Below are 230,686 nucleotides of genomic sequence, written 5' to 3'. Positions count from 1 at the left end.
AGCAAGTGCGCCACCTCCGGCATTTTTTGCAAGCGCTAATGTCCTAGTAGATGGTGCGTAGTGAGCCTGTACACCCTTTTGTCCGCCACTACCAAACGCGAGATTCAAAGTACCTCTCAGACCAATAGCGAAGGGAGGAAGAGAGAGTATTTGGGCCAGATCAGCCAATGAGTCATAGATTAAATTGGCACTTAGGTGTTGTTCTTCTTTGGTAACCCAATTCCCTAAAGTAATAGTTTTAAAACCAAATGTTGTTTTTAATTCGTCAAAACAAACTTGGTCGCCAAACCGATAATCAGGTCCAGTGCGCTTATAATGCCTGTGTAATCTAGTGCTCTTCATTGAGGTATCGTTGTTTAACGTCTGCGGGCATAAACTTTGTCTGCTCATGTATCATACCTGTGAGCAAGTCATGCAGCGGTTTCACGTTTAATGATTCGTAACAGGATAGGAAATGTGCGCACGCTTCTAGGGTTGATAAACTGTAAGATTGTTCGGCTTTTCTAATCGAATACTTATTCTCTGGTAACTGTGAAAACGAGACTTTTTGAAGATCATTTAACCAAGGGTTTAGCATGGCAATTTTATTTACTTTTTTCCAAGTGCCGTCCAATACGAAAAGTGCGTCTATCGGGTTTACATTTTTATCAATATTTTCGATCGGAATTGCATTTTCGCCAGGGAATAGCAATGCACAATGACTTGAAGACGCAATTTTTTGTGGGGTTAAAAAATCAGACGGGTGCTCACCTTCGTATGCTTGTATGTTATCTAATTGAAGGTTTAATAGCCTAACTGTATTTTTTGCTACAGATACTTCACTTGGGTGCTGCAATACAATAAGCGTCGTTTTATTGTTAATCACAGGACTTACATAGTGACAAACACATGTTTTAATCGAAAAATGGCAAATATTGCAGGTACTTCTTTTCATATAGGCTTGGAACAGGTTACATTGAGATATATCTTAACATAATTTATAGTTGCCTTTGCTCTTGTTGATACTCTTAGCTAGCATATAGTTATAAGTAGGTATACAGGCAATAGACAATAAAGGACTTTTATGGATACTAAAATTGATGAAACTTGCTTGGAAAACATGCAGTCACTGCTTGGTGAGCAATTTAATGATACGTTAGAGTTTTGTCTAAGCGAATTTGATCGTCTGGCAAACGAAGTTAAGGCCACGATTGATGATGATTTAGAGGCTGCAACAAGAAATGCGCATAGCCTTAAATCAAATGCGGCACAGTTTGGCGCAATGAGTTTAGCTGATGTTGCTAGGACCATTGAAATGTCATTAGTCGAGAACAATGTAGAGCATGCTAAAACGCAGGTAAGTGTTCTATGTTCGGAGGTAGATGCTTCTAAAGCACTATTACAGAGGTGGTTGACGTCCAGTGTAAAATGAGGCGTTCAGCTTATTAAGAACTCAACTGAAGCAATCATAAATAGACTTATTGGCTGTAAAAACAATTCTGTTAAATAATCCCGCAATTGACTCTTTCAAAACCCCTCATTCATCGTTATGCTAAGTTTGGATTGAGGGGGATATTCATGAATAAAATAAATAAAAGCAATAAATTAAATGGGGTGTGTTACGACATTCGTGGACCAGTTTTGTCACAAGCGCAAAAAATGGAAGACGAGGGTGTAAAGGTATTAAAGCTTAATATTGGTAATCCTGCGGCTTTTGGTTTTGATATGCCTGAAGATATGCATAGGGATATCATCAGAAATTTGCGAGACGGGCAGGGTTATTGTGACTCAAAAGGCTTGTACTCTGCACGGGTCGCAGTCTATCAATACTATCAGCAGAAAAATTTTCCTAATATTAGTGTCGATAACATCTTTATTGGTAACGGAGTGAGTGAGCTGATCCAAATGGTAACGCAAGCGTTATTGAATGACGGCGATGAGGTATTGATCCCAGCTCCTGACTATCCGCTTTGGACGGCATCTGTAAAATTAGCTGGTGGTGCGCCTGTGCACTATATGTGTGATGAATGCGCAGATTGGTTCCCTGATATTGCTGATATCAAAGATAAAATTACTAGCAAGACTAAAGCACTAGTGTTAATTAATCCGAATAACCCAACGGGTGCTGTGTATGGTAAGGCGCTATTAGAAGAGCTTATAGAGATCGCAAGAGAGCATAAGTTACTTATTTTAAGTGACGAAATTTATGAAAAAGTCTTGTTCGACGATACGGAGCACTTTTCGATAGGTTCGTTATGTGATGACTTACCTGTGATCACGTTTAATGGGCTGGCTAAAACTTATCGAGCTGCAGGCCTTCGAATGGGTTGGATGGTAGCAAGTGGTAAAATTTCTGTTATGCGTGACTTACTTGAAGGCTTAAACATGCTTGCTTCTATGCGTTTATGTGCCAATGTACCAGCACAATTTGCGATACAGCAAGCGCTAGGCGGAGTACAATCGATTGATGATTTACTACTGCCGGGAGGTCGATTGTATGAGCAGCGAAATATTGCATGGCAAGGTCTTAATGATATTCAAGGAATATCTTGTGTGAAGCCCAAAGGTGCTTTATACGCATTTGCGAAAGTCGATACAAAACATTTTAATGTTAAGAATGATGAGTTAATGGTACTTGACCTACTAAGAGAAGAAAAAATATTACTTGTTCATGGCCGAGCTTTTAATTGGCCTTCCCCTGATCACTTTAGGCTAGTCTTCTTGCCTCATAAAGATGAACTCGAACCTGCATTGCAGTCTATGCAGCGTTTTTTTGATCACTATAGGCAATAGGATTTGGACTGAAGGGCATTTAGCCCTTTGCGATATTGGTAATAAACTGAGAATATAATTTTGGTAGATTTGCTAATATCGCTTCTTTTCCCAAAACATCTCGCTCAGTGATCACTTGCTCGATCGTGTTTAGTGATACATGTTTCTCTAATATATGTGCGGTCTCCAGATGGCTGATATGCCAAGGCTCAGCAGCAACTCCGCCTCTGTATGTATCGTACGGCTTAAAAAATCCGAATAGTGGCATTGATGCATCAAGCCAGCATGAAAATTCATCAAATGGGCCACCTGATTGATACTCCCAAGGTTCAAGCTGTAAAGACTCTCCAGAACCTAGACAGTTACTGGCGTATACATCCAGATCACTGCCAAAATGATGCCGGCTTGTTCCTGGCAGAGCTGAAAACAGCATTATCGCCTCGACAATTTTTTCGTCACTCAGAGAAGTAATATCAACAGGTGAGTTATTTTTATCCAGAATAGGGCGTTTGCCACTAAATTTAGCATTCCAAATTATGGCTTGACGCTGGAAATCTCTATGTGCTGATGCAATTGAAAATGCAAATCCAGCTGCTTTGGCTGCTTTATTAAGGGCATCTAAGTCCTTGATTACCTCTTTGTGGACAAATTTATCTTGATACTCAACTAAATGAGATAAGTCTAATCCAAGTGCTTGAAGCGCAACGTTATTCATTACGCTTTTACCAAGAGCTTTTCAAGAATAGATTCGTAGATGAGCGCTAAATCGTCTAGAGATTTGGCACAAACTTGTTCGTCTACTTGGTGGATTGTCTTATTCACAGGGCCAAGTTCAATGACTTTGCAACCTGTTTGTGCGATAAATCGACCGTCAGATGTACCGCCTGTTGTTTCAGGGTTTGCTTCTATACCGGTGACTTCTTTGATAGCGTCTAACGTAACGTTGAGTAGCTCACCAGGCTCGGTCAAAAAGGGTAAGCCATTTACTGTCCAGCTAAGTTCATAATCTAGATCGTGCGCTTTTAATATCGAATTTACGCCATCTTGTAGCTGCTCTACAGTGGATTCTGTACTGAATCTGAAGTTGAACTGCACATCAACAGTACCAGGGATGACATTGCCAGCCCCTGTACCACCGTTAATATTTGAAATTTGAAAACTGGTAGCAGGGAAAAACGCGTTGCCCGTATCCCATTCTTTATTGCTCAGCTCAGTAAGTGCTGGTGCGACATCATGAATTGGGTTTTTAGCAAGGTGGGGATAAGCGACATGGCCTTGAATGCCTTTCACGGTTAAATAGCCAGTTAAGGAACCTCTGCGACCATTTTTGACTACATCGCCTAATGTTTCTCTAGATGAAGGCTCACCTACAAGGCACATATCTATTTTTTCATTACGCGCTTCAAGTAAATCGACGACCTTGGTGGTCCCATTTATAAATGGCCCTTCTTCGTCTGATGTGATTAAAAAGCTGATCGAGCCTTGATGGTTCGGATGCTTGGAAACAAATCGCTCGGTCGCAACAACCATAGCGGCGAGCGACCCCTTCATGTCAGCTGCACCTCTGCCATGTAAAATGCCGTCTTCAACCAACCCAGCAAATGGAGGATGACGCCAGTCTTTTTCGTCGCCAATTGGTACGACATCCGTATGTCCAGCAAAGCAAAAATGGGGGCTCTGGCTGCCTTTTCTCGCCCATGTATTTAGAGTATCAGTGAAAAATAGCTCTTCAATTTTAAACCCTAGCTTTTCAAGACGGCTGTTCATTAAGTTTTGGCATCCGGCATCTTCAGGTGTGACTGATTGACGTTGGATCAGTGCTGAGGCAAGTTCAAGAACTTCGCTAAGTTGGCTTTGGCTCATTTAAAAATCTCTTGATATTGGGCTGCTTTGAAGCCAATGTGTAGCTCAGTGTCAACTTGTAAAATAGGACGCTTGATCATCGCAGGTGCGTCGAGCATGTATTGCTTTGCAGATGCTTCATCCAACGTTTGCTTTTGCTCGTCGCTAAGGGCTCTGTAAGTAGTACCACGTTTATTTAATACTGTTTCCCATCCAAGCTTTGCGACAAAGCTGTCTAGCAGTGCAGGTGTTAAACCGTCTTTTCGGTAATCATGAAAAGCAAACTCGATATTTTGCTCTTGAAGGAACTTTTTTGCTTTTTTAATTGTGTCACAATTAGGAATACCGTATAAAACTATGCTCATAATTTACTAGCTCTTGATAATGTTATTAGCGGATCTTTGCCCGCGTTGACTTGATTTAGCGGATAATAACACGGGCCTAATTTATCTGCATTGAGAATTATGAGAGTGCCAGTAATAGGCAAATCTTGTGGAATATCAAAGTAGCAGAGAATATCGCCAGTGATGATGTGTTTTTGCCCAACAGAGTGTTTAATGAGGTTTTCCATTTTCCGGTATTCATTAGGAATACTGAGGTGAAGTAGTAAATGCAATCCAGACTCTGCACGGATCACAAATTCACATCCTTGTTGACCAACCTTTATTATTTTGCCATTGCAGGGTGACATCATCAGTGCTTGGTTCATTTTTACACAAACGCCGCTTCCAATCATGCCAGTTGAAAACAATGATAAAGGATGGTTCGTCAATGGAAAAACTTTTCCAGTAAACGGGCTGGCAATATGTAACAGGGGATTGGCAATTTGCGTTATTGGTGCGTAATTAATGGGTTTAGAAAATATCATTAAACAAAAAGGTAACCGTCTTTTCTGAGTGCTTGAATTGCATTATTAAGCTGCTGTTCTTTAACTAGAATATAATCTGTGTCGTATGTTGAAATGGAAAATATAGACACATTTGCACCAGCAAGAACTCCAGATATGTTAGACATGATCCCGGTTAATGAGAAACCCAAAGGACCGATAATTTCAATAGCTCTCCAGTAAGGCTCTGCGGCGAAGCTATCTACTTTGATGTCTGAAGGGCAAACGATTGATAATTCTTCAGTTGTTTTAGCAATAAAAAAGATATTAGATTTGAGCACATTACTAGGAATGCTCTCATCACTATCTAGGCTATGAATCGTAAAGTCTTGTTGTAGTATTTGTAGCGTTTGTTTTGACATACTTGCGCTCTAACTGCATCGACTCTTTCATATTATAGGCAAGCAAAAGGAAAAGAAACCTTTTTATTTAGGGAGTAGAGATTGCCTACTCCCTTGATAGCGTTAAGAAAGGCTATTTATGTGCGTTGAGCCGCTTGGATAGCCGTCAATGCAATCGTATAAACGATATCATCAACCAGTGCACCGCGACTTAAGTCATTTACAGGCTTTCTCATCCCTTGAAGCATAGGGCCAATACTAATGAGCTCCGCGCTTCGCTGTACTGCTTTGTATGTTGTATTACCCGTGTTTAGATCAGGAAATACAAATACAGTTGCTTTACCTGCTACTTTACTATTTGGCGCCTTTTTACGCGCGACGTTTTCCATAATCGCTGCGTCATATTGTAATGGGCCATCAATATCTAAATCTGGGCGTTTTTGCTGTGCTAACTCCGTTGCTTCTCTTACTTTATCAACATCGGCTCCTTGGCCCGAAGTCCCTGTACTGTAGCTAATCATCGCAACTTTTGGTTCGATACCAAATGCAGCTGCTGAATCAGCAGATTGAATAGCGATATCAGCCAATTGCTCAGCAGTAGGATCTGGGTTAATTGCACAGTCGCCATAAACGAGTACTTGATCCGGTAACAACATGAAAAACACAGAACTGACCAAAGAAGAGTCTGGTGCAGTTTTGATCAACTGAAGAGGTGGACGAATGGTATTTGCAGTTGTATTGACTGCACCAGATACAAGCCCATCTACTTCATTCTCAGCTAACATCATGGTACCAAGTACGACGTTGTCTTGCAGTTGTTCAGCAGCGACGACTTCAGTTAGCCCTTTGTTCTTACGCAGTTCAACCATAGGTGAAATATACTTATCAACCGCTTGGCTTGGGTCAACAATGGTGATGTTTTCGTTTAACACTACACCTCGTTGCGCTGCAATACGTTGGATCTCTTCATTATCACCAAGTAAGACCGTTTTCGCGATGCCTCGCTCACCACAAATTGCTGCCGCTTTGATTGTGCGTGGTTCATTGCCCTCTGGTAATACAATGGTTTTGTTTGCTCTACGTGCTTGATCCGTCAGCATGAATCTAAATGCCGGTGGCGAGAGCTTTCTGGTGCGAGCAACACCTTGAGATAAACTATCTAGCCAATCTGGGTCGATATGATCAGCGTTGTGTTGCTTCACCTTATCAATGCGTTGTTCATCGTCCGCAGGTACTTCCATATTGAAGTTATGCAGTAATAACGATGTTCTCCATGTATCTGCTTCGGTTGCAAGGATTGGCAAGCCGGTATTCATTGCTTGCTCGCACAGTTCCATGATTCTCGGCTCAGGCTTGAAGCCACCAGTCAGTAGAATTGCCCCCAATTTAGTACCATTCATCGCAGATAAGCATGCGGCAACCAAAATATCTGAACGGTCACCAGGAGTCACCAGAAGAGCACCAGGTGTAAAGTGGTTTAGTATGTTGGACACTGTACGAGCACAAAATGTAACGCGGCGAAGACGTCTGTGAGCCATATCACCTTCATTAATGACTTCGGCTTGTAGATATTCACTTAGATCTCTAACTCGTGGTGCAACAAGATCGAAATCCCAAGGGATAGCGCCAAGCAACATAAACGGATGTTTGCGGAAGATTGGCAATGAAGCCAAACGGTTCATCTCGTTTTCAAGTTGTTCTGGTTCATGTTGGTCAACCAAATCAGCGCGAGCACGTCCATCTTCATCTAGCGGCGCGTTCACCTTATTGAAAATACAACCTAATACTCTTGCATGGTCTATCCCACCATAGTTGCCTGAGGCGATCTCTAAACGGTCTTCAAGTTGGTCGTTGGTGTCGTTGCCTGGTGTTAAGACAAACACGATATCTGCGCCTAATGTTTGGGCTATTTCTCGGTTTACACGACCAGCGTAGGGTTGCTTACGTGTTGGCACCATACCTTCAATGATGGCGACTTCATCATCTTGTACGCTGCTTTCAAAGCGCTCAACGATTTCCTCTAGCAAATCGTCGCCTTTACCATCACCAATCATTTGCTCTGCATAATGCAGTTCAAAAGGTGTAGGGGGCTCAATTGATGAACCTTGCTTGATGATTAAAGTCGACTTTTCTGGACCGACATCAGCATTTCGAGGCTGAGCAATCGGTTTGAAAAAGTTAACTTTCACTGCTTTTTGCTCTAAAGCTCGTACTAAACCGACAGAAACAGATGTTAAACCAACCCCAGTTGAGATTGGAATAAGCATGATCCTACGACCCATAATTATTGCTCCCCAGCAAGTGTTGCCGCATCTTGTGCAATAACAAGCTCTTCATTAGTTGGTATAACCATAGCGATAGGCTTAGACGAGCCTTCCGTGATTACGCCTTCGCTGCCAAATCGTGCTGCTAAGTTTCGCTCATTGTTTAAGTTGAAGCCTAGGAAGCTTAACTGGTTGACAACACTTGCGCGGATCACATCAGAGTTTTCACCGATACCACCAGTAAATACTAAGGCATCAATCCCACCAAGCGGTACAGCAAAACTTGCAATTTGCTTTGCAAGTCGGAAGCAGAATATGTCTAAAGCTAGTTTTGCTTTTTCATGACCTTGAGAAGCACTTTCTTCGATTGTGCGGCAGTCGTTTGACAGCTCACTAATGCCAAGTAAACCACTTTCTTTATTCAATAAAGTGTCGATCTGTGCTGCAGAATAACCAAGCTGGTTAACTAGGTAGGCAAATAAGCCTGGATCAATATCACCGCTTCGTGTGCCCATTACAAGGCCCTCTAAAGGTGTTAAGCCCATGCTGGTATCTACTGATTTGCCATCTTTAACGGCACAAACAGAGCATCCGTTACCAAGGTGCGCAGTAACAATTTTAGAAGATTGCTCACCCAAGCCTAATTGTTCGATGGCTTGTGCCGATACGTAGTAATGACTGGTTCCGTGGAAACCATAGCGTCTAATACTGTGTTTTTCGTACAACTCATATGGCAATGCATATAAAAATGCGGTTGCATCCATTGTTTGATGGAAAGCAGTGTCAAAAACAGCAATTTGAGGGAGTGTTGAAAACGCTTCCGTAGCGGCTTCAATACCCAGTAAGTTAGCTGGGTTGTGCAAAGGTGCAAGTGTTGCTGTTTGCTTGATTGCTTCAAGCACTGTGTCGTCTATAAGTGCTGATTTGGTGAAATGTTCACCACCATGCACAACGCGGTGTCCAACAGCAACAAGCTGTTGATCGAGCTTTAACGACTTTACCAGTTCAACCAGTTTGTTTATGGCGACTTCGTGGGCATCGCCATTTGACAGAGAAATAATGTGCTTTTGGCCATTAACTTTATATTTGATTTGAGGTGATTCTTCACCTAAGCGTTCCGCTAACCCGGATAAATGCTCTTTTGCAGAGCTCGAGTCTATGATTGCAAATTTGAGGCTAGAGCTGCCACAATTGAGGACCAAAACATGCGACGATGACATAATGACTTTCCGTTTTGACAATAAGAGTAGTTGCGTATTAAGCTAAATGATGACGTTCATTCAGCATTACACTTAATACTAAGGTATAATTGACATGAATGACCGTAATTTTACCTTATTTTTTTGAGAAAAGTTAGCACCTAGGAGTTATGATGCAGAAAAGTCTTATTTCACAAGTGCAACTGGGCCGACAATATGCCAAAGAGTGGCCAATGCGTAAGGAACTCGCGCCTTTATTTCCCGAGTTTAGAGTGATTAGGGCTACGGATCTGGCTTTACAGACGATGCCAATTTTAGCGATGTTTACTGTTTTTTTTCAAACAAGCTTGCTTGGGATGGAATATTTACCTCAATCAATAGCGATTGCATTGTTTTTTCTAACGCTGCCAGTACAAGGGTTGCTATGGTTAGGAAAGCGATGTGAGACGTCATTAACCCCTGCCTTGAACTCTTGGTATCGAGATCTATATCAAAAAATGGTTGCCAATGGTTATCAAGGGGACATTTGTACTCGAAAGCCAACTTATCGTGAGCTGGCCAAATTGCTTAGTGATATGTTTGACAAGATGGATAAAGCTTTCACTAAAGAAAACCTTTAAAAGCTGCGTGTTGGGAAGTCAATTAGGCCCACTATTTATGATAATGGGCCAATTTATATTGAAGTTCAGACTTTTTGATACTGTGTGACCAAAAATGAAAATGTAATATCATGAACGTCTTTGCGAGAGAGCTCTTCGTAGTGAGAAGCTTTAAATTTCCATGCAAAAGGCGTCATTTGAATTAAGTGTTCAACAATATCAGTCGCGACTGCCTGATTATCTTCAACCAATGTTTGTTCAATCACTTCAAAGCCTTGTGGACAATCCGGGGCTTCATGTAAGTGCACGTTATCATAAATTTTTTGTTTTAGTTCAAACAAATGCTTGGGGCCAGGTCCAACAACGATGAGTGTACCATCGTCTTGCAACAAACGAGCAGATTCTTGTGCAAATACTGGTGCGAAGATACTTAATACCACATTTGCTTGTTTGTCCTTAAATGGTGCGTCTTTACTTGAAGCGACGCTAAAGTGTGGTTTCTCATAACGTTTTGCTGCATATTTTACAGCAGGTTTACTGATATCTAATCCATACACTTGGGTCGAATCTGGCATTTGAGCCGCGATTGCGTGAGTGTAGAAACCTTCTCCACAACCAAGGTCTATCACGACATTAGGAGCTTTATTTGTGATAAGCGCTGCAAGAGATTGCTGTAAAAAGTGGTAGTGACTTGTAGCAAAAAATGCACGTCTGGCCTGAACCATATCGAGGTTATCGCCTGGTTGCTTAGAGCGTTTAAACTGTACAGGCAATAAATTGATATAGCCTTCTTTTGCAAAGTCGAATTGATGACGGTTGATGCAGCCCAGTGTATTGTTTGTCTGTGTTAATGCCTCTGAGCAAATAGGGCAGCGGTAATCTATTGTCATCTATCTAAATATTCCTGGTCATAAAAAGTCCTAACCCAATTAGGACGATAAGTGATCATTAATGTGATGGCCATGCCATTTAACATGGCTTCAGGGAACCACATGATCACTGAGTAAAACATATAGTTGTATTGCAGCGTTTGCCAGTCGTATAGGCCTAGGGTCCAATAGTAAACGCTGGTAATTAGTATTTTACAGGCAGCAACAACGCCTGCGCAAATAAATGCGCATACAAAAATATATATAAAAAAATGTTTTGGTAGGTATTGGTAGCAAATAACAAAAAGACCATAACTGATGTAGACAGGAATAATCCCTGTTAATAACCAAAACGAGAAAAAATCAACGGGTGTTTTGGCAAAGGCGAAGTGGAGTAAGGAAGCCAATAGTGTGCTGATTAAAGATAGTCGCCAGCCAAGCACCAAAGTAACTGTTGTTATGGCCAATATATGAATATCCAAATAGGGTAGGATCCCCGCTTGTATTTTCCATAAAATAGCCATAACAAGCGCACAACATAATACACCTGTTTGTCTTTGCGGTGTTTTGAGTAGTGTTAATAGTTGTGTTTTATCAAAACTAACTACAAATGCGAACAAAGAAAACAGTATAGTTGCCATAAAATGTTACCTGTCATTATTAGGGCAAACTATCTCTGTGCTTAAATATCGAAAGTAGCCCAAATCGGCGCGTGATCTGAAGGCTTTTCAATACCTCTAAGCTCATAATCAATATCACTTTCTGTACAGGTTGCCATTAAGCTCTCTGTTGCAAGCACTACATCAATTCGCAGCCCTCTATTATCGTTAAAGCCTTTAGAGCGATAATCAAACCATGAGTATTTCTCTTGAGCATCAGGTGTCAGCTCTCTAAAGGTGTCTTTTAATCCCCAATCCATCAGTGTTTTTAGCCACTCACGCTCTTCTGGCTGGAATGAGCATTTACCGGTTTTTAGCCAGCGTTTCATATTTGGTTCGCCAATACCGATATCACTGTCTGTAGGTGAGATATTAATATCGCCCATAACGACAAGATTAGCCTCTGGAGATTCATTGTTATTGAGGTGAGTCATTAAATCTTTATAAAATTGACGTTTATATGGGAATTTAGTCTCATGACTGATGTTATCGCCTTGTGGAAAATAGCCGTTCATAATAGTGACTTCTTTCCCATTCTCGCTTTCGAAAACACCCGTGATCATACGTTTCTGCGCTTCTTCAGTATCTGTCGCAAAACCCTTCAGAATAGATTTTGCTGGTTTCTTTGAAAGTAAAGCAACGCCATAGTGGGCTTTTTGGCCATGAAAATAAACGTTGTAACCCATGGCTTCTACATCGTCGATAGGGAATGCTTCATCATGGACTTTTATTTCTTGAAGTCCAATTACATCTGGCTGATGTTTGTCGATAACTGCTTGGAGTTGGTGAAGTCTTGCTCTAAGACCATTGATATTGAAAGAGATAATTTTCATATTTGAGAATCATTTTTAAATAAAAAAGAGTTTAACACTTTTGCCGGTAAGATAGTTGAAAAGTTTACAGATCCTCATGTCTTGTTTGTTAATTTTTTAGATCGGTTTGCATAGTTAAAGCGATGTGATTATGAATATGTTAATTGATCATTAAATGTTCAAAAAAGTTTGTTTTTATCATTTACAGCGTAATTTTTGGTTATATAATGCGCAGCAATTCGTTCATCCGAGGTAAATTATGTTTAAATCTTTCACTGTTGCTGCACTTATTACTCTTACATCTACGACTGCTTTTGCAACTCAAGCTCAAAGCTTTAAAGCGAATAATGCATCTGCAATCTCAAAAGTATGTGAGGTTGCTGCAAATCAAGGCTTGAGAGCTGCACGCAAAGAAGGTGCTCAGCAAGGCGTATTTATCTCGCGATTTTCAGAAACAGTAAAATGCAATGGTGAAGATATTCGCACATTCGCAAAAACGCAAAGTGATGTTCAAGTTGTTAATCAAACTAGTAAGGCTAAGCTAGTTGCTAAAAATACGTCAGTTGCAACTGAGCTTTGCATGAAGGCTGCGAAAGAAGGTTTGGATAGTCTTAAAACCTATCGCGGTCAAGCGAGAAGCTTGAAATGTAATAACTTACCTGTTAAGCAGTTTGTTCAGCAAATTCATAGAGCTGCATTGTAAACTATATACAATTAATTTTTCTATTAAGCCTGACACAATGTGTTGGGCTTTTTTATTTCTGTTATTTTACCTTTCATAATTTAAATCATTTCTTTTTTATTTTCCTTCGATAACACCTGTAAGTTATACCCGCTCAATTGTGTTTTTATTGTTTTTTCTATGTGTTATAAAGGTTAATTATATGTTTTATTTAATAACACTACGGAGAAGAAAAAATGAAAAAGGGGATTACGCTAATTGCATCTGCAGTAAGTATTGCGTTACTAGGAGGGGCAAGTCCAAGTTTCGCGAATGAAAATGAAGTAGAGCGTATTGAAGTAACAGGATCGCATATAAAGCGTTCAGATCTCGAAGGGCCATCGCCAATTCAAACAATCTCAGCAGGGGATTTAGCTGCGACTGGTTCAACCGACCTCATCGGTGCTTTACAAAAACTACCCGTTGCTGGTGCTGGTACGTTCAGTACACAAGGTAACTCAAGTGATGATACAGCTAACGGCGGCTCAAGCGTTGCGTTAAGAGGTTTAGGGGCTTCATCAACACTGGTATTGATTAATGGTCGCCGTGTTGCTGTTAGTCCATTTGCTAAAGACATTGAAACATCTTTTGTTGATTTAAATACAATTCCAGTGTCATCGGTAAAAAGAATCGATGTTTTAAAAGATGGTGCGTCAGCAACATATGGTTCTGATGCCGTTGCCGGCGTAATTAACATTGTATTACGTGATGACATTGATGGCTTTGAAGTGGCTGGTAAGATTTCTGACACAGCTGATGGTGGTGCAGAAGAAGAAAACTTTACACTATTGTGGGGTAGCTCAACAGACAAAGGGCATCATAACTTCTCACTAGATTACTTCAAACGCGGTGATGTGTTTTATGCTGATAGAGATTATGCGTCTACGGCAGATCAAAGATTCAGAGGGGGTAATAACGCTCTGAGTTCATCGGGTATTCCAGGCAGTATTGAAGTTGTTAGGGACAGAGTAACTGACGCTCAATGGGAAGGGCTAGATGTTGCACGTGTTGAAGATGACGGCACTATTGTGAGAAAAACTCTGTATGCTGACGTGTTTGGAAATGACAAGTGCCCAGAGGACTTGATTATCGGTGATATTTGTCGTTACGACTATGCGCCACATATGACGTTAATCCCATCTACTGAGCGTATTAGTTTCAATTATAATGGTGTACAAGAGATAACGGACGGTATTGAAGGTTTCGCTGAGTTCTCTGCACAGCATACATCTACGTTCATACAAGGTGCAGCGAGTCCCAGCTTTACAGAATTATTCATGGATGGTGACAACCCGAATCATCCACTTGCGGACCAACCCGATCACTTTCTTCATGGTGTAAATATCTCAATGCGACGACGTACGGTTGATATTGGCAACCGTAAAAAAGACGTAGACTCAGAATATTATCGTGCTGTAATGGGGATGCGTGGCGAGTTTAAAGAGTGGGATTGGGAATTTGCATATTCTTCAATTCGTTCGAGTGCGGTTGAAAAAGGCTTTGATGGTTTCCCCAATAAGTTAAGAGCACAAGCCGCTATTGATAGTGGCGAATGGAACCCGTTTGAACCAAGCCAGAACTCACAAGCTGCATTAGATAAAATCGAAACAACAACGACACGTTATGGTGCGTCAACGATGCAATCTTTTGATGCAACGATTTCAGGAGAGCTATTTGAATTTGGTGACGGTTATGTTGCCGCTGCGTTTGGTTTAGAACATCGCTATGAAAAAATTGAAGATAATCCCGACAGCCAATATTTAAACGGTGAAATATTTGGTACTGAAGCGACACAAGCAAATGGTGACAGAGACAATACTGCGATATTCGCAGAATTTAATGTGCCAGCGACTGAAAACTTAGAATTACAATTAGCCTTAAGACACGAGGATTACAGTGACTTTGGTAACACGACAGATCCAAAAGTGGCATTTCGTTGGACTCCACTTGAAGAGGTTGTGGTACGTGGTTCATGGGGGACAGCGTTTAGAGCGCCTTCGTTGGTACAGTTACATCTGGGTAAAACAGAAGAGTCTCCAAGTGTTATAGACCGAGACCGCTGTAAAATTACCAAAGATCCATTAGATTGCGAACCTTTTGAATATACTGCCGATGTTGCGGGTAATAAAGCCTTACAGCCTGAAGAGTCAACAAACTATAATTTAGGTGTGATTTGGCAGGCATCTGATGAATTTAGTATCGGCCTAGACTACTGGAACTATGATCAAGATAACCTGATTAAAAAAATTGGTGCTCAAGACATTGTAGATTGCTGTGGCGACGACCCAAGTCTAGTTATTAGAGATCCAAGTACAGGAGGCACTCCTGGTCGTATTCGTCGTATTAAAGATACATTCGTCAATATTGGTGGCAGAAAAACAGATGGTATCGATATTGATTTAGAGTACAGGTTACCAACTCAAGATATGGGTGAGTTTAAGTTTGGTTATAACGTTACTTATGTAATGAGTTATGATGAAGAGCTGATCCAAAACGATGCGAATGGCAATCCGATTACGGTTATAGAAGACGAAAATGGAGAGTACCAGCACCCAGATATGCGTTGGAATGCGCGAGTAGATTGGGCATTAGATGACTGGGTAGCTAATTTTAGTGTGAATTATATTGATTCATATAATGATTTAGCTGATAGCGATGGCAATAAATTTAAAATAGATTCTTGGACAACTATAGACACAAGTGTCACATATATTGGCTATGACCAACTAACCTTGACAGTGGGTGCATCCAACTTGACTAATGAAGAAGCACCATTTGCACCGTCTGAAACAATGGGTGTAGATAACAAAACACATAGTATTCTTGGTAGACAGGCTTATCTTAAGTTTGCTTATAAGTTTTAAAGACTTATTTTTTTAAAAACCATGCCCAACGGTAAATTGTTGGGCTTTTTTTTCTTTGAATAGTTTCTCATCACTTCTACCCTATATCCTATTACCTACGAGATATTCGCAATGTGCTCTGTTAAATTTATTATTACTGGTACTGTACAAGGTGTTGGGTTTAGGTATCACACCAAAATAACAGCTCAAGCTTTAGGCTTGGCTGGATTTGCTAAAAATTTACCAGATAGAAGTGTTGAAGTTATTGTGACAGGAAAGCCTGAAAAAATAGCCGAGTTAGAATGTTGGCTACAAAAAGGTCCAGCTATGGCGAAAGTAAGCTCTGTTACTCGAGAAAAAGTAGATTATTTAGTGGGCGATGACTTCGAAATTTATTAAAAAGTACACTTTTTCTAAAATATAATTTTGCGGTTAATTTGTAAATTTAAGTGTACAGTTGTTGGGGTTGGCCAAAATGCAGTCTATTAATGAATAAAAAAAGAGGCTAATTAGCCTCTTTTTTCAAATAAAGCGAGTGATTAACGCTCACCTTGGTCTTTGTAATCGCGTGCTGTATAGCCAGTATATAGCTGACGAGGGCGACCGATCTTATGACCTGCTTGAGAAAGCATTTCGTTCCAGTGTGAAATCCAGCCTACTGTACGAGACATAGCAAAGATCACTGTGAACATGCTTGTTGGAATACCAATAGCTTTAAGGATGATACCTGAGTAGAAGTCTACGTTAGGGTAAAGCTTTTTCTCGATAAAGTATGGGTCTTCAAGCGCGATTTGCTCAAGTTTCATTGCAACATCAAGTAATGGATCTTGAATGTTTAACTCTTTTAGAACTTCATGACATGTTTGACGCATTACTGTAGCGCGCGGGTCGAAGTTCTTGTAAACACGGTGACCGAAGCCCATAAGACGGAATGGGTCGTTCTTGTCTTTTGCTTTTGCTACGTATTCATCAATACGGTCAACTGAACCGATTTCTTCAAGCATAGTCAAGCAAGCTTCGTTTGCACCACCGTGCGCAGGACCCCATAGTGACGCGATACCCGCAGCGATACAAGCATAAGGGTTTGCACCTGAAGAACCCGCTAAACGTACTGTAGACGTTGACGCATTTTGCTCGTGGTCAGCGTGAAGCATGAAAATACGGTCCATCGCTTTTGCAAGAACCGGGCTTACTTTGTATTCTTCAGCTGGAACAGAGAACATCATGTGAAGGAAGTTTTCTGCGTAGCTCAAGTCGTTACGTGGGTATACGAAAGGTTGACCAACGTTATACTTGTATGCCATCGCTGCAATAGTTGGTAGCTTAGCTACTAGTTTAGTTGCACAACGCATACGTTGTTCTGAGTCTGAAATATCTAAATCATCGTGGTAGAAAGATGATAGTGCGCCTACTACACCACAAAGCATAGCCATTGGGTGTGAGTCAACACGGAAACCTTGGAAGAAAGCCGCAATTTTCTCGTGCATCATAGTGTTACGAGTGATCTCGTCAGAGAAAGTTGCTAACTGATCAGCATTTGGTAGCTCACCATTTAATAGTAAGTAGCATAGCTCAATGTAGTTTGACTGCTCTGCAAGCTGTTCAATCGGGTAGCCGCGGTGAAGAAGTACACCTTTTGCACCATCAATGTAAGTAATAGATGATTCACAAGAGCCAGTCGACATGAAACCTGGGTCATATGTGAAGAAGCCGTGAGCACCTAAAGTACGAACGTCGATAACGTCTTGGCCTGCTGTGCCAGAGTGAATCGGTAGTTCGATTGGATCGTGCCCATCGATATGGACTGTGGCTTTCTTATCTGCCATCTATCTTATCTCCTATGGAATAACAACATTCTGATTGTTATGTTGTGATACTAATGTTAAGCAAATTCAGATCATTGTAACTTATAAATGGGGTGAAAAGTCAATTTTTCTAAGAATTATGCAAAAATGTATAATAAGTATTCTGGTCAGATTAAATATTATACCATTGGCTAATTCGCAAGCGTACGAAACTAAACAAGAATTGTAAAAACACGCACAGCCTTATATACTGTCAACGGTTTTATACCGTGTCGTCTGTGGGTAAACCTATTTTTACATCGAAGTTTTACAGGCAAGTGATCTTTTAAGTGTTTAAACAGGTTTATCTAGAGTGTGCCATTTGTGCATGTCGTGCAAGTGGGTTGATAAAAACAAGTAGATGAAGCTCTTATCGAGCAAAGATGGGCAAGTAACTGTGAAAAAGCAAAGACCTGTAAATCTAGATCTTACGACTATATCTATGCCAGCAACGGCAAAGGCGTCGATCTTACATCGTGTCACTGGTGTCGCGTTGTTCTTCGCGCTGACATTTGTCATTTGGGCGTGGTCTGAATCTCTCTCTTCTCCTGAAGGATTTGAATTTGTTAAAGAGCTTATGACTGGCTTTGTAGCAAAATTCATTGCGTGGGGCACCTTGGCTGTATTGTCTTACCATATCATTGGCGGCATCCGTCACATGATTCAAGACATGGGCCACTGGGAAGAGTTAGAGTCGGGCAATGCAAGTGCTAAAATTGCAATCGCCATTTGGGTAATCGTTGCGATTCTTGGTGGAGTGTGGATATGGTCTTAAATCAAGCAACTCTGAAACGTGATGGTGTACAAGATTATGTATCACTTCGCGCAACAGCATTAATTATTGCAGCTTACGCTGTATTTATCGTGGGCTACTTAGCGTTAACTCCTGAATTAACGTATGAAGCATGGTCTGGGTTATTTGATAACTTAGCAATGAAAGCTGCAACTATTATTACACTTGTTTGTATAATGGTTCATACTCGTATTGGCCTTTGGCAAGTTCTTACTGACTACGTCAAGTGTTCAACAATGCGTTCAGTTTTAGGCTTTGTATTAAATCTAATGGCACTTGCGTATGTTGCTGTTGGTTTGTTTGTTCTGTGGGGTGTTTAAGTGAAATATAATGTCCGTGAATTTGATGCTGTAGTTGTCGGAGCCGGCGGTGCGGGTATGCGTGCTGCACTTGCTATTTCTGAGTCAGGCAAGACATGTGCTCTTATCTCTAAAGTATTCCCAACTCGTTCTCACACAGTATCTGCGCAAGGTGGTATTACGGTAGCACTTGGCAACTCTCATGAAGATAACTGGGAATGGCACATGTACGATACCGTTAAAGGTTCTGATTATATCGGTGACCAAGACGCTATCGAATATATGACTAAAACGGGTCCAGAAGCGATCACTGAACTAGAAAACATGGGTCTACCATTTTCTCGTTTCGAAAATGGCCGTGTTTATCAGCGTCCTTTTGGTGGTCAGTCTAAGCACTTTGGTGGTGAGCAGGCTGCGCGTACGGCAGCAGCTGCAGACCGTACTGGTCACGCACTTCTTCATTGTCTATACCAACAAAACGTTAAAAACAAAACAAACGTTTTCTCTGAGTGGTATGCGCTTGACTTAGTTAAAAATGATAAAGGCGACGTGGTTGGTGTTACTGCAATTGAAATTGAGACTGGTGAAGTTGTTTACTTTAAGTCTAAAGCGGTAGTACTTGCAACTGGTGGTGCAGGTCGTATCTATGCATCAACAACGAATGCACACATCAATACTGGTGATGGTGTTGGTATGGCAGTACGCGCTGGCATTGGTATGCAAGACATGGAGATGTGGCAGTTCCACCCGACAGGTATCGCAGGTGCTGGTACACTAGTAACTGAAGGTTGTCGTGGTGAAGGTGGTTATCTTCTTAATAAAGACGGCGAACGTTTCATGGAACGTTATGCGCCTAACGCGAAAGACCTTGCAGGTCGTGACGTTGTTGCGCGTGCAATGATGACAGAGATCCGTGAAGGCCGTGGTTGTGAAGGTCCTTGGGGTATTCACATTAAGCTGAAACTTGACCACTTAGGTGAAGAAATGCTTAACCTCCGTCTACCAGGTGTTTGTGATTTATCTAAAACATTTGCTCACGTTGACCCTGCTGAAGAGCCAATTCCAGTAATTCCTACATGTCACTACATGATGGGTGGTGTGCCTACAAACGTTAACGGTCAAGTACTAGACGTAGATAGTAATGGTAACGAACGTATCGTTGAAGGTCTATTCGCTGTAGGTGAGATTGCATGTGTATCTGTACACGGTGCAAACCGTCTAGGCGGAAACTCATTACTAGACTTAGTTGTATTCGGTCGTGCGGCTGGTAACTTCCTAGGCTCTTACCTTAAAGACTTTGAGTCAACTGGCGAAGCGTCTAAAGACGATGTTGATGCAGCATTTGCTCGTTACAATCGTTGGGAAACGTCTGAAGTTGGCAAGGGTGAAGATCCGGTTCAAATCAAGAAAGACCTACAAGAGTGTATGCAGCTTAACTTCTCGGTATTCCGTGAAGGTGATGCAATGGCTGATGGCCTTAAGCAGCTTAAAGAAATTCGTGAGCGTCTTCAGTATGCGCGTCTTGATGACAAGTCAACTGAATTCAACACGCAACGTATTGAGTGTCTTGAACTAGATAACTTGATGGAAACAGCATACTCAACAGCAGTTGCTGCTAACTTCCGTACGGAAAGCCGTGGTGCGCACTCAAGATTTGACTTCCCTGAGCGTGATGATGAGAACTGGTTATGCCACTCAATGTATCACCCTCAAAGTGAGTCAATGACAAAGCGTGATGTTAACTTTGCGCCGACAACGCGTGAAGCATTCCCACCAAAAGCTCGTACGTACTAGGAGTTAGACGATGGCAACAGCAACTTTAGAATTATCTGTTTATCGTTACAACCCAGATGTTGATACTGCACCTCGTATGCAGGAATACAAACTTGAGGTTGAAGAAGGTCGTGACATGATGGTGCTTGATGCACTACTTATGTTGAAAGAGCAGGACTCGACACTTTCTTTCCGTCGTTCATGTCGTGAAGGTGTTTGTGGTTCTGATGGTCTAAACATGAATGGTAAAAATGGCCTTGCATGTATTACTCCATTGTCTGCTCTACAAAAGAATGGCAAAGGTAAAATTATCGTGCGTCCACTTCCTGGCTTGCCAGTGATTCGTGACTTGGTAATTGACATGAGTCAGTTCTACACTCAATACGAGAAAGTAAAACCTTACTTGATCAATGATAAGCCAACTGGCGGTGAAGAGCGTCTTCAATCTGTTGAAGATCGTGAAAAGCTAGATGGTCTTTACGAGTGTATTTTATGTGCATGTTGTTCAACTTCATGTCCATCATTCTGGTGGAACCCAGATAAATTTATCGGTCCTGCTGGTCTTCTTCATGCGTATCGTTTCTTGGCTGATAGCCGAGATACAGCAACTGAAGAGCGTTTAGCTGGACTTGATGACGCGTTCAGCGTATTCCGTTGTCACAGTATCATGAACTGTGTTAGCGTTTGTCCAAAAGGTTTGAATCCAACCAAAGCGATTGGACATATTAAATCTATGCTATTAAACCGTTCGGTTTAAAGCATATTATTATCTTAAGATGGCATGCTGAGCATGCCATCTTGTTTTCGTTTAAGTTTAAGTTTCTGCGCTAGAGAAAAGGGCTAATAAATGCACGAAGGTGTGATGAAAGCATGGCTGGAATCTTCTCACTTATACGGCGGCAACGTTGCATATGTAGAAGATCTATATGAGGCGTATCTTGACGATGCGGCTTCAGTGCCAGAAGAATGGCGAGAAGTGTTTGATCAACTGCCTAAAGTAGAAGGTGTTGATGTTGATATTAAACATTCCGATGTAAGAACACAATTTGCTGAGCTTGCTAAGAACAAACACAGAGAAGTAGTAGTTTCTGCAGAAGGTGCGGCAGATGCAAAACAAGTGCGTGTGTTGCAGCTTATTAATGCATTTAGATTTAGGGGCCACCAAAATGCCAATTTAGACCCGTTGGGTTTATGGCAACGTGACCGAGTTCGAGAACTCGAGTTGGCTTACCACGATTTAGATGATGTGGATCACGATAAAGAATTCAACGTTGGCTCTTTCGCCTGTGGCAAAGAGACAATGAAATTAAAAGACTTGTACGCTGCGTTAAAGTCTACCTACTGTGGTTCAGTTGGTGCAGAGTACATGCACATCACATCAACCGAAGAAAAGCGCTGGTTACAACAACGCTTAGAAGCCGGTTTCTCCAAGCCTCAATTTAGCAAAGAAAACAAACTACGTTTATTGCAAGGCTTAATCGCTGCAGATGGTCTTGAAAAATACCTTGGTGCTAAGTTCCCTGGTGCAAAACGTTTCTCTCTAGAAGGTGGCGATGCACTTGTACCAATGCTTAAAGAGCTGGTACACAGAGCTGGTGAAAGTGGCCAAGAAGAAGTTGTTATCGGTATGGCTCACCGTGGTCGTCTTAACGTATTAGTTAACGTCCTTGGTAAGAACCCTCAAGAATTATTCGATGAATTCGCTGGTAAATATGGCGAGTCTGCAGGTTCTGGTGATGTTAAGTATCACATGGGTTTCTCTTCTGATTTCGCGACGCAGGGCGGTGATGTTCACATGGCATTGGCGTTTAACCCGTCTCACTTAGAAATCGTTAACCCAGTGGTTATGGGCTCAGTAAGGGCTCGTCTTGACCGTTTAGATTGCGCAAGTGGCTCTAAAGCACTACCAATCACTATCCATGGTGACTCGGCAATTGCAGGCCAAGGTGTTGTACAAGAGACATTTAACTTATCAAAGACACGTGCATACGGTGTTGGCGGTACTGTTCGTATCGTTGTAAACAACCAAGTTGGTTTCACCACATCTAAACCAGAAGATACGCGTTCTACAGAATACTGTACTGATATCGCTAAGATGGTTCAGGCACCAATCTTCCACGTTAATTCTGACGATCCGGAAGCGGTAGCATTTGTAACGCAGGTTGCACTTGATTTCCGTAACAAGTTTAAGCGTGATGTTGTTATTGATTTAGTGTGTTACCGTCGCCACGGTCACAACGAAGCTGATGAGCCAAATGCAACTCAGCCTCTAATGTATCAAAAGATCAAAAAGCATCCAGTACCGCGTCAGCTATACTCTGACAAGCTTGTGGCTGAAGGTGTATTGTCAGCACAAGAAGCAAAACAGCTTGCTGATGACTACCGAAATGGCTTAGACAACGGTGTATGTGTTGTTTCTGAAATTCAGCCAGAAACGAAGCATTCATCTGAGTGGTCTAAGTATGTTGGTCATGACTGGGATACACCTTACGAGACAGAAGTTTCTGTTGAGAAGCTTAAAGAGCTTGGCGAAAAGGTTGCTAGTTACCCAGAAGATCACAAAGCACAGTCTCGTGTTAAGAAAATATACGACGACCGTAAAGCAATGGCAAAAGGTGACAAGCCGCTCGATTGGGGTATGGCTGAGACACTTGCATATGCGACTATGGTTGACCAAGGCACTGACATTCGTTTAACTGGTCAGGACTCTGGCCGTGGTACTTTCTTCCACCGCCACGCTGTTGTTCATAACCAAAACGATGCGTCTACTTATTTACCATTGCAAAACATCAGCCCAGAGCAGGGTACTTTTGAGGTTTATGACTCAGTACTTTCTGAAGAAGCTGTTTTAGCATTTGAATACGGTTACGCGACTGCTGAGCCTACTTCACTGGTTCTTTGGGAAGCACAGTTTGGTGACTTCGCGAATGGTGCACAGGTTGTATTTGACCAATTCTTAAGTTCGGGTGAGCAAAAGTGGGGCCGTTTGTGTGGCTTGACTCTATTGCTTCCGCACGGTTACGAGGGTCAAGGTCCAGAGCACAGTTCTGCACGTATGGAGCGTTACCTTCAGCTTTGTGCTGACCACAACATGCAAGTTTGTGTACCAACTACACCAGCGCAAGTTTATGCAATGTTACGTCGTCAATCAGTGCGTCCTTTACGTCGTCCATTGATTGTAATGACACCAAAATCATTGCTTCGTCATCCATTAGCAGTTTCTAGCCTTGAAGAACTATCTGATGGTGTTTTCCATAATATGATCGATGAAATCGATGAGATTAAGCCGGAAAACGTAGAGCGCGTTGTATTCTGTAGTGGTAAGGTTTACTACGAACTACTTCAAGAGCGTCGTAAGCTTGAACTAAACAATGTTGCTATTGTACGTGTTGAACAGTTATATCCATTCCCTCACAAAGAGATGGATGAGATCATGGCTCGTTATCAGCATGTAAAAGATTTCGTATGGTGTCAGGAAGAGCCACAGAACCAAGGTGCTTGGTACTGTTCTCAACACCATTTCTGGGAAGCAATCCCTGCAGGTGCAAACCTAACATATGCTGGCCGTAAGGCATCAGCTGCACCGGCATGTGGATATATGTCTACCCACACTAAAGAACAAAACGCGTTGATTGCTGACGCATTAACAATTAAAAAATAAGGAATAAGAGATGACAACCGAAATTAAGGTGCCTGTTCTTCCTGAGTCAGTTGCAGACGCGACCGTTGCGACATGGCATGTAAACGTTGGTGATACGGTAAGCCGTGACCAAAACCTAGTTGACATCGAAACGGATAAAGTCGTTTTAGAAGTTGTAGCACCTGAAGATGGTGTAATTGTTGCTATTTCTGAAGAAGAAGGCGCGACAGTATTAGGTGAGCAAGTTATTGCACAAATCGGTGCTGCAGGTGCGGCACCAGCTCAATCAAATGAACAACCAGCAGCGCCAGCGGCAGCGGCGCCAGCAGCAGAAGGTAAAGAAGTGGACATTAAAGTACCAGTACTTCCAGAATCAGTAGCAGACGCTACAATCGCAACTTGGCACGTTCAACCAGGTGAGGCTGTAAGCCGTGACCAAAACCTAGTTGACATCGAAACAGATAAAGTTGTTTTAGAAGTTGTTGCACCTGAAGACGGTGTAATGGGTGAGCACTTGCACGCAGAAGGCGATACAGTACTTGGCGAGCAGGTTATTGGTAAGCTTTCTGCAGGTGGTGCACCAGCTGCTGCAGCGCCAGCACAAGCAGATGCTGCATCTTCTGATGAAAACGCTGATGTGCTTACGCCTTCAGTTCGTCGTTTAATTGCAGAAAAAGGCCTAGATGCTTCACAGATCAAAGGTTCTGGTAAAGGCGGTCGCATCACAAAAGAAGATGTTGACGCATTCTTGAAAGCACCTGCGGCTAAGCCAGCTGCAGCACCGGCAAAAGCGGCAGCAGCTGCACCAGCAGCACCAGTAGGTGACCGTACTCAGAAGCGTGTTCCAATGACACGTCTTCGTAAAACAATTGCTAACCGTCTTCTTGAAGCTAAGAATTCAACGGCAATGTTAACTACATTCAACGAAGTAAACATGAAGCCAATCATGGACCTTCGTAAGCAGTACAAAGATGTATTTGAAGAGCGTCACGGTATTCGTCTAGGTTTCATGTCTTTCTACGTGAAAGCGGTAACAGAAGCGCTTAAGCGTTTCCCTGAAGTAAATGCATCAATCGACGGTGATGACATCGTTTATCACAACTACTTCGATATCAGCATCGCTGTTTCTACACCTCGTGGTCTAGTAACACCAGTACTTCGTGACTGTGACAAGCTATCTGTTGCTGAAATTGAAAAAGGTATCCGTGAGCTAGCGCTTAAAGGTCGTGATGGTAAACTAACAGTTGACGATATGACTGGTGGTAACTTCACAATCACAAACGGTGGTGTATTCGGTTCACTACTTTCTACGCCTATCATCAACCTACCTCAGTCTTCAATTCTTGGTATGCACAAAATCCAAGAACGTCCAATGGCTGTAAACGGCAAGGTAGAAATTCTACCTATGATGTACCTAGCGCTTTCTTATGACCACCGTCAAATTGATGGTAAAGAGTCTGTTGGTTTCCTAGTAACAATCAAAGAATTACTAGAAGATCCAACACGTCTACTACTAGACGTTTAAGCAAAAGATTAAATCTTAAGCTGTATGTGTGCAATTAAGCGACATACAGCTTTTTTTTTGCGCCTTTGGTCTAACTGGGGTTTTATTAAAACGCCGTGGGATCTATACTATGTGCGCAATTTGGGATAGCTGATTATTTGCATAAATATTCAGCATTTTTAGTATAAAAAATTGGATAAAGCATCATGAATTTGCATGAGTATCAGGCAAAACAACTTTTTGCCGAATATGGTTTACCTGTGTCTGAGGGTTACGCTTGTGACACTCCTCAGGAAGCAGTTGAAGCTGCTGGTAAAATTGGTGGCGACAAGTGGGTCGTTAAATGTCAAGTACACGCGGGTGGCCGTGGTAAAGCTGGCGGTGTTAAGCTAGCTGATAGCAAAGACGAGATCCGCGCATTTGCTGAAAACTGGTTAGGTAAAAACCTAGTAACTTACCAGACTGACGAAAAAGGTCAGCCTGTTGCTAAGATCCTAGTTGAAAGCTGCACTGATATTGCAAATGAGCTATACCTTGGTGCTGTTGTTGACCGTGCTTCACGTAAAATCGTGTTCATGGCTTCAACTGAAGGTGGTGTTGAAATTGAGCAAGTTGCTGAAGAAACTCCAGAACTAATTCACAAAGCTGAAATCGATCCACTAGTAGGCCCTCAGGCATACCAAGGTCGTGAGCTAGGCTTCAAGCTTGGTCTTAACCCAGCACAGATCAAACAGTTCACTAAGATCTTCCTAGGTCTTGCGAACATGTTCATCGATCACGATTTCGCACTTCTAGAGATCAACCCTCTGGTAATCACTGACGAAAACAACCTACATTGCCTAGACGGCAAGATTGGTGTTGATGGCAACGCGCTATTCCGTCAGCCTAAGATCCGTGAATTCCACGATCCTTCACAAGAAGATGCGCGTGAAGCTCACGCTGCAAGCTTCGAGTTAAACTACGTTGCTCTAGACGGTAACGTTGGTTGTATGGTTAACGGTGCAGGCCTAGCGATGGGTACAATGGACATCGTAAACCTACACGGCGGTAAGCCAGCTAACTTCCTAGACGTTGGTGGCGGCGCGACTAAAGAGCGTGTATCTGAAGCATTCAAGATCATCCTTTCAGATGACAACGTGAAAGCAGTACTAGTTAACATCTTCGGTGGTATCGTTCGTTGTGACATGATCGCTGAAGGTATCATTGGTGCAGTTAAAGAAGTTGGTGTAAGCGTACCTGTAGTCGTACGTCTTGAAGGTACTAACGCTGAAGCTGGCCGTGAAGTACTAGCTAACTCTGGTCTTGACATCATCGCTGCTGAATCACTAACTGATGCTGCAGAGAAAGTAGTTGCTGCTGCGGAGGGCAAATAATGTCTGTACTAATTAATAAAGATACTAAAGTAATCTGTCAGGGTTTCACTGGTGGTCAGGGTACTTTCCACTCAGAGCAAGCTATCCAGTACGGTACGCAAATGGTTGGTGGTGTTTCACCTGGTAAAGGTGGTCAAACTCACCTTGGTCTTCCAGTATTCAACACTGTACGTGAAGCTGTAGAAGCAACTGGCGCAACTGCGACAGTAATCTACGTACCAGCTGCATTCTGTAAAGACGCTATCTTAGAAGCTATCGACGGTGGCATCGAGCTAATCGTTTGTATCACTGAAGGCATCCCTACACTAGATATGGTTGATGTTAAAGTGAAGCTAGAAGAAACTGGCGTTCGTATGATCGGTCCTAACTGTCCAGGTGTTATCACTCCGGGTGAGTGTAAGATTGGTATCATGCCTGGTCACATCCACTTACCTGGTAAAGTAGGTATCGTATCTCGTTCAGGTACTCTAACTTACGAAGCAGTTAAGCAAACTACTGACGCTGGCTTCGGTCAATCAACTTGTGTTGGTATCGGTGGTGACCCAATCCCAGGTACTAACTTCATCGACGTACTAGAAATGTTCCAGAACGATCCTAAGACAGAAGCAATCGTAATGATTGGTGAGATCGGTGGTACAGCAGAAGAAGAAGCTGCAGAGTACATCAAACACAACGTGACTAAGCCAGTTGTTTCTTACATCGCTGGTGTTACTGCTCCTCCGGGCAAGCGTATGGGTCACGCTGGTGCAATCATCTCTGGCGGTAAAGGTACTGCTGATGAGAAGTTCGCAGCTCTAGAAGAAGCAGGCGTTAAGACTGTTCGCTCTCTAGCTGAGATCGGTTCTGCACTTAAAGAAAAAGCTGGCTGGTAATCACTTACCATTTAGCTAAGAAAAGGCTCCTTCGGGAGCCTTTTTTATTTTTAGTGACGCGTTGCCAGTGATGTTGCTTTCAAACTTATTTTGACGAGTATAATCTAATCATACTTAATTTTATCTAATCATGACTATCCTTTATCTTGGTCTGTCCTAACATAAACTGGGTAATTTAATCATCTTACCCAAAGAGATAAATTTAAGTTGATTACTTTTCTGAATTCATAATGTTCAGAGCTATGATGTCAGTAGATATCCTTGAACATGCTGTGAAGTTTGACGTTGGCAATAAATTCAGAGAAACACATCATAGTGCCAGTTTGCAGTGGTGTTTTAATGGATCCTGTACAGACATAAAGGTATCTCAGTAAAAAGGTTTTTCATATAGGAGGTTATAAGCATGTTGTAGCAATGCTATCGGAAGAATATATTTCAGCCCTTATTATTAGTTTTTCTTTTAAAATAACGCCTTATTTACCCTTTCGTTATCACTGTAATCAATTGCGCTTGATGTGTTACCTAAATAACTGATATAAATAACTTTTAGACATAAAAAATAGGTAATGCTATGTCCAAAAAGGACTTTGTAGGTCATTTATTAACAGAGTGTGATGTCATGATCCGATATGCATCTGGCGAAGGAAAGACTGTGCCTAGTCATATCCCCAATACTATTTATCAGTTGCAAAATAGGCATGAAATTGACGATATTGATGGGTTTGATTTACTGTTAGAACATGAAGTAACGGCGTTAACTCAGTGCCATAAAGAGCTTTCTATACTTGTGTACCCAGCCAAGCCACTGACTTTGGCTATTATGGACAAAGAGTCCACTTCTGTCAGCTGGTTGAGATTTCTTGGACCTGTTAAACTTGTCCGCCATATGTCCTTGTTAGCCCTTTTCTTCTTAATCTCAATAATCACATTGTCAATCTCACCGGAAGTGAACCAGAAAACTATTAATGAAGGATTGTTCAATTCAGAGGGAAGGGTTCTATTACTCAACCAATTATTTTTACTTTGTTGTGCGGGCCTAGGCGCAACATTTGCGTGCTTACATAAATCACGTAATTTTATTCGATTGTGTAATTATGACCCTAAATTTGACTCTACTTACTGGTCAATGGTTATTATGGGGTTTATGGCCGGTTTGATGATTGCAGAGTTGATCCCTACACAAGATATAACCCAAAACGCTACTTCATCTATTGGCGATTTCCATAAACCTTTGGCTGCACTACTAGGAGGCTTTTCTGCTGATGTCATTTATGGTGTTTTAAGCAGGTTAGTTGAAGTGGTTAATCAGTTAATGGGCAGTACTGATCAAAAGACTAAGGACAAGGCCAAAATAGCACTTACTAGGGCTGACTTAGCTGAGCAATTACAATTACAAAACAAAGATTTTAAAGACTCTATTTTACAAAGTCAGAAATTAAACCAACAGCTTCTCGGTGCACTTTCTGAAGAATTTAAGTCTCCGGTATTTAACAAAACTAAATTTGAAGCTTCTTCACAAGACATAATACGCTCTTCAGCTGGGCAATCAGAGTCTAATATCAACAAGGTATCACAAGATAAAACTCAGCCTGCTTTGTCTGAGTAATGTTTGAGTAAACATCATAAAACGCCTGTAATTTATTGTATATTTCGTAATAAAGGATTACATTTATAGCGTGATAACTTTTACGGGCAGCCTATTTGCAAATCATATTCTTGATAGTAGTAACTTTGTTTTACTCATTGTCTGCATCAGCATTTTCTAAGAAACAGTTACTGGAGTTCGAAGCATCGGTCGTTTCTTCTCCTTCTCATTTATTACAAATGGAAATGCCTCCTTCTGGCGTTGATGAGCTTTTATGGCTTACGCTTAAAGCTCGTTCTGCATTTTTTAGAGGGGATATCGACACAGCGGCTGCACTGTTCAATTTGGGAAAGCCAGCGGCACAATCCTCACCTTTAAAGCTTACTTCCGGTTATTGGTTTTTGTATAGAGCTTTTTTTTCTGTAGAGCAAGGTGATTTGGATAAAGCAAAGCAATACATAAAGCAAGCTAGTCTCTGTTTTACACAGAATAAAGAAAGTGACTTTTTGATACGTACATATGCGATGGAGGCGATTATCTCCGTGTGGCGAGAAGAGTATAGTATGGCGTTAAAGCGCCTTCAGACAGCGCAAGGGCTTATGTCACAGTCTAATCTGCTACTGGATGATGTCACTCAATTATTGGTTTACGATGCCCTAACTGCTTATTACTCTACGTTAAAGTTCTATGTTAAAGCACTCGGATATGCACATCAGGCACAAGAGCTCGCACAACGACAAAATAATGTATTGGATGGCTTACCTGTAAAATACAATTTGTGCTTGACTTTATTACGCGCACAGCTTCTTGAAAAAGCACAAGCTTGTTATCAAAAAATGCTTGAGGCCGCTCAAACGCATGATTTACCCAGATATGAATTTTGGGCCTTATCAGGAATTGGTAAAATTGCATTATCAGAAAAAACGTTTGAGGTTGCTATTGAGTATTTAAAATCAGCTCAATATACACAAAAGAGTGCCATTATTAATCCTGCGCATATTATTGTGTTACATAATAATCTAGCATATGCCTATGCTCAGACGAAGGTGTTTGATAAAGCATTAGAACAAATTGATTTCTCAAAACAAGTCTTGAGTACATATCATAGCCCATTAAACAATAGGTATATGAGACAAACACTTAAAATCGAAGCAGACGTGCATCAAGCAAAGCATGACTATCCTCAGACAATATCAACACTACGTACCTATATTCGTTTACTTGAGGACACCGAGATAAAGGCGCAAAATAAGCTTCAAAAAGATAATCAAAGTTTAATGATATTAGAGCCTAATGGTAAAGAAATAACTCGTCAAGGTGACATTCAAAGCCGTTCTGCTCAGGAAGGTGCGATACTAAAAAAGGCATATACTTTAATTGCCTTTTTAATTGTTTGCTTGGTTGGTCTGACCATTCATCATAGACAATCAAAAAGTAGATTGACTCAAGCTTTGAATTATAAAGATCTTACTACTGGTTTATATAATAGAAGGTACTTTATAGAGAAATTTGATGAAATTACAAGTAGTCACCTAGATTATGCGATGGCTCTAATTGAAATAAATTTTGATTTGAGCGACCGATATAGTAATGACAGTTTTGAAGAAAATAGCTTGAAGTTCACTGCTAATCAGCTATTACAACAATTTCGAGATGACGGAGATTTAGTGTGTAGGGTGAGCGAAAGTGAGTTTGTAATTTTGTGTTTAGGTATGAAAAAGCCCGTTTTACAAAAGCGATTATCGACGCTTCAAAATGTATTTAAAGCACAAAGCAGTGCAATGCCTTTGATTGTTTCTGGTGCACTAATATGCTCAGATGAAGGTGAATTTGGAAACATATTTGCCGAGTTAGAAAGCCGCTTAAGTCACGTTAAGCGGACTGCGAAAGGTCAGGTGGTTTCCTTTTAACCACCTGCTTTTGGACGCCTTACTTAATAGCTGTAACTTATATGCTGGAAGAATCGCATGGTTATATCTTGTTTTTCTGGGTTTATGGGAAGCTGGGTTATAAATCTTCTCACCATGGTCTCAACATTGTTCATGAATTTCCCATACCCCGCATCTTTGTTATCACTGTCGTTAGCAACAATAACAAAATGCATTACATCACATAGATACCCTCCGTCCCAAACAGTGTGGGTTTGGCCATCAACAAGCGATGTGTCAAAACTTAACTTTTGTAACTCTCGGTTGTGCGCTGACTTATCAATTTGACTATTTCTGACAATAGGCAATCTACCGTCTGCTACAAATCCGACATGCGTGAGCTGAAGCTGATTACAGGTGGTTAGTAATTTATCTTCAATATGTCTGTAGAAATTCGCATAGTCGTCGGGCCTGAGCATATGTTGATATTCGGTCTTAATAGCCCTAGTTATCGGAACAGAGAAAGTGACATAGGTTATTTCACTATGTGCCTCTGGTAATGAGCAGTTTCTAGCTTGATAGCGAGGATATAAACTCCTCAGTTTATATCCATATGTTTCTCTGTGGCCTTTAATTTTTGAGAAAATATCATATGTGAGATGTTGATGATCTCTTACTTTTATCCTCATATTTTCTTCTTCATACTGAGATTGAAGCGCATCTAAAGCGCGTTTTACCTTACTATGAAAAGACGCTGCATTTGCTCTTAGCTCATCACCAGTGGCTAAAAATAAGAAGCGGATCTTTCTGGCTTTATGACCTTCATCACTATAAACCTTGTGTGCTTCGTGATATTTCGGGTTGTAAAAAAACAGGATTTGTTTGTCTGTTTGTAAACTGTATGCTTCTTCGTGATATCTCACAACAGGCAGTTTGTCGTTAACAATAAGCTGTACGTTGTATAATTCATATTCATCACATAATGCAAATAGCTTTCTCGAGAGGCGTTGATATGCACTTTCTACATCATCAAATCGTTCATAGAAAGAATTCTCTGGTTTAAACTCAGCCAAGATATAGTGGTTGTTGCGAGCATTGGTTGGAATATAGACACGATGTAAATTCAATGAAGCCATTTTTAATCCTTAACGATACACCTGATTTTTAGCTCATATTATTGAATTTAAATGACGATTTTATTGCGCTGGAACAAAAGTTGTCACATTAGTTGACTTTAAACGACTGCTCAACAATTCATTCATTTACTTATTTATATCACTATCTAGGATAAGTTATTAGACATGTAAATAATTCTCGTTTAAAGTTTTCTGGATGATTAATGGGAACTGTAAAATGAAACTAATGCCTTTGAGTGATCGGTCACTCAACTTTTTAGCCTTAGGTGAAGCAAATAATAAGAACGCAAACTCATGCGACTTACTCATTTTGGATGGTCAATACGATATGAATGTATTGGCAAGTAGTGTGGATGAAATTGCACGTACTCATCCAGTTTTGCAAAGTCGCATTGTCAGAAAAGGGCTCAGGTACTATTGGCAATATGAGGCGTCACTTTACCCTTCAAAATTATTTTTAGATTGGAGTGAGTGTTACAGTGATGTTGATCAATGGCATAAGGCATTAAGGCAGTATGCTATTGATAACCCAATCGATCCTTTTGTCGGTTCTCCATTGCAATTTGTTTATGTTCGGTATAACCACCTAAGTGCAATTTTATTTCTTTCTTCCCACGCAGCGTCAGATGCTCGCAGTGGGTATATCTTGTTTGAACAGTTACACTCGATTTTGACTAAGCAAGCTATCCCCAATGTTGATAATAGCTTTTGTGAGGATCACTTAGTTTTTGATAGAGTTAAATTGAAAGCTTTGTTAAAAGCGGGTAGGGGCTTAGCAGTTGAGATGTTCAAGCCTAGAGTTAAACTGCCCATTACAGATACGCATAATTGGTCTGTAGATTACTGTGATTTCGGGCTTAAGGCTACAAAGTCATTAACCAAATGGGCTAAACATCATCAAGTGTCAGTTAACGTTGCACTTAACTATGTACTTAATAAAGCATTAAACAAGGGTGCGAAGTACACTATCATTGAGACTATTTCAATTAGAGGGATAGCGAAGCAAGATCTTGCGTCTGCTTATAACAATTTAATTATGCCATTCGGTTCAGAAGTCGGAGGCGATAGCTGTTGGGTTAAGGCGTACCAAGCGCGTTTACAGAATTTGAAACTTGAGGGGTATAAGGTGCACCAAGCAGAGCAGCGCATACAATCTTGCTCAATAAATTTGATGCCAAAATTTGCACTGGGATCACTGGTAAAGTGTTACAAATATATGTTTCTAAGAGGAAATGTAATCTTATCTAATTTAGGAAGATTAGAATTTGATTTAAGTTATATTGGCGAGCATAAAATTGTAGATATTTATAACTTTAGCGTACCTTTGCCACCTGCGGGTTTAGCATTGGTTGTTAGTACTTATAAAGAAAGACTGCGAATTTCCTTTGCACATAGAAGTGAAAATATAGAGCCGATAATAAAGGCAATTAAACATGAGCTAAGAGTTCTCAATGAATAGATGTAAATAGCATTATGCATACCTTCCTATTCATAGGGAGGTATAATGTATAGCAATTGAAGCTATTTTCTCCTTTTACACCTATCTGACTTAATCGTTCTATGTAAATCAAATCTTAGACTAAAAATGTGCTTTGACTCTAAACGCAAACAATTTATGCTAAGCAAAACTAACTTATACATTAATTAAACAATGGTTTATATATTGTATTAATTTTGTTTTCACATAAATGTTAAGCAGGCGTCTTTCCTCCGATATAAATTTTTTTATTGGAGAAATGATGTTACATACAGGGGAGTTAGTTGCAGTAAAGCAAAAGCAACTAAAAGGACATAGTGAGTTTTGGACAATCTGGCTTGAAAACAAAGAAAGATTATTAAGCTGTTGCCACAGGTGGTTAAGAAACGACAGTGATAAAGTTGAAGATGTACTTGCACAGACTTGTGAAAAGGCATTTCGAGCATACAATCAATCAAATTATAAGATAGAAAATGAATTTGCTTGGTTGTGTCGTATAGCCCACAATCTATGTATGGATGAACATCGTGCTAGAGCGAAACACCAAGACATAGTAAATCATGTATCTGAGTTACCTGATCATTTCTTTTTTGCAGATAATCAATCTACCTCTCTAGAAAGCGAACACTGGAATACCAGTTTATATACGAAATTAGTAAATGAAATTTCAGTACTTCCCAAAGACTTACGTTTAGTTATGCAATATAAATTCCTCTACGAGATGGAGTATCCTGAAATTGCAAGTAGGCTGCAATTATCATTAGAGAATGTAAGAAAACGGGTACAGTTAGCAAGGAGGCAACTCACAAATTTAAAAGAAGAATATAAAAGTTATTGTTAGTATTAACTATGCTCAGAGCATTGCATGATTATATTTTTGATAAATTTATGAGAGTAATTATATAAATAAATTAATTCACATATATTTATTTTAAACGTTTATACCCTGAAAGGTTTTAAATATCAGCCCAACCTTAAAAGTGGTCTCATAATTTGAGGCCACTTTTTTTATCGATTCTATAAACTTTAATTTTCACAAATCATCTCCTGTAGCGTCAGAACGGTATTAAAACAGTATTAAGCATATTAAACCTGCTTACTACTTAAAATTTTAAATAAGCCTCTGAAAAGCTTGCTCCATTATGTGGGCGATGTGGCGGAGCGTATCTAGGATTTAAGATGGCGACAATAAGAAATTGGTACGTTGTTTACACTAAGCCAAATACCGAAAAGAAGTTTGCAGAACAAGTATCGAATATTAACTCTGGATGTGATGTTTTTTTACCGTTGAAAGAGGAGAGAAAGCAATGGAGTGATCGTGTAAAAACAATAAGTACACCTTTGTTTAAATCATATGTTTTCGTTTACCTTGATGACTTCGAATATCACCATATAAAACGTTTAAAAGGATTTGTTGATTTTATTAAGTTTAACGGTAAGGCTAGCGTTATAAGTCGAGGTGAAATTACCAAAATCAAAGCCGCTTTATCTTCTGGATTTCAATGCGAGCCTGCACCCAAAAAATTTGCTGTCGGCATTCAAGTCGAAATTAAGGTCGGCGCATTAAAAGGTTACCGAGGTAGCTTAATGGAGCGCACGAATGACAGTGTTTTTGTAATTGAAATCGCCGGTTTAGATCAAAGCCTTTTGTTATCTGTGCCAGCAGATTTATTAGAAGTTGTAGAGTCCTGATGATGATACAGCACAACTTCAGTAACCCATTACGTATACTCATGAAAATAATAGCACCAAAGGCAGAGAGTAAGTTATTTTCAGTCAGTTCCTTAGCCTTTTTATTAATTGATTATGTATTGATCTTTGGTCGGGTCGGTATGAGTGTTGGTATTACAGTGATGCTATTCACACTAAAAGTATAGGGGCTAGAAACATGTTAGAACCTAATCAAACTGAGTCCCTGCAATTGGCACTGGAAAAGCAACTTGCTCGTTGTTTTTTTCAAGTCGGAGCTGCACTGTCACAAAATAAAGAAAATATACAATGTTTAATGTCCAATCTTGATGAGGCGTTAGAACAATTGATTTGTGCGCCTCAATTTAAATATATCTCAGATGTGTTTGGTCTTCAAAAATATGAAATTAGGCTGATTGCGCTCGTGTACATCCAAGAGCTTGAGCCTGATATTGTGACTCCATTTATTGGATTGAGTTGGTACGAAAATGGGCCAACACTCAGTCTTGATAAGCTACTATATTTATGTCAACAGGGAAGTAAAAGGGCATTGCTATCTAAGGGCAGCCTTCGTATGAAGCTATTCGAATGGCGACTATTAAAGCATTGCCCTACGCAATCACTCACTAAATGTGTTGCTTTACACACAGGCCTTTTACATTTCTTATTTACAGGTTGTTTGACCCTGCCAGAAGATCACCCCGTAGTATTAAATAGTTCAGTATCAAAGGATGCTGTTTTTAAATCTTGTATGGATGTGGTGGGTGTTGATTTATATGGCAAGCAGTTTTTTTTGATTGAGACTCGGAATAAGGAGATTGCGTGCTGGTATACACAACAGCTTGCCGTTCAGGAAGGTGCGATGTTTGGTCGTTTTCATGATAAGCGACTGCAGGAAATGGATTACGCTGCGCTTGTTTGTTCATTAGTCGATGTGATCCTAAGCGCTGCAGGGAAGCACATATTATTGTTTGCTTCTGATTTAAATTGTGTTTCGCCTTTAGTCTTCGAAAGCTTGAATCAGCTAGATCTTGATGCGGCAAAGATATCATTTTTTACCCCTTTAGTGGGTCAGCAAACAGAACCACAATCGTTTTGTCAGCGGATTAGTTTTAATAAGCCTTCAGCCACATCCCTTGTAGATACATGGCAGATGCTATCGCCAGAGCCAAATAAAGTACGAGCGACCTCTATTGCCGCACGTTACCCTGTATCGGTAAATCGCATGTCAGTATTAGCAAGTATTGCCAAACAAAATATGCAAAGTGACACCGACTTTTGGGACATACTTCAATCATTGTGCTTACGTGAACTAAATAATGGTCCTGAAGAGTTGGCAAAGTTAGCAGAGCCCCGATTTAAAATCTCGGATATGGTTTTGTCGCCTCAGGTTTCGTTACAGCTCAGTGAGTTGATTGGTCGCATAGATAAAAAAACAGACTTGCAAGCGCAGTTATCTCGTTTTATGCCAGGCTGTAAAGCACTGTTTTGGGGTAAGCCGGGAGCAGGTAAATCAATGGCTGCAGAAGCCATTGCTGGAGAACTTCAACTGCCATTGTATGTTGTGAATTTAGCTAATATCGCGAGTAAATGGATAGGCGAGACAGAAAAGCACCTTGAAAAGCTATTTGATCAGGCACAAGAGCACAATGCTGTGCTGATGTTTGATGAAGCTGATGCAGTATTTGCGAAAAGGAGCGCTGTCGAGTCAAGTCAGGACAAAAATGCAAACACAGGCGTAAGCTACCTGTTACAAAAAATAGAGCACTATAGTGGATTGTTGCTGCTAAGTACCAACCTTAAATCCAATCTAGATGATGCATTTTTACGAAGGTTTCACTATGTGATCGAGTTTACATTACCGTCGCCCACACATAGAGAGCAGCTATGGCGTAACGCTCTGTCAAAATGTGCCAATAAAGAATTATCGAACTTGATAACAAGTTTGGCACAGCGGTTTGAATTAAGTGCTGCACAAATTTTCAACATTACGGAGTCAGCGTTATTACAACGTTTGATGATAGAGCATAGAGATATAGATCCTGAGTCGCTCGCAAATGCTCTTAAAAGAGAGCTTTCAAAACAACACGAAGGATTTATGGCACAGCATGAAATAAAGGCCTGGTTGCAAGGAAATTAATATGGATCCAAACATTATTTATAACACTCAACAAGCGTTAAAAACATTTCTCACAGAGCGGATTCTGTCGATGAGTAATGGGACTGGTGCAGAACTTGATAGTGACATTGCGCTTAGTTTTGTCGCGCCAGATAAAAGCTTTTATGACAAACATGTTAGTGATGAGCCAACAGTTAACTGTTATCTGATAGGGGTCGCTGAAGATATTACACGCCGACAGAGTGAGCCTCCAAGGAGTTACTTGAATGTCTCCCAGACCCATCGTATTCATCATAAGGAACCAAGGTTTGTTTCGTTGACTTATATGCTGACTGTATGGAGTAAGGCAGAAGCAGGCAGTGCAGAGCTTGAACATATGGTACTGAGCTATTTGTTATGTGGACTAGGTGCGTATGACTTTTTACCTGAAGATATTTTAGCAAAGTATGGGGTAGAGGATAAGCCTTATGGGATCCGAACACAGTTGTTTGGCAATGAGCACAGTGAAAAAGTCAGTGGTCATGTTTGGCAAGCATTGGGCTCAACACCTAAACCTACTTTGTTACTTTCTTTGTCAGTGCCAGTGCCTGTATTTACACCAGATGTATTGCCTGTTATCCAAGAAATTGAAACTAACATGGACAATAAATCAGCTTAGAAGCATTTTTTACTCTTCTCAATTTCGCTTGCTGCATCAACTCTCCCCTGGTGTAGCAAGATTTCTCAATTTAAGACTAATCACCAAAGGTTAACTATGAAACATTCAGAATTGAATACTGAACTGCGCGGATATTTTGAAAATGGCGATATACCAACTCAAATCGAATTTCGCAAACTGATCGATGCGGCCACGGATAATTCAACTACATTCAGCTTATTGGCACACCTGTTTGGTGTCACTGTTGACTGTGCAATAAGTGAGCCTGATCTCGATTTACAATCAGACTTAACATCAGAATTAGCAAAGTATTCGCTGGTTCCTGGTGAGCAAGTAATTTTACATGCGCAGTTAGATATTACAGAAAACGGTGTATACATCTTTGACCTAGAGACCGTTGAAGGAGAAACAATCTCTAAGCTGACCAAGCAAGCGGTTAATGAGTTTGAAGGTATGTTAATTAAAGCGAATCGTTCGCTAGACGATAGTGCAAGCTATTATCACTATGTCATTCAAAATGACACTGACCAAAATCTAGATTGGCATAAAGTTGAAAATTTTGATGTGCCTGAGTATTACTCTGAACACATTCAAAATGCTCGCTTTCCTGCAGAAATTGATTTAACTCAGCAAGATAGTATTGAAAATAGCAAATTGACAGCCAGTTATTTAGTGGGTAATGGCTCCTCAATTACAGACTTAAATAATGCTAACTTGCCTGCTCAAATAGATCTCACGCAAATAGATAATAACTCAAGTCTAAAAGCTAAAGAGGTTATTGGAGATGGCCAGCAATTAACAGGTTTAGATGCTGATCAGCTGCAATTTGGTCAAGTACCGCCACAACGCATTGATTTTGCACAGATGGGTGATATCGAGTCAGGTAGCAGCGTAAAAGTCCTTAACGCAGATCATGGGTATTGGCTTAATCAAAAAATTGAGTCTTTAGGTATCTATACTTTAATACAAGACTTTATCACTTGTGCTGAAGTAAACACGCATATCGATACAAGTTCACCATTGCTGATGCTCGATGGTGTGTCATTGCAAGCGGGCGATCTTGTGTTGTTAACAGCCCAGCTAGAGCCAAGTGAAAATCGCATATGGCAAATTCAACCAGATAAAACATTGGCTTTACCATCGCCAGAGATTGAGTTAAGCACTGGTGTCGCGATAAAGGTCAACGCAGGCAACTTGCACCAACACAAAGTATTTGTATTAGCTTCCCAGTTTGAAAATTTACAGGGGAATGTTGAAAATTATTGGCTGGCTTCATCTCAAGTAACATTGGCGGGTGCTGGCATTAAGGTCATAAACAATCAACACTCTGTAGATGTTGCGACCCCTGCGGATATTGAGGCGGGTGTGACAGACAAATTACTAGATGCTGCTCAATTTAAAGCACAGCAATCTTCTGGCTCAGATGCTTTAAAAGCGGATTACAATGCTAAAATTACCGTCCAAAAAGAACGCATTGACAGTATTTTGGAAGCAAGTGATGCAGACGCAGACTCATTTAAAGAGATTGTTGATTTGATCAATTCAGTAGACACTGAATCGGATCAGGCTTTTGCAAGCTATGTACTGAGTAACGATGAGCGAAGTACTCAAATAGAAGCAGATTTGACCAATGAGTCAAGCACAAGGGCTCAGCAAGTAGCGTCACTTCAATCAGCCTTGCAACAAGAGGTGTCTGATCGTACAACTGATTCCTCATTAAGGTATACCAAGACAGAGGCCGATCAACGTTTTCTAAAAGCCATCAACACCCAGCTCGTCGGCACAGTGGATATTACGCAGGCTAATTTTAACGGCAATATGACTGTATCAGGTGCAATCACAGCAACGGGCGATGTGACAGCTTTTTCTGATGCACGATTAAAGTCAAATATCAAACCGATCACAGAGGCGTTAGCGGCCGTGACCAAGTTAGAAGGGGTCACATTTGAGCGTGCGGATGCTCAGAATGGTAGACGATATACGGGATTGATAGCACAAAACGTAGAACAAGTTTGCCCTGAAGCTGTATACGATCAAGATGAATATAAGTCAGTTGCCTATGGCAATTTAGTCGGCTTATTGGTTGAAAGTATGAAAGAGCTTAATAACAAGGTAATTAGTTTAGAAAATCAAGTTGCCAAACTTGAGTCTGAGTAAGGGGAGTGAAGGCGCATGACTTTACAAACAAATGGTCCCATATCACTCAAAAATATTGGCGATGAATATCGCGACTCACAGCCCCATGAGTTAGGCTACTTCAGCGAACATGTCGACAAAGTACCAGGAGACACACTGGCAATCAGCGAGTTTTACGGCAAATCAGCTCAAACGATACGCCTAGTCGATAAAACCTTTCAGGTTTACACGCAGCGCACAGCAATTATCCCAATAGCCAACGTTCTCGAAGGTAGCTTCGATGAATATAGCAATGGACAAGACCCTATAAGATTGATTGCGGTACAAAACCCTCAGTTTGGTACTGTGCTTATTGACGGAGCTAATATTGAGTTCACCTCAAATAGTGGTATTGGTAGTGCGGCCCGTTTTGACTTTATTGTTGAAAACAGTATTGGGGTCCGTAAAACACATTTTGTCACCATGTCAGTTGTGGCGGTACCACCAATAGTATGTAATCCAGATACTTTGAGCCTACAACAAGGTGAATCTGTATTCATCAGCAAGCAGCAATTGATAGCCAATGATGAAGATGGTTCGGGCACTGGCCTATCCTTAATAGGTGTCTCTAATGCACAAGGCGGTACTGTATCACTTAGTGGTGACACTATTACTTTTCTCTCTACAGGATTGGCAGAACAACCTGCGCAGTTTAACTATCGTGTCAGAAATGGTCATGGTGTTGAGCAAACTGGTACGGTCTATATTAACATTACACCTTTACCTGAGCTTGAGTCTTACATTTACCGCACCCAGCAGCAAACAGATGATGCAAGGCAAAGTTATAGTCCGCCGACGATGCAGGATATTTTCAATAATTGGGCAAGATTTAACGGTAATGAGTATTTTTTAAACAAGCAAGATGCTGAAACTCGCAACAGCGCCAATGCAAAAGCTTGGTTCTATCGAGCCTCTACAGATAGTGTTGTTATGCCGCTCAATGTTTCCCCTTCAAATGGGTTTGTATCCTCGGAGAAAGTCGATAACTACACCTTAGAGGCGACGTTGAGTTCAGACAATGGTGACAATGATACGATCGGAGTCGTTGCAGCTTTTGTCAGGGAAGGGAACATAAACTATGTACTCACAATAGTGCTTAATACTGGTGGCACAGCGCCTGCCTCAACAGGGTGTGGTGTGTATTTTGGCTATGCTGGTGTGGGTTCTGGCTCTGATAAATTGCTAGGGCAATATAACATTGGAACAGGAGGCGGTTGGAACAATAAGCGTGTACGGGTCAAGGTTCAGCGCCAAGATGATATTTTTAAATTTTACGTGACGCCTTGGAACCAAACAGGCAACTTCCAATCGGCCAGTGAAATTATTGTTGATTTGAATAACGACACAGATTTACACCGTTTCAAAGGCAAGCAATCCTATGGCTACATTACTTACTCTCAGCCAAATTCAACCTACTTGGATACCGACTTACGTGGTGGACTAGACGTATCGAAGATTTACGATGCGCAAAATAATTTTGTTTGGGAATACGTGAGTGGAAGCTGGCAGAAAGTATCGGGCAGCATTCAAAGTCACCTAGGGTATATCAGAAAGGTTTTCAATCCACAAAGCCAAGAGCGATTTTTAATTTCTCAATCAACTATCAGTTACTTGGGTAATTTGGTTGAAAATAGTGCGTGGGATAGCACCAAGTTATTGAATGAAAGCCAAAATATTCTAGCCGACCAAGCTTTATCACAAAATGGTGCGCCAACTGGCAGGCGGATGTTGGCATTGTATACCAAAGGCAAAGAAGAGAAAAATTACCTCACAGGTAAACCGGCAGTGTTTTCTACGTCATCTCATATTCATCACAACAGCAATCCTGGGTTTAATAATTTATCGAGTAAAAATTGGTTCGCTGATAATGAAATAGATTTAGCAATTACCAATTTTGTTGGCGGAACCGTGGTATTTGAGGGCGGGGCTGTTGGCCGGATCACCAGTATTGGTAATGACAACGGGACGAGTGCCTTTGTACATTATCAAGTCACCACTTATCGATTGTTTGAGCTGATCCCCGAAGTGTCATCCCAGCACCTTTAAACATTTTGTGCAGCGCTATGTATATTCCCACCATGACATTTGCTGCTTGATATACGACTCCAATTCTACAACCTGTAGCGTATCACCCTGAAAGCTACATTTATCAAGGAGGCCATATGGCTTTAAAAACTCTCTCTGGCATTCTCGCAGCGATTGATGCTGAACAAATCGCAGTGAATATGACGGCAACTAAATCACTTTATCGTTATACAGGTATAATTGACCGAGTTCACAAAGTTAAAAAAGATACCAATGTAAACCTACCTACGGCAAATACAGATGATTTTCTTACCAATACATTAGCGCTCGCTGATGGTGAAAAAATTCTCCTAACCAAGCAGTCTACACCCTCTCAGAATGGGGTTTATCAAAGAATTGCCGATACGCTCAATAAAATCAATTACCCAAATGTTGAATTGGGTAATTTAGTAGAGTTGTTAGGTACGCCACCTACATCTTCTACCGTTTTTTATAAACTGACGGACGGCGATCAGTGGAGTGAAGTCGCACTAAGCGATGGTGCTGTGTCAGTCGCAGTTTAACCTCAACGGCCAAGTTTAAATACTTGGCCTTTTATTTAAAATCAAGGGTTCAATGTGAGGTACGCGCATGGCTTTTAAGTATTTAAATGTCAACACTTTACTCAATAAAATAGATAAACATCAACAATATATTGAGCGTTATATCGGCTTCATTGGTACCGTAGACAGCGTATTTGAAGAGCCTATTTTGCTGTCGCAGCCAATGCCCCCAAGTTATTGGCAATCACTGATATTGCTGACGGGTCAAAAGCTGCAAATTGAAAATGGCTTGTATCAAATCAGCTCAGAGGGGCTTTGGTCTCGGCTGCCAACAGAGCTTGAACTTGGCAATATTGTTGCCTTGAAGGAGACGTATGATGGAACCAGCCAATATTATAAGTTAACTGAGCAAAGCCCAGAAAAACAGATTTGGCAGCCGTTCAACATAGACAGTGCTGAAGTAATCAATATGTCATCACAGTAATCGCGCGACGGAAATTACAATGGAAAGCTCACTAAGAAAAACCCTTAAATCCTTTTTTAGGCGTGGCGCAAAGCCGACAGAGTCTCAGTTTGCTAAATGGTTGGACGCCTGCTTGCTGCAAAATGAGGATGGGATCAAAAAGAGTGAGAGTGGTGTAGAGTTTAGCAATGATGTGATCATCAAAGGTGACCTCAAACTAGACGGTACATTTTGGCTGTCAGCAGACACACCAAAAGCGAATTTATTAGATGCGGAACCAACCAGTAATTCAGTCCCTGTTGGTGCAATTTTTTTATGGTTTGGTCAGCAACTTCCAAAAGACTACGAATTATGTGATGGAAAGCTTGGTCGACCCTTATTGTCTCCCCCAGATAAACACGTCAAATACATTATAAAACAAATCAAAAATGACAATGGTTAAGGAAGGAAATTTATGTCAGATCATGGTATTGAGTCTTCGCGACAGCCTGTATTTGAGCAATTAGAATATGCCAACTTGAGATCAGCACCACAATCATGCCAAATTGAAAAAAACAAAAAGTATGGTGAATTTTGCAGGGCCTTTGATGCAGATATATGGCCAACGTCTTTATCTGAACAATTTGTCGATGAGTGGCATAACCAAGCTTGGTTAAACGTTTATCTAGAATCAATTTTAGCCTGGTTACATGACTTACAAGATAATGAGTTATTAGATACTTCAAAGCCTCTTTATTTACTGCAAATAGGGGCTTGCGGCTACAAGTTTGGCTTGTCTCTACTACATAAACTACAGCAGGGATGCGCTGAGCAAGGTCTACAACACATACATTTATGCCTCTTACTACATACTCAAAGTAAGCAAGAGCAAACACTTTTGAGTCAACATCCTGATTTTAAGCTTTTCAAAGCACAAAGTCGCGCAGTGATTGTGGACTGGGGGATCACCTCAACCATTTCGCCATTGCCTAAGCAAGCTATTTGTGGGACTCGTGTCGATTTTGTAAGCAACCCTGCTATTTTGATAGCTAATGGTGTGTTATCTCAACTCGCACAATCGCTTTACCATGTTCACTATCACGAGGTTTACAGAGCAGACGTAGCTCGTGTATATGAAAGCGAGGTAAATCTAGATACCAGAATGAGTGAGGCGGGTACTTGTGTAGAATTACCATTTTTACAGCAAATGAAGAGCAAAGACACAAGTGAAGGTACTCAAGATAACGAGCGTGTAGAGATTGCTTACCAATGGAGTAAGGTGAGTTTAGAAGACGAAAGTCGATATTATGGTTCGCAATTATCTAAACGCATAAAGCAATTACTAGATTATCAAAGCTCAAAGGGGGGCAGTAAAGTGATTGCGGTGCCCATACAGGCCGCGCGAGTGATTAATGCCATTGAGCTTTCGTTCAAAAAAGGAATACTGGCATTGATGAGCGATCACACGAGCGCTCAAGAGGAAATAAAATTATCAAACAGTATTCATTTGTTGGGTATGGCTTTACCCATTGATTTTACGAGTGTAAATCAATTGCTGTGTGAAGACTTAAGTATGCTAAAAGCTAGGTTATCCAACGATAAAGCTGAGTGTGTGATGGTTTTGTCTGAAAAAGACTCCAGTCAGTTTAACTATACAAGGCATGCTTTTGATACCAGCTGTGCAAATGAGCAACCAAAGGCAAGAGCGCAAATACTACAAAGCTTAGAAAGTGCAACGGCCGCACTGACAGATGCTCAAATTCGTGCTTTTATCGTGCAAACGGATCACGATGTAAAAGTACTTAAGTTATTTCTACCTCGCCTTCGTAAGGAAGGAGTGCCTCTTGAGTATCGATTAGCTTGGTGTCAACTTCTCTCCGAGATATGGGATAACTACATTGCTAATCTTGAAAATGAGTCTTTTGCCTTTGAACTTGGCATGCTTGCTGCCGAAATTAGCCATTGGCATTTAGCGAAAATCTGTATGTTAACGTGTATCGAAGTTGATGGTCCCAGCGCTATGTTGTTACAAAACTTGGCGCTGGCAGCATGGATGACAGGAGAACTTGAAATTGCGGAGAAAAGTATTGATTTAGCAATAGAGTTCTTTAGTCCAAACAAGCAAGTAATGCACCTTAAAGCACAGCTCTTACAATATCAACAACGCTGTAAAGCATTGAGCTGGTACGACTATGATGTTGATAACACGTATGATGCCCACAGCACACTTAAACTTCTTCCGCTAGGAGAGCATCAACTCGGTGAGTTTTATATTCAGTATCATCGTAACGACATTGCTGAGCGATTACGGGGTATCAAGATAGATAGTTTTGATAGATTGAGACAAGTTTGGCCAGAGTGGCGGAAGCAGGGAGACAAGGATCAAAAAGCTTATTTTGCATTGGTACATGCTGAGTTTGGCTTAGTTGGAGGGGTAATTTTCGAATTTGAAGATAACAAAACTAAGTCAGATAAAGAAACAGGAGAGGAGACTAAACGGCATATTTACTTATCTTTTTGGATCGGTAGTGATTATCAAAATAGAGGTTTTGGTTTGCAAGCTGTCGACATGGCAATATTGCATTTAGAAGCTCTAGCCAAAAAATTTAAAATTGGCAGTATTAAAACGTCAGCTTGGTCACACAACATCCCTTCTAGAAAAGTTTTAAAAAAATCTGGCTTTGCTGAAAGTAGAAATACAAAAGGAAAGGGTATTGAAAAGGAGATATTTTTTTATCGAAAAATTGGTTAATAGTTTACCCCCCCCTGAATGAAAATTAAATTATTATAATAAAAAACTCGTTTAACTCTTTATTAATCTTTTGTTTTTTAAAGGTGTTAAATCTACGATTTTCTGGTTGGTATAACATTATTTTTAAATTCAAATTATTTTATATTTAAGTTGGCGTTACGGTTTTTAGCGTCTGGGCTGGTGGTTTTAAGATATTAACAGATATTGGTTGTGATAAATAAATTAAAATTATGCCTTTGCATTTACGTGAAGGTCTTGTGTAAAAGTTAATGAGAGGGTGTGTAAAATGCAAACTTTAAAAGAAAGAGATATAGTATCTGGCTATAAAGATGGCCCCATCACAACGGCTGAAAGCGTCGATTTAGTTGAGAAAAATTTACCCAGCCCATCTGGCCATGCCATCTTTGTGAAGGTTAAGTTGATAGAGGAAGAAAAAGAAACAACCGATGTTGAGTTACAAGGTAATGAGTTAGAAAAAATCTATGAATCATATCCAGCTACCGAAGGTACATCTGAACTTGCAGATGGCGCTTTAGAGTTTTTCCCTGAAAAAAATGACCACTTAAAATCACAAGTAAAAACTCAAAATTACTATACATATAACAGGTTTGATCAGGAAAGTAAGTACAATGCATACGGGTTCGGATATGGTCGTGGGGATGATCAGGAAGGCTCTGATTTGAAATGGACCGAGTCTCTGCGTTGGACACATAAATATGACTTTTCCGGTATTGGTCATACATCCTTAGTCGATAGTAATGAAACAGACGGAGATGCGACAGCACAAGTCGTGTTTGCAGGCCAGCTAGAGTGGGACAATAGTAAGCTCAGTAGTTGGGATAATCGTTCAGGTCACTATCGTGCAAGTGATGCTGATAACGCGAAGGCGGGTTTTCCACTAGGAATATATAAAAGCTATATAGGCGCTGTCTATGAAGGTAACTCTAAGGATATTCGGGATGCCTTGCTTTATACATTAAGAGGTCACTACAAGAATACGGTAAGAACTGTAGGAGAAGTCATTAAACTAACAGAAAAGTTGAGTGATCAAAGTCCGTTTTATGAATGGGAGTTTGCAGGAGCAAAGGAGTTAAGGGATGTGCCTGACGAACTACCAATCGCACAAGATACGCTGCATGAAAATGACTTTTGGACGTATCTAGATGATACACAGGTCTCATCGGAGGAGAGTATTGAAAAACCTGCAGAGCTGACCGCGGCGCAGATCTCTTTTGCCCAGCACCAAATAAAGTTGATTAATGACAAGATAAAAGCTGTGGTAGCGAATTATGCCACAGTTGATTTATAAATATTTATTAGTTTAGCTTTAGTCATTAAATAAGGTTTTATTTTCTACTTATTTATAGATTATTTATTTTATTACTCTTATTTAAATTTTGTAGTCGATATTTTAAGTTTCCTTACTATAAGTGAGCTATATAGTAAGGACCAAAGATTTTAAATATTATTTCAGAGATAATATTAAGCTTCACGAGAATAGCTCCTTAGGCAAGCAAATAGCTAATAAGTTTTTAGCTTAAGTGCAAACCAATATACTTCGTTTAAAATGTTACTGCAAAGCGTTAGCACCCCCCTTGATACTTTGCATATCTACTTCATACATGTACCGCTGTCTCTAGCAAACTCTGCTATTAAGTTTCTATTATTTATACAAGCAACAATAGGAAATTATTGAAATGCAACAACAAGAACAGGAGCATGCTCCTTCCTTCCAAAATTACCCTACGCGAACAGCTTTATCAGTGAGTAATGCATTGCAGTCTGATTCTGTAAGTGTTGATCTATTGTCATCAGGCGTTGACGTTGCAAAACGGTATGCCTCGCAAGTGGTCTGGGATCACTTTAATGGTGACGCTACAGCCAAGCTGATTATCTCGAGTGTATTTAATTATGCGGTAACCTCATTAAAGTCTTTGAACCCGTGGGTAACTGCCATTGCACAAGCGCTATTATTATTGGCAAAAGTCCCACCAGGCGTGGTCTCTGCGGTTTTGTGGGCGGTCGGTAAAATTTGGCTTTGGGCAGCAAATAAGTTTTACAACGGCGGTTGGATAGCTGCGGCTTGGGGAGATATTGATGAATCATATATTTATCAATGGTTAAAAAAAGGCAGTGATGCCCATGGAGCACTGCGGGCACTAGTAGAAAATTTACAAGATTGGGTTAAGTATATTCAGGATAAACTGAATAGCCGGGTTGCACGTTTGATAGGTGTTTCTGACTCTAGCAATGAAGAAGAGCAAAGTAATCAACAACAGGCTCAGCAAAGTGCGCAAGACTCATCACCCAATCTAGTAGATAACAAATTTATCTCATTAGGAATTAACCAACCAGAACTAATGGACTGGGAAGATGGTGCAAGCAAACCCAAAAGGGCGGGCCTGCATGGGACTGGTGTTGCCAAAGTAAACCTACTAGGCCAGCAATTTGGTGGCGATATTGATATTAAACTGCCTTTTGGTAGCGGCTGGGAAGTGGCGGTATCGCCGGTTTTTGCAAGTCAGCAAGGTATTGGTTTTAGTGGTTATATTGAAGCTCACCAAGTTTTAGGTGACGAGCTGGTCATAAATGAGGAGGGCCTTGCTCGGTTTAAAGCCAGTATTGTCGGTTTAAATATTGCCAACAAACGCGTTTATTCGGACTTGATGTCACTGGATTACAATAAACAGCAAAAAGAAGTTCATTTTGCTGGTGATGCCCATGTGCCTCTTTGGAATAAAAAGAAGCTCGATGGTGAGTTTGACCTTAAAATGGATACTGCTGGTAAGTTTAAGTCTGGCAGAACAAAAGTTTCCTCAAAAGACACTTTTGAAGTGATCCCCAAGTTCTTATCAATCAGTAACCCAAGTGGTGAAGTGGAAGTAAAAGAAGATGCATCACCTGAGTTTGAAGTAGGGACAGATGTGTCGCTTTATGGTTTACCAGGTGGCGTGAAAGCATCCGTAACACAAGCCAAAGTTATGTACCACGATGAGCAGCTCGGGGGCGAAATAGAGCAAGCGGATGTCGAGATCCCCATCAGTAAACACACTACAATGACTCTTGCAATGACTAAAGCCAAGTTCACAAAAGATGCCATTGAAGCTGAAAACGCTTTTATGGACCTAGAGCATGATAATTCAAAGGTGCTTAATGAGTCTGCCATTGTCGAATCTGACTTTTTCTCAGGTAACTTTGATTTTAGTAAAGTGTTTGAACTTAAACAGTTAAAAGTTCATCAAGGTCTAAACTCGCTCAAGTTTGCAGGGGGTAAATTTACCTATGAAAAAGATGAAAATAATGGCTTACAGCTACTTAGAGCACGCATTTTGGGGCTTGAGGCCTATTATGATAGAGAAAAACGAGAAGGGGGTATTTCAGGTGAGTGGCATAAAGGCATTAGTTTCCCTGCATTCTCTTTAGACTTTCCTGTGGGCGCAGGGGTTGCAGGCGTCGGTGTTGATATTACCGGTGGCTTCGACTTTGGTGCAGGTATTGGCGCAACACTTAAAAATGATGAGAAGGATAATACTGATACACAGATGTTATTTTCGGTGTCAGGTGAAGCCTCTGCCAGTGCAAAAGCCAAAGCAAGAATTGAGGCTGGGGCTTTTGTGGGAGTGCCATATCTTGCCAAAGTACAAGCAGGCGTATTTGGTGAAATTCGAGGTGGTGTCGCCGGTAAGGTCAATACCACTGGCCGCTTAAAATATACGCGAGGCAAAGGCGGCGACAGCTTTGGTAAATTTGCTATTGACAGTGATATGCCAATGAAGGGAGACTTTAGCCTCAAAGGTTCGTTAGAAGCGGAAGTTGGCGCGTCGATAAAAGCCAAAGTTTTGACTTTTGAGAAAGAAATCGCATCAGTATCTATTGGTGACTGGACACTCGGTGAATACACTTTAAACGGTACAATTAAAAAAGATCCAAACGGCAAGGGCTATATTGTTGAGCGTTCTAAAGGTGAATTTACCAAGGGTAAGCCAGAACCAGCGCAAGTGACAAAAGAGACCTTAACCGTTGATAAATGGGTAGATCAGCTGGAAAAAGACCACACTCACATTGAATACACTGAGGATGAAGCGAAAAGAAAATTGCCAGAGGTGGCACGTAAAACGGTATATAGTCATTTGAGTCCGGTACAAAAAGATGATGTGAGTGATCGTTATAAAAATCTACTTAAGCAAATTTCGCAGCAAAATAAGTTCGTTAAAATCTATCGAGAAACCAAAGCTGGGCGAGATAAGTTGCCAACTAGTGGTACTTATATTTGGACCTCTAAAGTTTGGAGTGAAGCGGTACAGCGCAAGAGCTTCTGGATATTTGAAATGAGTAAGAGTAAAGCCAAAGTGGCGGATAAGCTGGATAAGTATCACAAAACCAATTCTATTTTGGATCGTAGGCTGATACTGGCGGAGCTTGAAGAAATTGCATCAGACTATCGTCAAAACCGTTCAAAGAATGAGGATAACAAAGAGGCTGCAAAAGAGTTTTTAGACAGTATTGATAAAGAAAGACTGATTTTGATGTGATGATCAGGTTGAGCTGTCATCTTTAAACATCTTGATGATTGTTAAGTTTTTAACAACGCATGTAATAAAGCGTAATAGATATTAGCAAGTGAGTTCATTATGTTGCTAGGTAGATTTGAGTAGATGCAGCGCCGATTTACTCGTATCGATACAACATGCAAAAGGAACATTTATTCATGCCAAAACTTAATTGGCGACACACACACTCGGTCAGAGATGGCCCTGATCTAAGTCTGTAAGCAAGCGAACGTTTATACGTGTGTTTATAGATCTTTCATACAATAAAAAGCAGCCCAGTGGCTGCTTTTTTTGTTTTTATATTTATGTGCGATTTTAAAAACGCGTGTTACCCGTATTTTATAAAGAACTATCTGTCCAATTTTATATGCAATTTTACCATCCACTTTAAATTTGTGTTTTTCCAAGTGAGTCTGTTGAATTTCAGAGAAAAAATATTCCAGTTTTAAAAACTGTAAATGGTTATAGCTCATTAATGGATTGTTCTTTTTTAGCCGCACGCTGTGTGATTTTAAAAAATTAGTGTTGATGATGTTTCTAAAGTGAATACAATTGGTTTTTTAGTTAAAACTAAGGAAGGATATGAAAGGAAAATATTCTCAATTCATTCAGGCTGCTTTTTTCTTTATGCTTTGTTCCATTCTAAGCATAAAGGTAAATGCCATTGAACAAATTGCTGGCTATAAATATGAACTATCAGAGGCATTTTCTGTGCATCATAACGATGCAGCTTCGGCAGATATACTAGTCGTAAATAGCAACGCACAAATTACTACATTAAACTTTGACCAATTTGGCGTATTCAATAAACCAATGCTTATTAATATATCTCATGACAGTAATATTGATACCTTAGTTATTAATGCAAACGGCATACATATCAAAAATACAGTATCTGTAATTGGAAAGCCAGTCGATTTAGTTTTTTTGTCACAAGATAATTTAATTGCATGTGAGCAGTGTGCTTTTGATAATGTAGGAAGGGTGACATTTGTTAATGGTACGTTTGTAAACGGTGTAATAAATACCAAAAATGACGGAAAGGTATTAATTACTAACTTAAACGCATCTGGTTTACAGTCTTTAGAAATCATGGCTGACAATATTATCACAACGGGTGTTATTGATTTGAACTTACGAGCAGAGCGCCATCCAAATAAAGGCTTTATTCAATCAGACAATGGCTCATATGTGATAGGTGCTGGTGGCATTAACCTTTACTCAGGTCGCTTTTCTATTCGTTATAGTAACTTAGACATGATCTCATCAACGAATTCAAATGCCACATATGTACCCCGTGGCACATTTAAGGCTGCAAGTATTGGTATTGTTTCATCAAAGTCTGTGAGTATTCATTCAAGCACCGAATTTAATACCATGTCAGATGCATTATCGACTAGTACGCGACAGGGAGAGTTTTACGCCCCTACAGAAGGCATATTTATTCAGATTGCAGAAGATGAAGACGCAACATTAGATGTTTACGGCAAGCTATATAGTGACCGTATAATCACGACAAAAACCATAGGACCTGCGACTTTTCATGCAGGGTCAAGGTTGATAGGACAAACTGTTAAGAGTTTCTCAGGTAAGGAGGTATTAAATCAAGGGTATGTAGACGCTGATAGCATTGAAGTTGCCGCAAATCGGTTTATTAACACAGGTACTTTAAATGGTTCTAAGATTAATATTGAAACGCAAGGTGATGTATATAATACGTTTGGAGGAGTAATAAAGGCTGGCACTCTGAACGTTGATTTAGCCAATGGTATCTTTATTAATGGCTCGAGAAACAATAAATTAAATTGGCCTAGTAGTAAGCAACTTATAGCTCCATCAGTGAATATAAATGACCTTAATCATGGTCCATATTCAGGTTATAGTACTTCTGGTACAACTCAAAGCCGCCTTAGCGCTAAAATTCACGCCAATACTATAAAAATTGTAGCTAAAGCCATAGAAAACATTAATCCCTATCACATAGATAAACCAAGTGGCGTTGATTGGAGTGATGGTATTCGTATTAACACCGTACAGGCGGAGCAAGTTTCACTTGCCGCTGAGTCTAAAATAGAGCTCAAAGCTAGTGAATATATTCGTAATACTTCCGCTATATTGCGTCTCAATCAACAAGGTTTGTTTCATATTGATACACCACTTTTGTTTAACGAGCGTTATCGATTAGAAACGACGGCATATTTGATATCGCGGTATGTGTTTACCTCTGGACAAGAAGGAAGCCGCGATACCGTTGAGCAAGGGGTAGGAACAAGTGTTAGTGCTTATTCTCCACCAGGGAGAATTGTCAGCTTTGGTGATCTACAAATTGGGAGCAAGTCTGAACCGGCCAATAGACGCCGTTTTGTTAACGCATTTTCATATGTCGAGTTATTCAGGAATGCGCGATTCCAAAAATTGGATTTGGAATCTATAGGTATTATTTTGAGTGAAGAAACAAATACACAAAGTATAGAGTCCTTTAAATACTGTACTGCGCATCAAGGCTGTGGGACTCAATTTATGGACACGTCTGTGGAAGGTGAAACCTTGCTCTCAATTCACGGTAATGTTTACGGTATTAATCCTTCAATTGCAAGCCAGAGTGATCTAATACAGGATAATTCAGATTCGCTAGAACAACAAATTAGAACTGCTGCTGAAGAGCACTTTAGCCAGTATGTATTTTATACCGATGAGTACAATTATGGAGGCTATCACTCACTGGAGTTAATAAACGAAACCACTGTACAAGCGATGATTTATGAATGTAATGGAATTCGGTATGAGGATCATGGTTTAGTACCAACGGCAGATTGCACTTATTCACAACAAACCGTGCCTTTGAGTCAAATAATAGAGGACCCAGATTTTTCTAATACCGGCTTCACATCCACAGAGATCCGCGATGCTGCAATTGCATACGCCCGAGCAAGACAATATGTAACAACGAGTGAAGATAGCCGCTGTGATCCGAGTGCGTTAGTCACGCAATATGATTGTACAGCACAAAATTTTGAATTTATAGACTTGGTTATAGATGAACAAACTCAAGAAATAACAATTTCATACAAGTATGAAATATTAATAGAGAAATCATGTGATCAATGCAGTGATAAATTATTTACTCGTTATTACACTAAATCGCTAACAATTAGTGTTACGACACTAATGGCGAATTAGACAAGGGAATGTAATGAAGAACAATAAAATTACAGAAGAAAAAGTACCATTTTACAAAAAAGCCATTGCTTATTTAAATATTTTTATGTTGCTTGGTCAGCTATGTTTACCAACATTTGCCCAAGCGTATAACGCTTTTGACAAAATAGACGCAGGGTATGCGTTGTCAAGCTCACCAGAGTTCAACAAAGTAAGTGGCAACAAACAAGCACTGTATGTTAAATCTGAACATATCGTAGAGCAGACGCGCGCCCGTGCAGCTCAGACTATTTCCGGCTTTCATCAGGTCTTGCTGGATAATAGAAAGTATGCTTTGCCATCGCCTCAGTATATTCCAATTATCAACGGTGCGATTACCAGCATTATACCGCACTATCCAGTAGCTAAGCAGATTGGTGATAGATTTGTTCAGTCACGCCTGATCCGTTCGCAAATTTATGCTGAGTTAAATCGGAATTTGATCTCATCTGCTTATGCTGATGAAACAGCGCAAATAGTCCAGCTTTACCAAAATGCCTATGAGCTCGCAGGGAGAAGCAATGTCACGTTTGGCGAGAAGATCTCTAAATCAATATACGAAGACTTTAACAAGGATTTTATTTGGCCAGAGCTCAGAGAAGTGAATGGTGAGCAAGTACTTTCTCCTGTTGTGCATTTGAGTGCAGAGACCATAGAAACACGGACTGTAAACGGCCATATTGTCGAATTCACCGGTACAGATGTGCATTTTAGAGACATTACGGTCAACAGTGGTACTTTGCTAACGGGCCGAGATACATATTTACGAACAGCCAGAGACTTAACCGTAAACCCAGGGGCTACAGTTGCTTCGAATGGAGACCTTAATTTATTTGTTGGTGGCACTTTAAGAAATCTGTCAGGTACGCTGTCAGCAAAAGACAATGTCGATATTGTTGCAGGCCAGTATGAACAGAAAACCCTAGTACACCGCTTTTCTTCTCGCTATGAGCGGGGCTCTCGTTTTGGTCAGATTGCGTCAGTAAGTGGCGAGAATATTCGAATCTATAGTATGGGCGACATTGTCGTAGAGGGTGGCACGATAACAGGCAACACCATTGGACTTCGGGCCGATGGCAATATTCGACTACTCTCACAGCAAACCAGTTATGTTAATAATGAGCCTGTTGGCGAATACTCTCAATCTACTTCAGAAATTAAACACCTGACCACAAAGCTGTCAGCGAAAGACAGCATCTTCCTGATGGCATCTGGTGCCATTGAGCTCAACGCTGTTGAGCTATATGCCGATCAGGGAGTCATAGATATATTAGCAGGCCAAGGTGTATATATTCTTAACGAGTTTAATGAAAGCCAAAGCCAAAAGTCAGGGCAGTGGGGCAAGACGACTGAACAAGAGCAAGAGTTTCAAACTGTTGCTATCCGCTCAGCATTAGAGGCGGGTAAAGGGGTTCGTATCGCTTCTCAATTTGGTGACGTTACCTTGCAAGCGGCGCAAATTACCTCCGGAGATGGCACAGCCATCGAAGCGCGAAATGGTAAAGTGAAGTTTTTACTGGCCAAAGAGCAAGACCATTACTTTTACAATAAGGTCACTAAAGGCACATGGAAAATTAAGACCGAAACCACGCAAGATACGGTCGATACAGCGGTTTACAACGAGATCATTGGTGGGGTTAAGGTACACGCGACCCATGGGATCACGCTGGAATTGGGGCAGTATGAAGGGGAAACCTTACAAGACACGCTAGATTCATTTAGCGGCAATGACAGTTTAAGCTGGATGTCAGAACTGCATAATGATCCAGAGTTTGCGGGCAATATCGAGCTTGTTTATCAAAAACTAGAGGCAATCCACACACACGAAACAACAAGTTCGTTGAGTCCTGCCGCCATGGCAATAGTTGCTATTGCAGTGTCAGTTGCGATGGGACCTGCTGGAACTGGTTGGATCGGAACTGGTGCTAATGCTATAGGGCCTGCTTTAAATGGCATGATTTCAGGCGCAGCGATGCAAGCTGGAGCGGTAACTTTAGCGACCCAAGCTGCAACCAGCATTGCTAATGGAGAAGGCCTTGATGGCGCAATTAAAAAGATTACATCAAGTGAGAGCTTACGTTCATTAGCTGTGTCAATGGCGACAGCGGGCGTATTAAATAGTGAAGCGTTTAAAAGCTCATCTTTTTTCGCTAATGCAGATATTGGGTCAAGCTTTTTCACCAGTGAGTTGGCAATTGATATTACCAATCAAGCAACTCAGGCATTAGTGACCTCTACGGTTAAAGCTGGCATTTCTACAGTTTTCAATGGCGGAGACCTAGCAAGCTTTAAAGATCAATTTGTTTACTCATTAGGCACATTTGCAGTTAATGAGCTAAGCGAAACCATGGCTGAGCAAATCAAGGCCGCTAATTTTGACACCGCAGTGAAATATGTGGCTCATGCAGCGGCAGGCTGTGTAATTGGGCTTGCAACCGCTGAAGTTCAGAATCAATCGGGTTCATCGCAGTCATGTGGCTCGGGTGCAGTTGGCGGCGTAGTCGGTGAATATGTGGGCGAGCTGACTCGTGAAAAGATTGATGCACGTATTGAAAAAGTGCATGAAACTCTCAGTACCTCCCTTAATTATGCCAATGACCCTGATTTAACAGAGGAAGATATTCTTAGTTATTGGAAGACGCAAGAAGCAGAGATATTGCAATTGCGAGAAGCTGGTATTGATATTGCGAAGCTTATGGGCGGTTTATCTGCGCTCATGTTGAACGTCGACGTAAATATTGCAGCCCACACAGCTGAAAATTCTGCAGAAAATAACGCACTAGGTGTAGTGGGTAAAGTACTCGGCAAAGTAGGTGCAGGTATCCTCATCGGGATGCGAATTGTCGATACTGTTGATACCGGCAAAGCGTTATACAAATTTGGTAAAGCGCTTAAAAGTGGCGATAAAGCCGGTGCTGCTGACATGCTCGCAGAGCTGGCAACTGATGGGCTGATTGACCTGACGTTAGATAAGCTAGTTCCGGGTAATAAGTATTTTGAAAAAGCAATTCAGAACCTCAGAGAAAAAGGTAAGCACCTTTGGGCTGATGATCTAGAGCATTATGCTAAGCATGCGCCCGGCGGAGAGCTGAAAAGTACGTTAGAACCCGGTAAATACTCCATGCCAAACTCGGATGTTCCAATTGATCCTTGGTTGCAAGGGGTGGATCTGAGTAAGGCGTTTAGTGGTGATATCGGTGCACGCAATGATCTCAAAAAGCATTTTCCTGACAAAAAGTCGGATGAGGATATACATCATGTTATTCCTTGGACTGCAGGAAAACAACATCAACTTATTATAGACTTAGGCTTCAACTTAAGTGACCCAATTAATGGTAAAATTATAAAAGCAAGTCGAGCCAATAAAAGCGATCTCAAACCAAACAATCAATTACATGCTAACCATCCTAACTATGACAAAGCTATGAAAGAAATATTAAACAGGATTCATAATTCGAACAAAAATATAGAAGTAAAAAAGGAGATGCTTATAGAGGTAATTGAACGTGCTAAGATTCATCTTGAGATGAATGAACCGCCGCTAATGAATAGACATGGCAGCACAGTCGAGAAATGGATAGAGGTTCTGTCACCAGCAATTGATAGGAGAAAAGGCTAATGTTACTTGATTATCAAAGCATTGATTCAGAAATTATAATAAGTGATCTGAAGAAGATTTATAATGTTTATACACAAGAGCAGTTTATGTCAGGACTTTTCTTAGGCTCAACTTTACCAGATAATTTAGAAGGGTTCAGGTTATATAAAGACCCGATCAATCTGGATTTTCGTATTCAGACGCCTGATTATTGCGATGATGAGCCGGAAAAGTGGAATTTTAAGAATCTTCCACATATTTTGGAAGATGAGGGAGGAAGAGTTGAAACTGAAGGAGTATATTCAGACTTTAATTATAGATTAGCTGTACAGGAAAAATATAAAAAAATACTTTGGGGTTTTACTGATGATTTCGGCGCTTTTCCCCATGACAGAATGTCTGTTCTTCGAACTAAAGAGCACGACATAGCAATGCAGAAAGCTTTTTCGTTAACCAGTACTAATGTCGAATATATATTTTACCACTTAATTCCTGACGTTATTCATGCCCACTTTGTAATGATTATGGATGCTGCTATTTTTGGAGGCTTAGATAACTCACCCATTTTCAGTAGGTTACTCGATTGCTACCGGTTGGGGGGTATGCCGGGTGGTTGGGTAGGCCCTTTACCTGAAGATGGTGGGACGCCAGAGCAGTGCATGGAGCTTTATCACTTAGGTTCGTAGCAAACTTATGGGACAGACAAAACAACTCATGGGACAGACACAAATCTTTTGCTTAATTCGAGTTATTTGACTACTGTTTAAATATCCAGGTTTAAGTTGAGTTGAATGGGAATGACAAGAGCAAGGAAAGCACTGATAGATTTGTCGTCGACGTCTTATTATCACTTAATAGCACGGTGTGTACGCCGTGCTTTTTTGTGCGGAGAGGATAAGTACACAGGTAAAAACTTTGACCATAGACGAACATGGTTAGTGGAGAGAGTAAAGCTGCTAAGCAGTGTATTTGCCATTGAAATAGCGGCGTATGCCATTATGAGTAATCACTATCATTTGGTGGTTAAAGTGAATAGACAGCAAGCACTTAGTTGGTCAGATAATGAAGTAATATCTAGATGGTATAAGTTGTACAAGGGGAGCCCTATCATAGATAAGCAGCGAAACGGTGGCACTCTTAGTGACGCAGAGCAACTGCTTGTATTGGAACTGATTGAAAAGTGGCGAGCCAGACTGTATGACATTAGCTGGTTCATGAAAAACCTTAATGAGTTCATTGCAAAAGAAGCAAACAAGGAAGATAACTGCACGGGTAAATACTGGGAAGGGCGATATAAATCACAAGCTTTGTTAGATGAAACAGCATTGCTTAGCTGCATGGCCTATGTAGATTTAAACCCGATTCGAGCCGACATGGCAAATAATATAGAGGATAGTGACTTCACATCGATACAAGAGCGTATAAAGCATCTCCAAAAGATTAAAGAAAAAGCAAAAAATACCAATCAAGATAATGACGCTGCATACCAAATAAAACAACCCAAATCATTAAAACGGTTTGGTAAAAGAGAGCATGAAAACACAATACCTTTCTCTTTGATTGATTATCTTGAACTAGTTGATTGGACGGGTCGCCATGTTCACCCTAAAAAGAAAGGGTTCATACCGAAGAATGTGCCAGATATACTTATATCACTGAAAATTGAAGAAGCAACTTGGCTGGATAGAGTACAAAATTACGGTACTCACTATGGCAACTTTGCAGGCTCGAAAACGGTATTAAGATCGCATGCTGCTAAAAATGATGTAAGTTGGTATAAGGGGGTTGGGTAGTAAAGCTTATTTAAACAAACATATGGGACAGACACAAATCTTTTGCTTAATTCGAGTTACTTGACTACTGTTTAAATATCCAGTTTTAAGTTGAGTTCAGTAGGAATGACAAGAGCAAGGAAAGCCCTGATAGATTTGTCGTCGACGTCTTATTACCACTTAATAGCACGGTGTGTACGCCGTGCTTTTTTGTGCGGAGAGGATAAGTATACAGGTAAAAACTTTGACCATAGACGAATATGGTTAGTCGAGAGAGTAAAACTGCTAAGCAGTGTATTTGCCATTGAAATAGCGGCTTATGCCATTATGAGTAATCACTATCATTTGATTGTTAAAGTGAATAGACAGCAAGCACTTAATTGGTCAGATAATGAAGTGATATCAAGATGGTATAGGTTATACAAGGGTAGCCCAATCATTGATAGATACCTTCACGGTGATATGCTCAGTGAGGCAGAGCAGCTACTTGTATCTGAGTTAGTTGAAAAATGGCGAGTTCGGTTGTACGACATCAGCTGGTTTATGAAAAACCTTAATGAATACATTGCAAAAGAAGCAAATAAAGAAGATGGTTGCACGGGTAAATACTGGGAAGGACGATACAAATCACAAGCTTTGTTAGATGAAACCGCATTGCTCAGCTGCATGGCCTATGTAGATTTAAACCCGATTCGAGCCAACATGGCAAATAATCTAGAGGATAGTGATTTTACCTCAATTCAAGAGCGCATAAAACACTTTCAAAAGGTCAAAGAAAACGCACAAAAATCTAATCAAAATAATGAAGCTGCATACCAAATAAAACAGCCCAAACCATTAAAATGGTTTGGTAAAAGAGAACATGAAAACACAATACCTTTCTCATTAATTGATTATCTTGAACTAGTTGATTGGACGGGTCGCCATGTTCACCCTAAAAAGAAAGGGTTCATACCGAAGAATGTGCCAGATATACTTGTATCACTAAGAATTGAAGAAGCAACTTGGCTGGATAGAGTACAAAATTACGGTACTCACTATGGTAATTTTGCAGGCTCGAAAACGGTATTAAGAGCACAGGCCGCTAAAAATGATGTAAGTTGGTATAAGGGGGTTGGGTAGTAAAGCTTATTTAAATCGCCTCTTTAAACTATTTACCTCTCATCCAGTGAAATTAAATTATGCATAATTGAGTTGTTTTTGCTGTGTTCTCAATTTAAGCCATCTTTACCTTCCCTATTTATTACTTTTTAAATATCAGGTTTATTTATTTTTAAAGGGTTCTATTGTGATATTATTCGATATTAAAAATGTGCCTGTCCCTTTGTTTGTTAAGGAGTTTTCGGGAAAATGAGTTTAGAACTCAATATTAATTTTATACCGGATCAATTTCCCAGAGCTTTATCGCTCTGGGAGATGGTAGATATGAGCCGAGCACTTACAGAGATCGAAGGGTTAACTAAACTGGTTAACATTGATACTTGCCGTACGATTAAGGTTGAAAATTATGTAAAAAGTAAAGACAAAGCGCGCACTCGGCCGAGTATATTTTCAATAGGGCACCCGAGCAGGGAGTATGAGGGCACGCACGGTGTGGTATTTATGCCTATGGATGAATTGTGCTTTGATCAACTGCTTATATATGGCTTTGATAAATTAATAGAGCAACGTGAGCAGTGGTGGCAATCAATATTACAGCATTCAGGTTTTGTCATGGCTAGGTTAATGAATAAAGAGTATAGTACGAGACAAGGTATGCATGATGTTATGTATTATGAACTCAGTGGTTGGCCTCATGAACATCTACCTAAAATAAGCAATGGTAAGCCCCCTCCGATAGATCAAATAGATATAGACACTCGAGTAAACCCTGGTGATTGGCGATTTAAACCCGGTTATATTGAAGGCGTGTCAGCCGAAATGTGGCTAGGTAAGCACTTTTTTAAGCATGTAGGGTTAGACAAGCAAGCTTTGTATGATGTTGATTGGCTCGAAGTCACGGAACTAGATAATGTTATTCACATTAAAGCCTATGATAAGCCGTTTGACAGTGATGTTGGCGTTCAAAGAACGCTTCAAATAAAGCTTAGAAAGCTCTTATTTGGTCAGTCACCTCATACAGAAGACCCTGAGTTTAAAATGTTAAGTGAATTTCAGCCGTTAGAACAATAAGCCCATCGGGGCAGTATTACTGTCCCGTTTTCTTTATCCTCCCCTATTTTATTTAATATTACAGCATTGGCACTTAACTTTTTATATAAAAATATTTTTAAAAAGGTGCATGGTATTAGTGGTTAAAAAATTATACTTGTTAGTTTGTTGTAATATATTTATTATGTTGTTTTAAATTATATATTAAGTTTAAGAAGAGTTAATAGCATGTTTTTTAGTCACTATGGTGAAGTGTGCCTATTATTGTGCTTATTACTTAAGGAGGTTATTTGTCAAATAACGCTTATTTAGTTAATTGTGAAAAGAAAACAGCATGTTCTGAAAATGTGTATTCTAGTGACATAAAATATAAACTACTTGCAACGGGTGCAAATAAGGTTCCAGTGCCTTGGTTTTTCTGTTTTCAAGAGCAAGATTTAGTCGATGTAACCAGTGAGATGGAGAGCAGTTCAGGTGAAAAAGAGGTCTTTACCTATAAAGCGCCAGTACTCGAGGTTGAAAAGGCGATAGAAAACCTTAAAAACAGTAAAGAGCTAATGATAGCTTTTTGTCAAGATGAAGTATTGGGAACTCAATATTGGGAGCGAGCTGTTGCTGACTTCAAATCTTTAACATATCCATATATTTTTCTTGACCCTCTAGAGGTCTTTTATTTAAACGATCCCGAGGAAGAAGCTAAAGAATTTTTAAAATGCTTTTCACGAGATGAAAACGCGTTTAAATCAATCAAGATTTTGACCTTTTATAATGAAAATGTATTGCCTTATGAGGTTGCAGAGCTTTATGGAAATAGTGAGCTTGATGACTTTGCCAGAACCTGTAATTCAGCTTCAATGGATATGGGTTTAGATTTAGATAGTGGGGATGCGTCGTCAAAGGTTGAGCAGGAGTCTGAGCAAGTTAAACCTGATGAAAAAGCACAGAACAAAAAATCGTGGTGGAAGTTTTGGTGATAACCCCTTCCTTATTCAATTAGGCCTAATAGCCAAGCATTAAATGGATGATAAAAATGGCATATGCATTACATATATCAAAAGAAAACGGGGATATTAGCTTCTCTGATTGGGTTGAAGCGGTATTAAAAACGCAAGGGGCCAACCTTGAAGGGCAGCCAACGGTCGGCAGAAACCCAAAAACAGGCGAAATAATCACAGTGGGTGGTAACCCACACAATGTATCAGTTCAATTCCCTGAAAATGAAGAATGGCAAACATGTATATTTTTTAATGATGGCGTTGCTTCATTTAATGGAACCAGTTCAATGATCGATGATGAAAAAGACCCTGTTAGATTAGTGGCTAAGAGCATAGCTAATTTTGTTGGTGCGAAGATCATGGGTGATGAAGGTGAGGTTTACGATTGGTAAAACCTGGTGCAGAGTAGGCAATCATTTTTTTGGGAGCCGGCGTTAAACACATAGTCAGCGCACGGATCAACTATAGCGAGACAATATTTACTGTTAGCTGCTAAGTGAATTTCAGCCGCTAGAAAAATAAACCTCCCGGGACAGTATTACTGCCCCGTTTTTATCACTTAACTAAAATCGGTTCTAACATGGGAAGGAATGATGAAGTCATTAAAAATAATAAGTGTGTCGAGCATTATACTCGCAACAGTTGGGTGTAGTGCAGTTTCTTATCAGCCAATGGGATTTAGAGGTGGGTATTCAGATACTCAATTAAATGACTCTACTTTTAGAGTGCATTATGCTGGTAACGGTGATGTTACTTTAGAAAAAGCAACGGATTTTGCTTTGCTTCGTAGTGCGGTAATAGCACAGCAACACGGCTCACAACTTTTTTCTAGTCAAGAATACTCCTCGAGGGTGTCTAAAGTGTATGCAGGCACGCCTGGTGTTTACGTTTATAAACCCAGTGTTTATGTCAGCATTGAGTTGAATAATGAAATAAATGAGTCTGATAAAGTAGCAGAATGTAGCACATTCTACTCAATGTTTTCGACTTTGGTTGCGCTTAAAGGTTCTGCCCTATATACGTTTAATACTCATGCATGTATTCAACAACTACAGCAAAAGTATCAATTAACGAACGAGCAGATTTATGACATTAAATCGAGCAAGGTTGAACGAAGTTAGTTGAGGAATAGGCCGTATTGATTGCGCTCTAATAAAGATAAGCACAATTCTATGGCACATCTCTATGGGACAGGCACAAATTTACTCTGCATAAATTCATTGTTCCAGAGATGGATAGGAGAAAAGGCTAATGTTACTTGATTATCAAAGCATTGATTCAGAAATCATAATAAGTGATCTGAAGAAGATTTATAATGTTTATACGCAAGAGCAGTTTATGTCAGGACTTTTCTTAGGCTCAACTTTACCAGATAATTTAGAAGGGTTCAGGTTATATAAAGACCCGATCAATCTGGATTTTCGTATTCAGACGCCTGATTATTGCGATGATGAGCCGGAAAAGTGGAATTTTAAGAATCTTCCACATATTTTGGAAGATGAGGGAGGAAGAGTTGAAACTGAAGGGGTATATTCAGACTTTAATGATAGATTAGCTGTACAGGAAAAATATAAAAAAATACGTATGGGTTTTACTGATGATTTCGGCGCTTTTCCCCATGACAGAATGTCTGTTCTTCGAACTAAAGAGCACGACATAGCAATGCAGAAAGCTTTTTCGTTAACCAGTACTAATGTCGAATATATATTTTACCACTTAATTCCTGATGTTATTCATGCCCACTTTGTAATGCTTATGAAAGCTGCTATTTATGGAGGCTTAGATAACTCACCCATTTTCAAAAGGGTACTAGATTGCTATCGGCTGGGCGGTATGCCGGGTGGCTGGGTCGGCCCTTTACCTGAAGATGGTGGGACGCCAGAGCAGTGCATGGAGCTTTATCACTTAGGTTCTTAGTATAAAACAACAATAAAATCCAAATCAGTATTTAGTAACAATAACGAGACGGTATTGGCTGTCTCGTTAATCAGTTTTAACGGCCTTACATACCAAATATATACTCGTCACTTGTTTAACATACAGACTGACAAGCCCCATTTTAATTAAAAGGACAAAGTAGTGTTATCAGCAATCCAACAAATAGACTCTCACCAGATAGCTGAGGATTTGAAAGAAATAGAGGCGGTATATACAAGCCGCACGTTTTTGTCGGGTTTATTTTTAGGCTCTAATATACCAAAAAATATTGAAGGAATTCGTGTATACAATGATGCTAAAGAAATTGATATGCGAATAGAAACAACAGGCAATTATTACGATAACCCAGATAGCTATGATTTTGAGCATTTTCCAGACATTCTGGAAGATGAGACTGGCAGAATAAGATATCAAGGTACGTATAGTTATGAAGAAGCAGTGAAATTAGAGGAAAACTTTAAAGCGCTGACCAGTCACTTTACGGGGAATTTTGGGAAATTTGTTGACAATGTACTTGCCGCTCATATTGATAGCACTTCGTACTCTAAGATAGCAGAGCATGCAGAGATGCCCTTAAAACACGTACACTGGTTATTTGAACGATGTTTGTCATATGTTGTACATGCCAATTTTATTATGATGGTGGATGCTGCAATTTTAGGTGGGCTAAAAAACTCTCCGATTTCACAAAGAATGCTGGATTGTTATCGTTTAGGCGGTATGCCGGGTGGCTGGGTCGGCCCGTTACCCAAAGATGGAGGCCTCGCGAGAGACTGTATGGAGCTTTATCACCTAGGGTCTTAGTAGAAAAAACCTAATGAGCACTCAGCAACTGTAACGAGACAGCATCGCTCTTTTCTTTTTGGGGACAGACACAAACTTATCGACACAAACTGACTCTAACAAGGTTGTATTTATTGCCTCGCTCTCTTTCTTTCAACGCCTTTGTCCTTTTTTTGCTAAGTGCAGCAAGAAGCGGGTAGATTAGTTCATATTTTACCGGGAGCGAGTGACACAGTATCAAATTTATTATCATTAGAAAATGACTAATCAACTTTCTCATTTTTATGTGGTATAAAAAATAGGTATCGTGTTTATTATTTCGCTCAATAGAGATGATATTTATTGGGGCGGGAAATATAAAAAAATTTCCATGGGACAGGCACAAATTTACTCGCATAAATTCATTGTTCCAGAAATGGATAGGAGAAAGGGGTAATGTTACTAAATTATCAGGAAATAGAATCTGATACAGTTAAACGAGAGTTGGGTCTGGTTCAACAAATTTACACCCAAGATAGCTTTTTGAAAGGCCTGTTCTTGGGGGCCCGTTTACCAAAAAATCTCGAAGGTTTTAGAGTTTTTCAAGGTCCAATAAATTTAGATATGCGCATTTAAACTCCCGATTATTGCTATGATGAGCCTGACAAGTGGGAGTTTCAGCATTTCACGTCCATATTAGAATGGAATGAAGGAGATCCAAATCTATATTATAGATTTTATGAAAATTACGATGATGTTCTAGCAATAAGAAAGGAATACAAAAAAATACTTTATGGTTTTGTCGATGATTTCTATGAACCTATTGTAGAAAGAATCGCAAAGCTTAGAACAAAAGGGCAAGATGTGCTGATGCAGAAACAATTCTCACTTACTAATGCCAATGTTGAATATATATATGCATTTGATTCCGGACATTGTGCTAGACCACTTTGTCAGGATTGTTAATATCGTTATATTTGGTGGCCTTGAGCGCTCGCCTATTTGCAAAAGGCTACTCGATTGCTATCGGCTGGGTGGTATGCCGGGTGGTTGGGTAGGCCCTTTACTTGAAGATGGTGGGACGCCAGAGCAGTGCATGGAGCTTTATCACCTAGGGTCATAGTATAAAACAACAATAAAATCCAAATCAGCATTTAGTAACAAGAACGAGACGGTATTGGCTGTCTCGTTAATCAGTTTTAACGGCCTTACATACCAAATATATACTCGTCACTTGTTTAACATACAGACTGACAAGCCCCATTTTAATTAAAAGGACAAAGTAGTGTTATCAGCAATCCAAAAAATAGACTCTCACCAGATAGCTGAGGATTTGAAAGAAATAGAGGCGGTATATACAAGCCGCACGTTTTTGTCGGGTTTATTTTTAGGCTCTAATCTACCAAAAAATATTGAAGGAATTCGTGTATACAATAACGTGAAGGAGGTAGATATGCGGATAGTGACCTCAGATGAATACTATAATAAGCCTAATAGTCACCCCTTCAAGCATTTCCCTCACCTGCTTGAAGAGGAGAGTGGTCGGTATTTATATAAAGCGATTAGTCCTGATAAGAGAAAGGAGTTAAGAACTCAATATAAAGCTCTAACCACAAAGTTTGCCAATGAGTTTGGTTATTACGTTGATGAAGTGATTGCGAGGCATACAAATAGTGAAACATATATTAAAACCTCGGTACATGCTGATATGCCCATAAGGCATGTTCAGTGGTTGTTTGAACGCTGTGTACCTAATGTTATATATGCTAATTTCATAATGATTGTTGAAGCGACCATCTTTGTAGGATTAGAAAACTCTCCGATTTCACAAAGAATGTTGGATTGTTATCGTTTAGGCGGTATGCCGGGTGGCTGGGTCGGCCCTTTACCCAAAGATGGTGGCCTTGCAAAAGATTGTATGGAGCTTTATCACCTAGGGTCTTAATATAAAACCAACAATAAAAACCTAATGAGCGCTCAGCAACTGTAACGAGACAGCATCGCTCTTTTCTTTTTTGGGACAGACACAAACTTATCGACACAAACTGACTCTAACGAGGCTGTATATATTGCCTCGTTCTCTTTCTTTCAACGCCTTTGTCCTTTTTTGCTAAGTGCAGCAAAAAGCGGATAGATTAGTTCATATTTTACAGGGCATGAGCGAGTGACACAGTATCAAATCCATTATCATTAGAGAATGACTAATCAACTTTCTCATTTTTATGTGGTATAAAAAATAGGTATCTTGTTTATTATTTCGCTCAACAGAGATGATATCTATTGGGGCGGGAAATATAAAAATAAGGAGTGTTATAAATTGCTTTTATTTTATTATAAAAGGGACTTGGTGAGAGGGGGAAGTGTACAGTGCCCTGCCTGTAAAAGCGCACATTGTACTTATACATCTAGTGTGAATTATATCACATTTATGATACTTCCTATTTTTCCAATTAGTCATTGGCACTGTTATAGCTGTTTAAATTGTTTGAAAGTGATAAAAACACAGCCTGACTCGATAGAGTACTTCCCTAAAGTAAGTAAGATTAGAGTTCTTAATAAATTTATAGGCATACCAATCGCCATAGTTATATTTTTTATGGTGCAGGCCTATAGCCAAAGCTTGGAGAGAGTGCAGCAACAGTTTCGTTTACACCCTCAAAAAAACGATATTTTATTTATCGACGACGACTGATTATTAGATTTGATATAAATAAAATAGCAGCTCTAGTGAGCTGCTATTTTTTGACCGTTTTAATCATTCATTATTTAATGATTAGTTGGTCTTCGTATGTGTAGATGCCGTTTGGATCTGTTAAGTTGAATACTTTAACAGCCATTGTTTTACCAGCCGCGTTTTCACATTGAACGATTTGGTAAAGAACCGGTTGTGCAGTATCGTTTGTATATACTTTATCTTGTATAAATACATCTGAGTGGAATGTATTTGATGTGTCACTACCATGGAATAAGCCCAGTGATAGACCACGGTTAGTAACAGTGTAACAGTATGAATTGCTCTTGTTTTGGTTGTTTATGTTTGGTGTGCTCTTTACAGGAAAAACTGAGCGGTAACCAATAAAAATCAGCTCTGTGGCTGTTTTTATTTCTAATTAAGTTACCTTTTAAAATTGCCAATACCCGATTAATGATAATTTTTGGAAAATAGTTGTTGTTATGTGATAATTACTGTAAATAAAAATGTTAATTTCTCAGGGGATCTTGTGAGTAATTTTGATAAATGGTTTGTAAAGGCGTTAGTGATTTTGGCATTGCTGTTGTTTTTTATGCCGATGTTCTTTTTGTTAAACTTTTTATCCAGTGACAGTATGTGGGTTTTTATTGCTGTGATATTTGGATGTAATATCGTTTATGATGCAACTAAAAAAATAGTATCTAGCCAAATTTATTCTGCTAAAGAATGGATTAGTGTTCTTAAATTTTCTTGGGCAGGCTTGGTGCTTATTGCTGTCTCTTTTTCAGGCATATATATAGATATTTTTGTGTTTAAATATGTTGGCATTGGACTCATTTGGTTTCCTTGCTTCTTCTTCGGCATGCTTTTTATGGGAAAGGCTCAACAATCCTTTAAGTTGGCTGAAAAAAGTACTCAATAAGTACTTTAATTCGCTTGTAAACACCCTTGAGTAAGTTATCTCTTAGGAGAGGCGTTTATTTATGAGTGAATGTAACTGGGCAGGATAATGTACAGTATATTAGAACTGTTCGTAAATAGTTTGATAGTGATGTTAGGGCTGAAGGTGCACATTAAATAAAGCTTCGAAAATTTCTACTTGGCTACTCTTATCATTCAGCAGAGGTGCGGTTAGAGTTTTATATCTTATATTGCTAAGTAGTTTATATGTGTACTTAAAAAGTGCAGCTATTATTTATGGCTGCACTTTTTGTTGCTTAACTTTTTAACAGCTTGTAGTTTATATAATTAAACTGTAGGGTCTGACCAAGTACAGCAGCTACCACCAGTTGATGTAAAATCATCAAAGGCGCTTTTGCCAGCACCGCCTATCGCTGGTGTTAGACCTTTTGGTACGGTTTTATTTGCCAGAGATAAAGATTTCAGTGGTTTTTTCTTTAGTGCAACTTTCATTTTAACTCCTTTTTAGTTCTTTTTGAAAATGCAATATTACGCTACCACGTTGTTTTTAAAGTTTCAATTGTTTGTTTTTGGTGGTTTTTTGGTCTTTGTTAGTGTTTTTTAACGATATTAAGCTGATCAGCTTTAGCATGTTTATCTCATTATCTATTCGCAGTTATTAAGATGTTTGACATACTCAAACAAAATAGCAGCTCTATTGAGCTGCTATTTTTAGATCGTCTTTAATCATTAGTTATTTAATGATTAGTTGATCTTCGTATGTGTAGATGCCGTTTGGATCTGTTAAGTTGAATACTTTAACAGCCATTGTTTTACCAGCCGCGTTTTCACATTGAACGATTTGGTAAAGAACCGGTTGTGCAGTATCGTTTGTATATACTTTATCTTGTGTAAATACATCTGAGTGGAATGTATTTGATGTGTCACTACCATGGAATAAGCCCAGTGATAGACCACGGTTAGCAACAGTGTAACAGTATGACTGGCTCTTGTTTTGGTTGTTTACGTTTAGCGTGCTTTTAACGCGGAAAGCTGAATGGTAGCCGAATGAGTACGGTTGATTAACAAAGTCACCAGCTGGCTCTACCGTGATGTCCCAATCGACAATTGGTGCACTCGGTACGTTTACAAGAACGTTATACCATGTATTGTCTGCATCATAGCAGCTTAAATGAAGTGTTTTATTGTGCGTAAGCTTGTCTTCTGCAATCGCATTAGTCACACCAATTGTTGCAGCATTAGCGTTAGTAGCATCAGCCTGAATACCAACGTTTACTACGTGGCTGCTATCAACATTTGAATATAGGTTACCGTTATCGCAGCGAGCGCCGTCACGAAGTTCAACATCAGCTGAAAAGTTATGTGCAAATTCACTGGTAATAACTACACGGCTAACTGGGCCATATGAGTAAACAGTATGGCGGTCATAACCATTTGTATCAGCAACATTGATAGGTGCAGCAACTGCACTCACAGCAGTTAACATAGCAGCAGCGAGAGTACCTACTTTAAACATTTTCATCTTTTTTCCTTTGGTCGTTCTTAGTTCAGTTATGTTTCACTTGTTAGTTTTAGTTAGTCACCACTTGGGCCCAAAGTGTTAACGAGATGAAAAGTAACAAACAAAAAAGGGACGAGCAAATAAGTCGTATCATAATTGAAGTTTGAAAAAAGAAATGTTTTATATGCATAAAAAACATAAGTTTAACTTTTCTTATGTATTTTCAATGCGTGTTGTTAAGTGCTTTTCTATGCAATCCATAATCATTAATCACCATTAAAAACCTCTTCATTGTTTAAAAGTAATTAATTATTTGAAAATTGTGTAAACTTATTGGCGCTGATTTGCAATTTATGAATGGTAATGTCTTTTTTTAAATAAAAGTAGTAAAGTCAATTCGAAAATTTATTCATTACTGAATTGTTTTTACTGCGTCAGCTAGTTTTTTCTCAGACCATTTTTCAGGTTGGGAGGGTGGCTTGCCCATTTCAAGTGTTGTGCCTGTTCCAGGAGTTGAGATCACAACGCGGCCAAATTCATTTTCAATAACGATTGGATGTTCACTGTCGAGTAAAATAACATCTATAGTGTGTGCATTATATAAGTTTCCGCCCCAAAAATCGGTGCCTCTAATTCCAATAGAGCCCATAGGTGTTTTAATTTTGAAATTAGGGTTAGTGGCTTGTGTGATTTTTCCCGTTACGACTCTAAATGCGCCTTTAATAAATTCAAAATGTGCTTCAGATGTTTTTCGATATTCAAATTGGTTTACGGAAAACTGCGTGTTTTCACCTAGAGTAAGTATTGTTCCCTCAGTAAACCTTAATTGCGCTCTTGCATGTTTGCCTGTTTTCACCGTATCGGCCTTGTAAATTTTAGATTTACGCTTTAACTGGCGCTCTTTAATAGGTGAGCTTGCTGTGACTTGTTCCTTCGCCAGTATGACTTTGGCGATTAGGGTGTTGCCATAACACGACGACGCAAAAAACAATAAACCCAACAGTGATGTTTTCATCAATTGATCCCTTTACTTTTCTTTAAAAATAGGACTTAAAGAGCTCAGTGTCGAGTTGATACGAACGTATAACTGCAGAGAAATATTCACACCTTTTAGCGAGAAACGTCGGATATTTGAATTAACTTATAAAGGTCAATAATTCGTGCGAGTGAGAGCAAATTCCAATTATCACAGTGAGCCTTTGGCGATCATGCGAAACGGCTCATTGCACTGGGCGACCATGCAGTTAAATAAAGCGCCATATTTTACAAAGTCAATGTTGAGGCAGTTGAATTATTTTCTTTTGCCAGAGCGTGAGACTCAAAAAAATATTATCAAAGTGATCAGTAGCGCCAAAGCTGGAGTGTTTAGTTTAGGTGGAGACTTATGCAGTTTAGCGAGTGTTGTGGCCCAAAGAGATGAAGTCTGGCTCAAAGATTATGCTTTTATTTATATGACATTATTACACCGTGTTTTAAGCGGCGCAAAATATAACTTCACCAGTATTGCTTTGGTGCAAGGCAGGGCTTATGGGATGGGTATGGAGTTAGCTTTGTGCGCTGACTGTGTAATTGCTGAAGAGGGCGCTTTATTCTTGTATCCACCGGAAATATTTCATCATGGTCTTGAGCATGTTTTGGTGCGTAAGCTTCAACACAAGTCATCTCGTTGTGCAGTAATGGAGGTGATGTATTCAAATCGACGTTTTTCTGCAAAAGAATTATATGAATTAGGTTTAGTTGATGTATTGGTCGGGACTGGTGAAGGAGAACAAGCGGTAAGAGCTTTAGTTAACCGAGCCCAAGCTTGTGACCTTGGCCATGCGGAATTACAAAAGTATCGCTATCAAACAAGTATGCATTCATTCGGTCAATTAAGCAACGCTGCTGATACTTGGGTAAAGCATGCATTAAATGGCAATGCAACTCAGCAAAAGTATTTACGGCGATTGGCACGAATGCAATATTAAATTTTAATAATCATGGCGAATAGGGTTGCTTTGTGCGCAAGGAAGGGGCAAAGCGGCCTTTTATTTATTCTGCTCTATAATTAGTTTGTTAACCCTCTAATAGCTAAAGCGGGTTGAAACATACATTTACTGCCTTCCAATTTATCGCAGCATAACCCCGTAATGTGAATATGGTCAAATTTTAATATGTTATCAAGTAATGAATGCATCTGAATTAATGACGATGATAGTTATTGGCAATTGAAACTTATCAATACCACACAGTTATTTACTGGGGAATAAAATCATTATAAAAAGTGAAGGCATTAATTTTTATATATCTTTTTTGAATTGTGTGAATTGATTTATCCTGAATTTAACTCCGAAATTCGACATTATATTTCACATAGTTTATGTAACTGCGTTTTCTAACAGCCACCGTTATATACTCTGTAACTGAGTATTCGGTACAGCGGCTGTAGCCAAGGGTGCGTATTAAGTTTTTGATACGTCAAATTACACCATAAATCGCTGAGTTATATAATGATTAAAATTTTGAACCATAGCACGGTTTTTAACTTGTTACTGGATAAAGGCGTGCTTGTTGTGCCAACAACAGGCCCTTTAGAAGTGGCTTCTAAAGGGCTAATTTGCCAAGGGGAGATAGCCGTTCAAGATGATATAGAGCAGTTTTTAGCTAAAAAAGTAAATATGTCGCCTTATATAAATGGGGCATATGCCGCGGGCGGCACAGTGACCTTCAGTGCAATTAACGATATCGTTTTATCCGAAGTGACATTTAAAGGCGGTGCGCCAATTGTACTGAAAGGCGATATCGTTTGTGCATTAAGTGTGATCCCCGCACTTAACCCGCAAGGGGTTCCAGATCCTGGGCCTCCAACTGAGCTAACTGTGAAATATGAGCCAACCCAGCCGATTGTTATCTCAAAATAAAAGACATTAAAGTGTATTAAAAATTTGTCGTGCAAAACCATGGGGTATGTGCATTTTTAAGACCTTGCTTAAGTTAACTTGCAATTTCAAGCTGGTGTACAACCCCCCTCTCAAAAACTGATTAATTTTTCTTTAAGCTATATTAACGCTTCAAACCCATCAATTTGTAATGCACTCCTTTCATTTATTCACAAAGCGCTTGATTTGAAAGAGTAATTTTTTATATCTCCAAAAATGCTTTAATCCCCAGTGATTTAGACTTTTATAATAATAACTTATAAAAAATCTATTTTAATTTTCACACCCTTCAGACCATGGCGTCATAGCAGTACAAATTAACAAATAAACACACATCAGCTGGGACTGATGTGGCGGAGCCGTTCTAAGGCTCTTCATTTTCGAGGCACAAAGAATAGGGTGGGTTTGTTCCCATTGATTTGCCACCTGACCTGCAATGACCGAGCAGCTTTGTGCCTCTTTTCACCTAATTCTTGCCAATACGGCTCTTTAGAATGTAATTATTAACGTAAGGAAAAACTATGCCTCAATATAAAACCCCAGACGTCTACGTCCAAGAGAAGTCAACTCTGCCTCCGTCAGTTGCAGAAGTGGCAACTGCTATCCCTGCCTTCATTGGTTATACAACAAAATTAGATGATGCAGGAAATGTAGCTTATTTAAATTCACCAGCACGCATCACCAGCATGGTTGAGTTTGAAGCTGTATTTGGTAGTGCCTACCAAGAAAGCTTTAAAGTTGCGCCGAAGTCGACTGGTGGCTTCAATGTCACTTCAGATGGTTCAATGTTAGCTGATGCATTTTTCTTTTTACACCAAGCAGTGAGTCACTTCTTTGCCAATGGCGGTGGTGCGTGTTATGTAGTTAGTATTGGCGCGCCAGACGCAGGACTTCTTTCAGAAGATCCAGTGACTGGTGAAATAAATCTGTTAGCTGAGCAAGCTGCAAAGTTTACAGCTGCTATCACACTACTAAACAAAGTCGATGAAGTAACGCTCATCTCTTGTCCAGAAGCGATTGGCCTGAGCACTGTTAAGCATTATGAAGTGCAAAATAAGGCGCTTGTTCATGCTGAAAAAAGAATGGATCGTTTTGCACTTGTTGACGTTCAAATGCAAGCAGATGCAGACAGCATTGACCCAATTTCAGATGACTCAAAAGCACTGAGAGCGGGTGCTACATTGGGCCTTAAATATGGTGCTGCTTACTACCCATATTTAACAACAACAATGGCACGTGCATATGATGCAAAGAAGGTAGTTGTTAAAACACCACTAACAGCACAAGCTTGGTGGCCAAAAGCGGCTTCACATGAACTCGTTTGTGTAGGTGACGACGGTACTTGGGCTGCAATTGGCCAAGATTACTTATATAACTCTGAAGGCGCGAACGACCCAACGGATGCAGCGTATGACCCTTCCGGCAATCGTTACCTAGTGCCAGAAACTGTCTTTGCAACAGATGGTACAAATTACTATCGTCTAACTGACGGTGAGCAAGTTGAACTAGCTGGCGGTGAAGTAACAGCTGCACCAGGCGGTTCTGCTATTACTATCTCAGATGATTTCGAATTAATTGACATCATGCTTCCAAAGCTACAACTTGCCGCAATCGGTGACCCTGCTTACCCATTCTCATCAGCTGATGTGTACAACCAAGTAAAAGCAGAACTTGGTAAAAACTACCTTGATTTACCGCCTTCACCAGCAATTGCAGGTGTGATGGCTAAAACAGATAAAGACCGTGGTGTTTGGAAAGCGCCAGCGAATGCTGCACTTGCACAAGTATTAATGCCTAAACTGGCAATTGATAATGCAGATCAAGAAAACCTCAACGTAGATGCGACTTCAGGCAAGTCTATCAATGCTATCCGTACATTCGTAGGTAAAGGGACGCTTGTTTGGGGGGCACGTACGCTTGCTGGTAACGATAACGAGTGGCGCTATGTATCTGTTCGTCGTCTATTCAACATGGTTGAAGAGTCAGTACAAAAAGCAACGCACTTCGCAGTATTTGAGCCAAATACACCATTCACGTGGTTAAAACTTAAGACCATGATTGAAAGTTATCTAGAAGGGCTTTGGCGCTCAGGTGCTTTCTTTGGTGAAACACCAGAGCAAGCATTTTTCGTCAACGTTGGCCTTGGTCAAACAATGACTGAAGATGACATCAACAATGGCTTAATGAACATTGAAATTGGCCTAGCGGCAGTACGTCCAGCTGAATTCATCGTTCTAACATTCTCTCATAAGAGCCTAGAAGGCTAATTAGTAACGCCTAAATGGCAATTAGCTAATCAAACATTGCTATTTGGCGCTGAGCCTTGGCGTCAAATAGATATTAATTATTACTTACAGCATGACTGTAAATACCGAATTTTTGGAGTTATTACATGGCTACTACTAAAGCAGATATCGCAGCAGAATATCCAATTCCCGTCTATCGATTTGTTGTCAGCTTCGGCGAAGAGAGCATTCCATTCTCAGAAGTATCTGGCCTAGACATCGGCGTTGAAACAATTACTTATAAAGATGGTTATGGCAAAAAACACATGCCCGGGCAACCAACAGACGTTAACATTACATTGAAGCGTGGTCTGGTTAAACAGAAGAGTCAATTCTACGATTGGATCTCTTCTATCAGCTTGAACCTAGTTGATAAAAAAGACATCACGATTTCATTGACGAATGAAGACAGATCTCAGCCACTTGTGACGTGGAAAGTGATCAATGCATTTCCTAAGAAGCTTACAGCACCTAGCATCAACGGTGGCTCTAACGAAGCCAGTGTTGAATCATTAGAGATGATGGCAGACGACATTAAGATTGAGTTCCATTAATTTTTAAATCTCTTTTAGGGCACGCAAGTGCCCGCTTAGGTGGCTAATATGTTTCAAGACCCTAGAACCCCGATGGTCGGGTATCGATTTTTAGTTGGTATTGTGGCCGCAGGTATTCCTAACCCCATTGATATTTTGTTCAAAGAAGTCAGCGGCCTGAAAATGAACCGCAGTATCGACTATACCAATAACCGTGTCAGTATCGCTAACCAAAAACAAGCGAAAACACTGACTTTAAAACGTGGTGTCTTTCAAGGTGGTAGTCCTTTGATGTTGCAAAATCTCGTATTTGGCGATGCTTGGAATACCTATTTGGTTAAAAATCAAATTTTGATCACCACCTTAGATGATAATTATTTACCATCGCAAGCTTGGCTCGTTCAAGATGCATTTTTAGAAAGCTGGGAGTGGGAGGGGATTGATGCGAGCAGAAATGATGTACTTATTGAGTCTCTTAGCTTTAGTTATCGCGATTTGGTGGCAGTGCCTATTCCTGGTGTGCCAGTGTGAGGAGCTAGATAGATGGAAGTTAAGTGTAACAATGTGCGCGTTAAAGCGCGGATCAGTGATGAGCAACCCTCCCAATCAGCAGCGGCAAATCCGAGTGACATGCCCAGCGAGGAAACGCAGCAGGTTCCTCAGTCTGAATATCATAGCAATGCAGTAAGTTGGTCCGAATTGCAAGACTTATTACACCAGTTAGAGTCAGATTTAAAACGACACATCGAATTTAGATTTGCACGCCAAGGTAAGGAAAAAAGGCCCTAATTATGAATAAAGCAGACGGCATTAACGCAAGTGGCTTACCACTTTGTAAAGTGACTTTTTATAAAAAAATTGAGCGTGGTGATGGCAATAAGTTGGGGGAGTTAACGCTGCCGTACGATCCTAAATCACTCAATGTCACTCATCAAAATTGTTTAAAAGACTCAAAAGCCATTGGCTCTGAAAGCGGCTCTGCGCGTTATCAAAAGTCCCCCCCATCAAGTTTAGCGATCACGTTTTTATTAGATGACACGATTATTGAAACACCCGCTCAATATGCAATGACGCTCAGCGGTGAAACCACCACTGAAGACAGCATTCAGGATATGCTTAAATACGGCCTCGCTGTGCAAGGTGAAACACACTTGCCTGGGTTTGTCACAATTATGCCGTTGAACATGGTACTCAACCATGGTGCCGATGGCGGCTTTCATGGCATGTTCAGTGATATTAACGTGATCACTGAATTGGTTAACGCCAAAGGTAATCGGGTCAAAGCTCAGGTTGTTTGTAATATCTCAGAGTGTTTATCTAGTAAAGAAATTAAGCTCAGAACAGGAAAAAGCTCGCCTGATTTAACGCACGAATTACAGTTTATGGATGGAGATACCCTAGTGTCAAAGGTGGAGTCCATATACGGCAAAGCTAACTATGTTCACCAAGTTGCAAGTGTAAACAGGCTGCCTTCGATCCGCAGTGCCAAGGTAGGTGACTACATTACTTACCCGCCATTGGAGCGATGAGATGGATATTCGTTACACGATACTAGTGGATGGCAGTGAAAAGAAACTGGAAGTTGGTGTCCGTGAAGTTATCACGCACCGTGGGCTTAACCAGATCTCAGAACTATCTATCCTATTTGAAGACGGCGATATGGCTGATGAAAGCTTTAAACTTGATTTAAACAAAGACTTTCAGCCAGGTAAGTCCATTGAAGTCAAAGCCGGTTTTGGCGAAGACGCGCAAATCACGCTATTTGTTGGTGTGATAACGGGTGGTAAAGTGGGTTATTGCAGTGAACCCTACCTTCAAGTGCTCGCTAAAGGTGAAGCCAACAAGTTATGCCAGTCTAAAATCAGCAAGCTTTACAAACCTGACTCGACTGACACAGATATTATCAACGATCTACTCAAACCTTGTGGCGGTAAAAAAACGGTCGCGGACAGTAAAATCAAACATTATCAGTATCTTATGGTTGAAAAAAAACCATGGGAAGTGATCATGAACCGCATATTGACAAATGGATTCGCCCTGTATGAGGAAGAGGGGATCAACATTGTTGATTTGACAACGCATACGCCTGCGGCAACGGAATTTAATGTCGCGATGGATGGCTGTACAGGGTTTGAGCTTTGTATGGACAATAGCTCCTACGCGCAAAAAGTTGATCACAGTGCTTGGGATATCAAAACCCAAGCTATGCTACTTGAAAATTATGATTCAGGTGAGAAAAAAGAAGGTGCGACCGCAGATGTAGTCATTAAATCGCAAGCACCGATTGATAAAGTCGAGTTGGCTGCCAAGGCCAAAGCAGAGCAAGTATATCGTTTACTAGATACGAGCCAAGGTCGTATTCAAGTTGATATGTCTGAAGCGACCGCTTTACATAAATTAAAGCTACTTGATGCAATCAAAGTATCGGGATCTGGGGAAAACAACAAAGCGGATTACATGGTGACAGAAATTCACCATCATTTAAGTAACCAAGGCTGGTTCTGTGAATTTACATTGGGTTTATCTTTAACTAAAAGTGGCTGGTCTAAATGGGCGGAGCTTTCGGCTACACCTATGTTGGTTGCCACTGTTGCGCCGTTTAAAGACGATAAAGAAAAGCTACATCGCATACCTATCACCTTAAATACACTAACCACGGAGCCAATTTGGGCAAGGTTATTAACCACCTATGTAGGTAAGGAAGAAGGATTATTTTTACCTCCAAACCCAGATACAGAAGTGCTGGTGGACTTTATTGGTGGTGATGCCAGACACCCTGTAATTGTCGGTGCCTGTCATAACCCTGTGGCCATTCCTCCTTTGGGTGGTTACAAGAAAGAATATGATGTTCGAGGACTGCTATTTAAGGAGCAAGCCACAGCACTGAAATTCACCTTTAAAAAGCCACATATCATTATGGAAGGCAGCAAGGATCACTCAATCTCTTTAGGAGAAAGCTCTGGTTATGCTTTATCTCAAAAAGATAAAGCAGGTATGACCGCTAAAACAGATGTTGTGATTAAAACACCAGACGATAGCCAGATAAAAATGGATAGCAAAATTACCATTGAAAGTGCAAAAGTCGAGGTGGCCACAGATAAAATGGAAATAGGATAACGAGGAGGCAAGTATGGACAATTCATTTTTAGGTCGAGGGTGGAGTTTTCCACCTAAATTTTCTAGCCCAGATGCAGGTCCTGATATGGACGAAGATGAAACACTGGTGAAGCAAGCCATTTCGGTTGCATTAAATACACTCAAAGGTGAACGTCCATACTGGAGTGAGCTAGGTTCGGGCTTATCAAATTTTGTATTTGAAGATGTCAGTGAGTCGGCGCTTGTAACGCTAAAGCAGGAAATTTCTGCGGTATTGCTAAATTACGAACCCAGGATCATCTTAGAAGATATTTCGTTCGATATGTCAGATGCATACGAAGGTGCACTACTGATTGAACTCACTTACCTGATCCGCAAAACGAACAGTCGCAGCAATATGGTGTTTCCTTTTTATCTCGCTGAGCAATCTGTATAAATCAGCATTTCTTACACCTAGGTTTTACAGTACTAGTTCATTTCATCCTCGCTCATCAAGCAAGACGCAGACCCGCACCGCTTCTTCTTTTGTTTAGGTTAATTTAACCAAGCAGCGCATTGGTATGCTCATAAATAACATTAATAAGGTAATCTCATGACTTTTAAGTCTCGTAGTCAATCACTTATCACAGGCAATGGGAAGGGGTTAAGTCAAACCGCACGGCAGATCCCCGAGCTTTCCAGTGAGTTTTTCAGCATCGAACCGCGTACAATTGAACTGTGGTTATCATATTTATCAACTGTAGCTGAGCAAACTCAGTTTATTGGTCAAGCCACTTGGAAGCCGGTACAAAGTTGGTACAAGGTGTTGCCTGAAGCTGACAAATTTGCTGCTTTGGCTAAGTTAATCGCTTCAGGACAGGGCGATGAACTCACCGTGCAAATTGCCAGTCGTCCAGATCTGGCGCTACTTTTGACGTTTGTTGATTTGCTACAGCATACTCAGCTGCAATTTAACGATTTTGTACAGCGCCATCTTGATCATTATTATCGTGACGTTTTGGGATTTGAATTATTGGCAGCCACCCCAGACTCAGCGCATGTTCTAATCGAGCTTAATGAGGTTGATTCTTTGACCTTACAGCCGGGTACACAGTTTGATGGTGGTAAGGATGATGACGGTGCAGATCGTGTGTATCAGTTGGCGCAGCCTAGCGCGATAAATCGAGCTGTGGTGGACACAGTAACGACGGTTAATAAAGCTAATTACAATAGTGGTGTGCAAATTTGTCGTAATGTTTTATTGGATACTGAGCAGGGCATTAAGCTTGAAAATAGCGCGATGACATTTGGTGACAACATAACCTCATCAGATCAATTGCCTGTTCAAATAGGGTTTAAGATTGCGTCACAAGACTTATTTTTAAATAGTGGTCAGCGCATCATTACGCTGCGTTTCTCTACCGATGAATTTGGTGAAAGCCCAATAGATTTATCCCTTTGGTTAGACAGTTTTGATATCTGGCTCAGTACCGCAGAAGAAGCCGTGCAATTGGATTCAGGGCAGTTAACACTCAATGGTGAGAATGAGCTGGTTATTCATGTTGATGAGTTATTTGCGCCGATTGCACCCGTATCAGATATCATGATTGGCCAAGATAAAACCTTACCTTATATTGCATTTATACTGAAGCAATCCAAATACGATGCTTTATATGCGCTGGATCTTGAAAAGCGCGAAGAGGCATTGGCAAATTTAACCGTTAATGAAATTCAAGAAGTGCGCATGGCGGTGACTGTATTGGGCGCCAGTGGCCTGATAGCCAACAATGGCATTGGCTTTTTAGATACAACCAAACCTTTTGAACCGTTTGGCTATTCACCTCAGTTAGCCGACAAGTTTGAGTTCACTCACCCTGAGCTTTTGTGCAAACGTGTTACCCGAGCCAGCATTGAATTCAATTGGGTTGGCAGGCCGGCGGATTTCGATAGTCACTACCAAACTTACTTGTCATATAAAAATATCACCACACCACCAGCAGACCCGCTTCAGGCTGCTGATGAGTCTTGGCCAAGAAACCAAGTAATGATTTCACAATCGGATGAAACTTATTCAAGTGATCAACATAAAGTAGTGGCGGATCTGTTTTATAACGACACGGTGTGGCAACTGAGTAATGAGGAACTGACGTCGCAAGAGCAGACCTTGGTAGTCAATGACAGTGCCAACACCTTACCTGATGTAGTAAATAATATCGCAACAAACCGCTTGGTGTTTAGTTATGATGATGACAATGGTGAAATAGATTATTTATCTTTGCCATTTAATCTGACACAGGCGAAACATTGGCCTAAATGGTATACGTTAGCGCTTTCAAATCAAGATTTTGGTCATCCGCAGTATATCAAGGTCGCTGAATATTATGCGTTCCAAAATAGTGTTAAACTGGCAAATTGGAACCCTGCAGATGGCGACTTTATGCCAACGCAGGTGCCAGAGCCTTACACACCCTTATTAGATTCCGTAAAATTACATTATCGCACGCAAAGTATTTCACGGGCGCAAAGAACAGCCATCGGGAACTCAATTTGGATTGAGCATATCTCACCCATTGGTAGACAGCTACAAATATTAGAAAACCAAAACACGGTTCACTTATTGCCGCAAATAGACGATTTAGGGTATTTATACATTGGCCTTGGAACACTACCAACACCAGGGCAATGCAGTGTGTTGTTCCAACTTGAAGCCGTTGATGGGTTTAACTTTAGTGACTCCCCAGAATTTAAGTGGGAATACTACAATCAAGGTCAGTGGCACCACTTCAGCCGAGAAGACTCCCAAGGAAGTGGTGAAGAAGGGCGGATCTTACAAGACAATACCTATGATTTGTTGGATTCTGGGATCATTATCTTCTCTTTACCGGAATTTGATTTAGACGATCAATTTAACCAAGACGGCAAGGTTTGGATAAGAGCCGTGATTGACTCGGATGTGTTGCAAGATAAATATGTCAATCCCATCTATTCAAAGCTAAAAGGTGTTTATGCTCAGGCCGTTCAAGTCACTTTAAGCTCAACTGAACATGCACAATCTCATTATTTGAAACCACTCGAAGCGGGCAGTATCAGTAAATTAACGGTTACTGATCCGCTCATCGCATCGATTGAACAACCTTTTGAAAGCTTTGGTGCCAAGGTAAAAGAAGATGATAGCCGACTGTATCGCAGAGTGAGTGAGCGTTTAAGGCATAGAGACAGACTTTTAACTGGCTGGGACTATGAGCACTTTGCCTTGCAAGCGTTTCCCGAGTTGCACTCTGTGAATGCATACCAAACAGAAGAAGGCGTTAATATCACCGTGATCCCATTGAATCATGATGTTGATATTTTACAACCTAAAGTACCGCGTTACTTAATGCGCAAAATACAAGACGAAGTTGAAGCGCGCTGTGCACCATATCTTAATGTAAAGGTTGAAGATCCAACGTATATCGAAGTGCAGCTTGAGGTCATCATTCAAATAGATCCAAGGTTTGATATTCAGTCCACGGTTATAGAGCTCAATGATTTGATTGTCGATACTTTAACGCCATGGAATAAACCAGATGCTGAATTGTCGCAAACTATCTTCCTCGCAAATGTAGCGCAGGCTTTAGAAGCTCACCAAGCTGTGAATATGGTACAGGTCATACGGGGCATGAAAGTCGGCGAGAATATTAAGCACTATGCCCAAATTTCGCCGAATGATAACAGCGAAATTCTGGTACCGACTCGCAATCATAAAATCTCATTGACCAATGTTGACGGTGATGTATTTGAAGGGATCGGTAAGTGGAAAATTCAGCATAACTTTGTTGTTCAGTAAATCAATTCAGTAATTAAAGCAGCGTTAAACCCATAAAGCGTTTCACAGTCTTGAGGGTTTGACGTCATCTCCCATATCGACTTACTTTCCAAAGGAAAATCATGGAAACCAATGCACTGAAAATTGCTTCAGATGCCTTGTTGCACTCTGGGCAAAACCTAGACGAGCTGCGAGAACAAGGTATAGCGCAATTACAAAAGCTCGCGCCAGAGACTTGGAGCGATCACAACGTATTTGATCCGGGCATTACCTTACTTGAAGTACTGGCCTTTGTGCTTTCGGACCTCAGTTATAAGCTTAATTATTCCGTTGAAGATTTAACCACGCCAACGCCTGATGAAGCGTCTGCGGTGACACAGTTTTTATCGTCAGAGCAAGTCATGTTCAGCCACTGCGTCACGCTTGCAGATTATCGACGATTATTACTAGATATTCCGAGTGTAAAAAACATCACGATAACTGTGCGTGATGAAGGTCAAAGCGGCGCGATTATGTTTGACTTAGTCGTACAGCCTGTGCCAAATAGCCCCGTATCAGAAGAAAGCCTGCGCCACCAAGTCCATAGCGCGTTTGCTAATGCGCGATGTGTGACACATCAGCTTGGCAATATTGAGTTTTATAAGTCGGTACCTGTGCATTTGGGTATGAACCTTGTGCTCCAAGATGCAGATGACTTGGTACAAGTCATGGCTGATATTCTGAGTAAAGTGGCGCTTGAAATTTCACCTAATTTACCGCGTTACTCCGGGGAGCAACTGCGAGAAAAGGGCATGTATGTTGAAGATGTCTATGTTGGGCCATTACTAAAGCATGGTTTTATTCTGGATAGCGACTTAGAAAATACGCCAGTAAAAAAACACCTGTATAGCTCAGATATTTTAGATGCGCTGCGCAATCACCCTAACATTGAGCAAGTAGAAGAGTTCCGATTTATTGTCGGCAGTGGCTCGCAACCGGGTTATGACTATTGGCAGGTTGAAATACAAGACTTAGAGCCCGAGTCAGTTAATTTAGCACCTGAGCTTGGCTTTTTGACTGAGCAGTTTTTTGATGCCATTTCAATAGTAATTGAAGACCAAAGTTATGTACTTGATGACCAAGAAATTGAGCAAATAAAGCAATTGGTCAGTGAATACATTTTGGAGCAACCGACTGGTAGCATTGCTCAGGTGGTGGCTGAAACTGAAGACTATTTATCATTAAGCCAATACCGCTCTTTGCAGCATGAACTACCAAAAGTGTATGCCGTTGCAGATCAATCGCTAAGCCGAGATATCGATTCAGAACAAAAAGCACAGCTACTGCAATTTAAAGGGTATTTACACCTTTTCGATCAAATTTTAGCAGATCAACACAAGCAATTAGATGTACTGCCACACATTTTAGCTTTACCACAGTGCGAACATTTTGAACGTCTAGGCCAAATAATGGATCGCATGCTGGCCAGCGAAGCGCTGTCACAAACTTTACTTGATGAGTTTTGGCACCGAGTAACGCTGCTGCCACACACCCAGTTGAGTCAAGCTGTTACGGGAATAAGTGGTGTTAATCACTTGGTAAAGCGGGCACTAGAGGACTATGAGCAAAGTGGCTTACAGCAACAATTAGAAGCCGACTTTTCAATTGTTCAACTGACACGATTAAATGACAGCCTAGCGCATTTATTGGCGCGATTTTCGGTCAAGTTACCCAATGCCAACTTGCTGAAGTATCGTGAGGTTTTTGGTTTTTATGTTCATATCATTGGTGCTTGCCACCAAGATCCAAATGATCAAGATGACTTATTATTGCGCTTGGTACTTTTACGTCAGTACATTGATAAGTGTCGGTTATTGACAGAAGTCGGCTTACTGGGGGAAAACCGTTGTCGTGGCTTCGACTATTTATCCAAGGAACCCAAAACGGACCATCTTGCAAGTCTAAGTCGCTTAATTATGCGTAACCTTGGTTTTTCGCACCAAGGGCAAATGCCACTGGCAACCCATAACAGAGAAAGCTTCTACCTACTTGAAAGCGACTTGCTCACCAGCGCCACAACAGGTCACTTGTATTGTGTGTTGCCGAATTGGACAACTAGACTGCAAAACCCGGCATTTAGGGTGTTAGTTGAAAGTCAGGTTGCTAAGCACAGGCCGCTACATTTATCCGCTGAGTGTATTTGGCTCACGCGAGAGCAAATGAGCTTATTTGAGCGCTTGTATTTTGGATGGCTCAATTTTTATGGTCAGGCGCAACGTGAACGATTTGCAGATGGGCAAGCGCATATTGCCAGTGTTGCACAAGATATTGGTGGCCTGCTTGAGACTTTAGCGATATCAGATCCACAAGACATGATTAAGCTCATTATCAATTATGTGCTCGCAAAACCTCAGGGAATGGAAGTACTTGAAGCATACCTGATACAGATATTATCTGAATATGCCTGCGAACCACTTCCTGAAGGCATCGAAATAGATGAGCAAACATACGCTTTAGTCCATGCTGCTGTTACGCGGATAATTGATGATAACAGTACACTTTACCCTGATGGTTTTAGTGCTGACCAAGTACTTTATTTAGCAACACAGCTTTGCATTGACCACATTTGTACACCCAATGCATTTGCACAATCAAACAATACCAGGTTTACGGTTGGGTATTCACCACTGCCGTTTCTTAAACCCATTTTGCCTGTGTCTTTTTCACAAATTAACTCAAACACCGCGGTGGTTTCGAAATTTATCGTGGCAACCAGCGTGCCAAATCGTATAGATCCTGAAGGAAACGAAGAATGAACAAAGTCAGTGACCAAGAAGTGTTAGTCGAATGTGACCAAACATCCATAGTAACTAAGCGCAGCCGCGCTGAATTAATTGAAAAGTTTGACGACCTCAAAACGCCTACTGGGGATGATTTTGAGTCACTCATTCGCTCCGGTTTTAACCAGATAGACGATCCTATCGCTGTAGTGAAAAATGCAGATGCACAGGAAATTGCCGTCACGTCACCGTTAACCGTCAGTCCTGATGGTGAGACTGAGTGTTTTAGAGTCGATACAGATGCGGTAAAAATTAGTCATGATGTGGTCGTGTCTGCATCAGACAGTGAAAGTAATGTATTGACTGCTGACGCACAAAGTGTCTCCATTTATGACAAAGTCGAAGTGCTACCTGAGTCAGAAGAGGTATTGCATGTTACAGGTAGTGCTAAGTTAACTCAAGGTATCAAGTCGCAAACTGCGGATATTAATCAGCACTTAAGAGCAGGTGCGTTATCTGTCAGCAAAGGGACAATAAAAACATTGGAAGCGGGCTTGGATGATGATGACAATCCAAAAGTCACGGCTTATGGTGATGTTGAAGTAAACGCAGATGTTAACGTTGAAGGCAATGTTCAAGCAAACTCTATCTCTGTGACAAATGACATTAGCATGAGCGGTAATACCTCAACGCAAATGTTATCGGTCGAGGAGCGCACCATGCTACTCGGTGAGCTGAGTGCGCAAAATGCAATCTTTGCAGGGCATGTAGAAGCGCCTATGTTAGGGGTTGGACTAGATGAAAATAGCACCTTGGCCAAACTACATATCGGCAAGCGCTCATCAGATACCAGTGATTTATTCCGAGTTGATGACCTAAATCAAGACAATACGCCATTTATTATTAACCCAGAAGGTAAAGTGGGTGTGGGTACCAGTGTGCCTAAAGCGCGCTTCCATGTTGCGGACTCGGTGCTAGTTGGACAAGATAAAGATCATCCTCACATTGCATTAAATGAAGATGGGCACGCACATTTCTCTGGCACTGTGCGCATAGAGCAAGCAGCGGACGTTGCAGGTAATTTGAACGTAGAAAGTGATGCGTATATTGATGGGATGTTGTCGATTGGCTCAGAAACACCTAATGCGAAAGTGGATATTCAAGCAGGTAGCGGAGACTTACTGAATATTGGCGATGGCAATACGAATTTAGTCAAAGTCACTAATATGCCGCTTGCGGGTGAGCAGTCAATCAATATGTTCGCGCATACATATGTTGCAGATGACTTAACAGCCACGGGGCAAGTGAACGCAGAGACAGCGCAGATTGCGGATACGTTAACTGCTGGCAGCACGGAGCTTAACGATCTAACGATTAATCAAGATGCACAAATTAACGGGCAAACACGCACACGTCAGTTGCAAGTAGGTGAAACACCTAGTACTCCTGTGCAAACAGATGCTGGTGCGCTTATTAACACGACGCTTGATGTAAAAGATCACGCTACGTTTAATTCAATCCATGCAAGCAACAGTATCATCACTGACACGCAGCTTAGTGCAAGCGAGGGTGTTGTAAAGGATAATCTAACCGTGGGTGAGCAAGCGGTTAATTCATCAGCAACACTTACTGTTAAAAGTACGGCGATAAATGAGCCATCGTTACTTGTTGCTGACAAGGAAGGAAACCCATTACTACGTATTGATAATGATCAGGCCGTGATGGGCAGTGCAGCTCAAGAGCAAACATTGACTGTGAAAGGCAATATCATAACGCCAGAACTCACGGTATCGGATGAGGCGACTATTCATCAAGCTGACGTCAGTGAACATGTGGTTATTGCATCGAGTGCTTTACAAAGTGATTGGACGACGGGTGCGAAATTGGGTGTGCTGGCACATAATGGTCAACCACAAAGTGTCGACATCAGTTATTTTGATGGGCTTAACACCACGTCTGTTATGAATGCAACGGGCAGGCAGATTGGTTTATTCCAATCAAGTCCTCAGCAAAGCCTACATGTTGGCGAAAATGCGCTGTTTGATAAAGATATCACGGCGCTCAAAGGCGTCTATGTTGCCAATGAAAGCAGTGAGTTTGGCGGCTTTAGCGCGTCGTTAATGCACACCCAAGTGGGCAGCGAGCAAAAATCTGCCAATTTTGATGTGTATGGTAATTCGCAGCTATTCGGTGAGTTTTCTATCGTTGAAAACGAACATGTGGCAGTGAACTTTGCAAGTAGCCAGTTAGCATTAACTCAGTTATCACAAAGCCCAGTATTTAAAATTACTAATCAGACGCAAGATGCAGAAATATTGGCAGCAGCGGGTCAACTTGCCATTAATCAAGCAATTCCAACAGATGGCGTTAATTTTGCTGTCACAGGTCTTGCTGATATTACAGGCCAATTAACCATTAAAGATACAGGCACCGCTTTAATAGTGGATGGCAAATCTAAATTATTGGGTCATGCTGAGCTGAAAAATGGCATGCACGTCAGCGTGACCAATAACTCTGGCGATGTGCAACGAGCGGCGTTATTTGTTGCGGGTCAGTCACAATTGGAGGGAGAGCTTCTTGTTTCAGAGAATGTGCAACTGGATGCTGATCTGACTGTTGATGGTAACAGTGACATTAAATCAAATCTGCAGGTAGGGCGCAGCGCTCAAATCGGAGAGAATTTATCTGTTGCAGGTGAACATTATGCTGGTGGCAGTGTAGAAATTGAGGGCACAGAAGGTCGAGATGCACTGACTGTAAATAATGATGCCAGCTTTAGAACAGACGTAAATGTTGCGGGCAACTTGTCTTTGGCTCCTTATCAAGCCACGGCGAGAGTTCACATTTGCGAAACAGACCAACAAGCGCTTCGTATTGATGACCCTAGCGGCGCAGCACAATTGGTATTTAGTCATGGAAACTTAGGCCTGGGTGTTGAGCGCCCAGATTATATTCTCGAGGTCGGAGAAGATGCCTGCTTTAGAAAAGACCTCGCTGTTAATGGACGAGTGGAAATAGACGACAGCCTGCATGTTAATGAATACGCAAGCTTTAGAAGCAACGTGAACGTATACGGTACGTCAGAGCTACAGGGTGAAACAAGGATTGGTTTGGCAATGCATGCCTCTGATGAGGAGGCCTCAACCACACGCCGCAGTGCTCAATTGAGTGTTGATCAAAATCACTTTGAGTATGGCCTAGCGATTTATAACAAAGGCGTCAACCCGATTGTATTTAAAGATGGTAAAGTGGGGATCCGCAATGCGCAACCAGAAGTAGAATTGGATATTCTGGGTGATATTAAGGTTGAAGGAGATATCGAGCTCAATGGAGTGCTACGCGGTACTGGTCTACTTGAGTGCTTAGATGGCGCGAAAATATTAGGCGATGTTGAACTGCGCTCAGATTTAACTGTGTATGATGACGCGCTGTTCAAAGATACAGTAACTATCGAAGGCCTGACAACGATTGAGCGTAAATTAAACCTGCTGGCCGATGCTGACTTTGCAAAGAGCTTACACCTAGGTGAAGAGTTGACGGTTCGAGGTAATGCGTTCTTCAAAGAGGCGGTTCACTTTGATAAAGACACGACGGTGCGTGGCAGCTTAGTGGTTGAAGGGCTCGATGCTGCAAATCAAGTTGTGTTTAAGCCGCATGTGGATATCCACAGCCATCTGGCAGTGAAAGGGGAATCAAACTTTGGCAGTGATACCCATGTAAAAGGCAATTCTTTCGTCAGTGGTTCAATACAAGCAGCTAAATTAGTCACAGAGCACAGCCTCAAAGTTGGCGAATCCCATAATGACAGCGCTATGGTGGCAGTAAACACCAGTGAAGGTGAATCAGCACTTGATGTCGCAGTGCGTGGCAATTCTGAGCTTATTGTTGATGGCAACGCGAATGTGGGTATTGGTTGTAAAGTACCTGAACATAAATTAGATGTACGTGGAGATGTTCGAGTATCGGACACATTGACCGTGGAAGGTGATTTGTTGCTTGAAAGCAGGCTTCACTTGCAGCAAGGCGCAGAGATTTTTGGTGACTGTGCTGTAGAAGGTCAAATTGCACCCGCGCAATTGCAGCTTCCTGAAGGGCCGCATATTGAGGCGATATCTCCAGATTGTGAGCTTGGCGGTGAAATGGCGTCTGACAACGTCCTTGCCACGCAGGCTGCAGTGAAAGCGTATGTCGATGAGCATGCATGGCGCTTTGGTCGCGGCAAAAAGGTTGTAGCAATTCACAACCAAGAAGAGTTTGACGAAATCTTCTCTAGAGACTGTTTGCATAACATGACCATCTTGTTGTTCCCGCACAACGGTCATCGTCAGGTTTCAAGAGCCTATAAGCTGAAAAACTCCGTTGAAGTGGGATCAAACCTGAGCATTGTCGGTTTTAATGAGCGAGAAACTCGTATTGTAAAAGCCCATGCAGGTTGCCGTTTCCTTATTCGCGGTGACAGAGATTCGATGGTAAAACACGTTGAGATGCATGGTTTCACGTTTGATGGTGCGATTCATGAAGTATCCAGAGAATTGAGTGCTTATGAAGGCAATGGTGGCGCGTTTAATTTGCGCTATGCAGATCAAATACAGCTTAATTGTGTGATTGAAAACCATGCCGTCAGTGGCGATGGTGGTGCAATTTATGGTGAAGATGTAACCAACCTGACTGCCAATAATGTTCGTAACTGCCGAGCTGGCCGCCAAGGTGGTGCTGCTTATGGCTTGAGGTATGCACAGATTAACGCCGAAAATTGTCAAGCTGAGCGCGGCGGTGCGGTTGCTCACTGTGATGACAGTGAAGTGGTTGCGATTAATAACGCAGCACAACTACACGGTGGCGGTGCGTATAAGTGTCAAAACTTAATTTGTAAAGGGTTCTGGCGACGCAATACTGCACAACAAGGTGAGGGTGATCACATCTTCAGTGTGGGCTGTTATCACCTAGAAGAGCAGGAAGAGCACCATGGTGACTACTTGTGGCATGCGGTTTATTTGGACAGGCCACTAAATCACTCGCGTTTCTTCTGGCGCAATGACCACATTTAATGATGAGGTTAGCAATTGGTCAAATAGGGGCTGAATTAGAAGCCCCTGCACATCTGGTGAACTCAGGTCAGCATCGTATTGCTGACCTAGAGTCACTGTTTAAAACTTGGTTATCTAAGGAAATAAATCGACTCCAAATTGATTTACCGTCCATAACTTTGCCGATGGGTTCTGTGACGCTAAGTGATCTCGAAATTGTGTTACCTGACATTGATCTACACAGATTACAAAGCGACCCAGAGAGCTATTTCAAAGCTATTTTTCAGCCGGCTTTTAATGTCGCCTTGGCGCAGCAGTTAAGTGACTATGTGCGTCAATTACCTAAAAATAATTACGCACTGGCAGCGCCGCTTTTTGGTGAGTTAATCGCGCACGGTAAAACAGCTGTGTCAAAACAGGCCATGTTGGATGTTGTCAAAGCATGCGAGCTGAGTTTGCATCATCGCCCTTTACAATTTTTAAGTTTGGTAGATAGCGCAGAATGGCCAAGCTTGCGCAAGCATGTTATAGACGCATTTTATAAGGATGAGGCACTTTTAGCAGCATCACTTGCAGTGATCAGTGAAGGAGTTATTTCTAGTCGTTCAATGGCGTTTTTAACTCGATTATCTGAGTCAGAGCATTATCAATTGTGGCTCGACATTGAGTTACTGAGAAGTGCATATGCATCAAGTCTACATACTCGTCAAAGAAGCTTAGCCCTGCTTGTGCAAAGCTATCAATTTTATAAAGAGCATACCGCGTTTAACGAAACGGTTCGAGAAAGTGTCGCTAATTCAATAAAAACAAAGCCGACTATTTTTGGGGCCCTGAGTACCTGGTTTGCAGTAAAAGGCCAAGCGGTAATAACGACTAAAGATTGTAAATCACTATTAAATGTGCTGAAAAAGGTAAGTAGTAAAACAAAGGCATTACCTCATTATCGAACCAATTTCGCGCCATATCATTCAGGTGCGCTGACACAAGTGTTGGAACATCGTGGTACAGGTCTTGACTTACCGCAACAGACGGTAGAAATCGTCGAGCAAGGCACACCTTATCTATTAGCCCAAATCAGAGGCGCGCTAGGTGGAGGTTGCCGACAAACTATTCGTGCGCTTGAGCGTTTAATTCAACTTTTGGCTGCTCAAACAAGCTCAGGAGAGTTGCCATATTTGAGCCAAATTCACTGGCGTCAATTTATCGCTAAATACGACATCGAGCAAACATTACCCGTATTAGTAAGAGCGCCTATTCAGCGATTATTGGCAGCAATGTTATTGGCTGAAAGTCCATATGACAGAAATCATAGAGCAAGCAATAGGGTAATTCATCTAATTGCTCGTGAACGCAAAGCGATAGAGCACACTGCGGCAGAGTGCAATTGGGCACCTAAGCAATCACCAAAATATGCACGACGTATTTTTGCGCTACTCTGTCAAATCACCAATATACCATCGCAATTTATTGTTCAGTTCAATCATTACTTTACAAATGTGTTTGGTAGTAAAGGAAGTGACAGCACTAAAGAAGAAGTGGTGGTATATAGCGCCTTGCTTGAGCAAGTGCATGCATGGCTGAGTAATGAATATGAGCGAATTGAACAGCGGAAATCGGGCTTTCAGCTTACGGATTTTAGTAATGAGTCTGTAGGAGTTGAGCAACAACAAGAAAACACAGATATCGAGTCAGGTAAGAGCACCGCAAATGAGCATACAGCACTGCGTGATTCTGCAGAGCATATGCTGAGTGAGGTCAGTTATTTTGAGCCATCTATGCGTGTTGTATTTGATGGCAAGCAGCGAGCAAAATTAGAGCAAATTGAGCTGCTGCAATTAGAATTAACGCTGTCTGTCTTATTACCGCAAGTGGATGAAACGCAGCAGTTAATTGTTCGAAGTGACATGTTTGAGGCCAGTGCGACAAAATTAAAGCAGCTTATTGCAAGCCAAACAAAGCGCATAGGGCAAATTGAACACAGCTCATTAGCCGAACAGTATGCTAAATCTAAGCTAAACCACCTTGATGCTCAAACTCAGGTGTCGGTTGTAAACAATTTACTGAGTACGTTGGCGCAAGTTTGTGAAAAGCTGGGACAGATAGTCAATCACATCAGAATGATGCAGCAAAGTACTCTACACTCAATAGGTACAAACCAAACCAATGACTTGTTGTTTGATGCACACAAGCAATCAGCCAAATACGTGAGCAGGAATGAGGCTGGTGGGCTACCAGACGCGGGCGTTGAAACGCAAGATCCAAAATCAGATAAGCCAATAGCTCCCTCTGGGCTTGTTCTCGCTCGAGAGTTGGTAATGGTCACTCAGTTGAAGCGTTATATGACTGCGCTGCAACAAGTGATCTCAGCCAGCCAATTGGGAATTCAATTGCATGCTTGCCATGAGGTGGTGGTTAAATTGCTGTCTTATGTGCACAGTTGGAAAGCTTTATTTCCAGTGGATTTAGTATCACCTGCAGGCAAAGAGGCACAACAACTTTTAAGTTCAGTGGTGTGGACGTTTGATGGTATTAGAAAAAAGCTATATGCGCTAAACCCCTATTTACCAAGCCAATTACAAAAGTCATCAATGTGGTGGGTGTCTTTGCTTGATGAGCATCAGCTCGACCAAAAAGATACTAAAGATACAATAGTGCAAGATAGTTTAAATGCAGTCATCACAAGGGAGGCTGATAATCAAGCTGAGAGTGACGGCTCCCCAATTTCACCTCAGAAAAATAGTAAAGAGCACCTGGATTATGCTCTGCAGTCAATTGGTCAGCTGCGCTCGGCAAAGACACTAGAAGAAGTAAAAAATCAGCTTGTATCTTATGAATTACATAAAAGAGACGTGAAACACACTTTGGATAGCAGTGCAGTTGCTCAGCCAGAGAGCGAATTAGAGGGCAACACATTATTACCGCTGCCTAAACAGCAACTTGAAGCCAGGTTATCTAAGTCTCAACAAAAGTTCGAAGCCAGCGCTTTAGATAAACGCTTGCAGCTATCTAACACTAGTCACGAGGACATTGAAACTGTATCGCATGTTAATGATAAAGAGGCGCCTCCACTTTTAGCGCGAAGTACAAGCAAAGTGCTTAAAGGGCTGACTCTACAAGTTAATAAACAGCGTAATAGACTCGCCAACTTGAATGCACAAAATATTAAGACACACAGTGAGGCAGCATTGGCAGAGCTGAAATATCATTATCAGCAGTCTTCTGAGCACTTTATCAGTGTCGATGCTGGCGTTGTTTTACTTTGGCCGTTCTTAGAAATTTTATTTAACAAATTAGCGTTACTAGACAATGTGGATGAATCTGGCATGTCATTTGAGAGCGAAGCTTCGCAACACAAAGCGCATGCGTTGCTTTGCGACCTCGTAGGAATTGATGACGGTGAGGCTGAGACTTTTGTTATTAACGCGCTGCTCGGCTTACCTCTTGAACATAGATACGAAGAGCAAGCCACAATAAGTGAACAGGAACGTGATGAAATTACAAACATGGTAAATGCAGCAATAAGCCGCTGGGAAGCCTTAAAAGGCATGCCAGCTGATGCGTTTAAATCCATGTTTTTACAAAGAGCAGGTGAAGTCAAATTGACCGCAAATGGTGTTTGCATTGTCATCGATAGTAAACCTCAAGATATTTTGCTTATGAAGCTTCCGTGGGGGTTAGGGATTGTTCAACTTCCTTGGCTGAATAATGACTTAATCAATATTGAATGGCAGTACGGCTTTTAAATTGATTCAACTCACAACAAAAAATCCAGAATAAAACTTAAAACGAAGACACATTATATGGCAAATGATGTGTCTCAAACCCAAGACCAATTATCAAATGGACTCGCGAACGAGTGAGCTGGTCCCAATTAAATATGGAGAAGTGTATGCCTGTAAATAATCATTCGAATCTACGCGCGTTAATTGAGGAACATCAAGTGCGTCAACAGCAGTATCAAGTTGCAGAAAATAAAGTACAAGCCTATTTGGAGTATAATCGTAGGTATTTGCTCCAACATTTGAATAACTTATTTACAAATCGCGTACTACCACACTTGGAGTTGGCTAAATCTTTATTGGTTGAGCAAGGTTATACTGCGGATATTGAGATAGAGAAGCAAACATTGTTTGAAGAGAGCGAAGCGATAGAGGTTATCACACAAGTGTCATTTGTCTTTTCGGGAAATTCAGATGATCTTGACACTGGATTGGCACAAAATAGGTTACTAATATTTACGCGCCCAAATCATGCGTTTATTTATGCTAAGTACATTACGGACTTAGTGACAAGCCAAACACAGCCATTGTTTTTTGCTGACGATTATTACTATCAAAATATGCCGTCAGAGAACCAATTTCCGCACTTTCCATTCCCCCCTAATTTTGAGGACCATAGTGAATTTAAGTCTATGTTGTCAGACTTTTTGAGTTTGGTCTTTTTACAGATCAGAGGGAAGTTAAGTTAATTAAATAAATTACGCCTTGGTTTTTTGTCACATATAAAAAGTTTTTGCGTCAGTGTTTAAAGAAGCTAAGGAGAGACTCTGTGGCAAATTATCAAGAAGCGTTTAGATATGTTTTTGAAGAAAACTTTAAATATAACTACGATATTAATAATCAAACTATGCATTTGGAAAGCTTATATAGCCAAGGCTTTAATGATAAGGAAATCCAAGTTTTATTTAAGCAAATCTATGGAGTGGAGCTTTGGAGACAGTTTAAAGGTGGGCGTATAAAGAATCAAAAAACAGCAGAGTTATTGTTGCTGCTTAACGTTAACGGCCTTTTAGCGATAATGCTCCATGAAATGCAAAAATATTATGGTATTTCACCAAGTAGCCAAATGTGCGAGCAAACGCTGCATCAAATAAATCAAATACCTGCGGATAAGTTACATGATTGGATAATTGCAGGTATCAATTATTTTTCTCTTGTCGGCAATATGCGAAAAGAGCATGTCCTGCATCAATAGGGTTGAATTTTACTAAATTTACCCAATATAGAAAATCATCTGAGTGATCATTTGACTGATTTAATCTAGTCAAAATAATATTTTTAGGGAAAGAGGCATGAGTATACAGCAGCCTAGCGTGGGCCAATTTACATTTGAACAAGAAGGGCAAGAGGGCGGTCGATACCACAGCCGTGTCTTACACGTGCCATCTCAGTACTCCGGTCTAACTATTGGCAGAGGCTTTGATTTGAAGCATCGCAGTTCGGAGCAAATTATCCAAGCTTTAAAACTAGCAGGTGTTGCTTTTGAAGACGCCCAATTGCTGGCAAAAGCATCTGGCTTGTATGGCAGTGAGGCAAAAGAGTTCATAGAAAAACATGGCTTACAAGGCTTTGAGGTCAGCCCGAAAGAGCAAGTCCTATTATTTGAGCAGACATATGAAGTGATGGCAAAAGATGTTAAACGCATCTGTGATAAAGCTGATTGCGTTAAGGTATACGGGCCGGTAAATTGGGAAAATTTACATCCTAAAATTAAAGACATCTTAATCGATTTGCGTTACCGCGGTGATTATACTCCGACTACTCGTAGACGGATCCAACGTTATGTGGTGCAAAATGACCTTGAAGCATTCAGTAAAGAGATGTCTGATAAAGAGCTGTGGCACAAGGTACCTAGCGAGCGCTTTAAACAGCGTTTAGCGTATTTGACCACAACATAATAAAAAAGCTGCTTAGGCAGCTTTTTTATTATGTTGTTTTTTTATTTCGCTTCGAAGGTGTGTTCCATGACCATCGATTTCTGGTGTTGAGAGCAAGTATGCATGGAAAGTAATAATGCCGAGGCCACGACGAGTTCGCTCTGCCCAATATAACCCAATCAACAACCCCAGTAATAAACAACCTACTATTAAAATTGAAGCAGTAAAGTGGTCAAAATGTAAATATGCAATGGAGCCTAGCAAACTCATAAAGAATATTGGCACAATCACAATTTGTAAATATAAGAGTAAAAATACAAGGTACCCTAAAAAATATAAATGCCACTCAAATATTTTTTCAAAAAATAATGTGATGCTTTTTAGCAATTAAATTCCTTTTTTAATGAAGTATTTATGATTATTAAAGGTTAACATTAACATGAGGTGAGCAGAGAGGGCGAGCTTTTCTAAATGTTAAAGCCAAGAGTTTATTGACCAGAATAACTTCTTTTACGTGTCTGGCCAATTAAAAATGATTTAATTACCCGCCAATATCCACAACTGTAGCATGATTTACTCTTTGCTCTTCTACAAAATCAATCATGCCCGGGCGCTTATAGTGAAGGGTTTTTGAATCATATGAAATTGCCCAAATCGTGTTATCGCGATCGACGTCAATATTATAAAAGTGCCCAAACTTTTCTAGCTCATCACCATTGAGTTTATAAACTTGTTGTGAACCACGTGTATTTTTAAATATATGTGCGGTGACATAGACTTCACCACTACCAACTGCGACATCTTTGAGGGTGCATGTTTGCGGACAGTTTATGTTAATTTGATGCCAATTTCCGTTGTTCCGCTGGTAAAGTTCATTGTCATCCGTGATTGCCCAAACAGCGCCAGTTTCATTCACATCAATTTTTACAATGCGCTTATTGGGGATCCCATAATTTCCACCAAACTTTTCAGCTACCAAATTGAATTTCTTCAAATCCCCAGTTTGTGTGACACAATATGCGTGTTTGGGACTATACGTTGAAACATCTGCGGCACCCAAGCAACCGAATACATGTTGCCAAGTATCGTTTTGATATCTAAAGACCATGCCATACTCTCCAACTGCAAACGTAGCGCCTTCATTGTAAGCATATCCAGGGGAGCTTTCACTGCTTGGACGATAATGAAAGTATCCACCGGAGGCGGCGACCGTTTTTTGATAATAAGGAAGTGGCGCAATTTGCCAAGGATCAAACGCATCGTCTTTGTGAATGTAAGGTGTGCCTTGGTCGTCAATCAAAACACGGATCGCTGAATTTTGCGGCTCATTAGCATAAGCCGTTGTATTTAATGCGGATATTACGCCCATAATCATCACAGTGTGTGTGAAGTATTTCATATTAGTTTTCCTTTACATGTTTTTACGGTCTAAAAAAGTGTAAGCACATTGGGAAGAAATAAGGCGTACTAAATACTCAAAAATCAATACTAATGAATGCTTTTTTATCTTTGGAATGTTCTGAAAAAAGTAAAAAAGGATGTTTTTTAAAGTATGGGAAAGTACTTTTTGTGCAGGCTAAAAAGTTTTAATGCCATTGATTAAGATTTGTATAAATCAGATTAAATACTTTTAAATTAGCGATATGTCGTAAATAAGTAAACGTAAATACCAACAGTTATTTTGCTATGAGGCGCTGCAACTGTCCAGCTAGGTGGGCAATCTTGCCAAGGTCGGACTGTCTTGTTTTCCCATGAAGGATATGTTGAGTTACTCTTTGCTGAGGTCAGCTTATAATGACACACTTTATAGTTTGCTTTAGTCGCTTCTTTGTCCGAGCTTAAGGCGGCTGCACTATATATAGAGCTAAAAGTAAGCAGAATTGCCAACACTTTTTTTATCATCATATTTCCTTTCTTACTTTATGGTAATTCGTGATTTAACTCAATCCGTTGAGTTTGATCTAGACCCTATTACTAGAACACATTATGAACAATAAGTGAATAAAAGTCACACGGAATATGAAAAGTTTATACAGACTCGTGCTTTATATTGATTTAACAGTTTGGTTGAGTGCAAAGGCCTTTAGGTTGTATGTATGCTAACTTACAATAAATAAGCCAACTATGTCTTAAATCTGCCACATGTATGCGTGGAAGGCATTTTCAGATTACAAAATTTCCAAGGCGCTTAAAGCTAATTAGATGGCAAGAAAAGTAGTGAGGTGTCATCAGCACAGGACTAATTTTGCATGTAATTTACTCACCATATAAAAAACATCAAATAAATCGACTTTATGAGTCGATAAGCGCTGTAAGTTACCAAATTAATTTGTAATAATGCGTCAGTTAACAAGCTACAAATTCAGAGGAAAGACCTCCTATGGCGGATACAGAGAATCGCCCAACTAACTTCATCAGAAATATCATTGATGGTGATCTGGCAAGTGGCAAACACGCATCAACACATACGCGTTTCCCGCCAGAACCAAATGGTTTTTTACACATTGGTCATGCTAAATCAATCTGCCTTAATTTTGGCATAGCGCAAGATTATAAAGGCCTTTGTAATTTACGTTTTGACGATACGAACCCAGAAAAAGAAGACATCGATTACGTAAACTCAATTCAAGAAGATGTTAAATGGCTAGGTTTTGATTGGGATGGCGAAATTTGCTACTCATCAAACTATTTCGACAAGCTATATGGCTATGCTGTAGAGCTGATTGAAAAAGGCTTAGCTTATGTATGTTTCTTGTCTCCTGAGCAAGCACGTGAATATCGCGGTACATTGACTGAGCCTGGTAAAAATAGTCCGCACAGAGATACATCTCCTGAAGAAAACTTAGCGCTTTTCGAAAAAATGAAAAATGGTGAGTTCAAAGAAGGTGAATGTGTACTTAGAGCAAAGATCGATATGGCTAGCTCTTTCATGGTACTTCGTGACCCGATTATTTACCGTATCCGTTTTGTTCACCACCATCAGACTGGTGACAAGTGGTGCATTTATCCAATGTATGACTTCACGCACTGTATTTCAGATGCGCTAGAAGGGATCACGCATTCGTTGTGTACGCTTGAATTCCAAGACAACCGTCGTTTATACGATTGGGTACTTGAGAACATCAGCATTGAGTGTCAACCGCAGCAGATTGAGTTTTCTCGTCTAAACCTAGAATATACCGTGATGTCTAAGCGTAAGCTTAATGACTTAGTCGTTAACGGTCAGGTAGAAGGCTGGGATGATCCGCGTATGCCGACAATTGCGGGTTTACGTCGTCGAGGTTACACACCGGCATCTATTCGTGAATTCTGTAAGCGTATTGGTATTACAAAACAAGATAACATGGTTGAAATGGGGATGCTTGAAGCATGTATCCGTGATGACCTAAACGAAAATGCACCACGTGCGATGGCTGTTTTAGATCCAGTTAAAATTGTCATCGAAAACTATGATGCAGACAAAGTTGAAATGTTATCTGCACCAAACCACCCAACATTAGAAATGGGTGAGCGTGAATTGCCATTTACTCGTGAAATTTTCATTGAGCGTGAGGACTTCCGCGTTGAAGCGAACAAAAAGTTTAAGCGTTTAGTGTTGGGTAAAGAAGTACGTTTGCGTAATGCTTATGTAATTAAAGCCGAGCGCATTGAAGAAGATGACGCAGGTAATATCACGACTATTTATTGTACATATGATGCAGATACACTTGGTAAAAACCCAGCAGACGGCCGTAAGGTTAAAGGCGTAATTCATTGGGTTTCTGCGTCACATTGTATCGAAGCGGAAGTACGTCAGTATGACCGTCTATTTAATGTACCTAACCCAGCGGCTGCTGAAGATTTTGCGACTACGCTAAACCCTGAGTCATTAGTCGTTATTGCAAATGCGAAATTAGAGCCATCACTTGCAAAAGCAAGCCCAGAGCAAGGCTTCCAGTTTGAACGACTAGGCTATTATAGTCGCGATAACAAGTCACAAAGCTTAACATTCAACCAAACGGTTGGGCTTCGCGATTCATGGGCGAAAATTGAAAAAGCATAAAATACGTTAAATACACTTTATTTTTCCCAAAAAAGGTCGACATTTGTCGGCCTTTTTTTCAATATATTCATCAAATTAGTTTTATTAAGTCGCGCCGTGAGCAAACAGTCAATTCACAACTTCTATATTAATGAACAGCAATCGATTTATTTGCTATCTCACCATGATGCAAAAAAACATCGTCAGTGGCTCAATATCTGTAAGAAGCAGTTATCGCTCTTAGGCTATCAAGATGTAGAATTAATAGGCTCTGGCGCGTTTGGATTTGTGTTTGCAGGCATAGAAGACAGCGGTGAGGAGTGGGTTTTCAAATTTTCTCGTATTACCTTAGCGCAAAGTGTGAGGGATAGGCTTGAAGACGAAGCTTATATGTTATCCCAGATAAATAATCCAATGGTCCCTAAGTTCTTTGCTTTTGAACGAGTTAAAAAGCAAGGGATCTTAATGATGGCCAGAGCGCAGGGAGAAGATCTTGAGCAGGTTTCTTTAAAGCAGGGGCGTCTAAAACCCCATGTTCTGGTTCATTTAGCACTGAAATTACGAAACGTGTTACAAGACTTACGTGAGCGAAAAAATGGCATGTCTTTGCAACCCGTGGTGCATGGTGACATCAAGCCTTCGAATATTGTTTGGGATCAGCACTCAGATGCATTTTCTTTGGTTGATTGGGGCAGCTCTGTTTACGCACAAATTGATGTACACGGAGAACCTGTAGCCAGCAATATCATGGATTTAATGTCTTCTGATATTGCAAGCACAAATGCCCGAATGGGGGATGTCTATTTTATTGGTGACGAGCAAATGTCTGGCTCACGCTCTTCTCCGCGATTTGATGAGCAGGGAGTGGCTTCGACTATTTACGCATTGGCAAGTGCGCAATCTTGTCGCTTTGGCGCACAGGTGATCCCTGCAACTAGCTTAGGGCTACCAATTGAATTTGCAAAAGTTATCGATGGTATGTTGAGTAAAGATAAAATAACCAGGGATAATGCGGGTGATTATTTTATCCGCAATATGCCTGCCATGGCCAAAGTATATTTACCAGATATAGAATCACCTCAAATAAAAGCAAACATACCGTTTTGGACGACTACGCAAACAGACCTGCCAGATACCGTGGTCTACAGCTCTAGGAAGCAATTTTTGCGTCGTGCTGATCATAACCAACAGCTTTTAGACGTAAATGATGCACAGCTTGACAGATATTATAAAGAGTTCTTATTTGATACTGGCGACACGGAAAAAGCATTTTTAGCGTCTATTAGTCGATTGGCTAAATATCCTGTTGTAGGTGGGTTGAGTTTCCACTGGCAGCAAGAGTCGTTATATGTTGAGTCGAGCTTGATGTTGCATGATGAAAGCTTGCAAAGTGCTTTTACGGATGCGGTAAATGCCACGGTTATGCTGGCACAGGGAATAGAGCAGAAGGGCTTATTCAAATGCTGCTTATTTGACGCAAGGCAGACTATTCAGCTAGAGCGTGACGAAACCGGTGCTTATATATTTGAGCAGCTACCTGAGTTACAGTACACCGTAAGTCATGTTGCGGCGTCAGAAGTAACTAGGCCGCATTCCTATTTTGAAGATGGTAAAGATCCTGATGAGCAGTTGCAGCTACCGAAGCAAATTATTCAATGTGTTTTTGAGCTGAATAAAATTCATCACACAGGTTGTATCATTTTCGAGTCACTGAGTGATAGATTAAAAATTCACTACTACTATCGGCTGTTAGATGCAGAGCAAGAGGCTGCTTTTGCGGCGTTACTGAAAGAAATTATTCAGTATACAGTGAGCATTCAAGACTATGGTGTAGCAGGGTTTATGAAGCTTCCCTACAAAAATACCCGAGAATTTGAGTTGTGCCCAAAACAGCCTGATAACTACTATCCAAAAAATCCAAAGTCATAAATTTACACTACTGCGAGTAGTAAAATTTGGACTAGCATATGACGAATTGTCAATTGAAATCTGACTGACTCTGTAGCAGTCTCTTATGGGAGAGGAGGGAGCTATGGATAAACGAAAAAGACAGGAGATCTTAACCTTGAGTTGGGGGATCCACGATGAAGTTGAGCAAGCAATAGTGCATCATACTGCCGTTGAAGGGGACGATGACTGGTCCGAAAAACAACGATTATTGATAGCTGATATGTCCTTGCATTTGCTGCAAACAGCGCTTAAGCCTGAGCCCATGTGCAATGAAAAGCTCAAAAATAATCTCAATGCTATTTTAACTTTATCGAATGACTTTGTGAGTGAAGTCGATCTGAAGCAGGTGGCTGATGCGTTATATCGGCTTGAAAAAGCCTAATTGATTTATTATCCAAATATCATATATTTAAAAAGCCAGCATAAAGCTGGCTTTTAATTTAAATTGCATACGCTATCGAATTAAGAATCATCAGACTCTGTAAATCTTCTGCACTCTTCTTCATCGACACACTCACCATACAAATAAAGAGAGTGGTTTGTTAGTTTGATACCGTTAGACGTTGCAATTTCGACCTGACGAGTTTCGATAACTTCGTCTTCGAATTCAATAACTTTACCACACTTTAAACAAACCAAGTGGTCATGGTGTGTGCTGCCAGACAATTCAAAAACTGACTTGCCGCCTTCAAAGTGGTGGCGTGTCACAATACCGGCATCATCAAACTGGTTCAGTACACGATAAACAGTTGCTAAACCAATTTCTTCGCCCTTATCGAGCAAAATTTTGTAAACATCTTCAGCGCTGATATGCTGATTTTCTGGAGATTGTAAAATCTCAAGAATTTTAATTCGCGGTAAGGTGACTTTTAAGCCCGCCTTTTTAAGCTCTAAGTTGTGATCAGTCATTTAATCTGTCTCAATCTATTATCTTTTTACTTCAATTCTTAAGAATAAGCACGACCATTTTCTTAAGAATAACGTGCACGGGCAACAAGTCAAAGCTTGTTTTATTAATTCAATGAATTAATCTTCTAATTCGCTTAGGCACATTTCATCATAAACCTGTGCACACCAAGCTTTAATACGTTGCTCAGTAAGCTCAGGTTGACGGTCTTCATCGATACCTAGACCAACGAAATGATTGTCATCTACAAGTGCTTTTGACGCTTCAAATTCATAGCCTTCAGTTGACCAATGGCCAACAACAATTGCACCACGCTCAGTAACGATGTCATTTACCATGCCCATCGCGTCTAAGAAGTATTCAGCGTAATCTTCTTGGTCACCACAACCGAAAATAGCAACTAGTTTGCCTTCAAAGTTAATCTCTTCAAGCTCAGGGAAGAAATCATCCCAGTCACATTGTGCTTCACCGTAGTACCAAGTAGGGATACCAAATAGAATTAAGTCAAACTCTTCGATGTCAGCTTTGCTGCTTTTCGCAATATCTTTAACATCAATTAGCTTTTTACCTAGTTCTTTTTGAATTTGCTTAGCAACGTGCTCGGTGTTACCCGTGTCACTGCCGAAAAAAATACCTACGCTTGCCATTAATTACTTACCTTTATCTATTAATCGCTAATTTCTCTTGCAAGATGGTCTCTATGAGTGCGCTACGGCTAATATTTTGCTCTTCAGCCATATCACTCAATGCTTGGTACAGTTCAGAAGATACTTTGAACTCTACGCGCTTTAAACCTCTTGCTCTATCTCTTTTAATTTGATTACGCTTGTTGATCTTAAGCTGCATTTCCCTTGGTAAGGGATTTGTTTTGGGCCGACCAGGGCGTTTTTCATTTTCAAATAAGTCGATAGTTGTTCTATCTAATTCAGACTTGGCCATTAACCAACACCCGCACCTTGCCAAAACACTTGTATTACACCTTTGGCTATAAAACCTGAACAACCTAAAAACAACACCAGCCAAACGATGTATCGACCAAATTTAGGCACGTCACCTTTCTTAAGAACGTCTTGAATAGCCATTCCAATAAGAAAAAATATACATGCGAGCGCAAAGTAAAAACCAAGAGTTTCAAACTCATTTATGTATTGACTGATCATCTTTGCACTACTAAAACCTTAAACGGCGGGTACTATAGCATACCTAACTACAATAAATTAAGTTTAGCCACATAAAAATCTCCGACAATTATTGAATAAAATCAATAATTGAACGATTGACAGCTTCTGGTTTTTCAGCGTGCAGCCAGTGACCAGCTCCCTGAATGATTTTTGCGCGTGCTTTAGAAAACGCACTTACAATCTCATTTTTGTGTTCTGGTAGTATATAGTCGGAGTTATTACCTTTGAGGAATAGCGTATCACACAAACAGGTACGAGGTGTATCTATGTTGTCGATAATCTTAGAATAATTTTTTTCTATTATGGGCAAATTGAAACGCCATTCTAATTCACCGTTGTCATTTTTTGCCAAGCTTTTTAATAAAAACTGTCTTACGCCAAGCTCTTCTATATTATTTGACATGATTTTGTCAGCATCACTTCGACTTTTTGGTGTGCTGCTTGTCACTTTATTTAGTGCAGCTATGATGCCATCATGTCTAGGGTGATATTGCACAGGTGCGATATCAAGTACCACAAGTTTGCTTACTTTTTGCTCATCAAGCATTGCCACTTGCATCGCGACTTTGCCGCCCATTGAATGCCCAACAAGAATCACTTGTTCAAGTTTGAGGTGATCAATCAGAGATAATATGTCTTGCGCCATGACCTGATAGTTCATATCGTCACTTTTGAATGAACGGCCATGATTTCGTAAGTCCACATTGACGACATTGAATTGTGGCTCTAACGCTCGGGCTATGATATTTAGGTTTTCTAATGAGCCAAATAAGCCATGTATTAATATGACAGTTTTGGCGCTACTTTGCTCGAGTCCACTTTGCTTAAAATTAAGTAACATACTACCTCCAAATTTGTGTCGCTATTTTGCCAGCCTTAAATCAAAAATCAAAGCCGTAGAGGAAGAAGAAAAATTTAGATATAATCCCTCCCAAATGCGGTATATGTATAAAATGACAGGACAAGCATGAAAACAATAGAAATAGATGACGAGCTTTATCAATATATTGCAAGCAACACGCAAAGTATTGGAGAGAGCGCCTCACAGATCCTGCGTCGTTTACTAGAGTTAGAGCCAGTTCAAGGTGCTTCGGTAGCAGTACAAACCGAGGTTACACAAGTAGAGCCAGTTCCAGAAGAAAGTAAAGCGGAAGTTAAACCTGAGCCAGTAAAAGAATCTGCGAATGTATTTAATATTTTAAATAAAGAAGAGCTTGCTATGCAAAAAGGCGTAGTAGGGCGCTTTTTATTTATTCTTGCAGCGTTTCACCGTACGCACAAAGCTCAGTTTAATAAAGTACTGGAAATAAAAGGGCGAGATAGGATTTACTTTGCAATGAGTAAAGAAGCGTTGCTTGAAAGCGGAAGTAGTATGAATCCAAAAAATATCACAGACAGTGAATATTGGGTCATGACAAATTCAAATACCACGCGTAAAAAGATGATGTTGCACGAAGTGGCCCTAATTTTAGGCTACACTGAGCAGCAGGCAGAAACAGTTCGAGATTACCTATAAGGAAATGTGATGGCAAACCATCCAAACGCAGGCAAAAAAGCTCCTAAATCACAGCTCGCAAATATTCCAAAGCTGGTATCAGCTTATTATTTGAATGAGCCAGATCTTGAAACAAACCCAGAACAGTGCGTAGCATTTGGCACTTCTGGTCATCGTGGCTGTTCTTATAATGTAAAGTTTAATGAGTCACATATTCTTGCAATCACACAAGCTATTTGTGATTACAGAAAAGCAAATAACATATTTGGTCCTCTCTTTTTAGGCAAAGATACTCATGCGTTGTCAGAGGCAGCGTTTAATTCGGCAATTGAAGTACTCGTTGCTAATGAAGTTCAGGTAATTACTCAAGAAAATGATGACTTTACTCCGACGCCCGTAGTAAGTCATGCGATCGTTTGTCACAACAGAACACATCCACATGAATTAGCTGATGGGATCGTTGTAACGCCTTCACACAACCCGCCTGAAGATGGTGGGTTTAAGTACAACCCACCAAACGGTGGTCCTGCTGATACAGATGTAACGAATTGGATTGAGCAAAGAGCTAACCAGTTACTACGTGAAGACTTGGTGGAAGTACAGCTATTTCCTTATGCTAAAGCGAAGCGTTCTGGGTTTATCAAATATGAAGACTTGGTCACACCATATGTCGAAGACTTAGCAAATGTTATTGACTTAGAAGCGATAGCTAAAGCTGATGTGAGCATTGGAATAGATCCTCTTGGTGGCTCAGGCATTAATTTTTGGCCTGTAATCGCTGAAAAGTTTGGGCTGAATATGACGGTTGTCAACGATGAAGTAGACCCTCGATTTGCATTTATGCCACTAGATAAAGATGGCAAAATTAGAATGGATTGCTCTTCACCGTTTGCTATGGCAAATCTAATTGAAATTAAAGACGATTTTGATATTGGTATAGGTAATGACCCTGATTATGATCGACACGGTATTGTGACAAAAGATGGGTTGATGAATCCAAACCATTTCTTGGCGGTAGCGATTGATTATTTGCTAAAACACAGAGGCTGGGCAAAAGACATCAAAGTCGGTAAAACACTGGTTTCAAGCGGCATGATTGACAAAGTTGTGCAAAGCCATGGCAATGAAGTGTATGAAGTACCAGTTGGGTTTAAATGGTTTGTTGAAGGCTTAAGTGATAAGTGGCTTGCTTTTGGTGGTGAAGAAAGTGCAGGCGCATCATTTTTAAGAAAAAATGGTGATGTTTGGAACACAGACAAAGACGGGTTTATTCTAGGCTTACTCGCAGCTGAGATTTTAGCTGTCACAGGTAAAACACCTTCTGAGCGATATAAAGAACTCGAACAAGAATTTGGTGCACCAAGTTATAAACGAATCGATGCACCAGCAAATGATGCGCAAAAAGCCAGATTAAAAGCGCTCAGTGTTGATGACGTGAAAGCGACTGTGCTTGCCGGTGATGAAATTACCGACATTCTGACGCATGCACCAGGTAATGGCGCAGCTATTGGCGGCTTAAAAGTAGTGACTGCTTCAGGCTGGTTTGCTGCAAGACCTTCTGGCACAGAAGATATTTACAAAATTTATTTAGAATCTTTCAAAGGTGAAGCACATCTTGCAGAGCTTGAAAGAGAAGCAAAAGCATTGGTAGACAGTGTAATAAGCTAAATTATCTGATATTAAAGGCCATTTTTTAATGGCCTTTTTCTTTTTTACATCTCTCATAAGGTGACAGTATGTACCTTGATACATTAAAATCAACCGGCGATTTTTTAACCATCACTCGTGATAATGAGTTTGAATTAGCACCTAGTCAATTTACTTTGGATAACGGTACTGAGGTTAAAGTAATTGACACTGGTGTTATTCAATTTACCCCTGCATGCGAAACTCAAAAAGACTTTGTTTTTTCAAGTGCCGTGCATGGCAATGAAACCGCACCAATCGAAATTTGTGATGAGCTGATCCAGCACATTATCACTGGCAAGCTAGAACTGAAACAACGTGTTTTGTTTATCTACGGCAATCCGAAGTCAATTAATATTGGTCAGCGTTTTGTTGACGAAAACTTAAACCGTTTATTCAATGGCGCACACGAAAATAAAACTGATAACCCAGAACAAGTTCGCGCGGCAAATTTAGAAAACTATGTGCGTGAGTTTTTCACCAGCGTAGAAGCGGGCCGTTATCGTGCGCATTATGATCTGCACACAGCTATTCGTGGTTCTAAAAACGAAAAGTTTGCTGTGTATCCATTCTTGCATGGCAAACCTTGGAAAAAGTCACAACTACAGTTTTTATTATCATGCGGTGTAAACACTGTACTGATGATGCGCGCAGCCGCCACGACTTTCAGTTATTTTTCTTCAAAGCAATTTGATGCGGATGCATTCACAGTAGAACTTGGTCAAGTAAAGCCGTTTGGTGAAAATAATATGGCAAGCTTTGAAGCGACCAAGAATACGCTTAGTGCATTAATTAGCCAAAAAGAAGTTGAATATAAAGAATTCGATGCAAAAGATTTTGAGCTGTTCACAGTGCATAGAACGATTAACCGAACTTGTGAAGCGTTTTCATTCCCATTCCCTGATTCTGCGGTGAACTTTACTGGTTTCGCTAAAGGCGAGCTGCTTGCAACAGATGGAGACACTGAGATATTTGCTGAAGTGGAAGGCGAAGCAATTATCTTCCCAAATGCTAAAGTTGCCCTCGGCCAACGTGCATTATTAACCGTGATCCCAATGGAAGTAAACGAGAACTTTGTTTAACTCACTGAAATAAAAGTTTTTTTGTAACCGTATCGAAATCTTTCCAGAATAAAAATGCAAATTACCGGTTATTCATCTAGGATTAGTTGAATAACCGTTTACGTTAACGTAAAGTGGCAAAAGCTTTAATTTAAGTAATTTGCATTTACCGCACTAATTATTCAAAACTCAACACGCGGGCTTTTACGTCAATGCTATTGACTGCAAGTATTGCAAATTGGCGATGACAACAAGAGAAGGTAGGTTATGACTAACCCCAATAACATATCGTTAAACATAAGCCATGCACTCGAATTTATCGATGGCCATGCGCTTAACATCCCAACATTAAAAATTTTAAGTGAGCAAGGCGAAATCTTAGATGGCGCGACGTCACCTGAGTTAGATAAAGAAACAGCACTTAAAATTTATAGCACGATGAGATTTATCCGTTTGTTGGATGAACGTATGCAAGCCGCTCAGCGCCAAGGCCGTATTAGTTTCTATATGCAGTGTCTAGGTGAGGAGGCTGCAATTACAGCAAGTGCTGCAGCGTTAAAGCAAGATGATATGATCATGGCTCAGTATCGTGAGCAAGCTGCTCTGCATTATCGTGGCTTTACACTAGAACAATTCATGAACCAGCTTTTCTCAAATGAAAAAGACTTGGGGAAGGGTCGTCAAATGCCGGTGCATTATGGCTCTAACGAATTACATTATTTGACAATTTCTTCACCACTTGGCACGCAGATCCCGCAAGCTACAGGCTATGCTTATGGTCAAAAGCTCAAGCATATTGATAAAGAGTCTGGTGAATTAAGCTCTGAAATCGATAACGTAACTATTTGTTACTTTGGTGAAGGTGCTGCTTCAGAAGGTGATTTCCATGCTGGTCTTAACATGGCCGCAGTACATAAAGCACCTGTTATCTTCTTTGCCCGTAATAACGGCTATGCGATTTCAACGCCCGCGGACGAACAGTTTAAAGGTGATGGTATTGCAGCACGTGGTGTTGGCTATGGCATCAAAACTATTCGTGTGGATGGCGCTGATACACTAGCTGTGTATGAAGCGACTAAAAAAGCCCGTGAAATTGCAGTTACAACAGGTGAGCCTGTACTAATCGAGTCAATTGCATATCGCCTTGGCGCTCACTCTACTTCTGATGATCCGTCAGGTTATCGTACTAAAGATGAAGAAGCTGAGTTTAAAAATAGCTGCCCAGTTGCCAGATTTAAAGCATGGCTATTAAAGCAAAACTGGTTAGATGAAAAAGAAGATGAAGCAATTAAAGACAAAATCCGTGAAGAGATCTTGGCGGCGCTAAAAGTGGCTGAAAAAGTACAAAAACCAGCACTTGAAGAACTTGTTTCTGATGTTTATGACACGCCAATTCCAGCGCTACAAAAACAATACGAAGAATTAAAAGAGCATATCAAACAATACCCAGATGCCTATCCAGTAACAGCAGGGAGAATTAAATAATGGCTAAAATGAATATGTTACACGCCATTAATTCGGCGCTTGATATTAGTATGGCAGAGCACCCTCAAGCTTGTATCTTTGGTGAAGATGTTGGCTATTTTGGTGGGGTATTCCGTGCAACATCTGGATTACAAGAGAAGTATGGTAAGCACCGTGTATTTAATACACCACTGACAGAGCAAGGTATTCTTGGTTTTGCCAATGGCCTTGCAGCTTTTGGTGCGCCAGCATTAGCTGAAATTCAGTTTGCGGATTATATCTTCCCTGCATTTGACCAAATCGTTAATGAATCGGCTAAATTCCGCTACCGCTCTGGTAACGAGTTTAATGTCGGTAATCTGACTATTCGTACACCGTACGGTGGTGGTATTGCCGGAGGTTTGTATCACTCGCAATCTCCAGAAGCGTATTTTGCACATACACCAGGTTTGAAGTTAGTTGTACCTCGTAATCCTTATCAAGCAAAAGGCTTACTAAGAGCTTGTATCAAAGATGATAACCCAGTGATTTTCTTTGAGCCTAAACGTTTATACCGTGCATCTGTTGGTGAAGTACCAGAAGAAGATTACACCATTGAAATTGGTAAAGCGGAAGTTGTTAAAGAAGGGTCTGATATCACTGTACTTGCTTGGGGTGCACAGATGGAGATCATTGAACAGGCCGCTGTGAAAGCAGAAGAAGCGGGTATTAGCTGCGAAATTATCGATCTTCGCTCAATTTTACCTTGGGATGCTGAAACACTGATTAAGTCTGTGACTAAAACAGGCCGCTTGGTGATAAGTCACGAAGCGCCAATTACAAATGGTTTTGGTGCTGAAATCGCTGCGACTATCCAAAAAGAGTGCTTCTTGCACTTAGAGTCACCTATAGAACGCGTATGTGGTCTAGATACCCCGTATCCTTTAGCTCTTGAAAAAGAATATGTGCCAGATGCTTTAAAAGTGTTTGAAGCAATCAAGAAGTCAGTGGAATTTTAAGGATAAGTCATGTCTAAAGAGTTTATTTTACCAGATATCGGCGAAGGCATTGTTGAATGTGAAGTTGTAGAGTGGCTAGTCGCTGTTGGTGACACAGTCAAAGAAGATCAGCCAATCTGTGATGTAATGACAGACAAAGCTTTGGTACAAATCCCGGCAGTACATGATGGTGTTATCACTCAATTGCATTACGCTAAAGGTGATATTGCAAAGGTGCATGAGCCATTGTTTGCGATGAATGTAGAAGGTGATGCACCTGTAGAAGAAGCGACAGCTGAGGTTTCAGCGGCAAAAGAGCAACCAGCAGCGACACAAGGCGCTCACTTAGAAGATTTCATCTTGCCGGATATTGGTGAGGGTATTGTTGAATGTGAGATTGTTGAGTGGCTGGTAAGCGAAGGTGAAGAAATTAAAGAAGACCAAGCTGTTTGTGATGTAATGACAGACAAAGCGCTTGTTCAAATTCCAGCGAAGTATGATGGTGTTGTGGAAAAATTGTATTATCAAAAAGGTGATATAGCACAAGTACATAGCCCATTATTTCAGGTGCGTTTAGCACAATCTAGTGGTGCGCAAGCTGCACCAGCTAAATCTGTTGAAGATGAGCTTGCAATCCACAAGCCTCAACCTATGTCACCATCAGCGCCTTCAGCTTCGTCTTCACAGCCTGTTATAAACGGTAAAGCGGTTGCTTCACCTGCGGTAAGGCGACGTGCACGCGAAATGGATATTGATATTCGCCAAGTGCCTGGAAGTGGTAAGAATGGTCGTGTTTATAAAGAAGACCTTGAAAAGTTCTTGAGCGCGGGCGCAAGTCCAGCTGCACCAGTTGCTAGCGAAGCGGCTGCTCAGCCTACGACAACCACAGTTAGCACTGTAACTGGTGGCGCAAGAGTTGAGCCAATTCGTGGTATGAAAGCTGCGATGGCTAAGCAAATGGTTGCGTCTGTATCCACAATTCCTCACTTCACTTACAGTGATGAAATTGACCTAACAGAGCTCATTGCGCTGCGACTTTCTTTGAAAGAGCAATATGCAAAGCAAGGTATTAAGCTCACTATGATGCCTTTCTTTATTAAAGCGCTGTCTCTTGCCATTAAAGAATTCCCAATCTTAAACTCGCAAGTTAACGATGAATGTACAGAGCTTACATACTTTGATGATCATAACATTGGTATGGCCGTTGATAGTAAGTTAGGTCTGTTAGTGCCAAATATTAAAGGCTGTCAAAATAAGTCTATTGTTGATGTTGCTGAGGCGGTAACTAAGTTAACTGACGCAGCGAGAGAAGGGCGCGTATCGCCAGATGATCTTAAAGGCGGCACAATTTCTATATCGAACATTGGCGCAATTGGCGGCACAACTGCGACACCAATTATTAATAAACCAGAAGTTGCGATTGTTGCGCTTGGTAAATTGCAACATCTTCCACGCTTTGATGATGATGGAAACGTGGTTTCACGTTCGATTATGCAAGTGAGTTGGTCTGGTGACCATCGAGTTATTGATGGTGGTACGATTGCTAGATTTAATAATTTGTGGAAATCATATCTGGAAGAACCTGCGAAAATGATGATGGCGATGCGCTAAATCAGATTTGTAAAGGTCCTTTACATGCCCTAAAAGTTCACGCTTTTGGGGCATTTTTATGTTTGAAGTAAATATTTATGTTATGTAAATTGTTTATCTGCATTGATATGTTCCAACCTAGTCTAAAAGCCCGTATAATTCACACCTTAAAATTTTTACCCGTAGCAATTAAAAAGCCGTCCGTTTTAGGCTTGAGAAGTCGTGATGAATCAAAAAGACGATAGAAAAGAAATACTTGAATTTAATAAGTTGCAGAAAAAACTGCGCAGAAATGTTGGTAACGCAATAAAAGATTACAACATGATCGAAGAAGGTGATGTTGTGATGGCTTGTATTAGTGGTGGTAAAGACTCTTTTGCAATGCTTGATATATTACTTAACCTGCAAAAAGCTGCACCCATTAAATTTGAAGTTATCGCGGTAAACTTGGATCAAAAACAACCTGGCTTCCCAGAGCATATTTTGCCTGAATACTTCGAAAGCTTGGATATTCCTTACTATATCGTTGATAAAGATACGTACTCTGTTGTTCGTGAAAAGGTGCCTGAAGGTAAAACAACATGTGGTCTATGTTCTCGTCTGCGTAGGGGTACACTGTATTCATTTGCAGAAAAAATTGGCGCAACCAAGCTTGCCTTGGGACACCATATGGATGACATTGTTGAAACCATGTTTTTAAATATGTTCCATGGTTCGCGCTTAAAAGCTATGCCACCTAAGTTAAGGTCTGATGATGGCCGTAACGTGGTTATTAGACCGTTAACATACTGCCGCGAGAAAGACTTAATAAAATATGCAGAGCATAGAGAATTTCCAATTATCCCTTGTAATTTGTGTGGTTCTCAAGAAAACCTACAAAGACAAAATATCAAAGCAATGTTGGTTGACTGGGATAAAAAGACGCCTGGTCGTGTAGACAGTATTTTTAAATCACTACAGAACGTTAGCCCAAGCCAGCTTGCAGATACAAACTTGTTTGATTTTGAAAACCTGCCAATCGACAGGGAAAATGATCGAGATGAGTATCAATTTAGTGAAGCGACAGTGTCATCAACAAACATTGATGAGTCTTTGTTTATTGATGTGACAAATATCTAATTAATGCCTTGTGCCAAGTATCGCAATCAGCGGTACTTGGTGCATTATTATCTCGCTTCCTTATTTTTCATTAATTTACTGAGCTTTATCTCCAAATAACTTGGCAACCATTTTTGCATCACTGCTTTAAACTCTTGGCTATTAACGACAGTATTAGCAACAGAATCAATTTTTTTGATGATCTCTCTGCCAGTTTTATTGTCTGTGCAACCAACATAACCATGAACAATAGGGTCAACGTCTTCGAGAAGCAGTTGTACCACGTCTTTAGTATTCGTTTGTTTATGAAGGTAAAAGTGTTCACTGGGATAGCCAATAACGGCGTCGACACGACCTTTTTTAAGCATGTAGGTCAAACTTTCAAGTGCATCTTGTCCAGGCCTGATAACAACCTGATCTTTTTCGATAGAACTAATTACTTGGTCTAATGCCCTGCCGTATGAACGTTGCATCACAACACCGAGCACTAGTTTATTTTGCTCTATAAACGGCTTAAGCCTGACCTTTGACGCGTTTTCAAAACCAAGTGCCTCAAGGGTTGCCGTGGTTGTGGCAATGGTTGGCGATAATCCAATGGTGGTATAGTTTTGGCTAAAGCGAATGAATTTTTGACGCTGCGGCGTTTTGTATAAAGAAAGCATACAAAACGTGTTGCGTTTATCACTTAGGGCTCTGATAGCACGACTTGCAGGAAAGTAGACTTTATTATTTTCATAATCAGGCAAGTACGTGTGGAATAAATCAATGATTAACTCATCTCTACCTGTACCTTCGTCTGCATCATTAATCATGTAGTAGGGAGGGAAGTCAGTGATAATCCAGTCAATGCTTTTGCTTTCTGCCACACCGGTTAACAACATTAATAGTAGCAATGCTTTGCGCACATTTCGCCCTCGTATAATTGTCACTATTAAAGCTTAGCAAAGATCATTCAATTGCCAACAGGTATAAAAGTAATTAAGTTAAAATCTTTGTTTATTATTTGTGATTTATTTTACAACTTGTGTCTTTTTGCTACATTAAAATACGAACACCAGCCTTAAAGCAATTTAAAGTGGTGGCCAATGGGTTTTGAACAAGGATTGGTCTTTTATTTGTGATTAAAAGTGTTTTAAAGTCGTACTTAGGTTAGTATGCAAGGTTGGCGAGTTAAGTTAATTTCAATAACAAGAGAAAACTATGAATACGCTTATCGTCAGTGATATTTTTGGGCAAACAAAATGCTTAGAAAACTTCGTTAATGAGCTAGATGGCAGCACCTCAATTTGCTCTCCTTACCCATTTAGACAAGGTCATTTGAATAGAGATGAAGAGACAGCATATAAGCAGTTCATGGATTCAGTCGGCCACGATAAATATTTTCAAAAAGTAGTTGAAGCGATTTCTGATAAACAGCCTGATTTGGTCATCGGCTTTTCGGCCGGTGGAGTTGCATGTTGGAGAGCGCTAGCTGCCATGCCGATCAAAAGCACCACAAAGCTGATTGCGTTTTATCCGGGTCAGATAAGGAACTATTTGCAGCTGCACCCAAAATGTGATGTCGATGTATATTTTCCTTATCAAGAAAATCACTTTGATATTAAACCTGTTATTCATCATTTGTCTGGCATGCCGGGGATAAATTGCTACAGAACCCGCTATCAGCATGGATTTATGAACTCGCTTTCACGCAATTTTGATGCCGCAGCATTGCATCATTTTACTGCTTTGTGTCAATACAATATTGACGAAGCAATTAAGTTAAAATTAGCCAACCGAAGGATAAAAAGTGGACTAGAATTGACTATGTAAATCATAATGAAAAGGAGTTATGTATGTCAGATCAGCCTCGTATTCCTTACAGACACTTCCCTGGAAACCCAATCGCAAAGCCGCCATGCAGAATGCTAAATGCAATGATGTATGGCTTTTTTGTTAAAGGGGAGTTGGAAACCATTCAAAGCTATGTCGATTCAACACTTAACAGCGTACCCAGTGAAACAATTGCATTTAGGGCACTATCATCATATTGCCTTTTAACGTTCACAGATATAGAAAATATTGCGTCTAAAGTACCGCCATTTAGTAATTATGGCTATATGCAAGAGACGGACATAATAGTTTGGTTGCCGATTGCACAGATAAGCAAGCAAGAGAATAAGATGACGCATTTATATTGGTATCCAGCATTTATTACGGTAAACAATATCAATGCGTTAGTTAATGGCCGTGAGACTTGGGGTTATAACAAATACTTGTGTAAGTACCAAATGCCGGATAACCAGCATCGCGCGGACCATTTTTCTCTTAGTCTTGAGACTTTTCAACCTTTTGAAGCAGACAAAAAAATGGCTTGGTATGAGCTTTTGTCTATTGACCGGGTGGCGGATGATGACACTTGGTTCGAAGAAGCGATAGAGATTGGCAAAGAAGTTGCCGAGCTTATCCATGGCAGTGTGCATGATTTAGGCGTTAGTATAGACTTTTTTAAACAGCTATTTAGTGGCTTTACCAACCCGCAACTTGCCCAAATTTTATTTAAACAGTTCCCTGACGGCTTTGCAGAAAATAGTGTTTATAGTGCGGTTGTTCACTCTCCCTCAACTGTGAAAAAGGTACATAAACTCGGCTTTCTCAAAGATGAATATAAAGTCACTTTTAACCAAGTTGATGCATTTCCTTTAGAAGAGATGTTTGGGATCAAGGTGGGTGAACAGTTCGCAAGGCTGCCTTACTTTTTGTGTATGGATTTTGATCAAGACGGTGCCCATGAAATCGTAACAGCCGATCTATGAAGTGAGTAAGGACATAACATGACTAAAGAACGTATCGCTATATTAGGTGGTGGCGTGTCTGCGATGACTGCTGCTGTTTACTTAACTGAAAAAGAAAATTGGCAAGATCTATATGATATTACTGTTTATCAGTTAGGTTGGAGATTAGGTGGGAAGGGAGCAAGTGGCAGAAACGCTCATTTTGGCGAAAGAATTGAAGAACATGGTTTGCATGTATGGTTTGGCGCATATGTTAATTCATTTCGCGCGATTGAGACTGTCTATGATAAATTAAACAGACCAGCCACCGTGCCAATTCATACTTGGCAGCAAGCGTTAAAGCCCCATAGTTTCGTTGTTTTACAAGAATATATCGACAATCAGTGGGAAACTTGGCCCGTTGACTTTCCTTTGATTGATGGAAACCCCGCTGATGGTACATTAGACCTTCACTTCTGGCAGCTGATAGAGCTGGTTGTTGCATGGCTACACAAGTGGATTGATGAGTTGGAAGAGGCGATTGAAGCATCTAATCGCAAAACGCAGCTGCAAACTCGTAAACAACGTGATAGAAGTCTATTACAACATTTAGCCGGAGAGATCTCGGGCGCTTTTGATAGCATTGAAGACTCTGTTAAGTCTTTTTTTGATAGTGCTATCGATGAAGCTCAAGACATCTTGTCGACACCCAAGCTGCTAATATCTCAGCTACATGATTTAATGAGTTTGCGAGCAAAGGATAAAAATCTAACAAATTCAAAAGATAGACTTGTCACTTGGTATATTGTCAGAAAGCTTAAGCGTTGGCTGCGCTCAGAGGCGTTAGAACTGATTGATGATAACCCTGCCGTGAGACGCGCTTATATTTGTGCTGATTTAGCCATTGCGATGACAGTTGGCATGATTAGGGACAGAGTGCACGCCAATGGGTTTGGTGTGCTGAATAAGTATGACTTTAAGTATTGGCTTGCTAGAAACGGTGCAGATAAAGAATACGCTGTTGAGTCTGCGCCCGTTCGTGGATTCTATGATCTTGTTTTCGGTTTTGTTGATGGGGACTTTAAAAATGGTGACGTAGAGGCCGGCGTTGCTTCTTTGGCTATGTTGCGCATTATGCTTTGTTACAAGGGCGGTGTGATGTGGAAAATGCAGGCGGGGATGGGTGATATCATCTTTTCACCAATCTATGAGTTACTTAGCCAAAGAGGTGTTAAATTTGAGTTCTTCAATCAAGTTGAAGGGCTTAAACCCGGACAAGATGAAAATGGCAACTATGTGGTAGATGAGATTTCTATTATTGAGCAAGTCGAGCTTAAAAATGGTCAATACCAGCCATTTGTAGATGTGAAAGGGTTGCCTTGCTGGCCTTCACAGCCAAACTTGGATCAAATAGTTGATGAGCAGGCCGATCTTATCCGACAACACAAGGTGAACTTAGAATCATTCTGGACTGACTGGCCCGCTATATACGAGCAGCATTATCAGCGACCTTTGACTCGTAAGACGCTCACAAGAATGCGTGATTTTGATAAAGTCGTTTTTGGTATTTCGGTTGGGTCGTTAGAGCACCTTTGTCCAGAGCTACTCGCGTTAGATTATGGCTTTGAGCAGCAAAGCAGTAAGGTAAAGACAGTAGCAACGCAAGCGTTTCAGGTTTGGTTAAATAAAACGGATGAGCAGTTGGGTTTTAACTATACACCGACCAGTGAAGAGCGGCCTATATTAAGTGCGTTTTCTCAGCCATTTGATACATGGGCGGCAATGTCTAATTTACTTGGCGTAGAGGATTGGCCTTCATCTGGGCCATGTAATATCGCTTATTTTTGTAGTGCTTTTACTTGCGACTATTACCCGCCAGCATCAGAGCATACGTTTCCTGCAGAACAAACAGCCAAAGTTAAGGTTAATTCACTCAATAAATTGAACCATGAAATGCAGCCGTTGTGGCCATCCGCATATAATGACGTAGGTCAGTTTATTTGGGATGTCATTTACGACCCAAGTGCTGCGCCCACGGAGCAAAGGTTTGACTCACAATATTGGCGCGTCAATGTTGACCCAAGTGAGCGATATGTTCTGTCAGTGACAGGTAGCAGTGATTTTCGCTTAGCGACTGATGGCACAGTGTTCAAAAACTTATTTATAACAGGTGATTGGATCAAAACGGGTGTTAATGCAGGATGTGTAGAGGCTGCTGTGATGGCCGGTATGCAAACATCACGTGCTATTTGCGGTTTACCTGAGGAAATAAGTGGTGAAAATGGCTTTGAGCCAGATGGTACTTGATAGATAATATTAGGTAAGTTACAGAAAAGACCTGCAATTTTATTGGAGGTCTTTTCTTTTGGACTATACTCAGTAGTGCAAAGTGAATACTGCAATAACTAACGAGAACGGACATGTTTAAACTCTCTGCCATTTCTATATCCATAATGCCTGTGCTTCTAAGTTCATTTCTATCTTATGCAGCAAATGATTCAATCGAGATTATTGAGGTCCATGCACAAAAACGAAAGCAAAATATCGAAGATGTGAGCGTATCGATTTCAACAATTAGCGCCGATCGTATTGCCCGACAGGGCATTAAAGATGCGACAGAGCTGGGTCATTTTGTCGCAAATTTAAAAATTAGCCAAAATGCAGCTGAAGGCACGCCGCCAGCAATTAATATTCGTGGTATTGGCTTACTAGATTACAACACGGCAAATACCTCTCCAATTGCCATGTATGTCGATGGTGTATCTGTCGGCTCGGCAAATAATCAAATAGCTAATTTGTTTGATATTGAGCAAGTTGAGGTTTTAAAAGGCCCGCAAGGAACTTTATTTGGTAGGAACAGTACCGGTGGTGCATTGCTCGTAAGAACAAAACGTCCTGATGCGGGTAACTATGGTTATGTTAGCTTAGGAGCAGGAACTGATGATTGGCGAAGAGCGCAAGGCGCTTATAACGCAACAATTAATGATGAAAGTGCCATTCGTTTTGCTTTTAATCATGCAGACTATGAGTATACAAGTTATAACCTGCTTGAAACATCGCCAGAGGCAGGCCTAAAACAAAGTGATTTGCGGTTAAGTTACTTGGGAGAGTGGGACAATTGGAGCGCCTTTGTAAAAGGGTACTACGGTCATTGGGATGGCATAGTACAGCCGGTCGGTAATATTGGTATATTCAAAGATCCAAACCCAGCAGCTCCTGTAAAATGTTCACCTAGTGAGGCTGGAAGTGCTGGGTGTGTAGATAGTTTTGGCTTTAATGATGGCAGCGATGATTTTTGGGCTGTAAGTGTAAACAATGACTCCCCTCATTTAAGCATCTATAAAGGTTGGACAGCTGAACTACAGTGGCAACTACAAGAAGATGCATTTATAACTTATTCAAATGGTTTTAATCGACTTGATCGAGACCATACATTTAATTGTGATGGCAGCCCTAAACGTTTATGTGAAGGCGAGCTGGGCTTGAAAAGCGAGCTTGTAACGAATGAGCTTAGATACCATAGTCAATTAGGTGAAGACTATTGGACAATTGGTCTATTTCAATATCAAGAGCGCATCTATCAAAATAATCACAATGATATTTTAAGGGACTTTAGAGGTATTTTTGCGCCGGAGTTAACAACAACCTTTTTTTACGACAATGAGATTGTGACAAAGTCGATTGCTTTGTTTTCTCAATATGAGTGGCAGTTAAACGAGCATCATATGCTAACCATTGGCGCACGCTATTCAGACGAGTCGGTTGAATATGACTCTATTTCACGATTAAACTTTATCACAACGCCAGGGGAGCTTGCGGGCTCACTTATTCCTTTCTATACGGTTAATGGAGAGGTTAAAGATGATGGTTTTTCTGGGAAAGTTGCGTGGAATTATACACCGCATGATAATTTGCTAATTTATTATTCACTAGCAAATGGCACCAAAAGTGGTGGCTATAATGGGGGGCTACTGTCATCTAAAGAGCAAGCTGAATTAGCGGATTACGGTCCTGAAGAAACGCTCTCGCATGAAGTAGGTTTTAAGCTCTCTGAAGAGGGTGCCTATTTACTTTCTGGCGCGATTTTCTATTACGATTATAAAAATCAGCAAGTGTTCATGAACCAAGCTTCTTCAACACCCAATGCACCACCTTTGCAGCTTTTAGAAAATGTTGGTGAGTCGACCATTTATGGTGCAGAGCTTGAGTTAGAATACCTGTTCAGTGAGGCTGTAAAATCGCGGGTAGCCATTGGCTATATTCCTGAAGCAAATTTTGAAGAGTTTATAGATCCACTCGGTAACCGATTAACTGATAATAGACTCCCTTTTACCTCTGAATGGAATATTTCTGCAGAGCTTGCTTATTCTTATGAATTGAATAGTGGTGAGTTGGCAACAGTTATTGGTGTTGATTATCAGTCTGAGTATTACTTTGATCAAAACCAGAATCCATATGCAATGCAAGCTAGCTATGCATTGTGGCGCGCTAATGTTACTTATCAATATCAGCAATGGCAGGTCGGTTTATGGGGTAAAAACTTATTTGATAAAGAGTACAGTCATTTAAAGTTTGATCTCAGTTCTTTCCTTGGCATGCTAGAAGACTTTAAGGGTGAGGGGCAAAGAATTGGTGTTGATGTTACATATAACTTTTAGAGCTTTGTTAGCTCATTCATATGGGTTTTTAGATCGATAATGTATCTGATTAGACTGACTCTTAGCTTGATTATTTTAGTTTTGTCGCACTCAGTGAGTGCTCAGCAGTATGTGTACAATGGCATTGAAAAAGGTGTAAATCTACACGACAAGGGTTTAGTACTTGCTGCAAAAGACGACACGCGTTTTCCTGAGTCATTTGATGATGTGATGAGCTGGGCGAGTCGTCTAGAGAATCAAAAGGAACGAGCGTTATTCTCTGGACGCTATTGGCTTGTTACTCAAATCAAAAATGTCTCTAACTATGAGCAGTTGGTTTTATACCCTTATAACACAGTTTTATCTAATATTGAGACAAGGATATACTCAAAAGATGATATTAAGCGCTACTATTCCGGTGGGATGGTACCTAATGAGTTTGCGTTTCATTATGGTAATACCGTAGAGCTGTTACCAGACAATGACTATTATGTCGTTACTTTGTTTGAAAGTGATTATTTTTATACGCCTATTAAGTTAGAACTAGTCCCTGTCAAAGACTTTAAAGAGCAAGTTGTGATTGATAACTTAATCATGATTATTTGCTTTAGTGTGGGCATTGTATTGGGCCTCTATAATTTACTCATTTATATTGGCTCTAAAGATTTAACACACCTCTATTATGCAATATTTGCAGCAACTATGGTGTTTGCATGGAGCCACTTCTTTCATATTTCAGATCAGCTTTTTGGGTTTTACTCTGCACATTTGCACTGGTTAGGCTTTACGTTGTCTCCAATCAGTAATGCACTGTTTTATAACTGCTTACTTAAATTAAAAGAAAAGCATCCAAATTTATCTTCGGCCTCAATTTGGGTCGGTGTTATTGCTGCTATAGGTACGCCTTTCAGTATTTTATTTCCTGGTTTTGGCTTTTTATGGGCGACTTTGTCTACTGGCGTTGCTTTATGTTTAGGTCTTTATATTGGTATTTTAAGGATATCAGAAGGGTTTAAGCCTGCTCGATATTTTATCTTAGCTTATGTGTGTATGGCAGTACCCAACATGATTGGCAATTTCACCAATTTGGGGTTATTACCGCCGATAGCGGTTAACTTGTATTTACTCGGTTTGATTGGTGTGGCATTAGATGCAATGTTTTTAGCTTTTGCCGTCGCGGATAAAGTGCGCTTGACGAGTGAAGAGAATATTGAACTGAATAAAAACTTAGAAGCGAAGGTACTAAAGCGTACTTATGAGTTAGAACAGTTAGCTTCAGAGTTGCGCGATGCCAGTGAAGCGAAAAGCCGTTTCTTAGCCAATATGAGTCACGAGATAAGGACACCTATGACATCAATTATTGGTTATGCAGATGGAATTATTCTTGGGGATATTAAACCACACGAGCGTAATCATGCGATTACCGTCATATTACAAAACTCTCGGCATGTACTCGGATTAATTAATGATATTTTGGATATGTCAAAAATAGAGGCAAATAGACTAGAGGTTGAATTAATCGAAGCCAATTTATTTCAGTCTATTGCGCATGTTGAATCCTTGCTTGGTAAACAAATAAGAGATAAAGGGCTAGAGTTTGATTTAAATTATCAATTCCCTTTGCCAGATTATGTTGTTATTGACCCAACGCGACTAAGGCAAATACTACTCAATTTGACGTCAAATGCGTTGAAATTTACCTCGGTTGGTAAAATTTCAATTGAAGTAAGCTGTAAGGACGACAGGCTATACATCAGTGTTCAAGACACGGGTATTGGCATGACAACAGAAGAACAAAAAGAATTGTTTAGTGCATTTTATCAAGCGGACTCATCTACAACACGTAAGTATGGTGGAACTGGGCTAGGGCTTAATATTTCCAAAAGTTTAGCTCAAAAATTAGATGGTGATATTGTGGTTGAAAGTGAAGTTGGCTCAGGAACCTCATTTACCTTGTCATTGAGTTTATTCACCACTGAACGAACTAAGTGGGTAAACTCGTTTGAAGAAATACATCATCAAAATGAGCCTTATATACAGACTGATCCAGAGCTAGATTCTGAGGAGCTTAAAGGTGAAGTATTACTGGCTGAAGATCACAGTGATAATTGTCGCCTGATTACTCGGATCTTAGAAAGAATGGGCCTGAATGTGACAGCGGTAGAAAATGGCCAGTTAGCAGTTCAAGCTGTTTTAGACTATGAATTTGACCTGATTTTGATGGATATTCAAATGCCTGTTATGGATGGTGAGCAAGCATTTAACTTTATCCAAGCAACAGGGTGCACTGCACCTGTTATCGCCCTGACAGCAAACACCATGAGCCATGAAGTTGACAGGTATATTAAACTCGGGTTTACCGACCATTTAGCTAAGCCAATAGACAGAGCGCAATTTGCTAAGAAGATCTCACATTATTTGAATATCATAGTTGATGATGATCTCAATTTGCCAGATGAAGAGTTTAAGCAACTAAAAATGCAATATATTGACGGTTTGCATGAGCAGTTAGTTCAACTGCAAAATCAATTAAAATATAAAGACTATGAGGGCCTTGCACGTTCAATCCATGCGCTCAAAGGTACTTCGGCGATGTTTGATTGTCATGAAATATATCAAACGGTATCCCAAATCGATGCCTTATTGAAACAAGAAAACTGGCAAGATGTAGAAAGGGCACTTGCTAGGTTATTTGAACTGATTAATAAGGTGATCGATGAATCTGATTGTGGTCAAGCGGTTTAGGGTTTGACTCACAACTTGAATAATTCGAATTTGAGGTTTTCATCACCAAAACTTTATAATTACTAAAAATAATGACAATAAAATAGGGATAGATTTTGAAGTATTTAACGTTATTGTGTGCGTTTGCATGTCCACTTGCCTTGTCAAATCCTTTGATGGGGACTTGGGAGTTTGTTAGTGGTGAATATGCGACTAAAGACGGCAGAGTGAAAGCGTCTGCGCCTCAAGTCACCTCAACTAAAATCATTAACAATACACATTTTAGCTATATCACCAGTAGCGACAACAAGTTTCATTATGCTGGCGGCGGCACTTATCAGCTTAAAGACAATTATTTTATTGAGACGGTAACACTTGGCAATGTTGAGAGTTTAATCGGTCGTAAGATGGCATTCACTTATGAAGTCAAAGGTGATCTTTGGCATCATAAACTCGTTGAAGATGGTAAATTTGTTGAATATGAAATCTGGAAACGAGTGAAGTAGTACCTCCTGATTTAGACGCGACAAGCAGCACTTAAAAATGACAACGTGAGTTAAGCTACGGCGATCACAGCTTAGCTTAACGCCTTTTTCGCTCTAAACGAAATTTCTCTCCATAAAGTTCAATTTTTGATGTAAAAAACTGTATTAAGCATGTTCAGATGAACTAACATTTAGATTAGTTGGAAAACGTAGTTATTTCTGCATTTTATGATTGAGTTGCAATTAATTATCAATCAATTTGAATAATTATTCTTGTTTGTCGCTTTAAAACTCATCCTAAAGTGGGTCATATATCAACAGTAACTGACAAGTGTTAACGTCAGCTACTTTGTCCAATTGTATTTTTTCGCATAAGTTATTTGTACAGGTTAGGCAAAGAAGGTATGCAATCATGAAATCTTACATCCCCCTAGTTATGGTGTCTTTAATAGCCGGCTGCTCATCATCTGAAAGTGATAGCCCCAGTCAAGTGAACAATTCATCTCAGCAAGAATCATCGACTCAGGAAACTGAAAACAGTCAGACAAATACATCGACAGATAATAGTAGTGATACAAACTCAAATATGAATAACGATTCATCAGGGCAAACAGATACTGGTGATAGTAGTGGAAGTACAGATAATGATGTGACGAATAATCGTGGCGTATATTTCCCGCAATCATTGGCAGTCGCATCTCCATTTTCAGATAGCAGTGATGAACAAGATAGGCAATATGTTTACAGAACGTTAGAGGCGAGAGGCCCAGCATCACCAACATACTTTTGGGCGACGAGAAGGATTGATGCATTGTTAAGTGGTGAAACCCCCTTGAGAGATGTATTTCGAGTTCGTTCTTTTTATAGAAATAGTGAAAATGCGGATTGTTTTGGACCCCAAGTGAGCTATCAGGGCCACCCTGATGCAACTGATCCTAGTATGAGCTCAGGTACTTTACCGACGGGGGATCTTGGTTTGTGGTTAGCCAGTGCAAAAAATGGAAATGCGTGTGCTGTTGCTCAAACTAATGCTCAATTGCAAGCAGTGAGAGAGCGATCAAGAATGGCATTGATGACTTTGGCTAGTATGGTGTCTGCGGCTATTGATGACGGTTCGGGTTTACCATCTGACGGCAGCGCGATTGATTTGACCACACAGATGAATAGTAAGGGATTAGCAGATATTAATTTTGATACTGCGAGCATAGAATTGACTTCTGGCGTTTGGGAATATCGCGTTAATCTAACCTATACGGTGTCGGGCTCAGATTATGGAATTACGTTATCTATGGTACATACACCTGGTAGCGATGCAACGAATTATACTGGGCTATTAAACTTTACTGTTGAAGGCGAAGTCGGCGTAACGGGTATAGAGTTCCCTGGTGGTAATTGTAGTCAAAATGAACGCACATTGGTGGGCTCGCTATCTTACGAACGAAGTGCAGAGCAGATGTCTTTGCAATCAAGATCGGCAATCAATTGTGGTCATGGTATTAGTGGGGCATTTAACAGTGACCAACAAGTGGATGTGAAAAACAAATACCATAATACCGATAACCCAGATGGTTGGAGTGAGAATTTTGCAATTTTCGGTGCGAATTTTAATCTAACGAGTTTAGCGGGTGATTATGCATATGCATGGCAAGCGGGTGTGAATGATTCAAATAGTCGGATCTTAAATATTGGATTTAATGATGCATCTTTAGAAAACGGCGAAGCGCATTTTGGCTATGGTACTGACATTGATGTGACAGATGGCATGGTACAAGGGTTTATTTGTAATTGGGCTGGGCCTAATAATAATCACACCTTACAAGATTTTACCCAAAGACAGTTCTTTGAATACGATTCATCGACGAATACGTATTTAGGTACCGATCATCGTGCAAATATTGAGTATGCACCGACTAATTCTTGTGAATATGATGGTACAGCTAGCTTTGTATTCGATATTGATGCAAGTGGTGTTTTAGGTGACATTGCCAGTGAATCAGCAAGCGTTAGTTTCGTAACAGACTTGTGGTCACCCACGGACCCTTCGCTCTCAGTTGCAGAGTCTGTGGTAGCAAGAGGTCTATCAGTTCCTGATGTGCCATTTACATGGCCAGTAGATGAATAATATCTATGAGAAAGGGAAGGCTGAGCCTTCCCTTTTTATATGCATTTAGCGGGTTTGGGCAAACCTGCAATCTTAGTGGCTTGCTTCGCAGGGCCTTTTGGAAAAAGTTTGTATAAGTAGATACTCTTGCCTTTATCTTCCCCCAGTTTTTTTGCAATCGCTTTTACAAGCATCCTGATCGCTGGGCTAGTGCCATATTCTTCATAAAAGCTACGTACAAATCTAATGACTTCCCAGTGGGCATCGGTCAATGTGATATTTTCACCAGATGCAATGACTGGTGCAAGGCTTTCATCCCAGTCTAAGTGATTTAATAAGTAGCCTTCTTTATCTGTTTCTATCGTTCTATCGTTTACTTCTAACATAATTACCACGTTAAAGATTTGTCACTGCTTGCAATAAGGTCAACCCAACTCAAGTCATCAACAAGTGTGATGGAGTTGTCGGGTAAAACGCCGCGGGCTAAAGCGCAAGTTTCTAGCATAAATATAGAGGCAGGGCAGTTAATTAAGAATTTTGATTGGTCATAACAGGCATCTTGCTGAAGCAACACTTTATCTGTTCGGCTAATTAGGCCCATATCAACATTGCTATAATAGCTTATCGGTTTAGAAAAAATATGTACTATTGAACTCATAACTTAACCACGTGATCTTGTTCGCTTAATAGTGCTTGTTGTTGATTTATGTTTAACGCATCTGTGTCTATGGCCAATTGCTCTTTTGATATGGAGAAGTCATTAAGTGCGTCTTCGCACACAAATATGCTATCCACATCATAAATCTCGAGTGTTTTAAGCTGTTTCAAAAAGTCTTTTATACCGAGCTGGTTAGGCTTTTGACCTTCTTTCAATGCAAGCACAGAAGGGCCTCTGAACAACCAACTTACCTCTTGATCAATGGCTGCAAAAATCAGAGCCATATCTAAACTGTCGCGGATAATTTGCTTGTCAAATGGTGAAGCGTCACAGATAACTAATACTTTTTTTGTCATTTGAATTGCACCCACTTATCAGCTTTACATGTTTCCATAGCGAATTCAGCTAAACCAGCGACAGTAAATAAACCTGTATCGGATATATTGATACCGCGTTTTTCAGCTGCTGTAACACAGAGTTTTAATGGTATACCCAAGTCATGAAGGTTTTGCCAGACTGTGCTTACTTGAAGCTCATCGCTTGCAAGCGCAAAATGTTGATTGGCATGGAGTACCGCATCTTGATACAGAAAAATGCATTTGATCGAGTGCTGTTGTTGGAGTGTAGCGCGAGCAAAGCGCTCAAGACATTGCAAAGTATCATGATCTGCAGGACCGCAATGTACCGAAATAATAAATTGGCTCAAAAAAAACCCATAAAAAAAGCCCCTAATGGGGCTTATTTTATCAGAATGATAAGATTAGTCATCACTTGACATAACGCCTAATAGCATTAATAGAGAAGTGAATAGGTTGTAGATAGCAACGAACAGGCCTACTGTCGCTAGAATATAGTTAGTTTCGCCACCATTTACGATTCTGCTTGTTTCAAACAAGATCATTGCAGACATAAGTAATACAAACACAGCGTTGATAGCAATGAATACAATTGGGCTACCGATGAAGATATTTACAATAGAAATACCTACAGTTACTAAAATACCAATTGTTAAAAAGCCACCCATGAAAGAGAAGTCTTTCTTAGTCGTCAAAGCATAAGCTGATAAACCGAAGAAAATCAATGCAGTTGAACCAAGCGCTTGTGCAATCAGCAATCCACCATTTGGTAAGTTTAAGTATGAGTTAAGCAGTGGACCTAAGCCAAAACCTAGAATACCAGTGAATAAGAAAACCAGACCGATTGCTGAAGAAGAGTTTGCCTTCTTTTGGATAACAAAAATAAGACCCATAGCAACCAGAGAACAGACAAGACCTGTAAATCTAGGTAATGCCATAGTCATAGAAATTGCAGCAGTTAAGGCACTGAATGCCAAAGTCATTGCTAAAAGAAAGTAAGTGCTTTTAAGCACTTTATTTGTTTCAGTCGTTGACATTACTGCTTTTTCAGTAGTGTACGAATGATTGAACGCCATATTATAGCTCCTTAATAGAAACACGATGTTCCGATAATTAAACTTTCCAAAGATTACCAAGAGTTACATAGTTGAGCAAACCTTTCTCGAATAGTAGACCATTTTTTGAGGTAAATAGTTCAAAGATAACAAAAGATTGATAAAAAATTCGCCAAGCTAGCTGGAATTGTCGTCAAACGAGCTGAATTTTAGTCAAACGATAAAAAAAGCAAAAAAAAAGCTTCACATTCTAAAAAGGTTTCCCTATTATTCGCCCCGCTGCGGAGAGATGGCTGAGTGGTTGAAAGCACCGGTCTTGAAAACCGGCATACGTTAATAGCGTATCTAGGGTTCAAATCCCTATCTCTCCGCCACTAATTATAACATGCTTATGCATGAAAAAGTTTCGGAGAGATGGCTGAGTGGTTGAAAGCACCGGTCTTGAAAACCGGCATACGCTAATAGCGTATCTAGGGTTCAAATCCCTATCTCTCCGCCACTATTATGATTAATCTGCAATGATAAAGTAAGACAGTATTAATCAACAATTTCGGAGAGATGGCTGAGTGGTTGAAAGCACCGGTCTTGAAAACCGGCATACGTTAATAGCGTATCTAGGGTTCAAATCCCTATCTCTCCGCCACTACAACAAACATCACGTTTAAAATGTGTTGTTTTACAAACTTGGAGAGATGGCTGAGTGGTTGAAAGCACCGGTCTTGAAAACCGGCATACGTTAATAGCGTATCTAGGGTTCAAATCCCTATCTCTCCGCCATATTAAGCCCAAGCTAAGTTAGCTTGGGCTTTTTTACTTTCAAAATATATTTAGCTCAATCTAGTGGCATGCGACCAAAGTCTTATTGATGGCATTTCACTTACAAAGAAGACTTCACTAAAGACATATTCTTGTAAGGAATTTGAAATGAAAAAAGTCGCAACTGCAATTGGCGTTTCAATGTTATCGCCTCTTATCATTGGCTGCGTATTAGGTGCATACTTCTATATTTCGACAGGACAAGGGCAGCTTTTTTTTCAGCTGCTAACTACTGCGATTTCAAATGCGCATATTGTGGGTATGGTCATGGCGTTATGTGTTCTTCCGGTGTATTTATTTTTGTATAAACGTGGCAAGCTATCGTATTCGGCCTTAACAACAACAGCTCTACTAGGCGGAACTGCATTTACTTACTTGCTTGCAGTCTCCACGGGGCCAATACTCATTGCAAATGCGGTTATGAGTGCGTTTGCATCCGCACTTTTTTTATACAGCCTCAGAAGGCAATAACATTTCCTTTGAGTGTAAATTGAACAGTTGCAGTTAGATTGAGGATAAATTGGGACTTTTTCCTCTGAAAAGGTTTCATTTATTGGCTTGAAAGAGTACCTTTACTGTTTATATGTAAGAATGTTCAGTATTAATAATGCAAAAGCAAAAATTTTATGAGCTGTTAAATCAACAGGCAAAAGGGTTAATTGAAGGCGAGCACAACCACATTGCTAATATGGCGAATTTAAGTGCCTTGCTGTTTACCAACATGGAAGATATCAATTGGTCTGGTTTTTATCTTATGGATGGTGACAATGAACTTGTATTAGGCCCATTCCAAGGTAATCCTGCATGTATCCGTATTCCAGTTGGTAAAGGCGTTTGTGGCACTGCAGTGTCAGAGGCTAAAACGCAACTGGTTGAAGATGTACATGCCTTTGCAGGTCATATTGCATGTGATGCGGCGTCTAACTCTGAAATTGTAATACCTGTATATAAGCAGGGTAAAATATTTGCTGTGCTGGACATTGACAGCCCTAGTTTGGCAAGGTTTGATGAACAAGATAAACTGGGCTTAGAGGCGTTAGTTAAAAGCTTCGAGGAAACACTTTAAAAATGAAAGATATGCTTAATGTACAAGATTACTTGTTTTCTAATTTTGATGTTGGGGATTGGGAAGGTGACGAAGAGCAAGTAGCTGAAACGCTCAACGAACTTATCCATTTCGCTTGGGAAAGATTGCCAGAAGATCTTGGAAGTGAGCAAATTGATCAAATTATTAATGGTATTTGGGAACATCTACGCGGTGACATGGCTTTAATTGAAACCGAATTGGATGAACTCTTAGACTGGGTTACACACTATATTAATTCATCACTTGATGAAGATATTTAAATAGGTTTAGACATGGAAACCACAAACAAGCTAAAAGATATTAATGAGGTTCTGGAGTTTTTATACTCAGAATTCCCTCAGTGTTTTAAACAAAAGGATGGTATAAAGCCACTTAAGGTCGGGATCTTTAAAGATATTGCTGAGAAGATCGAAGGCTCTGATAAAGTGAGCAAAACACAAGTAAGACAAGCTTTAAGAAAGTACACGTCAAGTTGGCGCTACTTAGAAGCAGTGACTAAAAATGAGTTTCGTGTCGATTTGGAAGGTGGTCAAGCTGAGAAAGTTGAGCAAGAGCACGTTGAGCACGCACAAAAAGCATTAGAAGAAAGCCGTGCGAAAATGGCTAAGCGCAAGAAGCCGCAAAGACCTCGCAATGACGGTGACACAAAATCTTACAAATCAAAAGGGCCTGGCCAACCACGCCATGCTAACAAAAAGCCTAGAGTTAATAAGAAACCAGCTCAACAACAACAGCGCAGAAGCTCTGGAAAAGTTGAACCTCTTCCTGCAAATGAGGTCAAGGTTAATAACAAAGTAAAAGTTAAGCTTGGTCAAGCGCTAGTTAACGCAACGATTACTGAAGTCAATAAAGACGAGGTACACGTTGAACTTGTGACTGGTATGCAGGTTAAGACTAAGGCTGATAGTCTATTTATTCTATAAGGAGTAGTGTATGAGTAAAAATTTACCACTCATTGGTGCAGTTGCATTGTTTGTTGCAAACACGTGTTTTGCAGCTAATAGCGTTGTGACAGAAAAAGACATACCTGTGCTAAAACCTGAATTACAGCACGCAACAGCTACGAAAAGAGTGACAGATAAATTTACTCAGAACCACTACAAACGTTTTAAACTCAACTCAACATTGTCAGAAGAAATTTTTGATAGATATGTAGAAACCTTAGACTACAACAAGTCAATTTTTTTGCAGTCGGATGTTGATGGTTTTGAACAACATAAAGCAAAGTTTGATGAAGCCCTCGCTGATGGTAAGTTAGACTTTGCTTTTGAAATGTTCAATGTGAGTTTACAGAGACGGTTTGAGCGTTTTCAATATGCTATTTCTTTACTAGATAAAGAGATGAAGTTTGATACGCCAGACGCGTTTTATTTTGATCGTGAAGAGGTTGTTTTTGCTAAAGACCAAGCTGAACTCAATGAGTTTTGGCGTCAAAGGGTCAAATCTGATGCCCTGCGCTTAAAGCTAACGGGTAAAGATTGGGAAGGCATAAAAGAGATTTTGACTAAGCGCTATAAAAATGCTCAAAAGCGATTAGTTCAAACCAATAGTGAAGATGCATATCAAATTGTTATGAATGCATTCGCTAGAAGCATCGAAGCACACACGTCTTATCTTTCGCCTCGTAGAGCTGAGCAATTTAAGATGGATATGGACCTTGAGCTTGAAGGGATCGGTGCAGTATTAAGTTACGATGAAGATTACACAGTTATTCGCAGCTTGGTTCCAGGCGGGCCTGCGGATAAAACGGAACAGATAAAAGCAGACGATAAAATCATTGGGGTAGCCCAAGATGGTGAAGAGTTTGTCGATGTCATCGGTTGGAGACTAGATGACGTGGTAGATCTGATTAAAGGGCCGAAGGGTACTAAAGTCAGATTGCAATACCTTAAAGGAAGCGACTCACATGGTACCCCGAAAGTTGTTGAAATAATTAGAGACAAGATTAGGTTAGAAGATCGCGCCGCTAAGTCATCGGTCTTCGAAGCGCAGTACTCTGATTTAACGAGTAAGATAGGTGTAATTGAAATACCTAGTTTCTATAACAACCTTTCTGAGGATGTTCTAAAAGAAATCAACGCCCTTAAAGCAGAGAAAGTCGACGGTATTATTATTGACCTCAGACAGAATGGCGGTGGTTCACTTTACGAAGCTAAGAAACTGTCTGGGCTGTTCATTGATAAAGGGCCAATCGTACAAATTCACACTGCACAAAATCGTTTGGACGTACAAAAAGATCAAGATGGTAAAACATATTACAGCGGCCCGATGACAGTGTTAGTTGACCGCTATAGTGCTTCAGCATCTGAAATTTTTGCAGCTGCAATGCAAGATTATGGCCGCGCAATTGTCATCGGTGAGCAAACATTCGGTAAAGGTACTGTGCAGCAACATAAGGGGCTGAGAAGAACTTACGATTTGTTCGAAAACCCACTTGGCAGTATTACCTACACAATTGCTAAATTTTATAGAATAAATGGTGGTAGTACTCAGAATAAAGGTGTAATCCCGGATATTTTGCTGCCGTCATTTATTGAGCCAGAAGAATGGGGCGAAAGCCAAGAAGATAACGCATTGCCGTGGGATAGTATTGCCCGTGCCAAGTACAATACTATTGATGATTTATCATCGATTATTGCACATTTAAATGAAAAGCATACTAAACGTATAGCTAAAGAACCTGAATTTTCATATGTTTACGACGATATTAAACGTTATAAAGAGCAAGAAAACGAAGTCTCGATTTCATTAGTCGAAGCCCAAAGAAAGAAAGAGCGTGAGGAAAGAGACCAAAGAGCACTTGCTAGAACAAATGAACGCTTGAAGCGTTTAGGTTTAGAAGCAATCGAAGATTTAGATGATGTACCAGACGTCATTTCAGAGCTAGACCCTTATTTGGAAGAGACAGCGTTAATCACGCAAGATATGATCAACTTTGGCAAGATTGTAAAGAACGATATTTAACCTATTTAATGGTTTGGTATTACGAAAAAAGGCGCAACAGCGCCTTTTTTCGTTACTCCTGAACGCAAATTTGTTATTATCGTCAGCCGCAACAAGACAACATAGACTATGTTTATCAATCCGTCTTGATAATCGATACTGATAAGTACGCGTTGAATTATTATCAAACCTGATTGGTAAAAGAGTGAAAATACTCGGTCAAATAATAATACGCACCAACATGAGTGCGAGGGGTACATAAATTTGAAACAACCAAAAACAGCATCTTCGTGGGATGCTTTTATACCAATCATTGTATTGGTCAGCTTATTAGGCGCTGCAGTTTATCTGTATGGCGACAGCTCATCGTCTGGTCCAAACCAAATCGCGTTATTGTTCGCAACGTTTACAGCAGCATTAATCGGCTTAAAAAATGGCTTCACATGGAAAACGCTTGAAGAAGCGATGATCAAAGGTATCACGATTTCGTTGGGGGCGATTTTGATCTTGCTCATGGTTGGCGCTTTAATTGGTACTTGGCTTTTATCTGGTACGGTTCCGACATTGATATATTATGGGTTGCAGATCATTAACCCGTCTTGGTTCTATGCTGCAAGCTGTTTAATCTGTGGTATTGTTGCGATGAGTATTGGTAGCTCTTGGACCACAGCTGCAACAATTGGTGTGGCTTTGTTAGGTGTGGCCAACGGTTTAGGGCTTGACCCAGTTGTGACGGCGGGAGCTGTGATATCTGGCGCCTACTTTGGTGATAAACTCAGCCCGTTGTCAGAGACAACTAACTTGGCGCCCGCAGTGGCGGGCAGTGACCTGTTTGATCACATACAGCATATGTTATGGACCACGGTACCAAGTTTTGTTATTGCCTTAATTATTTTCATTGTAATGGGCTTTAACGCAGATGTTGCAAGTGATGCGAGTAAAATTGACGCAATTAGCACGATTTTACAAGACAACTTTAATATCAATATTTTTATGCTAGTACCCTTGGCTATTTTACTTGGCCTTGCGATTAAGAAGATGCCAGCTTTTCCGGCGATATCAATTGGTGCTGTCGTCGGCGCTGTATGGGCATTACTTTTCCAAGGCGATTTGATAGCGAGCCAAATAGATGCATCTCAAGGTGAGCTTGTTGGTCAGTTTAAGCTGATTTGGGCAACTTTTTTTGATGGCTTTAGTGTTCAAACTGGAGATGCAAAAATGGATGATTTACTCAGTGGTGGAGGTATGTCTAGCATGTTGACAACAACGTGGTTGATCATGACTGCCCTGATGTTTGGTGCCATAATGGAGAAAACTGGCTTACTAGAAGTTTTTGTGCGCAGTATTCTTCGAATTGCGAAAAGTACAGGCTCGCTCATTGCATCAACAATAGCAACATGTTTTGGTACGAACCTTGTTGCGGCCGACCAATATATCGCGATTGTGGTCCCTGGTAGGATGTTTAAAGAAGAATACAAAAAGCGTGGTCTTCAGAGCGTTAATTTATCTAGGACGCTTGAAGATGGGGGAACGATTACTAGCCCACTAATACCTTGGAATACATGTGGTGCATATATGCAAAGCGTTCTATTAATTAACCCGTTAGATTATGCCGTTTACGCTTTCTTTAATTTAATCAACCCGCTTTTAGCAATCGTTTATGGCTATCTTGGTGTCAAAGTATTAAAGCTAAAACCAAGAGAACAAGATTAAAAGATAGAGGCTCCAAATATTGGAGCCTTTTTTATTGTCTAAACAGTCATATAACCCGTCTAAACTTATTTGCAAGCTACATTTCCCTCATTTAATATTATAAAATCTCGTTTAACTTATGTATGTGTCCTCAATGGATGCATGTGTATATATATTAGACACTTGCATGATTTAGGTAGCAAAGATTGGCGGATAGGTGGTGTTGATCAAATTGCGCTATTTTATGCGATGAAGGAATTTTAATGACACAAAAACCGCAAGCTAAATTATTGGCAGATTATCAGCCACCAAGTCACCAAGTGGAACATATTGACCTCACATTTAACTTATCACCGTTAACAACTCGTGTAATTGCAAAGTATGAATTGCAAGCGAATGGTGCACAATCATATGTTCAGCTGGATGGAGTCGATTTAACGCTTATTTCACTCAAAGTTGATGGTCAACCACATTCTGATTTTACTCAGCTAGTTGATGGAATAAAAATCAACTCTGTGCCTGAATCTTTTTCCCTTGAAATAGAGACTGAGATTGCCCCTGAAAAGAATACGTCATTAGAGGGACTGTACCTTTCGGATGGCGCATATTGCACTCAGTGTGAAGCTGAAGGCTTTAGGAAAATAACTTACTTCTTCGATAGGCCTGACGTACTAGCAACTTACAAAGTTACTGTAATCGGGGATAAATCTTTTCCGTTTTTACTCTCCAATGGTAATCAAGTTGATTCAGGAGACCTAGAAGATGGGCGACACTTTGTCACTTGGGAAGACCCGTTTAAAAAGCCATCTTATCTATTTGCTCTGGTTGCAGGTGATTTTGATACCCTAGAAGATAAGTTTGTGACTAAAACAGGTCGAGAAGTTAAGTTACAGTTGTTCGTCGACAAGGGTAATTTATCAAAAGCCCCACATGCGATGACGTCTCTGAAAAAGTCGCTGCAATGGGATGAGGAGCGTTTCAATTTAGAATACGACCTTGATATCTACATGATTGTTGCAGTCGACTTCTTTAATATGGGCGCAATGGAAAACAAAGGTCTGAATGTTTTTAATAGTGCTTGTGTACTTGCTAATCAAGAAACAGCGACGGATAGAGATTATCACGTTATTGAATCCATTGTTGGTCATGAATACTTCCATAACTGGACCGGTAACCGTGTAACTTGCCGTGATTGGTTTCAATTAAGTTTAAAAGAAGGTTTGACTGTATTTAGAGATCAAGAGTTTAGTAGTGACTTAGGCTCTAGAGCATTAAACAGAATTGACGCTGTTAATGCGATGCGTACTCATCAGTTTGCAGAAGACGCGGGTCCTATGGCGCATCCTATTCGCCCTGAAAAAGTTATAGAGATGAATAACTTTTACACGGTGACTGTATACAATAAAGGTGCTGAAGTGATCCGTATGATGCATACCTTGCTGTCGGAAGAAGGCTTCCAGCGAGGCATGAAGTTATACTTCGAACGTCACGATGGTCAAGCTGTGACGTGTGATGACTTTGTTAATGCTATGGCTGATGCGACAAATACCGATCTGAGTCAGTTTAAATTGTGGTATCAACAGTTTGGTACACCAACACTACATATTAAAACCAAATATGATGCACAAGCAAAAACATATCAAATAGACATTAACCAGACTCATGCAAAGAACGATCCGGTGACTGAGCCACTTCATATCCCTGTAGCAATTGAATTACTTGATGAAAGTGGTGAAGCGATTGCACTTAAAGGTGCACCTTTAAAGCAAGATAAAGTACTGGAGTTAACTGAAGAGAAACAAACTTTTGTGTTTGAGGATATCGGTTCAGAACCAACTCCTGTTTTATTAGAAGACTTTTCTGCGCCGTGTTTACTTGAGTATGAATACTCTCTGTCTCAACTTGGCCATATTGCAAAATATGCATCAAGTTATTACGCAAGATGGGAAGCGATGCAAATCTTGTTTACTCAACAAATACGAGCTTATGTCGATTCTGAAGATAAAAACCAAACTATGTTTGGTGAGCTATCTTCAGTGTTAGAAAGCCTATTTGTAAATAAGCCAGATGATTTAGCGATTTTGGCTGAGTATATTTCCGTTCCAAACTTTGACACACTGTCTGGCGGTTACGATATTGTACCTGTTGATGCTTTATGCCAGGCGATTGAGCGCCTTGAGCGACAAATTGCAGACCTGTTAAAAACGCAATTAACTGAATTCTATCAAAATGTTCAGGATAGTGGAGGGTTAAGCGCTGAAGAGGTTGCGATCAGAGCGTTACGTAATAAGAGTCTCTACTATTTGTCACTCACGGCGGAAAATGTTTCGGATTGGCTGAAAGAGCAGGCCAACTCTTCGAATATGACAACGAAACTGGGCGGGCTAAAGAGTGCATTAAATGCTCAGCACCCATTGGCAACAGAATTAATGCAAGAGTTTGATACACAATGGAATCATGATCTACTTGTTATGGATAAGTGGTTTGCAATGCACGCAACAAGTCAGTCAGATAAGTGTATAGATGTGATTCTATCATTATATGAACACCCATGCTTTGACAAGTCCAACCCGAATAGAGTGAGATCTTTGGTTGGTACTTTTGCAAGGATGAATCCTAAACAATTCCATAGGCCTGACGGCAAAGGCTATGAATTATTAGGTAACTTAATCGCTGAGCTTAACGAACTTAATCCACAAAATGCATCAAGAATTATTACTCCACTTTTATCTTTTAAGCGTTTTGATGAAAGCCGACAAGAAAAGATGCGAGCACAACTTGAGCGTTTAGCAGGAATTTCAGACTTAAGTGATGATCTATATGAGAAAATTGATAGAGCATTAAACTGATACATGCAAGAATATTATTTTTATTTAAGACTGACCTATGAGCAGTGCCTTGCTTATTATGAAGGGGATATTGAATCTATTCAGGTTGTGGAAGATGGTGGGAAGCGTATTCGCTTCCCAGCTGCCCACATCAGAAGGTTTGTATCCAGCATTGGTGTGAATGGGCGTTTTAGATTACAGCTTGACGATAGCAACCGATTTATCGCACTTGAAAAGGTGACATAAACTCTAAAAAGGCTTTGTGGGATAAAGTATTTTTGTTAATTCGGTTTGTTTTAAACTTAAATTACGTGTTATAACTATTCTGGTAAGACGTCTTACCAAGGTTAAAAGACGGGCTAAAAAGTTAAAAATGCACCGAACGAACGCGTAAAATTTGTAATTTTCGATTTTCGCTTCTATCGTTACGACAACAAAAAACAATAACTTGATTAGATTTACCCGCCATAAGGGGGAGAAATAATGATAAAAAAAGCGCGCTTTACTAAGAACAAGATTATGCTTGGACTTGGAGCAGCCATTTTCGGAACGGTTGGCATGCATGCGCAAGCCGCTAATTTCCAAGTCGGTGATTTTGAGATAACGTTTGATTCAACGTTCTCATATGGACAAAGTATTCGTGTTGAGGACCGAGACTTTGGAATTATCGGTAAGAGTAACCACCCTAGGTTTAATTGGAGTGGGTATAATGCTTCAACGGGCAATACTTTGTACTCTTCATCGCAAGTTTGGAGCCAAGAAGGTGCTTACTCTAACAATGGTGATGCAGGCAACTTAAACTTTGATGCTGGTGATACTTTTTCTCAGCAGCTAAAAGGTACACACGAATTTGCCATCACTAAAGACAATTATGGCTTCTTCTCTCGCTTTATGTACTTCTATGACTTTGCGATGGAAGACGGTGATTTTGCTTACCGTAACCCAGTGTCTGGTCAACATGTAGATCCATGTGCAGATGACGATACGAAAGAACAGGTCTGTTCTGACGCTAGATTGCTAGATGCCTTTGTATGGGCTGATTTTGATTTAAACGATGGCAACAATCCGCTGTCTATTCGTCTAGGTCAGCAAGTAATCAACTGGGGTGAAAGTACATTAATATCGCATGGTATTAACGTAAACCCTGTTGATATTGACCGTCTTAAAGCGCCGGGCTCTGAGTTAAAAGAAGCATTCATTCCTGTAGGTATGCTTTGGGCTTCACTTGGCATTACTGAGAATGTCACGCTAGAAGCATTTTATCAATATCAGTGGCATGAGACTCGCTTGCCAGCGACCGGTAGTTATTTCTCGACGAATGATTTTGCATCTGCAAATGGTTATTCGCAAAATGTACAGCTTGGTTTCACGTCAAACCCAGATATTGACTTACATCATCTAACTGAAGCTTTAAATTCTTTGCAGTCTAACTGGGTTGGTGCACTTGCTGCACAAGGTTTAGACGTCACAGATCAAAGCGTCTTAAGCAGCCCTGATGCATTGCAAATGCTATCGTCTATGTACCTTGCTTACCCAACAAGAGTTGCGTTAAAAGGTAAGGGTGATGCGGGTAAAACAGATGCTGATGACAGTGGTCAATTTGGTATTCGTTTAGGTATGTTCGTTCCAGAATTGAACGATACTGAAATTGCGCTTTATCATATCAATTATCACAGCCGCAGACCGCTTATTTCTGGTAAAGCATCTAACTTTACTACCGGTGCGATAATGCAGGATCTTAACTATATTCAAAATAATAAGATCACAGAAGACAATATCACGAACCTTAACGCTTTCACACAAGCGGTTATCGTTTATCCTGAAGACATTAAACTTTATGGTTTGAGCTTTAACACAGCAATTGGTGAAACAGCTTTCTCTGGTGAATTTGCTTACCGTCAAGACGAGCCGCTACAGATTGATGACGTAGAGCTTTTATATGCAGGTATGGTTGAGCAGTTAGCTGCAGCAGGCATTCGCGAAGATTTTGAGGGTTTCTCTCAATTAAGCCAAGGTAATGACGTTTCATACGTCCAACCTGGCGAAGTAGCACAAGGCTTCGTTCTTAAAGACACGATGCAGCTACAATTCACAGCAACACATTTATTCGGCCCATCACTTGGCGCGGATAGTTGGGCGGTTGTCGGTGAAGTAGGTGCAGTTACGATCAAAGACATGCCTTCTTATGATGAGCTACGTTTGAATGTTGCGGGTACTGGTCGAAGTGGCACAATTGAGGGAATAGAAGGTCGTAACTACGACCTGATCCACCAAGCAGTGTCTAATGGCCCTGAAGTTAACCCATTCCCAACGGCTTCTTCGTGGGGCTACCGTCTGATTGCTAAAGGTGAATACAACAATTTATTCTCAGGTGTAAATTTCTCACCACGAGTTGTGTTTTCACATGACGTAAACGGAACAACACCAGATCCAATGTTCTTGTTTGTTGAAGATAGAAAGTCTATGGGTGTGAACCTTAACTTTAGCTATCAAAATGCATGGTCATTTGATTTAGGGTACAACACGTTCTGGGGCGGTGGTGCGACAAACACATTCTCAGATCGCGATTTTGTATCATTTAATATTAAGTATTCAATTTAAGGGCTTTCGATATGTTTAGAAAACCTACACTACTAGCAGCATCAATAATGACAATAATGGCTGCACCAATTGCTTTAGCGAAAATGACACCTGAAGAGGTTGATCGTTTGGGTAAAGATCTATCACCAATTGGCGCTGAAGTTGCTGGTAACGCTGATGGTTCAATCCCTGCTTGGACTGGCGGTATAACTAAGCCACCTGCAAACTTTAAGCCTGGTATGCACCACCCAGATCCGTATGCGGACGACAAGATCTTATTTACTATCGATAAGAGCAATCTTGATAAATATAAAGATAACTTGAGTCCAGGCCAGATAGCGTTATTTGAAACGTACCCAGATACGTTTAAAATGAATATATATCAAACGCGACGCAGTGCGGCTTATCCTCAGTTTGTATACGATGCGACTAAAAAATATGCATCAACGGCTGAGCTGATTGAAGGCGGTAACGGGATTAAAAATACAGCGATTGGTATTCCATTCCCGATTCCAGAAAATGGCTTGGAAGCGATTTGGAACCACTTATTAAGATATCGCGGTTTGTCTATCGCCCGTAACGGTGGTCAGGCGATGCCAACGGCTTCTGGTTCATATAACATTATCGGCTTTGATGAAAAGCTACTGGTTAAGTATTCAGATCCAAGTGCAACGCCAGAAGAGCTACAAAAATCTAATGTGTTATTTAAGTTCAAGCAGAAGGTAACTGAGCCTGCTCGATTAGCGGGAACTGCATTACTCGTTCACGAAACCATGGACCAAATTTTAACACCACGACAAGCATGGACGTATAACACAGGTCAGCGTCGAGTTCGTCGTGCACCTAACGTTGCATATGATGCACCGGGAACTGCGTCTGATAGCTTACGTACAACAGATGACTTTGACATGTTCAACGGTTCTCCTAACCGTTATAATTGGACATTAAAAGGCAAAAAAGAGATGTACATTCCGTACAACAGCTATAAATTACATAGCGACTCTTTGAAGTATGAAGATATTTTGAAGGCCGGTCATATTAATCCAGAGCACGTACGTTATGAAAAACACCGTGTGTGGGTTGTTGAAGCGAACCTTAAAGAAGGCACACGCCACATTTATAAAAAGCGTGTATTCTTCATCGATGAAGATAGCTGGCAAATTCATATAGCGGACTTATATGATAACCGTGATCAAATGTACCGCGTTGCAATGGCACATGGTATTAACTATTACGACGTACCGACACATTGGAGTACACTAGACGTATACCACGACTTAAACTCTCGTCGTTATCTAGCAATCGGCCTAGACAACGAAGAGAAAATGTATGACTTTACACAGTCATTCCAAGACAATGAGTTTACTCAAAGTGCACTTCGTCGAGAGGGAAGACGTTAATATAACGTCTTTCGGGATCAATTAATTTGGTCTTTCTACACTCTATTAAAACTGGACATCAATATGTCCAGTTTTATCCCCCCAGTCATTCACGACATTTTTATTTGAGTATTCATAATGATTAAGAAGTTAATTGCAACCTCGATTGCAGTGTTCGTTATGCAAAGTGAAGCTATTGGCAGCGCCTCAGAAGCGTTAAGAGTTGCACACCCAGAGAAAACCTTGCTAACTGATATTACCAATAGCGGAAAGAAACTTGTTGCCGTAGGGAAGCATGGGACAATAGTGTACAGTGATGATGGTTCAAGTTGGGAGCAAGCGCATGTACCAATCCAATCTCTCTTAACTGCGGTGGAATTTGCATCGGCAAAAAGAGGCTGGGCGTGTGGTCATGACGCTTCGATTTTAAATACCACTGACGGTGGCGTCTCTTGGCAAATCCAACAGTACTTGCCTGATCTAGAAAAACCTTGTTTAGATATCGAGTTTGTGGATGATAAGCAAGGTTTCGCAATTGGTGCATACGGCATGATGTATCAAACACAAGATGGCGGTAAAAGCTGGACTAAACGCTTTTTAAATGAGTTTGTACACCCTGATGACATTGAGTATTTAGCTGAACTAAAGCAAGACGATCCGCAGGCGTATGAAGAAGAAACGCAATTTATTTTACCTCACTTCAATCGAATGCTGATTGATGGCAACGATATTTTTCTTGTTGGTGAGATGGGTCTATTTGCGGTAAGCCGTGATTTAGGCACAACATGGACAAGAATTGACGAATTTTATTCAGGCTCACTGTTTGCTATAAACAAAAACAAAAAAGAACAGCTTATTGCAGCAGGCTTACGTGGCAACACATTTATTTCTGATAGTAAAGACGTCTCTTTTTCACCTATAAATGTGGAAAAAGCCGCGACGATTAACAGTATTGTTTCAACTGATGCTGCACAAATTATGCTGGCGAACAGCGGTTTCGTTTTTACTGTAGAGGGTGAAAATGTGAAAACAAAACAGCTGAAAAACGGTAAATCTATTCTTTCAGGTGTGCTGCACAATGGTCAACTAGTGCTTGCTACAGAAGAGGGTATTCAAACAATCGAGGTTGATCGCTAATGCAGTCTATTTTAAATCAACTAGTGTATGTCGTTTTTAGGCATCGTTTTATGGTTATAGCGCTGTTTGCGCTAGCGACGGTCTTTTTAGGTTATAAGTCTACACATATCCAGCTTGATGCATCTTTCAATAAAAATATACCTTTAAACCATGATTACATGAAGGTGTATTTAAAGCATGAAAAACAATTTGGTGGTGCGAACAGTATTTTAATATCTGTGTGTGATGCAGATGGTGATATTTTTAATCCTGAATTCTTTACACAGTTAAAAGCCGTTCACGACCAACTTTACTTTATCCCAGGCGTGAATCGCCCATTGGTAAACTCTATTTTTGCACCGAGTGCACGATTTGTAGAAGTCGTTGAAGATGGCTTTGCCGGTGGCCCAATCATTCCAGCGAACTTTACAGCTGATGCAACAGGTCTTGCTGTAGTGAAGCAGAATATTGAAAAAGCTAAAGTGGTTGGTCGTATGGTTGCGAGTGACTATTCTTGTGCCATGGTATCTGCTCAGCTTATGGAGACAGATCCGCAAACACAACAAAAGCTGGACACGCTCGCATTTGCGAAAAAATTAGAGTCAGAGATCCGTGAGCCTTTAAGCACAGATAAAGTATCAATTCATATCATTGGTTTTGCCAAGATGGCAGGGGATATTGCTGATGGTGCAAAAGATGTTGTGTTCTTTTTTGCAATCGCCATTTTATTCACTTTCATCATGGTTTGGCTATTTTGTAAGAGCTTTAAACTGACATTGTTACCTATTGCCTGTTCGTTAATTGCGGTAGTTTGGCAGTTAGGCTTGCTATCTGTACTTGGCTTTGGTCTAGATCCAATGTCTATTCTTGTGCCATTTTTGGTCTTTGCAATTGGTGTAAGCCATGGTGTACAAATGATCAACGCCATTGGTAAAAAGGTGTCTGAAGGCGTGAGCAGTAAGGTAGCTGCTGAAGCAAGCTTTAAAGCGCTGCTTATTCCGGGTGGTATCGCGCTGTTATCCGATACGATTGGCTTTATGACTTTACTTGCTATTGATATTGGTATTATCAGAGAGCTTGCCATCACAGCAAGTTTAGGTGTGGCTGTTATCATCTTTACTAACCTAATTTTACTGCCTGTCCTTGCTTCTTACTTTAAGTCGTCAAAAATGCATCGCGTTGATGATGGTAAAGCCAAAGCGAATAGTGTGTTCACTAAGCTAAGAGAAAGCTTGGTTTTAGCCACGGATAGACGCTACGCCGCAGTTATTTTACTGGTTTCCGCTGGATTATTTGCATTTGGTTATTGGCAGTCAAAAGACATGCGTATTGGTGACTTACATGCTGGTGCACCGGCGCTGCATGAAGACGCGCGCTATAACCTAGATACTTTTTTAATTTCAGATCGCTATGAGATATCTTCGGATATTTTAAAAGTCTTAGTAGAAGCATACCCAGCAGCATGTACTGAACACGATACAATGGATAGAGTCAGTCGTTTTCAGTGGCGAGTTGAAAACTTAGAAGGTGTACAATCCGCAGTTTCATTGAGTTCTGTAGCACAGGCTGTCAATGCAGGTTACAACGAAGGCAACTTAAAGTGGCAAACTTTACCTAGAAATGGTGCGTCTTTAGTTCAAGCGACTTCTCGCGTGGAAACGAGCACGGGCTTATTAAATGGCGACTGCTCTGTTATGCCGATCATCATTTTTATGGACGATCATAAAGCTGAAACCATTGACCATGTTGTGTCGCAAATTAAGCTGTTTGCTAAAGAAGAAGGGACAGATCGTGTAAGCTTCAAACTCGCATCAGGACCAATTGGTGTTATGGCTGCAACAAATGAATCTGTCGCAGCTGCACAATTACCAATGATGATCTATGTTTATGGTGCGGTGATTATTTTATGCCTTATCAGCTTTAGAAGTATAAGAGCAACAATCGCAGTTGTTTTACCTCTATATATTGTTTCAACCTTGGCGCAAGCGCTGATGGTTAAGCTTGAGATTGGTTTAACTGTATCTACATTACCAGTGATTGCATTGGGTGTGGGCATAGGTGTTGACTACGGCATTTATATTTTGTCTTCTATGATGAACCAATTGAAGCAAGGCATGCCATTATCGGCTGCGTATCGCAATGCATTGGCTGAACGAGGAAGTGCGGTATTGTTCACTGGTATTACCTTGGCCATTGGTGTAAGTACGTGGATTTTCTCTGCATTAAAGTTCCAAGTAGATATGGGTATATTGCTCACGTTTATGTTCTTGGTAAATATGTTGGGTGCTGTACTGCTATTACCTGCGATAGGGACTTTTATCTGGCCAGACCAGAAAAAAAAGTGTGAATAATTGTGCTCTTAAATGGCCTTAATTGGCCATTTATATCTACAATTTGTGAATATATGACCAACTGGCTGAAAAGCCTCAAATGTTTTTGTCAAAAAAGCTTTTTATTAGCGCCAGAAAGGTTAAAATCCTCTGGACTCCACGCTAATAATTGGCTGTACAAATAATCTACCGTTCAAAGGTGGTATAGATTAAGGAACACATAATGACACAAAGTGAAGGTCCAGCATCGGTTATCCTTGATAACGTTTGCAAGTTGATCCAGAAAAAAGTTCATGCCGATAAAGTGTCGCTCGTTGAAACATTCGCCAAAGCCTTGTACAGCAACATGTCTAAAGAGGACTTGGCTAATCGTAACGACAGCGACCTGTACGGTGCTGCTCTGAGTCTGTGGAATTCTCTTGAAAAGAATACTTCAGAAGATGCAGTTATCCGTGTATTCAACCCTGAAGTTGCAAAAGATGGCTGGCAATCGTCTCACACGATTGTAGAGATCATTTCAGATGATATGCCATTTTTGGTTGACTCAGTGCGTATGGCGTTAAGCCGTAAGAATATTGCTTCGCATCTACTTTTACACTGTCCTCTCAAGATCAACCGTGACCAAGAAGATAAAATCTCAGCTGTTTCAGGTTTAAAAACTGAACAAGAATCTTCATCTACTAAAACTGTTTTCTTTATTGAGATTGACCGTCAAACTGACGAGTCGGTTATTGCTGACTTTACGCAAGAATTAGAATCAGTATTAAAGGATGTTTCTGTTGCGGTTGAAGACTGGTTACTTATCAGAGATAAGCTGGTTGCAGTTGGTGAAGATATTCCTAATCGCAAACACAGCTCTTCTGAACAAGAACTCAGTGAAGCGGTTGAATTCCTCGATTGGCTTGCGCGTGATAACTTCACGTTCATGGGATACCGTCAGTATGACCTTGTGCCAGTTCAAGGTGACTATGAGCTTAAGCCTGTAGCAGGTTCAAGCTTAGGTCTAATGAAAAACTCTTCTGAAAGTAGTCGTCTGTTATCAGAACTACCAGAAGTTGCGCGCCTTGAAGCTCGCAGTAAAAACTTATTGATCTTAACCAAGACAAACTCTCAATCTCGCGTTCATCGTCCAGCACATATTGATTATGTTGGTATTAAGCGTTTTGATAAAGAGGGCAATGTGATTGGTGAAGATCGTTTTATCGGTCTTTTCTCTTCAAGTTTTTACAACAACAGTGCTTCTGACGTTCCTGTATTAAAGAGTAAAATTGCGCGCATCATGGAGCAGTGTGATTTTGCTAAAGGAACTCACGCTTACAAAGCAGTACTAAATATCTTAGAGACGTATCCACGTGACGAGCTAGTGCAGGCTCGTGAATCTGAGTTATTAGATGTCGCAACGGGTGTATTGCAAACCCAAGAGCGTGATATGTGTCGTCTGTTCGTTAGAAGAGACGTATATGGACGTTTCTTCTCTTGTATGGTCTATGTACCGCGTGAGAGATACAATACCGCGCTTCGTCGCGAAACTCAGAAATTGTTAGGCGATGCCTTTGGGTCTAACGAAAAAGTTGAGTTCACTACATTTTTCTCAGAGTCTACATTAGCAAGAACGCATTATATTGTTCGTGTAGCTGACAACAACATTAAGTACAACGTGAAAGAAATCGAAAATAATTTAGTAGAAGCTGCCCGTACTTGGGAAGACAAACTACAAACAGCTTTGCTTGCGGGCGAAGGTGAAGCACGCGGTAACGAGTTAAACCGTAAGTATGCAACGGCTTTCCCTCGTGCATATAAAGACGAAGTATTGCCAAGCGCCGCTGTCGTTGACATCTCTAAACTTGAGAAGTTGAGCGATGAGAATAAACTTGAAATGTTGTTCTACAGACCTCAAGAAGAAGCGAATTCACAGATCGTTCGTTTAAGCTTGTTCCATAAAGATGAGCCAATTCACCTGTCAGACGTGATGCCAATGCTAGAAAACTTTGGCTTACGCGTAATCGGTGAAACACCTTTTGCGGTTAAGACAAGCGATGGTCAAGTTAATTGGATTATGGATTTCTCTATGCTGTTAGACAGCAAAGGGCTAGCAGATTTTGATAAAGTATCAGCACGTTTCCGCGCTGCACTTATCAACGTTTGGAACAACCGTCTAGAAAATGATGGCTTCAACCGTTTAGTTTTAAAAGCAGGCTCTACGGGCCGTGAAGCATCTATCCTTCGTGCATACGCTAAATACATGCGCCAGATTGGTGTGACTTTCTCACAGTCTTACATCGAAAATACGTTCGAGCATTATCCTCACATCGCAAACCAATTGGTTGAGCTGTTTGAGAAAAAATTCTGCCCACAGAAGAAAGTTGCGCAAAAGTCACTTGATAAGCTAGTAGAAAAAATTTACCACGAGCTGGAAAGTGTCGCGAACCTTGATGATGACCGTATCATTCGTTTATACGTTGCAATGATTGATGCGACGCTTAGAACGAACTTCTACCAAAAAGAAGCGGATGGTTCTAACAAATCATACGTTTCATTCAAAATCCAGCCAAGCGCAATTCCAGAAATGCCGTTGCCGTTACCTGCATTTGAAATCTTTGTATACTCTCCTCGTATCGAAGGTGTTCACTTACGTGGTGGTAAGGTTGCGCGCGGTGGTTTACGTTGGTCTGACCGTCGTGAAGACTTCCGTACAGAAGTGCTTGGCCTAGTTAAAGCACAGCAGGTTAAGAACACTGTAATCGTACCTGTTGGCTCTAAAGGCGGCTTCGTATGTAAACAGTTACCAAATGACCGTGAAGGTTTCTTCCGTGAAGGACAAGAGTGCTACAAGATCTTCATCCGTGGTCTGTTAGACATTACTGATAACATCATTCATGGTGACATCGTGCCGCCTGTAGATGTAGTTCGTCATGATGAAGATGACCCATACCTAGTAGTTGCTGCCGATAAAGGTACAGCGACATTCTCAGATATTGCCAACGGTATTGCTGATGAATATAACTTCTGGCTAGGTGATGCATTTGCATCAGGTGGTTCAATTGGTTATGACCACAAGAAGATGGGTATCACAGCTAAAGGTGCTTGGGAGTCAGTTAAACGTCACTTCCGTGAAATGGACATTGACTGTCAAACAACTGATTTCACAGCGGTTGCTATTGGTGATATGGCGGGTGACGTATTCGGTAATGGTATGTTGCTATCTGAGCACACGCGCTTAGTTGCTGCATTTAACCACATGCACATCTTCATCGATCCAAACCCAGACGCAGCGAGCTCTTACAAAGAGCGTGCACGTATGTTTGAATTACCACGTTCATCGTGGGAAGACTATGATGCAAGCTTAATTTCTCAAGGTGGCGGTATTTTCTCTCGTGCAGCGAAGTCAATCACTCTAACACCAGAAATTAAGAAAATGCTTGGTACTAAGAAAGCAAGCATGACACCAAATGAGTTGATTAAAGCACTTCTAATGATGCCAGTTGATCTACTTTGGAATGGTGGTATCGGTACTTACATCAAAGCGAAAAACGAGAGTGACGCGGATGTAGGTGACAGAGCGAATGATGCACTACGTATTAATGGCTCTGAGCTTGGTGCTAAGATCTTCGGTGAAGGCGGTAACCTAGGTGCTACGCAACTTGGTCGTATTGAGTTTGCAGCTAAAGGCGGTCGTATTAACACTGACTTTATCGATAACGTTGGTGGTGTTGCGTGTTCAGATAACGAGGTAAACATTAAGATTTTACTTAATGGTCTAGTTGCTGAAGGTGACCTTACGAAAAAACAACGTGACGAATTGCTATACGCAATGACTGACGAAGTGTCTGAGCTTGTACTAGCTGATTGTTACCGTCAAACACATACATTGTCTGTAACCAAGTCTAAAGGTCCTGCGACACTTAAAGAAAAGATCCGCTTCATACATGCACTTGAAAAAGACGGCAAGCTTGATAGAAACATTGAGTTCTTACCAAGTGATGAAGAGCTAGCTGAACGTGCTGCAGCTGGTCTTGATTTAACTCGTCCAGAATTGTCTGTACTCGTTTCTTACTCTAAGATGGTACTTAAAGAAACATTAGTGGTTGATGAAATCACTGAAAATCCTTACTACCGTCAGTTACTAGTAAACTCTTTCCCTGTGCCTCTTCGTGACCGCTTTAATGCGGCAATGGACGAGCATCCACTGAGAAAAGAGATTATTGCAACTAAGCTTGCTAACAACATCGTAAACGATATGGGCTTGAACTTCATGATCCGCATGCATGAAGAAACAGGCGCAACAGAAGCTGAAATTGCACTTTGTTACTCAATTGCATGTGCGACATTCGAGATGTCAGAAACATGGGCTGAAATTTCAGCGCTTGATAACAAGATCCCATCGGCTGTACAAACAGAAATGTTGTATCAGTTACGTCGTACAGTTCGACGTGTTACGCGCTGGTTCTTACGTCACCGTAATAAAGCACTTAGTATCGAAGAAACAATTGAATTCTTCGCACCGACATTTGCAGATTTAAGCACTAATCTGACAACTTACATGGTTGAAGAAGAAAGTGCACGTCTTGCTGAGAAAGCAGCTGAGTTAACATCAGAAGGTGTTCCACAAGCATTAGCGGATCGCATCGTATCGCTATCTAGCTTGTTCTCTGTGATGGATCTTGCAGAAGTTGCAAATAATGCGAAGCGTGATATCTCAGTGGTATCTAACACGTACTTTAAGTTAGGTGCAAACATGGGTCTGCACTGGTTCCTAGACCAAATCACTGCGCAACCAGTGGCTAACCACTGGCAGGCACTAGCACGTGCTTCATACCGTGAAGAGCTAGACTGGCAGCAGCGTGCATTGTCTGAAGTTGTTCTGAACAGCTTTGAAGGAGACGGTGAAGTTGACGCACTTATCAATCAGTGGATGGATAATCAGTCTTCACTTCTACACCGTTGGCAGCAAATGCTAGCGGAGTTTAAGACTTCTCAGAACCATGACTTTGCGAAGTTCTCAGTAGCGTTAAGAGAATTAATGTTACTAAGTCACAACTGTGACACTTCCAAATAAAAATTAACACGTTAAAATACCCCGGCAATTGCTGGGGTATTTTTTTGCCTCAAACTGTTACCAGGAACTTAAGGAGTCTCGATGTTTTACGATTTAGCACGTCGTTATATGTTTAATAAAGATGCGGAATGGGCCCACGATTTTGCTTTAGGCAACTTGCGCCGTTTCAAAAATACCCCATTAAGTCTTGCTTGGTCACAGTCTCTTCCTAAAAAGCCAGTTAACTTTTTAGGCTTAGAATTTGATAACCCAGTGGGATTAGCTGCTGGTTTAGACAAAAATGCTGAATGTATTGATGCGTTTGGCCAAATGGGCTTTGGGTTTATTGAAGTAGGTACTGTTACGCCTAGGCCTCAAGCCGGTAATGATAAGCCACGTATATTCCGTCTTCCAGAAGCACATGCAGTGATCAACAGAATGGGCTTTAACAATAAAGGTGTAGATAATTTAGTTGCTAACGTAAAAGCCTCAAATTATACCGGGATCCTTGGGATCAACATTGGTAAAAACAAAGATACACCAAACGAGCAGGGTAAAGATGATTACATCCATTGTATGCGCAAAGTTTTTGAACATGCATCGTATATCACAGTAAACATCTCCTCACCAAATACGCCTGGTCTTCGTGATCTGCAGTATGGTGAAGCGCTAGATGACTTATTACAAAGCCTTAAAAATGAGCAGGTAGACTTAATTGAAAAGCACAAAAAGTCAGTGCCAATGCTTGTTAAAATTGCACCAGATGTTGATGCTGTACAATTAACGCAAATTGCTGAATCGCTTGTAAATAATCGTATTGACGGCGTCATTGCGACGAATACAACGTTAGCAAGAGACGCAGTACAAGGATTAGAATTTGCAAATGAAGCTGGCGGTTTATCAGGACGTCCTGTGCGTGAAAAGTCAACGCATGTTGTTCAAGAACTAAAACGCCTTACAGAAGGCAAGCTGCCTATTATTGGTGTGGGTGGGATTGATAGCGCTGAAGCTGCGCAAGAAAAGCTCAACGCAGGCGCGGATCTTGTTCAATTGTATACCGGTTTTATTTATGAAGGACCACAATTGATCAAAAGGATCGTAAATTCTTTATAAGGATCAGTCATATTACGAAATGATCCTAAACAAATTGTTATTATAAATATTTTTACACTTGCAAAAATCGCGATATACTTCGCGTTACTGGTTGAATTAATTTAATAGTAACGCGGAGGGCGATTTTGCAAGCATCAAAAGAGTGGCGTTGGCTTCAATGTCGCGCACAAAACCGTTTGCTTGTTGATTTGGGCGATGAGCTTCAACTCTGCACCCCGTATCGTCTACGTCAGCTTACCGCCGATTCTGATTCCAGTCCTACATTCAGCGTAGAAGAAGCTGCATTTTATCAAAATGTATTTGACTACTTGTGCACTTATTCTGTTTGGTCAGAAGCGCAATGTTGCCAGATAGCACTCAATGCCACTGCTGCTAAATTTCATTTGTTACCAGTACAAGCCAAGAGTTGGTTTTTCCAAGCGTATGTCGGCAACGAAGTTTTGTGTAATGCAGTTATTAGCCTTAAATCCAAAGTCATGACAGGCGAGTGTTTAATAGTTGACCATGAACGCGATGCAAGTCTGTGTATCAATCTAACCGCGAACTTCCAGCTAGATGAAAATATAAGTTTAGAGCAGTTTCAGGCCATCAAGGTTTTAAACGATCGCATTCACCCTGTATTGTCGAGTAATAAAGTCAGTAGAAGGGCTTAATCCAATCCCAGTCTGTACATAGCTGTGTTATAATCGCGTCAATTGAAATTACAGGGTTATCACATTGCAGTTTATTGCGCTTACATCGATTGGCATCGAAAATCTACTAGTCGAAGAACTTCAATCTTTTGAAATTAAAGTTACTAAGCAAAGCATTGGTTCGGTTCGCTTTGAAGCCGACAATCTTACCGCTCAGAAATTTTGTATGATGACGCGATACTCAACACGCGTTATGTTATTAATTGATGAGCATGAAGATATTAAGAATAAAGATGACCTGTATAAGTTTGCTCGTTTTCAAGGCTGGCAAGAGTGGTTTGGCCCTTCACAGACCTTTGCTGTTGAGTTTAATGGCACGAATAAAGAATTAAAAAACACGCAGTTCTCAGGTTTGGTCATTAAAGATGCAGTTGTTGATTATTTCCAAGATCTTTATGAGCAACGTCCATCTGTAGATAAACAAGACGCTAACGTTCGAATTATTGCTAAGCTTAATAAGCAAAAAATTGCACTATATCTTGATTATTCAGGTCCAAGATTGTCTGACCGTGGTTATAGAACTAAGCAGGGTAAAGCCCCAATTCGTGAACACCTAGCTGCAGCGCTTGTAACTCGAAGTGGTTGGCTGAATGACACATCAAAGCCTTTGTTTGATCCGTGTTGTGGTTCTGGTACATTGTTAATTGAAGCCGCAAGCATGGCTTTGAACCTGCCGACAAACCTGCATAAGGCATTTGCTTTTAAGCGTCTTCCTAGCTTTAGAGAAGCGAAGTTCAAAGAAATACAAAAAGAACTTAAAGCGGAAAAAATCGATTCTAAGCTGTGGTTAATTGGCCATGACATTGATGGAAGAGTGTTAGACACAGCTAAGTCTAATGCAAACCGTGCAGGTGTTGGCGAACTAATCCAATTTAAAGAAGCGGATGCGGGCAAGTTGCAGTCTGTCGCAAAACGTCCAGGTACAATTCTAAGTAACTTACCGTATGGTGAGCGCTTGGGTTCAATGGCTGAATTGATTAACCTATATCGTAATATGGGTGTGAGCTTCAAAAAGCATTATCGCGATTGGAACGCTGCACTGCTTGGTACTGACGATGAGCTATTTAGATTACTTAAGCTTGCGTCTAAAAAGCGTTATAAGTTTAAAAATGGCCCGATTGATGTCACCTTGTACATGTATGAGCTGAATGAAAAGCAAGTTGCGCAAAATGAACAAGCTTCAGAACTGCATTTTGAGCAGTCTCGTGCATTTGCTAACAGGCTTAAAAAGAATAAGCAGGGCCTAAAAAGTTGGTTGAAAAAAGAGTCTGTTGAAGCTTTCCGATTGTATGATGCTGATATACCAGAATATAACGTTGCCGTAGATGTATATGGCGACAACGCAGTTATCTTTGAGTATGCAGCACCAAAAGAAATCAACGCCGATGTTGCGGATAAACGATTACAAGATGTGATTTCTTTAACTGCCGAAACTCTAGATATATCGCCAAGCAATTTAGCAGTCAAAGTACGTAAAAAGCAGCGTGGAGATGAGCAATATACTTCGTATGAGAAGCAAAACCGTTATCAAGTCATTGAAGAGTTTGGCGCAAAATTTAAAGTTAATCTATATGACTATTTAGATACCGGCCTGTTTCTAGATCACCGTCTTGCACGTCGATTTATTCAACAAAATTCAAAAGACAAACGCGTTTTAAACCTGTTTGCTTATACGGGCTCTGCCTCGGTTCACGCAGCACTTGGCGGTGCTAAGTCGGTTACAACTGTTGATATGTCTAAGACTTACCTTAAATGGGCCGAAGAAAACTTTGCACTTAATAACCTTAAAAATCCACGTTTTAGATTCGAGCAAGCGGATTGTTTGAAATGGTTAGAACATGCTAAGGGTCAATACGATTTAATTTTCTTAGATCCGCCTACCTTTTCAAACTCCAAGAGAATGAAAAACGTGTTTGATGTTCAACGTGACCATATCCAATTATTAACTTGGGTGAAGAACATTCTAAGTCCAGATGGCGTACTACTGTTCTCTAACAACAAACGCGGTTTTAAAATGGATGAAGTTGCACTGATGGGATTGGGCTTGAAAGCTGAAAATATCTCAACGGAAACATTATCTCCAGACTTTAAACGCAATAAACAGATCCACAATAGCTGGCTTATTACACATGGCTAAAGTGGTTTTATATCACACTGATGGATGTCATTTATGTGAACAGGCACACGATTATGCTGTGTCTGTGCTTTCAAGCGTTGACATTCACCTTCAAGATATCTTGGATGATGAAAGTTTGATGTCGCAATTTCAAACTTCTATTCCAGTAATTAAAAATATAAAAACAGGTAAATTGCTCTACTGGCCATTTACCCAACAACAAATTCAAGAGTTAATACAAGAAGATGGATTTAATTAGAATTGCTAAAGCGCAGCTGGCTTTTGGTTCTCATCCGCTACTAGACAATGCAGATGCCTTGATTGAAGCCGGTGAGCGGGTCTGTATTGTTGGTAGAAACGGTGCAGGTAAGTCAACCTTACTTAAAGTACTTGATGGGCAGGTGTTATTAGATGATGGTGAAATAAACCGTCTTACAGGTCTTAAAGTATCACGTCTTGAACAGGATCCACCAAAAGGAGCCCAGGGCAGTGTTTTTGATTATGTAGCTCAGGGCTTACCAGATGTCGCGAGTCTTTTAATTGAATATAACCATGTCAGCGAAGTGCTCCAAACAGACCAATCTAACAGTTTATTGAATAAGCTTGAGCGCTTATCAGCTGAAATTGAAGCAGCAGATGCGTGGCGCTTTGAAAGCCGAATTAATTTGGTCCTAAGCCAGCTTCAGTTGACCGCGCAAATGCGCCTTGAAAAGCTTTCCGGTGGTTGGCTAAGAAAGGTTGCACTAGCCAAAGCGCTTGTTAGCGATCCAGACTTATTGTTACTTGATGAACCGACTAACCACTTGGACATGGCAAGTGTGGAATGGTTAGAATCATTTTTGAAAGATTTCAAAGGTGGCATCGTGTTTATTTCTCACGACCGTGCGTTTATCAGAGCTGTAGCGACACGTATTTTAGATTTAGATAGAGGTAAGCTGGTTTCTTACCCTGGTAATTATGCTAAGTATCTCGAGCAAAAAGCCCATGATTTAAAAGTCGAAGAGGCACAAAATGCGTTGTTTGATAAAAAACTAGCTGAAGAAGAGACTTGGATAAGGCAAGGGATCAAAGCGCGTCGAACACGTAATGAAGGTCGTGTTCGTGCGTTAAAAGCGCTACGTGTTGAGCGAAAACAGCGTATTGAGCAAGTGGGCAAAGCGGACTTTAACATTGAATCTGCTGAGCGCTCTGGCAAGTTAGTATTTGAAGCAAACTTTGTAAATCATGCATTTAAAGATAAACCAATTGTGAAAGACTTTTCTACATTGGTGATGCGTGGCGATAGAGTGGGTTTAGTAGGCCCGAATGGTATCGGTAAAACGACGTTATTAAAGTTACTTTTTGGTAAATTATCAGCAGACAGTGGAAAAATTAAACAAGGAGTTAATTTAGAAGTTGCTTATTTTGATCAGTATCGAGAAAAACTTGATGAAGAAATGACTGTTCAAGATAACGTTGCTGAAGGTAAGCAAGAAGTATCTATTGGTGGTCGAAGTCGACACGTATTGGGCTATTTGCAAGATTTCTTATTTCCACCAGCACGTGCTCGTACACCTGTTAAGGCGTTATCAGGTGGTGAGAAAAACCGACTACTTTTAGCTAAGCTGTTTTTAAAGCCTTCTAATGTATTGGTACTAGATGAGCCAACCAATGATTTGGATATCGAAACGTTAGAACTTTTGGAGGAAATTATTACTCAATATCAAGGCACAATCTTAATTGTTAGCCATGATAGGGAGTTTATTGATAACACCTGTAATAGTGTTTGGGCTTTTGAAGGCGATGGTGTTGTGACTGAGATTGTTGGTGGGTACAGCGATTTCGAGGCGTATCGGGATAATAAACTTGCTCAACAAAAAGAACTTGAAAAGCTAGATAAAGAAAAGTCTGCAGCCACACCTGCTAAACGTGATACAAGCAAAAATAAATCTAGCAAGCTCAGTTACAAATTAAAACTTGAATTAGAGGCCTTGCCGGGTAAAGTAGAGGAACTTGAAACCGCGCTAGAAAATCAGCAAGAGTTAGTGAACTCGCCTGAATTTTTTAAACAAGAATCTGATGTAACACAACAAGCATTGAACCAACTGGCGGAACTGGAGTCCAAGCTCGAAGCCGCGTATGAACGTTGGGAAGAATTAGAAGCTTTACAGAATCAGCAGTAAGGATTGAAATGAAATATTCACTTTTAGCCGCCAGCATTGGTTTGTGCTTTTCAGGGCAGCTTTTTGCTGCGACATATCAATTAACTGAGTTACCATCACATAGCTCTTCGACGGATACTATCATTAATGATGCCAATGAGTCTGGAGAAGTTGTTGGCAGGGCTACGGGTCTATTTAATATAAAGATTGATACAAGTTATATTGACTTTGACGATGATAGTATCACAAGGGCCTATAACGATTTAAAAGATCTGCGAGAGAGAATTGAGGATCCAATTGAGTTTACATTGGACGACATCAAAAATAATAATGCTGCAGCGACAGACCCTGATGCACATGAGTTTATGCGCACATATTTAAATGCTCGTAATGGTAATGGTGAATTTCAGAAGATTAATTCTGGCATTGCAGTAACGTTTTCAACTACAACGTCTGATGAAAAGGTTATTTTTGATGAGCAACGCGACTATACAAATAATGATTTATCGCGCTCAGTTATTTCGTATATAAGCGGCATTGCCTCTGATGGTGCGATGGTAGGGTGGGGAACAGCCCCTTACTCTAAGAGAACTGATTTTGTAAAAGATGGTGAGTCAGACCCGACTGTATTCTTTGAGCGTACATTTTCTTCTCGTGCAGTCTTTATAACTCCAAGCGGCGAAGTCGTTCAGCTTCCTCCTGCTTTTGTTGGTGAGTATGGTGGTTTCAGTACAGCGAACCATGTAGAAAAATTGGATGATGGTACTTATTTAGTCGTTGGTCAGTCTTCTACAAGTGTTGCGATAGATGGTCAACAACGCTTTGATGATATTTGTAATGGTGAGAGTAAGCCGGTTAATGTGTGTGTATGGGAACTTCAAAATGGTTCAATATACTACAACCGCCACGCTTATCAGTGGAAGTTAGACGCAAACTTTAACCTGATTGAAGGTGAATCTAAGCTTTTGGGCTTAGGCATTATTCGCGAGGAAGATGAAGAGCGTGTGCACCTCGGCACGGCAATAGCTGCAAACCAAGCTGGTTATGCTGTTGGTCACTCTCAAACTCGTAAAGACGACAGATTCATAAGTCGACAAAGAGCTGGATATTATAAAGACGGTCAATTCACACAAATCATTGATCATGTAGAGGGCTATGAATCTAGCCGAGGCGTTGATATTAATAATAATAATATCGTGGTTGGTTATCGATTTGATGAGCTAAACTCGTTTGAGCAAGTAAAAGGTTATTACTACGACATTAATAATCAGTCTTTCACTGAAATGAAGTCGTTCTTCAATAGCTCTGACTTGTATCCGCGTGATATTAATGATGCGGGTATCATCGTTGGTCAGGCTGAAGTAACTAGTATTGGTGACGTCCCTAGACGAGAGGCATTTATCTATGATATTGCAACCTCGGAACTACAAAACTTAAATGATTTGTTACCATGTAAAAGTGAAGACTATAACTATCGTGTAGGTGATGCTGTTAAAGTAACAGAAGATAATCGTATTTTCGCAGTGGCAACCAAAACGGTTAAGCGCAGAGATAGCTTAGGCAATGTAACTAAAGATAGTTCTGGTAATGATGAATTTGAATCAGTAGCAGTACCTGTGTTACTTACTCCGATCAGTGGTGAGCCTGAACAGTGTCCAGCTGAAGAGGCTGAGACTTATGAACGAAGCTCGGCTTCTTTTGGCGTATTTGGTCTATTAGCTTTACCATTGCTAATGCTAAGAAGACGAAGAAAATAAGCAGAATAAAAAAGGGCCTGAAGGCCCTTTTTTATTATCGTTGAAGATGACGTTATTGATTTCTTGCTTCCCAAGCTTTATTAACTGAACGTCTCCAAAGATAATCAATACCAAAAAAACCGATAATTGCAGCAATACATGCGCATATTAATGAGCCAACGATAAATGCAGGCCCTATGGTTGAAATACTTTGAGTCAGCCATTCCCATGTAGGCTCGAAGTGAAAAGGTTGAAGCTCTTGACCAAGCGCAAAAACACCGACAAGATATGAACAATAAAATATAGGTGGCATTGTTAAAGGGTTAGTTATCCAAACCAATGCAATAGATAAGGGTAAGTTTACTCGAAAAGGAATTGCGAGTGCTGCCGCTAGGACCATTTGAAAAGGGACAGGGATGAACGCAAAAAAAAGTCCGACTGAAAATGCACCTCTGGCTGAACGTCGATTAAGATGCCATAGGTTTGCATCATGCAATAAACTTCCAAAAATTCTTAACGATTTTTGTTCTTTGATCTTATTGTGATCGGGTAAAAAGCGTTGGATCGTTTTTTTCGCCATATAGAGCAACCATCTACTTCAATTTTGATTTGCTGCGGCATCATTTTCGGGTGTGTTATATCCGTATTTTTCATGGATACTTGGCAATTACCCGTCAGTTTTGCCTTGCTCGTTTTTGTTAGTAGCTATTTTAAGCTTTTTTCGAACGTTTTGGCAGGTTTTATTTTAGGTATTTTTGTTACAAACTTGAATTACTACTTGTTCTACCAGGTTTCATGGCAGGATTTAGTTGTTGATAAACCAGTTAAAATTGTTGCAACTGTCTCTAAATCTATTAAATCTGGTGAACAGCCCTACATTCAAGTGAAGATTGAATCTATAGATGCATTTCAAGTAAATGCATGGAAAACGGTTAATGCAAATTTGTCTGTTAAAAAATATAGCATGCCATTACGTCAAGGTGACAAGATTGAAGGTGTTGCAAAGCTCAAAATTTTTCGCTCACGAAAAAATTTGCATGCCTTTGACAGTGAGTTGTTTGCTTTTCTAAATCACATTTACTTTAAAGGTAAGGTAGAGATTGAAGTACATAAGAGCAATGAAAGAGACTGGCAGAATGACTACAGACATTTTATGTCCGCAGTGTTTCAGCAATATAAATTAAGCTGGTTGTATTACACTTTAATGACTGGAGACAAATCTAAAATACCCAACATAGATAAAGATAATTTTCGTATGCTTGGACTAAGTCATTTACTCGCTATTTCTGGACTGCATATTGCGATTTTCTTCACTTTGAGTTTTGTTCTGTTAAAAATCCTTTTAATACCTGCACAAAGCTTCCTTAAGCAAGATTCAAACATATATACAGTTGGCATTTTATGCGCGCTATTTAGCTCTGGGGTATATGTAGTGATTAGCGGTATGCAAGTATCAGCACAACGTGCTTGGTTAATGGCACTGATAGGCATTATTTGTTATTTGCTAGGAACGCGTATTAGCTTCTTTAGGCTTATATTATATGCGTTGACAATTGTTATCCTGATATCACCATTTTCACTACTAAACATGGGGTTATATTTTTCATTTTTAGCTGTCAGCTGCATTCTTTGGTTTATTTCTAAGCATAGCAGAGGGCAAGAGAAATCTGTGAGATTGCGTGATAAGTTAGTCTGGCTCATGAAGATTCAAGCACTCATATTTGTGTTTTTATGCCCGATTACCATTTATGCATTTCAAGGAGTTAGCATTAGTGGTTTAGCATTAAACATTGTGATGATTCCATTACTTTCTTGTGTGCTTTTTCCGGCAATTTTAATACAGTCTACAATTTTTCACGTCTTTGATGTCAATGCTATTGTATTGTTGGATACTTGGCTCTTTGAGGCATATAGGTGGCTATTGATATTTAATTTCCACTGGATTGATATTGTGCCCATCTCAGTGAGCCAACTGTTAGCAGTTATGCTCATTGTTGCGTTGTTATGTACTCCGTTAACGCGTGTCTATTCATTAATTCCATTAATAGCCATTTCGCTTCATTGGTGGCTGAGTTCCAAACCTCTTTGGCAAATCAATATTTTTGATGTAGGACATGGCAGCGCCGTGTTGGTTGAGCACGATGATAAAGCTTTTTTGTATGATTTGGGAGCTAATTATTTTGGTACTTACTCTATGTTTAAACATGTTGTTATGCCTTATATTAAAGCGAATAATATTGAGCTTATGCATACCATAGTGAGCCATGATGATGGCGATCATGCTGGAGGGCTGAAGGATCTAAATTTGCTAGGGTATGGAAATACATTGCGTACTTTTCACCGAGAGGAGTATGCACAGCCATGTTTGCAAAAGACAGTTGAATTAGGTAGTTTGACGATTCAGACGATTTGGCCCCAGCAGATGCAGGACAATAATAACAATAGTTCATGTGTTGTAATTGTGAGCGATAGCCGATTTAAGCTTTTATTGCCAGGTGACATTGGAACGGAGATCGAATCGCATTTAGTTGACCAACACGAAGATTATTTAAATGCTTCATTTTTACTTGCTCCACATCATGGTAGCCGCACATCTTCCAGTGCCCAATTTATTGAGCAAGTAGGCGCTGAGTTAGCTGTATTTTCCCGCAGCTATAACACACCTTGGCAGCTGCCTCATTCAGATGTTGTTAGGCGGTATCATCATTTTGGATATAAAACATACGACACGGCATTAGATGGCCAAGTTCAGATCCGTGTTTTTAAACAGCACTTTGAAGTTTACACCGCCAGAAACGCGAAAAATCTATGGTTTTTAAGATAATGCATTCAGTTTTTGCTTGATGGCAGATACAATAAGGGGGTTTTGAAGTTTTAGAGTAACGCTATGCAACAGTCTGGAAAGCAAATATATAAAAGGCTTTTGACTTACACCTATGAATTTAAAGCAGCGTCTTTGTTTGCGATAATTGGTATGCTTGGATATGCCGCAATGGATGCGCTGTTTATTCAATTAATGAAACCATTTATGGATGATGGTCTGACGCAAGGTAATCAAGAAGTACTCGCCATGGCTCCGTTTGTGGTTATTTTATTGGTTTTAGGGCGTGGTATCTTTAATTATATGTCTTCATATTGCTTAAGCTATGTAGGTTCTCAAGTTGTAAGAAAATTAAGACAGCAGCTATATGAGCATATGTTGTTTATGCCGGTTTCTTTTCATGATAAGCACTCTAATGGGGAACTGGTTTCAAAAATCACATTCGATACAGAGCAGGTTCAGCAGGCGGTTACACGTGCACTTCAAGTTGCTATCCGCGAAGGGGCATTTGTTGTCTTTTTATTATGGGGTATGTTCGCAATTAGTTGGAAGTTATCACTTTTGTTTCTAATTATTGTGCCATTTGTTGCGATTGTGGTCAGTATAGTTTCTAAACGTTTCAGAAAGATTTCAAAAAACATACAAGATGCGATGGGCGCGGTGACAAGAGGTTCTGAGCAGATGTTGTCTGGCCACAAGGAGATCCATGGATTCGGCGGTCAGGAAAAAGAAATTACACATTTTGCAAAAGTGAATAATCATAACCGTCAGCAGCGGGTTAAAATGGATGCGACAAGGGCGCTCAGTGTTTCAGTCATTCAATTGATTGCGGCCAGTGCTATGGCTGTCGTTTTGGCGATTATTGCAATGCCAGATGTGCATAAGTCTTTAACACCGGGTGTTGTTGCCTCTTTGATCACGGCTATGGTTATGATGCTCCGTCCGTTGAAGCAGCTTGCAAACGTAAACAGTGATTTTCAAAGGGGTATTGCTGCTGCGAAAAGTATATTTGATGTACTTGATGAAGAAAAAGAAAAGGATACTGGCACGCACTCTGTTGATAGTGTGACAGGCGCAATTTCCGTAAAGGGCGTAACTTTCACTTATCCTACAAAAGATGAACCAGTTATCAAAGACCTTTCGATTGAGATCCCTGCGGGCAAGAGTATCGCGTTAGTGGGCCGTAGTGGCTCTGGCAAGTCGACATTGTCTAGTTTATTACCGAGATTTTATGAATTGGATAGCGGCGCTATTACACTAGACGGTGTAGATCTAAGCGAATACACCTTAGCTAGCCTCAGAAATCAATTTGCGCTTGTTTCTCAGCATGTCACTTTGTTCAATGATACGATTGCAAATAACATTATGTACGGTTTGGATGAAAAGCTCAGTGAAGCGGAATTAATTGAAGTTGCTAAAAAAGCGCACGTTTGGGAGTTTGTGAAAGATTTACCGCAAGGTCTAGACACTGAAGTTGGTGAGAACGGTGTAATGCTTTCTGGTGGTCAAAGGCAGCGTATAGCGATAGCGCGTGCCATTGTGAAAGATGCGCCTGTATTAATATTGGATGAGGCTACTTCGGCATTAGACACAGAGTCTGAGAGGTTGATCCAAGAGGAACTTGATAAACTGATGATTAATAAGACCTCTATAGTGATTGCACATCGCCTTTCAACCATAGAAAAGTCTGATCAAATTTATGTATTGGATAAGGGGCGTGTTCTTGAGCAAGGAAAACATGACGAGTTGCTTGCCAACGATGGAGCGTATTCTGCACTTTGCAAGATGCAATATGGTGAATAACAATGAACAAAGTGGAACAAAGCTGGTACAAACCAATTAGCCTTATCAATATCGTTTTATTACCATTAAGTGGACTTTTTTGGCTAGTAAGCTCTGTAAGAAGGTTGATGTTTCGTGCTGGTATAAAGTCATCGTACAAGGCGTCTGTACCAGTAATGATTGTTGGTAACATTGGTATTGGTGGGAACGGTAAAACACCATTTGTACTTTGGCTCGTGCCTTATTTGCAATCACTTGGTTTGAAAGTCGCTGTAATCAGTCGTGGATATGGCGCAAAGCCGCCACATACGCCATATAAAGTATGTGATGACAGCACCGCTGCTCAGGCAGGAGATGAGCCGCTATTAATTTACAAACGATTAGGTTGTGATGTCATTATCGGCGGTGATCGAAAAGCGAGTATCGAATACCTAATCGCACACAATGAGCCTGATATCATTGTAAGTGATGATGGGCTTCAACATTATCAGCTTGATAGAGATATTGAGATTTGCATCGTTGACAACGAGCGTCGTTTTGGCAATGGATTATTATTACCTGCTGGGCCACTGAGAGAAACGCCCAAGCGCTTAAAATCGGTTGACCTAACCGTGTTTAATGGTTCCATCAAAGAGGACGGTTACTCACTCAATACTACAGGTATTTACAGTGTGAAAACGGGGGCACGGGTTACGCAATTTGAGCCTAAAGGTATCGCCGTAAGTGCGATCGGTAATCCATCTCGCTTTGAGAAATCACTCAGTGCAAATGGGGTGACAATCACACAAAGTAAACACTTTGCAGATCATCATATGTTTACAAAACAAGATTTTGAGATCTACAACAAAAGCAACATATTTATGACAGAAAAAGACGCAGTAAAATGCCAGTCTTATGCGAAAGACAACTGGTATTTTTTACGCGTAGATGCTGTTCCGTCAGAAGGGCTTGTTAACAAGCTTCACAACTTATTAGATAGAAAGGGGATTATTACCCATGGCGTTTGATACTAAATTACTTGAAATTATTGCGTGTCCAGTATGCAAAGGCAAACTAGCATATGATAAAGATAACAAAGAACTTATCAGCACAGCAGCAAAGCTTGCCTATCCAGTAAGAGATGATATTCCTGTTTTGCTAGAAAATGAGGCAAGAGAATTATCTCTTGAAGAGGTAGAAAAGTGGAATTCATAGTTGTCATACCTGCCAGGTATGCATCAACACGCTTGCCAGGTAAGCCTCTGGTTGATATCTGTGGTAAATCAATGATCCAAAGAGTCTTTGAACAAGCGCAAAAATCAGGTGCAAAAGCAGCTTATATCGCGACTGATCATCAGCTGGTTTTTGATGAAGCAAAGCGTTTTACTGATAACGTATTGATGACCCGTGAAGATCACCAGTCTGGTACTGAACGCTTAGCTGAGGTTGTTGAGTTACTCAACTTGGATGACGATACATTAATAGTGAATGTGCAGGGTGATGAGCCTTTGCTCGAACCAGAAAATATCTCTCAAGTAGCGGAGTTACTGTTTAACTCTTCTGCACCTATGGCAACATTGAGCGTTGACATTGAGGATGTGGAAGAAGTGCTTAATCCGAATGCTGTGAAAGTAGTTAGCGATATTAAGAATAATGCACTGTATTTTTCTCGCTCACCTATCCCGTTTCAGCGTGACAGCATGATGCCGTTGGACAAAGATAGTATTCCACTTACACACTTTAAACGTCATGTGGGTATTTATGCTTATCGCGCTGGGTTTATAAAAACCTATCTTGAGTTGAGTGTCTCGCCACTGGAAGTGCAAGAATCTTTAGAGCAACTTCGAGTGCTCTATCACGGTCACTCAATAAAAGTGACCAAAGCGTGTAAACCTGTACATGCAGGTGTTGATACACCTGAAGATTTAGACCGAGTGATTGAGTTTCTTAATGGCTGATATCAAAGTCATTGCACAGCATGAAGATTTTGTTGTTGCTTGCAAGCCTTGTGGTGTCAGTTTTCATAGCGAAGAGCAAACTGGGTTTGTTGCTTTGCTTGAAGCGCAGTTGGAAATGAGTTTATTTCCTGTGCACAGATTAGATAAGGTCACATCAGGCTTATTGGTGTTGGCAAAATCTAGTCAGGCGGCTGCGAAACTGACAGAGCTGTTTACAAGTCGCGAAGTAGATAAATATTATCTCGCGCTGATTTCAGACAAGCCAAAGAAAAAACAGGGGTGGGTAAAAGGCGATATGGCCAAGTCTCGACGCGGCACATATAAACTTTTAAAAAGCCAAGAAAACCCAGCGATAACTCGGTTTTATTCTACTAGTATTGAGTCGGGTCTAAGAGCTTGTTTGCTAAAACCGTATAGTGGTAAGACTCATCAATTGCGTGTTGCCTTGAAAAGCTTGTCTGCACCCATATTAGGTGATGATAGCTATGGTGGTAAACAGTCCGATAGAGTGTATTTACACGCGTATTATCTGTCGTTTAATTGGAATAACGAGCGTGTGGCTTTTAGTATCGAGCCTGAAGAAGGTTCTAAATTTATGCAATTAATTGAGCATGAAGTATTTTTATCATGGCGTCAGCCTGAGCAGTTAGAGTGGTAATATGACAGATCAAGATACGTCACTTCGATTTGGTGGCATCGGCAGATTATATGGTGACCAACAATTAGCATGGTTGAGTGACGCGCATTTTTGCGTTATAGGCATCGGTGGTGTGGGCAGTTGGGCTGCAGAAGCATTAGCAAGAACTGGTATCGGACATATTACGCTGATCGATCTTGACGATATTTGTGTAACTAATATCAACCGTCAATTACACGCAGTGACGCAAACAGTCGGTGAAATTAAAGCAGAGGCAATGAAGGCCCGTCTTGAAAGCATCAATCCAAATTGTCAGGTCACGGTAATAGACGATTTTATCACGCAAGAGAATATCAAAGAGTACATTCAAGGCTTTGATTATGTGATTGATTGCATTGATGCTGTAAAAGAGAAAGCGGCACTGATAGCGCATTGTAAGCGTAACAAAATTCCTGTGATTACAACTGGCGGAGCAGGTGGTCAAACTGACCCAAGTCAGATTTGCTTTGGTGATGTTGCCAAAACAACCCATGACCCACTACTCGCAAAAGTGCGATATTTATTGCGAAAGCAATATAACTTTACCACTAATCCAAAGCGCAAATTTGCGGTAGATTGTGTGTACTCCACAGAGCAACTGGTTTACCCAACAGGGGATGGAGAAGTTTGTAAGGCGAAACAACAAGCTGATGGCAGTAAAAATATGGATTGCGCTACGGGTTTTGGCTCAGCAACCATGGTGACAGGTAGTTTTGGCTTTTTTGCCGCGGCAAAATCTATTCGAAAGTACTTAGATAAAAAAGCACGAGCGAGTAAATAGCTCCAATTACTGGAGCATATTTACTTGTTGTTGAATACGTTCAACAATCGCTTTGACACCATTACCTCTCGATGGGCTTAAATGTTTAATTAGGCCCATTTCTTCAAACAGCTGATACGCGTCTATGTCTTTCGCTTTATTTGGTAGTGTATGGTTGTAGCAAGCCAGAATAATCGCCAATAGCCCTTTTACGATACGCGTATCTGAGTCAGCAATAAGCACGAGGCGTTGCTGAGACTCGTCTAGGTCAATATGCAGCCATACGTTGCTTTCGCAGCCTTTTACAAGCGCCTCAGAGGTTTTTAGCGGCTCCGGCAGACTTGGCAGTTGTTTACCAAGTAACATGATCTCACGGTATTTTGCTTGCCAGCCAGATAAACTGTTTAGCTTTTCTTGGATTTGATTGATATCCATTATTCTTCCAACATCTCAATGGTTTCTATAAGTGCACTGATAAAAGTGTCTATGTCTTGTTGATTATTATAAAACGCAAGGCTTACGCGAATTGTGCCGGGAATATTTAAATGTGCCATTAAAGGCTGTGTGCAGTGATGGCCACTTCTTACTGCTACGCCGTAGGTGTTTAGTAGGGTAGCGATGTCAAAATGATGTTCGTTTTTATATGTAAAACTGACAACACCAATATTGTGTGCGGTGTCACCCCAAATTTTAACGCCTGCGATGTTTTTTAGATTTGATACCAGATATTGATACAAAGCATACTCATGCTCAATCAATGCATCTCGTTCAATATTATTGAGATAATCAAGTGCCGCTCCAAAGCCGAGGACACCGCTGATATTGGGTGTACCAGGTTCAAACTTTTCAGGTGCTTGTCTAAATGTAGTGCCTGAGAAGCTAACTGTGTCAATCATTTCACCGCCGGTCTGGTAGACAGGCAGGCTATTGAGCAGGTTAAAACGACCGAAGAGACCACCAAGGCCCGTAGGTCCAAGCGCTTTATGTGCTGAAAATACAAAAAAATCACAATCAAGTTGTGTTAAGTCTGGTTTTAAATGCATAAATGACTGGGCACCATCAACGACAGTTATTGTTGAATAGGCTTTTGAGGCATCAATAAGTGATTTTACGTCATGTATATTACCCAGCGCATTTGAGGCATGGCAAATACTTAATATAGCCGGTTTAAGCTTGTGTATGAGCTTAATAGACGCATTGTGGTCCAATACACCTTCTTTTGAAGCGGGTAAAACAACGATTTTAGCACCTGTTCTGGCAGCAGCTTGCTGCCAAGGCACAATATTGGCGTGATGCTCAAAAGGGGAAAGTACGATCACTGCATCTTGATTCAACATATCTGAAAGGCCATGGGCAATTAAATTCAGGGAGTCAGTTGCACCTTTAGTCCACACTATTTCACTTCTGTGAACATTTAAGTATTGAGCAAGTTTGTCGCGCACAGCTTCATATTTTGTTGTTGCATCAGCGCTAAGCGTATGTGCACCGCGGTGTACATTGGCATTCTCGAGCTGATAAAAATGGCTTACTGCATCGATTACACTCTGTGGCTTTTGTGTTGTGGCAGCAGAATCAAAATAACAAAGTGGCTGCTCATCCACTAATTTGTGTAATAAAGGAAAGTCTTTACGAAGTTGCTCAATCAAGATAGTTGCTCATTAAGAACCGGAAACCGCCGAATTTTACCTAATTGAAATTCCCTTGCAAGTATGAACAATTAAATCAGTAGGGTAAATTTAAAAAGGCAGCTTGTTGCTGCCTTAAATGTACTTTTAGTGCTCAACCCTTGGAGGGAAGTTGGCGAGAATATCTTTGACGGTATTATTAACAGACTCGGTGCGTTTTTCAGGCGACTGCTTTTTACGTAAGCGTCCTTCTTTTGCGCCACGCCAAACTAGTTGATTTGACGCACTGTCGATAATATCAATGACCAAAGTACCGACTTCATATTCGCGCGCTTGCGTTTGTGTATGCCAGCCTACACCCCAATAGTTCCAGCGTGCAGAATAGCTGGTATTGAAAGTGTCTACGTCAAGTTTTGTATCCACTGCCGCGTGGAAGTTTACCATTACATCCGCTTTAGTGCCTTCTACAAGGGTGATACCATGCTGTGCCATCTCAGTAATAATTGCGTTACGTACGCGCTTTTCCATTAGTTCACTGATTTGATAATTGTCTGCACCTTTATCAAAATTGGCTGTGTCAGGAGACCAGGAAAAGGTTTTGTAATTGGCAAACTCAACAGATTTATCGTAGTCCCAATCTGGTGTGTTAGAACAAGCACTTAATACAATTAAACTTAGCGCTACAAGCAGGTTACGAGTCATTTTTTACTCCTTAATTAAGGCTTTTGGCCTTGTAATACTAACTGGACCCTAGTGGATAAGCAAAAATGCCCTAAGATCCAGTTATTAAGACCATTTTAAACTACGAATGTTCCACTTCAATCCAGTCTTTTTCGTCTACCCAGTTTTGGCTGCCTTTATTCACACTGCGAATTGGCACTAGGTAATCACAACTTATCTGTGGCTTCACCGACGCAAAGATAGGCACAAATCCAAAGCTTAAGGCGGTCTCTATAATTGCTTTTTGGTTCTGCGGGTCTATATCAGCCGCTTCATCAATATAAATAGGTATACGGTACAACGCTTGCTCTTGATCAGAAAGCAGGTAGCGGATAAACAACATGCCACACAGTAGCTTAATGGTGATACGCGTACCGTTTGAACCTGCTGAGTCAATTTTATCAAAGTGCTCAGTTTCACCAGCACGATTGATGACTTCAAAGCGGATGTCGAATAAATCGGTTAGCGTCAGGCCTGCTTTTTCACTTGCCAGCTTGATAATGTGATCTTTTGCTTCATTTACCGCGTTTTCGTCCGCTTTGGCTTCACTGAGCAAATCAAAACTTTCACCTTGCTCGTAGACTTCTGAGGTACTGATAATGGTATCAATACTGTCAACCAGCATCTTGCGAGGAATAACATTTATCTTAAATGCTTTTAAGTTCGAAATACGATGTTGACTGATCCCACGGTTGAAACTGTTCATTTCACGGCGTAGGCGGTCTAAGTCTTCTCGTAAGCCTTTAATTGTTGCCGCAACCTCTGTAAGTGCAACACGCGCTTGACGCTCTACCGCATCACGTTCGTTATCAATATTATGATAGGCGCTGATCAATTTAGCATATTTTGTCGACTCATCGGTTTCGTTATCAAACTTTGTGATGCCCGCATTGTAAATGTGCAAATAGGTATTGCGGACATTCACATCAAGGTTTCTCAGTTCTTGGCAGTCTTTATTAAACTGATGCACAATTTCTGAGAGATTATCAAAGTCAATTTTAACATCGATAGGGAAAGGGGCTTGCTTACCTTCATAAATTGCCAATGTATGGTCTATACGTTCAGATTTAACTTGCTTTAAACGATCGCTTTGTCTGAGGATAAGATCTTGTTTGCTCTTGATGATCGAGCGTCGATCTGAAATAGAGCCAGCATTACGTTGCACATCCTGTAAATAGTCATCAACTTGCTCGCGCTCAGCCGTTAATTGATCTTTAAGCGCGAGTTGTGCCTCAGCTGATTGCTGCATAGTTTGGAATTGCTCGAAGCGTTTGAGTGCCTCTTCTGTTGCCATCAGCTCCTGATATAGCGCATCGCGCTCTTGCTGCTTGTCGGCGACGTTTGCAGAAACTTCTCTTTGTTGTTTAAGCTCTGTGAGCGAGCGCTGCAGGGCTTCAAGCTGGGCTTGTAGCTGTGCTTTATTCTCTCCACTTTGCATTTGCACAGGCGCTAGTTTTTTCAGCTTAATGCTGACACCTGGTAGTTTAAGTTCACCACCTTTTACAGCGTTTGATAGAAGCGCTAAGAAGTCTGCAAATGCATCTTCATCTTCAATTGTGACTTCACCCTGTGAAGTGGTTGCAAAAGACAGCAGATCAGGATTTAAAATTCGTGAGATCTCTTCAACTTCTTTTAATGAGAGGTCCTCACGCATACGGGTAAATAAGTTAAATTCTAAGTTTTTAAGCTGAAGCTTTAAGCTCTTGATTTGCTTTTGCGTTTCACCAATACGGTAGTCAAGAGTATGTAAACTTTGACCCTGTGCACTGTTAATTGAGAACGACAGTTGCTCATACTCTTTTTTCAACAGTGTAAGATTGGTTTTCAAAGTGGCGTGATTGGTAAGCTCAAACTCTGATTTAAGGGCTTGGTAGTCTGTAAACCACTGCTCAATTTGTGTTTGCTTACGCTCGATATCGCGAGATTGCTGAACATAAAGCTGCTGCTTTTGCTCAAAATCACGCTTTTCTTGCTCTATGCTTTCAAGCTGCTCGTTAAGCTCATCGATCTGTGTCGTTTGATATTCATCAAAAGCGATAATTGCTTGATCTATCTTAGGGGCATAAGCAGCTAACTTGCCTTTAATGGTCGCTTCACTTTCGATCATTTGCTCAAGGGCAGCAATGGGTTCTTGCATTGATTCTAGTGCATTAAGCTCTCGTTTAGAGCGATTAACCTTGTCAAACGCACGACGCCATACTTCATAAAAGTCCACTTTTGAATTTGACATATGACGTTCAAAAACACGTAACATAAAGCGCTTAACATCATGAGCACCAAGTTTGTGCAGGTTTAAGATACGTCTAAAGATTTCTTTGTAGATCGCGGCATCTTGCACATTGTTGAGCGGGATCATTTTAAGGTTAATGTCACCGTCGTAAGGCGTAGCGCCACCAGTTAATAATGCATTTAATTCGGCAGCTTTGAGTTCAATGGGTTTGAAACCTTTTTCACCAAGGTGGTTAAATAGCTTGGTGTATTTGATGATGCTCTTGCCTTCGGTAAAGTCATCGAGGTTTAATTTGCCGTTGTAGCAAAAAAACTGATGCGCATACCCTGCAATTTTACCGAGGCCAGCAACACCAATTACCACATCACCGTGAGGAAGGTTTGCTTCGAGTAAAATATAAGATTGGTCACTTGAGAAGTAGAATTTTCTGGTTTCCTCTAAGTCGTGACCATCCCATTCAGTCAAGCGTAAGTCATTGACTAATGGGAATTGTAGTGCGTTGATAACAGAGCTTTTCCCTGTGTTGTTTGGCGCACAAATGGAAGCACTTTTATTTAGTGGGATAACACATTTGGCGTAGCCTGCAGTGTTTAAAAGCGCCAGTTTGCTTAGTCCATATAATTCGCTCATATTTCTTCCTCTAGCGCTTCAAAATTATCTTCATTGACTTCCATTAAGGCGTCGATATACCTATAAACCGGTGCTAACAATACAAAACCTCGTTCGGTTTCTTTACAAAGCCCTAATCTCAACATCCTTAAAAAGACATCTTTTCTTAAATCTGATCCTGAGAAGATCTCTAATTGATCAAATAAGTGCTTGTTAAGTTGGATGAGGGTCTGCATTAGTTCTAAATCGATTTGCTCATCAAAAAGCGCACGCAAAGGATCTTTGCCTTGGTTTGCGTAATACTCGATGAGGATAAACACCGTTAGTGCAATGGCGCGGCTGATTTTGCCCATATTAGGTGTGCTTTCATCACTGGCAAGATAATAAAAGCCGCGAGCATCATGCTGAAGATCGTGACCAAGTGCTGCAAATAGCGCTTGGTAAGCTTCAATGTGCTGATCAAGTTCTTGCCAAAGCGTCGTGTCTTGTTCACTAATGTGGTAACCACCAGCAAGCTTTTTATTGATAGCTTGCAACTGGGATAAGTCGTTTAGATTAATTTGTGTCATGGTGTTGTACTTATTGCTTTACTTTTTCAGCGTCAGACTCAATGTGCTCTGAAGCGCTAAATGGATACAATTTAATTTTGGTATTTGCCAGCTGCATTGATTCTTGAGAATCAGACTGCGTGACCGAGAGATCAGGGTCACTGATAAGCTTTTGGTATAAAAACAGCATTTCATCAGCTTCAAGCTTCGGGTAGCTATCACTTAAGAAGCCAAGTAGGGCGGTGCGCGTTTTACCACTGCTGGCAAATGATTTTCTAACATCCTGATAGTCAGGGATATTAGGACTTTGATATGCAGGTACATCGTCGTGATCAGGCAGCTGATATTCTTCATGCTCAAATTCTGCGAGGCTAGCCATGTAAGCAACCATGTGGCGTTTTTGACCAAGGTTAAAGCGTTGTATATCTGATACAAAATCAGGTTGTACAGGACTTAGCATACGGTCAACGCCATTTTTACGAATAAGCCCCAGTACCTTGGCGGCCTGACGTGTAATTAAGGTATTACGCCTAAGCTCTTCACGCAGTGGCATGAGCATATCTGCACTTTTACCCAAGCTTTCGCGACCGATTAAGTGCATGTCTAAAATGCGCGTTCTTAACTGCTCTAACATACGTTTGTCGTGTGCACCGCGGCCAAGCTGTTCAATTTGACTTATCTGCTCACTTATCTGTAATTCAATTTGACTAAAACAGGCTTGGAACGGTCCGTGAATGTCGACCATCTCAAGCATCGGCTCAATGTATTCGTCAAAGGCTTCAATGACAGCCTGATAACGTCGTTTTAGTGATAAGTTACTGTGATCAGACTTTGCTTGCTCAACTAGGTTGAGGATCGCGCTTTCGTTGTGTTGATAAAGCTTTACAATTTTTCTGACACGTTCGTCCATTATGCGGCTGAATCGTCTCAACTCACTGTGGTCACCTTCATTGCCTGCTTGAGAAAGGCGCTCGCCTAGACGTTGCAAATCTTTCACTAGTACAGTGATTTCTTCAGCCAATCCCAAGTGTTCTTCTTGTAATAAAAAGCTTGCAAAATCAGCGACTGCACGATTGATCTCAAGTTGAGAAGACTTGGCTAATGGAATAATAATTTCTTGATTTAATAATCTATTTGTCTCTTTATAAACCCGTTCACTTGTCCAGTTTGGGTTTTTTAGTTTTATTAAGTTTTGTACATCTTTTATACTGAAATCGGACATTTTAAAGCGTTTAAATAGCAGCTCCAAAACACTCCAGTGTTCATTTAATGTATTAAGAACTTTTTTAGCTGGGATCATAACTTTCCAGTTTGTATCATTTTTGTGACATCACTAGTTCACTAATTTGTCATAAAGTGTAATTAGCGATAGCAGTCACTTGCCCATAGTGTTAGACTCCGCGCCGATTTACATCGCCCTTTACAAAAATTACATTTTATTACAGGTTGTTTACGCGTATGGTCACTTCCATAATCCTAACCCTAATAGCGCTAGCTTTTGTGCTTATCGTTATAGAGGATATTATCCATGTAAACAAGGCCAAAACGACGCTTTTTTTTGGCACTTTATGTTGGATTATCGCTTTTATATCTCCAATTCATGGTGAAAGCTCAGAAACTATACAACATCAGCTCGATCACAACATTTTAGAAATCGCGACCTTATGGCTATTTTTAATGGCAGCGATGACCTTTGTTGCTTATTTAAACTCCAAAGGTTTTATTCAGAATATTGTGCATCGGATCATGCCTGAGCAAATTAGCGAGAGAAAGTTAATGTTTCTTGTCGGTGCATTTGCCTTTGTTTTTTCTTCGATTTCGGACAATATTACCGCGACTTTAATTTCACTGGCGGTTGTCATGTCCTTGAAGTTGGATGCTAAAAAGCTTGTTAAGTATGCCACATTAATCATATTTAGCGTAAATTCTGGCGGTGTATCTTTGATCACAGGTGATGTAACTACCTTAATGATATTTTTAGCTGGTAAAGTCACCATTCCTGATCTGCTGTTATTGGTTTTGCCAGCGATTGTGAGTGTATTTGCACTGGCAGCCATGCTGTCCATAGGTATGAATGAACAACTTCACTTTGCAAGGCAGGAAGTTAGAAGAATAGAGAAAACTGATATCACCATTGCAGTGATTTTCATGTCGACGGTACTGGCGACATTGTTTTTAAGTGTGCAATATCAAGTACCACCCATGCTTACATTTTTGTTTGGCTTGTCTTTTATGTTTTTAGTCGCGCAGTTTCTTATGCGTAAAAAGGACGTCAATAAAAAGATTATTGATTACATTCGAGAGATAGAGTACGACACATTACTGTTTTTTGTCGGTGTTCTTTTGTTAGTGGGCGCGCTCAAAGAAGTTGGCGTATTGAGCATGTTTACTGAGCTATATCAATTTTTGGCACCTGAGTATGCGAATTATCTGGTTGGGTTGTTGAGCGCAGCTGTAGATAATGTGCCACTTACGGCAGCATTACTTAAAGCGCAAATTGAAATGACACCTCAGCAGTGGCTTACGTTTACGTATGCAACAGGTGTGGGTGGCTCGATGCTTATTATTGGTTCGGCTGCGGGGATCATCGCAATGAGTAAAGTTAAAGCGCTGACATTCATGAGTTATTTAAAGATGGTGTTATATCTTCTCATTGCTTATACCATTGGTTATGCAGGCTCATATTATATGGGACAACTAATTTAAATAAAATTTTAATGTCTAGGTACAAAACTACTTGACACCTAGACGTCTAAAAGTTAATTTCTAAAAGCCTGCTCCAGTAGCAGGCTTTTATTTTGCTATTGTTCAGTTTAAAACACGCAAAATAGACAGAAGAGGTGCGATGCTTAGGTAACTTGTTCGAGGACACGACATCCAGTGACAGCAAGTGAGGGAAGTAATCGCCGAGGAAAGTGATTGGTCGTCACAATTGCTTTTCGGTTTACGGGGTTGAATCCTCGGAACTGTCACCGATTATTGGTGGAGAGCTTCTGGCAGTGGTTTTTCAATTTATTTCTATATCCTCTTGCCAATGAGTTCTCCTTATTTTTTGACAGCACCAATGTTGTCACAAGGAGATAAAATGAATTCCCAGTATGTAGTTGCTAAGTTTGGTGGTACTAGTGTTGCCGACTACACAGCTATGCATCGTTGTGCGCAAATAATTAATGATGACCCAAAAGTGCGAGTTGTGGTAGTGAGTGCTAGTGCAGGCGTGACGAATCATTTAGTGGAGTTAGTACAACAAAAAGCAGATGAAGCTCAGCGAGAATTGCTAGTTGATGCTGTAATGCAAATTCAGCAACGAATATTAGACAGTGTATCACTAGATGCAGATTTGCAGTGTGGATTTAACGAGACATATACAGAATTCAAAGAGATAGCGCTTTTACCGGCATTAAATAAGCAGCAATGCGATGAGGTATTGAGTTTTGGTGAGCGTTTTTCATCATTTATTTTCACTCAAGTACTACGTAATTTAGGTGTCAGTTCGGTGCGTCTTGATATCAGAGATGTTTTAAAAACGGATAGCAACTTCTCAAAAGCGACACCTGATATTACTGCAACAGAAGTTGCGGCTTTAGAACATTTACAGCCTTTACTTGAAGATCACGTTGTGGTCACTCAGGGTTTTATAGGTAGCGATAAATATGGGCAAACGACCACGCTTGGCCGTGGAGGCTCTGATTACAGTGCCGCGTTAATTGCAGAAGCGATTAATGCCAAAAGTGTACATATATGGACCGACGTAGTCGGTATTTTCAGTACAGACCCAAGGTTATGCAGCAAAGCAAAACCGATAGCGAGGTTGAGTTTTGACGAAGCAGCAGAAATGGCGACATTCGGTGCAAAAGTGTTGCACCCAGCAACTATTCTTCCTGCAAGTCGCAAGGGTATTTCAGTATTTGTGGGCTCGAGTAAAGCACCTGAGCAGGGTGGAACTTGGATTGAAAAAGAAACACAATCTCAATCTGGGATAAGAGCTGTTACACAACGCAAAAATCAAATTTTATTGACTTTGAAGAGCCCTGAAATGCTTCTAGCTAGTGGCTTTTTAGCAAAAATATTCACCATACTCAGTAGCTATAATATCTCTGTTGATCTTGTAACTACTTCTGAAATCAGTGTTGCCCTCACTTTGGACAATGCGCCAAATGCTTCTAGGCCAGAATTGGAGCAAGGCTGTCTTGATGAGCTAGGTGAATTTTGTCATGTGTCAGTTGAAAATAATCTAACGCTTGTTGCCATGATAGGTTCTGAGATTCAGCTAAGGGGTGGGGATGACTGCTTGGTTGATGTGTTATCTGAGTTTGATATTCGTCTAATTTGTCATGGCGCAAGCCGACATAACCTGTGTTTTTTAGTAGAACAATCTAGTTCTGACGCGGTTGTACAGGCAATTCACCAAAAGTTGCTTGAGGTGGCTTGATAACTTTTATGATTGAAAGGGGCTAGTTATATTCTCTATGTCCCTTTAACCCTCCTCTAATAATAAATAATTCTATAACAAATATTAATGATAAAGTTGCAATAAAATGTTTATGGTGACAAGCTTAGCTAAGTGGAGAATATTTACACTAAGGGTCCCTTATGCAGTATCAAGATATTTATGAGTTTTGGTTTATTACATGCTCTGAGCAAGATTGGTGGCAAAAATCAACGGTATTTGATCAAAAAGTTAAAAGCCAATTCTCAATTCTCCATAAAATGGCGCATAGCGGTGAACTTGAAAGGTGGCGGGAAACACCTGTTGGCTCTTTGTGCGAGATAATCGTGTTAGATCAATTTCCAAGAAATATGTACCGAGATACCCCGCAAGCCTTTGCAAGTGACGCGCTAGCATTAAGTCTATCACAGCAAGCGATTGAAAAAGGGTTTGATAAGGCATTAAATGATACAGAAGTTGGCTTTTTATATATGCCATTTATGCATAGCGAGAGTGCTGTGATCCATCGTCAGGCAGAGGTGTTGTTCAGAGACTTACCTGGTTATGAATTTGAATTAGCTCATAAAAAAATCATCGATCGCTTTGGACGTTACCCTCATAGAAACGATATTCTGGGTCGCGTATCAACAGATGAAGAGCTAGAGTTTTTGCAGCAACCTGGGTCGAGCTTTTAATTATTTCTTTTTATTCATTAATAAGCTGTGTAAGTTCCTGTATGAGGGTTCTTGTACTCGCATTTTTCGCTCGAAAAGGTATAATCGCTGGCCAAAACAATAATTATATTTGTGTTCAATTATGGCTCAGGTACGTGATGGTTTTCAAAGCCGACTTGGTTTTGTTCTAGCGGCAGCAGGTGCTGCTGTTGGTTTAGGTAATATTTGGGGTTTCCCAACACAAGCTGCTAATCATGGTGGTGGTGCTTTTTTACTCGCATATTTTATCGTTATCTTTTTGTTGGCTTTACCTGCTTTGTACACTGAGCTTTACCTCGGTCATCAAGCGCAAGCTAATCCAGTAAAAGCATTAAAGCAAGCATGGCAAGAAAAACAGTCGAGTGTAGGGGCTGCGGCCGGTTACATTGGTTTGGCTGGCGCAATTGTGATGCTGAGCTTCTACTCAATTGTGGCAGGCTGGATGCTCGCGCATTCCATTGAGCCGATTACATCCTTGTTAGGTATGGAGGCTGCGAGCCAATTTCTAACAGGGGATTCTACGCATAGAAACTTTATCTTTACCCCTCTTATGTTGCTGCTAACCGCTGCGATTATTTTGAAAGGGGTCAAATCTGGTATTGAGACATGGTCGCGCCGCTTAATGCCATTACTACTTTTATTACTATGCTGTTTGATTGCTTATATGGCGACGCTTGAAGGTGCATCAGAAGGGTTTAGAGCATATTTGGTTCCTGACTTTAGCAAAATAACAGACCCAGATTTAATCATTGCGGCAATGGGCCAAGCTTTCTTCTCTTTATCGCTCGGTGTTGGTTGTATGATGATTTACGGCTCGTATTTGAAACCAAACGAAAATCTTCCAAAACTGACATTTAGCGTTGCTATGTTAGACACCGGTGTGGCATTTTTAGCTGGGTTGCTGATTATTCCTGCAATCTTTGTAGCGCAGCAAAACGGTGTCGAAGTTTTTCAAGATGGCAAGTTAGCTGGTGAAGGGCGACTCATTTTTGCGATCTTACCTGAGCTTTTCTCGAGTATGGGACAAATTGGAATTTGGGTAGGTTTAACATTTTTTGTTTTAATGTCTATCGCTTCTTTGACGTCGACGATTTCATCCACTGAAATACCGGTATCTTTCTTAGTTGAAAATCACGGAATGAAACGTAAAGATGCAACTTGGGTAGTGACTTTAGTCATTTTCGTGTGTTCAAGCCTTATCATTATGAACTTTGATTGGCTATTTGGCTTAGTGATTTCAGTATTTACTCGTTACCAGTTGCCACTAATGGGGCTTTTCTATTTTATTACTGTAGGGTGGATGTGGAAGCGCGGTAATAAACTGATTGAAAACGCTTCAGGTATACATTACTGGTTTGCACAATACTTACGTTTTATCTGCCCTGTCTTAATGACCGCAGTATTCGTTAATGTTGTTGTAAATAAATAAACTGTCTTTAAAAGAAAAAGCGCAGCTAGGCTGCGCTTTTTTTTGTCTAGTTTTAGACAATGTTTGGTGTATGGGTTTTATTTTTGAGTGCGTATAAATTTTTAACTGTTGTCATAGCGATTTCGGTTAGCGCCTCTTGAGTAAAAAAGCCTTGATGGCCGGTGATTAAGACATTAGGAAATCCGCTAAGCCTGACAAAAGTGTCATCTTGAATGATTTCTTCACTCCGGTCTTTGAAAAAAAGTTCTGACTCTTGCTCGTACACATCGAGACCCAAATAACCTATCTTTCTTGATTTAAGTGCTGTGATGCAGGACTGTGTATCAATTAATGCGCCGCGACTGGTATTGATGAGCATCACACCGGATTTCATTTTGCCAAATGCTGCCTCATCGATTAAATGATGTGTTGCTTCAGTTAATGGGCAGTGTAGTGAAATGATATCGCTTTGTTCTAACAACATATCTAACGACACTTGTGTGTAAGAACCTTCACCAATATTTGGATCATAAACAAGTGTGTGTGCACCAAAGCCATTTAAAATTGATACGAGTGACTGACCTATTTTACCACAGCCAATGAGTCCAACCGTTTTATTATGGATGTTAAACCCTAATAAACCGTTGAGATCAAAGTTTTCTTCTCGCACGCGGTTATATGCTTTGTGAGTTTTTCTAGCCAGTGTCAATATAAGTGCCATACAATGCTCTGCTACGGCTTCTGGACTATATGATGGAACTCGCACAACCTGTATGCCGAGAGCATGCGCTGATTCGATATCAACGTTGTTATATCCAGCACACCGCAAAGCAACAAATTTGATACCAAGCTCGGCTAAATCACCTAGCACACAAGCATTGAGATCATCATTGACAAAGACACAAACAGCGTCATAGCCAGATGCTAAAAAAACGGTTTCTCGTTTTAAACTGTTCTCAAAATAAGCTATCTCAATACCATTAAATTTTGAGATCGCTTTCGAAAAAAAAGCATGTTCATACTTTTGCGAACTGAAAAGTGCTACTTTCATCTTGCAACTGACCCTCAATGATTTGCTTTAAGGACTCTGGTTTAGTGCGTGGTGCATAACGTGATAATAGCTCACCATCGGTACCAATTAAAAACTTTGTGTAATTCCACTTTATCGCACGGTTTTGCGCAATACCTCGAGTATGCGATTTAAGGTAGTTAAATAGTGGGTGAGCGTCTGGTCCGTTTACTAAGGTTTTTTCAGCGATTTTGAAGCTTAAGTTAAAGTGTGATTGATAAAACTCTTTAAGCATTTCATTCTCTAAAGGTTCATTTTTACCGAATTGATTACAAGGAAAAGCGATTATCTCTAACCCTTTTTTGTGGTATTTACGATACATTTTTTCGAGGGCCGTGAGCTGTGGTGTAAAGCTGCATTTGCTGGCTATGTTAACCAAAATAACAGGTCTGCCTTGTAACGACTTTAACGAAAGCGTTTCACCTGTGAGTAATTTAACACTGTATCTGTAAATATTTTCCATGCTGCAAGGTTCCGTGCATATAACGAGTTTTATTAATGTTCTTCATGTGGAACTTGTGAATGTTCCACTGACTGCTTTTGAGGTGAAATCCCCTCCATTGTTCAAGCATAGCAGTCATTTTGGTCAATTTTATGTCAAGTCAGTTTAAATTTAACGTAATGTACACATTTTGATGAAGTATATGGAGTAGGGGGTTATAGAGAGAGGACACAGTGCCACCGTTGTGGCACCCAAAAAAATTTAAACTAAACGCTTTAGTAAGCTAGATGTATCCCAGCGGTTGCCTCCCATTTTTTGCACATCCGCGTAAAATTGGTCAACCAGTGCCGTTAAGGGTAAGGTGGAGCCGTTCTTTTTGGCCTCATCAAGGGCGATAGATAAGTCTTTACGCATCCAGTCAACAGCAAAGCCATGCTCATAGTGGTCGTCTAGCATGCTTTTATGACGGTTTTCCATCTGCCAACTGCCTGCAGCCCCTTTAGAAATAACTTCAACGACTGCTTCGCAATCGATATTTGCATTTTGACCAAACTGGAGCGCTTCTGCGAGGCCCTGAACAACGCCTGCAATGCAAATTTGATTCATCATTTTTGCTATCTGTCCAGAGCCAACATGGCCAAGAAGCTTAGAAAAACGTGCGTAAGCAGCCATCACAGGCTCAACTTGTGTGTAGATATCAACATCGCCACCACACATAATGGTTAGTTGGCCATTAACTGCACCAGCTTCGCCACCAGAAACAGGCGCGTCAATAAAGCCAATGTTTTTATTTTGACATACAGAATATAGTTCTTTAGCAACGTCAGCAGAGGCTGTGGTGTGATCGACTAAATGTGTATGCTCCTTCATACTTTGCAGTACACCGTTACTGCCGGTAGTAACTTCGCGTAGGTCATCGTCATTACCAACACAAATAAACACAATATCTGCGTCAGCTGCAGCAAGCGCTGGTGTTAAAGCTAGTTGGCCAGAGTAGCTTTCTAACCATGATTCAGCTTTGCTGGTGGTCCGGTTATAAACAGTAACGTTGTGTCCTTGCTCAGCAAGGTGTCCAGCCATTGGAAAGCCCATTACACCTAGGCCAATAAAAGCAACATTTTTTTTATTTGAAGTCATAAAATTACAATCCAGTTGTGTCGTTTGACTCGATTGTAACTGAAGTAGGCGCTTTGTGGCTTAAAATTTTACATGAAGTTGTGAATTTAACATGCTGAGGATTTAAATGGTTAGTGTAGGGTAGTCTTATTGAATAAGCTCCCCTACACCGATAGGAATTAAGCTTTAGAAGTGCTTAAGTTTTCTTCAAGCTCTTTTGCAGCATTCGGGTCGTTGAAAACAGTTTGGTTTAATTCACCTTCAGATTTTGCAACTACACACGTGACCATACAGTCACCTGTTACATTCACAGCGGTACGCGTCATATCTAATAATCTGTCTACCCCCATGATGATAGCAATGCCTTCAACGGGTAGGCCAACTTGATTTAAAACCATTGCCAGCATGATCAGACCGACACCAGGAACGCCTGCAGTACCGACAGAGGCCAACGTCGCCGTTAAAATAACCATCAAGTAATCACTCAAAGTCAAGTCAACTGCAAATACTTGTGCAATAAACACAGTTGCAACGCCTTGCATGATTGCTGTGCCATCCATATTTATGGTTGCACCTAAAGGAACCGTGAAAGAAGCTACCGTGTTATTTGCACCGAGCTTTTTAGTTGCTGTTTCAAGCGTTACTGGCATAGTTGCACTAGAGCTAGAAGTACTGAAAGCGAACATACACGCATCTTTCATTTTCTTAAGGAAAGTCAAAGGGTTCAATCCGGTAAGCGTTTTAAGTAAAATCGTGTAATTGACTAAAGCGTGGAAGAACAGCGCAGCTACAACAACTAAGAAATATTTACCTAACTCAACGATTAAGCCCATTTGAATGTCAGTAAACAGCTTAGCCATTAGACAGAATACGCCATATGGGGCTAAGTTCATAAGTAAGGTGACTAATTTAAGAATGACTGTATTTAAATCTTCAAATACGGTAGCAACGCGCTTACCCGGTTCGCCACTAAGTGCCATTGCGATACCAAACAATAAAGCAAATACAATAACTTGCAACATATTACCGCTCGCCATTGCATCTATTGGGTTGGTTGGGAACATGCCAATAATGACTTGAGCAAGGGTAGGGGCTTCTTTTGCGTCAAAACTACTTGTTGTTGGCATGTCTATGCCAGCGCCTGGGCTCACTAACAAAGCCAAAGAAATGGCTACTGTGATTGCGATGGCTGTTGTTGTTAAATAAAGTAGTATGGATTTACCACCTAAACGACCGAGTTTTTTTGGATCGCTCAAACTGCAAGTACCGCACACAAGTGAGATGAAGACAAGTGGAACGACCAGCATTTTTAAGCTCGCAATGAATATTTGCCCACCGACGTGGAATAATCCATCGACAAAAAAACCTCTCACAGGAAAGTCTGCAAATCCTAATGGGATTAAAAACTCAGGCTCACCTGCCAGAATTTGTTGCAATATCACACCGACACCAATACCCGCAATCATGGCAATCATGATGCGTGTTGTCAGGCTAAATTTATTATTATCAGTCATTGTTTTGGAGACGCCCTAAAACTTCTTGTTGTTAAAATGGTTATAGCCTAACAGGATGGCTCAAAATGAACAAAAAAAATTGCCGATTACTACGAAAAAATTGTGATTTTTAATCCAAATTTGAGTTAACATTGTGCAAATAACTCTAATTTTAAATTGTGCGAGGGAGAACTGCGGATGTTTTCAATACGTTGGTTTAGCACCATATTTATGATATTCCTTCTGACAGCCTGTGGTGGTGGAGGTTCAATTGAAAAAAACTCCTCCGGAGATGGTGGTACTGACTCAGATGACTATGCATTAGCATTGACTCTTAATTCTCAAAGTGGTTCTTCCGAACTAAGTGTTTCTAACCCAATTCAAATTCAAGCAAAAGTAACTAAAGATGGCGAGGTACAAGCTGACAGGTTAGTTAAATTTGTTGGTGATGAATTCTCTGACTTTAATGGTGCGTCCTCAGCTTTAACGAATAGTGACGGTGTTGCTGTTGTTGGTATTGTTGCCAATAGCAATCAAGGTGCGGGGACTATTACGGCTTCATTTGATATTGAAAACCAAACTGTGACGAAAAGTATTGAGTATGCCGCTATGGGTGATGGCGGTGTGCAGATTGCGTTAACGTTTAAAGATGCTAGCGGTGCAGATATTAATACGCAAAATCCACTTGCAGGTGATGCTGATGCAACCATTATGGCGACTTTAACGAATAATGGTGTACCGATAGAAGGTAAGATTATTACTTTTACCTTTGACGAGCTCTTGTTTTCAGCGAGTAATGGTAGAATTGTGACTGATGCAAACGGTCAAGCAAGTACAAGTGTTAAGGCTACTAAGTCTACCGGTGCGGGAGAAATAACAGCGACTTATGATGAAACAACATCTAGGCTAGCGTTTGACTCAGATGGTAATGAGTTTTTTGGAGAGGAAACTTATGTTCTAGAGCTGGTTGGGCAAAATGCTCAGGGTGAAGTAACGAATAACTTATCGTTGGGCTCTCCCATTTCTATTGTGGCTTCACTCACACTTAACGGCAATCCATTAGCCGATCAGCAAATCACTTGGAGTATCGATGATAAAGCGGTGCTGACATCCGAAAATATACTTACAACCAATGAGGGTGGTCAGGCGACAGCAACAATTACTGATAATAATATTGCTGGTTCTGGCACACTTACAGCTACCTATAATGTATCTGACAGTTTATCACTTACCCAGCCATTTACTTTTACAAGTACCGGCGATGGCGGTTTGCAGATGAGCATCACAGTTCAAGACCAAAGCGGAGCGACTATCAATGAAGCCAACCCTTTGAGTGAATCAAAAAATGGCCGAGTAGTTGTAACATTGACAAATAATGGTGAGCCCGTTTCTGTTGGTGAAGTCACCATCTCGTCGAAATTAAGTAAGATTCAAACTTCTCCACCAGATGGTATCGATTTTACAGATGAAAATGGTATGGCTTCTGTCGATATTCTACCTAACGATGAAGAGGGTGCAGATACTGTCGTTGCTACCTATATAAAAGAAAGTACAAATGAGCAGGTAGAGGCGGAAGCTCCTATTTGGACATTGGGTAATGGAGATACGCAAATTCAAATTGTCAGTATCATTGACGATGTTACAAAAAATCCGGTGACTGCTGATAACACCATCGCTCAGGGTAAAAGTGCAACTGTTACAGCGCGTGTTATCATTAATGGCACACCGGCAACTACAGGCGTTGTATTCTTTGAGACTACTTCAGAAGGCACACTTCCAGTAAGTACAGCTGAGTTAAACGAGAATGGTGAAGCTCAAACCAAGCTTTTTGCTACCACGACAAGTGGTCTAGGTCGTATCCGAGCAGGTTATGCAAGAGCTGGCGAACTTGAGCCAAGCTCTTTTTCGGATTACTCAATCTTCCATTCAGAGGGCGATGCAATTGTATTTGATGGTGATTATGCTTTTGATATTCAGCTACTGACAGGATGTAATGATGGTTGGGATGACAACCGAGATACTGAAACGTTAAACCCTATAAATGGTGGGTGCCAGACAGTTACAAATATTCGTTCAAGTGAATTACCCGAGTTATTTGTTGCCATTACACGACTCAATGGTGATGCGACTGAACCAAATGAACAAATTGTTGAAGTTCAAAGTGATAAAGGACAGGTACTACCAAGCACAGGTCGTGCTCTCACCGATAAAAAAGGTGTAGCTTTACTTAAATTACAACCTGGAGATGTTGACGGTGCTGGCACAGTGACAGTGACGTTTAACGGCAGTACAGGTTTTCGTAATTTCAGCGTAGGTGTTGATGATCTCTATTTGCAACTTACAGCAACTTTAAAGGCTTCAGATACGCCTGATACACAGCCTTTACCTGAGTTAGACTCGGGTGACAGTTTCATTATAACTGCCCGAGTATCTACAGTTGAAGGGGATTTCTCGGAAGGTGCACTTTACACACAACCAGTTGATGTAGGTTTTTCATCAGTATGCGTAAATGAAGACCCCAATTTGGCATCTATTGATGCGACGGTCAGAACGAAAGAAGGGGTCGCAACGTCTACATACCGAACCACTGGTTGTAATGGCAATGAAACTATCACTGCAAGTATTGCATCTGCAGACCCTGCTGAGTTTGACTTTTTCATTAATGATGCGCCCGTACAAGCAATTCAATTTTTAGGGGCAAGTGAATCATTTATTGGTATTCCTCCAAGCACAAGCGGCGTACCTGTAACATCTGAAGTCAAGTTTTTATTGGTAGATACAGATGGCAACCCGATGCAACAAAAGCAAATCGAATTCAGGTTAGCTGATTTGTCAGGTGCTGCATCATTAACCAGTTATCGTGGTAATACGACGGGTGAAGGTGAGGCAGTCACGATAATTAAGGGCGGTGTTGTTCCTGGGGATTTAGTTGTTGAGGCGTGTTATTTATCAGATGAACAGATTGCACAAGCCGCACTGAGCAGCTCATTTCCAACATGTTGGCAATCTAAGATTGATCAATGTACAGCAGACTCCAGCCTAGAATTTTGTGATTTACCTGATGGGATCACTAGCTTCACGCTTATTCCTGCAGATGAGCAGGTAAATGCGGTGTCTTCTGGCGTTGTTTTATCTTCAGGTGTTCCAGATCAAGATAGTTTTGGTGCCGCTCCAGCGGGAACAATTCTTAATGCTCAAGGCTACTCTGGCGTAGATGTAGACATTTTTGTTTATTTTGGCGATCAATTTAACCAGCTCACAGCAAATAATTTAGTTGCAAACGTACAGTCAGAAGCAGGGATTATCGGTAATATCGATGGCTCAGGTAGCGGCAATACCTATGAATGTTCTGCTGTAAATGGCGTTTGCCGAGTGCAATGGCGTTCTCAAGGTAGTTTACCTTTCACGGACCCTAAATGGCAAAACCGTATTGGAGATGTGTGCGACACATACAAGGGTGAACCTGTTCCATGTATCGGTGATTACCCAACTTCAGTGAATGGAAGAACCATTGTAAGAGGCGCAAGAGTTTCAATTTTAGCAACTGCAAAAGGTCAAGAGAACTTTCATGATAAACCATCAAGCGGTGGTGTTGAAAGACGTAATGGTATTTTTGATATCGGAGAATTTCAACCTCGTAATGATGATTTAGCGGAAGCTTTTATCGACTTTAACCAAGACAATGTTTTTGACCCTAAAGATTGTGGAGGCGATGAAGCAGACGACCCCTGCGAGCCCGCAAATAGTGACGGCGGTCATAATGAAGTGTTTATCGACGGTAATAATAACGGACTTTATGATGTAGCTGATGGTATCTACAATGGGTTACTTTGTGGAAAGGATGCTGAAGATGCAGGACAATGCACAAAAGATTTGGTTGATATAAGAAGGCAGTTTGAATTGATTGCTTCCAGTGATGTTGTATATGCTCGCTTTGTGGTCAACAAGTCTCAAATCAATGGAGCTGATTGCACTAATATAGTCAACGGCGCTGAACAGCTTGTAAATGGGTTCGACGGTTTAGAAGATACTGAAAATGCCAACTACTGTGATATTGAAAGCGTAACGCTTGGAAACGATCCAAATGACGCTGATAGAGTTGAAGTTGAAATTTATTATTCAGATTTATTTGGCAACTCACTACCAGCAGGTACAGAGATAAGCATTGGCACAACCAATGGTGTTGTTAATATCCGAGAGTTGACTAGCACTATATACACTAGCGGAGGGTTTGAACGCGGTAAAGCGGTGGTAGAAATCTCACAAGAAACAACTTCTAACAGTCGGGATACAGGTAATTTGATAATCACTTTTGAAATACCAGGGCCCTTCGAGGATAGTGAAACGATTACAAGAACCAAGTCGATAATTATCAGAGATGACGGTTAATATGTCTAACGAAAAGGGCCTTTTTTAGGGCCCTTTTTTATTAACGCTTGAATTTCCTCGCATATCCGCTATATTCGCCTTTTTAACACGTTCAGAGTTACGGTTGTTTAAAATAGCAACAATAGTTGCTTAATAAATCGCTGTTCAGATAAAAGTTAGAATGAAAAGCTTGTAACAATAGGTGTTTGTGGATATACCTATAAATAATAACGCCCAATGGGGCACAACAGACAGAATTAGTCAAAATAGGCAGATATGGGCAAATCGCTAGTAATCGTAGAGTCTCCCGCAAAGGCCAAAACTATTAATAAGTATTTGGGAAAAGACTACATTGTGAAATCCAGTGTGGGTCATGTTCGTGATCTACCGACGTCAGGGGCAGGAAAAACCAAAGGGGTTGCAACAAAATCTCCGGCTGAAGTACGAAAAATGTCACCAGAAGAAAAGGCGGCATATCGCAAACAAAAGGACTACGCTAATTTAGTTGCAAGAATGGGTATTGACCCAGAAAAAGGTTGGGAGCCGCATTATGAAGTGCTACCCGGTAAGGAAAAGGTTGTTCAAGAGCTAACTAAGCTCGCTCAAGATGCTGATCATATCTATCTCGCAACCGATTTGGATAGAGAGGGAGAGGCAATAGCATGGCACCTTGAAGAAATTATCGGTGGCGATGCGTCTAAGTATAAGCGTGTAGTATTTAATGAGATAACAAAAAATGCTATCCAACAGGCGTTTGAAGCGCCAGGGCAACTTAATACAGACATGGTCTATGCTCAACAAGCACGTCGTTTCTTAGACCGTGTTGTTGGCTTCATGGTTTCTCCTTTACTCTGGCAAAAAGTGGCAAGAGGCTTGTCGGCAGGTCGAGTACAGTCGGTTGCTGTCCGTTTGTTGGTTGAGCGCGAACGTGAGATCAAGGCTTTTATACCCGAAGAGTTTTGGGATATCCACGCGGACACTAAGCTGGCAACAACGGATGTAAGATTTGCTGTTACCAAATATCAAGGCCAAGCGTTTAAGCCGGTAAACGAGCAAGAAGCGCTTAAAGCAGTTTCTGAAATTGAAAAAGCGAGCCTGTCTGTTGTCAAAGTAGAAGAAAAGCCGAGTAAGAGTAAGCCGAGTGCACCTTTTATTACTTCTACAATGCAGCAAGCAGCAAGTACGCGATTAGGTTATGGCGTAAAGAAAACCATGATGTTAGCACAGCGCTTATACGAAGCTGGCTACATTACTTATATGCGTACAGATTCAACAAACTTGTCTAATGACGCTGTCGAAATGTGTCGTGATTATATTCAGGGCAATTTTGGCGACAAGTATTTGCCTAAAGCACCAATAAAGTACAGTGCTAAAGACAATGCACAAGAAGCGCACGAAGCAATTCGTCCTTCAGATGTTAACGTATTGTCCGGTCATGTTGAAGGCGTCGACGCAGACGCTAAAAAGCTATATGAATTGATTTGGCGTCAGTTTGTTGCTTGTCAGATGACTCCAGCGGAATATGACCTAACCAATATTACATTAGGTGCTAATGACTACACGCTCAAAGCACGCGGTCGTGTACTTAGATTTGATGGTTGGACAAAGGTACAACCTGCTGTTCGTAAGAAGAGCGAAGAAGAACAGGCATTGCCAGCAGTGGCTGTTGGTGACAGCGTTGACCTTGTTGCACTTGATCCAAAGCAACACTTCACCAAGCCACCGGCAAGATTCAGTGAAGCGAGTTTAGTTAAAGAGCTTGAAAAACGAGGAATTGGTCGTCCTTCTACTTATGCGGCAATTATTTCAACGATTCAAGAACGCGGCTATGTACGTGTTGAAAATAGACGATTCTTTGCAGAAAAGATGGGTGAAATTGTCACTGATCGTTTAGTTGAAAACTTTAACGATTTGATGAACTTTGACTTTACTGCAAAAATGGAAGGTCGACTTGATGACATTGCTGAAGGCGAACGAGAGTGGACACAAGTACTTGATAAGTTTTATGCAGACTTCTCGAGCCAGCTAGAATTAGCAGGGCAAGATGAAGCAGAAGGCGGTATGCGTCAAAATGTCATGGTTGAGACAGACATTGACTGTACTACCTGTGGCAGAAAAATGGGCATTCGTACAGCTTCAACAGGTGTGTTCTTAGGGTGTACAGGTTATAGCTTGCCACCTAAAGAGCGCTGCACAACAACCATGAACCTGATATCAGGTGATGAAGCAATCGATGCCGATGTTGAAGATGCTGAGACTGAAAGTTTAAGACAGAAAAAGCGTTGTCCAATCTGCGAAACTGCGATGGATTCCTACCTCATCGATGAGACTCGTAAAATCCATGTGTGCGGCAACAACCCTGCATGTGGAGGGTATGTAGTCGAGGAAGGCACATTCAAGATTAAAGGCTACGATGGTCCAGTAATTGAGTGTGATAAGTGTGGTGCAGACATGCAACTTAAATCGGGCCGATTTGGCAAGTATTTTGGTTGTACGAAAGAAGACTGTAAGAATACACGTAAATTACTGAAAAGTGGTGAGCCAGCTCCTCCTAAAGAAGATCCAGTTCCATTGCCAGAGCTTGAGTGTGAAAAGTCCGATGCACACTTTGTTCTTCGTGATGGTGCTTCAGGTATTTTCTTGGCAGCACATACGTTCCCTAAGTCGAGAGAAACGCGTGCACCTAAAGTTGCCGAGTTGAAAAGATTTAGAGAGAGAATTTCTCCTAAGTTTTATTATTTAGCTGATGCCCCTGAAAAAGATAGTGATGGTAATTTGGCTGTCGTGAGATATTCACGTAAAACAAAAACTCAATATGTGATGACAGAAGTTGAAGGCAAAGCCACTGGCTGGAAAGCAACTTTTGTTCAAGGCAAGTGGGTTGAAGAAGAGAAGAAACGTAAGAAATAATTAAAAAGGCCAGCGATTGCTGGCCTTTTTTATAATAAAATAAACGCAAAATTATAATTTCTTATTGTTGGCACGGGCCTTTTAGGTGTTTTAGTAATAATATTGAATATTACTTGTGTAGCACATATTTTGTACCCTACCTGATCTCATTTCTCTATTTGTAACTAATCTGAATACATCTAATGTTGACTTGCCAATATGCTACATCTATTCTAACGGCTCACTATGCTACACAGTGAGATCAAGAGAATATTAATAAAAAACAAAACTTTGCTGATTTAAAAAAGGAAAAACAGTAATGAATTTATTCGGCAATCAACTAGTTAAGCTATTAAGTACTAGTTTAACGTCCCTTGCCATTGCCTATTCTGGTATATCCTACGCGCAGCAAAACACTGCCCTTGAAGCGTGCTATGTGGAAGGCTTAGAAGATCGCCTTATGTGTGGCTCGGTTAGTCAGCCGCTTTCAAAAAAGCCATCGGCTAACAATATTGATATTCACTTTGCGGTGATCCCCGCAATTAAAAATATGCATCCAAAAGAAGCTGTATTGGCTTTTGCTGGTGGGCCTGGCCAATCAGCGATAGAAGTCGCTGCTATTTTTGCTCGTAACTTGAAATACGCTAGAGAGAGCCGAGACATTATCCTTGTCGATCAGCGGGGCACTGGTAAATCTCAGTTGTTGCAATGTGATAGTGGCACGATTGAAGAGCAATTTAAGTTTAATGACCAAGCTTTATCATTTGTCGCTTTTACAAAAGAAGAAACAGGTACCTGTAAAGAGCAGCTTGGTATAGATCTCTCTTATTTTACTACTGTGGCTGCTGCAAGTGATTTTGAAGCCGTTAGGCTCGCTCTTGGCTATGAAAAACTCCACTTATACGGCGCATCTTATGGCACTCGTATTGCACAAGAATATTTGCGTCAATATCCAAGCTCTGTGGCAAGCGCAACTTTAGATGGGGTTGTTCCCATGCAACAGAGTTTAGTGGCAATTGGTGATGCGATTGATAATGCATTAAATGAAGTGTTTCTTGATTGCATGGCAGAACAAGCGTGTTTATCGCAATATCCTTCCTTGGCCGATGATTACCAGAAATTATTGGAGGAATTGAGGAAAACGCCAATTACCGTCACAATCAGACACCCTCGTACTTTTAAAGAAATTCCATTAGTACTTACTGAAAGCAAATTACGTGGTGCAGTGAGAATGGCTCTTTATGGTCACACTACACGTTCATTGATCCCTTTGGTAATAGATTCAGCTGTAAAAGGTAACTATAGCCCGTTAGCCGGTTTGTTAGGTAATGAACAAACTCTAGGCAGTATCGCAATGGGGATGCATAGTGCCATTACGTGTGGAGAAGACTGGCCGAATTTAACTGAAGCTGACAGAAAGCAGTTTGGTCAATCATATTTTGGTAAGATGATGATTGAATCTCTAGATACAGTCTGTCCAATATGGGATGTTGAACCCGTTGAACACGATTTCTACAAGCCAGTCAAAACAGATATTCCAGTACTACTTTTATCTGGTGGCCTTGACCCTGCTACTCCGCCAAGCTGGGCAGATCTTGCAATGGTTAGCTTTAGCAATGCAAAACACTTAGTCTCACCATCAGCGACTCACGGTGTTGCCGCACAGACATGTGCAAACAAAGTCATTGGTCAGTTTATTGATTCTCTGACGTTTTCTGACTTAGACACAGATTGTCTCGATAAAGACAACCTTAAGCAGTATTTTATGAATATAAATGGACCTGTGGCCCATCAGGAAACAGAGCAAAAAAATGATTGAAGTAATCGAATTAGAGAAAAAAATAGGCTCAGTACAGGCACTGGATAAGCTCAGCTTTAAAGCTGAAGATGGCAAAATCACAGGTTTATTAGGCCCAAATGGTGCAGGAAAAACGACGTGTTTGCGCACGATTTTTGGTTTGCTTCAAGCAGATAGCGGCTTTGCCAAAATAGATGATATAGATGTTGTAAAAGACTCAATGCGTGCCAAACAACAACTCGGGTTGTTTCCGGACCCATGTGGTCTATATGAGCGTTTAACGCCCAGAGAGTATGTGCAATTTTTTGCAGAGCTCAGTGGCATGGATAAGCAATCAGCACAAGTGGCAACACAAAGCGTGCTTGAAAAGCTACAAATGACAGATATCGCTGATAGAAAGTGTAAAGGCTTTTCTCAAGGTCAGAGAATGAAAACGGCATTAGCACAAGCCATTGTGCATCAGCCCACAAATATTATTCTCGATGAACCGACGCGAGGGCTGGATGTGATGAGTACGCGCATTTTACGTGACCTTTTACTGATGCTCAAAGAGCAAGGACATTGTGTGTTATTTTCTAGTCATGTTATGCAGGAAGTTGCAGCGCTTTGCGATCATGTTGTTGTAATGACAAATGGTAAAGTCGTTGCAGAAGGGTCACCTCAAGCATTATGTGAACAAACACAAAAAGAGACTTTAGAAGAAGCGTTCATTACATTAATTGGTTCAGATGAGGGACTTGCTGCATGATGAGGCTTGTTCAAGTTTTATATAAAAAAGAGATGCTAGACGCGAGCCGTGACAAACGTTCCGTCATGGCTGGATTATATTATGCGATTGGTGCGCCCATCGTCATGTGTTTGCTGTTTACTATTTTACTTAAACAACTTAGTTCTCCTGACGCACTTGAAATTACCATTGAGAACCCACAAGCGGCACCAAACCTTGTACGCTTTTTAGAAGGGCATGACATTAGTCATAGTGAAAAGTCGAGTGTGAAAGCCATTCGCTTGATCATTGATACTGATTATGCACAAGATATGTCTCAAGGGCGTAGTGCGCTCGTTACGATTGTGGCAGATAAGTCTGACAATAAGTTGATTAAGTCTGTACGCCGTTTAGAAATGTCGCTTGCTCGATACAACTCAGAAGTTGCGGGATTAAGACTTATCAGCCGTGGCATTGATCCGAGCATCATGCGTGCTGTGAATGTGCAGACGCAGGATCAAGCAACACCTGACTCTAAAGGTGGGATGTTCCTTGGGATTGCGACCTTGTCTATCATTATTGCACTGTTTTACTCAGCGATGAATTTAGCCATTGATACCAGTGCAGGTGAGAGGGAGAGAAACTCTCTGGCGCTACTTTTGAGCCATCCGATCAGCAGCACACAACTTGTCCTTGCTAAAGTCGCAGCCATCGCCACTTATTCTATGGTTGGCTTGATTTTAGTACTGGTCGTTTCAAAATTTGCCTATGGCATGGTGCCTTGGGAGCAACTTGGTTTTAGTATTAACTTGGATTTGATGTTTATTCTATTTTGTACGCTGATTGGACTCCCAATTGCTTTGATGTCTGCAAGCTTATTGGTCTTCGTCTCTTTTATGGCTAAGTCTTTCAAAGAAGCACAGTCTTATGTTGCTTTTGTTCTGTTTGTACCAATTGGTCTGAGCATGATGACAACTTATGATATTGCGACTGAATACGTGCAATGGGCACCGATCGCCGCTCAGCAATATGCAATGATTGAAGTGATAAAAGGGAATGAATTACCTTTAATGCAAGTACTTTTGTCGTCTGCAAGTACACTTGCCCTGTTTGCTGTTTTTAGCTTGCTGAGTAGTAGAATGTTGAAAAGTGAGAAGGTTGTATTTGGGCTTTAATGCCAAATGCTTTGGCTGAGTTTAACCCTGAACTCAGCCACACTTCTTTTAAAAATATTTTGATTAAACTGCACAAACAACGCGGTTTCTGCCTGACTTTTTCGCTTGATAAAGTGCAACATCTAACTTGCTGTAGATTTTATCAAGGCTATCAGGCGATGTTTGGTAATAATAGGTTGAAAAGCTGGCGGTGATATTAATCGCTTCTCCAGACTCTGAGATAATTGTAGATTCACTCAACTTAATTCTAAATTTCTCTACAACATCATCTTTATTTGAACTCACCAAGTTTGGTAAGAATAACATGAACTCTTCACCGCCAAAGCGGGATAAAAGCGCATTTTTACCAAAAAATTGCTTCGCAAGTGTTGCCGTGTGTTTTAAAGCGATATCACCTGTTGGGTGGCCGTGTACATCATTGACTTGTTTGAAATGGTCTAAATCGAACAAGACTAGGCAATGCTTTTTACCAATTGCAGGAATAGCTGAGCGAGCAACTACATTTAGAAAAGTACTGCGTGTAAGCGCGCCTGTTAAGTTATCGTGCTGAGCTCTGTACTTATGTTTGGAGTAGCCACGTAAGCTTATGAATAACAGTAAAAGTGAGAAAAGAATAATAATAGCTTGGAATTGTTGCCTTTCTTCTAAAGCAGAGATATGGGCAAGTTGTTGATTATTATGTTTCTCTAAACGTATGTTTTCCAATTGTTGAGCGGTCACTTCTAGCTCTGATTCAAGCTCAATCATGGCTTGCATCGTTTTCTGTGAATTGAACTGGTCTTTTTGTGCTACTAACTGACTCTGTAGCAGGTAGGCTTGTTGATAATTTGATTCACGCGCGTAGAGATCGGAAAGTAGCTCCAAGCTGTGTATTAGGTGTGTTTTGTCGCTGACATTGCTCGATAAATCATGAGCAATTTGGGCTTGAACAATCGCTTTATCATACTGACCAAGCGCACGCATATTTTCGGCAGCTTGTAGTCTAATATCGGTAATTAAATTAATATTATTGGTTAAACTAATTTTAGACAGCGCGCGGTCAAGGGCGCTGGTAGCAAGGTCTATGTTTTTTAGATTGGCATAAACTTTTGCTTTTTGTACTAAGGTGTATGCTTGGCGGTATGGATTGTCGAATTTTACATAATACTCATGAGCTTGATTAAGCCACTTTAATGCGGCGTCAAAGTCCTTCGCTTTGTTGGCAACAATACCAAGGTTGAGCATGGTTAATGCAACTTTGAATTCATTGTTTTGTACTTTTCTCAAGTGCAAAGATTTTTTGAGATATTTAGTGGCATCGGTGTAATTGCCAACCTCTAAATAAGTGAGAGCCAAATTATTGTAGTAGGGGGCTCTATTGCCTTCATATTTAGAGTTAGCAATAGCCTGTTTATACATTTCAATGGCTTGGGCATGATCCCCTAAAAAATTTGCATTTAACGCTTTTGCATTGTGTAGTGAGTTTAAACCCCAAAAAGGTTTGCTCAATGTATTTGCATTACGTTCCACTTCTTTAATATGGCGCTCAAGTTGGATGTAATTAGCCAGAGTTATTTTGGCATTAATATAAAACAACTCAACGGTTGCAGTCAGTGCAGGGTCGTTAGCGGTATATGCCAGCGTAATTGCTTTTTTAAAGGCTTGCATCGTTTGCTCATATTCATTGTTATGTGCACTCAGCAAAGCAGCGACTAACTGTTGTAAAATAAGGTCATAGTCATTTTTTTTATAGCTGATAAGTGTATTCAACGAGGCCTGCTTTTTGAGCGCTAGGGCGGTCCTCGCAAGTGTCGCACCTATGTATACCCGTTTAGCACTGGGTTCAGTGGCTTTGACTTGCTGAGCTAAAAATTCGAACGCAGTATGTGTATCTTGTGCACGAAGGACATCATAGGTTTGCTGCCATGTGCTGTGTGTACTACTGAATACGGGGAAGTTAACTACTAAAGTAAGTGCGAGAGCAACAAATAAGCGCAAAGATTTAGCCTTTGAAAGAAAATAATTGCAAATAATAACATAATAGTCTGGTGCTTTTACAGCCAAAACCTTGTTATGATTTGTAACCGCGAAGTGCAGTGCAGCGGTAAACGCCAGAGAGCTGGCGTTTACCGCAAAGGTTAAGCGAGATCTTCCTGAGTTTCAGTGTGATCTTTTTTATGATGCTCGGCTATTTCTTTTGCTAGGTCTTTCTTTGAACGCTTTTCCGTAAACTTCCTAGTTGTTAACCAGTAAAAGAATAACGGTACAAAGAATACAGCTAAGAAAGTGGCCGCCATCATGCCACCCATCACGCCTGTACCAACACTGTGTCTCGCCCCTGCGCCTGCACCTGAGCTTAATACCAAAGGTACCACGCCCAGAATAAATGCAAGTGACGTCATGATGATAGGGCGGAACCTTAACCTTGCGGCTTCCAATGCAGCAGCGCTAGCACTCCAACCCTGTTGGTGTTTCATTAATGCATATTCAACAATCAAAATGGCATTTTTACTTGCAAGGCCCAGTAGCGTGACAAGACCAATTTGAAAATATACGTCATTGGTGAGACCCGCAATCCATATTGATACTAAAGCACCGAAGGTACCAAACGGCAGAGCGAGTAGCACAGAGATAGGTAATGACCAACGCTCATACAAAGCGGCGAGTATCAAAAATACCATAACAACGGCAAGGCCTAATGCAAGCCCCGTTGTGCCAGAGCTACGCTTTTCTTGGAATGCTGATGCTGTCCATTCGAACGTCATATCAGGCGGTAGAACTTCAGCGGCAATTCTCTCAATCTCTGCAATTGCTTGACCCGAGCTATACCCTGGCGCTGCGTTACCCATTAATTTTACAGCCGATAAATTGTTATAACGGTGCAAACTTTCAGGCCCACGTGAGAACTCAATATCGGTGAAAGCAGATATGGGCACCATATCACCTTGGTTGTTTTTCACATAGATGCGACCAACATCCTGAGGTGACATTCTAAATTGTGCTTCTGCAGACATAATTACCTGCCATGAACGACCAAACTTGTTGAAGTCATTTACATAGTAATTACCTAAATTTGCAGCAAGGGCGTTAAACGCTGAGTTGATATTGACGCCCATTGCTCTGGCTTGCTCTCTGTCCATATGTACTTGGAGTTGAGGTGCATCGGGACGCCACAGAGTTTGTAACCCACCTAAGATAGGACTCTGCTGAGCTGCGTTCATCATCAATTGCATACCCTGTTTTAATTTCTCAGGATCTGCGCCAGTTTTATTTTGTAGATAAAACTCAAAGCCACCTGTAGAGCCTAACCCGAAGATAGCTGGAGGGTTAAACGCAAGCACGAGCGCTTCTTTGATATGCGCGGTTTTCATAAAGAGCTCGCCAACAAGTGATTTTGTATCTACTTCGCGCTCATCCCAGTGTTTTTGGGTAATGAATAGAGTTGCTGCATTATTTTTGTAACCACCCCCCAAGAAATCGAAACCGGTAAAGGCAACAACGTTCTCGTTTGCAGGGTTTGACTGAGCTGCTTCAATAACTTGTTTGGTGACCTCAGTTGTGCGCTCTAACGAAGTGCCATCTGGCAAGAATACTGCACTGATGTAAAAGCCTTGGTCTTCATCTGGTACCAGTGAACCTGGTGTTTTTTCCCACATAAACAGGGTTGTGCCTACCATTGCTGACATGAGCACAAAACCTAGCGCACCACGGCGTATCATAAAGCTCACTGAGCCGACATATTTTCCAGTGATGCGCGTGAACCAATTATTAAACCACAAGAAAAAGCGGGCGGTTTGCTTGTCTTCATGTTTTAAGATTAAAACGCACAGTGCTGGCGTCATGGTTAAAGCGACAACACCCGACAAGCTCACAGAAATTGAAATAGTGATGGCAAATTGTCTGAATAGCTCACCTGTTAAGCCACCTAAAAAGGCGATAGGAATAAATACAGAACAAAGCACCAATACAATAGCAACAACCGGGCCACTGACTTCTTCCATTGCTTTGTAAGCGGCTTCACGGGCACTCACTCGTTGTTCATGCATAATACGCTCTACGTTTTCGAGTACAACAATGGCGTCATCGACAACGATACCTATTGAAAGCACCATACCAAATAAGGTGAGGGTATTGATTGAATAACCGAGCATGTAAAGCCCTGCAAAAGTCCCAAGTAAGGACACCGGCACTGCAAGGGTTGGAATTAAGGTTGCGCGCCAGTTTTGTAAAAACAGGTATACCACCAAGAATACCAACACCATGGCTTCTACTAAAGTGATCAACACTTCACGAATGGATACTTCTACAAAACGCGTTGTGTCATACGAGTTGATATGCGCAAGACCTTGTGGAAACTGTGACTTGAGTTTGTCAATCTCGTTTTCAACTTCATTGGCTACGTCTAGCGCATTGGCACCTGGCTGCAAGAATATGCCAAGCAGAACAGCATCTTTACCGTTGATCGTACCGTTGAAGTTATAATCTTTTGAACCGAGTTCAACGCGAGCGATGTCTTTAAGTCTTAAAGAAGAGCCATCGGCGTTTGCGCGAATAATGATGTTGTCAAACTCTTCAGGCGTAGATAATCGCCCTTGTGCAGTGACACTGTATACTAGCTCTTGAGGACTTGCAGATGTAGGGGTTGCACCAATGCTTCCTGCGGCATATTGTGAGTTTTGTTCACGAATCGCACTTGTGACTTCCTCTACCGTGACCTTTAATTGGCTCATAAGATCAGGTCTGAGCCAAATTCGCATTGCATAATCACGGGCACCAAATATTTGAACATTGGTCGTACCAGGAATACGTTTAATGTTATCTAAGATATTCATGGTGACATAGTTTGATGTCCATAAGCTTGAACGGCTGTTGTCTGGAGAGTAGAAAGCATGAACTTGCAAGAAGCTGGATGACCCTTTGGCTACAACGACACCTTGACGCCTTGTTTCTTCAGGTAATCGAGCCTCGACTTGCTTTACTCTGTTATTGACATCAACAGCTGCTTGGTCAACGTCAGTGCCAATTTCAAATGTCACTGTGATGGTTGTTGCACCGGCACTGCTGCTGATTGACTCCATATACATCATGCCTTCAACACCTGTGATGGCATTTTCTATCGGGGCTGCAACAGTTTGCTCTAGCACATCGGCAGATGCACCAGGATATACCGCCGTAACTTGAACTTGAGGCGGTGAGATTTCAGGGTATTGTGCAACAGGCAAAGTACGCATTGCCGCGAGGCCTGCCAGTACTATCACAATTGAGATCACAAAGGCAAAAATAGGCCTATCGATAAAATATTTAGAGAACATAGGGCTTATTCTCCTTTAGCCGCTACATTAACTGGCATGCCGGGGAAGAATATACGAGCCATACCTTCAACAATTACAGGTTGATTTGGTTGCAGTCCTGAGCGAATAACCCACATATTTTGACCATCTAGTTGCACCCACTCGCCAACCTCAACCGGTGCAGGTAGAGCCACTTTCATCCCTTGCTCATTATCTGCTGCGATATAGACGAATTTACCCGTTCCATTATCTAAAACAGCACGTTGCGGCACCACGATTGCTTGGTTTCTAACTGCACCACTCAGTTGCACACGCACAAATTGCCCAGGTCTTAATTCACCTTTTGGGTTGGCAATACGAGCTTGCAGTTCTGAAGTACCGGTAAAACGGTTCACTCTGACATCTGAGAAGTTAACTTTACCTTGCTCAGAGTAGGTGGAGCCATCTTGCAAAATGATGGTGGCGTCAAACTCGTTATTTTTTGGCAGGGTTAACGTACCAAGTTCAACATCTTTTCGCATTGCTAGCTGCTCTCGCTCTGAGAAACCAAAGCGTGCTCTCATAAAACTGGTGTCTGTCAGTTCTGTAAGAAGTACGGTTGGACCAGAGATGTAACTACCTTGAGATTCTTTTTCACGACCGATAATGCCTGACACTGGCGCTTTTACTTGTGCGTATTCAAGGTCAAGTTTGGCTTCGTTTAAAGCCACTTTTGCAGACTCTAAATTAGCAAGTGAAATATCGTAAGCTGAAACGGCATTATCGAAATCGCGCTTAGAGACTGAACGCTCATCTTTAAGTTTTTCTAATCTATCTCTTTCGCGTTTCGCTTGTGCCACGTTTGCTTCTGCAGCATGGAGTTCAGCTTGTGCTTTTTCAAGTTCCAGCTCGAATGGCTTTAATTCGATGGTGAATAGAGAATGTCCCGCTTTTACGTATTGTCCCTCATCAAAGTTTCTGGATTCAATCAGTCCTGACACTCGAGCACGTATTTCAACTTCTTTGTCGCCAAGAAGTGTCGCTGGTAATTCAATTTTAAACGGTACGCTTTGTGTTGAAACATGAGTCACACTGACTTGAGCAGGTTGCATACCAAATCCTGCTTGTTGCTGTGGAGCTTCTGAGCAAGCACTTAACATGCCTGCTGTAAAAAGTGCTAAAGAAAGGTGTTTAACTTTGCTTTTGAATGATGCTGGATACATGAACACTCCAAATCCTATTAACTATCGTGCTTCCAAACTGTCGCTGGTATTGCTCATCACAGTTTAGCTTACTACCTTGTATAAATTATTCCACATAGGGTATTAGTGGGCAGATTGTCCATTTGATACCTTCCTCACACCAAAGTAAAGGTTATAAACTCGACAACTATACAAGTAAACGCTAGTGTATACTTGTTTAATATAAAGGTAAACGATGTCGTGTACTTTTTATTTTATAGATAAACGTAACCGTATACTTTTTATTGTCCCGATAATTGGTTAAACTGGTGTTAATTGTTAAAAGTGAGAGAAATAAATGACACAATTGTCAGCCAAACAGCAAGCAATCGTTAGTGCCGCGATAGAACAATTTGCGCTAAATGGGTTGCAGGCCACAACAATGGAGGCGATTTGCCAAAAGGCTGAAGTATCAAAAAGGACTTTATATAAGCACTACCCGAATAAAGAAGCGCTATTTGATGCTGTTGTTATTTTACTTATTGAAAGAATAGAACCATTAACTGCAATTCAGTTTATTCCGAACTATGACTTTGAAGTGCAATTAAAACATTTAGCGACCAGTGTTGTAAGTTTGCTGTGCGATCCTGACTATATCCGGTTATCCCGTATTGTGATGATTGAGTCAATGCGAAGTGAGACACAAGCACATCGATTAAATGAAAAATTCAGTCACTGTGAGCAGTCAATGGTAGTGTGGTTTGAAGAAGCATCCAGTGCAGGATGCTTAGGCGATCATGATGCCCATTTTGCTGCCGCCTTTTTTTGGGGTGGCTTAAAAAGGCTCACATTTTGGGAGATGGCCATCAGGTGGCAGCCTCCCGTAGATGAGCAGCAACTTGAAGCATTTATTGAACAAGCCTGTAAATTGTTTTGTCGTGGTGTTAGTCCACGCCAATAAAGCCACCTGTTTGATGTGCCCAGAGTTTGGCATATATGCCATTCTGCTCAAGTAGCTCTGTATGCGTTCCTTGCTCTACAATGGCACCTTGCTCAAGTACAATTAATCTGTCCATCTGTGCAATGGTTGATAATCTATGCGCAATCGCAATCACCGTTTTATCTTGCATTAACTCATCTAAGCTGGCTTGGATTGCTTGTTCAGACTCTGAATCAAGAGCTGAGGTGGCTTCGTCAAGTACTAAAATTGGTGCATCTTTTAAAAGGACTCTAGCAATGGCAATACGTTGCCTTTGGCCTCCGGAGAGTTTGACACCACGCTCACCAACTTGGGCATCTAGACCTTGATTGCCATGACTGTCCTCAAGGTCCCAAATAAAAGAACTTGCCTGCGCTTTATTGATTGCCTGTAGTAATTCATCTTCTGTTGCATCAGGCCTGCCATATAAAACATTGTCTCTAATGCTGCGGTGTAACAAAGCAGTGTCTTGTGTCACCATCGCGATTTGCTTTCTTAAGCTTTCTTGTGTGACTTGAGAGATATCTTGTTCATCAATCGTAATCTTACCTTGTTGAATATCGTAAAATCTCAGTAATAAATTGACTAAAGTCGATTTACCAGAGCCAGAGCGACCAACAATGCCAATCTTTTCACCGCTTTTAATTTCTAAGGATAAGTTATCAAAGACTGAGTTCGTCAACTGCTTATCTTGGCGTTTATATGCAAAAGTGACATCTTTAAAGTCAATGCGTCCCTTTGTGACAATGAGCTCATTGGCATTGGGCATATCGGCAACCTCTATGGGTTTTGATAGCGTGTTCATGCCATCTACAACAGTACCGATATTTTCAAATAAGCTACTTATTTCCCACATGATCCATTGCGACATGCCGTTTAGTCTTAAGGAAAGGCTGATCGCAATGGCTATTTCACCTGCAGAAATCACATTGTGTGACCAAAGATATAGTGATAGCCCGGCAATGGAGAAAACCAGAAGGTAATTTAATACTTGGATGCTGACATTAAGGCTGGTAACAAGCCGCATTTGTCGATAAACCGGCTGCATGAACACATCCATGCTGCTTTTAGCATACTCTTCTTCTCGCTTTGTATAGGAGAAAAGCTTAACGGTAGAGATATTGGTATAGCTATCTACGACCCGCCCAGTCATTTCTGAGCGCGCATTTGCCTGCTCAGAAGAGACACGTTTTAAGCGTGGTAAAAAGTAAACTTGAACACAAATGTAGAAAAATAACCAAATAAATAGTGGTATCAAGAGTTTTATATCGCTGCTACCAATCAGCACAAGTGTCGCGCCAAAGTAAACAACAATGTAAACCAGTACATCGAGCAGCTTCATTACCGCCTCTCTGATGGCTAAAGAGGTTTGCATTAATTTTGTCGAGATCCTGCCAGCATAATCGTCTTGATAAAATGACATGCTTTGCTTTAGCAAGTATCTATGTGCCAGCCATCGAATTGACATAGGGTAGTTACCGAGCAAACTCTGGTGTAAAAAAGCGCTGTGAACAAAAACCAATAGAGGGATAGCAATGAGAGTGATCAGTGCCATGATAAGCAAGGTATCACTTTTGTCATTAAAGAGCTGCTGTGGATCCATGGTTTGCATCCAATCTACCAATGTGCCCATAAAGCTGAATAGGGTAACTTCTAATGTAGCAAGTAAGGCTGCGCACACAGACATAATAATCAGTGGGTATTCCATACCGCGACTATAATGTCGACAAAAAGCATACAGGGAGTTTGGTGGCTGGCTGGCATCTTGGGATGGGAAAGCATCGGTGAGCTTTTCAAACAGCTTATACATTATACATCCTTATAGTTTTCATTATGTGCGATTCACTTTGTTAAGTGTATCGAGAGTAACAGATAATGGTTTGTATAAGTATACGTGTCAATGAAACGAATGAGTGAAGAGAGGGAGAGGTTGTGGACAGATGCAGTTCACAAGGTGAGTAGCTTACTCACCTTAAATATTTAAGTTGGCACGATATTATGCTTGCTCATCTTCCACGTCGTGGCCATACGTTTTGCGCATAATAAGTACGTAAGCGTTTGTGAATGCTTGTTCTTGGTACTTTCTCAATCCTGTATCGGCATAATCAACAGGGACTGGGTTGCGCTTTAATTGTTCTTTCACCTCAGTTGCATTTAATAAATGTACTTCAGTGTTAGGAATAAGCTGAAAAGCCGCTTCCATTTTAAAGCCTGCAGCACTGCCTGCAAATTTACCTTTATGCGCCCTTTGACGAATAGCGATGGTATCGATTTGATAGTCTTCAACTAGCTTTGATACATCGAAGTGAAACTTGCGCATCGCTTCTTGGTCTTGACCGATGTTTGCCAATGTGAAGCGAGTTTGTCGAATATCCCTAATGTCGAATACGTCGTTCTCTTTTGATAAAAGACAAAGCATCGCTTCGCTACCAGTAATTTCAACACCTAATGTTCTCATTATATTTTCCAATTTATACCTAATGGCAGGGATAATAGCATAGCTTGTTTATTAAATTGTAATTTCTATCGCAATTGCAGCGTGATCTGAATATCTTATGTCCTCTTCATCTCTTTTTGGGTCCAAATGACTCGCATAATTGTGATAAGTTAGCGAGTTGACACGGGTATTTGGATCTCTGGGTGAAAACTCTTTGGACGCTAAGATGTAGTCTAATACGTTACCTTCACCATGGAAATAATGTGTTGGAGGCTTAACCCCGAGTTCTGGCTGATTGTCTGAGATGGCAAAGCTTTCGAATAGGCCAACGGTTCCTAATTGACTTGATTCACTGACAACAGGGAATTGCTCAGTCATGAAGGATAGAGCAGGGCTGGTAATATGTGCATTAAAGTCGCCCATTACTAATGTAGCTGAGCTCTTTTCTCTTTGGGTTTTAAGTGCATCGTAATATACAATGGAGGCTTCTAAAGAGCGAGAAATTTGAGACTGCATTGTGCCGACTGTTTGATTAAGCATAACCAAGAATGGATCTTCTTGATCGGGGTCTCCTAATAGTTGCGCCATGGAGTGGACTCGCTGAGATTTAAAATGCACCGCATAAATGGTTAAGAGTCCAAATCCTTCTAAATCAAAGGTGCATTTAATGGGGGTTCGATTAAATTTAAAGTTTGCGAGATTATTTAAATATTCTAATAATTCATGGCATGGTTCTAAAGGTTTACATTGCTTAAATGGCACTTTAGAAGCAATCGCGACAACAGGGTTGAAAAGTACGTTTGGATAGACGGCATCGGGTTTGGGCGAATCTACGGTGGCAAAATATTTAAGTCCTAAATCCTCGCAAATAGAGGCTAAAACATCTGGGGCGAAGACTTCTTGAAAGACGATTACGGTGGGGTCAATATGTTGAATAAGACCCGTGATAAATTGCGTTTTTGTGGCCCACTGGGTGTCATTGTAGGTTTCCTCTGGTTGATAAAATGCATAAGGAGGCGATGCAAAATTCAAAAGGTTGAAAGACGCAAATTTGAAAGTTTTTCGCTGCTCCATAAAAATCTCTCTGTTTTCCATTAATAATGACTATTTTATCTTAGTCTTTTCCTTGCAACTCGTCACGCATCAGGTCACAATAGCCGCAGGATTGAAAGACCCCAGTCAAATTTAGCATACCACTGAATAACCAATGCTTATTCGTAAAAGCGTTGATGGGCAACACTAACACTTAAAATTGATAATAGATACATGTGACGCGGCGTAGGTGTCACCACTGTAAATAGGATTAAAAATGCCAGTAATTACTCTTCCTGACGGCAGTCAGCGTATTTTCGAAAACCCTGTTTCTACTCTTGATGTTGCTAAAGACATCGGCCCTGGTCTTGCTAAAGCGACCATTGCTGGCCGTGTTAACGGTGAGCGTGTAGATGCATGTGACATCATTGAGCAAGATGCCAATCTTGAAATTATTACCGCAAAGGACGAAGACGGTTTAGAGATCATTCGTCACTCATGTGCGCACTTAATTGGCCACGCGGTAAAGCAACTTTTCCCTGAAGCTAAAATGGCGATAGGTCCAACTATCGACAATGGCTTCTATTACGACATCGACATGGAACATTCTCTAACTCAAGAAGATCTTGATGCTATTGAAAAGCGCATGTTACAGCTTGCAAAAACAAACTATGATGTTGTTAAAAAGAAAGTGAGCTGGCAAGAAGCACGAGACACATTTGAATCTCGCGGTGAAAGTTACAAGATGGAAATCTTAGACGAGAATGTTGCTAAAGATGACCGTCCGGGCCTATACCATCACGAAGAATACATCGACATGTGCCGTGGCCCTCACGTGCCAAACATGAAGTTCTGTCAACACTTCAAAATTATGAAGGTTGCAGGCGCATATTGGCGTGGTAATGCAGACAACAAAATGCTTCAGCGTATCTATGGTACTGCTTGGGCAGACAAAAAGCAGTTAAAAGCATACCTAAAGCGTTTAGAAGAAGCTGAGAAACGTGACCACCGTAAAATTGGTAAAGCACTAGATTTATGGCACTGGCAAGAAGAAGCGCCAGGCATGGTATTTTGGCACAATGACGGTTGGAGCATTTATCGCGAGCTAGAAGACTTTGTTCGTGAAAAATTGCGTGAATACGACTACGAAGAAGTAAAAGGTCCATTGATGATGGACAGAGGGCTTTGGGAAAAGTCTGGCCACTGGGATAAGTATTCAGATGCAATGTTCACGACTGAATCAGAGAAGCGTGAATATGCAATTAAACCAATGAACTGCCCAGGTCACGTTCAAATCTTTAACCAAGGCTTAAAGTCATACCGCGATTTACCATTGCGTATGGCTGAGTTCGGTTGTTGTCACCGTAATGAACCGTCAGGTGCACTACACGGCCTAATGCGTGTCCGTGGATTTACTCAAGATGACGCCCATGTATTCTGTACAGAAGAGCAGATCATGGATGAAGTTTCATCTTGTATTAAAATGGTCTACGATACGTATGAAACATTTGGCTTTGAAAAGATAGTTGTAAAACTTTCTACTCGCCCTGAAAAGCGTATTGGTGAAGACGAAATGTGGGACAAAGCAGAAGCTGCACTTGCTGAAGCGCTTAAGTCTAATGACATTGAGTTTGAATACCTACCGGGTGAAGGTGCGTTCTACGGACCTAAGATTGAGTTCACATTGTACGATTGCCTAGAACGAGCTTGGCAATGTGGTACAGTACAGCTAGACTTTGCGTTACCAGGTCGTTTGGGCGCGACATATGTTGCTGAAAATAACGAGCGTAAGACGCCTGTTATGATCCACCGCGCGATTTTAGGTTCGATTGAACGTTTCATCGGTATTTTAACCGAAGAGTATGCTGGTTTCTTCCCAACATGGTTAGCACCAAAACAGGTCGTTATCATGAATATCACGGATAAACAGGCTGATTATGTCCAAGAAGTTGTGCAAAAACTAAATAAACTTGGAATAAGAGCTTGTGCTGACTTGAGAAATGAGAAGATTGGCTTTAAAATCCGCGAGCATACTTTAAAACGTATACCTTATTTACTTGTTGTTGGCGATAAAGAAGTCGAGCAACAAGAGCTAGCAGTAAGAACGCGCAAGGGTGAAGACCTTGGCAAATTCTCTGTGGATGATTTTGTCGCTAAAATTAGCGAAGAAATTAAAAACAGAGTTTAATTTTTGAAACCCGTGCGGCAAACATATTTACAACAGTGCCGCACGTTTAATTTTGGATTTTTTGGAGGAACGTACCATTAGAGGCGGCAAAAAAGGGCAAACTACTGCTCAAAAGAATCGTATCAATGATGAAATCACAGCGAAAGAAGTTCGCTTAATCGATGCTGAAGGTGAGCAAGCGGGCATTGTCTCTACGAGAGATGCGCTAGCGCAAGCAGAAAACGCAGGTTTAGACCTTGTTGAAATCAGTCCAAATGCTGAGCCACCAGTGGCTAAGATAATGGACTATGGTAAGTTCATTTTTGAAAAAGCAAAATTACAAAAAGAACAGAAGAAAAAGCAAAAACAGATCCAGGTTAAAGAGATTAAATTCCGCCCTGGTACTGACGAAGGTGACTATCAAGTTAAACTTCGTAACTTGCGCAAGTTCTTAGAAGGTGGCGACAAGGCGAAAATCACCATACGTTTCCGTGGTCGTGAAATGGCTCACCAAGAAATCGCAATTGACATGCTTAATCGCTTAAAAGCAGATTTGGAAGAGATCGCTCAAGTTGAGTCTTTCCCAAATCGTGTTGAAGGTCGCCAGATGGTTATGATGATGGCACCTATTGCAAAAAAAGCATAAGTCAGGCATAATTCGCGCCGATTTTTGAAAGAATTTAGCACGGGTATTGAAAGTACTGAGATTTTTAATCTTGAGTCACCTGTGTTAACCGGTAATAAGTAAGCTGTTTGTTTCATTCAGCTTCGCCGGAATAGGGTGTAAGTTGGGCCTTAAAAGTGATGTTCGCATCCGCCTACTTGCATATATTAAACGCAATATCATTTGGAGTTATTGCAATGGCTTATAAGCTAAAAACACACAGAGGTGCTGCAAAGCGCTTCAAAAAGACTGCTTCAGGCGGTTACAAGCGTAAACAGTCGCACCTTCGTCACATTCTGACTAAGAAGTCTTCAAAGCGTAAACTACACCTACGTGCTAAGTCTATGGTTCATAAGAATGACCTAGGCCTTATCGATCGTATGTTACCATTCGCTTAATAGAGGATATCAGAAATGGCAAGAGTTAAACGCGGTGTTATCGCACGTGCACGTCACAAAAAAGTATTAAAGCAAGCTAAAGGTTACTACGGAGCACGTTCACGTGTTTACCGCGTAGCGTTCCAAGCTGTAACTAAAGCTGGTCAATATGCATACCGTGACCGTCGCGCTAAGAAACGTACTTTCCGTCAACTATGGATTGCACGTATCAACGCTGCAGCACGTCAAAACGGCCTATCTTACAGCCGCTTCATTAACGGCCTTAAAAAGTCGTCAATTGAAATCGATCGTAAGATCCTAGCTGATATCGCAGTATACGACCAAGTAGCTTTCACTGCTCTAGTAGAGAAAGCAAAAGAAGGTCTTGCAGCTTAATTATTGATTAAGTATAGCGATGTTTAAAAGGAGCCTTTGGCTCCTTTTTTAGTTTTTATTTACACTAAATTTCTGCGTTTAGCTAAGTCTACATATCTCGTTTTACTACCTATTTTTAAGTAGTAACTTGTCTAATAAACGTGAGCTTAAAATACGTTTTAAGTAACCCATCAAATAAGTCGGAAACGTCACATAATATCTAGCTTTCGCTTTTGGCGACTCAATCGCATGTAGTAGCTTGTCGTAAACTGCTTCTGGGCCGAGTGTGAACTTTTGTGGTGCTGTTTGTGCTTTAAGCCTCGTTAGCTGCGCTTGATACTCATCTTTATGGTAACTGGACCCGATATCAATATGTTGTTCAAATGCTTGGCGGGCATTTTTTCTAAAATCTGACAGGATTGGGCCAGGTTCTATCAAGCTGACTTGAATATCGGTCTCAGCAAGCTCCATTCTCAGTGTGTCAGTCAGTGCTTCAAGTGCAAATTTACTGGCATTGTAAGCACCACGGTAGGGCAGTGCGACTAATCCGAGCACCGATGAATTTTGTATAATTCTACCTTGGCCCTTTTGGCGCATATGTGCAACGGCAAGACGGGTTAATGTGTGCCAGCCGAAAAAGTTGACTTCAAATTGCTGTCTTAAAACATCAGTAGGTAAGTCTTCAACTGCACCAGGCTGGCCATATGCACCGTTATTAAAGAGCACATCGAGTTTTCCATCGCATAGCTCAAGCGCTTGTTGAAAGCCTTGGTGTATCGAATTATCGTCTGATAAGTCGAGTAAGATGCAAGGTATAGCTAGTTCTTCAAATATCGAACGGTGTTTTGGGTCCCTGACAGAGGCAATAACTTTGTACCCAGAGTTATGCAGTGTTTTTGCACAATACAAACCTATACCGGTAGAGCAGCCCGTGATTAAAATACTTTTACTCATTGGTTTCGTTAAACTTTCCTTAAGTTGACCGCGTCATTGTGCGGTTAACTGTGAATTTTTGTTGAATCACCGCACATTGTAAGCCGTTAAATAAAATATTGATATAATCAACTTTATACAAAAAAGACACAAAGAATGTTTATGAGTTTAGGTATTGTTCTGCTTTCCGCAACACTTAATTTGAATAGTCATCTCCCTCCTTTGCAGCCATGGCAGGGCCAAAGTGAGCAGCTAATGCAGCAAGAGGGACTTTTAACAACAGACTTTGAGTTAAGTGGCGGATTAAAGTCCCCAAATTACAAACAAGCGAACGCATTTATAAAGCGATTAGTTGCATCAAACCCAACGCAGTTTAAGTCGATTAAAATTGGTACAAGCGATCAAGGAAGAGATATTAATATGCTCTTGGCGGTCGAAGATAGCCAATTTACGCCTGCGATGATGAAAAACAATAATAAGCCAACGGTCTTGATCCAAGCAGGTATTCATGCGGGAGAAATCGATGGTAAAGATGCCATGTTTATGTTGCTTAGAGATATCGCCACAGGAAAGCGCCGCGATATATTGAGCAAGGTGAATATATTGTTTATCCCGATTTTAAATGTCGATGGTCACGAAAGAAGCAGTGAATTTAACCGTATTAATCAACGTGGTCCAATCAACATGGGCTTTAGAACTAATTCGAAAAATTTAAATTTGAATCGCGACTATACCAAATTAGATACGCCGGGTGTGCGCTCGGTCTTGAAAGTGATCAATGATTACGCACCATCGCTATATGTTGATGTACATGTAACGGATGGCGCGGATTACCAATATGACGTGACCTACGGGTTTAACCCCAGCTTTGCGAGTGAATCTCCAGCGATTGCAAAAGTGCTAGAAGAGCACTTTACGCCGATTATTGATAAAAAGCTAACTGAGCAAGGCCATATTCCGGGTCCGCTGGTGTTTGTTATGGACAAACGAAACCTTAAAAAAGGACTAGCTGGTTGGGTTGCCTCGCCAAGGTTTTCAAATGGTTGGGGAGATATAAAAGGACTGCCGACAATTCTAGTTGAGAATCATTCACTAAAGCCATACAAACAGCGTGTATTGGGTACTTACGTATTTATCGATGGTGTGATTGATGCACTGGCACAGCAGTACAAGGCGCTAGATAAGGCAATCGAAACGGAAAAGCACAACCACCCAACAAAGCTAGTTGTTGCTAGAAGTTACAGCCAAGAAGCGGATTACATTAGTTTTAAAGGGATTAAATATAAAAGCTTTGAAAGTGCTTTGTCTGGGCATCAAGAAGTGAAGTACCTTGGTGAACCAATTCAATATGACAAGCTTCCAGTTTATTGGCAAAAAGACGTTAAGTTGACGGTTAATGTACCTGATGCATTTTATATCCCACCAGAGTATTCAACTTTGGTTGAAAAACTCGTTTTACATGGTGTAGAAGTTGAAAAACTTGCTGCAGATGCCTCAATGGCAGGGTTGACTCAGCTTAAAGTTGACAAGCATACTTTCGCAAAAGTCCCATTTGAAGGGCGTTTTAGAGTTGAGGCATCTTTCAGTTCAACTGTGCTCGAAGATGAAGTTATGCTTGCTGGTTGGACTAAAGTATCAACTAAGCAGGACTATTCTGAATTGGTAACACATTTACTCCATCCGGCTGCGCCAGATTCATTTTTTGCATGGGGAGAGTTCCACAGTATATTTCAACGCACAGAATATGTTGAAAATTATGCACTTGAGCCATATGCTAGGAAGATGTTAAAAGAGAGCCCTAAGCTTGCTTTGGCATTTGATAAAAAGATCCGCGAGGATAAAAAGTTTGCTAAAAGCGATAAACAAAGGCTTGAATGGTTGTATGAAAAAACACCATACTATGATCAAGCTTATTTAAAGTATCCGATTTTAATGTCGTATACGGAGCAGTAACATGAAAGTTTTAACAATACCGGTTACACCGTTTGCGCAAAACTGTCGAGTTATTGCTTGCGACGAAACAGGAAAAGCTGCCATAGTAGATCCCGGTGGGGATGCTGAGAAGATAATTGCATTAGTCAAACAACATAATCTCAGTATCGAATTTATCCTGCTCACACATGGCCACTTAGATCATGTTGGTGCGAGTAAGCTACTAGCCAAAGAGTTCGGTGTAGAGATTATTGGCCCGCATGCAGAAGATAAGTTTTGGCTTGATGGTTTACCCATGCAAGCGCAAATGTTTGGTTTTGCGCCACACGACGCTTTTTTGCCTCATAGATGGTTAGATGAGGGAGATGTTGTTGCGCTGGGTAAGTTGCAATTACAAGTAAGACATTGTCCAGGGCATACACCTGGACATGTGGTTTTTTATGAACCTGCAAGTGCGACAGTACTGGTTGGTGATGTGCTGTTTAAAGGTTCAGTGGGGCGTACTGATTTTCCTAAAGGAGATGCCTCACAACTTAAGCACGCTATTAATACAAAGCTTTTTACTTTAGATGATGAAACTAAAGTAATGAGTGGTCACGGAGAAGATACCACTATAGGGTACGAGAAGCGTAATAACCCATTTATGAGCGGTCGCTTTGGGTAGCGCTACGTGAATAGCGTAAAATTTAACATTAAAATATAAAGAAAAATATGTCATTAAATCAAGTTGATCGTCAGATACTAGCGTTGTTACAGCAAGATGCGAGTTTGTCCACAGCAGAAATTGCAGACAAAGTAGGATTATCGCAATCTCCTTGCTGGAGACGTATCGCCAAATTGGAACAAGATGGATTCATAAAAGGAAAAGTTGCGCTATTAGATGAAAAGCAACTTGGCTTTGATATGTTGGTATACGCCCATGTCAAATTATCCAATCACGGTCGCAGCAACCTTGCTGAATTCGAAAAGCTCATCATGAGTTATGACGAAGTGACTGAGTGCTATACCATGGCCGGTACTATGGACTTTATGCTTAGAATTGTGTCTAAAGGGATTGAAGGTTACGAGCTATTTGTTCGTGATAATTTACTAAATCTTGAGTATGTACAAGAAGTCCACTCCAATGTGACCATGACATGCGTTAAACGCTCAACCGCCTTGCCAATCATATAGTGTCATACAGACATCTCAATTTAACACTATAATGTATCATGTTTGTTAAAAGCGCTGGATTTTGATAGGATCCAGCGCTTTTCTGTCGTAGTAAAAACACTTGGGGATATAAATGTTTAATCTTATAGGCAAAGCGCCAAGCTCTGCTAAGAACGACGTGCTTTCTGGTTTAACCGTTGCATTAGCATTGGTGCCAGAAGCGGTCGCATTCGCATTTGTTGCACAAGTCGACCCACTGGTTGGTTTGTATGCAGCATTTATCGTTGGATTGATAACGTCAATTTTTGGTGGTCGTCCAGGAATGATTTCAGGTGCAACTGGTGCACTTGCAGTAGTTATGGTAAGCCTTGTGGTTGAACATGGCGTTGAATACCTCTTCGCCACCGTATTACTAATGGGTATTTTACAAATATTGGCCGGTATATTTAAGTTAGGCAAGTTTATCCGAATGGTGCCGCATCCGGTTATGCTTGGCTTTGTAAATGGTTTGGCCATTGTTATTTTCTTAGCGCAATTAGGCCAGTTTAAAGTCATGGACGAGTCAGGTACTCTTCAGTGGATGCAAGGCTCAGAGCTGTATATCATGGCGGGTTTAGTTGCATTAACTATGGCCATTATTCATTTCTTGCCAAAGCTGACAACGGCTGTACCATCGAGCTTAGCAGCTATTCTAGTGGTGACGGGTATTGTAATTGGCTTTGATTTAGATGCGCGCAATGTACTTGATTACCTTAAAGATATGAGCGGCAATGTAGATGCGACAATTGCGGGTGGTTTCCCTGCATTCCATATCCCAGACGTACCTTGGAACCTTGAAACGCTTAAAATCATCTTCCCATATGCACTTATCTTGGCTGCTATCGGCTTAATAGAATCACTACTGACATTAACACTGATTGACGAAATCACAGAAACTCGTGGTAACAGTAACCGTGAATGTGTTGGCCAAGGTGCTGCAAACGTAACGTGTGGTGTGTTTGGTGCGATGGGTGGTTGTGCGATGATTGGTCAGTCTATGATCAATATTAATTCAGGTGGTCGCAGCCGATTATCTGGCATTACTGCAGCTTTATTATTACTGGGATTCATTTTATTTGCGGCAAGCTTAATCGAAATGATCCCATTGGCAGCACTAGTCGGGGTGATGTTTATGGTTGTACTTGGCACATTTGAATGGTCAAGCTTCCGTTTAATGAAGCGTATCCCTAAGAGTGACGCGTTTGTGATTGTGTTGGTATCTGGTGTGACTGTGATCACGGACCTTGCAATTGCGGTATGTGTTGGTGTGATTGTCTCTGCGCTTGTATTTGCTTGGGAGCACGCGAAGCACATTTACACAAATAACTATATCGATGACGAAGGCTCTAAAGTATACGAGTTACACGGCCCATTATTCTTCGGCTCAGTGAAAAACTTCGCAGAATTGTTTGATGTTGCTAACGATCCAGATGATGTGATTGTTGAATTCAAGCATAGTCGCGTTGCAGATCACAGTGCTATTGAAGCCATCGATGCGCTAGCTGAGAAATACACTAAAGCAGGTAAAAAACTGCACTTACGTCACTTAAGTGAGGACTGTAAGCAGTTACTTGATAACGCATCAGATTTGGTTGAAATCAACGTGATTGAAGACCCTAAATACAAAGTAGCTTCAGACAAGCTAGCCTAAGTATTAATGAATTAGATAAGCCCGCTCAATGCGGGCTTTTTTATTGTTACTACATTACTATCTCGGCACTTTATGTATTGGATGACCTTTACCAATACACGTATACATGTTTGCAGCAATGATCTAAAGTAGCCTGTAATTAAATCTTAAAAGCACAAACCATGAAAACAAAACTTGTACTCTCCATAATTGCTATGACTTGTTTGCTCAGTAGCAATGCTATTGCTGGTAGTAATACAGTGGCGGTAAAAACCTTAACAAAAACATCGCAAAGCTGGGATGGCACACCTTTACCTGCATATCCTCAAGGCAAACCTGAAATTACACTGCTAGATATTCATATTCCAGCGGGCACTGAGCTGCCGCTGCACCTTCACCCAGTCATTAATGCGGGGGTAGTGTTATCTGGTGAGTTACATGTTACTAAGCAAACTGGCGAACAGCTCATTTTAAAATCAGGAGAGCCTATTGTTGAGCTTGTAAACCAGTGGCATAAGGGCAAAGCGGTAGGGAAAGAAGATGTACGAATCATAGTGTTTTATGCTGGTGAGCAGGGTAAAGATATTACGGTGAAAAAACACTAACGATACTCTTTGAAAAGCGAAGCACTTATACCATTGATAAGTGCTGAGTGTGCTCAACTAAATACTCATAAAGTGCACGTATTTTTGCATTTTGCTTGAGATCCTTGTGGTAAGTATACCAAAGGGCGCCAACGTTCTCTGTACAAAGGAGCGGGCAGCCATCTAACCTCACTAAATTTGGATACTTAATGGCATCATTCTCAGAGAGTGGCCCTATGCCCATGCCGCTGATAACAGCCGACTGTATATCCGAAAATTGATTGCTAGTGTAGACAATGCTGTCGTTCTTTAAGTGTTTGATCACTTGATTGATAAACGGAATATGATGTTTTGAACTATCGGGCATTAGCCAATGGAATCGATTAAACTCACCTTCGCTTTGCGGTAAGCCATATTCTGACATGTACTCTTTGGATGCAAAGTAAGACATTTTTAATGAAATCACATGCTTGGCTATTAAATCAGGTTCTTTTGGCTCAGGGCCTGCCCGTAATGAAACATGAATATTGCCACTTTGCGGCGGGATAACTTCATCGGTGGCCAGTAGCTCTATCCTGACTTTTGGGTATTGCTTTCTGAACTGCTGCATTGCTGGTACTAGCAAGGGAGAGTAAGAGGTCACGGTTGTGATGCGAATTTTGCCACTAAAATCTTGTTGAATGCTCTGGAGAGTGTCTTCCAAAGCGATAAACTGGGTGTTTAGATCTTCGAGAGTTTCACTCATTATCTGGCCAGCATCCGTAAGCTGGTATCCTCTTTGATGGCGGATAAACAAATTCACATTGAGTGCGTCTTCCAAACGATTGATATGTCGTAATACGGTTGTATGGTTACACTTTAAAATAGTCGCAGCTTTTGCAAGCGAGCCTGCCTTTGCAACGGTATGGGCAACTTTAAAATCATCCCAATTCAATTTCTGCATAAATATAATATTTTTCACTTCGTCTAGATCTTAAGTATATATTTTTTTGCACAATAGTTCTTTAGTTTGTGCACTACTCAATGTTACTTATGCGCGGTAATCTAGTCTCAGTTTTCTAAATGTGTAGGTTTCATATGCTAAAAAATAGCGAGCAGGGTTATGGTTGGGTAAGCATCGCCGTGCATTGGCTCATGGCCGTGGCCATCTTTTTCATGTTTGGTCTTGGATTGTACATGGTCGAGTTAACCTATTATGACGCTTGGTATAAAGGGTCATTAGATTTACATAAATCACTGGGCATCATATTGATGGGAATATGGTTATTTAGGTTGGCGTGGCGACAGTTAAATATAAAACCAAAAGCGTTACCCGGACCAAAGTTAGAGCAGATTGCTGCGCGAGTAGGGCATCAGCTTTTATATATTTTGATGTTACTTCTTTTACTCAGTGGTTATTTTATCTCAACTGCGGATGGAAGGCCGATAAGCGTATTTGAGCTGTTTGAAATTCCAGCATTGCCTTGGTCTTTTGACAACCAAGAAGACATTGTGGGCGATATACATTTTTGGCTTGCATGGAGTTTAATCGGATTTGTGGCTGTGCACATGTTAGCAGCGCTGAAACATCAATTTATCAATAAAGACGGCGGCTTAAGTCGTATTTTAAAAACATCAAAATAACGTATTTTAAATTATTAATAGAATATTTAAGGGCAGATTATGAAAAAGGGTATCGTGAGTGCGGTGTTAGCAACAGGCTTATTAATGGCTGGAACAGCGAACGCTGCAGAGTACAAAGTAGATAAAGCCGGTGCACATGCATTTATCAACTTTAAAATTAAGCACCTAGGCTACAGCTGGCTAACAGGTCGGTTCAATGATTTTGATGGTAAATTTAGCTATGACAAAAACAAGCCAAATGAGTCTAAAATCGATATTGTGATCAACACAGCAAGTATTGACTCAAACCATGCAGAGCGTGATAAGCATTTACGTGGAAAAGATTTTTTGAACGTAAAAAAATTTCCAAAAGCAACCTTTGAAAGCACCAAGTATGAGCAAGTAAATGACAAAGAAGCTAAGTTAACAGGCTTGCTAGAGCTTAACGGTGTAAAAAGAACGATTACATTTCCAGTTGAAAAAATTGGCGAAGGACAAGACCCTTGGGGTGGTTATCGTGTTGGCTTTTCTGGCGAAACATCATTAAAACTAAAAGACTTTGGTATTGATTATAACTTAGGTCCAGCCTCAACACATGTGACGCTTGAATTACATATTGAAGGTATTCGCCTCTAAGCTTTAAGTGCATTTGGATAAGTTGGGCCAGTTGATTTAAACAAGTAGTCACAGCCCAGCCCAAAAATGACAGAGCCTCAGCCAAAAGCTGGGGCTTTTTATATGTCAATGAGGCATTTTTGCAGGCGGCTTTGGTGATGAAGTTGTGGCTTTTGACGCGTATCTATATTTACCTTATAAAAATGCTTGGCTTGTTTATTCGATTGTCACAAGGATAAAAAGATAATTTCGTAATATGCAGCATTATAAAAAGTTCACTTATTTAAGCTGGAAAATCATGGTAAAACATCTGAGTTGTGCTTTCATTTAACTATGCACTTAAATGTTTGTACTTTGAGCGCCTTGCTCATTATTTGCTACAAGAGTTAAAAGGAGTTTGTTTAATGTATAAGTTAGCATATCTAATCGCAATATGTGCTGTTTTTAATACACAGGTACAGGCTAATACTTGTGACTCGCTTGCATCACTCACTTGGCTTATTGGTGATTGGAGTTCGAAAAATAGTAAGCTTAAAATTAACGAGTCATGGAAAAAGATCAGCAATAAAACATTTGAGGGTTCAGGCTATACCTTCTCAATAAAAAAGAACAAAACAGTCAGTGCTGAAACTTTACGGCTAGTTGAAATGTCAGGAGAAATATTTTATGTAGCAAAAGTTGCGAGTAATAGTTTGCCTGTTGCATTTAAATTGACTAGTTGCACAGCCGAGACTGCTGTATTTGAGAATTTTGAGCATGATTTTCCCAAACAATTGACTTACCAACTTAAAAGTGAAAATCAGATCACCGTTGCGGTCACAGGAGAAAACGATAAGGGCTTCTCTATTAAGTTTACTCGCGAAATCTCGAAGTGATAACCTGAAGCACTGCCAAGAGGACCATCTAATTGAGTAGAATAAATCTAATGTTAGAATTAAAGCTAAACACTATTTTTGACTTCAAAGCTGATGCTAATTTATGTTATGAGTGCTGATTTTCGCTATTTAATATTTAAGTCTATTTTGCTAAACCACGGTCAGTAAATCACTCCACCTAAAACCGACGTATGTCTGAATGTCATGTTGTTGAATGGAATCAAGTTGCACTCTATTTATCTGTTTACAACACCATATTTTATTTAATGCCTATTTTTCTTGCATCCATAACTTGATCTAAAAGATGAAACATACTTTACAAATTAAATAAATTATAAGTGATTGAAAAAATTGTATTTTAATGGGGTTTCTTTATAAATTATGCATTTTTATAGTGATTGGGTAAATTAATTTTTCCTACTTACTATAAATCTTATAAAGAATAATTAATTTAAAAATCAGTAAACTTTAACATTTTCAGGGTTTCAATGTTATCAAATGTTATATTTAAAAATTAAAAAATCATAATCCATTGTTATCCAAGCTTTAATTTTAGCTTTAGAAAGTAGCATTGTTATATTTTACCTTTTTTTAAGTATCTGGTTTGTAATGTTTATTTCTGTTTGTTAGTGTGATTTTCAACCACTGCTTGGTGGGATAATTAAAATAATAAATTTAGAATATCGTTTAATTAATAAGGTTAATTATGAATTTACTATCAAAGGTAGCTATTGCTTCTTTAAGTATTTTGTCTACTAGCGTCTTTGCTGCTGGAGACCAAAAGGTCAACTGTAAAACAACGACAGTACAAACTCCATATTGGTACGGTTGGGCTAGCTGCCATGCTTCTGGTGAGTTCCTCCATCAGCATATAAGCCAGCATCATTCTCAGTGGATAACATTAACAGAGACAAAGTATGAGAATGGCAACTGGACAACTTATCGATGTGATACAACATTACCTAATAAAGGGTATAACACGAGTTCAAGAGAGTCATGCCAGTATACTCCAAAAGCGAATATTACAGAGCATTTGGTAGAATCACATTATGACCGACATTCAGGAATAACATACTATGAAGCGGATGTTATTGTTGCTGATTTCAATTACAGTGACCGCGATGGGCATGTGCAAAAGGTTGAGAAGTGGGTTAATGGAGTTAGCACGAGCCGTGGACATGTAGATATCCGTACAACAAGCACTGTTAAACTAAGAGTGACAGATAATGATGGTAATGTCACTGAGACTACTAGAACGCTAAGCCCACCTATGATCCAGCAATGTCGCCGCGGAGACATGTTGATCATATGTGATGATAACTTCCTATAATATGTGACTGATACTTGTCTACTAGCAATAAATCCAAGGTGGATAAGGTAATTTAAATCACAAAAAATACTGAACTACGCAGTCAGAAGGTGTAGTTCTTTTTGCATTAAAGGCATTAATATACTTAAAATCAGTTAGCTTGATTGAGAGTAACCACTAATCATATTCGCATGCGTTTATTCGCTTGATGTTTCAGTTGCTATTGTTCATATGCGTAAGCTGTTAGGGTAGGTTACGAGGAATCGATAAATTATTAGAGTTTACTTTTCCGTTAAGCCTAAAGCCGTAATTTGTAAATCACGGCTTGTAACAAATGGGTTTTATGGTGTTAGTAATATCTTCTGCGTGATTGAATATTGAGGTAATGAAGAGTGTATTAACCACCCGATCACGAGCGATTAATACACATAGCCTTATCACCTAAATGTAAACTAAGACTTTGAAACAGCGGCGAGACCTTGCCAATCCTCTAAATCTTGCTCTGGTTTTTCTTGCCTAAATTGAGCGTATTGCTTTACACCCAGCTCGTCCTCAAGAATATCGACATTAATACCTTTTTCTTTCAATAATACTTCGTTTCCACAGGCATTGGTGACATCACCAACTACAACACGTTGAAAGCCGCGCATGTAAAGCAATGTCGCGCACACATCGCAAGGGCTTAGACTGGTGTAAAGCGTGGTTTGTGAAAAATCAATTCTGCCAGCGTCTCGAATTGCTGATGTTTCCCCATGGTTATAAGGGTGAGATTCTTGAACCAACGTATTGTGACCCTTACCTACAATTTGTTTGGTTGCATTGTTGACGATCACGGCACCTATCGGGCAACCACCTTCGTCATAACTCTTTTTAGCAAGTAATACGGCGATCCTCATGTAGTCAGCATCACTTAGTTTTTGATTAAATGCATCATTAGTGACGGTTGTTAAGCTTAAAGTGGGCATATGAGCGATAATGTTGAGGTGAGTGTCGGTTATATCAGTATTGCCATTGAATAGAGGTTGGATCATGAGTTTATCCATTAAATTACAACTAACTATTATATAAAAGAACAATAAGGAGCAATTGTGAAGTAAGGAGATAAATTAAATGCTAAAAGTCAGTAAGAAAAGGTTGCTACAAATTTCATCTTTATTGGGCTTGTATTGCAAAGCGGCTTATTTCAATATGGGTAAGTGTATAAATAATAAAGGAATGCAAAATGGCGAAATATGAAATGCTAGTCGGCTTAGAAGTATTAGATGACGTTGCGTACAGTGAATACCGTGTAGCTATGAAGCCTATTTTGGAAGAGAAGGGTGGTGAATTTAGGTATGATTTTCGCATTTCAGAGGTACTTAAAAGCGAAGTCGGGGAGTGCATTAATCGTATATTTACACTGCGGTTTCCGAGTAAACATATCATGACTTCTTTTTTTGATGACCCTCGGTATCAAGCTGTTAAATTAAAATATTTTTTACCTTCTGTCGGGAACTTCACAATTATAAGTGAATATGAAGTTGATTAGCTTTATTTCTGAGTATTCAATAAGGGTAGATTAAAGAACCAATTGGCTAAGTTTCCTCTATTCAGCATGGTTGTTAAAAGCAAAGATTAGGGTAAGTGATTTTTGGTGGCTAAAAAGTAGCCTTTTATTTACTTTTATTTAAAGTAAAAGTGGAGTTTGCCCTTTTTAATACAAGAATTTAATTGTATCTTACCGTCAACTTTAATCATGCTGATTTACAAGGATAAATGATGAAAAGATTGGTGTTGTGTATGGATGGTACTTGGAATAAACCTACGCAATATGATCGAGGAAAAAGAAAGCCAACTAATGTGGTTAAACTTGCTAGAGGAGTTGACCCTGTATGCCCTGATGGTGTGCACCAAGTTGTCTATTACAGCGAAGGTGTAGGCACTCATTGGGGGATGGATAAAATTTTAGGTGGCGGTTTTGGTCTAGGGTTGTCGCAAAATGTATTGCGAGCTTATCAATTTTTGGTTTTGAACTATCAACCAGGTGATGAGATATATGGATTTGGTTTTAGTCGCGGTGCTTATACTATTCGTAGCGTAATTGGATTAATTAATAAAATAGGTCTATTACCCAAAGATCACGCTTTTTATATGCCTGAGGCGTATAGGCTGTACCGAAATACAGCGTCTGAAAGTGAAGTTTCAAAATTCAAGACAGAACATAATTGCACTGATGTGTCCATTAAGTTTGTCGGTGTGTGGGATACTGTGGGTGCTTTAGGTGTCCCTTTTGATTTTGACTTTATTAACGGCCGATATCAGTTTCACGATATAAGTTTGACCGAAAATATCGAGCATGCTTATCATGCCTTAGCAATTGATGAAAAACGAGGGCCATTTAAACCTGCAATCTGGACATTACCTGAAGGTTCAAAGCAAACATTAGAACAGAAATGGTTTGCTGGTAGTCATAGCAATGTAGGCGGTGGCTATTCACAAGATGGCTTAGCGAATATCTCGTTGCATTGGATAAAAGATTGCGCCAAAGCGCACGGTTTAATCTTCAATGAGAAATTTTTGTCGTATTATCGACCTTTTCATTTAGATGAATATCGAGACTCGATGAGTTGGCTCTATAAAATTACAGAGCGTGTTCGTAAACTCGGTGTCGGAAAGCGTACTAATGAATCATTGCATGAAAGCGTGTATAAACGCATTTCTGACAGCGATAATTATCAACCACAAAATGCCATGGAGTTTATGGAGAAGCTCGAGGACAAGCGGGTTGAAAAGCTAAACTAGTTAAATGTGTTCTATGCCATACCAAGCAAACGTTGAGTTGTACGAAATTAATGATCAGGTTTTATGGGAAAAAACCTGATTGTTCGTTAATGATTAACATATTGTTGAGTGCAAAAGAAATTGCGTCAGCCCATCTAAATGAACAGAGTAAGTCGATTTCTTATGTTTTAGCGCCAGCATGTTTTGTTTTGCTCTTGAAACTCTATCTCACATTTATGTTTGTAAGGTGCGCAGGCTCGATAGTTTTTTCGACTTTTTGAGTCTGTTCTGTTTCTTTTTTATTATCGATAGATGTTATTATTTTAAATAACGATTGATTGTTAAAGCACTCCATTAAAACTATTACAAATAGTTCATTGTCAAAACCGTTTTTAGAACGGTATTCCACCAAGATTTATGAAGTCTGAAAATTATTTCATAAAGACATGGATATGTCATAGCTAGCTAAAAAAGTATTATTGCATAAATGGTTAGTCCGTCGTTAGTTGTAGATTTATTTATATTATCTATGAATATCAATGGATTGGGTTTTTATTTAATCGCTGTCCAAGGGCTGTGAATATAAAGTCTATTATTACAAATCAGGTCTTTTTTAACTCAGTAAATTATATTTAATATTTAAATTTTCATGATGAGATTTTTACATGGATAGAATTAAATATTTTGTTTGTTAATGTTTTTATAATGTGAATATAGTGTTTGTGGCTTTTGGCCAAAAAGCTATTCATGACAGTTTTTACCTTAAACAAACAAATAAAGGAAATTAATTATGTTAAATAAAATATTACTTACTTCACTTGTTTTACTATCCATCGGAAACATAGAAGTAATACAAGCTCAGCCAAGTATGGCTGCTGATCATGCTCGCGTTTCATGCAATAGCCCAAGAATTGGCAATAGTTGGAGTGTTTTTGTGTCTGGTAACAGCCAAATTGACCACTATGTAAGAAAGTGTATTTATCAAGGCGGTGGCCCGAGCGTTGTTAGATATTAAACACAAACTTTTATAATTTATTGAGTATCTTAGTGCAATGTGAGTTTAACAAACATAGTGACTCATATTGCACCTTTGAGTATTTCATCTGCTTCAACACCAGTCCCACTATTGAATAAAGATTCCCAGAAGTGGGAATTTTGGTAATCCATTAAAAACAAAAGTTCAATTAAAACAATCGATTAAATTTGGCATGTAATTAGCTCTAGTAATTAAAAATAGTTACAGAGATTGAGTATGGATATTAAAGACTCGCTTGCTAAAAATAATAAAAAAAATTCTCATTTTAAAAAGGTTGCGATAGGTCTGTCTGGCTGTATTGCATTAACTATGCTGGCATTTACTGAGCTTGATGACAAAAAGCTAGATACGCAAAGTTTGGTCTTCGCAGAAGTACAAAGCGGAAAACTGAATTTAGCGGTATCAGGTTATGGTGTACTGCGCTCTAAGCAAAGTAGATTCATCACAGCAAGTCACCGAAGCCAAGTAGAAGATATTTTTTATCTACCTGGCAGTCGCGTGCGCTCCGATACTATCATTATGCGATTGTCTAATACGGAATTAGTTCAGTCTTTGAATCGTAGCAGACTTGCACTTGCCAGACAAAAAGCCAGTTTTGAAGCATTAAAACTGAGTCAACATAACGCCTTATTAACTCAACAAGGCCAGATTACATTGCTTAAAAGTGAACTGGCTAATGCTCAGATCCGTGAAGAGGCAGAAGCTAAATTAATTGCAACAGGAATTGTATCAGCACTTGATCACAAACGTTCACAGCTAGAAGTGAGGCAGCTAACTGAGCGAGTTAGCCTAGCTGAGCTACAATTTAAGCAAACTGAAGCACTACACGCACAAAGATTGCAAATAGAGCAAGAACTAATGCGTGAAGTTGAGCTGAGTTTTAAGGCTGCACAAGCAGATGTTGACAAACTACAAGTGCGTGCTGGCATAGATGGCATGCTTCAAGAAGTGAACGTAGAACAAGGCCAATCAGTGCAATTGGGCTCGGCTTTGGCATTGGTGGGCAGTGAATCATCTCTGTTAGCGGACCTTCAGGTTCCAGAAAAACAAGCCAGTAGAGTTCAAGAAGGGCAAACTGGCATCATCAATACGTTTAGTGGTGAAGTAGAAGCACGTGTCAATCGTATCGATCCTGTTGTCAGGGATGGACGAATTGCTATTGAATTAGAATTAACAGGTCCTTTGCCAGACAATGCAAGACCTTCGCTGACGATTGAAGGCCAAATCATAACAGATATCAAGTCCAATGCGCTTTCTTTAAAAAGACCAAGCTATATTTCAGCACAAAGTAATTCATCCTTATTTGTCCTTGATTTAAATACAAGTCAATTGATTAAAACCCCTATAGAGTTTGGTACACTCGCCGGTAGCGCCATCGAAATTCGATCAGGTGTACAAGCCGGCGAGCAAGTTGTGATCTCGGATATGTCCGATTTCAAGCATCTCGAAAAAATAACAATAACGCAATAATCATAAGGAAACACTATGGCTAATACACCGGTTATCGAGCTAAGTAATGTCTCGAAAGTATACGTGAGTGAAAATGTTGAGACGCATGCACTTACTGATATTAATTTACTTATCCATAAAGGCGATTATGTTTCTATTAGTGGACCATCAGGTTGTGGAAAGTCGACACTCCTTAGTTTGATGGGGTTATTAGACGACATTACTAATGGGATATATAAAATAGAGGGCGTAGATACGCAGAGCTTAGATGCAGATACACTTTCAGAGCTTCGAAATTTGCATATTGGTTTTATTTTTCAGTCATTTAATTTAATTGATGAACTCTCGGTTTTTGATAATGTTGCGTTGCCACTTATATATCGTGAGAAACCTATGAGCCAAGAGGAAATCAAGACACGAGTTAATAGAGCTTTGAGCCAAGTAGAGATTGAACATAGAGCAAATCATAAACCCAATCAGTTATCCGGTGGCCAACAACAACGTGTTGCTATTGCTCGTGCATTAGTTGGTGAGCCGAGTATTTTATTAGTCGATGAGCCAACGGGTAACTTAGATTCTAAAAATGGTGATGCGGTTATGGCCATCTTAGATTCTTTGAATCAACAAGGGACAACGATTTGCATGGTAACTCATGATCCTCGATATGCAGGCTATGCAAAAAGGCAGGTTAAACTGCTCGACGGTACCGTGTTGCAATCTAGAGATTTAGTAAGCGATGAAACGAGGGAGATGGCATGAATTTAATTCGTTTCATTCATCAATTAAAGTTGGCCGTTAACTCTCTTCGTCAAGCAAAAGGGTTCGCAAGTGCAATTATTTTGACTCTTTCACTGACGTTAGCTTGCTTTTTTGTCGTAATGAGTTTGTTCAGTAGCTATTTTATCAAACCCCTTAAAGTTGAAAACGAAGCTCGTTTGGTCATTGTTGAGCAGGATAATATATACTCTGACAAAAATAGCCCGGGTTATCAGAGCTTTCAATCAATAGATCATTGGTATAATAACCAGCAAGTTTTTGATAAAGCAGCTGCAGTGAGCACATCGCAACGCATTGTAAAAAGTCTGCCTGGGCAGCCCAAAATAGATGTGACTTACGCAACAAGTGAATATTATGAACTGTTTAAAGTACCTCTAGTGTTAGGTCGACATATTACACCAGTTTCGACCTTTGAAGAAAAAGTACAAGAGGTGCTGATCTCATATAAGTTTTGGCAACGTTATTTCGATGGTAACGATGATGTGATAGGCCTAACCTTGCAAGTTGAAGGCCTGCAAGTTAAGTCATTTAAGATTGTTGGCGTTGTCGCGGAAAAATTTGTTGATCCTTTTATGTTTAATGAGGGTAAAGCACAACTTTGGTTTAACTTTAGTTCTGATGCTCGTTACTTCCGTGAGGAAAACCGCAGCCCGTGGTCCAACTTATTCGGTACACTTAAACTAGTAGGTACTTTAAAGCACGGAGAAACACATGGCAGTGCAAAAGCACACCTACACCAGTCTATCCAACAAGTCAAAGCACAATGGAAAGAAGACTTTCCTAGCTTACTTGACTTGGTACCTATCATTACTAGTTTCCGTCAGGCAGAGTTGGGGGACAATGACAGCTTAGCGGTTTTACTACTAGCAGGGGTTGCAGGGTTACTTTGCATCGCACTTCTAAACGTGAGTAATTTATTCATCTCAAGAGCTGTAGTTAAACATAAACAGTTGGCACTTCAAGCTGTTTTAGGGGCAAAACGGCGAGTACTGTTTCAAAGTGTCTTGTTAGAAACAAGTGTGTTAATGATAGCATCGGTGCTGGTGGCATTATTTTTAGCAGCATGGGGTATTAAACTTTTTATTGCTGTTAGCCAAGGTTTTTTGCCGTTAATCTCCGACCTTTCTCTTGATAAAACTGTATTAATTAGCGCGCTCGTTGCATGTATTGCAATGTCTGGGTTATTTGCCTTCATTACCAGTCAACTAATTGACTTTACAAAACTGAGAATGCAGATCCAATCCTCCGGTAAAGGAGCTATAAGTCAAGTTAGTGCTCATACAATAAAGTTGATGGTTGGGATTCAGTTATTTTTGGCAACGACTTTAGTGATGAGTGCAACCATGGTTTTGAACAAAAGTCTTGAAACTCTGAATCGGCCACTTGGCAGTGACACAGAGAATTTGTACACGGTTCAATTTTTTATACAGAATATGGAAGAAAGTATTGGCGAGCGTTATGACCATATAGCCGCTTTCAAGAACGCACTTTTTAGTATCGAAGGCGTTAAGCAAGTAGCGCATGGAGGCAGCCCTGTTGAAATGAATGTGGGAGCAAGTACAGTAACAGATATATCAGGAAAAGAGAGTATATTTATCCCGCAAGCATGGGTTGGCCGAGACTATTTTGACGTCACAGGCCTAAAAATCATTGAAGGGCGAACATTCAGCGAAGCGGCAATCCGCGGCGAAAAACATGAGTTTTTGGTTTCAAAAGCAGTGAATGATTTACTAAAACCTGATGGGAGTTTAGTTGGAGAGACTTTTTTAAGTTTTGACCCTGATAACCCCGTTGAGGTGGTCGGTATAACAGAAAACTTTAATCACCCTAAATCTTTTGGTAGGCATCAAGGACGTCAATTTTGGTGGGCAGCTCAGCCATATTCTTTTCCCTACATTGTTAAAATGGAAGAAGGAAAAGTATTAAATCGTGAATTGGTTTTCCAAGCTGGTAGGGCTGTCGATCCGCGCACTGGAGTTTGGAGACTCACAGATATGCACCATGAATATGGCATGATGACGCATATGGAGCGTATGACACGGAATTTATCTATTTTACTAGCGATGTTTACTTTATTGCTTGCTGGAGTAGGTATTTATGGAGTACTCAGTTATAACCTCGGTCTACGCCGTTACGAACTTGGGATCCGAATGGCTTTGGGTGCAAAAAGTAAAAGTTTGTATAAACAGTTGTTTAGAGACACTATATTACCGTTAATCAGTGCATTTATATTGGCAATATTGATATGTCTAACAAGCTATCGAGAGTTTATTGAACATGCCAGTGAATATATGTTGCTTAACCCCACTTGGTTAATAGCGGTATGTATTGGGATAGTATTGTTTGCATTGTTTGCGACTTTGTATCCAATGAGCAAAATACTAGGCTCGAAGCCAATGGCATCGCTTCGCCAAGAGTAGATAAAGTGATGGGCTAAAACATCCAAGTTTTAGCCCAAAAATAAGATTTAGAAAGACACTATGAAAACAGTATTAATTGTAGATGATCTTATCGATGTTCGTTTAAGTGCGCGCATTGTGCTTGAAAGCCATGGTTTTCAATGTTTAGAGGCTGATCATCCAAATACAGCCTTAACTTGTTTGGCTAAAGATAAGGTTGACTTGATTTTATTGGATATGAATTTTAGTCAGGATACGACTTCAGGGCATGAAGGCTTGGCGTTTTTATCTGATTTAAGAGCACTTGATTTAGCTATTCCCGTTATCGTTATCACAGGTTGGGCGAAAATTGACCTAGCTGTTCAAGCGATGCAAAGCGGAGCTTGCGATTTTATAGAAAAGCCTTGGAAAAATAAAAGGTTAATTGACGCTGTAAAAAACATTATTGCTCAGCCTGAAGTTTCCTCAAACACAAAAGAGCAAGGCTTATTTGGGGCGTTTAGTACAAATAGTCACTTGTTAATAGAAAAAGCAAAACGCATTGCTCAAACTGATGCCAATGTTTTGATCACGGGTGAAAATGGCACAGGTAAAAGCATGTTGGCTAAATTTATTCACCAGCACAGCCATCGCGCAAAGCAAGATATGATCAGCGTGAATATGGCTGCAATCCCTGACAACTTGTTTGAAAGTGAGTTGTTTGGTCACAGAAAAGGCGCGTTTACAGATGCAAAGGAGCATAGAGTCGGTCGGTTTACTTTAGCAAACGGTTCAAGTTTGTTTTTAGATGAGATTGGCTGTTTAACCATGTCGCTGCAAGCAAAACTGTTGCGTGTATTGGAAAGTGGGGAATATGAGGAAGTAGGGTGCTCTAAACCTAAACGAAGTAATGCGAGAATTATTTCAGCAACGAATGCTGATTTAAATGAGCTTATCGAAGAGGGTAAATTTAGAAGAGATCTACTATTTAGGTTGAATACACTTGTAATCGAATTACCTCCCTTGAGGGCACGACTAGATGAGCTTGAAGAGTTTGTGAGTCACTTTTTAAATCTTCATGGGAAAAAGTATGGACGAGGCATACTGACTTTCTCTAAACAAGCCTTCAATAAGCTAACTGAATATCACTGGCCAGGCAATATTCGAGAGCTTTCCCACGTGATAGAGCGCGCTGTGATTATGGCGCAAACTAATACGATCGACGTTCAAGATATTCAAATTGCACAAGGCAATAAACAGCAAGTGGACCATGTCCCTTTGATGTCTTTAGAGCAAGCTGAACAGAAGCTCATAACTCAAGCGATAACACATTTTGATGGTAATGTGTTAAAGGCCGGAGAGTTCTTGGGGCTGAGTAAATCAGCGATTTATCGTCGAATTGATAAATTTAGTATTCAGGTGAAAGATACGTAATGAAGCTAAAACCCACCTCGTTAGAACGCTGCTTAGTTTGGCTTTTCTGTATACCTATTGGCACTTTATTACTGTTGATATTTATGATTTCAACATATTTAAAGTTTGATTTTTTGGAGACTTTGACTTTATTCCTGGTCGTTATGTTACCGAGCATTATCGCGAGCTATAAAATATATGACTGCGTTTTTTCTTGTTTAGACAGTATGTCTGTTCAGATCGAAAGCTTGGCAAATGAGGAGTTTACCATTTGGCAATTAGCCCACTTTCCGCAAGGGCGTGTGGCTCAGGTAAAGACTGAACTTAAGTCTATCGCTCGTCGAATGCAGCACAAGCGCCAAGAATATATACAAAATGAATCTTTTATTTTTGACTTTATTAACGAGCTTGATTTACCTATTGTGGTGCTCGATCATCACTTTCAGGTGTATCATTACAACACTGCTGCAGAAAGCTTTTACAAAGGTAAGCATATAACCGGTTTTAATACGAGACAGCTTGAGCTTGAGAAAGTAAATGGTCGCTGGCAAACAATATCAGATAATCAGCGTTTTAAAGTGGTAGAGCATGCGCTATTCAGGGGACAAAGGCAATATAAGTTGATGGTCTATGTGTCTATTGAGCAGCAGCTTAGGAAAAACGAGCAGCAAGTGTGGCAAAAGTTAGTGCGAGTGTTGAATCATGAAGTGAGAAACTCTCTTACACCAATTTATTCAATGACACAGTCATTAAAAGATCTGCCAATTGGTACAAATAGTGATTTAAAGCAGACCATGTTGGGTGTAATTGAAAAGCGTGCTGAGCATTTATTGGGGTTTGTTTCTAGCTATTCAAAACTATCCCAACTTCCTGAACCGAAAAAACATGTTATATCTGCAATTGAGTTAAAGCAACGCTTACAGGCATTATTCCCCTTTGTAACAATAAAACAAATATCTGGAGAAGGTCTAAATGTTTACTGTGATATAGAGCAGTTAGAACAGGCGTTACTGAATTTGGTTAAAAATGCAGAAGAAGCGAATGAAATAACCGGTGCGACCGAAATAATATTAGTAATTAAACTATTTGAGTTACAAAGTTGTTTTGAAGTAATAGATTGTGGGGAAGGGGTGTCAAATACAGACAATTTGTTTACGCCATTTTATTCAACAAAAGAACAGGGCAGTGGCATTGGTTTGGTGCTTAGTAGAGAGATCATTCGTGCGCAGGGCGGGGAGTTAACGTTAGTGTCAAACGATGGTTTTGATGGTGCGATTGCTCGTATTGAGCTTCCAAATAGACAAAATATTGCTGAACTTTCATCGTCTTAAATAGTAATTTAATAGTAAATTAAATGATTTGGCATCCTCATATGAGATTAGTCGCGATAAGAGTTCCTTTTAAAAATTTTGATGATACATTTATTTTTTATGCAAAGCCATTGAGGTAGGAATATGCATTTGGATCAGCTTTCAGCCAGATACAAATATCGTATTTACACATGAACCTTTAAAACAATAATGGGATGGCTTGATGACTCATATTGAAGGTTGTAGTGGGAATATACTGTCTATAATTCAGAGAAATTCGTCAATGCATACTTAAAGCTGTTGAAAGGAAATCATTTTTTCAATTTTTTGAGAGTAAAAACAGTCAAGCAATTCGTGATGCCGGTATGCTAGTCTTTGGTCCAATGCATGATTTGGAAAATCCAAATAAAGTACACTGGATTTGCGGAATAAGGAAGTTGAACCAATCGCGATGTCGATGATTAAAGAGTTTTATGCTGAATTGACCGAAACGACAGCCGGTTTTGAAGAGTTTCATTTTGGGATATTACGGCTTCCGTTGAGGAGACAGCACTTAGTTTTCGATGTACAGAAGTAAGGTAAAATGGTCCTTGCCACATAGCTTCGGCCTTTGCTTTTTCAGAGGCCGAATACAGAAGTGCGCTTGATAAAGTTTTGTTGGCTGATCTAGTTTCAGCGGGAACGAAAGAGGCTTCAGATAGTCGCAAACAAAACAGTGTCTTGTGGCTTGAACAGCATGCAACATCTGTGACGTAGAGTACATACACATTGTTAATTTAATGTGGTCTAAAGTTCACAACTGGTCGCTTTGCGTTTTTCCACCATA

At 40.5% G+C, this 230,686-nt stretch carries 186 protein-coding genes, 4 tRNA genes and 1 riboswitch (2 of these 191 cut by a window edge); of the genes, 138 read left to right on the top strand and 52 right to left on the bottom strand.

What is annotated here, in order from left to right:
• Together QNM16_RS05680 and QNM16_RS05675 are read right to left on the bottom strand one after the other, a co-directional pair.
• On the bottom strand, positions 1-390 hold the 5' portion of the coding sequence (locus tag QNM16_RS05680) for a CLCA_X family protein (protein WP_417709384.1). Its footprint begins 450 nt before the window's first position; only the first 390 of its 840 coding nucleotides appear in the window; its start codon is at positions 388-390; the stop codon falls past the left edge of the window.
• On the bottom strand, positions 329-934 hold the full coding sequence (locus QNM16_RS05675; protein WP_284019584.1) for a tRNA-uridine aminocarboxypropyltransferase: 606 nt from the start codon (positions 932-934) through the stop codon (positions 329-331). Before QNM16_RS05675 ends, QNM16_RS05680 begins: the two co-directional genes overlap by 62 nt.
• A 129-nt stretch (positions 935-1,063) precedes the next feature.
• Between QNM16_RS05675 and QNM16_RS05670 the strand changes: the two genes are divergently transcribed.
• Together QNM16_RS05670 and QNM16_RS05665 are read left to right on the top strand one after the other, a co-directional pair.
• Positions 1,064-1,411: an Hpt domain-containing protein gene (locus tag QNM16_RS05670; protein ID WP_284019583.1), complete on the top strand. Its 348-nt coding sequence runs from the start codon at positions 1,064-1,066 to the stop codon at positions 1,409-1,411.
• Between the two features lie 146 nt (positions 1,412-1,557).
• On the top strand, positions 1,558-2,772 hold the full coding sequence (locus tag QNM16_RS05665) for a pyridoxal phosphate-dependent aminotransferase (RefSeq protein ID WP_284019582.1): 1,215 nt from the start codon (positions 1,558-1,560) through the stop codon (positions 2,770-2,772).
• 19 nt (positions 2,773-2,791) lie between these two features.
• Here QNM16_RS05665 and QNM16_RS05660 read toward each other — a convergent pair whose 3' ends face one another.
• From QNM16_RS05660 to QNM16_RS05630, 7 genes are all read right to left on the bottom strand, one after another.
• Positions 2,792-3,466, bottom strand: a complete 675-nt coding sequence (locus QNM16_RS05660; RefSeq protein WP_284019581.1) for a M15 family metallopeptidase — start codon at positions 3,464-3,466, stop codon at positions 2,792-2,794.
• Complete coding sequence (gene dapE / locus QNM16_RS05655) at positions 3,466-4,614, bottom strand: succinyl-diaminopimelate desuccinylase (protein ID WP_284019580.1); 1,149 nt, start codon at positions 4,612-4,614, stop codon at positions 3,466-3,468. The genes QNM16_RS05660 and dapE overlap by 1 nt, the downstream gene beginning before the upstream one ends.
• On the bottom strand, positions 4,611-4,958 hold the full coding sequence (locus tag QNM16_RS05650; protein ID WP_284019579.1) for an ArsC family reductase: 348 nt from the start codon (positions 4,956-4,958) through the stop codon (positions 4,611-4,613). Before QNM16_RS05650 ends, dapE begins: the two co-directional genes overlap by 4 nt.
• Positions 4,955-5,461 (bottom strand): PTS glucose transporter subunit IIA, encoded by a 507-nt coding sequence (locus QNM16_RS05645; RefSeq protein ID WP_284019578.1) that lies wholly within the window; start codon positions 5,459-5,461, stop codon positions 4,955-4,957. Before QNM16_RS05645 ends, QNM16_RS05650 begins: the two co-directional genes overlap by 4 nt.
• The gene (locus QNM16_RS05640) at positions 5,461-5,841 is read right to left on the bottom strand and encodes an ACT domain-containing protein (protein ID WP_284019577.1); all 381 of its coding nucleotides are present in this window, start codon (positions 5,839-5,841) and stop codon (positions 5,461-5,463) included. The genes QNM16_RS05645 and QNM16_RS05640 overlap by 1 nt, the downstream gene beginning before the upstream one ends.
• Before the next feature lie 116 nt (positions 5,842-5,957).
• Positions 5,958-8,102: a phosphate acetyltransferase gene (gene pta, locus QNM16_RS05635; RefSeq protein ID WP_284019576.1), complete on the bottom strand. Its 2,145-nt coding sequence runs from the start codon at positions 8,100-8,102 to the stop codon at positions 5,958-5,960.
• Positions 8,103-8,104: 2 nt separating this feature from the next.
• Entirely contained in the window at positions 8,105-9,304 is a 1,200-nt protein-coding gene (locus QNM16_RS05630) for an acetate kinase (RefSeq protein ID WP_284019575.1), read from the bottom strand.
• Positions 9,305-9,456: 152 nt separating this feature from the next.
• Between QNM16_RS05630 and yfbV the strand changes: the two genes are divergently transcribed.
• Positions 9,457-9,903: a terminus macrodomain insulation protein YfbV gene (yfbV, locus tag QNM16_RS05625; protein ID WP_284019892.1), complete on the top strand. Its 447-nt coding sequence runs from the start codon at positions 9,457-9,459 to the stop codon at positions 9,901-9,903.
• Positions 9,904-9,968: 65 nt separating this feature from the next.
• Here the strand turns inward: yfbV and rlmA are convergent, their stop codons facing one another.
• Genes rlmA through xthA form a run of 3 tightly spaced genes read right to left on the bottom strand, consistent with a single transcriptional unit; the run spans position 9,969 to position 12,243 of the window.
• On the bottom strand, positions 9,969-10,772 hold the full coding sequence (gene rlmA, locus QNM16_RS05620) for a 23S rRNA (guanine(745)-N(1))-methyltransferase (RefSeq protein WP_284019574.1): 804 nt from the start codon (positions 10,770-10,772) through the stop codon (positions 9,969-9,971).
• Positions 10,769-11,392 carry a hypothetical protein gene (locus QNM16_RS05615; RefSeq protein WP_284019573.1) on the bottom strand — a complete coding sequence of 208 codons (624 nt, stop codon included), beginning with the start codon at positions 11,390-11,392 and terminating at the stop codon, positions 10,769-10,771. Before QNM16_RS05615 ends, rlmA begins: the two co-directional genes overlap by 4 nt.
• A 41-nt stretch (positions 11,393-11,433) precedes the next feature.
• Positions 11,434-12,243: an exodeoxyribonuclease III gene (gene xthA, locus QNM16_RS05610; RefSeq protein WP_284019572.1), complete on the bottom strand. Its 810-nt coding sequence runs from the start codon at positions 12,241-12,243 to the stop codon at positions 11,434-11,436.
• Positions 12,244-12,481: 238 nt separating this feature from the next.
• Here xthA and QNM16_RS05605 point away from each other — a divergent pair, with 238 nt between their 5' ends.
• The 3 genes from QNM16_RS05605 (at position 12,482) to yccX (ending at position 16,185) form a co-directional block, all read left to right on the top strand.
• Positions 12,482-12,925, top strand: coding sequence for an exonuclease III (locus QNM16_RS05605; protein WP_284019571.1), 444 nt, complete (start codon positions 12,482-12,484; stop codon positions 12,923-12,925).
• A gap of 215 nt (positions 12,926-13,140) precedes the next feature.
• The gene (locus tag QNM16_RS05600; RefSeq protein ID WP_284019570.1) at positions 13,141-15,807 is read left to right on the top strand and encodes a TonB-dependent receptor plug domain-containing protein; all 2,667 of its coding nucleotides are present in this window, start codon (positions 13,141-13,143) and stop codon (positions 15,805-15,807) included.
• A gap of 111 nt (positions 15,808-15,918) precedes the next feature.
• Complete coding sequence (yccX, locus tag QNM16_RS05595; RefSeq protein WP_284019569.1) at positions 15,919-16,185, top strand: acylphosphatase; 267 nt, start codon at positions 15,919-15,921, stop codon at positions 16,183-16,185.
• A 140-nt stretch (positions 16,186-16,325) separates the two neighbouring features.
• On the opposite strand, the gene QNM16_RS05590 is transcribed toward yccX, so the two are convergent.
• The gene (locus QNM16_RS05590) at positions 16,326-17,612 is read right to left on the bottom strand and encodes a citrate synthase (protein WP_284019568.1); all 1,287 of its coding nucleotides are present in this window, start codon (positions 17,610-17,612) and stop codon (positions 16,326-16,328) included.
• A 415-nt stretch (positions 17,613-18,027) separates the two neighbouring features.
• Here QNM16_RS05590 and sdhC point away from each other — a divergent pair, with 415 nt between their 5' ends.
• The 10 genes from sdhC to QNM16_RS05540 all read left to right on the top strand — a co-directional run bounded on the left by sdhC (position 18,028) and on the right by QNM16_RS05540 (position 31,379).
• The gene (sdhC, locus tag QNM16_RS05585) at positions 18,028-18,405 is read left to right on the top strand and encodes a succinate dehydrogenase, cytochrome b556 subunit (protein WP_145925080.1); all 378 of its coding nucleotides are present in this window, start codon (positions 18,028-18,030) and stop codon (positions 18,403-18,405) included.
• Positions 18,396-18,743, top strand: a complete 348-nt coding sequence (gene sdhD / locus QNM16_RS05580; RefSeq protein WP_063363994.1) for a succinate dehydrogenase, hydrophobic membrane anchor protein — start codon at positions 18,396-18,398, stop codon at positions 18,741-18,743. Before sdhC ends, sdhD begins: the two co-directional genes overlap by 10 nt.
• Positions 18,744-20,516 carry a succinate dehydrogenase flavoprotein subunit gene (gene sdhA, locus QNM16_RS05575; RefSeq protein ID WP_284019567.1) on the top strand — a complete coding sequence of 591 codons (1,773 nt, stop codon included), beginning with the start codon at positions 18,744-18,746 and terminating at the stop codon, positions 20,514-20,516. It abuts the gene before it with no gap.
• A gap of 10 nt (positions 20,517-20,526) precedes the next feature.
• Positions 20,527-21,252, top strand: coding sequence for a succinate dehydrogenase iron-sulfur subunit (locus QNM16_RS05570; RefSeq protein ID WP_039609797.1), 726 nt, complete (start codon positions 20,527-20,529; stop codon positions 21,250-21,252).
• 90 nt (positions 21,253-21,342) lie between these two features.
• Positions 21,343-24,156: a 2-oxoglutarate dehydrogenase E1 component gene (gene sucA / locus QNM16_RS05565; protein WP_284019566.1), complete on the top strand. Its 2,814-nt coding sequence runs from the start codon at positions 21,343-21,345 to the stop codon at positions 24,154-24,156.
• 10 nt (positions 24,157-24,166) lie between these two features.
• On the top strand, positions 24,167-25,660 hold the full coding sequence (gene odhB, locus QNM16_RS05560; protein WP_284019565.1) for a 2-oxoglutarate dehydrogenase complex dihydrolipoyllysine-residue succinyltransferase: 1,494 nt from the start codon (positions 24,167-24,169) through the stop codon (positions 25,658-25,660).
• 185 nt (positions 25,661-25,845) lie between these two features.
• Positions 25,846-27,012, top strand: coding sequence for an ADP-forming succinate--CoA ligase subunit beta (gene sucC / locus QNM16_RS05555; protein WP_023399327.1), 1,167 nt, complete (start codon positions 25,846-25,848; stop codon positions 27,010-27,012).
• Positions 27,012-27,884, top strand: coding sequence for a succinate--CoA ligase subunit alpha (sucD, locus tag QNM16_RS05550; RefSeq protein ID WP_284019564.1), 873 nt, complete (start codon positions 27,012-27,014; stop codon positions 27,882-27,884). Before sucC ends, sucD begins: the two co-directional genes overlap by 1 nt.
• Positions 27,885-28,455: 571 nt before the next feature.
• Entirely contained in the window at positions 28,456-29,490 is a 1,035-nt protein-coding gene (locus tag QNM16_RS05545) for a hypothetical protein (RefSeq protein ID WP_284019563.1), read from the top strand.
• Between the two features lie 125 nt (positions 29,491-29,615).
• Positions 29,616-31,379, top strand: coding sequence for a diguanylate cyclase domain-containing protein (locus QNM16_RS05540; RefSeq protein WP_284019562.1), 1,764 nt, complete (start codon positions 29,616-29,618; stop codon positions 31,377-31,379).
• Between the two features lie 23 nt (positions 31,380-31,402).
• Here QNM16_RS05540 and QNM16_RS05535 read toward each other — a convergent pair whose 3' ends face one another.
• Positions 31,403-32,473, bottom strand: a complete 1,071-nt coding sequence (locus QNM16_RS05535; RefSeq protein WP_284019561.1) for a DUF3083 family protein — start codon at positions 32,471-32,473, stop codon at positions 31,403-31,405.
• A 217-nt stretch (positions 32,474-32,690) separates the two neighbouring features.
• Here QNM16_RS05535 and QNM16_RS05530 point away from each other — a divergent pair, with 217 nt between their 5' ends.
• The 28 genes from QNM16_RS05530 (at position 32,691) to QNM16_RS05395 (ending at position 68,930) form a co-directional block, all read left to right on the top strand.
• Positions 32,691-33,932 carry a hypothetical protein gene (locus QNM16_RS05530; protein ID WP_284019560.1) on the top strand — a complete coding sequence of 414 codons (1,242 nt, stop codon included), beginning with the start codon at positions 32,691-32,693 and terminating at the stop codon, positions 33,930-33,932.
• A gap of 277 nt (positions 33,933-34,209) precedes the next feature.
• Entirely contained in the window at positions 34,210-34,791 is a 582-nt protein-coding gene (locus tag QNM16_RS05525) for an RNA polymerase sigma factor (RefSeq protein ID WP_284019559.1), read from the top strand.
• Positions 34,792-35,129: 338 nt separating this feature from the next.
• A complete protein-coding gene (nusG, locus tag QNM16_RS05520; protein WP_284019558.1) occupies positions 35,130-35,642 on the top strand; it encodes a transcription termination/antitermination protein NusG in 513 nt (170 codons plus the stop codon).
• A 196-nt stretch (positions 35,643-35,838) separates the two neighbouring features.
• On the top strand, positions 35,839-37,779 hold the full coding sequence (locus tag QNM16_RS05515; protein ID WP_284019557.1) for an ATP-binding protein: 1,941 nt from the start codon (positions 35,839-35,841) through the stop codon (positions 37,777-37,779).
• Position 37,780: 1 nt separating this feature from the next.
• Positions 37,781-38,416, top strand: coding sequence for a Pvc16 family protein (locus QNM16_RS05510; protein ID WP_284019556.1), 636 nt, complete (start codon positions 37,781-37,783; stop codon positions 38,414-38,416).
• Positions 38,417-38,512: 96 nt separating this feature from the next.
• Positions 38,513-40,573, top strand: coding sequence for a tail fiber domain-containing protein (locus tag QNM16_RS05505; protein WP_284019555.1), 2,061 nt, complete (start codon positions 38,513-38,515; stop codon positions 40,571-40,573).
• Positions 40,574-40,588: 15 nt separating this feature from the next.
• Complete coding sequence (locus tag QNM16_RS05500) at positions 40,589-42,637, top strand: Ig-like domain-containing protein (protein ID WP_284019554.1); 2,049 nt, start codon at positions 40,589-40,591, stop codon at positions 42,635-42,637.
• A 116-nt stretch (positions 42,638-42,753) separates the two neighbouring features.
• Positions 42,754-43,179 carry a hypothetical protein gene (locus tag QNM16_RS05495; protein ID WP_284019553.1) on the top strand — a complete coding sequence of 142 codons (426 nt, stop codon included), beginning with the start codon at positions 42,754-42,756 and terminating at the stop codon, positions 43,177-43,179.
• Between the two features lie 67 nt (positions 43,180-43,246).
• A complete protein-coding gene (locus QNM16_RS05490; RefSeq protein ID WP_284019552.1) occupies positions 43,247-43,642 on the top strand; it encodes a hypothetical protein in 396 nt (131 codons plus the stop codon).
• 19 nt (positions 43,643-43,661) lie between these two features.
• On the top strand, positions 43,662-44,063 hold the full coding sequence (locus QNM16_RS05485) for a hypothetical protein (RefSeq protein WP_284019551.1): 402 nt from the start codon (positions 43,662-43,664) through the stop codon (positions 44,061-44,063).
• A gap of 12 nt (positions 44,064-44,075) precedes the next feature.
• Positions 44,076-46,352 carry a GNAT family N-acetyltransferase gene (locus QNM16_RS05480; RefSeq protein WP_284019550.1) on the top strand — a complete coding sequence of 759 codons (2,277 nt, stop codon included), beginning with the start codon at positions 44,076-44,078 and terminating at the stop codon, positions 46,350-46,352.
• Positions 46,353-46,638: 286 nt separating this feature from the next.
• Positions 46,639-47,661, top strand: a complete 1,023-nt coding sequence (locus tag QNM16_RS05475; protein ID WP_284019549.1) for a hypothetical protein — start codon at positions 46,639-46,641, stop codon at positions 47,659-47,661.
• Positions 47,662-48,049: 388 nt separating this feature from the next.
• On the top strand, positions 48,050-50,884 hold the full coding sequence (locus QNM16_RS05470) for a hypothetical protein (protein WP_284019548.1): 2,835 nt from the start codon (positions 48,050-48,052) through the stop codon (positions 50,882-50,884).
• A 600-nt stretch (positions 50,885-51,484) separates the two neighbouring features.
• Positions 51,485-54,082, top strand: a complete 2,598-nt coding sequence (locus QNM16_RS05465) for a hypothetical protein (protein WP_284019547.1) — start codon at positions 51,485-51,487, stop codon at positions 54,080-54,082.
• A gap of 13 nt (positions 54,083-54,095) precedes the next feature.
• A complete protein-coding gene (locus QNM16_RS05460; protein WP_284019546.1) occupies positions 54,096-57,719 on the top strand; it encodes a DUF637 domain-containing protein in 3,624 nt (1,207 codons plus the stop codon).
• Complete coding sequence (locus QNM16_RS05455; RefSeq protein WP_284019545.1) at positions 57,719-58,384, top strand: hypothetical protein; 666 nt, start codon at positions 57,719-57,721, stop codon at positions 58,382-58,384. The genes QNM16_RS05460 and QNM16_RS05455 overlap by 1 nt, the downstream gene beginning before the upstream one ends.
• A 111-nt stretch (positions 58,385-58,495) precedes the next feature.
• Positions 58,496-59,491 carry a transposase gene (locus QNM16_RS05450; RefSeq protein WP_284019544.1) on the top strand — a complete coding sequence of 332 codons (996 nt, stop codon included), beginning with the start codon at positions 58,496-58,498 and terminating at the stop codon, positions 59,489-59,491.
• A 105-nt stretch (positions 59,492-59,596) separates the two neighbouring features.
• Complete coding sequence (locus tag QNM16_RS05445) at positions 59,597-60,592, top strand: transposase (RefSeq protein WP_284019543.1); 996 nt, start codon at positions 59,597-59,599, stop codon at positions 60,590-60,592.
• A 228-nt stretch (positions 60,593-60,820) separates the two neighbouring features.
• On the top strand, positions 60,821-61,642 hold the full coding sequence (locus QNM16_RS05440; RefSeq protein ID WP_284019542.1) for a hypothetical protein: 822 nt from the start codon (positions 60,821-60,823) through the stop codon (positions 61,640-61,642).
• Positions 61,643-61,911: 269 nt separating this feature from the next.
• The gene (locus QNM16_RS05435; protein ID WP_284019541.1) at positions 61,912-62,595 is read left to right on the top strand and encodes a hypothetical protein; all 684 of its coding nucleotides are present in this window, start codon (positions 61,912-61,914) and stop codon (positions 62,593-62,595) included.
• A gap of 56 nt (positions 62,596-62,651) precedes the next feature.
• A complete protein-coding gene (locus QNM16_RS05430) occupies positions 62,652-63,008 on the top strand; it encodes a hypothetical protein (protein WP_284019540.1) in 357 nt (118 codons plus the stop codon).
• A 198-nt stretch (positions 63,009-63,206) separates the two neighbouring features.
• Positions 63,207-63,737, top strand: coding sequence for a CC0125/CC1285 family lipoprotein (locus tag QNM16_RS05425; protein WP_284019539.1), 531 nt, complete (start codon positions 63,207-63,209; stop codon positions 63,735-63,737).
• Between the two features lie 130 nt (positions 63,738-63,867).
• A complete protein-coding gene (locus tag QNM16_RS05420; protein WP_284019538.1) occupies positions 63,868-64,533 on the top strand; it encodes a hypothetical protein in 666 nt (221 codons plus the stop codon).
• 162 nt (positions 64,534-64,695) lie between these two features.
• A complete protein-coding gene (locus QNM16_RS05415) occupies positions 64,696-65,358 on the top strand; it encodes a hypothetical protein (protein ID WP_284019537.1) in 663 nt (220 codons plus the stop codon).
• Between the two features lie 414 nt (positions 65,359-65,772).
• The gene (locus QNM16_RS05410; protein WP_284019536.1) at positions 65,773-65,952 is read left to right on the top strand and encodes a hypothetical protein; all 180 of its coding nucleotides are present in this window, start codon (positions 65,773-65,775) and stop codon (positions 65,950-65,952) included.
• 280 nt (positions 65,953-66,232) lie between these two features.
• On the top strand, positions 66,233-66,439 hold the full coding sequence (locus QNM16_RS05405; RefSeq protein WP_284019535.1) for a hypothetical protein: 207 nt from the start codon (positions 66,233-66,235) through the stop codon (positions 66,437-66,439).
• A 162-nt stretch (positions 66,440-66,601) separates the two neighbouring features.
• A complete protein-coding gene (locus QNM16_RS05400; RefSeq protein WP_284019534.1) occupies positions 66,602-67,261 on the top strand; it encodes a hypothetical protein in 660 nt (219 codons plus the stop codon).
• 1,276 nt (positions 67,262-68,537) lie between these two features.
• On the top strand, positions 68,538-68,930 hold the full coding sequence (locus tag QNM16_RS05395; RefSeq protein ID WP_284019533.1) for a hypothetical protein: 393 nt from the start codon (positions 68,538-68,540) through the stop codon (positions 68,928-68,930).
• Positions 68,931-69,256: 326 nt separating this feature from the next.
• On the opposite strand, the gene QNM16_RS05390 is transcribed toward QNM16_RS05395, so the two are convergent.
• The 3 genes from QNM16_RS05390 to QNM16_RS05380 form a co-directional block, all read right to left on the bottom strand.
• Complete coding sequence (locus QNM16_RS05390; RefSeq protein ID WP_284019532.1) at positions 69,257-69,421, bottom strand: hypothetical protein; 165 nt, start codon at positions 69,419-69,421, stop codon at positions 69,257-69,259.
• Between the two features lie 241 nt (positions 69,422-69,662).
• Entirely contained in the window at positions 69,663-70,451 is a 789-nt protein-coding gene (locus QNM16_RS05385) for a hypothetical protein (RefSeq protein ID WP_284019531.1), read from the bottom strand.
• 391 nt (positions 70,452-70,842) lie between these two features.
• Positions 70,843-71,445 carry a FecR family protein gene (locus QNM16_RS05380; RefSeq protein ID WP_284019530.1) on the bottom strand — a complete coding sequence of 201 codons (603 nt, stop codon included), beginning with the start codon at positions 71,443-71,445 and terminating at the stop codon, positions 70,843-70,845.
• 145 nt (positions 71,446-71,590) lie between these two features.
• Here QNM16_RS05380 and QNM16_RS05375 point away from each other — a divergent pair, with 145 nt between their 5' ends.
• From QNM16_RS05375 to QNM16_RS05300, 16 genes are all read left to right on the top strand, one after another.
• Positions 71,591-72,397 carry an enoyl-CoA hydratase-related protein gene (locus tag QNM16_RS05375; protein WP_284019529.1) on the top strand — a complete coding sequence of 269 codons (807 nt, stop codon included), beginning with the start codon at positions 71,591-71,593 and terminating at the stop codon, positions 72,395-72,397.
• A gap of 522 nt (positions 72,398-72,919) precedes the next feature.
• Positions 72,920-73,330, top strand: a complete 411-nt coding sequence (locus tag QNM16_RS05370; RefSeq protein WP_284019528.1) for a hypothetical protein — start codon at positions 72,920-72,922, stop codon at positions 73,328-73,330.
• Between the two features lie 539 nt (positions 73,331-73,869).
• Positions 73,870-75,615 (top strand): phage tail sheath family protein, encoded by a 1,746-nt coding sequence (locus tag QNM16_RS05365; RefSeq protein ID WP_284019527.1) that lies wholly within the window; start codon positions 73,870-73,872, stop codon positions 75,613-75,615.
• A gap of 125 nt (positions 75,616-75,740) precedes the next feature.
• Positions 75,741-76,187: a phage tail protein gene (locus tag QNM16_RS05360; RefSeq protein WP_039609825.1), complete on the top strand. Its 447-nt coding sequence runs from the start codon at positions 75,741-75,743 to the stop codon at positions 76,185-76,187.
• 48 nt (positions 76,188-76,235) lie between these two features.
• The gene (locus tag QNM16_RS05355; protein WP_039609826.1) at positions 76,236-76,697 is read left to right on the top strand and encodes a phage tail protein; all 462 of its coding nucleotides are present in this window, start codon (positions 76,236-76,238) and stop codon (positions 76,695-76,697) included.
• A gap of 12 nt (positions 76,698-76,709) precedes the next feature.
• A complete protein-coding gene (locus QNM16_RS05350) occupies positions 76,710-76,955 on the top strand; it encodes a hypothetical protein (RefSeq protein ID WP_284019526.1) in 246 nt (81 codons plus the stop codon).
• Positions 76,956-76,957: 2 nt separating this feature from the next.
• The gene (locus tag QNM16_RS05345; RefSeq protein WP_284019525.1) at positions 76,958-77,695 is read left to right on the top strand and encodes a CIS tube protein; all 738 of its coding nucleotides are present in this window, start codon (positions 76,958-76,960) and stop codon (positions 77,693-77,695) included.
• A gap of 1 nt (position 77,696) precedes the next feature.
• Positions 77,697-79,283, top strand: a complete 1,587-nt coding sequence (locus QNM16_RS05340) for a phage baseplate assembly protein V (protein WP_284019524.1) — start codon at positions 77,697-77,699, stop codon at positions 79,281-79,283.
• A gap of 13 nt (positions 79,284-79,296) precedes the next feature.
• Positions 79,297-79,698, top strand: a complete 402-nt coding sequence (locus QNM16_RS05335; protein WP_063363957.1) for a GPW/gp25 family protein — start codon at positions 79,297-79,299, stop codon at positions 79,696-79,698.
• 156 nt (positions 79,699-79,854) lie between these two features.
• Complete coding sequence (locus QNM16_RS05330) at positions 79,855-83,067, top strand: baseplate J/gp47 family protein (RefSeq protein WP_284019523.1); 3,213 nt, start codon at positions 79,855-79,857, stop codon at positions 83,065-83,067.
• Positions 83,068-83,168: 101 nt separating this feature from the next.
• The gene (locus QNM16_RS05325; RefSeq protein WP_284019522.1) at positions 83,169-85,841 is read left to right on the top strand and encodes a hypothetical protein; all 2,673 of its coding nucleotides are present in this window, start codon (positions 83,169-83,171) and stop codon (positions 85,839-85,841) included.
• Positions 85,838-90,853 carry a hypothetical protein gene (locus QNM16_RS05320; protein ID WP_284019521.1) on the top strand — a complete coding sequence of 1,672 codons (5,016 nt, stop codon included), beginning with the start codon at positions 85,838-85,840 and terminating at the stop codon, positions 90,851-90,853. Before QNM16_RS05325 ends, QNM16_RS05320 begins: the two co-directional genes overlap by 4 nt.
• Entirely contained in the window at positions 90,853-94,575 is a 3,723-nt protein-coding gene (locus QNM16_RS05315; RefSeq protein WP_284019520.1) for a contractile injection system tape measure protein, read from the top strand. Before QNM16_RS05320 ends, QNM16_RS05315 begins: the two co-directional genes overlap by 1 nt.
• A 146-nt stretch (positions 94,576-94,721) precedes the next feature.
• Positions 94,722-95,300, top strand: coding sequence for a hypothetical protein (locus QNM16_RS05310; protein ID WP_284019519.1), 579 nt, complete (start codon positions 94,722-94,724; stop codon positions 95,298-95,300).
• An 80-nt stretch (positions 95,301-95,380) separates the two neighbouring features.
• Positions 95,381-95,806 carry a hypothetical protein gene (locus QNM16_RS05305; protein WP_284019518.1) on the top strand — a complete coding sequence of 142 codons (426 nt, stop codon included), beginning with the start codon at positions 95,381-95,383 and terminating at the stop codon, positions 95,804-95,806.
• A gap of 97 nt (positions 95,807-95,903) precedes the next feature.
• The gene (locus tag QNM16_RS05300; protein WP_284019517.1) at positions 95,904-96,509 is read left to right on the top strand and encodes a lysozyme family protein; all 606 of its coding nucleotides are present in this window, start codon (positions 95,904-95,906) and stop codon (positions 96,507-96,509) included.
• A 12-nt stretch (positions 96,510-96,521) separates the two neighbouring features.
• Here the strand turns inward: QNM16_RS05300 and QNM16_RS05295 are convergent, their stop codons facing one another.
• The 3 genes from QNM16_RS05295 to QNM16_RS05285 all read right to left on the bottom strand — a co-directional run bounded on the left by QNM16_RS05295 (position 96,522) and on the right by QNM16_RS05285 (position 98,393).
• On the bottom strand, positions 96,522-96,875 hold the full coding sequence (locus tag QNM16_RS05295; protein WP_284019516.1) for a hypothetical protein: 354 nt from the start codon (positions 96,873-96,875) through the stop codon (positions 96,522-96,524).
• 154 nt (positions 96,876-97,029) lie between these two features.
• Complete coding sequence (locus QNM16_RS05290; RefSeq protein ID WP_284019515.1) at positions 97,030-97,887, bottom strand: tectonin domain-containing protein; 858 nt, start codon at positions 97,885-97,887, stop codon at positions 97,030-97,032.
• Positions 97,888-98,123: 236 nt separating this feature from the next.
• Complete coding sequence (locus QNM16_RS05285) at positions 98,124-98,393, bottom strand: hypothetical protein (RefSeq protein ID WP_284019514.1); 270 nt, start codon at positions 98,391-98,393, stop codon at positions 98,124-98,126.
• Between the two features lie 475 nt (positions 98,394-98,868).
• On the opposite strand from QNM16_RS05285, the gene glnS reads away from it, so the two are divergent.
• The 3 genes from glnS (at position 98,869) to QNM16_RS05270 (ending at position 102,841) form a co-directional block, all read left to right on the top strand.
• Positions 98,869-100,530, top strand: a complete 1,662-nt coding sequence (gene glnS, locus QNM16_RS05280; protein WP_063363945.1) for a glutamine--tRNA ligase — start codon at positions 98,869-98,871, stop codon at positions 100,528-100,530.
• Between the two features lie 96 nt (positions 100,531-100,626).
• Positions 100,627-102,438 (top strand): protein kinase domain-containing protein, encoded by a 1,812-nt coding sequence (locus tag QNM16_RS05275; protein ID WP_284019513.1) that lies wholly within the window; start codon positions 100,627-100,629, stop codon positions 102,436-102,438.
• Positions 102,439-102,541: 103 nt separating this feature from the next.
• Complete coding sequence (locus QNM16_RS05270; RefSeq protein WP_063363943.1) at positions 102,542-102,841, top strand: hypothetical protein; 300 nt, start codon at positions 102,542-102,544, stop codon at positions 102,839-102,841.
• A gap of 80 nt (positions 102,842-102,921) precedes the next feature.
• Here the strand turns inward: QNM16_RS05270 and fur are convergent, their stop codons facing one another.
• From fur to QNM16_RS05245, 5 genes are all read right to left on the bottom strand, one after another.
• A complete protein-coding gene (fur, locus tag QNM16_RS05265) occupies positions 102,922-103,368 on the bottom strand; it encodes a ferric iron uptake transcriptional regulator (RefSeq protein ID WP_284019512.1) in 447 nt (148 codons plus the stop codon).
• A gap of 117 nt (positions 103,369-103,485) precedes the next feature.
• Positions 103,486-104,013, bottom strand: coding sequence for a flavodoxin FldA (gene fldA / locus QNM16_RS05260; RefSeq protein WP_235407096.1), 528 nt, complete (start codon positions 104,011-104,013; stop codon positions 103,486-103,488).
• Positions 104,014-104,026: 13 nt separating this feature from the next.
• On the bottom strand, positions 104,027-104,305 hold the full coding sequence (ybfE, locus tag QNM16_RS05255; RefSeq protein WP_023399385.1) for a LexA regulated protein: 279 nt from the start codon (positions 104,303-104,305) through the stop codon (positions 104,027-104,029).
• Positions 104,305-104,526 carry a DUF2788 domain-containing protein gene (locus tag QNM16_RS05250; RefSeq protein WP_023399386.1) on the bottom strand — a complete coding sequence of 74 codons (222 nt, stop codon included), beginning with the start codon at positions 104,524-104,526 and terminating at the stop codon, positions 104,305-104,307. Before QNM16_RS05250 ends, ybfE begins: the two co-directional genes overlap by 1 nt.
• Positions 104,527-104,614: 88 nt before the next feature.
• On the bottom strand, positions 104,615-105,388 hold the full coding sequence (locus tag QNM16_RS05245; protein ID WP_284019511.1) for an alpha/beta fold hydrolase: 774 nt from the start codon (positions 105,386-105,388) through the stop codon (positions 104,615-104,617).
• 126 nt (positions 105,389-105,514) lie between these two features.
• On the opposite strand from QNM16_RS05245, the gene seqA reads away from it, so the two are divergent.
• The 7 genes from seqA (at position 105,515) to ttcA (ending at position 113,939) form a co-directional block, all read left to right on the top strand.
• Positions 105,515-106,063: a replication initiation negative regulator SeqA gene (seqA, locus tag QNM16_RS05240; RefSeq protein ID WP_284019510.1), complete on the top strand. Its 549-nt coding sequence runs from the start codon at positions 105,515-105,517 to the stop codon at positions 106,061-106,063.
• A 9-nt stretch (positions 106,064-106,072) separates the two neighbouring features.
• Entirely contained in the window at positions 106,073-107,710 is a 1,638-nt protein-coding gene (gene pgm, locus QNM16_RS05235) for a phosphoglucomutase (alpha-D-glucose-1,6-bisphosphate-dependent) (RefSeq protein ID WP_284019509.1), read from the top strand.
• A 68-nt stretch (positions 107,711-107,778) separates the two neighbouring features.
• Positions 107,779-108,810 carry a succinylglutamate desuccinylase gene (gene astE, locus QNM16_RS05230; RefSeq protein ID WP_284019508.1) on the top strand — a complete coding sequence of 344 codons (1,032 nt, stop codon included), beginning with the start codon at positions 107,779-107,781 and terminating at the stop codon, positions 108,808-108,810.
• A gap of 246 nt (positions 108,811-109,056) precedes the next feature.
• A complete protein-coding gene (locus QNM16_RS05225; protein ID WP_063363936.1) occupies positions 109,057-110,274 on the top strand; it encodes a thiamine pyrophosphate-dependent dehydrogenase E1 component subunit alpha in 1,218 nt (405 codons plus the stop codon).
• A complete protein-coding gene (locus QNM16_RS05220; protein ID WP_237137533.1) occupies positions 110,274-111,251 on the top strand; it encodes an alpha-ketoacid dehydrogenase subunit beta in 978 nt (325 codons plus the stop codon). Before QNM16_RS05225 ends, QNM16_RS05220 begins: the two co-directional genes overlap by 1 nt.
• A 9-nt stretch (positions 111,252-111,260) precedes the next feature.
• On the top strand, positions 111,261-112,841 hold the full coding sequence (locus QNM16_RS05215) for a dihydrolipoyllysine-residue acetyltransferase (protein ID WP_284019507.1): 1,581 nt from the start codon (positions 111,261-111,263) through the stop codon (positions 112,839-112,841).
• A gap of 204 nt (positions 112,842-113,045) precedes the next feature.
• A complete protein-coding gene (gene ttcA, locus QNM16_RS05210) occupies positions 113,046-113,939 on the top strand; it encodes a tRNA 2-thiocytidine(32) synthetase TtcA (protein WP_284019506.1) in 894 nt (297 codons plus the stop codon).
• A 47-nt stretch (positions 113,940-113,986) separates the two neighbouring features.
• On the opposite strand, the gene QNM16_RS05205 is transcribed toward ttcA, so the two are convergent.
• Positions 113,987-114,823 carry a transporter substrate-binding domain-containing protein gene (locus QNM16_RS05205; RefSeq protein WP_284019505.1) on the bottom strand — a complete coding sequence of 279 codons (837 nt, stop codon included), beginning with the start codon at positions 114,821-114,823 and terminating at the stop codon, positions 113,987-113,989.
• 295 nt (positions 114,824-115,118) lie between these two features.
• Here QNM16_RS05205 and QNM16_RS05200 point away from each other — a divergent pair, with 295 nt between their 5' ends.
• From QNM16_RS05200 to QNM16_RS05170, 7 genes are all read left to right on the top strand, one after another.
• Positions 115,119-115,730 (top strand): hypothetical protein, encoded by a 612-nt coding sequence (locus tag QNM16_RS05200; RefSeq protein WP_284019504.1) that lies wholly within the window; start codon positions 115,119-115,121, stop codon positions 115,728-115,730.
• Positions 115,731-115,753: 23 nt separating this feature from the next.
• Entirely contained in the window at positions 115,754-116,713 is a 960-nt protein-coding gene (locus QNM16_RS05195; RefSeq protein ID WP_063363930.1) for a hypothetical protein, read from the top strand.
• An 18-nt stretch (positions 116,714-116,731) separates the two neighbouring features.
• Positions 116,732-118,978, top strand: a complete 2,247-nt coding sequence (locus QNM16_RS05190) for an NAD(P)-binding protein (RefSeq protein WP_284019503.1) — start codon at positions 116,732-116,734, stop codon at positions 118,976-118,978.
• Positions 118,979-119,091: 113 nt separating this feature from the next.
• Complete coding sequence (locus tag QNM16_RS05185; RefSeq protein WP_284019502.1) at positions 119,092-121,329, top strand: TonB-dependent receptor; 2,238 nt, start codon at positions 119,092-119,094, stop codon at positions 121,327-121,329.
• A 48-nt stretch (positions 121,330-121,377) separates the two neighbouring features.
• Positions 121,378-124,053, top strand: coding sequence for an ATP-binding protein (locus tag QNM16_RS05180; protein WP_417709495.1), 2,676 nt, complete (start codon positions 121,378-121,380; stop codon positions 124,051-124,053).
• A gap of 95 nt (positions 124,054-124,148) precedes the next feature.
• A complete protein-coding gene (locus tag QNM16_RS05175; protein WP_284019500.1) occupies positions 124,149-124,538 on the top strand; it encodes a hypothetical protein in 390 nt (129 codons plus the stop codon).
• Between the two features lie 391 nt (positions 124,539-124,929).
• Positions 124,930-126,639, top strand: a complete 1,710-nt coding sequence (locus QNM16_RS05170; protein WP_284019499.1) for a hypothetical protein — start codon at positions 124,930-124,932, stop codon at positions 126,637-126,639.
• Between the two features lie 35 nt (positions 126,640-126,674).
• On the opposite strand, the gene QNM16_RS05165 is transcribed toward QNM16_RS05170, so the two are convergent.
• From QNM16_RS05165 to QNM16_RS05145, 5 genes are read right to left on the bottom strand one after another with little or no spacing between them, the layout of a single operon-like run.
• Positions 126,675-127,004, bottom strand: coding sequence for a TusE/DsrC/DsvC family sulfur relay protein (locus tag QNM16_RS05165; RefSeq protein ID WP_237137517.1), 330 nt, complete (start codon positions 127,002-127,004; stop codon positions 126,675-126,677).
• A 2-nt stretch (positions 127,005-127,006) separates the two neighbouring features.
• Entirely contained in the window at positions 127,007-127,276 is a 270-nt protein-coding gene (locus QNM16_RS05160) for a hypothetical protein (RefSeq protein WP_284019498.1), read from the bottom strand.
• On the bottom strand, positions 127,273-127,632 hold the full coding sequence (gene tusC, locus QNM16_RS05155) for a sulfurtransferase complex subunit TusC (RefSeq protein ID WP_284019497.1): 360 nt from the start codon (positions 127,630-127,632) through the stop codon (positions 127,273-127,275). The genes QNM16_RS05160 and tusC overlap by 4 nt, the downstream gene beginning before the upstream one ends.
• Positions 127,629-127,982, bottom strand: coding sequence for a sulfurtransferase complex subunit TusD (tusD, locus tag QNM16_RS05150; protein WP_284019496.1), 354 nt, complete (start codon positions 127,980-127,982; stop codon positions 127,629-127,631). The genes tusC and tusD overlap by 4 nt, the downstream gene beginning before the upstream one ends.
• 54 nt (positions 127,983-128,036) lie before the next feature.
• Complete coding sequence (locus QNM16_RS05145) at positions 128,037-128,708, bottom strand: Bax inhibitor-1/YccA family protein (protein ID WP_284019495.1); 672 nt, start codon at positions 128,706-128,708, stop codon at positions 128,037-128,039.
• A 262-nt stretch (positions 128,709-128,970) separates the two neighbouring features.
• Between QNM16_RS05145 and QNM16_RS05140 the strand changes: the two genes are divergently transcribed.
• The 23 genes from QNM16_RS05140 (at position 128,971) to QNM16_RS05030 (ending at position 158,312) form a co-directional block, all read left to right on the top strand.
• Positions 128,971-129,061: transfer RNA gene (locus QNM16_RS05140), tRNA-Ser, on the top strand.
• A 34-nt stretch (positions 129,062-129,095) separates the two neighbouring features.
• Positions 129,096-129,186: transfer RNA gene (locus QNM16_RS05135), tRNA-Ser, on the top strand.
• Between the two features lie 53 nt (positions 129,187-129,239).
• Positions 129,240-129,330, top strand: a tRNA-Ser gene (locus QNM16_RS05130).
• A 43-nt stretch (positions 129,331-129,373) separates the two neighbouring features.
• A tRNA-Ser gene (locus QNM16_RS05125) sits at positions 129,374-129,464 on the top strand.
• 147 nt (positions 129,465-129,611) lie between these two features.
• A complete protein-coding gene (locus QNM16_RS05120) occupies positions 129,612-129,974 on the top strand; it encodes a hypothetical protein (RefSeq protein ID WP_284019494.1) in 363 nt (120 codons plus the stop codon).
• Between the two features lie 136 nt (positions 129,975-130,110).
• A complete protein-coding gene (locus QNM16_RS05115; protein WP_284019493.1) occupies positions 130,111-130,569 on the top strand; it encodes a GAF domain-containing protein in 459 nt (152 codons plus the stop codon).
• A gap of 2 nt (positions 130,570-130,571) precedes the next feature.
• Positions 130,572-130,850 (top strand): hypothetical protein, encoded by a 279-nt coding sequence (locus tag QNM16_RS05110; RefSeq protein WP_063360860.1) that lies wholly within the window; start codon positions 130,572-130,574, stop codon positions 130,848-130,850.
• Between the two features lie 12 nt (positions 130,851-130,862).
• Positions 130,863-131,513 carry an RNA chaperone ProQ gene (proQ, locus tag QNM16_RS05105; RefSeq protein ID WP_284019492.1) on the top strand — a complete coding sequence of 217 codons (651 nt, stop codon included), beginning with the start codon at positions 130,863-130,865 and terminating at the stop codon, positions 131,511-131,513.
• Between the two features lie 10 nt (positions 131,514-131,523).
• Positions 131,524-133,554, top strand: a complete 2,031-nt coding sequence (gene prc, locus QNM16_RS05100) for a carboxy terminal-processing peptidase (protein WP_284019491.1) — start codon at positions 131,524-131,526, stop codon at positions 133,552-133,554.
• A 243-nt stretch (positions 133,555-133,797) separates the two neighbouring features.
• On the top strand, positions 133,798-135,246 hold the full coding sequence (gene nhaC / locus QNM16_RS05095) for a Na+/H+ antiporter NhaC (protein ID WP_284019490.1): 1,449 nt from the start codon (positions 133,798-133,800) through the stop codon (positions 135,244-135,246).
• 242 nt (positions 135,247-135,488) lie between these two features.
• On the top strand, positions 135,489-138,074 hold the full coding sequence (pepN, locus tag QNM16_RS05090) for an aminopeptidase N (protein ID WP_284019489.1): 2,586 nt from the start codon (positions 135,489-135,491) through the stop codon (positions 138,072-138,074).
• Positions 138,075-138,077: 3 nt separating this feature from the next.
• The gene (locus QNM16_RS05085; RefSeq protein ID WP_284019488.1) at positions 138,078-138,299 is read left to right on the top strand and encodes a DUF2835 domain-containing protein; all 222 of its coding nucleotides are present in this window, start codon (positions 138,078-138,080) and stop codon (positions 138,297-138,299) included.
• A gap of 237 nt (positions 138,300-138,536) precedes the next feature.
• Complete coding sequence (locus QNM16_RS05080; RefSeq protein ID WP_284019487.1) at positions 138,537-140,654, top strand: DUF1302 domain-containing protein; 2,118 nt, start codon at positions 138,537-138,539, stop codon at positions 140,652-140,654.
• 11 nt (positions 140,655-140,665) lie between these two features.
• Positions 140,666-142,033 (top strand): DUF1329 domain-containing protein, encoded by a 1,368-nt coding sequence (locus QNM16_RS05075; protein WP_284019486.1) that lies wholly within the window; start codon positions 140,666-140,668, stop codon positions 142,031-142,033.
• 117 nt (positions 142,034-142,150) lie between these two features.
• The gene (locus QNM16_RS05070; protein ID WP_284019485.1) at positions 142,151-143,149 is read left to right on the top strand and encodes a YCF48-related protein; all 999 of its coding nucleotides are present in this window, start codon (positions 142,151-142,153) and stop codon (positions 143,147-143,149) included.
• Positions 143,149-145,479: an efflux RND transporter permease subunit gene (locus QNM16_RS05065; RefSeq protein ID WP_284019484.1), complete on the top strand. Its 2,331-nt coding sequence runs from the start codon at positions 143,149-143,151 to the stop codon at positions 145,477-145,479. Before QNM16_RS05070 ends, QNM16_RS05065 begins: the two co-directional genes overlap by 1 nt.
• A 202-nt stretch (positions 145,480-145,681) precedes the next feature.
• Positions 145,682-150,514, top strand: a complete 4,833-nt coding sequence (locus QNM16_RS05060; protein ID WP_284019483.1) for an NAD-glutamate dehydrogenase — start codon at positions 145,682-145,684, stop codon at positions 150,512-150,514.
• Between the two features lie 81 nt (positions 150,515-150,595).
• Positions 150,596-151,606, top strand: coding sequence for a quinone-dependent dihydroorotate dehydrogenase (pyrD, locus tag QNM16_RS05055; protein WP_284019482.1), 1,011 nt, complete (start codon positions 150,596-150,598; stop codon positions 151,604-151,606).
• 122 nt (positions 151,607-151,728) lie between these two features.
• Complete coding sequence (locus tag QNM16_RS05050) at positions 151,729-152,259, top strand: cell division protein ZapC domain-containing protein (protein WP_284019891.1); 531 nt, start codon at positions 151,729-151,731, stop codon at positions 152,257-152,259.
• 64 nt (positions 152,260-152,323) lie between these two features.
• Positions 152,324-154,435 (top strand): bifunctional 23S rRNA (guanine(2069)-N(7))-methyltransferase RlmK/23S rRNA (guanine(2445)-N(2))-methyltransferase RlmL, encoded by a 2,112-nt coding sequence (rlmKL, locus tag QNM16_RS05045; protein WP_284019481.1) that lies wholly within the window; start codon positions 152,324-152,326, stop codon positions 154,433-154,435.
• The gene (locus QNM16_RS05040; protein ID WP_284019480.1) at positions 154,428-154,673 is read left to right on the top strand and encodes a glutaredoxin family protein; all 246 of its coding nucleotides are present in this window, start codon (positions 154,428-154,430) and stop codon (positions 154,671-154,673) included. The genes rlmKL and QNM16_RS05040 overlap by 8 nt, the downstream gene beginning before the upstream one ends.
• Positions 154,660-156,576: an ATP-binding cassette ATPase Uup gene (uup, locus tag QNM16_RS05035; protein ID WP_284019479.1), complete on the top strand. Its 1,917-nt coding sequence runs from the start codon at positions 154,660-154,662 to the stop codon at positions 156,574-156,576. Before QNM16_RS05040 ends, uup begins: the two co-directional genes overlap by 14 nt.
• Before the next feature lie 8 nt (positions 156,577-156,584).
• Positions 156,585-158,312: a DUF3466 family protein gene (locus QNM16_RS05030; RefSeq protein ID WP_284019478.1), complete on the top strand. Its 1,728-nt coding sequence runs from the start codon at positions 156,585-156,587 to the stop codon at positions 158,310-158,312.
• A gap of 52 nt (positions 158,313-158,364) precedes the next feature.
• On the opposite strand, the gene QNM16_RS05025 is transcribed toward QNM16_RS05030, so the two are convergent.
• Positions 158,365-158,871: a DUF2062 domain-containing protein gene (locus QNM16_RS05025; protein WP_063360843.1), complete on the bottom strand. Its 507-nt coding sequence runs from the start codon at positions 158,869-158,871 to the stop codon at positions 158,365-158,367.
• Between the two features lie 72 nt (positions 158,872-158,943).
• On the opposite strand from QNM16_RS05025, the gene QNM16_RS05020 reads away from it, so the two are divergent.
• From QNM16_RS05020 to tcdA, 7 genes are all read left to right on the top strand, one after another.
• Positions 158,944-161,115, top strand: coding sequence for a DNA internalization-related competence protein ComEC/Rec2 (locus QNM16_RS05020; RefSeq protein WP_284019477.1), 2,172 nt, complete (start codon positions 158,944-158,946; stop codon positions 161,113-161,115).
• A gap of 63 nt (positions 161,116-161,178) precedes the next feature.
• Positions 161,179-162,915 carry a lipid A export permease/ATP-binding protein MsbA gene (msbA, locus tag QNM16_RS05015; RefSeq protein WP_284019476.1) on the top strand — a complete coding sequence of 579 codons (1,737 nt, stop codon included), beginning with the start codon at positions 161,179-161,181 and terminating at the stop codon, positions 162,913-162,915.
• A gap of 2 nt (positions 162,916-162,917) precedes the next feature.
• Positions 162,918-163,901: a tetraacyldisaccharide 4'-kinase gene (gene lpxK / locus QNM16_RS05010; protein ID WP_284019475.1), complete on the top strand. Its 984-nt coding sequence runs from the start codon at positions 162,918-162,920 to the stop codon at positions 163,899-163,901.
• Positions 163,891-164,088, top strand: a complete 198-nt coding sequence (locus QNM16_RS05005) for a Trm112 family protein (protein WP_046355029.1) — start codon at positions 163,891-163,893, stop codon at positions 164,086-164,088. The genes lpxK and QNM16_RS05005 overlap by 11 nt, the downstream gene beginning before the upstream one ends.
• Positions 164,076-164,831: a 3-deoxy-manno-octulosonate cytidylyltransferase gene (kdsB, locus tag QNM16_RS05000; protein ID WP_284019474.1), complete on the top strand. Its 756-nt coding sequence runs from the start codon at positions 164,076-164,078 to the stop codon at positions 164,829-164,831. Before QNM16_RS05005 ends, kdsB begins: the two co-directional genes overlap by 13 nt.
• The gene (locus QNM16_RS04995; protein WP_284019473.1) at positions 164,824-165,489 is read left to right on the top strand and encodes a TIGR01621 family pseudouridine synthase; all 666 of its coding nucleotides are present in this window, start codon (positions 164,824-164,826) and stop codon (positions 165,487-165,489) included. The genes kdsB and QNM16_RS04995 overlap by 8 nt, the downstream gene beginning before the upstream one ends.
• Position 165,490: 1 nt before the next feature.
• Positions 165,491-166,288 (top strand): tRNA cyclic N6-threonylcarbamoyladenosine(37) synthase TcdA, encoded by a 798-nt coding sequence (tcdA, locus tag QNM16_RS04990; RefSeq protein WP_284019472.1) that lies wholly within the window; start codon positions 165,491-165,493, stop codon positions 166,286-166,288.
• Positions 166,289-166,294: 6 nt separating this feature from the next.
• On the opposite strand, the gene QNM16_RS04985 is transcribed toward tcdA, so the two are convergent.
• From QNM16_RS04985 to QNM16_RS04960, 6 genes are all read right to left on the bottom strand, one after another.
• On the bottom strand, positions 166,295-166,702 hold the full coding sequence (locus tag QNM16_RS04985; protein ID WP_284019471.1) for a SufE family protein: 408 nt from the start codon (positions 166,700-166,702) through the stop codon (positions 166,295-166,297).
• Positions 166,702-167,913, bottom strand: coding sequence for an aminotransferase class V-fold PLP-dependent enzyme (locus QNM16_RS04980; protein WP_284019470.1), 1,212 nt, complete (start codon positions 167,911-167,913; stop codon positions 166,702-166,704). The genes QNM16_RS04985 and QNM16_RS04980 overlap by 1 nt, the downstream gene beginning before the upstream one ends.
• Positions 167,914-168,039: 126 nt before the next feature.
• Positions 168,040-168,594 carry a DUF4136 domain-containing protein gene (locus tag QNM16_RS04975; protein ID WP_284019469.1) on the bottom strand — a complete coding sequence of 185 codons (555 nt, stop codon included), beginning with the start codon at positions 168,592-168,594 and terminating at the stop codon, positions 168,040-168,042.
• A 100-nt stretch (positions 168,595-168,694) separates the two neighbouring features.
• Positions 168,695-171,472 carry an ATPase gene (locus QNM16_RS04970; protein ID WP_284019468.1) on the bottom strand — a complete coding sequence of 926 codons (2,778 nt, stop codon included), beginning with the start codon at positions 171,470-171,472 and terminating at the stop codon, positions 168,695-168,697.
• A complete protein-coding gene (locus QNM16_RS04965) occupies positions 171,469-172,020 on the bottom strand; it encodes a condensin complex protein MksE (protein WP_284019467.1) in 552 nt (183 codons plus the stop codon). Before QNM16_RS04965 ends, QNM16_RS04970 begins: the two co-directional genes overlap by 4 nt.
• Positions 172,021-172,030: 10 nt before the next feature.
• Positions 172,031-173,299 (bottom strand): hypothetical protein, encoded by a 1,269-nt coding sequence (locus tag QNM16_RS04960; RefSeq protein WP_284019466.1) that lies wholly within the window; start codon positions 173,297-173,299, stop codon positions 172,031-172,033.
• A 158-nt stretch (positions 173,300-173,457) separates the two neighbouring features.
• On the opposite strand from QNM16_RS04960, the gene nhaD reads away from it, so the two are divergent.
• The 4 genes from nhaD (at position 173,458) to QNM16_RS04940 (ending at position 178,570) form a co-directional block, all read left to right on the top strand.
• A complete protein-coding gene (nhaD, locus tag QNM16_RS04955; RefSeq protein WP_284019465.1) occupies positions 173,458-174,705 on the top strand; it encodes a sodium:proton antiporter NhaD in 1,248 nt (415 codons plus the stop codon).
• Between the two features lie 121 nt (positions 174,706-174,826).
• A riboswitch (Lysine riboswitch) is annotated at positions 174,827-175,000 on the top strand.
• A gap of 84 nt (positions 175,001-175,084) precedes the next feature.
• A complete protein-coding gene (gene lysC / locus QNM16_RS04950) occupies positions 175,085-176,431 on the top strand; it encodes a lysine-sensitive aspartokinase 3 (RefSeq protein ID WP_284019464.1) in 1,347 nt (448 codons plus the stop codon).
• Between the two features lie 161 nt (positions 176,432-176,592).
• Positions 176,593-177,123, top strand: a complete 531-nt coding sequence (locus tag QNM16_RS04945) for a DUF924 family protein (RefSeq protein WP_284019463.1) — start codon at positions 176,593-176,595, stop codon at positions 177,121-177,123.
• 121 nt (positions 177,124-177,244) lie between these two features.
• Positions 177,245-178,570, top strand: a complete 1,326-nt coding sequence (locus tag QNM16_RS04940) for a sodium-dependent transporter (RefSeq protein WP_284019462.1) — start codon at positions 177,245-177,247, stop codon at positions 178,568-178,570.
• 52 nt (positions 178,571-178,622) lie between these two features.
• Here the strand turns inward: QNM16_RS04940 and QNM16_RS04935 are convergent, their stop codons facing one another.
• The 4 genes from QNM16_RS04935 to QNM16_RS04920 all read right to left on the bottom strand — a co-directional run bounded on the left by QNM16_RS04935 (position 178,623) and on the right by QNM16_RS04920 (position 182,690).
• Complete coding sequence (locus tag QNM16_RS04935) at positions 178,623-179,600, bottom strand: 2-hydroxyacid dehydrogenase (protein WP_284019461.1); 978 nt, start codon at positions 179,598-179,600, stop codon at positions 178,623-178,625.
• Entirely contained in the window at positions 179,566-180,081 is a 516-nt protein-coding gene (locus QNM16_RS04930) for a glutathione peroxidase (RefSeq protein WP_284019460.1), read from the bottom strand. The genes QNM16_RS04935 and QNM16_RS04930 overlap by 35 nt, the downstream gene beginning before the upstream one ends.
• Positions 180,082-180,321: 240 nt before the next feature.
• Positions 180,322-181,212 (bottom strand): NAD(P)-dependent oxidoreductase, encoded by an 891-nt coding sequence (locus QNM16_RS04925; RefSeq protein WP_336620298.1) that lies wholly within the window; start codon positions 181,210-181,212, stop codon positions 180,322-180,324.
• 143 nt (positions 181,213-181,355) lie between these two features.
• Positions 181,356-182,690 carry a dicarboxylate/amino acid:cation symporter gene (locus QNM16_RS04920; protein ID WP_284019458.1) on the bottom strand — a complete coding sequence of 445 codons (1,335 nt, stop codon included), beginning with the start codon at positions 182,688-182,690 and terminating at the stop codon, positions 181,356-181,358.
• 177 nt (positions 182,691-182,867) lie between these two features.
• Between QNM16_RS04920 and QNM16_RS04915 the strand changes: the two genes are divergently transcribed.
• From QNM16_RS04915 to QNM16_RS04895, 5 genes are all read left to right on the top strand, one after another.
• Positions 182,868-187,058, top strand: coding sequence for an Ig-like domain-containing protein (locus QNM16_RS04915; protein WP_284019457.1), 4,191 nt, complete (start codon positions 182,868-182,870; stop codon positions 187,056-187,058).
• A 255-nt stretch (positions 187,059-187,313) separates the two neighbouring features.
• Positions 187,314-189,947, top strand: coding sequence for a type I DNA topoisomerase (gene topA, locus QNM16_RS04910; RefSeq protein WP_284019456.1), 2,634 nt, complete (start codon positions 187,314-187,316; stop codon positions 189,945-189,947).
• A 298-nt stretch (positions 189,948-190,245) separates the two neighbouring features.
• Complete coding sequence (locus tag QNM16_RS04905; RefSeq protein ID WP_284019455.1) at positions 190,246-191,745, top strand: alpha/beta hydrolase; 1,500 nt, start codon at positions 190,246-190,248, stop codon at positions 191,743-191,745.
• The gene (locus tag QNM16_RS04900; protein ID WP_284019454.1) at positions 191,738-192,472 is read left to right on the top strand and encodes an ABC transporter ATP-binding protein; all 735 of its coding nucleotides are present in this window, start codon (positions 191,738-191,740) and stop codon (positions 192,470-192,472) included. The genes QNM16_RS04905 and QNM16_RS04900 overlap by 8 nt, the downstream gene beginning before the upstream one ends.
• Complete coding sequence (locus QNM16_RS04895) at positions 192,469-193,605, top strand: ABC transporter permease (RefSeq protein ID WP_284019453.1); 1,137 nt, start codon at positions 192,469-192,471, stop codon at positions 193,603-193,605. Before QNM16_RS04900 ends, QNM16_RS04895 begins: the two co-directional genes overlap by 4 nt.
• Before the next feature lie 63 nt (positions 193,606-193,668).
• Here the strand turns inward: QNM16_RS04895 and QNM16_RS04890 are convergent, their stop codons facing one another.
• From QNM16_RS04890 to QNM16_RS04880, 3 genes are all read right to left on the bottom strand, one after another.
• On the bottom strand, positions 193,669-195,582 hold the full coding sequence (locus QNM16_RS04890; RefSeq protein ID WP_284019452.1) for a diguanylate cyclase: 1,914 nt from the start codon (positions 195,580-195,582) through the stop codon (positions 193,669-193,671).
• A 140-nt stretch (positions 195,583-195,722) separates the two neighbouring features.
• On the bottom strand, positions 195,723-198,896 hold the full coding sequence (locus tag QNM16_RS04885) for an efflux RND transporter permease subunit (RefSeq protein ID WP_284019451.1): 3,174 nt from the start codon (positions 198,894-198,896) through the stop codon (positions 195,723-195,725).
• 5 nt (positions 198,897-198,901) lie between these two features.
• On the bottom strand, positions 198,902-200,077 hold the full coding sequence (locus QNM16_RS04880; RefSeq protein ID WP_284019450.1) for an efflux RND transporter periplasmic adaptor subunit: 1,176 nt from the start codon (positions 200,075-200,077) through the stop codon (positions 198,902-198,904).
• A gap of 316 nt (positions 200,078-200,393) precedes the next feature.
• On the opposite strand from QNM16_RS04880, the gene QNM16_RS04875 reads away from it, so the two are divergent.
• Positions 200,394-200,996 (top strand): TetR/AcrR family transcriptional regulator, encoded by a 603-nt coding sequence (locus QNM16_RS04875; protein ID WP_063360815.1) that lies wholly within the window; start codon positions 200,394-200,396, stop codon positions 200,994-200,996.
• On the opposite strand, the gene QNM16_RS04870 is transcribed toward QNM16_RS04875, so the two are convergent.
• From QNM16_RS04870 to QNM16_RS04860, 3 genes are all read right to left on the bottom strand, one after another.
• Positions 200,980-202,824 carry an ABC transporter ATP-binding protein gene (locus QNM16_RS04870; protein WP_284019449.1) on the bottom strand — a complete coding sequence of 615 codons (1,845 nt, stop codon included), beginning with the start codon at positions 202,822-202,824 and terminating at the stop codon, positions 200,980-200,982. The genes QNM16_RS04875 and QNM16_RS04870 overlap by 17 nt on opposite strands.
• A gap of 186 nt (positions 202,825-203,010) precedes the next feature.
• Positions 203,011-203,472, bottom strand: a complete 462-nt coding sequence (locus tag QNM16_RS04865; RefSeq protein WP_063360813.1) for a DUF3010 family protein — start codon at positions 203,470-203,472, stop codon at positions 203,011-203,013.
• Positions 203,473-203,523: 51 nt separating this feature from the next.
• A complete protein-coding gene (locus tag QNM16_RS04860; RefSeq protein WP_284019448.1) occupies positions 203,524-204,525 on the bottom strand; it encodes an endonuclease/exonuclease/phosphatase family protein in 1,002 nt (333 codons plus the stop codon).
• Positions 204,526-204,760: 235 nt separating this feature from the next.
• Here QNM16_RS04860 and thrS point away from each other — a divergent pair, with 235 nt between their 5' ends.
• The 4 genes from thrS to rplT all read left to right on the top strand — a co-directional run bounded on the left by thrS (position 204,761) and on the right by rplT (position 208,087).
• On the top strand, positions 204,761-206,671 hold the full coding sequence (thrS, locus tag QNM16_RS04855) for a threonine--tRNA ligase (protein WP_284019447.1): 1,911 nt from the start codon (positions 204,761-204,763) through the stop codon (positions 206,669-206,671).
• Between the two features lie 61 nt (positions 206,672-206,732).
• On the top strand, positions 206,733-207,296 hold the full coding sequence (infC, locus tag QNM16_RS04850) for a translation initiation factor IF-3 (protein ID WP_284019446.1): 564 nt from the start codon (positions 206,733-206,735) through the stop codon (positions 207,294-207,296).
• Positions 207,297-207,511: 215 nt separating this feature from the next.
• The gene (gene rpmI / locus QNM16_RS04845; protein ID WP_023398350.1) at positions 207,512-207,712 is read left to right on the top strand and encodes a 50S ribosomal protein L35; all 201 of its coding nucleotides are present in this window, start codon (positions 207,512-207,514) and stop codon (positions 207,710-207,712) included.
• Between the two features lie 15 nt (positions 207,713-207,727).
• A complete protein-coding gene (rplT, locus tag QNM16_RS04840; RefSeq protein WP_023398349.1) occupies positions 207,728-208,087 on the top strand; it encodes a 50S ribosomal protein L20 in 360 nt (119 codons plus the stop codon).
• A gap of 105 nt (positions 208,088-208,192) precedes the next feature.
• Here rplT and QNM16_RS04835 read toward each other — a convergent pair whose 3' ends face one another.
• The gene (locus tag QNM16_RS04835; RefSeq protein WP_284019445.1) at positions 208,193-209,020 is read right to left on the bottom strand and encodes an SDR family oxidoreductase; all 828 of its coding nucleotides are present in this window, start codon (positions 209,018-209,020) and stop codon (positions 208,193-208,195) included.
• Between the two features lie 141 nt (positions 209,021-209,161).
• Between QNM16_RS04835 and QNM16_RS04830 the strand changes: the two genes are divergently transcribed.
• The 5 genes from QNM16_RS04830 to QNM16_RS04810 all read left to right on the top strand — a co-directional run bounded on the left by QNM16_RS04830 (position 209,162) and on the right by QNM16_RS04810 (position 214,357).
• On the top strand, positions 209,162-210,952 hold the full coding sequence (locus tag QNM16_RS04830) for a M14 family metallopeptidase (RefSeq protein ID WP_417709333.1): 1,791 nt from the start codon (positions 209,162-209,164) through the stop codon (positions 210,950-210,952).
• Position 210,953: 1 nt separating this feature from the next.
• On the top strand, positions 210,954-211,595 hold the full coding sequence (locus QNM16_RS04825) for an MBL fold metallo-hydrolase (RefSeq protein WP_284019443.1): 642 nt from the start codon (positions 210,954-210,956) through the stop codon (positions 211,593-211,595).
• Positions 211,596-211,642: 47 nt separating this feature from the next.
• Positions 211,643-212,104 carry an Lrp/AsnC family transcriptional regulator gene (locus QNM16_RS04820; RefSeq protein ID WP_023398345.1) on the top strand — a complete coding sequence of 154 codons (462 nt, stop codon included), beginning with the start codon at positions 211,643-211,645 and terminating at the stop codon, positions 212,102-212,104.
• Positions 212,105-212,216: 112 nt separating this feature from the next.
• On the top strand, positions 212,217-213,773 hold the full coding sequence (locus QNM16_RS04815; protein WP_284019442.1) for a SulP family inorganic anion transporter: 1,557 nt from the start codon (positions 212,217-212,219) through the stop codon (positions 213,771-213,773).
• 161 nt (positions 213,774-213,934) lie between these two features.
• The gene (locus tag QNM16_RS04810) at positions 213,935-214,357 is read left to right on the top strand and encodes a cupin domain-containing protein (protein WP_284019441.1); all 423 of its coding nucleotides are present in this window, start codon (positions 213,935-213,937) and stop codon (positions 214,355-214,357) included.
• A 25-nt stretch (positions 214,358-214,382) separates the two neighbouring features.
• On the opposite strand, the gene QNM16_RS04805 is transcribed toward QNM16_RS04810, so the two are convergent.
• Positions 214,383-215,279, bottom strand: a complete 897-nt coding sequence (locus QNM16_RS04805; RefSeq protein ID WP_284019440.1) for a LysR family transcriptional regulator — start codon at positions 215,277-215,279, stop codon at positions 214,383-214,385.
• A 134-nt stretch (positions 215,280-215,413) separates the two neighbouring features.
• Here QNM16_RS04805 and QNM16_RS04800 point away from each other — a divergent pair, with 134 nt between their 5' ends.
• The 4 genes from QNM16_RS04800 to QNM16_RS04785 all read left to right on the top strand — a co-directional run bounded on the left by QNM16_RS04800 (position 215,414) and on the right by QNM16_RS04785 (position 218,758).
• Positions 215,414-215,959 carry a cytochrome b gene (locus QNM16_RS04800; protein ID WP_284019439.1) on the top strand — a complete coding sequence of 182 codons (546 nt, stop codon included), beginning with the start codon at positions 215,414-215,416 and terminating at the stop codon, positions 215,957-215,959.
• A 39-nt stretch (positions 215,960-215,998) separates the two neighbouring features.
• Entirely contained in the window at positions 215,999-216,574 is a 576-nt protein-coding gene (locus tag QNM16_RS04795) for a YceI family protein (RefSeq protein ID WP_284019438.1), read from the top strand.
• A 383-nt stretch (positions 216,575-216,957) separates the two neighbouring features.
• The gene (locus QNM16_RS04790; protein WP_284019437.1) at positions 216,958-217,428 is read left to right on the top strand and encodes a DUF6265 family protein; all 471 of its coding nucleotides are present in this window, start codon (positions 216,958-216,960) and stop codon (positions 217,426-217,428) included.
• 706 nt (positions 217,429-218,134) lie between these two features.
• Positions 218,135-218,758, top strand: coding sequence for a hypothetical protein (locus QNM16_RS04785; protein ID WP_284019436.1), 624 nt, complete (start codon positions 218,135-218,137; stop codon positions 218,756-218,758).
• A 431-nt stretch (positions 218,759-219,189) separates the two neighbouring features.
• On the opposite strand, the gene QNM16_RS04780 is transcribed toward QNM16_RS04785, so the two are convergent.
• Complete coding sequence (locus tag QNM16_RS04780) at positions 219,190-219,768, bottom strand: nucleoside deaminase (protein ID WP_284019435.1); 579 nt, start codon at positions 219,766-219,768, stop codon at positions 219,190-219,192.
• Between the two features lie 191 nt (positions 219,769-219,959).
• On the opposite strand from QNM16_RS04780, the gene QNM16_RS04775 reads away from it, so the two are divergent.
• The 8 genes from QNM16_RS04775 (at position 219,960) to QNM16_RS04740 (ending at position 229,881) form a co-directional block, all read left to right on the top strand.
• The gene (locus tag QNM16_RS04775) at positions 219,960-220,265 is read left to right on the top strand and encodes a DUF1330 domain-containing protein (RefSeq protein ID WP_284019434.1); all 306 of its coding nucleotides are present in this window, start codon (positions 219,960-219,962) and stop codon (positions 220,263-220,265) included.
• Between the two features lie 227 nt (positions 220,266-220,492).
• Positions 220,493-221,518, top strand: coding sequence for a DUF2235 domain-containing protein (locus QNM16_RS04770; protein ID WP_284019433.1), 1,026 nt, complete (start codon positions 220,493-220,495; stop codon positions 221,516-221,518).
• A gap of 769 nt (positions 221,519-222,287) precedes the next feature.
• Positions 222,288-222,512 carry a hypothetical protein gene (locus QNM16_RS04765; RefSeq protein WP_284019432.1) on the top strand — a complete coding sequence of 75 codons (225 nt, stop codon included), beginning with the start codon at positions 222,288-222,290 and terminating at the stop codon, positions 222,510-222,512.
• A 237-nt stretch (positions 222,513-222,749) separates the two neighbouring features.
• A complete protein-coding gene (locus QNM16_RS04760) occupies positions 222,750-224,003 on the top strand; it encodes an efflux RND transporter periplasmic adaptor subunit (protein WP_284019431.1) in 1,254 nt (417 codons plus the stop codon).
• A 15-nt stretch (positions 224,004-224,018) separates the two neighbouring features.
• A complete protein-coding gene (locus QNM16_RS04755; RefSeq protein WP_284019430.1) occupies positions 224,019-224,741 on the top strand; it encodes an ABC transporter ATP-binding protein in 723 nt (240 codons plus the stop codon).
• The gene (locus QNM16_RS04750) at positions 224,738-227,179 is read left to right on the top strand and encodes an ABC transporter permease (protein WP_284019429.1); all 2,442 of its coding nucleotides are present in this window, start codon (positions 224,738-224,740) and stop codon (positions 227,177-227,179) included. The genes QNM16_RS04755 and QNM16_RS04750 overlap by 4 nt, the downstream gene beginning before the upstream one ends.
• Before the next feature lie 60 nt (positions 227,180-227,239).
• Positions 227,240-228,571, top strand: a complete 1,332-nt coding sequence (locus tag QNM16_RS04745; RefSeq protein ID WP_284019428.1) for a sigma-54-dependent transcriptional regulator — start codon at positions 227,240-227,242, stop codon at positions 228,569-228,571.
• Positions 228,572-228,777: 206 nt separating this feature from the next.
• Positions 228,778-229,881: a sensor histidine kinase gene (locus tag QNM16_RS04740; protein WP_284019427.1), complete on the top strand. Its 1,104-nt coding sequence runs from the start codon at positions 228,778-228,780 to the stop codon at positions 229,879-229,881.
• A gap of 765 nt (positions 229,882-230,646) precedes the next feature.
• On the opposite strand, the gene QNM16_RS04735 is transcribed toward QNM16_RS04740, so the two are convergent.
• Positions 230,647-230,686, bottom strand: partial view of a ChaN family lipoprotein gene (locus QNM16_RS04735; protein WP_284019426.1) — the final stretch only. It continues 800 nt past the right edge of the window; the window shows 40 of its 840 coding nt (coding positions 801-840); its start codon lies beyond the right edge, outside the window; it ends in the stop codon at positions 230,647-230,649.

This window comes from Pseudoalteromonas umbrosa (genome assembly GCF_030125375.1).
In the GTDB taxonomy this organism is placed as follows: domain Bacteria; phylum Pseudomonadota; class Gammaproteobacteria; order Enterobacterales; family Alteromonadaceae; genus Pseudoalteromonas; species Pseudoalteromonas umbrosa.
Note: the sequence above shows the minus strand (reverse complement) of the source record. Positions and strands in the feature narration are given on the sequence as shown.

Excerpts from the sequence above, each read along its gene's own strand:
- QNM16_RS04795 (WP_284019438.1), top strand. The coding sequence starts at position 215,999 with ATGAAAAAGGGTATCGTGAGTGCGGTGTTAGCAACAGGCTTATTAATG.
- QNM16_RS05070 (WP_284019485.1), top strand. The coding sequence starts at position 142,151 with ATGATTAAGAAGTTAATTGCAACCTCGATTGCAGTGTTCGTTATGCAA.
- glnS (WP_063363945.1), top strand. The coding sequence starts at position 98,869 with ATGGCGGATACAGAGAATCGCCCAACTAACTTCATCAGAAATATCATT.
- QNM16_RS05480 (WP_284019550.1), top strand. The coding sequence starts at position 44,076 with ATGTCAGATCATGGTATTGAGTCTTCGCGACAGCCTGTATTTGAGCAA.
- QNM16_RS05145 (WP_284019495.1), bottom strand. The coding sequence starts at position 128,708 with ATGGCGTTCAATCATTCGTACACTACTGAAAAAGCAGTAATGTCAACG.
- QNM16_RS04995 (WP_284019473.1), top strand. The coding sequence starts at position 164,824 with ATGGCTGATATCAAAGTCATTGCACAGCATGAAGATTTTGTTGTTGCT.
- QNM16_RS04810 (WP_284019441.1), top strand. The coding sequence starts at position 213,935 with ATGAAAACAAAACTTGTACTCTCCATAATTGCTATGACTTGTTTGCTC.
- QNM16_RS04755 (WP_284019430.1), top strand. The coding sequence starts at position 224,019 with ATGGCTAATACACCGGTTATCGAGCTAAGTAATGTCTCGAAAGTATAC.
- QNM16_RS04765 (WP_284019432.1), top strand. The coding sequence starts at position 222,288 with ATGTTAAATAAAATATTACTTACTTCACTTGTTTTACTATCCATCGGA.
- QNM16_RS05060 (WP_284019483.1), top strand. The coding sequence starts at position 145,682 with ATGACACAAAGTGAAGGTCCAGCATCGGTTATCCTTGATAACGTTTGC.
- QNM16_RS05020 (WP_284019477.1), top strand. The coding sequence starts at position 158,944 with ATGGATACTTGGCAATTACCCGTCAGTTTTGCCTTGCTCGTTTTTGTT.
- QNM16_RS05505 (WP_284019555.1), top strand. The coding sequence starts at position 38,513 with ATGAAACATTCAGAATTGAATACTGAACTGCGCGGATATTTTGAAAAT.
- QNM16_RS05640 (WP_284019577.1), bottom strand. The coding sequence starts at position 5,841 with ATGTCAAAACAAACGCTACAAATACTACAACAAGACTTTACGATTCAT.
- QNM16_RS05645 (WP_284019578.1), bottom strand. The coding sequence starts at position 5,461 with ATGATATTTTCTAAACCCATTAATTACGCACCAATAACGCAAATTGCC.
- QNM16_RS05430 (WP_284019540.1), top strand. The coding sequence starts at position 62,652 with ATGGCATATGCATTACATATATCAAAAGAAAACGGGGATATTAGCTTC.
- QNM16_RS05200 (WP_284019504.1), top strand. The coding sequence starts at position 115,119 with ATGAATACGCTTATCGTCAGTGATATTTTTGGGCAAACAAAATGCTTA.
- dapE (WP_284019580.1), bottom strand. The coding sequence starts at position 4,614 with ATGAGCCAAAGCCAACTTAGCGAAGTTCTTGAACTTGCCTCAGCACTG.
- QNM16_RS05495 (WP_284019553.1), top strand. The coding sequence starts at position 42,754 with ATGGCTTTAAAAACTCTCTCTGGCATTCTCGCAGCGATTGATGCTGAA.
- QNM16_RS05330 (WP_284019523.1), top strand. The coding sequence starts at position 79,855 with ATGACTTTTAAGTCTCGTAGTCAATCACTTATCACAGGCAATGGGAAG.
- fur (WP_284019512.1), bottom strand. The coding sequence starts at position 103,368 with ATGACTGATCACAACTTAGAGCTTAAAAAGGCGGGCTTAAAAGTCACC.
- QNM16_RS05385 (WP_284019531.1), bottom strand. The coding sequence starts at position 70,451 with ATGAAAATGTTTAAAGTAGGTACTCTCGCTGCTGCTATGTTAACTGCT.
- QNM16_RS05380 (WP_284019530.1), bottom strand. The coding sequence starts at position 71,445 with ATGAAAACATCACTGTTGGGTTTATTGTTTTTTGCGTCGTCGTGTTAT.
- QNM16_RS05460 (WP_284019546.1), top strand. The coding sequence starts at position 54,096 with ATGAAGAACAATAAAATTACAGAAGAAAAAGTACCATTTTACAAAAAA.
- proQ (WP_284019492.1), top strand. The coding sequence starts at position 130,863 with ATGGAAACCACAAACAAGCTAAAAGATATTAATGAGGTTCTGGAGTTT.
- QNM16_RS04800 (WP_284019439.1), top strand. The coding sequence starts at position 215,414 with ATGCTAAAAAATAGCGAGCAGGGTTATGGTTGGGTAAGCATCGCCGTG.
- QNM16_RS05115 (WP_284019493.1), top strand. The coding sequence starts at position 130,111 with ATGCAAAAGCAAAAATTTTATGAGCTGTTAAATCAACAGGCAAAAGGG.
- QNM16_RS04985 (WP_284019471.1), bottom strand. The coding sequence starts at position 166,702 with ATGGATATCAATCAAATCCAAGAAAAGCTAAACAGTTTATCTGGCTGG.
- QNM16_RS04870 (WP_284019449.1), bottom strand. The coding sequence starts at position 202,824 with ATGTATAAGCTGTTTGAAAAGCTCACCGATGCTTTCCCATCCCAAGAT.
- QNM16_RS04875 (WP_063360815.1), top strand. The coding sequence starts at position 200,394 with ATGACACAATTGTCAGCCAAACAGCAAGCAATCGTTAGTGCCGCGATA.
- rlmA (WP_284019574.1), bottom strand. The coding sequence starts at position 10,772 with ATGACAATAGATTACCGCTGCCCTATTTGCTCAGAGGCATTAACACAG.
- nhaD (WP_284019465.1), top strand. The coding sequence starts at position 173,458 with ATGGTCACTTCCATAATCCTAACCCTAATAGCGCTAGCTTTTGTGCTT.
- QNM16_RS05030 (WP_284019478.1), top strand. The coding sequence starts at position 156,585 with ATGAAATATTCACTTTTAGCCGCCAGCATTGGTTTGTGCTTTTCAGGG.
- QNM16_RS05120 (WP_284019494.1), top strand. The coding sequence starts at position 129,612 with ATGAAAAAAGTCGCAACTGCAATTGGCGTTTCAATGTTATCGCCTCTT.
- QNM16_RS05290 (WP_284019515.1), bottom strand. The coding sequence starts at position 97,887 with ATGAAATACTTCACACACACTGTGATGATTATGGGCGTAATATCCGCA.
- QNM16_RS05630 (WP_284019575.1), bottom strand. The coding sequence starts at position 9,304 with ATGTCATCGTCGCATGTTTTGGTCCTCAATTGTGGCAGCTCTAGCCTC.
- QNM16_RS05665 (WP_284019582.1), top strand. The coding sequence starts at position 1,558 with ATGAATAAAATAAATAAAAGCAATAAATTAAATGGGGTGTGTTACGAC.
- QNM16_RS05450 (WP_284019544.1), top strand. The coding sequence starts at position 58,496 with ATGACAAGAGCAAGGAAAGCACTGATAGATTTGTCGTCGACGTCTTAT.
- QNM16_RS05315 (WP_284019520.1), top strand. The coding sequence starts at position 90,853 with ATGATGAGGTTAGCAATTGGTCAAATAGGGGCTGAATTAGAAGCCCCT.
- QNM16_RS05670 (WP_284019583.1), top strand. The coding sequence starts at position 1,064 with ATGGATACTAAAATTGATGAAACTTGCTTGGAAAACATGCAGTCACTG.
- QNM16_RS05465 (WP_284019547.1), top strand. The coding sequence starts at position 51,485 with ATGAAAGGAAAATATTCTCAATTCATTCAGGCTGCTTTTTTCTTTATG.
- QNM16_RS05075 (WP_284019486.1), top strand. The coding sequence starts at position 140,666 with ATGTTTAGAAAACCTACACTACTAGCAGCATCAATAATGACAATAATG.
- QNM16_RS05325 (WP_284019522.1), top strand. The coding sequence starts at position 83,169 with ATGGAAACCAATGCACTGAAAATTGCTTCAGATGCCTTGTTGCACTCT.
- QNM16_RS05250 (WP_023399386.1), bottom strand. The coding sequence starts at position 104,526 with ATGATCAGTCAATACATAAATGAGTTTGAAACTCTTGGTTTTTACTTT.
- rpmI (WP_023398350.1), top strand. The coding sequence starts at position 207,512 with ATGGCTTATAAGCTAAAAACACACAGAGGTGCTGCAAAGCGCTTCAAA.
- QNM16_RS05225 (WP_063363936.1), top strand. The coding sequence starts at position 109,057 with ATGACTAACCCCAATAACATATCGTTAAACATAAGCCATGCACTCGAA.
- QNM16_RS05455 (WP_284019545.1), top strand. The coding sequence starts at position 57,719 with ATGTTACTTGATTATCAAAGCATTGATTCAGAAATTATAATAAGTGAT.
- QNM16_RS04745 (WP_284019428.1), top strand. The coding sequence starts at position 227,240 with ATGAAAACAGTATTAATTGTAGATGATCTTATCGATGTTCGTTTAAGT.
- QNM16_RS05360 (WP_039609825.1), top strand. The coding sequence starts at position 75,741 with ATGGCTACTACTAAAGCAGATATCGCAGCAGAATATCCAATTCCCGTC.
- QNM16_RS05110 (WP_063360860.1), top strand. The coding sequence starts at position 130,572 with ATGAAAGATATGCTTAATGTACAAGATTACTTGTTTTCTAATTTTGAT.
- QNM16_RS05510 (WP_284019556.1), top strand. The coding sequence starts at position 37,781 with ATGGATCCAAACATTATTTATAACACTCAACAAGCGTTAAAAACATTT.
- QNM16_RS05285 (WP_284019514.1), bottom strand. The coding sequence starts at position 98,393 with ATGATGATAAAAAAAGTGTTGGCAATTCTGCTTACTTTTAGCTCTATA.
- pta (WP_284019576.1), bottom strand. The coding sequence starts at position 8,102 with ATGGGTCGTAGGATCATGCTTATTCCAATCTCAACTGGGGTTGGTTTA.
- QNM16_RS04940 (WP_284019462.1), top strand. The coding sequence starts at position 177,245 with ATGGCTCAGGTACGTGATGGTTTTCAAAGCCGACTTGGTTTTGTTCTA.
- QNM16_RS04805 (WP_284019440.1), bottom strand. The coding sequence starts at position 215,279 with ATGCAGAAATTGAATTGGGATGATTTTAAAGTTGCCCATACCGTTGCA.
- sucD (WP_284019564.1), top strand. The coding sequence starts at position 27,012 with ATGTCTGTACTAATTAATAAAGATACTAAAGTAATCTGTCAGGGTTTC.
- QNM16_RS05530 (WP_284019560.1), top strand. The coding sequence starts at position 32,691 with ATGAAACTAATGCCTTTGAGTGATCGGTCACTCAACTTTTTAGCCTTA.
- QNM16_RS05485 (WP_284019551.1), top strand. The coding sequence starts at position 43,662 with ATGGAAAGCTCACTAAGAAAAACCCTTAAATCCTTTTTTAGGCGTGGC.
- QNM16_RS05310 (WP_284019519.1), top strand. The coding sequence starts at position 94,722 with ATGCCTGTAAATAATCATTCGAATCTACGCGCGTTAATTGAGGAACAT.
- astE (WP_284019508.1), top strand. The coding sequence starts at position 107,779 with ATGTACCTTGATACATTAAAATCAACCGGCGATTTTTTAACCATCACT.
- ybfE (WP_023399385.1), bottom strand. The coding sequence starts at position 104,305 with ATGGCCAAGTCTGAATTAGATAGAACAACTATCGACTTATTTGAAAAT.
- QNM16_RS05220 (WP_237137533.1), top strand. The coding sequence starts at position 110,274 with ATGGCTAAAATGAATATGTTACACGCCATTAATTCGGCGCTTGATATT.
- QNM16_RS04920 (WP_284019458.1), bottom strand. The coding sequence starts at position 182,690 with ATGACTGATAATAATAAATTTAGCCTGACAACACGCATCATGATTGCC.
- QNM16_RS05165 (WP_237137517.1), bottom strand. The coding sequence starts at position 127,004 with ATGTTAGAAGTAAACGATAGAACGATAGAAACAGATAAAGAAGGCTAC.
- QNM16_RS04770 (WP_284019433.1), top strand. The coding sequence starts at position 220,493 with ATGATGAAAAGATTGGTGTTGTGTATGGATGGTACTTGGAATAAACCT.
- QNM16_RS05300 (WP_284019517.1), top strand. The coding sequence starts at position 95,904 with ATGAGTATACAGCAGCCTAGCGTGGGCCAATTTACATTTGAACAAGAA.
- QNM16_RS05270 (WP_063363943.1), top strand. The coding sequence starts at position 102,542 with ATGGATAAACGAAAAAGACAGGAGATCTTAACCTTGAGTTGGGGGATC.
- QNM16_RS05470 (WP_284019548.1), top strand. The coding sequence starts at position 48,050 with ATGCAACAACAAGAACAGGAGCATGCTCCTTCCTTCCAAAATTACCCT.
- QNM16_RS04965 (WP_284019467.1), bottom strand. The coding sequence starts at position 172,020 with ATGACACAAATTAATCTAAACGACTTATCCCAGTTGCAAGCTATCAAT.
- QNM16_RS05515 (WP_284019557.1), top strand. The coding sequence starts at position 35,839 with ATGTTAGAACCTAATCAAACTGAGTCCCTGCAATTGGCACTGGAAAAG.
- QNM16_RS05340 (WP_284019524.1), top strand. The coding sequence starts at position 77,697 with ATGGATATTCGTTACACGATACTAGTGGATGGCAGTGAAAAGAAACTG.
- QNM16_RS05425 (WP_284019539.1), top strand. The coding sequence starts at position 63,207 with ATGATGAAGTCATTAAAAATAATAAGTGTGTCGAGCATTATACTCGCA.
- QNM16_RS04785 (WP_284019436.1), top strand. The coding sequence starts at position 218,135 with ATGAATTTACTATCAAAGGTAGCTATTGCTTCTTTAAGTATTTTGTCT.
- QNM16_RS05675 (WP_284019584.1), bottom strand. The coding sequence starts at position 934 with ATGAAAAGAAGTACCTGCAATATTTGCCATTTTTCGATTAAAACATGT.
- tcdA (WP_284019472.1), top strand. The coding sequence starts at position 165,491 with ATGACAGATCAAGATACGTCACTTCGATTTGGTGGCATCGGCAGATTA.
- QNM16_RS04960 (WP_284019466.1), bottom strand. The coding sequence starts at position 173,299 with ATGATCCCAGCTAAAAAAGTTCTTAATACATTAAATGAACACTGGAGT.
- seqA (WP_284019510.1), top strand. The coding sequence starts at position 105,515 with ATGAAAACAATAGAAATAGATGACGAGCTTTATCAATATATTGCAAGC.
- QNM16_RS04750 (WP_284019429.1), top strand. The coding sequence starts at position 224,738 with ATGAATTTAATTCGTTTCATTCATCAATTAAAGTTGGCCGTTAACTCT.
- QNM16_RS05005 (WP_046355029.1), top strand. The coding sequence starts at position 163,891 with ATGGCGTTTGATACTAAATTACTTGAAATTATTGCGTGTCCAGTATGC.
- nusG (WP_284019558.1), top strand. The coding sequence starts at position 35,130 with ATGGCGACAATAAGAAATTGGTACGTTGTTTACACTAAGCCAAATACC.
- QNM16_RS05355 (WP_039609826.1), top strand. The coding sequence starts at position 76,236 with ATGTTTCAAGACCCTAGAACCCCGATGGTCGGGTATCGATTTTTAGTT.
- tusC (WP_284019497.1), bottom strand. The coding sequence starts at position 127,632 with ATGACAAAAAAAGTATTAGTTATCTGTGACGCTTCACCATTTGACAAG.
- pepN (WP_284019489.1), top strand. The coding sequence starts at position 135,489 with ATGACACAAAAACCGCAAGCTAAATTATTGGCAGATTATCAGCCACCA.
- QNM16_RS04935 (WP_284019461.1), bottom strand. The coding sequence starts at position 179,600 with ATGAAAGTAGCACTTTTCAGTTCGCAAAAGTATGAACATGCTTTTTTT.
- QNM16_RS05065 (WP_284019484.1), top strand. The coding sequence starts at position 143,149 with ATGCAGTCTATTTTAAATCAACTAGTGTATGTCGTTTTTAGGCATCGT.
- uup (WP_284019479.1), top strand. The coding sequence starts at position 154,660 with ATGGATTTAATTAGAATTGCTAAAGCGCAGCTGGCTTTTGGTTCTCAT.
- QNM16_RS04740 (WP_284019427.1), top strand. The coding sequence starts at position 228,778 with ATGTCTGTTCAGATCGAAAGCTTGGCAAATGAGGAGTTTACCATTTGG.
- ttcA (WP_284019506.1), top strand. The coding sequence starts at position 113,046 with ATGAATCAAAAAGACGATAGAAAAGAAATACTTGAATTTAATAAGTTG.
- thrS (WP_284019447.1), top strand. The coding sequence starts at position 204,761 with ATGCCAGTAATTACTCTTCCTGACGGCAGTCAGCGTATTTTCGAAAAC.
- xthA (WP_284019572.1), bottom strand. The coding sequence starts at position 12,243 with ATGAAAATTATCTCTTTCAATATCAATGGTCTTAGAGCAAGACTTCAC.
- QNM16_RS05190 (WP_284019503.1), top strand. The coding sequence starts at position 116,732 with ATGACTAAAGAACGTATCGCTATATTAGGTGGTGGCGTGTCTGCGATG.
- QNM16_RS05570 (WP_039609797.1), top strand. The coding sequence starts at position 20,527 with ATGGCAACAGCAACTTTAGAATTATCTGTTTATCGTTACAACCCAGAT.
- QNM16_RS05525 (WP_284019559.1), top strand. The coding sequence starts at position 34,210 with ATGATGTTACATACAGGGGAGTTAGTTGCAGTAAAGCAAAAGCAACTA.
- QNM16_RS05335 (WP_063363957.1), top strand. The coding sequence starts at position 79,297 with ATGGACAATTCATTTTTAGGTCGAGGGTGGAGTTTTCCACCTAAATTT.
- QNM16_RS05440 (WP_284019542.1), top strand. The coding sequence starts at position 60,821 with ATGAGTTTAGAACTCAATATTAATTTTATACCGGATCAATTTCCCAGA.
- QNM16_RS05535 (WP_284019561.1), bottom strand. The coding sequence starts at position 32,473 with ATGGCTTCATTGAATTTACATCGTGTCTATATTCCAACCAATGCTCGC.
- QNM16_RS05590 (WP_284019568.1), bottom strand. The coding sequence starts at position 17,612 with ATGGCAGATAAGAAAGCCACAGTCCATATCGATGGGCACGATCCAATC.
- QNM16_RS05475 (WP_284019549.1), top strand. The coding sequence starts at position 46,639 with ATGCAAACTTTAAAAGAAAGAGATATAGTATCTGGCTATAAAGATGGC.
- QNM16_RS05545 (WP_284019563.1), top strand. The coding sequence starts at position 28,456 with ATGTCCAAAAAGGACTTTGTAGGTCATTTATTAACAGAGTGTGATGTC.
- QNM16_RS05085 (WP_284019488.1), top strand. The coding sequence starts at position 138,078 with ATGCAAGAATATTATTTTTATTTAAGACTGACCTATGAGCAGTGCCTT.
- QNM16_RS05420 (WP_284019538.1), top strand. The coding sequence starts at position 63,868 with ATGTTACTTGATTATCAAAGCATTGATTCAGAAATCATAATAAGTGAT.
- QNM16_RS04905 (WP_284019455.1), top strand. The coding sequence starts at position 190,246 with ATGAATTTATTCGGCAATCAACTAGTTAAGCTATTAAGTACTAGTTTA.
- yccX (WP_284019569.1), top strand. The coding sequence starts at position 15,919 with ATGTGCTCTGTTAAATTTATTATTACTGGTACTGTACAAGGTGTTGGG.
- QNM16_RS04885 (WP_284019451.1), bottom strand. The coding sequence starts at position 198,896 with ATGTTCTCTAAATATTTTATCGATAGGCCTATTTTTGCCTTTGTGATC.
- QNM16_RS05215 (WP_284019507.1), top strand. The coding sequence starts at position 111,261 with ATGTCTAAAGAGTTTATTTTACCAGATATCGGCGAAGGCATTGTTGAA.
- QNM16_RS05500 (WP_284019554.1), top strand. The coding sequence starts at position 40,589 with ATGACTTTACAAACAAATGGTCCCATATCACTCAAAAATATTGGCGAT.
- QNM16_RS05345 (WP_284019525.1), top strand. The coding sequence starts at position 76,958 with ATGAATAAAGCAGACGGCATTAACGCAAGTGGCTTACCACTTTGTAAA.
- QNM16_RS04900 (WP_284019454.1), top strand. The coding sequence starts at position 191,738 with ATGATTGAAGTAATCGAATTAGAGAAAAAAATAGGCTCAGTACAGGCA.
- QNM16_RS04970 (WP_284019468.1), bottom strand. The coding sequence starts at position 171,472 with ATGAGCGAATTATATGGACTAAGCAAACTGGCGCTTTTAAACACTGCA.
- QNM16_RS04790 (WP_284019437.1), top strand. The coding sequence starts at position 216,958 with ATGTATAAGTTAGCATATCTAATCGCAATATGTGCTGTTTTTAATACA.
- QNM16_RS05445 (WP_284019543.1), top strand. The coding sequence starts at position 59,597 with ATGACAAGAGCAAGGAAAGCCCTGATAGATTTGTCGTCGACGTCTTAT.
- QNM16_RS05185 (WP_284019502.1), top strand. The coding sequence starts at position 119,092 with ATGTTTAAACTCTCTGCCATTTCTATATCCATAATGCCTGTGCTTCTA.
- sucA (WP_284019566.1), top strand. The coding sequence starts at position 21,343 with ATGCACGAAGGTGTGATGAAAGCATGGCTGGAATCTTCTCACTTATAC.
- QNM16_RS05490 (WP_284019552.1), top strand. The coding sequence starts at position 43,247 with ATGGCTTTTAAGTATTTAAATGTCAACACTTTACTCAATAAAATAGAT.
- QNM16_RS05245 (WP_284019511.1), bottom strand. The coding sequence starts at position 105,388 with ATGTTACTTAATTTTAAGCAAAGTGGACTCGAGCAAAGTAGCGCCAAA.
- QNM16_RS05660 (WP_284019581.1), bottom strand. The coding sequence starts at position 3,466 with ATGAATAACGTTGCGCTTCAAGCACTTGGATTAGACTTATCTCATTTA.
- QNM16_RS05160 (WP_284019498.1), bottom strand. The coding sequence starts at position 127,276 with ATGAGTTCAATAGTACATATTTTTTCTAAACCGATAAGCTATTATAGC.
- rplT (WP_023398349.1), top strand. The coding sequence starts at position 207,728 with ATGGCAAGAGTTAAACGCGGTGTTATCGCACGTGCACGTCACAAAAAA.
- QNM16_RS04775 (WP_284019434.1), top strand. The coding sequence starts at position 219,960 with ATGGCGAAATATGAAATGCTAGTCGGCTTAGAAGTATTAGATGACGTT.
- sucC (WP_023399327.1), top strand. The coding sequence starts at position 25,846 with ATGAATTTGCATGAGTATCAGGCAAAACAACTTTTTGCCGAATATGGT.
- pgm (WP_284019509.1), top strand. The coding sequence starts at position 106,073 with ATGGCAAACCATCCAAACGCAGGCAAAAAAGCTCCTAAATCACAGCTC.
- yfbV (WP_284019892.1), top strand. The coding sequence starts at position 9,457 with ATGCAGAAAAGTCTTATTTCACAAGTGCAACTGGGCCGACAATATGCC.
- QNM16_RS04825 (WP_284019443.1), top strand. The coding sequence starts at position 210,954 with ATGAAAGTTTTAACAATACCGGTTACACCGTTTGCGCAAAACTGTCGA.
- QNM16_RS05365 (WP_284019527.1), top strand. The coding sequence starts at position 73,870 with ATGCCTCAATATAAAACCCCAGACGTCTACGTCCAAGAGAAGTCAACT.
- QNM16_RS04865 (WP_063360813.1), bottom strand. The coding sequence starts at position 203,472 with ATGAGAACATTAGGTGTTGAAATTACTGGTAGCGAAGCGATGCTTTGT.
- QNM16_RS05605 (WP_284019571.1), top strand. The coding sequence starts at position 12,482 with ATGTTTAAATCTTTCACTGTTGCTGCACTTATTACTCTTACATCTACG.
- msbA (WP_284019476.1), top strand. The coding sequence starts at position 161,179 with ATGCAACAGTCTGGAAAGCAAATATATAAAAGGCTTTTGACTTACACC.
- QNM16_RS05410 (WP_284019536.1), top strand. The coding sequence starts at position 65,773 with ATGTTACTAAATTATCAGGAAATAGAATCTGATACAGTTAAACGAGAG.
- QNM16_RS05615 (WP_284019573.1), bottom strand. The coding sequence starts at position 11,392 with ATGGCAACTATACTGTTTTCTTTGTTCGCATTTGTAGTTAGTTTTGAT.
- QNM16_RS05080 (WP_284019487.1), top strand. The coding sequence starts at position 138,537 with ATGATAAAAAAAGCGCGCTTTACTAAGAACAAGATTATGCTTGGACTT.
- QNM16_RS04880 (WP_284019450.1), bottom strand. The coding sequence starts at position 200,077 with ATGTATCCAGCATCATTCAAAAGCAAAGTTAAACACCTTTCTTTAGCA.
- QNM16_RS05170 (WP_284019499.1), top strand. The coding sequence starts at position 124,930 with ATGAAATCTTACATCCCCCTAGTTATGGTGTCTTTAATAGCCGGCTGC.
- QNM16_RS05600 (WP_284019570.1), top strand. The coding sequence starts at position 13,141 with ATGAAAAAGGGGATTACGCTAATTGCATCTGCAGTAAGTATTGCGTTA.
- QNM16_RS05350 (WP_284019526.1), top strand. The coding sequence starts at position 76,710 with ATGGAAGTTAAGTGTAACAATGTGCGCGTTAAAGCGCGGATCAGTGAT.
- lpxK (WP_284019475.1), top strand. The coding sequence starts at position 162,918 with ATGAACAAAGTGGAACAAAGCTGGTACAAACCAATTAGCCTTATCAAT.
- lysC (WP_284019464.1), top strand. The coding sequence starts at position 175,085 with ATGAATTCCCAGTATGTAGTTGCTAAGTTTGGTGGTACTAGTGTTGCC.
- QNM16_RS05370 (WP_284019528.1), top strand. The coding sequence starts at position 72,920 with ATGATTAAAATTTTGAACCATAGCACGGTTTTTAACTTGTTACTGGAT.
- QNM16_RS04945 (WP_284019463.1), top strand. The coding sequence starts at position 176,593 with ATGCAGTATCAAGATATTTATGAGTTTTGGTTTATTACATGCTCTGAG.
- topA (WP_284019456.1), top strand. The coding sequence starts at position 187,314 with ATGGGCAAATCGCTAGTAATCGTAGAGTCTCCCGCAAAGGCCAAAACT.
- sdhD (WP_063363994.1), top strand. The coding sequence starts at position 18,396 with ATGGTCTTAAATCAAGCAACTCTGAAACGTGATGGTGTACAAGATTAT.
- QNM16_RS04830 (WP_417709333.1), top strand. The coding sequence starts at position 209,162 with ATGAGTTTAGGTATTGTTCTGCTTTCCGCAACACTTAATTTGAATAGT.
- QNM16_RS04895 (WP_284019453.1), top strand. The coding sequence starts at position 192,469 with ATGATGAGGCTTGTTCAAGTTTTATATAAAAAAGAGATGCTAGACGCG.
- QNM16_RS05195 (WP_063363930.1), top strand. The coding sequence starts at position 115,754 with ATGTCAGATCAGCCTCGTATTCCTTACAGACACTTCCCTGGAAACCCA.
- QNM16_RS04915 (WP_284019457.1), top strand. The coding sequence starts at position 182,868 with ATGTTTTCAATACGTTGGTTTAGCACCATATTTATGATATTCCTTCTG.
- QNM16_RS04820 (WP_023398345.1), top strand. The coding sequence starts at position 211,643 with ATGTCATTAAATCAAGTTGATCGTCAGATACTAGCGTTGTTACAGCAA.
- QNM16_RS05650 (WP_284019579.1), bottom strand. The coding sequence starts at position 4,958 with ATGAGCATAGTTTTATACGGTATTCCTAATTGTGACACAATTAAAAAA.
- QNM16_RS04975 (WP_284019469.1), bottom strand. The coding sequence starts at position 168,594 with ATGACTCGTAACCTGCTTGTAGCGCTAAGTTTAATTGTATTAAGTGCT.
- QNM16_RS04930 (WP_284019460.1), bottom strand. The coding sequence starts at position 180,081 with ATGGAAAATATTTACAGATACAGTGTTAAATTACTCACAGGTGAAACG.
- QNM16_RS05390 (WP_284019532.1), bottom strand. The coding sequence starts at position 69,421 with ATGAAAGTTGCACTAAAGAAAAAACCACTGAAATCTTTATCTCTGGCA.
- odhB (WP_284019565.1), top strand. The coding sequence starts at position 24,167 with ATGACAACCGAAATTAAGGTGCCTGTTCTTCCTGAGTCAGTTGCAGAC.
- QNM16_RS05025 (WP_063360843.1), bottom strand. The coding sequence starts at position 158,871 with ATGGCGAAAAAAACGATCCAACGCTTTTTACCCGATCACAATAAGATC.
- QNM16_RS04815 (WP_284019442.1), top strand. The coding sequence starts at position 212,217 with ATGTTTAATCTTATAGGCAAAGCGCCAAGCTCTGCTAAGAACGACGTG.
- QNM16_RS05320 (WP_284019521.1), top strand. The coding sequence starts at position 85,838 with ATGAACAAAGTCAGTGACCAAGAAGTGTTAGTCGAATGTGACCAAACA.
- QNM16_RS04835 (WP_284019445.1), bottom strand. The coding sequence starts at position 209,020 with ATGAGTAAAAGTATTTTAATCACGGGCTGCTCTACCGGTATAGGTTTG.
- QNM16_RS05405 (WP_284019535.1), top strand. The coding sequence starts at position 66,233 with ATGCATTTGATTCCGGACATTGTGCTAGACCACTTTGTCAGGATTGTT.
- QNM16_RS04780 (WP_284019435.1), bottom strand. The coding sequence starts at position 219,768 with ATGATCCAACCTCTATTCAATGGCAATACTGATATAACCGACACTCAC.
- fldA (WP_235407096.1), bottom strand. The coding sequence starts at position 104,013 with ATGGCAAGCGTAGGTATTTTTTTCGGCAGTGACACGGGTAACACCGAG.
- QNM16_RS04760 (WP_284019431.1), top strand. The coding sequence starts at position 222,750 with ATGGATATTAAAGACTCGCTTGCTAAAAATAATAAAAAAAATTCTCAT.
- prc (WP_284019491.1), top strand. The coding sequence starts at position 131,524 with ATGAGTAAAAATTTACCACTCATTGGTGCAGTTGCATTGTTTGTTGCA.
- QNM16_RS05040 (WP_284019480.1), top strand. The coding sequence starts at position 154,428 with ATGGCTAAAGTGGTTTTATATCACACTGATGGATGTCATTTATGTGAA.
- pyrD (WP_284019482.1), top strand. The coding sequence starts at position 150,596 with ATGTTTTACGATTTAGCACGTCGTTATATGTTTAATAAAGATGCGGAA.
- QNM16_RS04860 (WP_284019448.1), bottom strand. The coding sequence starts at position 204,525 with ATGGAGCAGCGAAAAACTTTCAAATTTGCGTCTTTCAACCTTTTGAAT.